Source organism: Ornithinimicrobium sediminis (assembly GCF_021272345.1).
GTDB lineage: Bacteria > Actinomycetota > Actinomycetes > Actinomycetales > Dermatophilaceae > Ornithinicoccus > Ornithinicoccus sediminis_B.
Genome location: NZ_JAJSDQ010000004.1, coordinates 1 through 227,908, shown reverse-complemented (window position 1 = coordinate 227,908; position 227,908 = coordinate 1). Strand labels below are relative to the sequence as shown.

Annotated in this window: 199 protein-coding genes, 2 tRNA genes, 7 pseudogenes and 1 riboswitch (1 of these 209 cut by a window edge); of the genes and pseudogenes, 108 read left to right on the top strand and 100 right to left on the bottom strand. The window is 70.8% G+C overall.

What is annotated here, in order from left to right:
• Positions 1 to 450 carry the 3' portion of an electron transfer flavoprotein subunit alpha/FixB family protein gene (locus LVO85_RS11195; protein WP_232747566.1) on the top strand. 531 nt of this gene lie to the left of the window's left edge, so 450 of the gene's 981 nt are visible here — the last part of the coding sequence; its start codon lies off the left edge, out of view; it ends in the stop codon at positions 448 to 450.
• Positions 451 to 737: 287 nt separating this feature from the next.
• Here the strand turns inward: LVO85_RS11195 and LVO85_RS11190 are convergent, their stop codons facing one another.
• Entirely contained in the window at positions 738 to 5,078 is a 4,341-nt protein-coding gene (locus tag LVO85_RS11190) for an nSTAND1 domain-containing NTPase (protein WP_232747565.1), read from the bottom strand.
• Between the two features lie 169 nt (positions 5,079 to 5,247).
• Between LVO85_RS11190 and LVO85_RS11185 the strand changes: the two genes are divergently transcribed.
• Complete coding sequence (locus tag LVO85_RS11185; protein ID WP_232747564.1) at positions 5,248 to 5,742, top strand: hypothetical protein; 495 nt, start codon at positions 5,248 to 5,250, stop codon at positions 5,740 to 5,742.
• A gap of 601 nt (positions 5,743 to 6,343) precedes the next feature.
• On the opposite strand, the gene LVO85_RS11180 is transcribed toward LVO85_RS11185, so the two are convergent.
• From LVO85_RS11180 to LVO85_RS11150, 7 genes are all read right to left on the bottom strand, one after another.
• Positions 6,344 to 7,132: an alpha/beta fold hydrolase gene (locus LVO85_RS11180; protein ID WP_232747563.1), complete on the bottom strand. Its 789-nt coding sequence runs from the start codon at positions 7,130 to 7,132 to the stop codon at positions 6,344 to 6,346.
• Between the two features lie 244 nt (positions 7,133 to 7,376).
• Complete coding sequence (locus tag LVO85_RS11175) at positions 7,377 to 7,775, bottom strand: ester cyclase (protein WP_232747562.1); 399 nt, start codon at positions 7,773 to 7,775, stop codon at positions 7,377 to 7,379.
• 126 nt (positions 7,776 to 7,901) lie between these two features.
• Complete coding sequence (locus tag LVO85_RS17080; RefSeq protein WP_232747561.1) at positions 7,902 to 9,602, bottom strand: helix-turn-helix transcriptional regulator; 1,701 nt, start codon at positions 9,600 to 9,602, stop codon at positions 7,902 to 7,904.
• The gene (locus LVO85_RS11165; RefSeq protein ID WP_232747560.1) at positions 9,572 to 10,258 is read right to left on the bottom strand and encodes a hypothetical protein; all 687 of its coding nucleotides are present in this window, start codon (positions 10,256 to 10,258) and stop codon (positions 9,572 to 9,574) included. Before LVO85_RS11165 ends, LVO85_RS17080 begins: the two co-directional genes overlap by 31 nt.
• A gap of 29 nt (positions 10,259 to 10,287) precedes the next feature.
• On the bottom strand, positions 10,288 to 11,388 hold the full coding sequence (locus LVO85_RS11160; RefSeq protein ID WP_232747559.1) for a flavin-containing monooxygenase: 1,101 nt from the start codon (positions 11,386 to 11,388) through the stop codon (positions 10,288 to 10,290).
• Between the two features lie 14 nt (positions 11,389 to 11,402).
• Positions 11,403 to 12,503, bottom strand: coding sequence for a flavin-containing monooxygenase (locus LVO85_RS11155; RefSeq protein ID WP_232747558.1), 1,101 nt, complete (start codon positions 12,501 to 12,503; stop codon positions 11,403 to 11,405).
• Between the two features lie 305 nt (positions 12,504 to 12,808).
• A complete protein-coding gene (locus LVO85_RS11150; protein ID WP_232747557.1) occupies positions 12,809 to 13,237 on the bottom strand; it encodes an IS110 family transposase in 429 nt (142 codons plus the stop codon).
• A gap of 559 nt (positions 13,238 to 13,796) precedes the next feature.
• Between LVO85_RS11150 and LVO85_RS11145 the strand changes: the two genes are divergently transcribed.
• Positions 13,797 to 15,317 (top strand): aldehyde dehydrogenase family protein, encoded by a 1,521-nt coding sequence (locus tag LVO85_RS11145; RefSeq protein WP_232747556.1) that lies wholly within the window; start codon positions 13,797 to 13,799, stop codon positions 15,315 to 15,317.
• A 326-nt stretch (positions 15,318 to 15,643) separates the two neighbouring features.
• On the opposite strand, the gene LVO85_RS11140 is transcribed toward LVO85_RS11145, so the two are convergent.
• A complete protein-coding gene (locus LVO85_RS11140) occupies positions 15,644 to 18,199 on the bottom strand; it encodes an ATP-binding protein (RefSeq protein ID WP_232747555.1) in 2,556 nt (851 codons plus the stop codon).
• On the opposite strand from LVO85_RS11140, the pseudogene LVO85_RS17205 reads away from it, so the two are divergent.
• Both LVO85_RS17205 and LVO85_RS11130 read left to right on the top strand, forming a co-directional pair.
• Positions 18,095 to 18,652 (top strand): annotated as a pseudogene (locus LVO85_RS17205) (class I SAM-dependent methyltransferase); the annotation flags it as partial. The gene LVO85_RS11140 and the pseudogene LVO85_RS17205 sit on opposite strands and share 105 nt — an antisense overlap.
• A gap of 562 nt (positions 18,653 to 19,214) precedes the next feature.
• On the top strand, positions 19,215 to 20,387 hold the full coding sequence (locus LVO85_RS11130; protein WP_232747553.1) for an aminotransferase class I/II-fold pyridoxal phosphate-dependent enzyme: 1,173 nt from the start codon (positions 19,215 to 19,217) through the stop codon (positions 20,385 to 20,387).
• A 467-nt stretch (positions 20,388 to 20,854) separates the two neighbouring features.
• On the opposite strand, the gene LVO85_RS11125 is transcribed toward LVO85_RS11130, so the two are convergent.
• Together LVO85_RS11125 and LVO85_RS11120 are read right to left on the bottom strand one after the other, a co-directional pair.
• On the bottom strand, positions 20,855 to 21,721 hold the full coding sequence (locus LVO85_RS11125; protein WP_232747552.1) for a sugar phosphate isomerase/epimerase family protein: 867 nt from the start codon (positions 21,719 to 21,721) through the stop codon (positions 20,855 to 20,857).
• 36 nt (positions 21,722 to 21,757) lie between these two features.
• A complete protein-coding gene (locus LVO85_RS11120; protein ID WP_332875434.1) occupies positions 21,758 to 22,576 on the bottom strand; it encodes a ribokinase in 819 nt (272 codons plus the stop codon).
• A 169-nt stretch (positions 22,577 to 22,745) separates the two neighbouring features.
• On the opposite strand from LVO85_RS11120, the gene LVO85_RS11115 reads away from it, so the two are divergent.
• Both LVO85_RS11115 and LVO85_RS11110 read left to right on the top strand, forming a co-directional pair.
• Positions 22,746 to 23,720: a Gfo/Idh/MocA family protein gene (locus LVO85_RS11115; protein WP_232747551.1), complete on the top strand. Its 975-nt coding sequence runs from the start codon at positions 22,746 to 22,748 to the stop codon at positions 23,718 to 23,720.
• A gap of 45 nt (positions 23,721 to 23,765) precedes the next feature.
• A complete protein-coding gene (locus LVO85_RS11110; RefSeq protein ID WP_232747550.1) occupies positions 23,766 to 24,419 on the top strand; it encodes a transaldolase family protein in 654 nt (217 codons plus the stop codon).
• Here LVO85_RS11110 and LVO85_RS11105 read toward each other — a convergent pair.
• Genes LVO85_RS11105 through xylB form a run of 8 tightly spaced genes read right to left on the bottom strand, consistent with a single transcriptional unit; the run spans position 24,409 to position 31,755 of the window.
• Positions 24,409 to 25,179, bottom strand: a complete 771-nt coding sequence (locus LVO85_RS11105) for a FadR/GntR family transcriptional regulator (RefSeq protein ID WP_232747549.1) — start codon at positions 25,177 to 25,179, stop codon at positions 24,409 to 24,411. The genes LVO85_RS11110 and LVO85_RS11105 overlap by 11 nt on opposite strands.
• Before the next feature lie 45 nt (positions 25,180 to 25,224).
• Positions 25,225 to 26,034: a GntR family transcriptional regulator gene (locus LVO85_RS11100; RefSeq protein WP_232747548.1), complete on the bottom strand. Its 810-nt coding sequence runs from the start codon at positions 26,032 to 26,034 to the stop codon at positions 25,225 to 25,227.
• A 5-nt stretch (positions 26,035 to 26,039) separates the two neighbouring features.
• Positions 26,040 to 26,684, bottom strand: a complete 645-nt coding sequence (eda, locus tag LVO85_RS11095) for a bifunctional 4-hydroxy-2-oxoglutarate aldolase/2-dehydro-3-deoxy-phosphogluconate aldolase (protein WP_232747547.1) — start codon at positions 26,682 to 26,684, stop codon at positions 26,040 to 26,042.
• A complete protein-coding gene (locus LVO85_RS11090; RefSeq protein ID WP_232747546.1) occupies positions 26,681 to 27,379 on the bottom strand; it encodes an HAD family hydrolase in 699 nt (232 codons plus the stop codon). Before LVO85_RS11090 ends, eda begins: the two co-directional genes overlap by 4 nt.
• On the bottom strand, positions 27,376 to 28,326 hold the full coding sequence (locus LVO85_RS11085) for a phosphotriesterase family protein (protein ID WP_232747545.1): 951 nt from the start codon (positions 28,324 to 28,326) through the stop codon (positions 27,376 to 27,378). Before LVO85_RS11085 ends, LVO85_RS11090 begins: the two co-directional genes overlap by 4 nt.
• A 17-nt stretch (positions 28,327 to 28,343) precedes the next feature.
• Positions 28,344 to 29,243 (bottom strand): shikimate dehydrogenase family protein, encoded by a 900-nt coding sequence (locus LVO85_RS11080; protein ID WP_232747544.1) that lies wholly within the window; start codon positions 29,241 to 29,243, stop codon positions 28,344 to 28,346.
• Positions 29,240 to 30,262, bottom strand: coding sequence for an NAD(P)-dependent oxidoreductase (locus LVO85_RS11075; protein ID WP_232747543.1), 1,023 nt, complete (start codon positions 30,260 to 30,262; stop codon positions 29,240 to 29,242). Before LVO85_RS11075 ends, LVO85_RS11080 begins: the two co-directional genes overlap by 4 nt.
• The gene (gene xylB / locus LVO85_RS11070) at positions 30,259 to 31,755 is read right to left on the bottom strand and encodes a xylulokinase (RefSeq protein ID WP_232747542.1); all 1,497 of its coding nucleotides are present in this window, start codon (positions 31,753 to 31,755) and stop codon (positions 30,259 to 30,261) included. Before xylB ends, LVO85_RS11075 begins: the two co-directional genes overlap by 4 nt.
• A gap of 163 nt (positions 31,756 to 31,918) precedes the next feature.
• On the opposite strand from xylB, the gene LVO85_RS11065 reads away from it, so the two are divergent.
• The 5 genes from LVO85_RS11065 to LVO85_RS11045 all read left to right on the top strand — a co-directional run bounded on the left by LVO85_RS11065 (position 31,919) and on the right by LVO85_RS11045 (position 36,840).
• On the top strand, positions 31,919 to 32,524 hold the full coding sequence (locus LVO85_RS11065) for a glucose-6-phosphate isomerase family protein (protein ID WP_232747541.1): 606 nt from the start codon (positions 31,919 to 31,921) through the stop codon (positions 32,522 to 32,524).
• 65 nt (positions 32,525 to 32,589) lie between these two features.
• Complete coding sequence (locus LVO85_RS11060) at positions 32,590 to 33,015, top strand: RbsD/FucU family protein (RefSeq protein ID WP_232747540.1); 426 nt, start codon at positions 32,590 to 32,592, stop codon at positions 33,013 to 33,015.
• A 125-nt stretch (positions 33,016 to 33,140) separates the two neighbouring features.
• Positions 33,141 to 34,655, top strand: a complete 1,515-nt coding sequence (locus LVO85_RS11055; protein WP_232747539.1) for a sugar ABC transporter ATP-binding protein — start codon at positions 33,141 to 33,143, stop codon at positions 34,653 to 34,655.
• Positions 34,652 to 35,716 (top strand): ABC transporter permease, encoded by a 1,065-nt coding sequence (locus LVO85_RS11050; RefSeq protein WP_232747538.1) that lies wholly within the window; start codon positions 34,652 to 34,654, stop codon positions 35,714 to 35,716. The genes LVO85_RS11055 and LVO85_RS11050 overlap by 4 nt, the downstream gene beginning before the upstream one ends.
• A gap of 95 nt (positions 35,717 to 35,811) precedes the next feature.
• Positions 35,812 to 36,840 (top strand): ABC transporter substrate-binding protein, encoded by a 1,029-nt coding sequence (locus LVO85_RS11045; RefSeq protein WP_232747537.1) that lies wholly within the window; start codon positions 35,812 to 35,814, stop codon positions 36,838 to 36,840.
• A gap of 237 nt (positions 36,841 to 37,077) precedes the next feature.
• Here LVO85_RS11045 and LVO85_RS11040 read toward each other — a convergent pair whose 3' ends face one another.
• Complete coding sequence (locus tag LVO85_RS11040; RefSeq protein WP_408637690.1) at positions 37,078 to 38,367, bottom strand: enolase C-terminal domain-like protein; 1,290 nt, start codon at positions 38,365 to 38,367, stop codon at positions 37,078 to 37,080.
• Positions 38,368 to 38,550: 183 nt separating this feature from the next.
• On the opposite strand from LVO85_RS11040, the gene LVO85_RS11035 reads away from it, so the two are divergent.
• Genes LVO85_RS11035 through LVO85_RS11020 form a run of 4 tightly spaced genes read left to right on the top strand, consistent with a single transcriptional unit; the run spans position 38,551 to position 43,362 of the window.
• A complete protein-coding gene (locus LVO85_RS11035) occupies positions 38,551 to 39,432 on the top strand; it encodes a fumarylacetoacetate hydrolase family protein (RefSeq protein WP_232747535.1) in 882 nt (293 codons plus the stop codon).
• Positions 39,429 to 40,214 carry an SDR family NAD(P)-dependent oxidoreductase gene (locus LVO85_RS11030; protein ID WP_232747534.1) on the top strand — a complete coding sequence of 262 codons (786 nt, stop codon included), beginning with the start codon at positions 39,429 to 39,431 and terminating at the stop codon, positions 40,212 to 40,214. Before LVO85_RS11035 ends, LVO85_RS11030 begins: the two co-directional genes overlap by 4 nt.
• A complete protein-coding gene (locus tag LVO85_RS11025) occupies positions 40,211 to 41,722 on the top strand; it encodes an FGGY-family carbohydrate kinase (protein ID WP_232747533.1) in 1,512 nt (503 codons plus the stop codon). Before LVO85_RS11030 ends, LVO85_RS11025 begins: the two co-directional genes overlap by 4 nt.
• A complete protein-coding gene (locus LVO85_RS11020; protein WP_232747532.1) occupies positions 41,719 to 43,362 on the top strand; it encodes a fucose isomerase in 1,644 nt (547 codons plus the stop codon). Before LVO85_RS11025 ends, LVO85_RS11020 begins: the two co-directional genes overlap by 4 nt.
• 43 nt (positions 43,363 to 43,405) lie before the next feature.
• On the opposite strand, the gene LVO85_RS11015 is transcribed toward LVO85_RS11020, so the two are convergent.
• The gene (locus LVO85_RS11015; RefSeq protein WP_232747531.1) at positions 43,406 to 44,266 is read right to left on the bottom strand and encodes an amidohydrolase family protein; all 861 of its coding nucleotides are present in this window, start codon (positions 44,264 to 44,266) and stop codon (positions 43,406 to 43,408) included.
• Positions 44,263 to 45,249, bottom strand: coding sequence for an aldo/keto reductase (locus LVO85_RS11010; protein WP_232747530.1), 987 nt, complete (start codon positions 45,247 to 45,249; stop codon positions 44,263 to 44,265). The genes LVO85_RS11015 and LVO85_RS11010 overlap by 4 nt, the downstream gene beginning before the upstream one ends.
• Positions 45,250 to 46,092: 843 nt before the next feature.
• On the opposite strand from LVO85_RS11010, the gene LVO85_RS17075 reads away from it, so the two are divergent.
• Positions 46,093 to 47,127, top strand: coding sequence for a GIY-YIG nuclease family protein (locus LVO85_RS17075; RefSeq protein ID WP_232747529.1), 1,035 nt, complete (start codon positions 46,093 to 46,095; stop codon positions 47,125 to 47,127).
• 246 nt (positions 47,128 to 47,373) lie between these two features.
• On the top strand, positions 47,374 to 50,220 hold the full coding sequence (locus LVO85_RS11000; RefSeq protein ID WP_232747528.1) for a DNA methyltransferase: 2,847 nt from the start codon (positions 47,374 to 47,376) through the stop codon (positions 50,218 to 50,220).
• A gap of 153 nt (positions 50,221 to 50,373) precedes the next feature.
• Here the strand turns inward: LVO85_RS11000 and LVO85_RS10995 are convergent, their stop codons facing one another.
• The 4 genes and pseudogenes from LVO85_RS10995 to LVO85_RS17195 all read right to left on the bottom strand — a co-directional run bounded on the left by LVO85_RS10995 (position 50,374) and on the right by LVO85_RS17195 (position 52,570).
• On the bottom strand, positions 50,374 to 50,970 hold the full coding sequence (locus LVO85_RS10995) for a hypothetical protein (RefSeq protein WP_232747527.1): 597 nt from the start codon (positions 50,968 to 50,970) through the stop codon (positions 50,374 to 50,376).
• A 33-nt stretch (positions 50,971 to 51,003) separates the two neighbouring features.
• Positions 51,004 to 51,165 (bottom strand): annotated as a pseudogene (locus tag LVO85_RS17200) (helix-turn-helix domain-containing protein); the annotation flags it as partial.
• Between the two features lie 244 nt (positions 51,166 to 51,409).
• Positions 51,410 to 51,814, bottom strand: coding sequence for a hypothetical protein (locus LVO85_RS10990; RefSeq protein ID WP_232747526.1), 405 nt, complete (start codon positions 51,812 to 51,814; stop codon positions 51,410 to 51,412).
• A 510-nt stretch (positions 51,815 to 52,324) separates the two neighbouring features.
• The gene (locus LVO85_RS17195; protein WP_408637686.1) at positions 52,325 to 52,570 is read right to left on the bottom strand and encodes a helix-turn-helix domain-containing protein; all 246 of its coding nucleotides are present in this window, start codon (positions 52,568 to 52,570) and stop codon (positions 52,325 to 52,327) included.
• Between the two features lie 126 nt (positions 52,571 to 52,696).
• On the opposite strand from LVO85_RS17195, the gene LVO85_RS10985 reads away from it, so the two are divergent.
• Entirely contained in the window at positions 52,697 to 53,437 is a 741-nt protein-coding gene (locus LVO85_RS10985; RefSeq protein ID WP_232747525.1) for a hypothetical protein, read from the top strand.
• A pseudogene (locus tag LVO85_RS17190) lies at positions 53,353 to 54,543 on the top strand (tyrosine-type recombinase/integrase); the annotation flags it as partial. The gene LVO85_RS10985 and the pseudogene LVO85_RS17190, both read left to right, overlap by 85 nt.
• A 187-nt stretch (positions 54,544 to 54,730) precedes the next feature.
• Here the strand turns inward: LVO85_RS17190 and LVO85_RS10975 are convergent.
• Both LVO85_RS10975 and LVO85_RS17070 read right to left on the bottom strand, forming a co-directional pair.
• A tRNA-Lys gene (locus LVO85_RS10975) sits at positions 54,731 to 54,803 on the bottom strand.
• 73 nt (positions 54,804 to 54,876) lie between these two features.
• Positions 54,877 to 55,647: a helix-turn-helix transcriptional regulator gene (locus LVO85_RS17070; RefSeq protein ID WP_232747523.1), complete on the bottom strand. Its 771-nt coding sequence runs from the start codon at positions 55,645 to 55,647 to the stop codon at positions 54,877 to 54,879.
• A 356-nt stretch (positions 55,648 to 56,003) separates the two neighbouring features.
• Here LVO85_RS17070 and LVO85_RS10965 point away from each other — a divergent pair, with 356 nt between their 5' ends.
• On the top strand, positions 56,004 to 58,085 hold the full coding sequence (locus LVO85_RS10965; protein WP_232747522.1) for a cell wall-binding repeat-containing protein: 2,082 nt from the start codon (positions 56,004 to 56,006) through the stop codon (positions 58,083 to 58,085).
• Between the two features lie 104 nt (positions 58,086 to 58,189).
• The gene (locus tag LVO85_RS10960) at positions 58,190 to 58,396 is read left to right on the top strand and encodes a hypothetical protein (RefSeq protein WP_232747521.1); all 207 of its coding nucleotides are present in this window, start codon (positions 58,190 to 58,192) and stop codon (positions 58,394 to 58,396) included.
• Between the two features lie 51 nt (positions 58,397 to 58,447).
• On the opposite strand, the gene LVO85_RS10955 is transcribed toward LVO85_RS10960, so the two are convergent.
• The 3 genes from LVO85_RS10955 to LVO85_RS10945 form a co-directional block, all read right to left on the bottom strand.
• Positions 58,448 to 59,164, bottom strand: coding sequence for an AMIN-like domain-containing (lipo)protein (locus LVO85_RS10955; RefSeq protein ID WP_232747520.1), 717 nt, complete (start codon positions 59,162 to 59,164; stop codon positions 58,448 to 58,450).
• A 58-nt stretch (positions 59,165 to 59,222) separates the two neighbouring features.
• On the bottom strand, positions 59,223 to 59,744 hold the full coding sequence (locus tag LVO85_RS10950) for a dihydrofolate reductase family protein (protein ID WP_232747519.1): 522 nt from the start codon (positions 59,742 to 59,744) through the stop codon (positions 59,223 to 59,225).
• An 86-nt stretch (positions 59,745 to 59,830) separates the two neighbouring features.
• Positions 59,831 to 60,235 carry a pilus assembly protein CpaE gene (locus LVO85_RS10945; protein ID WP_232747518.1) on the bottom strand — a complete coding sequence of 135 codons (405 nt, stop codon included), beginning with the start codon at positions 60,233 to 60,235 and terminating at the stop codon, positions 59,831 to 59,833.
• A gap of 92 nt (positions 60,236 to 60,327) precedes the next feature.
• Here LVO85_RS10945 and LVO85_RS10940 point away from each other — a divergent pair, with 92 nt between their 5' ends.
• The 3 genes from LVO85_RS10940 to LVO85_RS10930 are packed head-to-tail and all read left to right on the top strand — an operon-like array spanning position 60,328 to position 64,629.
• The gene (locus tag LVO85_RS10940; RefSeq protein ID WP_232747517.1) at positions 60,328 to 61,374 is read left to right on the top strand and encodes a zinc-dependent alcohol dehydrogenase family protein; all 1,047 of its coding nucleotides are present in this window, start codon (positions 60,328 to 60,330) and stop codon (positions 61,372 to 61,374) included.
• Positions 61,375 to 61,406: 32 nt separating this feature from the next.
• On the top strand, positions 61,407 to 62,027 hold the full coding sequence (locus LVO85_RS10935; protein WP_232747516.1) for a DinB family protein: 621 nt from the start codon (positions 61,407 to 61,409) through the stop codon (positions 62,025 to 62,027).
• Between the two features lie 46 nt (positions 62,028 to 62,073).
• Entirely contained in the window at positions 62,074 to 64,629 is a 2,556-nt protein-coding gene (locus LVO85_RS10930) for a DEAD/DEAH box helicase (protein ID WP_232747515.1), read from the top strand.
• A 10-nt stretch (positions 64,630 to 64,639) separates the two neighbouring features.
• Here the strand turns inward: LVO85_RS10930 and LVO85_RS10925 are convergent, their stop codons facing one another.
• The gene (locus LVO85_RS10925) at positions 64,640 to 65,068 is read right to left on the bottom strand and encodes an SRPBCC family protein (RefSeq protein ID WP_232747514.1); all 429 of its coding nucleotides are present in this window, start codon (positions 65,066 to 65,068) and stop codon (positions 64,640 to 64,642) included.
• 124 nt (positions 65,069 to 65,192) lie between these two features.
• Here LVO85_RS10925 and LVO85_RS10920 point away from each other — a divergent pair, with 124 nt between their 5' ends.
• Positions 65,193 to 65,621 (top strand): septum formation family protein, encoded by a 429-nt coding sequence (locus tag LVO85_RS10920; RefSeq protein ID WP_232747513.1) that lies wholly within the window; start codon positions 65,193 to 65,195, stop codon positions 65,619 to 65,621.
• 79 nt (positions 65,622 to 65,700) lie between these two features.
• On the opposite strand, the gene LVO85_RS10915 is transcribed toward LVO85_RS10920, so the two are convergent.
• The 6 genes from LVO85_RS10915 to metH all read right to left on the bottom strand — a co-directional run bounded on the left by LVO85_RS10915 (position 65,701) and on the right by metH (position 74,033).
• The gene (locus LVO85_RS10915) at positions 65,701 to 66,621 is read right to left on the bottom strand and encodes a glycine betaine ABC transporter substrate-binding protein (protein WP_232747512.1); all 921 of its coding nucleotides are present in this window, start codon (positions 66,619 to 66,621) and stop codon (positions 65,701 to 65,703) included.
• Between the two features lie 91 nt (positions 66,622 to 66,712).
• Entirely contained in the window at positions 66,713 to 67,714 is a 1,002-nt protein-coding gene (locus LVO85_RS10910) for an ABC transporter permease (protein ID WP_232747511.1), read from the bottom strand.
• Positions 67,711 to 68,916 (bottom strand): quaternary amine ABC transporter ATP-binding protein, encoded by a 1,206-nt coding sequence (locus LVO85_RS10905; RefSeq protein ID WP_232747510.1) that lies wholly within the window; start codon positions 68,914 to 68,916, stop codon positions 67,711 to 67,713. Before LVO85_RS10905 ends, LVO85_RS10910 begins: the two co-directional genes overlap by 4 nt.
• 172 nt (positions 68,917 to 69,088) lie before the next feature.
• Positions 69,089 to 69,547 carry a VanZ family protein gene (locus LVO85_RS10900; RefSeq protein WP_232747509.1) on the bottom strand — a complete coding sequence of 153 codons (459 nt, stop codon included), beginning with the start codon at positions 69,545 to 69,547 and terminating at the stop codon, positions 69,089 to 69,091.
• Positions 69,547 to 70,326, bottom strand: a complete 780-nt coding sequence (locus LVO85_RS10895) for a methylenetetrahydrofolate reductase (RefSeq protein ID WP_232747508.1) — start codon at positions 70,324 to 70,326, stop codon at positions 69,547 to 69,549. Before LVO85_RS10895 ends, LVO85_RS10900 begins: the two co-directional genes overlap by 1 nt.
• 17 nt (positions 70,327 to 70,343) lie before the next feature.
• Entirely contained in the window at positions 70,344 to 74,033 is a 3,690-nt protein-coding gene (gene metH, locus LVO85_RS10890; RefSeq protein WP_232747507.1) for a methionine synthase, read from the bottom strand.
• A gap of 85 nt (positions 74,034 to 74,118) precedes the next feature.
• On the opposite strand from metH, the gene treY reads away from it, so the two are divergent.
• Positions 74,119 to 76,542 carry a malto-oligosyltrehalose synthase gene (gene treY / locus LVO85_RS10885; protein ID WP_232747506.1) on the top strand — a complete coding sequence of 808 codons (2,424 nt, stop codon included), beginning with the start codon at positions 74,119 to 74,121 and terminating at the stop codon, positions 76,540 to 76,542.
• Positions 76,539 to 78,296, top strand: coding sequence for a malto-oligosyltrehalose trehalohydrolase (treZ, locus tag LVO85_RS10880; RefSeq protein ID WP_232747505.1), 1,758 nt, complete (start codon positions 76,539 to 76,541; stop codon positions 78,294 to 78,296). Before treY ends, treZ begins: the two co-directional genes overlap by 4 nt.
• Before the next feature lie 228 nt (positions 78,297 to 78,524).
• Here treZ and LVO85_RS10875 read toward each other — a convergent pair whose 3' ends face one another.
• A complete protein-coding gene (locus LVO85_RS10875; protein ID WP_232747504.1) occupies positions 78,525 to 79,940 on the bottom strand; it encodes a cell wall-binding repeat-containing protein in 1,416 nt (471 codons plus the stop codon).
• A 139-nt stretch (positions 79,941 to 80,079) separates the two neighbouring features.
• Here LVO85_RS10875 and LVO85_RS10870 point away from each other — a divergent pair, with 139 nt between their 5' ends.
• A complete protein-coding gene (locus LVO85_RS10870) occupies positions 80,080 to 80,688 on the top strand; it encodes a hypothetical protein (protein WP_232747503.1) in 609 nt (202 codons plus the stop codon).
• Positions 80,689 to 80,796: 108 nt separating this feature from the next.
• On the opposite strand, the gene LVO85_RS10865 is transcribed toward LVO85_RS10870, so the two are convergent.
• From LVO85_RS10865 to LVO85_RS10845, 5 genes are all read right to left on the bottom strand, one after another.
• Positions 80,797 to 81,507 (bottom strand): winged helix-turn-helix domain-containing protein, encoded by a 711-nt coding sequence (locus LVO85_RS10865; protein ID WP_232747502.1) that lies wholly within the window; start codon positions 81,505 to 81,507, stop codon positions 80,797 to 80,799.
• A 9-nt stretch (positions 81,508 to 81,516) separates the two neighbouring features.
• A complete protein-coding gene (gene pstB / locus LVO85_RS10860; RefSeq protein ID WP_232747710.1) occupies positions 81,517 to 82,287 on the bottom strand; it encodes a phosphate ABC transporter ATP-binding protein PstB in 771 nt (256 codons plus the stop codon).
• 101 nt (positions 82,288 to 82,388) lie between these two features.
• Complete coding sequence (gene pstA / locus LVO85_RS10855) at positions 82,389 to 83,315, bottom strand: phosphate ABC transporter permease PstA (RefSeq protein ID WP_232747501.1); 927 nt, start codon at positions 83,313 to 83,315, stop codon at positions 82,389 to 82,391.
• Complete coding sequence (gene pstC / locus LVO85_RS10850) at positions 83,312 to 84,280, bottom strand: phosphate ABC transporter permease subunit PstC (protein WP_232747500.1); 969 nt, start codon at positions 84,278 to 84,280, stop codon at positions 83,312 to 83,314. The genes pstA (LVO85_RS10855) and pstC (LVO85_RS10850) overlap by 4 nt, the downstream gene beginning before the upstream one ends.
• A 44-nt stretch (positions 84,281 to 84,324) precedes the next feature.
• Complete coding sequence (locus LVO85_RS10845) at positions 84,325 to 85,338, bottom strand: PstS family phosphate ABC transporter substrate-binding protein (protein ID WP_232747499.1); 1,014 nt, start codon at positions 85,336 to 85,338, stop codon at positions 84,325 to 84,327.
• Positions 85,339 to 85,667: 329 nt separating this feature from the next.
• Here LVO85_RS10845 and LVO85_RS10840 point away from each other — a divergent pair, with 329 nt between their 5' ends.
• From LVO85_RS10840 to pstB (LVO85_RS10825), 4 genes are read left to right on the top strand one after another with little or no spacing between them, the layout of a single operon-like run.
• The gene (locus LVO85_RS10840; RefSeq protein ID WP_232747498.1) at positions 85,668 to 86,789 is read left to right on the top strand and encodes a phosphate ABC transporter substrate-binding protein PstS; all 1,122 of its coding nucleotides are present in this window, start codon (positions 85,668 to 85,670) and stop codon (positions 86,787 to 86,789) included.
• A 5-nt stretch (positions 86,790 to 86,794) separates the two neighbouring features.
• Positions 86,795 to 87,772, top strand: a complete 978-nt coding sequence (gene pstC, locus LVO85_RS10835; protein ID WP_269813335.1) for a phosphate ABC transporter permease subunit PstC — start codon at positions 86,795 to 86,797, stop codon at positions 87,770 to 87,772.
• The gene (gene pstA / locus LVO85_RS10830) at positions 87,772 to 88,923 is read left to right on the top strand and encodes a phosphate ABC transporter permease PstA (RefSeq protein WP_232747497.1); all 1,152 of its coding nucleotides are present in this window, start codon (positions 87,772 to 87,774) and stop codon (positions 88,921 to 88,923) included. Before pstC (LVO85_RS10835) ends, pstA (LVO85_RS10830) begins: the two co-directional genes overlap by 1 nt.
• Before the next feature lie 27 nt (positions 88,924 to 88,950).
• The gene (gene pstB, locus LVO85_RS10825; protein WP_232747496.1) at positions 88,951 to 89,730 is read left to right on the top strand and encodes a phosphate ABC transporter ATP-binding protein PstB; all 780 of its coding nucleotides are present in this window, start codon (positions 88,951 to 88,953) and stop codon (positions 89,728 to 89,730) included.
• A gap of 287 nt (positions 89,731 to 90,017) precedes the next feature.
• On the opposite strand, the gene LVO85_RS10820 is transcribed toward pstB (LVO85_RS10825), so the two are convergent.
• From LVO85_RS10820 to LVO85_RS16820, 4 genes are read right to left on the bottom strand one after another with little or no spacing between them, the layout of a single operon-like run.
• A complete protein-coding gene (locus LVO85_RS10820) occupies positions 90,018 to 91,013 on the bottom strand; it encodes an NUDIX hydrolase (protein ID WP_232747495.1) in 996 nt (331 codons plus the stop codon).
• Positions 91,010 to 93,274, bottom strand: a complete 2,265-nt coding sequence (locus LVO85_RS10815) for an RNA degradosome polyphosphate kinase (protein ID WP_232747494.1) — start codon at positions 93,272 to 93,274, stop codon at positions 91,010 to 91,012. The genes LVO85_RS10820 and LVO85_RS10815 overlap by 4 nt, the downstream gene beginning before the upstream one ends.
• A gap of 59 nt (positions 93,275 to 93,333) precedes the next feature.
• Positions 93,334 to 94,281, bottom strand: coding sequence for a mycothiol synthase (gene mshD / locus LVO85_RS10810; RefSeq protein ID WP_232747493.1), 948 nt, complete (start codon positions 94,279 to 94,281; stop codon positions 93,334 to 93,336).
• 11 nt (positions 94,282 to 94,292) lie between these two features.
• Positions 94,293 to 94,976 carry a winged helix-turn-helix domain-containing protein gene (locus LVO85_RS16820; RefSeq protein WP_269813369.1) on the bottom strand — a complete coding sequence of 228 codons (684 nt, stop codon included), beginning with the start codon at positions 94,974 to 94,976 and terminating at the stop codon, positions 94,293 to 94,295.
• Between the two features lie 91 nt (positions 94,977 to 95,067).
• On the opposite strand from LVO85_RS16820, the gene LVO85_RS10800 reads away from it, so the two are divergent.
• The gene (locus LVO85_RS10800; RefSeq protein WP_232747492.1) at positions 95,068 to 95,847 is read left to right on the top strand and encodes a hypothetical protein; all 780 of its coding nucleotides are present in this window, start codon (positions 95,068 to 95,070) and stop codon (positions 95,845 to 95,847) included.
• A gap of 64 nt (positions 95,848 to 95,911) precedes the next feature.
• Positions 95,912 to 96,409 carry an FABP family protein gene (locus LVO85_RS10795; RefSeq protein WP_232747491.1) on the top strand — a complete coding sequence of 166 codons (498 nt, stop codon included), beginning with the start codon at positions 95,912 to 95,914 and terminating at the stop codon, positions 96,407 to 96,409.
• 3 nt (positions 96,410 to 96,412) lie between these two features.
• On the opposite strand, the gene LVO85_RS10790 is transcribed toward LVO85_RS10795, so the two are convergent.
• Positions 96,413 to 97,471 carry an LCP family protein gene (locus LVO85_RS10790; RefSeq protein WP_232747490.1) on the bottom strand — a complete coding sequence of 353 codons (1,059 nt, stop codon included), beginning with the start codon at positions 97,469 to 97,471 and terminating at the stop codon, positions 96,413 to 96,415.
• 68 nt (positions 97,472 to 97,539) lie between these two features.
• Here LVO85_RS10790 and LVO85_RS10785 point away from each other — a divergent pair, with 68 nt between their 5' ends.
• The 13 genes from LVO85_RS10785 (at position 97,540) to LVO85_RS10725 (ending at position 107,437) form a co-directional block, all read left to right on the top strand.
• Complete coding sequence (locus tag LVO85_RS10785) at positions 97,540 to 97,995, top strand: Fur family transcriptional regulator (protein ID WP_232747489.1); 456 nt, start codon at positions 97,540 to 97,542, stop codon at positions 97,993 to 97,995.
• A 118-nt stretch (positions 97,996 to 98,113) separates the two neighbouring features.
• Positions 98,114 to 99,139 (top strand): CAF17-like 4Fe-4S cluster assembly/insertion protein YgfZ, encoded by a 1,026-nt coding sequence (gene ygfZ / locus LVO85_RS10780; RefSeq protein ID WP_232747488.1) that lies wholly within the window; start codon positions 98,114 to 98,116, stop codon positions 99,137 to 99,139.
• Between the two features lie 23 nt (positions 99,140 to 99,162).
• Positions 99,163 to 100,026 (top strand): BKACE family enzyme, encoded by an 864-nt coding sequence (locus LVO85_RS10775; RefSeq protein ID WP_232747487.1) that lies wholly within the window; start codon positions 99,163 to 99,165, stop codon positions 100,024 to 100,026.
• A 15-nt stretch (positions 100,027 to 100,041) separates the two neighbouring features.
• Positions 100,042 to 101,064 carry an asparaginase gene (locus tag LVO85_RS10770; RefSeq protein ID WP_232747486.1) on the top strand — a complete coding sequence of 341 codons (1,023 nt, stop codon included), beginning with the start codon at positions 100,042 to 100,044 and terminating at the stop codon, positions 101,062 to 101,064.
• Positions 101,065 to 101,071: 7 nt separating this feature from the next.
• Positions 101,072 to 101,497 (top strand): D-aminoacyl-tRNA deacylase, encoded by a 426-nt coding sequence (gene dtd, locus LVO85_RS10765; RefSeq protein WP_232747485.1) that lies wholly within the window; start codon positions 101,072 to 101,074, stop codon positions 101,495 to 101,497.
• Between the two features lie 9 nt (positions 101,498 to 101,506).
• Entirely contained in the window at positions 101,507 to 101,833 is a 327-nt protein-coding gene (locus LVO85_RS10760) for a DUF2516 family protein (RefSeq protein ID WP_232747484.1), read from the top strand.
• Complete coding sequence (locus LVO85_RS10755) at positions 101,827 to 102,645, top strand: alpha/beta fold hydrolase (RefSeq protein ID WP_232747483.1); 819 nt, start codon at positions 101,827 to 101,829, stop codon at positions 102,643 to 102,645. Before LVO85_RS10760 ends, LVO85_RS10755 begins: the two co-directional genes overlap by 7 nt.
• 4 nt (positions 102,646 to 102,649) lie before the next feature.
• Positions 102,650 to 103,045, top strand: coding sequence for a phosphomannose isomerase type II C-terminal cupin domain (locus LVO85_RS10750; protein WP_332875430.1), 396 nt, complete (start codon positions 102,650 to 102,652; stop codon positions 103,043 to 103,045).
• Between the two features lie 8 nt (positions 103,046 to 103,053).
• Entirely contained in the window at positions 103,054 to 103,608 is a 555-nt protein-coding gene (locus LVO85_RS10745) for a VanZ family protein (protein WP_232747482.1), read from the top strand.
• Positions 103,609 to 103,755: 147 nt separating this feature from the next.
• Entirely contained in the window at positions 103,756 to 105,030 is a 1,275-nt protein-coding gene (gene mshA / locus LVO85_RS10740) for a D-inositol-3-phosphate glycosyltransferase (RefSeq protein WP_232747707.1), read from the top strand.
• Positions 105,027 to 105,536, top strand: a complete 510-nt coding sequence (locus LVO85_RS10735) for a type III secretion system chaperone family protein (RefSeq protein ID WP_232747481.1) — start codon at positions 105,027 to 105,029, stop codon at positions 105,534 to 105,536. Before mshA ends, LVO85_RS10735 begins: the two co-directional genes overlap by 4 nt.
• A 10-nt stretch (positions 105,537 to 105,546) precedes the next feature.
• Positions 105,547 to 106,296 (top strand): phosphoglyceromutase, encoded by a 750-nt coding sequence (locus tag LVO85_RS10730; protein ID WP_232747480.1) that lies wholly within the window; start codon positions 105,547 to 105,549, stop codon positions 106,294 to 106,296.
• 37 nt (positions 106,297 to 106,333) lie between these two features.
• Positions 106,334 to 107,437, top strand: a complete 1,104-nt coding sequence (locus LVO85_RS10725) for a glycosyltransferase family protein (RefSeq protein WP_232747479.1) — start codon at positions 106,334 to 106,336, stop codon at positions 107,435 to 107,437.
• Here the strand turns inward: LVO85_RS10725 and LVO85_RS10720 are convergent.
• Entirely contained in the window at positions 107,398 to 108,099 is a 702-nt protein-coding gene (locus LVO85_RS10720) for a response regulator transcription factor (protein ID WP_232747478.1), read from the bottom strand. The two genes, LVO85_RS10725 and LVO85_RS10720, sit on opposite strands and share 40 nt — an antisense overlap.
• Positions 108,096 to 109,394, bottom strand: coding sequence for a sensor histidine kinase (locus tag LVO85_RS10715; RefSeq protein WP_232747477.1), 1,299 nt, complete (start codon positions 109,392 to 109,394; stop codon positions 108,096 to 108,098). Before LVO85_RS10715 ends, LVO85_RS10720 begins: the two co-directional genes overlap by 4 nt.
• A 145-nt stretch (positions 109,395 to 109,539) precedes the next feature.
• On the opposite strand from LVO85_RS10715, the gene phoU reads away from it, so the two are divergent.
• Entirely contained in the window at positions 109,540 to 110,256 is a 717-nt protein-coding gene (gene phoU / locus LVO85_RS10710; RefSeq protein ID WP_232747476.1) for a phosphate signaling complex protein PhoU, read from the top strand.
• Between the two features lie 85 nt (positions 110,257 to 110,341).
• Here phoU and LVO85_RS10705 read toward each other — a convergent pair whose 3' ends face one another.
• Positions 110,342 to 110,866: a hypothetical protein gene (locus tag LVO85_RS10705; RefSeq protein ID WP_232747475.1), complete on the bottom strand. Its 525-nt coding sequence runs from the start codon at positions 110,864 to 110,866 to the stop codon at positions 110,342 to 110,344.
• Positions 110,867 to 110,995: 129 nt separating this feature from the next.
• On the opposite strand from LVO85_RS10705, the gene LVO85_RS10700 reads away from it, so the two are divergent.
• The 5 genes from LVO85_RS10700 (at position 110,996) to LVO85_RS10680 (ending at position 114,458) form a co-directional block, all read left to right on the top strand.
• Positions 110,996 to 111,478, top strand: a complete 483-nt coding sequence (locus LVO85_RS10700; RefSeq protein WP_232747474.1) for a CarD family transcriptional regulator — start codon at positions 110,996 to 110,998, stop codon at positions 111,476 to 111,478.
• Positions 111,475 to 112,188, top strand: a complete 714-nt coding sequence (gene ispD, locus LVO85_RS10695; protein ID WP_232747706.1) for a 2-C-methyl-D-erythritol 4-phosphate cytidylyltransferase — start codon at positions 111,475 to 111,477, stop codon at positions 112,186 to 112,188. The genes LVO85_RS10700 and ispD overlap by 4 nt, the downstream gene beginning before the upstream one ends.
• Positions 112,185 to 112,664: a 2-C-methyl-D-erythritol 2,4-cyclodiphosphate synthase gene (gene ispF, locus LVO85_RS10690; protein ID WP_232747473.1), complete on the top strand. Its 480-nt coding sequence runs from the start codon at positions 112,185 to 112,187 to the stop codon at positions 112,662 to 112,664. Before ispD ends, ispF begins: the two co-directional genes overlap by 4 nt.
• Before the next feature lie 76 nt (positions 112,665 to 112,740).
• On the top strand, positions 112,741 to 113,832 hold the full coding sequence (locus LVO85_RS10685; protein WP_232747472.1) for an S-(hydroxymethyl)mycothiol dehydrogenase: 1,092 nt from the start codon (positions 112,741 to 112,743) through the stop codon (positions 113,830 to 113,832).
• Positions 113,829 to 114,458: an MBL fold metallo-hydrolase gene (locus LVO85_RS10680; RefSeq protein ID WP_232747471.1), complete on the top strand. Its 630-nt coding sequence runs from the start codon at positions 113,829 to 113,831 to the stop codon at positions 114,456 to 114,458. Before LVO85_RS10685 ends, LVO85_RS10680 begins: the two co-directional genes overlap by 4 nt.
• A 13-nt stretch (positions 114,459 to 114,471) precedes the next feature.
• Here LVO85_RS10680 and LVO85_RS10675 read toward each other — a convergent pair whose 3' ends face one another.
• The gene (locus tag LVO85_RS10675) at positions 114,472 to 116,733 is read right to left on the bottom strand and encodes a glycoside hydrolase family 31 protein (protein ID WP_232747470.1); all 2,262 of its coding nucleotides are present in this window, start codon (positions 116,731 to 116,733) and stop codon (positions 114,472 to 114,474) included.
• 57 nt (positions 116,734 to 116,790) lie between these two features.
• Between LVO85_RS10675 and cysS the strand changes: the two genes are divergently transcribed.
• Genes cysS through LVO85_RS10660 form a run of 3 tightly spaced genes read left to right on the top strand, consistent with a single transcriptional unit; the run spans position 116,791 to position 120,106 of the window.
• Positions 116,791 to 118,233, top strand: coding sequence for a cysteine--tRNA ligase (cysS, locus tag LVO85_RS10670; protein WP_232747469.1), 1,443 nt, complete (start codon positions 116,791 to 116,793; stop codon positions 118,231 to 118,233).
• A 20-nt stretch (positions 118,234 to 118,253) separates the two neighbouring features.
• Positions 118,254 to 119,198, top strand: coding sequence for a 23S rRNA (guanosine(2251)-2'-O)-methyltransferase RlmB (gene rlmB, locus LVO85_RS10665; protein WP_232747468.1), 945 nt, complete (start codon positions 118,254 to 118,256; stop codon positions 119,196 to 119,198).
• The gene (locus LVO85_RS10660; protein ID WP_232747467.1) at positions 119,195 to 120,106 is read left to right on the top strand and encodes a glutaminyl-peptide cyclotransferase; all 912 of its coding nucleotides are present in this window, start codon (positions 119,195 to 119,197) and stop codon (positions 120,104 to 120,106) included. Before rlmB ends, LVO85_RS10660 begins: the two co-directional genes overlap by 4 nt.
• A 13-nt stretch (positions 120,107 to 120,119) precedes the next feature.
• Here the strand turns inward: LVO85_RS10660 and LVO85_RS10655 are convergent, their stop codons facing one another.
• The gene (locus tag LVO85_RS10655) at positions 120,120 to 121,367 is read right to left on the bottom strand and encodes a DUF4032 domain-containing protein (protein WP_232747466.1); all 1,248 of its coding nucleotides are present in this window, start codon (positions 121,365 to 121,367) and stop codon (positions 120,120 to 120,122) included.
• A gap of 135 nt (positions 121,368 to 121,502) precedes the next feature.
• Positions 121,503 to 122,582 carry an ABC transporter ATP-binding protein gene (locus LVO85_RS10650; RefSeq protein ID WP_232747465.1) on the bottom strand — a complete coding sequence of 360 codons (1,080 nt, stop codon included), beginning with the start codon at positions 122,580 to 122,582 and terminating at the stop codon, positions 121,503 to 121,505.
• 302 nt (positions 122,583 to 122,884) lie between these two features.
• Here LVO85_RS10650 and LVO85_RS10645 point away from each other — a divergent pair, with 302 nt between their 5' ends.
• The 5 genes from LVO85_RS10645 to LVO85_RS10625 all read left to right on the top strand — a co-directional run bounded on the left by LVO85_RS10645 (position 122,885) and on the right by LVO85_RS10625 (position 129,892).
• Entirely contained in the window at positions 122,885 to 124,234 is a 1,350-nt protein-coding gene (locus tag LVO85_RS10645) for a sugar ABC transporter substrate-binding protein (RefSeq protein ID WP_232747464.1), read from the top strand.
• 110 nt (positions 124,235 to 124,344) lie between these two features.
• The gene (locus LVO85_RS10640; protein WP_232747463.1) at positions 124,345 to 125,961 is read left to right on the top strand and encodes an ABC transporter permease subunit; all 1,617 of its coding nucleotides are present in this window, start codon (positions 124,345 to 124,347) and stop codon (positions 125,959 to 125,961) included.
• A gap of 1 nt (position 125,962) precedes the next feature.
• A complete protein-coding gene (locus tag LVO85_RS10635) occupies positions 125,963 to 126,895 on the top strand; it encodes a sugar ABC transporter permease (RefSeq protein WP_232747462.1) in 933 nt (310 codons plus the stop codon).
• Between the two features lie 5 nt (positions 126,896 to 126,900).
• Positions 126,901 to 128,817: a glycoside hydrolase family 13 protein gene (locus tag LVO85_RS10630; protein WP_232747461.1), complete on the top strand. Its 1,917-nt coding sequence runs from the start codon at positions 126,901 to 126,903 to the stop codon at positions 128,815 to 128,817.
• A gap of 19 nt (positions 128,818 to 128,836) precedes the next feature.
• Positions 128,837 to 129,892 carry a LacI family DNA-binding transcriptional regulator gene (locus LVO85_RS10625; protein ID WP_232747460.1) on the top strand — a complete coding sequence of 352 codons (1,056 nt, stop codon included), beginning with the start codon at positions 128,837 to 128,839 and terminating at the stop codon, positions 129,890 to 129,892.
• A gap of 18 nt (positions 129,893 to 129,910) precedes the next feature.
• Here LVO85_RS10625 and otsB read toward each other — a convergent pair whose 3' ends face one another.
• Entirely contained in the window at positions 129,911 to 130,687 is a 777-nt protein-coding gene (gene otsB / locus LVO85_RS10620) for a trehalose-phosphatase (RefSeq protein WP_232747459.1), read from the bottom strand.
• Positions 130,688 to 130,703: 16 nt separating this feature from the next.
• A complete protein-coding gene (locus LVO85_RS10615; protein WP_232747458.1) occupies positions 130,704 to 132,155 on the bottom strand; it encodes an alpha,alpha-trehalose-phosphate synthase (UDP-forming) in 1,452 nt (483 codons plus the stop codon).
• 152 nt (positions 132,156 to 132,307) lie between these two features.
• Between LVO85_RS10615 and LVO85_RS10610 the strand changes: the two genes are divergently transcribed.
• The 5 genes and pseudogenes from LVO85_RS10610 (at position 132,308) to LVO85_RS10590 (ending at position 136,891) form a co-directional block, all read left to right on the top strand.
• A complete protein-coding gene (locus tag LVO85_RS10610; protein WP_232747457.1) occupies positions 132,308 to 134,092 on the top strand; it encodes a serine/threonine-protein kinase in 1,785 nt (594 codons plus the stop codon).
• Between the two features lie 79 nt (positions 134,093 to 134,171).
• On the top strand, positions 134,172 to 135,491 hold the full coding sequence (locus LVO85_RS16815; protein WP_269813334.1) for a transglycosylase family protein: 1,320 nt from the start codon (positions 134,172 to 134,174) through the stop codon (positions 135,489 to 135,491).
• 59 nt (positions 135,492 to 135,550) lie between these two features.
• A tRNA-Thr gene (locus tag LVO85_RS10600) sits at positions 135,551 to 135,623 on the top strand.
• Between the two features lie 118 nt (positions 135,624 to 135,741).
• Positions 135,742 to 136,086 (top strand): annotated as a pseudogene (locus tag LVO85_RS10595) (site-specific integrase); the annotation flags it as partial.
• A gap of 313 nt (positions 136,087 to 136,399) precedes the next feature.
• Positions 136,400 to 136,891, top strand: coding sequence for a tyrosine-type recombinase/integrase (locus LVO85_RS10590; protein ID WP_332875429.1), 492 nt, complete (start codon positions 136,400 to 136,402; stop codon positions 136,889 to 136,891).
• A 12-nt stretch (positions 136,892 to 136,903) separates the two neighbouring features.
• Here LVO85_RS10590 and LVO85_RS10585 read toward each other — a convergent pair whose 3' ends face one another.
• The 3 genes from LVO85_RS10585 to LVO85_RS10575 all read right to left on the bottom strand — a co-directional run bounded on the left by LVO85_RS10585 (position 136,904) and on the right by LVO85_RS10575 (position 140,049).
• Positions 136,904 to 138,142: a metal-dependent hydrolase family protein gene (locus LVO85_RS10585; RefSeq protein WP_232747455.1), complete on the bottom strand. Its 1,239-nt coding sequence runs from the start codon at positions 138,140 to 138,142 to the stop codon at positions 136,904 to 136,906.
• A gap of 11 nt (positions 138,143 to 138,153) precedes the next feature.
• Positions 138,154 to 138,531, bottom strand: coding sequence for a hypothetical protein (locus LVO85_RS10580; RefSeq protein ID WP_232747454.1), 378 nt, complete (start codon positions 138,529 to 138,531; stop codon positions 138,154 to 138,156).
• Between the two features lie 285 nt (positions 138,532 to 138,816).
• On the bottom strand, positions 138,817 to 140,049 hold the full coding sequence (locus LVO85_RS10575) for an IS110 family RNA-guided transposase (RefSeq protein WP_232747453.1): 1,233 nt from the start codon (positions 140,047 to 140,049) through the stop codon (positions 138,817 to 138,819).
• 397 nt (positions 140,050 to 140,446) lie between these two features.
• On the opposite strand from LVO85_RS10575, the gene LVO85_RS10570 reads away from it, so the two are divergent.
• Positions 140,447 to 140,818, top strand: a complete 372-nt coding sequence (locus tag LVO85_RS10570) for a hypothetical protein (RefSeq protein WP_232747452.1) — start codon at positions 140,447 to 140,449, stop codon at positions 140,816 to 140,818.
• A 371-nt stretch (positions 140,819 to 141,189) separates the two neighbouring features.
• On the opposite strand, the gene LVO85_RS10565 is transcribed toward LVO85_RS10570, so the two are convergent.
• Entirely contained in the window at positions 141,190 to 142,581 is a 1,392-nt protein-coding gene (locus tag LVO85_RS10565) for an adenylate/guanylate cyclase domain-containing protein (RefSeq protein WP_232747451.1), read from the bottom strand.
• Positions 142,574 to 144,271 (bottom strand): FAD-dependent oxidoreductase, encoded by a 1,698-nt coding sequence (locus LVO85_RS10560; protein WP_232747450.1) that lies wholly within the window; start codon positions 144,269 to 144,271, stop codon positions 142,574 to 142,576. The genes LVO85_RS10565 and LVO85_RS10560 overlap by 8 nt, the downstream gene beginning before the upstream one ends.
• Before the next feature lie 423 nt (positions 144,272 to 144,694).
• Here LVO85_RS10560 and LVO85_RS10555 point away from each other — a divergent pair, with 423 nt between their 5' ends.
• Both LVO85_RS10555 and LVO85_RS10550 read left to right on the top strand, forming a co-directional pair.
• Positions 144,695 to 145,021 (top strand): hypothetical protein, encoded by a 327-nt coding sequence (locus LVO85_RS10555; protein WP_232747449.1) that lies wholly within the window; start codon positions 144,695 to 144,697, stop codon positions 145,019 to 145,021.
• Between the two features lie 522 nt (positions 145,022 to 145,543).
• Positions 145,544 to 146,731: an adenylate/guanylate cyclase domain-containing protein gene (locus LVO85_RS10550; RefSeq protein ID WP_232747448.1), complete on the top strand. Its 1,188-nt coding sequence runs from the start codon at positions 145,544 to 145,546 to the stop codon at positions 146,729 to 146,731.
• Here LVO85_RS10550 and LVO85_RS17185 read toward each other — a convergent pair.
• Complete coding sequence (locus tag LVO85_RS17185) at positions 146,707 to 147,039, bottom strand: IS3 family transposase (protein WP_408637685.1); 333 nt, start codon at positions 147,037 to 147,039, stop codon at positions 146,707 to 146,709. The genes LVO85_RS10550 and LVO85_RS17185 overlap by 25 nt on opposite strands.
• 15 nt (positions 147,040 to 147,054) lie before the next feature.
• Between LVO85_RS17185 and LVO85_RS10545 the strand changes: the two genes are divergently transcribed.
• From LVO85_RS10545 to LVO85_RS10530, 4 genes and pseudogenes are all read left to right on the top strand, one after another.
• On the top strand, positions 147,055 to 147,729 hold the full coding sequence (locus tag LVO85_RS10545) for a hypothetical protein (protein WP_232747447.1): 675 nt from the start codon (positions 147,055 to 147,057) through the stop codon (positions 147,727 to 147,729).
• A 222-nt stretch (positions 147,730 to 147,951) separates the two neighbouring features.
• Positions 147,952 to 148,644, top strand: coding sequence for a class I SAM-dependent methyltransferase (locus LVO85_RS10540; protein WP_232747446.1), 693 nt, complete (start codon positions 147,952 to 147,954; stop codon positions 148,642 to 148,644).
• Between the two features lie 311 nt (positions 148,645 to 148,955).
• Positions 148,956 to 150,128, top strand: a pseudogene (locus LVO85_RS10535) (IS110 family RNA-guided transposase); the annotation flags it as partial.
• A 448-nt stretch (positions 150,129 to 150,576) separates the two neighbouring features.
• Entirely contained in the window at positions 150,577 to 151,482 is a 906-nt protein-coding gene (locus LVO85_RS10530) for a thermonuclease family protein (protein WP_232747444.1), read from the top strand.
• A gap of 399 nt (positions 151,483 to 151,881) precedes the next feature.
• On the opposite strand, the gene LVO85_RS10525 is transcribed toward LVO85_RS10530, so the two are convergent.
• The 4 genes and pseudogenes from LVO85_RS10525 to LVO85_RS17065 all read right to left on the bottom strand — a co-directional run.
• On the bottom strand, positions 151,882 to 152,766 hold the full coding sequence (locus LVO85_RS10525; protein WP_232747443.1) for an alpha/beta fold hydrolase: 885 nt from the start codon (positions 152,764 to 152,766) through the stop codon (positions 151,882 to 151,884).
• A 229-nt stretch (positions 152,767 to 152,995) separates the two neighbouring features.
• Complete coding sequence (locus LVO85_RS10520) at positions 152,996 to 153,364, bottom strand: hypothetical protein (RefSeq protein ID WP_232747442.1); 369 nt, start codon at positions 153,362 to 153,364, stop codon at positions 152,996 to 152,998.
• Positions 153,365 to 153,757: 393 nt separating this feature from the next.
• Positions 153,758 to 154,717 (bottom strand): DinB family protein, encoded by a 960-nt coding sequence (locus tag LVO85_RS10515; protein ID WP_232747441.1) that lies wholly within the window; start codon positions 154,715 to 154,717, stop codon positions 153,758 to 153,760.
• 145 nt (positions 154,718 to 154,862) lie between these two features.
• Positions 154,863 to 155,339 (bottom strand): annotated as a pseudogene (locus LVO85_RS17065) (LysR family transcriptional regulator); the annotation flags it as partial.
• Positions 155,340 to 155,407: 68 nt separating this feature from the next.
• On the opposite strand from LVO85_RS17065, the gene LVO85_RS10505 reads away from it, so the two are divergent.
• Together LVO85_RS10505 and LVO85_RS17060 are read left to right on the top strand one after the other, a co-directional pair.
• Positions 155,408 to 156,742, top strand: coding sequence for a serine hydroxymethyltransferase (locus LVO85_RS10505; RefSeq protein ID WP_232747440.1), 1,335 nt, complete (start codon positions 155,408 to 155,410; stop codon positions 156,740 to 156,742).
• Between the two features lie 47 nt (positions 156,743 to 156,789).
• Positions 156,790 to 157,404, top strand: a complete 615-nt coding sequence (locus LVO85_RS17060; protein ID WP_332875428.1) for a dienelactone hydrolase family protein — start codon at positions 156,790 to 156,792, stop codon at positions 157,402 to 157,404.
• Here LVO85_RS17060 and LVO85_RS10495 read toward each other — a convergent pair.
• From LVO85_RS10495 to LVO85_RS10485, 3 genes are read right to left on the bottom strand one after another with little or no spacing between them, the layout of a single operon-like run.
• Entirely contained in the window at positions 157,317 to 158,081 is a 765-nt protein-coding gene (locus tag LVO85_RS10495) for an ABC transporter ATP-binding protein (RefSeq protein ID WP_232747439.1), read from the bottom strand. The two genes, LVO85_RS17060 and LVO85_RS10495, sit on opposite strands and share 88 nt — an antisense overlap.
• Before the next feature lie 9 nt (positions 158,082 to 158,090).
• Complete coding sequence (locus tag LVO85_RS10490) at positions 158,091 to 160,451, bottom strand: FtsX-like permease family protein (RefSeq protein WP_232747438.1); 2,361 nt, start codon at positions 160,449 to 160,451, stop codon at positions 158,091 to 158,093.
• Positions 160,452 to 160,503: 52 nt separating this feature from the next.
• Entirely contained in the window at positions 160,504 to 160,665 is a 162-nt protein-coding gene (locus LVO85_RS10485; RefSeq protein ID WP_232747437.1) for a hypothetical protein, read from the bottom strand.
• 414 nt (positions 160,666 to 161,079) lie between these two features.
• Here LVO85_RS10485 and LVO85_RS10480 point away from each other — a divergent pair, with 414 nt between their 5' ends.
• The 6 genes from LVO85_RS10480 to LVO85_RS10455 all read left to right on the top strand — a co-directional run bounded on the left by LVO85_RS10480 (position 161,080) and on the right by LVO85_RS10455 (position 164,691).
• The gene (locus LVO85_RS10480) at positions 161,080 to 162,111 is read left to right on the top strand and encodes a TerC family protein (RefSeq protein ID WP_232747436.1); all 1,032 of its coding nucleotides are present in this window, start codon (positions 161,080 to 161,082) and stop codon (positions 162,109 to 162,111) included.
• A gap of 34 nt (positions 162,112 to 162,145) precedes the next feature.
• The gene (locus LVO85_RS10475; protein WP_232747435.1) at positions 162,146 to 162,421 is read left to right on the top strand and encodes an Rv0909 family putative TA system antitoxin; all 276 of its coding nucleotides are present in this window, start codon (positions 162,146 to 162,148) and stop codon (positions 162,419 to 162,421) included.
• Between the two features lie 33 nt (positions 162,422 to 162,454).
• Positions 162,455 to 162,637 carry a hypothetical protein gene (locus tag LVO85_RS10470; RefSeq protein ID WP_232747434.1) on the top strand — a complete coding sequence of 61 codons (183 nt, stop codon included), beginning with the start codon at positions 162,455 to 162,457 and terminating at the stop codon, positions 162,635 to 162,637.
• A gap of 178 nt (positions 162,638 to 162,815) precedes the next feature.
• On the top strand, positions 162,816 to 163,109 hold the full coding sequence (locus LVO85_RS10465) for a hypothetical protein (RefSeq protein WP_232747433.1): 294 nt from the start codon (positions 162,816 to 162,818) through the stop codon (positions 163,107 to 163,109).
• 402 nt (positions 163,110 to 163,511) lie between these two features.
• Positions 163,512 to 164,042 carry a dihydrofolate reductase family protein gene (locus tag LVO85_RS10460; protein ID WP_232747432.1) on the top strand — a complete coding sequence of 177 codons (531 nt, stop codon included), beginning with the start codon at positions 163,512 to 163,514 and terminating at the stop codon, positions 164,040 to 164,042.
• Between the two features lie 118 nt (positions 164,043 to 164,160).
• Positions 164,161 to 164,691, top strand: coding sequence for a phage baseplate assembly protein V (locus tag LVO85_RS10455; RefSeq protein WP_232747431.1), 531 nt, complete (start codon positions 164,161 to 164,163; stop codon positions 164,689 to 164,691).
• A gap of 87 nt (positions 164,692 to 164,778) precedes the next feature.
• On the opposite strand, the gene LVO85_RS10450 is transcribed toward LVO85_RS10455, so the two are convergent.
• Both LVO85_RS10450 and LVO85_RS10445 read right to left on the bottom strand, forming a co-directional pair.
• On the bottom strand, positions 164,779 to 165,795 hold the full coding sequence (locus LVO85_RS10450; protein WP_232747430.1) for a DNA glycosylase AlkZ-like family protein: 1,017 nt from the start codon (positions 165,793 to 165,795) through the stop codon (positions 164,779 to 164,781).
• A 192-nt stretch (positions 165,796 to 165,987) separates the two neighbouring features.
• Entirely contained in the window at positions 165,988 to 168,123 is a 2,136-nt protein-coding gene (locus LVO85_RS10445; protein WP_232747429.1) for a DEAD/DEAH box helicase, read from the bottom strand.
• A gap of 579 nt (positions 168,124 to 168,702) precedes the next feature.
• Between LVO85_RS10445 and LVO85_RS10440 the strand changes: the two genes are divergently transcribed.
• The 3 genes from LVO85_RS10440 to LVO85_RS10430 all read left to right on the top strand — a co-directional run bounded on the left by LVO85_RS10440 (position 168,703) and on the right by LVO85_RS10430 (position 172,379).
• Positions 168,703 to 169,932: an IS256 family transposase gene (locus tag LVO85_RS10440; protein ID WP_232747428.1), complete on the top strand. Its 1,230-nt coding sequence runs from the start codon at positions 168,703 to 168,705 to the stop codon at positions 169,930 to 169,932.
• 129 nt (positions 169,933 to 170,061) lie between these two features.
• Positions 170,062 to 171,585, top strand: coding sequence for an alpha-amylase family glycosyl hydrolase (locus LVO85_RS10435; RefSeq protein WP_232747427.1), 1,524 nt, complete (start codon positions 170,062 to 170,064; stop codon positions 171,583 to 171,585).
• A gap of 5 nt (positions 171,586 to 171,590) precedes the next feature.
• On the top strand, positions 171,591 to 172,379 hold the full coding sequence (locus LVO85_RS10430) for a hypothetical protein (RefSeq protein WP_232747426.1): 789 nt from the start codon (positions 171,591 to 171,593) through the stop codon (positions 172,377 to 172,379).
• A gap of 1,045 nt (positions 172,380 to 173,424) precedes the next feature.
• Here the strand turns inward: LVO85_RS10430 and LVO85_RS10425 are convergent.
• From LVO85_RS10425 to LVO85_RS10405, 4 genes are all read right to left on the bottom strand, one after another.
• Positions 173,425 to 174,525, bottom strand: a complete 1,101-nt coding sequence (locus tag LVO85_RS10425; RefSeq protein WP_232747425.1) for a calcium/sodium antiporter — start codon at positions 174,523 to 174,525, stop codon at positions 173,425 to 173,427.
• Positions 174,526 to 174,848: 323 nt separating this feature from the next.
• Complete coding sequence (locus tag LVO85_RS16810; protein WP_269813332.1) at positions 174,849 to 175,619, bottom strand: sigma-70 family RNA polymerase sigma factor; 771 nt, start codon at positions 175,617 to 175,619, stop codon at positions 174,849 to 174,851.
• Positions 175,620 to 175,643: 24 nt separating this feature from the next.
• Positions 175,644 to 175,874: a YgaP family membrane protein gene (locus tag LVO85_RS10410; protein WP_232747424.1), complete on the bottom strand. Its 231-nt coding sequence runs from the start codon at positions 175,872 to 175,874 to the stop codon at positions 175,644 to 175,646.
• Positions 175,875 to 176,793: 919 nt separating this feature from the next.
• On the bottom strand, positions 176,794 to 176,985 hold the full coding sequence (locus LVO85_RS10405; protein ID WP_232747423.1) for a hypothetical protein: 192 nt from the start codon (positions 176,983 to 176,985) through the stop codon (positions 176,794 to 176,796).
• 552 nt (positions 176,986 to 177,537) lie between these two features.
• Between LVO85_RS10405 and LVO85_RS10400 the strand changes: the two genes are divergently transcribed.
• A complete protein-coding gene (locus tag LVO85_RS10400) occupies positions 177,538 to 182,391 on the top strand; it encodes an nSTAND1 domain-containing NTPase (RefSeq protein ID WP_232747422.1) in 4,854 nt (1,617 codons plus the stop codon).
• Between the two features lie 69 nt (positions 182,392 to 182,460).
• Here LVO85_RS10400 and LVO85_RS10395 read toward each other — a convergent pair whose 3' ends face one another.
• Positions 182,461 to 182,799: an alkyl sulfatase C-terminal domain-containing protein gene (locus LVO85_RS10395; RefSeq protein WP_232747421.1), complete on the bottom strand. Its 339-nt coding sequence runs from the start codon at positions 182,797 to 182,799 to the stop codon at positions 182,461 to 182,463.
• 43 nt (positions 182,800 to 182,842) lie between these two features.
• The gene (locus tag LVO85_RS10390; protein WP_232747420.1) at positions 182,843 to 184,333 is read right to left on the bottom strand and encodes an alkyl/aryl-sulfatase; all 1,491 of its coding nucleotides are present in this window, start codon (positions 184,331 to 184,333) and stop codon (positions 182,843 to 182,845) included.
• A gap of 295 nt (positions 184,334 to 184,628) precedes the next feature.
• On the opposite strand from LVO85_RS10390, the gene LVO85_RS10385 reads away from it, so the two are divergent.
• Positions 184,629 to 185,015, top strand: a complete 387-nt coding sequence (locus LVO85_RS10385) for a GNAT family N-acetyltransferase (protein ID WP_232747419.1) — start codon at positions 184,629 to 184,631, stop codon at positions 185,013 to 185,015.
• 131 nt (positions 185,016 to 185,146) lie between these two features.
• On the opposite strand, the gene LVO85_RS10380 is transcribed toward LVO85_RS10385, so the two are convergent.
• Entirely contained in the window at positions 185,147 to 185,602 is a 456-nt protein-coding gene (locus LVO85_RS10380) for an N-acetyltransferase (RefSeq protein ID WP_232747418.1), read from the bottom strand.
• A gap of 194 nt (positions 185,603 to 185,796) precedes the next feature.
• A complete protein-coding gene (locus tag LVO85_RS10375; protein ID WP_232747417.1) occupies positions 185,797 to 186,258 on the bottom strand; it encodes a dienelactone hydrolase family protein in 462 nt (153 codons plus the stop codon).
• A 239-nt stretch (positions 186,259 to 186,497) separates the two neighbouring features.
• Between LVO85_RS10375 and LVO85_RS10370 the strand changes: the two genes are divergently transcribed.
• Positions 186,498 to 188,003 (top strand): winged helix-turn-helix domain-containing tetratricopeptide repeat protein, encoded by a 1,506-nt coding sequence (locus LVO85_RS10370; RefSeq protein WP_232747416.1) that lies wholly within the window; start codon positions 186,498 to 186,500, stop codon positions 188,001 to 188,003.
• Between the two features lie 36 nt (positions 188,004 to 188,039).
• Here LVO85_RS10370 and LVO85_RS10365 read toward each other — a convergent pair whose 3' ends face one another.
• The 4 genes from LVO85_RS10365 to LVO85_RS10350 all read right to left on the bottom strand — a co-directional run bounded on the left by LVO85_RS10365 (position 188,040) and on the right by LVO85_RS10350 (position 190,927).
• Positions 188,040 to 188,831: a methyltransferase domain-containing protein gene (locus LVO85_RS10365; RefSeq protein WP_232747415.1), complete on the bottom strand. Its 792-nt coding sequence runs from the start codon at positions 188,829 to 188,831 to the stop codon at positions 188,040 to 188,042.
• Positions 188,832 to 188,952: 121 nt separating this feature from the next.
• Entirely contained in the window at positions 188,953 to 189,558 is a 606-nt protein-coding gene (locus LVO85_RS10360; RefSeq protein WP_232747414.1) for a hypothetical protein, read from the bottom strand.
• A 36-nt stretch (positions 189,559 to 189,594) separates the two neighbouring features.
• Positions 189,595 to 190,161, bottom strand: coding sequence for an OsmC family protein (locus LVO85_RS10355; protein ID WP_232747413.1), 567 nt, complete (start codon positions 190,159 to 190,161; stop codon positions 189,595 to 189,597).
• Positions 190,162 to 190,366: 205 nt separating this feature from the next.
• Complete coding sequence (locus tag LVO85_RS10350; protein ID WP_269813331.1) at positions 190,367 to 190,927, bottom strand: YdeI/OmpD-associated family protein; 561 nt, start codon at positions 190,925 to 190,927, stop codon at positions 190,367 to 190,369.
• A gap of 165 nt (positions 190,928 to 191,092) precedes the next feature.
• Here LVO85_RS10350 and LVO85_RS17055 point away from each other — a divergent pair, with 165 nt between their 5' ends.
• Both LVO85_RS17055 and LVO85_RS10345 read left to right on the top strand, forming a co-directional pair.
• On the top strand, positions 191,093 to 191,383 hold the full coding sequence (locus tag LVO85_RS17055; RefSeq protein ID WP_332875433.1) for a trypsin-like serine protease: 291 nt from the start codon (positions 191,093 to 191,095) through the stop codon (positions 191,381 to 191,383).
• A gap of 186 nt (positions 191,384 to 191,569) precedes the next feature.
• The gene (locus LVO85_RS10345; protein ID WP_232747411.1) at positions 191,570 to 193,018 is read left to right on the top strand and encodes a glycosyltransferase; all 1,449 of its coding nucleotides are present in this window, start codon (positions 191,570 to 191,572) and stop codon (positions 193,016 to 193,018) included.
• Here the strand turns inward: LVO85_RS10345 and LVO85_RS10340 are convergent.
• Together LVO85_RS10340 and LVO85_RS10335 are read right to left on the bottom strand one after the other, a co-directional pair.
• Positions 192,943 to 193,230: an NAD-dependent epimerase/dehydratase family protein gene (locus LVO85_RS10340; protein ID WP_269813349.1), complete on the bottom strand. Its 288-nt coding sequence runs from the start codon at positions 193,228 to 193,230 to the stop codon at positions 192,943 to 192,945. The two genes, LVO85_RS10345 and LVO85_RS10340, sit on opposite strands and share 76 nt — an antisense overlap.
• Positions 193,231 to 193,349: 119 nt before the next feature.
• Positions 193,350 to 193,823 carry a YfbM family protein gene (locus LVO85_RS10335; protein ID WP_232747703.1) on the bottom strand — a complete coding sequence of 158 codons (474 nt, stop codon included), beginning with the start codon at positions 193,821 to 193,823 and terminating at the stop codon, positions 193,350 to 193,352.
• A 295-nt stretch (positions 193,824 to 194,118) separates the two neighbouring features.
• Between LVO85_RS10335 and LVO85_RS10330 the strand changes: the two genes are divergently transcribed.
• Positions 194,119 to 194,769 (top strand): sugar nucleotide-binding protein, encoded by a 651-nt coding sequence (locus LVO85_RS10330; RefSeq protein WP_232747409.1) that lies wholly within the window; start codon positions 194,119 to 194,121, stop codon positions 194,767 to 194,769.
• Positions 194,770 to 194,858: 89 nt separating this feature from the next.
• A complete protein-coding gene (locus LVO85_RS10325; RefSeq protein ID WP_232747408.1) occupies positions 194,859 to 196,163 on the top strand; it encodes a phosphoribosyltransferase family protein in 1,305 nt (434 codons plus the stop codon).
• A gap of 45 nt (positions 196,164 to 196,208) precedes the next feature.
• Here the strand turns inward: LVO85_RS10325 and LVO85_RS10320 are convergent, their stop codons facing one another.
• Positions 196,209 to 197,108 carry an LLM class flavin-dependent oxidoreductase gene (locus LVO85_RS10320; protein WP_232747407.1) on the bottom strand — a complete coding sequence of 300 codons (900 nt, stop codon included), beginning with the start codon at positions 197,106 to 197,108 and terminating at the stop codon, positions 196,209 to 196,211.
• A 250-nt stretch (positions 197,109 to 197,358) separates the two neighbouring features.
• Here LVO85_RS10320 and LVO85_RS10315 point away from each other — a divergent pair, with 250 nt between their 5' ends.
• The 4 genes from LVO85_RS10315 to LVO85_RS10300 all read left to right on the top strand — a co-directional run bounded on the left by LVO85_RS10315 (position 197,359) and on the right by LVO85_RS10300 (position 201,184).
• The gene (locus LVO85_RS10315) at positions 197,359 to 198,132 is read left to right on the top strand and encodes an alpha/beta fold hydrolase (RefSeq protein WP_232747406.1); all 774 of its coding nucleotides are present in this window, start codon (positions 197,359 to 197,361) and stop codon (positions 198,130 to 198,132) included.
• 83 nt (positions 198,133 to 198,215) lie between these two features.
• On the top strand, positions 198,216 to 198,989 hold the full coding sequence (locus tag LVO85_RS10310) for an LLM class F420-dependent oxidoreductase (protein ID WP_232747405.1): 774 nt from the start codon (positions 198,216 to 198,218) through the stop codon (positions 198,987 to 198,989).
• 149 nt (positions 198,990 to 199,138) lie between these two features.
• Entirely contained in the window at positions 199,139 to 200,623 is a 1,485-nt protein-coding gene (gene gtfA, locus LVO85_RS10305) for a sucrose phosphorylase (protein WP_232747404.1), read from the top strand.
• 48 nt (positions 200,624 to 200,671) lie between these two features.
• The gene (locus LVO85_RS10300; protein WP_232747403.1) at positions 200,672 to 201,184 is read left to right on the top strand and encodes a hypothetical protein; all 513 of its coding nucleotides are present in this window, start codon (positions 200,672 to 200,674) and stop codon (positions 201,182 to 201,184) included.
• On the opposite strand, the gene LVO85_RS10295 is transcribed toward LVO85_RS10300, so the two are convergent.
• Positions 201,175 to 201,612: a hypothetical protein gene (locus LVO85_RS10295; protein ID WP_232747402.1), complete on the bottom strand. Its 438-nt coding sequence runs from the start codon at positions 201,610 to 201,612 to the stop codon at positions 201,175 to 201,177. The genes LVO85_RS10300 and LVO85_RS10295 overlap by 10 nt on opposite strands.
• Before the next feature lie 442 nt (positions 201,613 to 202,054).
• Here LVO85_RS10295 and LVO85_RS10290 point away from each other — a divergent pair, with 442 nt between their 5' ends.
• Positions 202,055 to 202,810: a GAF and ANTAR domain-containing protein gene (locus tag LVO85_RS10290; RefSeq protein ID WP_232747401.1), complete on the top strand. Its 756-nt coding sequence runs from the start codon at positions 202,055 to 202,057 to the stop codon at positions 202,808 to 202,810.
• A 10-nt stretch (positions 202,811 to 202,820) separates the two neighbouring features.
• Entirely contained in the window at positions 202,821 to 203,564 is a 744-nt protein-coding gene (locus LVO85_RS10285; RefSeq protein ID WP_232747400.1) for a GAF and ANTAR domain-containing protein, read from the top strand.
• A gap of 84 nt (positions 203,565 to 203,648) precedes the next feature.
• Here the strand turns inward: LVO85_RS10285 and LVO85_RS10280 are convergent, their stop codons facing one another.
• The 7 genes from LVO85_RS10280 to arsD form a co-directional block, all read right to left on the bottom strand.
• Positions 203,649 to 204,332 carry a response regulator gene (locus LVO85_RS10280; RefSeq protein WP_232747399.1) on the bottom strand — a complete coding sequence of 228 codons (684 nt, stop codon included), beginning with the start codon at positions 204,330 to 204,332 and terminating at the stop codon, positions 203,649 to 203,651.
• Positions 204,329 to 206,425: a DUF4118 domain-containing protein gene (locus tag LVO85_RS10275; RefSeq protein WP_232747398.1), complete on the bottom strand. Its 2,097-nt coding sequence runs from the start codon at positions 206,423 to 206,425 to the stop codon at positions 204,329 to 204,331. Before LVO85_RS10275 ends, LVO85_RS10280 begins: the two co-directional genes overlap by 4 nt.
• A gap of 32 nt (positions 206,426 to 206,457) precedes the next feature.
• The gene (locus LVO85_RS10270) at positions 206,458 to 207,156 is read right to left on the bottom strand and encodes a potassium channel family protein (protein WP_232747397.1); all 699 of its coding nucleotides are present in this window, start codon (positions 207,154 to 207,156) and stop codon (positions 206,458 to 206,460) included.
• On the bottom strand, positions 207,149 to 208,543 hold the full coding sequence (locus tag LVO85_RS10265; RefSeq protein WP_232747396.1) for a TrkH family potassium uptake protein: 1,395 nt from the start codon (positions 208,541 to 208,543) through the stop codon (positions 207,149 to 207,151). The genes LVO85_RS10270 and LVO85_RS10265 overlap by 8 nt, the downstream gene beginning before the upstream one ends.
• Before the next feature lie 78 nt (positions 208,544 to 208,621).
• Positions 208,622 to 209,326, bottom strand: a complete 705-nt coding sequence (locus LVO85_RS10260) for a two pore domain potassium channel family protein (RefSeq protein WP_232747395.1) — start codon at positions 209,324 to 209,326, stop codon at positions 208,622 to 208,624.
• A 155-nt stretch (positions 209,327 to 209,481) separates the two neighbouring features.
• Complete coding sequence (arsA, locus tag LVO85_RS10255; RefSeq protein ID WP_232747394.1) at positions 209,482 to 211,266, bottom strand: arsenical pump-driving ATPase; 1,785 nt, start codon at positions 211,264 to 211,266, stop codon at positions 209,482 to 209,484.
• The gene (gene arsD, locus LVO85_RS10250; protein WP_232747393.1) at positions 211,263 to 211,592 is read right to left on the bottom strand and encodes an arsenite efflux transporter metallochaperone ArsD; all 330 of its coding nucleotides are present in this window, start codon (positions 211,590 to 211,592) and stop codon (positions 211,263 to 211,265) included. Before arsD ends, arsA begins: the two co-directional genes overlap by 4 nt.
• Positions 211,593 to 211,779: 187 nt before the next feature.
• Between arsD and LVO85_RS10245 the strand changes: the two genes are divergently transcribed.
• The 6 genes from LVO85_RS10245 to LVO85_RS10220 all read left to right on the top strand — a co-directional run bounded on the left by LVO85_RS10245 (position 211,780) and on the right by LVO85_RS10220 (position 215,942).
• Positions 211,780 to 212,655: an NmrA family NAD(P)-binding protein gene (locus tag LVO85_RS10245; RefSeq protein WP_232747392.1), complete on the top strand. Its 876-nt coding sequence runs from the start codon at positions 211,780 to 211,782 to the stop codon at positions 212,653 to 212,655.
• Positions 212,642 to 213,106: a MarR family winged helix-turn-helix transcriptional regulator gene (locus LVO85_RS10240; protein ID WP_232747391.1), complete on the top strand. Its 465-nt coding sequence runs from the start codon at positions 212,642 to 212,644 to the stop codon at positions 213,104 to 213,106. The genes LVO85_RS10245 and LVO85_RS10240 overlap by 14 nt, the downstream gene beginning before the upstream one ends.
• Positions 213,103 to 213,786, top strand: a complete 684-nt coding sequence (locus LVO85_RS10235; RefSeq protein WP_232747390.1) for an NAD(P)-dependent oxidoreductase — start codon at positions 213,103 to 213,105, stop codon at positions 213,784 to 213,786. The genes LVO85_RS10240 and LVO85_RS10235 overlap by 4 nt, the downstream gene beginning before the upstream one ends.
• Positions 213,783 to 214,343, top strand: a complete 561-nt coding sequence (locus LVO85_RS10230; protein WP_232747389.1) for an isochorismatase family protein — start codon at positions 213,783 to 213,785, stop codon at positions 214,341 to 214,343. Before LVO85_RS10235 ends, LVO85_RS10230 begins: the two co-directional genes overlap by 4 nt.
• A 27-nt stretch (positions 214,344 to 214,370) precedes the next feature.
• Entirely contained in the window at positions 214,371 to 214,991 is a 621-nt protein-coding gene (locus LVO85_RS10225) for a hypothetical protein (protein ID WP_232747388.1), read from the top strand.
• A gap of 63 nt (positions 214,992 to 215,054) precedes the next feature.
• On the top strand, positions 215,055 to 215,942 hold the full coding sequence (locus LVO85_RS10220; protein ID WP_232747387.1) for a universal stress protein: 888 nt from the start codon (positions 215,055 to 215,057) through the stop codon (positions 215,940 to 215,942).
• Between the two features lie 27 nt (positions 215,943 to 215,969).
• On the opposite strand, the gene LVO85_RS10215 is transcribed toward LVO85_RS10220, so the two are convergent.
• The 3 genes from LVO85_RS10215 to LVO85_RS10205 all read right to left on the bottom strand — a co-directional run bounded on the left by LVO85_RS10215 (position 215,970) and on the right by LVO85_RS10205 (position 222,597).
• Entirely contained in the window at positions 215,970 to 220,226 is a 4,257-nt protein-coding gene (locus LVO85_RS10215; protein ID WP_232747386.1) for a patatin-like protein, read from the bottom strand.
• 84 nt (positions 220,227 to 220,310) lie between these two features.
• Positions 220,311 to 221,276, bottom strand: coding sequence for an endonuclease/exonuclease/phosphatase family protein (locus LVO85_RS10210; protein WP_232747385.1), 966 nt, complete (start codon positions 221,274 to 221,276; stop codon positions 220,311 to 220,313).
• A 61-nt stretch (positions 221,277 to 221,337) separates the two neighbouring features.
• On the bottom strand, positions 221,338 to 222,597 hold the full coding sequence (locus tag LVO85_RS10205) for an MFS transporter (protein WP_232747384.1): 1,260 nt from the start codon (positions 222,595 to 222,597) through the stop codon (positions 221,338 to 221,340).
• 82 nt (positions 222,598 to 222,679) lie between these two features.
• On the opposite strand from LVO85_RS10205, the gene LVO85_RS10200 reads away from it, so the two are divergent.
• From LVO85_RS10200 to LVO85_RS16805, 4 genes are all read left to right on the top strand, one after another.
• Positions 222,680 to 223,342 carry an ArsR/SmtB family transcription factor gene (locus tag LVO85_RS10200; RefSeq protein WP_232747383.1) on the top strand — a complete coding sequence of 221 codons (663 nt, stop codon included), beginning with the start codon at positions 222,680 to 222,682 and terminating at the stop codon, positions 223,340 to 223,342.
• A complete protein-coding gene (locus tag LVO85_RS10195; RefSeq protein ID WP_232747382.1) occupies positions 223,339 to 224,094 on the top strand; it encodes a DsbA family protein in 756 nt (251 codons plus the stop codon). The genes LVO85_RS10200 and LVO85_RS10195 overlap by 4 nt, the downstream gene beginning before the upstream one ends.
• A gap of 3 nt (positions 224,095 to 224,097) precedes the next feature.
• Complete coding sequence (locus tag LVO85_RS10190; protein ID WP_232747381.1) at positions 224,098 to 225,006, top strand: cytochrome c biogenesis CcdA family protein; 909 nt, start codon at positions 224,098 to 224,100, stop codon at positions 225,004 to 225,006.
• Between the two features lie 98 nt (positions 225,007 to 225,104).
• Positions 225,105 to 225,275: riboswitch (cyclic di-AMP (ydaO/yuaA leader) on the top strand.
• 9 nt (positions 225,276 to 225,284) lie between these two features.
• Positions 225,285 to 226,124 (top strand): LysM peptidoglycan-binding domain-containing protein, encoded by an 840-nt coding sequence (locus tag LVO85_RS16805; RefSeq protein WP_269813329.1) that lies wholly within the window; start codon positions 225,285 to 225,287, stop codon positions 226,122 to 226,124.
• Between the two features lie 94 nt (positions 226,125 to 226,218).
• Here LVO85_RS16805 and LVO85_RS17050 read toward each other — a convergent pair whose 3' ends face one another.
• Positions 226,219 to 226,692 carry a class F sortase gene (locus LVO85_RS17050; protein WP_232747380.1) on the bottom strand — a complete coding sequence of 158 codons (474 nt, stop codon included), beginning with the start codon at positions 226,690 to 226,692 and terminating at the stop codon, positions 226,219 to 226,221.
• 388 nt (positions 226,693 to 227,080) lie between these two features.
• Positions 227,081 to 227,908: pseudogene (locus LVO85_RS10170) on the bottom strand (hypothetical protein); the annotation flags it as partial.

Here is a 227,908-nt window from a genome sequence, read left to right as displayed (position 1 = left end):
GAGCAGGTCGCGGTCGAGCTGACTCCGGCCGACCTGGTCGCCCAGGTGCGGCGCAGCGAGGCGCGTGAGGGCGGCGACACCTCGGCTTTGGCCGGCGCCTCGGTGGTCGTGGGGGTCGGACGTGGGGTCGGTGGCGCCGACCGGTTCGCCGCTGCCGAGGCGCTCGCCGAGCGCCTCGGCGGCTCGGTCGGTGTCTCGCGGGTGGTGACCAGCCTCGGCTGGCGTCCGCACCACGAGCAGGTGGGCCAGACCGGCAGCCGCATCAGCCCGGATCTCTACCTGGCGTGCGGCATCAGCGGCGCGATCCAGCACTGGGCCGGATGCTCGTCCTCGCGGACCATCATCGCGGTCAACACCGACGAAGAGGCGCCGATGGTGACCAAGGCGCGGTATGCCGTCATCGGCGACATGCACGAAGTCCTTCCCGCGCTCCTGGATGAGCTGGGCTGAGTAGTCCAGCAGAGTCGTGGACGGCTGCTCCTCGTGGGGAGGACGCCGCTGTAGCACGGCGAGGCCACCACAGGTTGATGGCCGCGCCACAGCGTCCTTGAGCGAATGACTGTGTGCGGCCCGAGGGTTCGGAGGCTAAGCAGCCGCTCCAGGACGGACGACGGCCCCGGTCAGGCTGGAGAGACTCGGGGAGGGCCGTTGGATCTCTTCGTGAACGTCTGCCGCAAAGCCCCAGCACGAGCAATATCCGAGAGGATCGCTGCCCGCCGCCTGCCCGTGTGGCCACGTCAAGACCCGCGTGACAGCGTGAGCTCCTCGTCGCTCAGACCTCTCGTGACCCGGCTCCGTGCGATCGCCACGAGCTCGTCGAAGTCCAGGGTCCACACCCTCACCACGCCCGTCCAGTCGGCGACCGCCAGCCAGGGTCGGGTGGGGTGGAAAGCCAGGATGCTTGGAGGTCCGGTCAGGGACGCGATCATCGCGACCTCCGAGCCCGTGGCGAGGTCCCACACCCGGACCGTCCGGTCCCACGAGCTCGACGCGAGCATGCGCCCACTCGGGTGGTGCATCACGTCTTGGATCGGCAAGGCGTGACCTGCGAGCTCACGCAGCACGGCGCCCGTGTGCGCATCGACGATCCACACGATGGGGTCATCCGACGCGAAGGCCACCGTCTGCCCGTCGGGGTGGAAGCTGAGGCACTCGCCGAACCTCGAGCCGGGTGGGCCCAGCGTCCGCGGAGGCTCGTCCGATCCCCACCTCCAGAGGTGGGTCGTCCAGGTCGCCGAGACGGCGCGACCTTGTCGACCCCGGTTGGGGATGGCCAGCTGGGTGCCATCGGCGCTCAGCCGAGGGATGCCGAGGCCTCCCGTCGGCACGTCGAGGCTGGCCACGACCGTGCCGTCACGACGCGCGACGACCGCTCGGCCGGTGGCGACAGCGGCGATGTGCCGGCTGTCGGGGGTGATGCCGACGGTGCCCGGCCAGTTGCTTGCACCGCCGACCGCCACCGTCGTCGTCGTCCCACGGGCGAGGTCGCGCATCGCCAGCGTGCCGTCGTTGGCGGTGCTGGCCAGGAACGAGCCGTCCGGCGACCAGGCGATGGGCCCGTCCAGTCGGGGCCAGGCGTGGTCGTGGGTGTGGGCCGTGTAACGCGTCACCTCGGCCCAGGTCGAACTGTCGACGATGGCCAGTTCGCCGCCGCCCCGACCGAAGGCGAGGTGGCAGCCGTCCGGCGACCAGGCGACGCCTTGCCCGAGCATAGGTGCCAGGTTGGCAACCTCGGCTGGCCCGGCGACAGAGACATCGTGCAGGTCCAGGTCGCCGCTGCCCTCGGCTCCCAGCACGACGAGATCCGTGCCGGGGACCCTGCGCACCCGCAGCCGGTCCGGCGACGGGTGGGTGGGGCGGATCCTCACCGGCGGCGCCGGCGTGTCCAGCTCGGGGTCGGGGTCGCGACGGTCGAGGAACGACACCGATCGTCCCGCCGTGATGACGCGCCCTCCCTCGGGTGACCAGGCAACCGACGCGCGGGTGTCGGAGTGGGCTGAACGCAGCACCTGGAGCGTCTCGCCATCGAGGATCTGGGTAGTGGGGCCGAGCGACACCGCGACGTGGCTGCCATCGGGATGCCACTCCAGGGACGTCACTTCCCGGTAGAGGTTCAGGGTCGAGCCGCTGCTCGTGGGACGGTTGGTCGAGACCACCCTCTCCCACGTCGCCACGTCGATCAGGTCGAGACGCCGCGCCACGTCGCCGACCGCCGCCAGGAGGCGATCCCCTGCAGGGTTGAACGCGACCAGGCGACCTGGGCGGGGAAGGTCCTCCTCGAACGCCGCACGACCGTCCGCTGCCATCTCGTGCAGGTGGCGACCTTCGGGGTCGAAGACGACCAGCTGCCGGTCGTGACCGATCGCGGCCCAGGTGGCGATGTAGCCCGTGCCTGCGGCGACGTCCACGCCGCCCACTGGCCCGTCCGGTCCCGGCCACTCCGCCTCGAGACGCCCGGTGGTGGCACACCAAATGCGGATCCTTCCGTGGCCGTCTCCACTGACCAGCCGGGCCCCGTCGGGGCTGAAGGCGGCTCGTGGCAGGAGGTCGCCCACGTGACCCGGGAGGCGGGCCAGGCACTCCTCGTCCGCCATGCGGTGGATCCGGATCTCGACCGGGCCGTCAGGCCTGGCCGTGGCACCCGGGGGGTCTGCCAGCGCCATCAGCGTCCCATCTGCGCTGACGGCCAGCAGCGCACCGCGCCCCTCCATCCGGCGCACCAGACGCTGTCGGTGGATGCCACCACGAAGCAGCGCAGCCAGGTCTGCGGTGCGTTCTGGCGCCAGGTCCACGACGTCGCGCAGCATGCCGAGACCGAGCAGCAGGGCGAGCTCGGGGTCCTCGACGAGATGCAGCCGGGACGCGGCCAGCCCCCGCTCGACACGCCGTGCGGCGGCCTCCACCGCAGCCTCTGCCTCGGAGGCCGCCACGAGCTCGGCCTCGGCCTGGGAGAGCGCGAGGTCGAGATCGCCGGCGTCGACGGCAGCACGCATCGTCCGCGCCTCGGCCAGCGCCTGACCCGTCAGCAGCCAGCCGTGGTCTTGGCCGGAGTCCAGCCAGCGTTGCGCCGCTGTCTCGATGGCCCTGGCTGTCGCGAGATGCTGTCGCTTCTGGGACACCCAGCCGTTCAGACGCGGCCACTCCGTGATGAGGGCCTCGTGGGCAAGCTCGTAGACGACCTGCTCACCGCTGGTCCGAGCCTGGAGCAGCCGATGGGACACCAGGTGCTCGAGCACGGCGTCCAAGCTCGCGGGTCCGATAGCGCTGACGAGGTCGTGACGGTGGATCGGACGCCGGGTGTCCTCACGGTCGCGACCGCCGGGTGCCACTCCGCGCAGCAGCACACCTCGGGCCGCCGCCGGGTCGCTGACCGACAGCCAGGTGCGTTCGGCATGCTTGGCCAGCGCTCCCGCAAGGCCACCGATCTGCTCGTAACCCGCGACAGTCAGAACCGAGCCGTCACGATGGCTCCACAGCTCCCAGAGCGTGTGTTGCAGCAGGGGAAGCCGACCCGGCTCGCCAGTGGCGTCATCCACGATCCGGCCGACGACGCCGCGCTCGAGAGTAGCGCCGGCCAGCGCCGCGGGACCGACGACGGCCGCCTCCAGCTCAGCTCCGGACATCGGCGGCACCACGAGCTGTGAGCGACTCAGCAGCGCCGCCATGTCGGGGTTCCTCGCTGCGTGGGCGTAGAAGTCGGCGCGCAGGGTGGCAACCACCCTGAGCCACGGCGTACGACGACGAATCGCCGACCTCAGCGCCGCGAGCAGGCAGTCCGCCCGGGGCGCATCGGCGACCGTGAACAGCTCCTCCGCCTGGTCGAGCACCAAGAGCACCCGGGCCGTGGGGTCGGCGGATCGCGATGCCAGGAGCCGCTCTGCCTCCAGATGCAGACGACTCGGGTCAGCGGCCAGCGCGTCGGCCAAGCGTCGACGTTGCCGCCCCGGACCGGGCGTCGTCCCGCGAGCGTCGATGCCGGCCTCTGTCAAGGCTCCGGCCAACGAGTCCAACGGGTCACGACCCGGGACGAGCACCATGACCGGCCACGTGTCGGCGTTCGGGATCGCACCTGCCGCGAGTGCGGGCAGCAGCCCCGCGCGCACGAGCGAGGACTTGCCACTGCCCGAGGGACCCACCACCGCCACCGCACGGTGCTCGCCGAGCTTCTCCACGAGCTGCTGCACGAGGGCGTCCCGGCCGAAGAAGCGGTCTGCCTCGACCTGCTCGAACGGCCGTAGACCGACGTACGGCGCCCATACCCGCGTCGTGGTCGGTCCGTGCGACGCCGCCCGGCCCGGAGCAGATGGAGGTGAGGCACCGACCGGCAGACCCCGCAGGATCGACGTGTGCAGGTCTTGCGTCTCGGGTGAGGGGTCGGCGCCGAGCTCCTGGGCCAACTGACGTCGGCACTCCTCGTAGAGCCCCAGAGCCGTTGCGGCGTTGCCCGCCGCTGCCTCGACCATCATCAGCTCGCGCCACACCTCCTCCCGGAACGGGCTCCGCCGGAGAGCCTCGGTGAGGGCCAGACGGGCTGCCGACCACCGGCCCTGGCACCGCCGTGCCTGCCCGAGCAGGAGCTGGGAGTCGACCAGATGGGGACGCGTCGCCTGACGCAGCTCCTCGGCCCACGGCGCCTCCACGCCGGCGAGGACGGGCTGGGACAGCACGGCCCGAGCCCGCCCGGCCAGCTGGTCGGCCACGTCGTACCGCCCCTCAGCCAACGCCTGCGCGGCTCGCTCGACACGCCGACGGGCGATCTCGAGGTCGACTGCAAGGTCGGGCAGATCGACGTGGTAGCGGCCGGCTCGGCTGACGATGGCGTCACCAGGCACACCGATCTGGTGGAGCAGGGCGCGGACGCGACTCACGAGGGCCCGCACCGCCGGTCTCCATTGCTGTGGCGGTCCCGCGGGCCATAGCTGGTCCGCGAGCTCTTCCGCCGACCACAGACGCTCCCGGTCGACCAGCAACATCCCGGTCACCAGCCGAGCCTGCGGCCCGCCGAAGTCCACCTCGTCGATCCGAGTGCCATCGTGCACCAGCGTCAGCGCCCCTGCCAGGCTCAGGTGGACGTCCACGTCAGTCCCTTCGCCGGATGCCACCGCCCGGTCACCCGAGCACCGGGCGCTTGCCAGTTTACTCGCGATCCTTGCGCCGCTCTTGCGCCCTGACTCGATGCTGAGCCGTGTGAGTGACAGCTCGGGCCTCAGCCGGGGCCCCAGCGAACACGATGAGAGAGGCACGATCATGACCAAGACAATTCGACGCGCGACCATGCTGATCGCAGGCTCCGCGCTCCTGATGACCTCCGCATCGACCGTGGCGTCCGCGAAGGCCACCGTGGACCGGGTGGGTCCGTTCACGACGGTCGTCCCGGTCGCCTTCGACGACCCCACACCCGACAACCCCGACGGAGTCGAGCTCATGTTCGCCGAGTGCGACTTCGTCCAGCGGGTCGAGAAGCCGGACGGGTCTTCGGTAGAGACCCAGCACTGCCAGCTCACCGAGCCGTTCTTCGTGTTCCCCGGCACGCCGCCGGAGCGCGCCCTCGCCAGCACGTCCGGAGAGTGCACCTGGTTCTCCGACTACTTCCTCACCATCACGCCCGAGGCTGAGCCGCTCGCTGCCGAGCGGGCAAGACTCACCGTGACCCCTTCCGGTGAGGTCAACGTCACCACCTTCTACCCGCCCGAGCCGAAGACCGAAGCGCAGTGCGACGAGGGCCCCGGAAGCCTCGGTTAGCTCAACCGAGCGGGCGTGAGGCCTCCCGGGATGTCTGGAAACACGATCCGGTGGGAGCATGCAGATCACTGCACGTTCTGGGACATCACAAGAGGTCCCTGTGTCCCTGGGTAGCGCCGTTCGCGCGAAGACGACGAACTGGTCCATTCAGCGACCGGACGTGAGAGGCGATGAGCTCACCGATGGCTTGAGAGCCTTGGCGGTTGTCTTGCCGGCCGGAGTGCGCGCGTGTCGGACGAAGGTGGTGTGGTCCGCCGGGAGGTGACCGGCGCGGGCGCACAATCCGCAGGTTGCTGGTGGGTGCGCTGAGTTCGTGACCAGCCATGATGCGCCCCCTCTGGCGCTGGCTCCCCGACGGCCGGGCTGCGGCCCGGTGGCCGCATGGTGGTCAGGGACACCACATCAAGTGGGCTCTTGACCGAGCTGCAGCAGCGTAAGGGCCTCTGACTGGCAGAAGATCGATGGGCCGCGTGGTGTCCTGGATCAACACATCGGGATGGGGGTGTCTCAAGACATGGGTGTAGGTCTGTCTCGGGAGATCGGCATGGGCTGACCCGGGGACCGGCTGTGGGCACGAGGCTGGACGGTGTCGAACCGTCAGTTAGCCGTGCTGGCGGAGGAAGCCGCGCACGAGGTCGTTGAACGGCCCGGGTGCCTCGAGGTTGCTGACGTGTCCGCAACCTGGGATGACGGCCAGCCTCGCTCCCGGGATCCGGTGCTCGAACTCGCGTGCCACGGACAGTGGGGACCGTGCGTCGAGCGCACCCCAGATCAGCTGTGTCGGCACCTCAACGGTGGGCAGGACGTCGGTGAGATCAGCCTGTGCCATCGCGGTCAGGGCGGTCAACATGCTGCGCCGTCTGACGTCAGTCGCCATCGCCTGCATGAGTGGCACGAAGATGGCCGGTGGATCACCCGCGAAGAGCCCCGGCAAGGTCGGATCGAAGGCCTCGTCCGGCTCAGCCAGCGAAGCCCGTACGGCCGCCAACCTTGAGTCTGCCTCCTCGGCGCCCAGCGACCCCCGCCACCCGGCGTACCCATCGGCCAGCACCATGGCGCGAACCACCGCAGGATGGCGTCGATACAGCTCGAGGACCACGGTCGCACCCCACGAAAGCCCGACGACCGCTGTCGGCGGGGAGCCGGTCGCGCGAATCATCGCGGCCAGGCAGTCGGCGTAGTCGGACAGGCCGAACGCGGCCGGCACGTCTTCGGATCCGCCGGCCCCGGGCTCGTCCCAGGCAGACACCGTGAACTCGTCGCAGAGCGCCTCGAGCTGTGGGGTCCAGGCGCGGCTGTCCTCAGCACCACCGTGCACGAACATCACGGTGCGCCCGTGACCGGTGCGGCGGTAGGCGAGGCGGAGGCCGTACACCTCGACCGTCTCCATCAACCCACGGTACTCCCGAGGTGACCCCAACCCGCGGATCGGACGGCTTCCCGAGCAAGCACCTCCGGTGCGAACGGAGTTGCGTAGCAGGAACAGCAACCGCCCGTGTTCTCAAGGTCATCAGAGAGATTCGCCAACCGGCACGACGCACACACAGCGGTATGGGAGTGCGCACCTTGATGCCGCGGAATGCTGGCCGGTCTACAGATTCGGCACTAGATCGGGTCAAGGCTTGGTGAGCCCCTCAGCCACCGAGGTGTTTCCTCAGGGCCGTCGCGTCAACGAGCTCCCAGACCTCCACGACCTGTCCACCATCGAACCTGAAGAAGAACATATGGTCGACCTCGATTCGTCTGCCTGTCGGCTCCCGTCCGGCCCACGTCCCCTGATGAGTAGCCACAAGTGTGAGGTGGGCAGCCACTACCTCCGCTGAGGCGACCAGAGCGCGAATCTTGAACTCAAGGTCCGGGAAGCCCGACCGCCACCTTCTGACCACCGTCTCGAGGTCCTCCAAGCCCGTGACTCGGCTGGCCTCTCCGGAGTGGTGGACGACTCGCGCAGCGAGCACTCCACCGAGACCTGAGAAGTCTCCCTGGTTCCATCCTTGCTCGAATATCGCCCTGATCGCAGCTTCGGGCTCCATGTATGGCACCGTACTCGTCCCACGTCTACCCCGCTGGGACGCTCACCACGTCGTACACCACTCTGCTGGGCTCAACTTCGTGACATCTCGGCTCCGCCGAGTTGAGGCGCTTCCAAACGACTAGATTCACACCAGCCTGTGCCGGTAGGCGAACGCGGCGGCGGCGGTGCGGGAGCCGACGTCGAGCTTGGTGAAGATGTTGGACAGGTGCCGGGCTACGGTCTTCTCGGACAGCACCAGCGCCTCGGCGATCTCCGGGTTGCTCTTCCCCGCGGCCACCAGCCTGAGCACCTCAACCTCGCGCGGGCTGAGGCCTCCAGGGGCCTGACCCTCGCCGAGCAGGTGAGCCGCCTCTCGTTCGCTGATCGTCGCGCCGAGTTCGGCGAAGGTGGTGCGCGCAGCGGTGAGGTCGGCAATCGCGGAATCCTCATCGCCAAGCAGACGCAGGGCCCGGCCGACCAGCATCCGGCTGCGCGCCGCCTCGTACGGCGCGGAGAGCCGGTGCCAGCGTTCGAGTGCCTGACGCGCGCCAGCGAGGCCCGCTTCGGCGTCTCCCCGGCCCAACGCGACGTTCGCGTCCGCGTAGCAGCCAGCGGCCCGCAACGCCGTGCAGTCAAACGATGCGCCGATGTCACCCAGCTGCTCCACGAGAGGGGCCGCCTCCTCAGGCTCGCCGATCTCAACCAGCACGTCGACGGCGGCCGGGAGCACCTGTGAGCGGTGCACCGGGTCCTGCCGCTCGGTGAGCAGCCGGCGGACAGCGGCCACCGCGGCATCACGACGCCCTCGCTTGAGCCACAGCAGGGCCCGCCCGGGCTGGGCCGGGTGCCCGTGCTCTGCGGCCTCGTCGTAGGCGCCCTCGGCCGCCTCGTGCTCACCGCGCAGCCGATGCACCTCGGCTCGCTCGTAGTGCGCCAGCCCGACCGCCGGACCTCCACCGGACTCTGCGTACCGCGCCGCCGCATGGTGGAGCTCGGCGATGGCGTCTTCGAAGGCGCCGTGCAGCTTCATCAGCTGCCCTCGATGAACGGCGCACTGACCGGTGAACGCGACCAGGCCCGGTTGCGCGTCGCACCAGTTCGTGAGGGCGTGCGTCCACTGCCCCGCCCGGTCGAAGTCCGAGATCTCCTGGCAGGCTTCGATCGACGAGCAGTAGACGACCCCGGAGAAGATCGGCGACACCTGGCCGGCCACGACAGAGATCATTGCCTCGTCGAGCAGGCGCAGCCCATCGGCGACGTGCCCCGAGAAGATGGAGAGCCGGCCTTGTATGTGCAGGCCCATCGCCAGCAGATCCTGGTCTCCAAAGCGTCGGCCGTACTCGGTGATCATCGGGGCCGCCTGCATGGCATCAGGGAACTCGCCCTTCATGATGTGACCGAGCGTGACACGCTCCTGCAGGTAGCCCCGCTCCACGACGTCCTCTCCGAGGTCGTCGAGCAGGCGCTGGCCCTTGGAGAGCCAGCCGTTGCCGACCGCGACCTCGCCGGCGCCCCAGAGCGTGGTGGTCAGCCAGTATGCGACGCGCACCGTGCCGGGCACGTCGCCCACGTCGAGTTTGGCCTGGTAGGCCCGTTGCAGGGCCAGCACCACGTCGTTGGTGCGACCGAGCAGGAAAGCGGCGGTCGCCAGGGCCACGAAGTCGTCGGGCTCGAGCTCGGTGTCGGCTAGGCCCGACAACGCCTGGTACGCCGACACCCACTCCCGTCGCTCGTAGGCCTCGCGCGCGCGCTGTAGATCCTGGATCACGCCCACCCCATAAACGATACTCACGCCGGCCCGGGTCCGGTGAAGTCTCACGCTCCCGGGGTCTTCGTTCGCCGCCACATACCGACGGCCAGCGGCAGCAGGGCCAGCAGGGCAGCGGCGGGCTGCACGTAGAACTGGACCGCACCGATGGGCACCAGGCGAGCGAGGGCAAACATGACCAGCGCGCCGGCCACCACGCCGTCGAGCCATGCTCCCAGAGGTCGCATGCGCATCACGGCCACGGCGAAGGCGGTGCAGCCGAGGAGGAACATCAGCGAGCCGCCGAGGAGGAAGACCAGGAACCACTCCCTGAGGGCCGCCTGGGTGGCCTCCATGTCGGCACCGGTCTCGTGGGCCGCGATGTGCGCGAACTCCAGGCTGGGCAGTACGGCGTACAGGACGCTGCCGATCACCACCGCACCGAGCCCCAGGGCGCTCAGCCGACGGTCACCGTGTGCGCGGAGGTACTCACGGACCGCGACGAAGGCCACCGCGATCGCCGCCGAGGCGAGCACAGCCGCGACATGAGCCAGCCCCCAGCGGGTCAGGTCGGACGCCGCGGCATCGGCCACCGCCGCGTCGTCGGGAAGCCGACCGGGGATGGGCGGGTGCCACAGAAAGGCGACGAGCAGCAGCACCGGGCCGACACCCGTCAAGATGGCGGCCCACCTCCCGGGCGTGGGCGCAGCCGCTTCCTCGCCTGACTGGGCCCTGTTGTCGATGGTGACGGACATGACGAACCTCCTGGTTCCGGTAGCAGTCCTCAAGCAGTGATCGCTGCACGGGCCGCTGTGTGCTCAGTGATGTGCCGGGCGACGTAGGCCGCGTCGCGGCCGACGCCGGGTAGCACGGACGAGGCGACGGCGTACTGGAACAGCAGGCCGCAGAAGTACAGGCCAGACACGTCCTCGGCGACCCCGCGGTACTCGCGGGGCCAGCCGTCGTCCCCGACGACGGGCAGATCTATCCAGCCGAGGTCGGGCGCGCTGCCGGTGCACCACACCACGACCGCCACGTCAACGACGGTGCCGTCGGCGAGCATGGGCCGCCCGTCACGGACGCCGACGACGCGGGCCTCGCTCCGGGTGACCCCCCGGTCGGCCAGGTCCTTCGCCCGCACGCGCCCGACCGGGATGCCGTGCGTGCGGAAGCGGCGCATCATCCTGCGGCCCAGCGGAGTGCGCCGGGTGAGGACATGGCGGGCGAGGAAGACGAAGGCCGGCACGAACGCCCGGTCGGCCCGCGAGCCGGGGCGGAACGGCTCGTGGCCGGGGTCCCGGCCACTGAGCGTCACCGGACGATCTGCTGCCAGCTCGTGGGCGATCTCGCAGCCGGAGTTGGCTGCCCCGACCACCAGCGTGGGGCCGGCTGGTAGCTGGTCGGGGCGCCGGTACTGGCTTGAGTGCAGCTGTTCGACGTTGGGGTCGAGGTGGCCCGCGAACTCGGGCACGCGCGGCACGCAGCCGTTGCCCCCGGTGGCCACGACGACGTTCTCGCAGGTGATCGTCTCCGCGCCCAGGTGCGCGGTGAACCCTCCTTCGGTCTGGCGCTCCAACCGATCGACACGGGTGCGCAGCCGCACCGGCAGGTCATGCACCACGGCGTAGGTCTCGAGGTAGGCGGCGATCTCGTCCTTACCGGAGAACTGCCAGGACCCGCCCGGGAACGGGTGCCCGGGCAGGCTGTTGTACTTCCCGGGTGTGAAGAGTCGCAGCGAGTCCCAGTGACGGCGCCAGCTGTCGCCCACCCGCTCCACCCCGTCCACGATCAGCAGCTCCCGGCCGCGCCGCTGGAGCTCATACCCGGTAGCGAGCCCCGCCTGGCCCGCTCCGATGATGAGGGTCTCGATGTGCTGGGTGGCCATCTCGATCCCCGCCATCAGACCGCGGCCGGCGTCTTCGCCGTGCCGCGCGCACCAATCTTCTTGGCGACGTAGGCCGCGTCGCGGCCGACGCCGGGCAGAAGCATCGACCCGAAGGCGTACTGGAAGGACAGCCCGCAGAAGAACAGACCGGGTGTCGAGTCGACGACGCCGCGGTACTCCACCGGCCAGCCGTCGTCCATCAACAGTGAAGGGTCGATCCAGCTGAGGTCGCGGCGGAAGCCTGTGGCCCACACCACGTTGCTGACGTCGAGCACCCGGCCGTCTTCCAGCACGGGCTTTCCACTGGCGGAGGCGTCGGTGAGCTTCTCCGCGAACCGATCGACGCCACGCTCGGCGAGGTGGTGAGCCTTGACCCGGGTGGTCGGGCCGCCCTCGTGGCGCACCTTCCGCATCTCCTTGCGACCCATGGGGGTGCGTCGGGTCAGCACGTGCTTCCACATGAAGACCACGATCGGGAGAAACATCTTGAACTTGCGGGTGTCCCACTCCAGCGGGATGTTCCCGCGGTCGGGTCCGACCAGGACTGTGGGTCGGTCAGCCCCCGCCTCAAAGGCGATGTCGTAGCCGGAGTGCGAGGCGCCGACGACCAAAGTGGTCCCGGGTTGCAGCTGGGCCGGGTTCTTGTACGCCGAGGAGTGGAGCTGGCGGATTCGGGGATCGAGCCGCGACGCGACCTCCGGCACTCGCGGGGTGCGCCCAAACGTGCCGGTGGCGACCACCACGTTGTCACACTCGAGGACGTCGGCTCCGAGGTGGGCGGTAAACCCACCGCCCTCACCTGCCAGGAGACGATCGACCTCCGTCTGCAGCCGGACCGGCAGGTCGTGCTCCACCGCGTAGGCCTCGAGGAACCCGGCGACCTCCTCCTTGCCGGGGAAGTGCCACGGGTCTCCTGGGAAGTCCATGCCCGGAAGGCCGTCGTACTTCACGGGCGAGTACAGCCTGAGTGAGTCGTAGTGGCAGCGCCAGTTGTCGCCGATCCGCTCGTTGGCATCGACGACCAGGCACTGCCGGCCCGCCCGCTGCAGGTGGTAAGCCGTGGCGAGGCCGGCCTGGCCTGCGCCGATGATCAGGGTCTCGATGTGCTGGCTCATCTGGGTCTCCTCCGGTGAGGGTTGGGCGATCAGTGCGTGTCGAAGAACTCGTGGGTGAGCGCGGCGACTGTCCCTGCCCGATGCAGCCAGGGAGTACGGCCACCGGGCATGACCTGCAGGTCGGCATCCGGGATGCCGTGGCGGCCGAGCCCAGCTCAGGACCGCCCACGCGCGCCCTGTCTGTCAGGCCAACGCCGGGCAGTTCGACCGCGTAGAGCGTGTGACCTGACAGCTCCGTCATCAATGGCGCCCGGAAGACGGCCTTCGCGTCGTCCGTCGCGTTCTGCGTCGTCATACAGAAGACGCTAGGAAAGCAGGGCCGCAACTGCTTCGGACGCGATACCCATTCGTCGGCGCCGTTCAATGGGTATATCTGCGCACCGGCATGGATCCCCCAGCCGCAGTACTGCTGCGGCGCATAAGGGTTCGCCTGTTGCGGCGATGGAAAGCGTCGACACAACTGGATCCAGCGAACGGGATGACACGGGCAACGGCGACAGCCAGCTCGGTGCCGTGTTGACACACATGATCCGGCGCCGAGCAGCAGGTGCAGGGACGCCGACCACTGCGTGGTTGCGGTCGGGGAATCGGCTGACTTCGCCGACCTCGACCAGCAGCCGGGCGGCACCGGAGGGACCGATGCCGTGCAGCCCCATGAGCGAGAACTCGGTCGTCTCCACCAACGCCTTGAGCTCCGCGTCGGCCACCGAGATGACGGCCTCAGGCCGTCCCACGGGCCACGCTTCTTGTGTCCGCACGGAGTCGGGGAGTGTGATCGTACCCAACTTGACCTGCGAAAACGCAAGGTGGGCCCCGTGGGACTCGAACCCACAACCTACGGATTAAATGGAAGATGCGCTGCAGCACAAGGGACGTGGGCACAGTTGCAGTAGGCGGGAACCACGGTTCCTGACGCAACCAATGATGGTCGCGACGATGCTGTGGTGGCCAAACGGTGGCCACGCGCAACCCGCATGCGGCCCCGCGTCGTGGTCGGCGGGCGGTCCCTCACGGCTGGGACGTCGCTGCAGGATGGGCGAGGCCACCGGTGGCCGGCGGGCCACACCACCGCGACCCTCAAACAGATGAGCGTAACCAGGCTGGGTCCGTCGAGGCCCCAGCAGTTGCTCGAGCGCGTCCTTTGAGGGGCGCCGTTCCCGTACCTCGAGGGCTCTTGGGTCCCTGGACTCCGCTCCGGACCGGCGACCTGGCACAAACCCGGGATCATCCCGGATACGACCAACCCCCGCCGCTGCAACGCTCAGGAGACATCGACGAACAGAGGAGAAGACGATGGGATCGACATCAGACGTGACGGTCAGGGTCCGGCAGGGTGCCGTGGCGCCCCTTGGGACGAGCCTGGTCGGGACTTACGCAGGCGGGGAGGCCTGGACGGCCGGGGCGGGCTCGTTGGAGGTTCGCGACCCCGGCAGACTGGATGAAGTGGTGGGCGTGGTGTCGACGGCGACCGTGGACGACGTGGATGTCGTCGTAGAAATCGCTCGTCGGGCGCAAGCCGGTTGGCGTGCACGACCGGTGGAAGAACGCGCCGCGCTCCTGACCCGTGCCGCCGATGACCTCCAGCGTGAGCACGAGGACCTCGCGGTCGTGCTCACCCGGGAGAACGGCACGGTGCTGCCGAACACGCGCCGGGAGCTGTTGGGCGCATCGGGGGTGCTGCGTACCGCGGCCGGGTGGGGGCAGGATCTGCTCGGAGCCGGCTCCGTCTTCGAGGACTCGTGGGGGTGGGTCCGCGTCGAGCGTCGCCCCCTGGGGGTCGTCGCCTGCATCGTCCCGTGGAACGCACCGGTCGTGCTGGCCGCGCAGAAGATCGGACCGGCGCTGGTCGCGGGGAACGCGGTCATCGTCAAGCCCTCGCCATTCGCTCCGCTCGCCGTCTCTCTGGCGCTGAGACGGATCGCGAGCCTCCTCCCACCCGGAGTCCTCAACGTCGTCCACGGCGACCATGACGTCGGGGCGGCCCTGGTCGCGAACCGCGAGGTCCGCAAGGTCTCGTTCACCGGGGGCGGCCCCGCCGCAAAGGTGATCATGAAGTCTGCGGCCGACACGCTCACCAGGATCCACTTCGAGCTCGGCGGCAACGACCCGGCCATCGTGCTCGATGACGCCGACCTCGAGCGCACCGCGGACCAGATCTCGGCTCAGGCCTTCCAAAGGGCCGGTCAGGTCTGTTACGCCGTCAAGCGGGTCTATGTGCCGCGTGCCCTGGTGACCGACTTCAGCGAGGCGATGCTGGACCGGGTGGGCAGCATCTCGATCGGCCACGGACTGGACCCGGAGGCCACGATGGGGCCGGTGAACAACCGCCCGCAGCTCGACCGGATCCGAGCGATCCACTCCCGCCTGGCCGAGACCGGTGCAGACGTCCGCATGACCGGCCGGGTCCTGAACCCGGACCGCTGGGACGAGGGCTACTACCTGCGGCCCGCCGTCGTCGTGGATGCGGACCCGAGGGACCCGCTCGTCCAGGAGGAGCAGTTCGGTCCGATCCTTCCCATCGTCGGTTACGACACCGAGGAGCAGGCCATCGAGATGGCGAACGCCACCGAGTACGGCCTCGGGTCGTCCGTCTGGGGCTCCGACCACGAACGCGCCGAGGCGGTCGCCTCGCGGATCGAGGCTGGGCTGGCCTTCGTCAACCACCACACCGCACTCTCCCCGCTCGGTCAGAAGCACGTTCCGTTCGGTGGGATCAAGCAGAGCGGGATCGGCTGGGAGAACTCGCCGTCCGGCCTGGGTGAGTACCTCGAGTTCCACAGCACCCTCATCCCCTGGCCCGAGGCTGCGCGGTGATCACCGCGGGCGTCTGGCGTCATCGGCGCCAACCTGGGCGGGGAGCACCCCACCCGGATATGCGCCGGTGCGCCGGCGATGAGCGGGTGCCCCACGCCTGTAGGCGGACGATCACCGCGTGCAGGCGGCGCGGTCCCGACCGGCCCCAGGCTGGTGATCGTGGTAGTCGGACCGGGCCGCTCCGGTTTCCAGAAATGCGACCAAGCGGGTCTCGACGTCGGCCTGCCACGCGCCCCTCGGCGGGGTCATCCGTCAGCGTTAGGCAAGAAGTGGCTCTCCGCACGTCCCTGGCCAAGGGAGTCCTGGCGCGGTGTGCATCGGCAGCTTCACCGAGAAATGCCTAGGGCGGCGTAGGCGATTCCGGCTGCGGGGTCGCCTGCGAGCTGCAGGCTCCTGGCCTGCTGGTAGGGGCATCCGGGAACGTCGACGTACCGTGGCTCGCCTATGCGCAGTGTGTGCGCGCGTTGGGTGATCCGCTCGGCGACCGGGTTGGTCGCGCAGTGTTCCCGCGCGAGGGCGATGCGGGCTTCGGCGTCGGGGAGACCCGCGAGGACGGATGCTTCGGCAGCGAGTGCCTCACGCCAGGAGGTGAACAGCAGATGAAGCCAGCCTGGGTCGTCGTGGTCGAGGAGGGTGAGCGCCGCGAGCGGATCGTCGCGGTGCAGATGGAGCAGCGCGGTGAACACGCGCCCGTAGGCGACGTCGCTGGCCTGGGCGGTCGGGACGCCTCGGACGCCGGCAAGGACCTCGAGCCAGTCTTCACGCTCTGGCGAGCCCTGCAGGCCCAGGACGAGTGCGATCGCCGCCGGTGCCAGGCCTCGCCCGGGCGCAGCTGGCCGCCCGGACCGTTCCCAGCCGAGGCGGTAGGCCCGCGCCCGCTCCGGGAATTCGTCCCAGTCACCGGACAAGGCCGCGGAGACGAGGCCCTCCTCCACGGCGAGAGCCCGTTCCTCTCGCAGATAGGGCAGAGCGGCGTTACGGGCCCCCAGGTCACGGCTCAGCGCCAGTTCACCTGCCCCGACAGCGACGAGGGAGCCCGTGTGCAGGGCATCCTTGAGCTCCAGACCGGCGACCGGGTCGAGGCACAGCGGCTCCAAGGGATCGACCCGCAGCAGACAGGCCTTCGTCGCCTCCGGCAGATCGGCGCTCCAGACGCGGGCGACGACGATCGCGTCGAGCGCCGCGCTCCTCAGCACTGGGTCCTCGCGCGTCGCTTCGAGGATCTCCTCGAGGTCGATGCTGGCATCCAGATGGGCGCCGGCCACCATGACGACCGCGGACGCACCGTCGAACGCACGGGCGCGGTCGAGCAGGGCCCGAAGGTCGCCCTCGGGCACCGGGTCGGGGTACATGCCCGCGAAGCGCACCGCGTGGTCGACCGCCCGCGCGAGCATCCTGGCTGCGCCGACCGGGTCGTCGAGCCGGTCGTAGCCCTCGGCTGCAGCCAGGAAGAGGGGGTACGCCTCAGCGCCCGCGAGCCGACATTCTGCGACCGCCGCCGCGCGCTCCAGGGCCCACGGTGTCCCGGCCCGTCCGAACGCGTGCTGCGCCTCTCGCAGTCTTCCGCGCCGGAACAGCAGACCGCCTAGCAGCTCGCCCAGTGCGGCGTCGTCGTGGGTGTCGGCGGCGGCGCGCGCATCCGCCGCGATGGCGTCGAGCCGCTCGCACCATGCGAGGTCTTCCTCTTGCTGACCTGCGAGCGATTCCAGCAAGGAAGCGCACCAGGCGTGGTGGCGCGTGGACACGGCTGCGGCGTCGGTCGGGTCCTGGATCCGGGCAGCGGACTGGCGGACTGGTTCGAGGGCCCGGTAGCGGGTCGGGTCCCCTGGTATGGCGCCGAGCAGGCTGTGCTCGCACAGACCGGCGAGCGCGACGGCCGCAGACGCGTCGTCGACGTCGGCGACCACGGCCGCAGCGCCCGTGTCGAAGGGTCCGACGAAGACGGCCACCGCACGGAACAAGGTTTGCTCTGCTTCGGTGAGCAGCTGGTAGCTCCAATCCACCAGATCCTCCAGTGAGCGATGCCGTTGGGTCACCCGGGCACCCCCGACCAGCAACGATGCCTGGTCGGCCAGAGCGGTCTCCACACCGTCGAGCCCGAGGGCCGGTAGCCGGGATGCGGCCAGCTCGACCGCCAGAGGCAGCCCGCCCAGCGCCTCGCACACCGCCGAGACCCGGTCGCGGTCCAGGCCCGGGACATCGCAGCGGGCCAGGAACAAGTCGGCGGCATCGCTGGGGGGGTCGAGCCCCGGCACCTCGTAGACCCGTTCGTGCGGCAGCAGCAGACGCGACCGGCTGGTCAGCAGCACCCGCAACGCAGGACAGTTCGACAGCAGCTCCTCCACGAGCCGGGCGACCGGATCCACCAGGTGCTCGCAGTTGTCCAACAGAAGCAGCACGTGTCGCGCTCCGATGACGGCCACCAGTGTCTGAAGGGCGCTGCCGGTGTGCACCGGGGCGACCACCCGCGCGACCGAGGCCAGCAGGTCGTCGGAACCAGCGATCGGAACGAGATCGACGTAGAAGGTGCCATCACGGTGGCGTGCGACCAGATCCGCCGCCACCCTCTGCGCGAGCCGGGTCTTGCCTACGCCCCCTGGGCCGACCGCGGTGACCAACCGGGCCCCGGCCAGCGCATCGGCCAGCTCCGCCCGCTCGGACAACCGTCCGACGAACGAGGAGAGCGGCGCTGGCAGCGTTGCGCCGTTCGCGGCGGCGGCGAGCTGCACGAGCTCCCGGCGATCGCGAGCGCCGAACTGGCGGCGCAGCGACTCCACATGCGTTTCGACGGTGCGCGCGGAGATGAACAGACGCGCCCCGATCTCGACGTAGGTGAGCTGCTCGGCCAACAAGGCCAGCACCTCCCCCTCACGCGGGGTCATCACTTCAGTCTGGCACGTATCCGGGATGGTCCCGGATACGCACAACCCCACGCCGCTGCAACGCTGACGAGACATCGACAAACCAAGGAGAAGGCGATGGGATCAGCGACAGTTCAAGGCGAGCCATGGGGCCGGCATGCACAGACCTGGGCCGACGGGATGGAACGGCGTGTACAGCCGCTCTTCGAGGCCACCCGTCAGGCGCTCGGGCCCTGGTACGGCACTCGCTACTTCGACGCCGGTTGCGGCTCCGGTCTCGCGCTCGAACTGGCCGCCGCGAGAGGTGCCGTGGTCACCGGGCTGGATGCGTCCGCGCCGCTGCTAGACGTGGCCCGCGACCGCGTCCCGGACGCTGACCTGCACGTAGGTGACCTCGAGGCGCTGCCCTTCCAGGAGGCGAGCTTCGACGTGGTCACCGCGTTCAACTCCATCCAGTACGCGCAGGATCCGGCGTGCGCCGCGGCCGAGCTGGCGCGGGTCACCCGCCGTGGGGGCACTGTCACGATCGGAGTACGGGGCGACCCCGCGCGGTGTGAGACCGAAGCACTCTTCGCCCGGCTCCGCTCCCTCGCCCCGCCCCCGCCCGGCACTCCCGCGCCGCTCGGGGTCAGCGCCACGGGCGTCGTGGAAGCCCTGCTCGACCAGGCCGGGCTCACCCTCCGGGGCCGGGGCCGAGGTACCGATCCCCATCTGCTTCGTCGACCACGACGAAGCGTGGCGCGACCACACCGCCGGAGGGCCCCCGCAAAAGCTCATCGACACGGTGGGAGCGGAACCGGTCCGCCGACTGCTGCACGACGTTCTGGAGTCGGACCGCAAGCCCGACGGGCAGCTGCGCCAGGACAACGTGATGCGCTACGTCACCGCGACCAAGCCCTGACCGGGGGGCCACCGCGTCCCACGGTCACTTCGATCCGCAGGACCCCACCTACCCCAGCTGCCCAAGGAGAATCCGCTCATGGAACGTGTCGTCGCTACGCGAACGTCCGCAGTGCAAGGCGCCATGGTGCCGTTCATGTCCTTTCTCCGGGAGGTGGAGGCCGCCGAGGCCGAGCGAGGCCCTCGTCTGAGCAACCTTGCGTTCGGCAACCCGCAGGACCTGCCGATGCGCGGTTACGTGGATGCCCTGCAGCACGCCGCCGAGCCCGAGCACAAGGACTGGTTCGCCTACACCCTCAGCGACCCCGGTGCCCAGCGGGTCGTCGCGGAGTCGCTGCGGGCCGAGCTCGGCCTGCCGTTCGACCCCGAGGACATCGCCATGACGTCCGGCGCGTTCGGGGCACTCGCGGCAGCGCTGCTGGCGATCGTCGACCCGGGCGACGAAGTGGTCATGAACCTGCCGCCGTGGTTCTTCTATGAAGCGATGATCGTCAGCGTTGGCGGGGTGCCGGTGAAGGTGACGGTCGACCGGGAGACCCTCGACCTCGATCTCGGTGCAATCGAGGCGGCGATGACCCCGCGCACCCGGGCGATCATCGTCAACACGCCCAACAACCCGACCGGCCGCGTCTACCCGCCGGAGACGCTCGAACGCCTGGCGACGATCCTCGCCGCGGCGTCCGAACGCAACGGCCGCCCGATCTGGCTGATCTCCGACGAGCCCTACCGCAAGCTCCGCTTCTACGGCGCGCCGTTCACCTCACCGCTGTCCTTGTACCCGTACGCGATGATGATCTACTCCTACGGGAAGATCCTCCTGACGCCGGGGCAGCGGATGGGGTACCTCGCCCTGCCACCGACCCTGCCGGAGCGCCGGGTGGTACGAGACGCGATCATGACCGTGCAGGTGGCAGGCGGCTGGCTCTTCCCGAACGCCCTGCTGCAGCACGCCATCGCCGAGCTGGAGCCGATGACGATCGACCTCAGCGAGCTTGCCCGGAAGCGGGACCACCTGGTCACGGCGCTGCGCGAGATCGGGTACGAGGTGCACGCGCCCGAGGGGACGTTCTACCTGCTGCCGCGGTCACCATGGGCGGACGACCACGCCTTCACGCGGGTCCTCATCGAGCACGACATCCTCTCCATGCCGGGCGCGGTCATGGAGTTCCCCGGATTCTTCCGGCTCTCACTGACCGCAAGCGAAACAATGATCGACCGGAGCCTGCCGGGCTTCGCCGCGGCCTTCGCGCACGCCACAACTCACCCAGCGCCGGTCTCTGCGACGGCGACCGTGGGGGTCAGTCGATAACAGGCTCTGTGTCCGGGGCGGGCCGGAGTTTCAGCCCTCCAGCGATGCAAGCCCGGCTGCATCCCGGTGGCCGGATGGTGGCCAAGGCCACCACGTCAAGGGCGACCCATGACGGAGCTGCAGCCGCGTCAGGGGTCCTGACCAGGACAAACACGGTGGGCCCCGTGGGACTCGAACCCACAACCTACGGATTAAAGGGCAGATGCAAGGCTGAACTGGGGGTAAGAACCTGGCTGTGATCGGCGGAAACCACGGTTCTTGACACAACCAGCGCGGGTCGGGGCGATGCTGTGGTGTCCAAATGGTGGCCACACGCAAGGTCGTGTCGTGCTGCCACCCGGGGCGGTGCAAGCGTGGTCTGCTGAGGAGATCGTCCGGAAATGATCGGGGGTGCGGCCGTTGGGGTGCGCAGTTGCGGCGACCAGTCTGCACTTAGCCGGCGGAGCCTGGATCCGGGTGGGGCGGGTTCAGTGATGCCGGAGCGACGACATCGCTGTGAGGTGCCCACGGATGAAGACGTTGGCGTGGGCACCGAGCTCGGCGCCGTTCTCCCAGAGGTTGCGCCAGATGCCGAGGGCCCCGGTGAGTGTCGGGGAAACGACGGCCGAGGAGAAGGACTCGAAGACTACCGGGCCGTCGTAGTCGATGTGCCGCAGCGCCTTGAAGAAGCTGTCGAAGTCCACGCTGCCGGTGCCCAGGTAGCCGCGGTGGCTCTCGCCGATGTGGACGTAGCGCAACTGGTGAGCGGTCTCCAGGACCGGCGCGAACATGCCGGTCTCCTCGATGTTCATGTGGTAGGTGTCGAGGTGCACGCCGACAGCCGGGTCCATCCCGGTGACATACTCCCGGGCCTGCCGCGCCGTGTTGAGCACGTTGGACTCGTAGCGGTTGGTCACCTCGACGCTGACCTGGATACCAGCCTGGGCGGCCCGGGAGGCGACCCGCTCCACCACCGCGCGGCTGTTCGCCACGCCGCGCTCGGTGGCCGGTTGCTGGTACTTGCTCATCGCGCTGTAGACGATCCCGCACAGGTGCCTGGACCCCAGTTCGGCCAGCACGTCGACCGCCTGGTCGAGTAGCTCCTCACCGGCGCGGACGGCCGCGGGGTCCTCGCTGCTGATGTCGGTGGCCTCACTGAGCCCGAGGCTGCCGCTGGCGACGAGGCCGTGCTCGTCCAGGGCCGCACGGGCGGTCCCGGCGTCGAACGTCGTCGGGTCCATGAGCGGGAACTCGATGAGGTCGAACCCGGCGACGCGGGTCTGCTCGACGGCACGGCGGATCCCGGCCTCGTTGTACTGGCCGGTCCAGACCAGCCCGTGGCAGCCGATCAGCATGGTGGGTCTCCTGCGGGTCGGGGGGGTGGTGCGAGGTCAGGCAGGGGTCTCGTCCGGTAGCGGCGGCTGGGCCCCGTGGTGGAGCACGCAGGCGGCGGCGGCCTCGGAGGCGCGGCGCATCGCGGTCTCCCGGTCCTCACCCTGGGACAGCGCGGCGGCCAGGGTCCCGCAGAACGCGTCGCCGGCGCCGGTGGTGTCCACCGGGGTGATGGGGGTGGCCGGGACCTGCAGTTCGCCCCACCGGGAGCCGGCGGCCCCCAGTGTGGTCAGCAGCGAGTCGGGGGTCACGCCGGCCTCGGCCAGCAACCTGGCCTCGGACTCGTTGACCACCACCGGGTCGCACGCGGCCAGCACTTCGGCGGGCAGAGGGGCGAACGGCGCCAGGTTGAGCACCACCCGGGCGCCACGCTCGCTGCCCCGGTGGACGGCGGCCATGACGACGTCGTGCGGCAGCTCCAGCGGCATGAGGAGCACGTCCTCGGGCGTCAGCAGGTCGAGGCGCTCGATGTCATGCATGCCCATCCGGTGGTTGGCCCCGGGGGCCACGACGATCATGTTCTCGCCGCCCTTGTCGTTGTAGATGATCGCGGTGCCGGTTGGCATCCCTGGCACGATCTCCATCTGCGAGGTGTCGACTCCGAAGAGGCCGAGGCGGCGGACATACTCGTGTCCCTGGGGGTCGTCGCCGACCTTGCCGATGAACATCGCCCCGACCCCGGCCCGCGCGGCGGCCACGGCCTGGTTGGCGCCCTTGCCGCCGAACCGGTACTCGATGTCGCCGGACATCACGGTCTCCCCGGTAAGGGGGTGGCGTTCCATCGGCAGGTGCAGGTCCTGACTCAGCGAACCGAACACGACGACTCTGCCCACGACTGCTGCCTCCTCGGGTGCCGCGAATACACACAGTAACCCATGCGAAGCGCCAGGTTATCGGATGTCTGGGTCCCGCGCAGTCGGTGTCCCAGACGTACGGGCCGTTAGGATGGCCCAGACATCGGAGGTCTGTAGTTCGAGGAAGGAAACCATGAGCGCGTCGACCGCCTGGGGCGTCATCGGGGCGGCCCGCATCGCCCGTCAGCAGGTCATCCCCGCCATCCGCCGCGCCAGCGCCGGGGAGATCCTCGCGGTGAGCAGTGCCAGCGGCAAGGCCCATGCCTACGCCGCCGAGGAGGGCATCGAGCGCGCCTACGGCTCCCACGAGGAGCTGCTGGCCGATCCCGACGTCGAGTCGGTCTACATCGCCCTGCCCAACGGGGCGCACGCCGAGTGGATCGGCAAGGCCGTCGCCGCCGGCAAACACGTGCTGTGCGAGAAGCCGATCGTCACCGACCCCGCCGACCTGGCCGCTGTCGAGCGGGCCACGGCCAACGCCGGTGTGGTCGTCGCCGAGGCGTTCATGTACCGCCATCACCCTCAGGTCGCCGAGCTGCGGCGGCTGCTCACCGACGGCACGCTGGGCGACCTCGTGGCGGTCGAGGCCCGGCTGCATTTCGCCCTGGACCGGCGAGAGGGTGCCGACGACATCCGGCTGGACTTGGCTCAGGGCGGCGGCAGCCTGCTCGACGTCGGCTGCTACCCAGTCGACCTGTTCGGCCTCGTCACCCGGGCCGAGCCAGACGAGGTCCATGCTGTGGCCGTGCGCGAGCGCGAGGGCGACGTCGACACCCGGTTCGCCGGGGCGCTCCGCTACGGCACCGCGGTGGCCACCTTCGACTGCAGCTTCGACGCCCCGTTCCGCAACACGGCCACCGTCATCGGGACCAAGGGCGCGGTGACGCTCTCCGACGTGTTCCGCGCCGACCGCCACGGCGGCACCGCGAGCCTAGTGCTGGAGACCGAGACCGGCCGCCAAGAGCTCGCCGTCGAGGGTGACCAGTACGCCGCAGAGGTCAGCGCGTTCGCCGGTTGGGTCCGGCAGGGTCGCCGGGACGAGGCCGACTGGGCCCTGACCACGGCCACCACCGCCACCCTGGCCCGCCTGGCCCAGGCCGCGGCCTGAGGCCGCCCGCACCAACCAGCCACACCACAGGAGGACAGCGAAGCAATGGCGTTCTACATCGACTCGGCCGACCGCTCCCTCATCGAGGAGCTCTGGCCCACCACGGCCTTTCGGGGCGTCACCACCAACCCCACCATCCTGCACCGTTCCGGACTCTCCCAGGCTGACCTGCCCGAGCTGTACCAATGGCTGCACGGCCTGGGCGTCGAGCGGTTCTACGCCCAGGTGCTCGGCACCACGACCAAGGACATGCTGGCCTCGGCCCGGGCCCTGCTCGAGCTCGGCCCGATCACCGTCAAGGTGCCCGCCTCACCAGCCGGGCTCGCCGCCGCCTCGACGCTGGTGCGCGACGGGGTGCAGGTGCTGCTCACCGCCGTCTACCACCCGGTGCAGGCGCTCGTTGCCCAAGACCTGGGAATCCAAGGCATCGCCCCGTATGTCGGGCGCATGACCGACGCGGGCCGCGCCGGAATCGAGGCGGTCACCCTGATGCAGCAGGCCATCGGCTCCGAGCCGACCCGGATCCTGGCGGCGTCGCTCCGATCGGCGGACGACGTCGCGGCCCTGGCGGCCGCTGGCGTCCCGGACTTCACCGTCGGGGAGTCGGTTGCCCGGCGGATCGTCGCCGACGAGCTGACGATGACGGCGGTGGACGCCTTCGAAGCCGACGCTGCGAAGGGCGCTGCCGTTAGGAGCTGAGCTGCGGCCCGGTGATCTTCGGGTCGGAGCCGTCGGCGGCGGCTTCCGCATGGTCATACTCCGCGCGAGCGGCCTGCTCGGCCAGCTCCTCAGTCTCCAAAGTCACCCGCAGCCACTGCTCGACCCCGCCGATGTGAACGACGATGCTGGCCTCGGCAAGGTCGGGGTCGCGCTGTTCCAAAGCCCGCACGATCGCCCTGTGCTCGTTGATGGTGCGCGTCACCGCGTTCTCCTCGGCCAGCGCTCGCCAGATGCGGGCCCGGACCGTGTTGGCCGAGAGTCCGTCCAGCATCCCCTCGAGGTACTCGTTGCCCGAGGCCTGCGCGAGCAGGCGGTGGAAGGTCAGGTCGGCCTCGACGAGCTCCTCGGCGTCGACCGTGGTGTCCGGGATCGCCTGCCATAGCGCCTGCAGCTGCTCCTCAGTGACCCGGCCCGCGGCCCGGCGCACGGCGGCGGCCTCCAGGATCCGGCGCACTTCCATGAGCTCCAGGATGCTGCTGTCCTGGTGCAGGTCCACCACGAAGGACAGCGCCTCGGCCAGCAGGGAGGGGCGCAGGCTGGTGACGTAGGTGCCGTCACCGCGGCGTACGTTGAGCACCCGGAACATGGTCAGGGCCTTGATGGCCTCGCGCAGGGAGCTGCGGGACAGGCCCAGCCGCTCGCTGAGCCCCTGCTCCGGCGGCAGCCGGTCCCCCGGCCGCAGCTCGCCGGAAATGATCATGTCCTTGATCTTGATGATCGCCTGGTCGGTCAGTGACACGCTGCCAGCATAGAAGGCCGACGCCCGGAGGTCAGACCTCTCTGCTCAGACCAGCCGCACCAGCGGCACCGAGCTACTGGCCTTTGCCGAGCGGGTCAGGCTCACCTCGAAGCGCGAGCGGTCCCCGCGGTGGTAGGCGACGAAAGTCTCCATCGGCACGCCGTCGGCGGTGAAGCTGACGCTGCCCAGCTTCAGCACCGCGTCCCCTGCCTTGATCTGCAGGTCCTTGGCCAGCTGTGGGTCGGCCTGCTGGGCCTCGACGGTGCGGTCGCTGCGCTGGATCTGCAGCCCGAAGCGCTCCTGCAGCAGGTGGTAGAGGGACTGGTCGGTCAGGTCCTCCTTGAGCAGCCCGGGGGCCAGCGCGAAGGGGACGTGGCTGACGGTGTAGACCCACGGCTCGTCGTCGACGTAGCGCAGTCGGGCAATCCGGATGACCGGGGTGTTCGGCGGCACACGCAACCGCTGGCTGATGTCGGCGTCGGCCGGCTCGACGGTCAGCTGCCGCACCTCGCTGCGCAGCGTGCGCCCCATCGCCACGACGTCGTCGTAGAGGCCGTGGACGAACTGCACGAGCGTCTGGGAGGTACGTGGCTGGGACACAAAGGTGCCGCGGCCCCTGACCCGGTCCAGTACGTCCTCCCGGTGGAGGTCGGCCAGCGCCTGCCGGACCACCGGGCGGGACACCCCGTAGCGGCGGCACAGCTCGTGCTCGCCGTCCAGCTGGTCCCCCGGCTTGAGCACCCCGGTGGTGACCTGCTCGCGCAGGATCTCCTTGAGCTGGTGGTAGTACGGAGTCGGCGAGGACCGGTCGATGGTCCGTTCGGCCGGCACTGTTCTCCCCGCGTCGGTGTCCACGGCGGTCACCCCCGCAGGCCCACGGCGGCGGCGGCCAGTCGACTGACAGCATCCCAGTCGTCGGCCCGGACGGCGTCGCCCGGGGTGAGCCAGGACCCGCCGACGCAGCCCACGTTCGGCAGCGCCAGAAAGGCGGGGGCGTTCTCGTGGGTGATGCCGCCGGTCGGGCAGAACCTGACCTGGGGGAGAGGGCCGTGGACCGCCTCGAGATAGGCGGTGCCGCCGGCCGGGACGGCGGGGAAGAACTTCTGCGCGGTCAACCCTCGCTCCAGCAGCGTCATCATCTCGGTCAACGTGGTGGCGCCGGGCAGGACCGGCAAGCCGCTGTCGATGGCCGCGTCGAGGACCAGGGTTGGGCTGCCCGGGGTAACCAAGAACTGGGCGCCGGCCCGCTGGGCGGCCACGACAAGCTCGGTCGAGGTCACGGTCCCGGCGCCGACGCGGATCTCGGGGACGTCCTCGGCGATGCGGCGGATCGACTCCAGCGCGGTGTCGGTGCGCAGCGTCACCTCAATGACCCCGACGCCACCACGGGCCAGCGCCCGGGCCATCGGGACGGCCTTGTCCGGGTCGAGGAGCACCGCGACCGGGATCACCGGGGCGAGGCTGAGCAGGTGGGTCGTGTCGGTGTCGTCGGCGGTGACAGTCATCGGCGGTCACACCTTTCTTTGCCGGGTGCTGGCTCGATCATGGCGCAGAGCTGCGCGTGCGAGGTCACCGTCACCGTGGCCCACGGTGGGTCGAGCCGGTTCGTCCCCTTGACCGGCAGGTCTAGGGCGACCACGACGCAGCCCGCGGCGTGGGCCGCGGTTCCGCCGGTGGAGGAGTCCTCGACTGCCAGCGTCCGCCCGGGCGTGCCGCCCAGCCGACGGACCGCTTCAAGGTAGACGTCCGGGGCAGGCTTGGGTGCCGTCACGTCGGAGGCGGAGACGACCGCGGCGACGGTGTCGTCGAGCGCGAGGTCCACCACCAGCAGCTCCAGGAGCGGGCGCTCGCTGTTGGAGGCAATGGCGACCGGGACTCGGGAGGCGAGAATGCGCACCGACTCGACGGCTCCTTCGATGGCGGAGGCGTCCGCCGGGACGTGCTTGTAGGCCAGCTCGCGCATCAGCGCGCACGCCTCGTGATGGAGGACCGGCGGGTCCACGGCGGCGGTGAGGACCCGCACGGCGTCGTCGAGGCCGACTCCGTGGGTCTGCTCGGCCAGGTCGGCGGTGTACGTCACCCCGAAGCTGTCGCACAGGGCCGCTTCGGCCCGGGCCCAGCCGTGGGCGGTGTCGGCCAGCACGCCGTCGAAGTCGAAGACGGCGGCCTCGATGCGCCGCCCGCCCAGCATCAGGCTCATGGGTCGGCCCCCGTCGAGCTGTCGGCGATGGACGGGTCAACCGGCGGCGTCCACGTCAGCCAGCGGGCCGGGTTGTCGAGCAGGATCCGGCCGGTTGCAGCCTCACCGACGCGCTCGCGCACCCGGGGGACGAACCGGTCGAAGAGGTAGGCCAGCCCTGGCAGACCGCCGTAGGCCACGTAGCGAGACCGCCGGGCGACGTCGCCGCCGAGCAGGAGCCGGTCGCCGTGGCCGGCTGCGACCACGGTGGCCAGGCAGTCCACGAGGACCGAGTCCGGCCAGCGCTGGTGGCGGGCGGCGCCGTCATACCCCAGGTAGGACCCCCGGGCCGCGAGGTCGGCGTGCAACCCAGGGTCGGGGTTACGGTCGACATGCGCCAGGGCGACCCGCTCCGGGGGACACCCGGCGAGCCCGAGGAGATCGAGGACCTCATGGGCCGCGCTGCCGTGCTCCAGGTGCACCATGACCGGCACCCCGTGGTCCGCCGACAGTGCGCCGGCGGCGGCCAGCACCCGGTGCTCGAACGGCGAGACCGACCAGTAGCCGACCCCGGTCTTGATCAGCCCGGCGCGCACGGCGCTGCCCGCCATCCCTGTCAGCAGCTCGGCCGCGAAGAGCCCGGCGAGGTCCTCCTCGGAACGGCCCAGCAGCAGGTCGTCCTCGGCGTAGTGCCCGTGGTGGTGGGCACCCGTGGCGTGGACGACGTGCAGGCCGACGTCGGCGGCGATCCGGGCGACGGCGTCGGGGCGGCGGCCCAAGCCCAGGGGCGTGGGGTCGACCATGGCCCGGGCGCCGGACCGGCGCAGCAACGCCGCCTCGCGGGCGCTGGCAGCCTCGTCGTCGAGCTCGTCGCCGGCGAGCAACGGGGAGACCTGGAACAGGTGCTCGTGGTAGTCCGTCGGCCCAAGGTCCTCGGGGGCGATGTCTCCCAGCACGGTGCGAACCACCGGTCCCCCCGCTGGGCTCATGCCGACCTCGCGGCGTCGGACAGCTCGGCCACCCGGTCGGTCCCCATCGGCACCCCGAACACCTCGGCGATGACCTGCGTCCAGCCGTGGATGAAGTAGCGCCACCCATCGACGACAGTAAGGTCCCGGTCGGCCGCCTGGGCCTGGGCCTGGTGCAGGAACTCCAGGGACCCGCGGTAGTTCAGCTCCCACACCACCGACCCGCGGGGCAGGAGGACGCCGTCGGGCAGCGGGCTGCCGGGCCGGTCCTTTCCCAGCCCGGTGGCGTTAACGACGAGGCTGCCGGCCGGCAGGTCCGGCAGCGTCGCCGCGAGGTCGGCCTGCGCCACCGGCACGGTGCGCACCGGGACCTCGGGTGCGGCGGTGGTGAGCACCTCGCGCAGGTGCTCGAGCCGGGAGGGCGAGACGTCGACGAAGCTCATCGCCGCGGCCCGGTCGGCGCGGTGAGCCAGGTACCAGCCGATGGCGGTGCCGGCACCCCCCGCGCCCAGACACACGACCTCGCCGCCGTCGGAGAAGTGGTCTTCGCCCAGCACCTCCTCCAGCGCCAGGCCGGCGGTGAGCGGGTCCTTGGCCGAGCCGTGGGTCCGACCGTCGCGGAAAGCGATGGAGGAGACCTCACCGACGGTGGCGGCGAACGGGTCGAGATCGTCGAACAGATCCCGGGTGGCCTCCAGCAGCGAGATCTTGTGGGTGGTCACGAGCGCGCCGACGCAGTCGGGGTCCTCCCGCATCCCTGTCAGGGCGCGCCGGTAGTCCTCCGGGGCAGCCTCCAGCGGCAGGTCCAGGCCGACCAGCTCGGCGTCCAGGCCGAGCAAGTCGGCCCAGACCGGGAAGATCCGCATGATCGAGGAGGAGGCGGTGGAGACACCGACGAAACGCATCCGGGCGGTCAACGGTCAGCTCCTGTGAGGTGGGGGTCGGTGGTGGTGGCCGGTGGCAGGACCGGGTATGCCGGGGGCCGTCCGGCCAGGACGTCCAGCACGGCATCGACGGCCATGGAACCCATGAGGTCGACCGCCTCGGTGGTCTGCCCGCCCAGGTGAGGGGTGAGGACGACCCGGTCGGCAAGCCTGGGATCCAACAGTGCGGAGGTGCCGCCGGGGTGGGCGGCCGCCTCGGTGGTCAGGGTGTCTGCGGCGTAGCCAGCCAGCCGGCCGCTGCGCAGCGCCTCGGCGACGGCGTCCTCGTCGACGAGGTCGGCGCGGGCGGTGTTGACCACGACCTGGCCTGGTCGGCACGTCTTCACCCAGGCCCGGTCGAGCAAGGTCAGTCCTCCGGGGGCATGTAAGGAGACCGCGTCGGCGTCGCGGGCCAGCTGCTCGAGCGCCGAGGGGGTGTGCCCGGCGGCCCGGACATCCTCGTCACCCACGTAGGGGTCGTGCACCAGGACGGTGCAGCCGAGCCCGCGCACCCGGTCGGCCACGCCCCGGCCGATGCGGCCGAACCCGACGACGCCGACGGCGGAGCCGGCCAGCTGGCGGCCGCGGATGACGCCCCAGTCGCCGTCCCGAACCCGGCGGTCCCCGTCAGGTACCCCGCGCAGGACCGCGAGGAGGAGGGCGACGGCGTGTTCGGCCACAGCCTCGCTGTTGGCCCCGGGGGTGTTGGTCACCGTGACGCGACGGTCGGCGGCCGCCGCGAGGTCGACGGCGTCGACGCCGACCCCGTAGCGGGCCAGCACCCGCAGCCGCGGGGCGAGGTCGAGGTGGGCTGCCGTGACGGGTCCGGTGCCGGCAACCCACGCGACCGCGTCAGCCAGCACCTGGCGCAGGGCCTCGAGGTCGTGCTCCGGCCGGCCGCGCACGACCTGCAGCCCGGCCTCAGCGAGCCTGGCGACCAGGTCCACGTCGCCGGAGGAGAACGAGCGGGAGGTCACCAGCACGGTGCCGGCCCCGGCCGCCGGGGCGGTCATGCGCTCACCCGCCGGGTGTCGAACCACTGCTCGAGCCGGTCGTAGGCGGCGAGGAAGATCTCGTGCTGGGCGGCGGCCCGGTCGGCGCGGGAGGTGTCGGGGGTGAGCTCGGCGCTGATCGACGACAGGTTCTTGGCGACCTCGAAGTCCTGGACCAGGCCCAGCCCCACCGCCGCGGTGACGGCGGCGCCGAGGCTGTTGGCGTCGGCGACGATGGTGCGCTGGCGGACCGGGATCTGCCAGACATCGGCCAGGACCTGCAGCCAGGCCTCACTCTGCGCGCCGCCGCCGATCGCATCGATGTGCTCAAGCGGGATGCCGCTATCGGTGAAGGCACCCATGCAGGTGCGCAGGTTGAACGCCACACCCTCGAGGACGGCCCGGACCAGGTGGGCCGGTCCGTGGTGGCGCTGGAGCCCGGCAAACGTCCCCGCGGCATTGGCGTTCCAGTTCGGGGAGCGCTCGCCGAGCAGGTAGGGCAGGAAGAACAGGCCCTCGTCGGCTGCGGCCACAGCTGTGGCTTCGGCCAGGAGCCGGCCGTAGTCGTCCTCCCCGCCGCCGAACAGCTCCATCACCCAGCTGAGACTGGCGCCGCCGGCCTGCATGGTGGCGGTGGGGACGAAGTGGCCGGGCACGACGTGGTTGAAGGTCATCGACCGCAGCTGCGGGTCGTGCAGCGGGGCGATGGCAGCGCAAGAGATCCAAGAGGATGATCCTAAGCAGGCGTAGGCCGAGTCCTCGGCGGCGGTGACGCCGGCACCCACGGCGGCCATGGGGCCGTCGCCGCCGCCGAGCACCACCGGAGTGTCCACTGGCAGGCCGGTCGCGGCCGCCGCCTCCGGGGTCAGGCCGCCGACGACGCTGGTGGAGGGGACGATCGGCGGCAGGACGGCGGCGTCGATGCCGGCGGCCGCGAGCATCCGTTCCGACCAGTCACCGGTCCGCTGGTCGAAGGCGTTAGTCCCCGAGGCGTCGGAGGGGTCGGTGACCAGGATCCCGGTCATCCGGTAGGCCACGATGTCCTTGGCCACGCAGACATGACGCGTCCGGGCCCAGACCTGGGGCTCGTTCTCCCGGACCCACATCATCTTGGCCAGCGTGTAGGTCGGGTGGATGCGATGGCCCAGCTCGGCGTAGGCGGTCTCCTGCCCGACCGCGTCGAGCAGCCGGGCCGCCTGCTCCTGGCTGCGGCTGTCGGCCCAGATGATCGCGGGGCGTGTCGGACGGTGCTGCCCGTCGAGGAAGACCGCGCCCATCATCTGGCCGGACAAGCCGATGCCCCGCACCTCCGAGGCCGCGACGCCGACCTGCTCCAGTAGGCCGCGGGTCGCGGCGCCGACCGCCTGCCACCACTGCTCGGGGTCCTGCTCGGCGACGCCGTGGGCCCCGAATTGGGTGGGGTATTCCGCAGTGAAGGTGGCCAGCGTCCTGCCGTCGTCGGTGTGCAGGGAGGCCTTGTTCCCGGTGGTGCCGAGGTCGTGCGCGACGATCATCGTCACTCCTGGTCGCGAGAGGTGGGCAGGATGTCCCGAGCCTGACTGCTGTAATGACAACCTGTCAACCCCTTGTCACGACATCCAATGGGCTCTAGGGTTGCCGGGAACTTCAGCCGCGGTCTGTACCGCGGTGACCGATATCTCCTGGAGGAAACATCTGATGTCCGCTCTGCTCTCCGTTCCGGGTCGCCTCACCGTGGGAGCCGACGGCGCCCTGAGCGGTGCCTCGGGCCGCTACACGAAGCACCTCGGGGACATGGGCGGCGTCTACCGCGACCAGGGCGCCTACGAGCAGCTCGTGGCGCAGCGCGGCGCGGACGCCCTGGTCTACACCGTCCATGAGCACCGCAACGTCGAGACCGAGGGCGCGCTCATCATCGGCACCAGCACGCTGCTGCCGGGCCGGGTCGGCGAGGAGTTCGCCGTCACCCGGGGCCACCTGCACGCCCGGGCCGACCGGGCCGAGCTTTACCACTGCCTCAGCGGGTCCGGGGTGATGCTGCTGGAGACCGTCGACGGGCGCTCGGAGGCGGTGCCGCTGACCGCCGGGGAGGCGGTGCACGTGCCCGGCCACTGGGTGCACCGCAGCGTCAACACCGGCGAACAACCGTTCGTCACGCTGTTCTGTTATCCCGCCGACGCAGGCCAGGACTACGGCCTCATCGAGGAGGCCGGCGGCATGGCCACCCTCGTTGTCGACGACGGCGCGGGGGGCTGGACCACCCGACCCAACCCCGACCACACCGGCTACAGCGGCCGGGCCTGACCGCCGCGCACCGGCCGGTCAAGCGCACCGACATACTGCCCGCCACTCAGCGAAGGAGCTGACCGATGCTGAAGAATATCGACCCCCTGCTCACCGGGTCCCTGCTGCGCCTGCTCGACGAGATGGGCCACGGTGACGTGCTCGGTCTGGTCGACCGCAACTTCCCCGCCTACCGCTACCGGGTGCCGGTGGTGGACCTGCGCGGCGCGGACACCGCGGCCGCGGTTGCGGCCCTGCTCAGCGTGTTCCCGCTCGACCGGTTCGTCGCTGCACCGTTGCGCCGGATGGAGATCGACGGCGAGCCGGAGCGGGTGACCGAGTCCACGGCGGCGCTGGAACGGGCGGCGGCCGAGGCCGAGGGTGAGGAGATCACCATGGAGCCCGTCGAGAGGTTTGACTTCTACCGGCAGGCCGAAGGAGCGACGGCGTTCGTGCAGACCGGCGACACCGTCCCTTACTCCTGCTACCTGCTGCAGAAGGGTGTTGTGTGACGTTCATAAGGACGTAGGATCACGCCAGACGTAGGATGTTTGATGTTTGATCACGAGGGCTCGCGGACGAGCGGGCTCGCCACCCAGTCAAGGACCACAACTTCGATGAAGAAGACGGTGAAGCCATGAGCCCGCTCCTCGAGATCCGGGACGTGTCTAAGGGGTTTCCGGGGGTGCAGGCGCTGCAGGACGTCAACCTCGTGCTCGACCGCGGCGAGGTTCTGGCACTCGTGGGCGAGAACGGCGCGGGCAAGTCGACGCTGATGAAGATCCTGTCGGGCATCTACACCAAGGACAGCGGCAGCATCCACATCGACGGCGAGCCGGTCGACATCGCCGGCCCTCGGGAGGCGCAGGCGCTGGGGATCAGCATCATCCACCAGGAGATGAACCTGCTGCCGCACCTGACGGTGGCGCAGAACATGTACATCGGTCGGGAGCCGCGGCTGGGGCCGCTGCTCAAGGAGCGGGCGCTGCGGCGGCAGGCCGAGCAGCTGCTGGCCGACCTCGGGATTCAGCTGCCCGTGAGCGCCGTCGTCGGCGACCTCACGGTGGCCCAGCAGCAGATGGTCGAGATTGCCAAGGCGCTGTCGTTCGACAGCACCAAGATCCTGGTGATGGACGAGCCGACCTCGGCGATCAGCCTGTCCGAGACTCAGGTGCTGTTCCGGCTCATCACCTCGCTGCGCGAGCGCGGCGTGGGCATCGTCTACATCTCCCACCGGATGGAGGAGCTGCGCCAGATTGCCGACCGGGTCACCGTGCTCCGGGACGGGACGTATGTCGGCACCAAGGCCATCGACGACGTCACCGAAGAGGAGATCATTGCGATGATGGTCGGGCGCGAGCTGTCCGGCCACCACGACCAGCGCCAGGCGGTGCAGCGCCACCCCGACGACGTCGTGCTGTCGGTGCGGGGCCTGTCAACCAAGAGACTCCTCAAGGACGTCTCCTTCGACCTGCACCGCGGCGAGATCCTCGGGTTCGCGGGGCTCATGGGCGCCGGTCGCACCGAGACCGCCCGGGCCATCATCGGCGCCGACCCCAGCACGGCCGGCTCCATCACGCTGCACGGCAAGGACGTCAAGATCACCGGCCCGGACAAGGCGGTGGAGCTGGGCATCGGCTACCTGCCGGAGGACCGCAAGCGGCACGGGCTGATGCTCGACCAGGACGTCACGTTCAACATGGTGATGTCCTCGCTGCGCGCGGTGCGCGGGCCGCTTGGCTTCCTGCGCAAGGACAAGGCCCAGCAGGTGACCCGTTCCTTCATCGACTCGCTGCGCATCAAGACGCCGTCGACGCGGGCCACCGTGAAGAACCTGTCCGGCGGCAACCAGCAGAAGATCGTCATTGGCAAGTGGCTGGCCCGCGACTGCGACGTCCTCATCTTCGACGAGCCCACCCGCGGCATCGACGTCGGGGCCAAGGAGGAGATCTACAAGCTGCTCAACGAGCTGGCTCAGCGCGGCAAGGCCGTCATGCTCATCAGTTCCGAGCTGCCGGAGGTGCTCCGGCTGTCCCACCGCGTCGTGGTGATGTCGGCGGGACAGGTCACCGGGCAGCTCGACAACGACGAGGCGGACCAAGAGAAGGTCATGGCCCTCGCGACCAGAAACATCGACAGGGAGGCAGCATGACCCAGCAACGCACCGACGAGCAGCCCCCTGGGACCACCGTCGCCGCCGCAGGCGCCGGCGGGGGCGAGGCCGGCACCCCCGGGCCCAAGCCGGCCTGGCGGGCCAGCCTGGGCCAGAGGCTCCAGCAGGCGCTCGCGTTCGGCACGCTCGTCGCCCTTGTCCTGTTCTTCTCGATCGCCAGCCCGAACTTCTTCACCGTCAGCAACCTGACCTCGATCCTGCTGGCCACCGCGGTCATCGGGATCTTGGCGGTCGGCACCACCTTCGTCATCATCACCGGCGGCATCGACCTGTCGATCGGCACCGGGATGACGCTGTGTGCCGTTGTCACCGGCCTGCTGCTGACCGACCTGGGCCTCCCACTGGTCGTCGGGGTGCTGGGTGGCATCGCCTTCGGCGCGCTCATCGGCTTCATTAACGGCTTCAACGTTGCGGTGCTCGGCCTGCCGCCGTTCATCGCGACGCTCGCGATGATGATGATCGCCCAGGGCCTGGCCCTGGTGCTCTCCGGTGTCCGCCCGATCTACCTCAGCGGCGTCCCCGGGTTCCAGCAGATCGCGCTCGGCCAGCTCATCCCGGGGATCCCCAACGCGGTGCTGATCCTCTTCGGGCTGGCGCTGGTCCTCGGCGTCGTGCTCAGCAAGACCGTGCTGGGCCGGATGACCTACGCCATCGGCAGCAACGAGGAGGCCACCCGCCTCTCGGGTATCAACACCCGCCGCTGGCTGCTGTCGATCTACGCCCTGGCTGGCGCCTGCACCGGCCTGGCCGGCGTCGTCATCGCTTCCCGCCTGAGCTCGGCCCAGCCGCAGTTGGGGATGGGCTATGAGCTGCAGGCCATCGCCGCGGTCATCATCGGCGGCACCTCCTTGCTGGGCGGGCGCGGCACGATCCTCGGCACCCTGATCGGGGCGCTGATCATGAGCGTGCTGATCAACGGTCTGCGGATCATGGCCGTCCAGTCCGAGTGGCAGACTGTCGTGGTGGGCATCGTCGTCCTCATCGCGGTCTTCGCCGACAACCTGCGCAAGCGCCGTGCCGAAGGGGGTGGCAGAGCCTGACCCGTGCCATCACCACGCGAACCTGACCCGACGACCCCTGCAACCGACATACCCGAAGCCCCGGTGGGGCATCCCGAACCCGTAAGGGAGCACGAATGAAGCACAGCAGAATGAGCCTCCTGGCCGTCGCGGCCGCTGCCGCCCTGACCCTGTCCGCCTGCGGCGGCGACTCTGGCGAGCTCGTCGAGGACCCGGGCGCCGAGGCCGAGGGCGGTGAGGACGCCGGTGGCCAGGAAGGCGGCGCCGAGGACGGAGAGTACGACATCGCTCTGGTCTCCAAGGGCTTCCAGCATCAGTTCTGGCAGGCCGTGCAGTCCGGCGCGGAGGAGAAGGCCGAGGAGCTCGGCGTCACCGTCACCTTCGACGGTCCCGCCTCCGAGACCGAGATCGACGCCCAGCTGCAGATGCTACGCAGCGCCATCGAGCGCCAGCCGGACGCCATTGGTTTCGCTGCGCTGGATCCCGAGGCCTGCGTGCCGCTCTATGAGGAGGCCGAGGCTGAGGACATCCCGATCGTGGAGTTCGACGCCGGCTGCGACTCGGAGATCCCGCTGAACATCTCCAAGACCGACAGCATGGTCGCAGGCGCGCTGGCCGCCGAGCACATGGCCGAGCTCATCGGCGGCGAGGGCGCGGTCGGGATCGTGGCGCACAGCCAGATCAACAGCACCGGTGTCGAGCGTCGCGACGGCTTCGTCAACAAGATGGAGGAGGACTACCCCGACATCGAGATCGTCGACGTCCAGTACGGCGACGGTGACCACCTGAAGTCTGCCGACATCGCCAAGACGATGCTGGCCGGCCAGTCGGATATGGCCGGCCTGTACGGCACCAACGAGGGCTCGGCCATCGGCATCGTCAACGCGATCAACGAGCTCGGCATGGAGCCCGGTGAGGTGACCGTGGTCGGCTTCGACTCCGGCCAGGCCCAGATCGAAGCCATCCAGAGCGGCGTCATGGCCGGTCTCATCACCCAGGACCCGGCCGGCATCGGCCGCGCCACGGTCGAGTCCGCCGTCGCGGCCATCGAGGGTGAAGAGCTGGAGGAGGTCGACACCGGCTCGTACTGGGTCGATGAGAACAACATCGACGACGAGGAGATCCAGGCGATGCTCTACGAGTGAGTCACTGACGGACTGATGGCGGCGGTACAGGACGCCGCCACAGGGGGTCGTGGACTCACGGTGGACGGCCAGGAGCAGCCAACGCTCCTGGCCGTCCACGCGTGTCGGGTCGGTGCGGGCCGCGGACTCATGTTGCGGTCAGGTGACCATGGGCGCCTGGGGCGGCAGGCGTGGCAGCTTCGCTGCGCATGGCCGGTGGAGGAGCGCGCTGGGGCGACTATGGCGGGGCGCCGACGGCTACGCGTCGGCCCAGACCGGGCCGTTGGGGTAGGCGAAGGTGGCGCGGCTGTCGGCCAGCATCTCGGTGCCGGCGCCGGGGGTGAGTGGCGCCCGGTAGCGGCCGTCCAGGATGACGGTGGGGGTGACGAAGTGCTGGTGCAGGTGGTCGACGTACTCGATGGTGCGCCCTTCCATCGAGCCGGACACCGCGACGTAGTCGAGCATGCTGACGTGCTGGACCGCCTCGCACAGCCCGACCCCGCCGGCGTGTGGGCAGACCGGCACCCCGAACTTGGCGGCCAGCAGCAGGATCGCGATGTTCTCGTTGATGCCGGCGACCCGGGTGGCGTCCAGCTGCAGCACCTGCAGGCCGCCGGCCTGCAGGAGCTGCTTGAAGACGACCCGGTTGGCCACGTGCTCCCCGGTGGCCACCCGCACCGGGGCGATGGCCTCAGCGATCCGGGCGTGGCCGAGGACGTCGTCGGGACTGGTCGGCTCCTCCACCCAGGCCAGCCGGTCGTCCCCGAGCGCCCGCACCCACTCGATGGCCTCCGGCACGTCCCAGCGCTGGTTGGCGTCCACCGCGATGGCTATGTCCGGGCCGACGGTCTCCCGGGCGATCCGCAGCCGGCGGACGTCCTCGGCCAGGTCGGCGCCGACCTTGAGCTTGATCTGCGTGAATCCCTGGTCGACCGCCTCCCGGCAAAGCCGGGCCAGCTTCGCGTCGTCGTAGCCCAGCCACCCTGGTGTCGTGGTGTATGCCGGGTAGCCCTCTTCGAGCAGGCGCGCCTCCCGCTCCGCGCGTCCCGGCTCGGCCCGGCGCAGGATGTCCAGGGCCTCCTCGCGGGTCAGCGCGTCGCTGAGGTAGCGGAAGTCGACGAGGTCGACGAGGTCCTCGGGGCTCAGCGAGGCTAGATGCTGCCACAGCGGCTGCTTGGCGCGCTTGGCCCGCAGGTCCCACAGTGCTGTCACCACGGCACCGATCGCCATGTGCATGACGCCCTTCTCCGGGCCCAGCCAGCGCAGCGGCGAGTCGTGGACCAGCAGCCGCCAGGTGGCGCCCATGTCGGCCAGCAGCGGCTCGAGCTCCCGCCCCACCAGGTGGGGGCGCAGCGCCTCGAGTGCGGCGCGGACCACGTCGTTGCCGCGTCCGATGGTGAAGACGAAGCCGTGGCCGGTGTGCCCGTCCTCGGCGTCGGTCTCGACCAGCACGTAGGCCGCCGAGTAGTCCGGGTCTGGGTTCATCGCGTCCGAGCCGTCCATGGCTCGGGAGGTCGGGAAACGGATGTCGAGGGTCGACAGGGACATGACGGTGCTCAATGGCTTCTCCCGGGTGAAACGTGCTGCGTTCTTCGGTCCGACAAGAGATCGGATGTTTCGAGGTCCAACATACCCGAGTCCGGTGGACATCGGATGTTTCCGGGCGGCATACTGCAGGCGGCGGCTGCTGCCGCTGCACCATGGCCCTGACGAGTCGGAAGTGAGAGTTCTGTGCGGTTTCTGCAGGTGGGCGAACCGGGTGCGGAGCGCCCCGTCGTCCAGGTGGAGGACGGGTCCGATGCGACGGTCACGTATGACCTCTTGCCGCTGACATCTCGGATCGACGCGGAGTTCCTCGCCGCCGGCGGCCTGGATCGGGCAGCGCGCGCGGCCCGGGACGGTGACCTGCTGCGGACCGACATCACCGGGCAGCGGGTCGGCACGCCCGTCGCGCGCCCGGGGGCGGTGCTGTGCATCGGGATGAACTACGCCGCGCACGCCGCCGAGTCCGGTGCGCAGCTGCCGGAGCAGCCGGTGCTCTTCCTCAAGACGCCCAACACCGTCGGCGGGCCGAACGACTCGGTGCGGATCCCGGGCCGCAGCACCAAGACCGACTGGGAGGTCGAGCTGGCCGTGGTCATCGGCCGGCAGGCCACCGAGCTGTCCTCTCCGGAGGAGGCCGCCGCCTGCATCGCCGGCTACGCGGTGGCCAACGACCTGTCCGAGCGGACCTGGCAGATGGAGGAGTCCGGCGGCCAGTGGTCCAAGGGCAAGTGCACCGCCGGCTACACCCCGCTCGGGCCGTGGCTGGTGCCGGCGGGTGAGGTCGACGAGACGGCCCTGCGGCTGCGCTCCTGGGTGAACGGCGAGCCCCGCCAGGACTCCAGCACCGCGGACCTGATCTTCCCGGTGCGTGAGGTCATTGAGCACCTGAGCCAGTACCTCACCCTTGAGCCTGGCGACGTCGTGCTCACCGGCACCCCGGAGGGCGTCGCGCTCTCGGGCCGGTTCCCCTACCTGCAGCCCGGTGACGTGGTCGAGATGGAGATCGACGGGCTGGGCCGACAGCGCCAGGAGATGGTCGGCGCCCGCGTCGGGGGAGGCGCGCAATGACCGCCGTCGAGACTGAGTCTCAGGAGGGTGAGCTGCACGGCCTTGTCGCCCTCGTCACCGGCGGTGGCTCCGGGATCGGGGCTGCGACGGCGGACCTGCTGGCCGCCCGCGGAGCCACGGTGGCGGTCCTCGACCTGGCGACCCCGGCCGACGGCCCGCACCTGGGGCTGGTCTGCGACGTCGCCGACCGCACGTCGGTCGAGGGCGCGGTCGCCGAGGCCGTCGACCGGCTCGGCCGACTCGACATCGTCGTCAACAACGCCGGCGTCGGCGCCCAGGGCACCGTCGCGGACAACGACGACGCCGAGTGGGACCGGGTGCTGCAGGTCAACGTCGTCGGTATGGCCCGCGTGGTCGCCGCCGCGCTGGCGCACCTACGCCGCTCCCCGGCCGCGGCCGTGGTCAACGTCTGCTCGATCGCCGCGACCGCCGGCCTGCCCAGCCGGGTGCTCTACAGCGCGAGCAAGGGCGCGGTCCTGTCGATGACGCTGGCGATGGCCGCCGACCACCTGCGAGAGGGCATCCGGTTCAACTGCGTCAACCCCGGCACCGCCGACACGCCCTGGGTGGGCCGTCTGCTGGAGAAGGCCGAGGACCCCGGCGCCGAGCGCGCGGCCCTGGAGGCTCGGCAGCCGCACGGCCGGCTCGTCACCGCCGCGGAGGTCGCCGGCGCCATCGCCTACCTGGCCTCCCCGCTGTCGGGCTCGACGACCGGCACCGCGCTGGCCGTCGACGGGGGGATGCAGGGGCTGCGGATGCGCCCCGCGGAGAGGACGTCATGACGACACCGGCCACCGACCTGCCCCGTGCCTACCTCGGCGTCGACATCGGCACGTCCAGCACCAAAGGGGTGCTCGTGGTCGACGACGGGACGGTGGCCCGCTCGGCCAGCCGACCGCATACGGTCTCCCGCCCTGCGCCCGGGTTCGTCGAGTCCGACCCAGCCACCTGGTGGGAGGAGCTGGTCTCTCTCGCCGAGGAGCTCACCGGCGACGGCGCGTATGCCGTGGCTGCCGTCGGCGTCAGCGGCATGGGCCCGTGCGTGGTGCTGACCGAGGAGGACGGCACCCCGGTGCGCCCGGCGATCCTCTACGGCGTCGACAGCCGGGCGGGGAAGCAGATCGCGGCGCTGGAGGAGCGGCTGGGTCGGCAGGAGATCCGGGCGCGTACCGGCTCCGTGCTCTCCAGCCAGGCCGTCGGGCCGAAGGTCGCCTGGGTCGCCGAGCACGAGCCGGAGGCCTATGCCAAGGCGCGGCGGCTGTTCATGGTGTCCTCCTGGCTGGTGCACGGGCTGACCGGTGCCTACCGGATGGACCGGCACTCGGCCAGCCAGTGCACCCCGATGCTGGACCTGCACACCGGCGAGTGGCACCGGCCGTGGGCCGAGCAGATCACTCCGGGGCTGGAGCTGCCCGAGCTGGCCTGGCCCGGCGAGGTCGTCGGCCACACTGCGGCGCCGCTGGGCGGGGTCGCGGCCGGCACCCCAGTCGTCGCCGGCACCATCGACGCCTGGGCCGAGGCGGTCAGCGTGGCCGCGCAGAGCCCTGGTGACCTGATGCTGATGTACGGCACGACGATGTTCCTCATCGCCACCGCCGACCAACCCCGGACCAGCGAGGTGATGTGGGGGACCATCGGCGCCTACCCGGGCACCTACAACCTGGCCGGCGGGATGGCCTCCTCCGGGTCGGTCACCGCGTGGGTGCGCGACCTCACCGGAGGCGCACCCTACGAGGACCTGCTCACCGAGGCCGAGACCAGCGGTGTCGGGGCCCGCGGGCTGCTGCTGTTGCCCTACTTCGACGGCGAGCGCACCCCCATCTCCGACCCTAGGGCCCGTGGTGTCATCGCGGGCCTGACGCTGTCGCACACCCGTGGCGACGTCTACCGGGCGGCGCTGGAGGCCACCGCGTTCGGGGTCCGGCACAACGTCGAGGCGTTCCGCGACGAGGGCGTGCAGGTGCGTCGCGTCGTCGCCGTCGGCGGCGGGGTCCAGCACCCACTGTGGCCGCAGGTCGTCTCCGACGTCACCGGTCTGGAGCAGGTCATCCCCACCGTCACCGTCGGCGCCAGCTACGGCATGGCGCGACTGGCCGCCACCGCCCTGGGAGAGGCCCACGTCGACGACTGGAACCCTCCGCAGCGCACCACCGGCCCGGACCCGGCGCGGCAGCGCCGCTACGACGAGCTCTACCGGCACTACCGCGCGCTGTACCCGGCGACCGCCGAGACCATGCACGCGCTCGCCGACCTGACCGAGGACCCGACCGAGAACAAGGAGCCCGCATGACCTACCGCATGCCCGAGCTGTCCACCCCGCCGAGCGCGCCGGAGCGCACCGCCTACCTGGTGCCCAGCGGCGACTCGCGGGAGTCGGCCAACCTGGCCGGCTGGCCTGTGCAGGTCGAGCTGGAGCGGGTCGTCGCCGACGCCCTGGCCGAGCACGGCTGGACGGTCCGGCGCGCCCTCGACGTCGACCCCGGGACCGGCCACGGCTTCGTCACCAGCCAGCGGATGGGCCTGGAGGTCTTCCGCGGCATCCCTGCCGACGCCCCTCTCATCGTCGCCACCGCGATCTGGCAGTACAGCCACCACGTGCTCGCCGGCCTGCGCAGCCACCGCGGCCCGATCCTGACCGTGGCCAACTTCGCCGGTCAGTGGCCCGGCCTGGTCGGCCTGCTCGGCCTCAACGCCGGCATGACGAAGATGCGCCGGGACTACTCGACGCTGTGGACGGTGGACGGCACCGACGAGTGGTTCCACGCCGGCATACGGCAGTGGCTGGAGACCGGCAGCGTCACCCACGACCTGTCCCACGTACGGGGCCTGCCCGAGCTGGCGGCCTCCGCTGAGCGGGACCTGGGGAAGGCGCTGGCCGAGCAGCTGCTCACCGAGAAGGCGATCATCGGCGTCTTCGACGAGGGCTGCATGGGCATGTACAACGCGATCATCGACGACGAGCTGCTTAACCCGATCGGCATCTACAAGGAGCGGCTGTCCCAGAGCGCGCTGTGGGCCGAGATGCAGCAGGTCCCCGACGAGGAGGCCAAGGCGGTGCAGCAGTGGCTCACCGACGCTGGCATGACCTTCCGGCTGGGCACCGACGAGCACACCGAGCTGACCGAGCGGCAGCTGCTGTGGCAGTGCAAGATGTACGTCGCCGCGCTGCGGATGAGCGACGACTTCGGCCTGGACGCCGTCGGCATCCAGTACCAGCAGGGCCTGAAGGACCTCACGCCCGCCTCCGACCTGGTCGAGGGGCTGCTTAACAACGTCAGCCGGCCGCCGGTCCGCAGCCGCGACAACTCCCGCGAGCTGTACGCCGGGGCTCCGCTGCCGCACTTCAACGAGGTCGACGAGGGGGTGGCCGTCGACGCCCTGGTGACCAACCGGGTGTGGACCGCGATGGGGCTGGACCCGGCCACCACGCTGCATGACGTGCGGTGGGGCGAGGAGTATGACGGTCAGTTCGTCTGGGTGTACGAGATCTCCGGGTCGGTGCCGCCCTCGCACTTCGAGAACGGCTACGCCGACGCCGAGGGGTGGCGCCAGGGCAACGTGTTCTTCCCCGCCGGCGGCGCGACCATCAACGGCGTCTCCAAGCCGGGGGAGATCGTGTGGTCCCGGGTCTACATCGCCGAGGGCGGCCTGCACGTCGACCTCGGCCGCGCCTCGGTCGTGGAGCTGCCCGAGGAGGAGACCCGCCGGCGCAAGGAAGCCACCAACCCTGAGTGGCCGATCTCCCACGTCGTGCTGCACGGGGTGAGCCGGGACCAGTTCATGGCCCGGCACCAGGCCAACCACGTCCAGGTCGCCTACGGCGACGACGCCGCCAGCGCCGACGCGGCCCTGGTCGCCAAGGCCGCGCTGTTCCAGCGCCTGGGCCTGCAGGTGCACCTGTGCGGTGACGTCAGCGTCGACGCCGGCTGAGACTCGCTCACCTGTTCGGCACCGAGGCCCGGCGTAGCCGCCCTCAGAGGCGGTAGGTGCGAGTCGCGGTGCCGCACCAGACCTGCTCGGCCTCGTCCGGGCTGAGGGTGCCGACCAGCTCGGCCAGCACCTCGAAGGTGGCGACGTAGCCGTCGGTGAGCCGGGTCATTGGCCAGTCCCCGCCGTACATGATCCGCGCCGGCCCGAACGCCTCGAGCACCACGTCGACGGAGGGCCGCAGCGCCGGCGCGGTGTGGGGGATGCCATCAAGGTGCAGCCCGGACAGCTTGGTGACGGTGTTGGGCTGCGCGGCCGCCCGCCGCATCGCCTCCGCCCACTCCCGCCACGCGTCCGGATCGGCCGGCGGCTTGGCCAGGTGGTCGATGACGATGGTCAGGCCCGGGTGCCGGGCGGCCGTGGCGGCGATGTCCTGGGCGAACCACGGCCAGGCGTCGGGGAGGTCGAGCACCAGCCCGGCGTCGGCCAGGACGCTGAGCCCGGCGTGGACCGCGTCCAGGCGGAGGAACTCGCTGGCCCGCGGGTCGCGGTGGATGAGGTGGCGCACCCCCTTGAACAGCGGCTCCTCAGCGAGCGGCTCCAGGTGCGCCCGGGCGATGTCAGGGTCGTCCAGCGGCACCCATCCGACGACGCCGGTGATGCCCGTCGGGTGCCCCTCCGGCAGCCCTCCGTCGAGCCGGGCGTGCGCCGTGGCAAGCATGTAGTCGGTGTCGGTGAAGCTGTCCTCGGCCTGCACCAGCACCACCTGGTCGACGCCGCACGTGGCGAGCGCGTCGGCGACCCGGCTCGGGGTGTGCACCTCATTGAGGACGCCGAGGTCGGGCGTGATCCAGTCGTAGGCGCTGACCGACCGGTCCCAGACGTGCATATGGCTGTCGATGATCACGGGATGAGGCCCTCCTGCCGCAGTTCTGCCCACAGCGCGGCCGGCACCGGCTGGTGGATGCGCGCGATGTTCTCCCGGACCTGCTCGGCGGTGGCGGCGCCCATGACGACGGCGACCACTTGCGGGTTCTGCAGGCCGAACTGGAGCGCCGCGGTCGGCAGCTCCACCCCGTGACGCTCGCAGACCTCGGCGAGCCGGACCGCCCGCTCCAGCTTCTCGGCCGGCGCCGCCGAGTACTCGTAGTGCGCGTTCTCGCCGGGCCGGGGCGTGGCCAGCAGCCCGGAGTTGAACTGAGCGGTGTTGACGATGCCGACGCCCTGGTCACGGCACGCCTCCAGCAGCTCGGGGTGGGCCGGCTGCTCGAGCAGCGTGTAGCGACCGGCCAGCATGAGCACGTCGATCCCGCCGATGGCTACCGCGTGCCGGGCGGCCTCTACGGAGCCGGTCCCGACCCCGACGCAGGCGACCACACCCTCGTCGCGCAGCGCGCACACCGCAGGCATGGCCGACTCCAGGATCGGCACGGTGTTCTCCGGACCGTGCTGCTCGGGGTCGTGGACGTAGAGCGTGTCGACCCGGTCCAGGCCCATCCGGGCCAGTGACTCATCCAGGGACCGCCCGATCCCGCCTGCGGAGTAGTCCACCACCCGGCGGCGGGTCGCCGGCGCGTCGAACTGGTCGCACGGGTCCCGCTCCCCGGCAAAGTCCGGGTTGTCCTCCAGCCGGCGGCCGACCTTGGTCGAGACAACGAACTCCTCCCGGGGCACCGTCTGCAGGAAGGCGCCGAGCCGCTCCTCGGCCAGACCCAGCCCATAGTGCGGGGCTGTGTCGAAGTGGCGGATCCCGCCGGCCCAGGCAGCCGCGAAAAGGTCGTGCGCCTGCTCGTCGCTGATCGCGGAGTACAGGTTGCCGGCGTTGGCCGATCCCAGACCGAGTGGCCCATAGGCCGACACGGCTGCGGCGCGGGAGCACAGGTCCGTCATCTACACAATCCAACCACGCAGGCGTGCTGCGCCTGGGAGGACCCGCGCGCTCTGGCAAGACTCCCGGGCGGGGATGGACTCGATGGAGTTGGTGCATGACAGCATCCGGCGGATCCACACGTCGTGACCAGAAACGCCCATGCTCTCTTCCCACGCCGCTCGCCACCCTCTGGACACGCGAGTTGGGCTTTCCCCACTTCACCTCGAGCTCCTGGAACGCAGCCCACGCCGCGTCGACGGTCAGCGCGGTGTAGATGTCGCGCAGGTCCTGGGCCAGCTGGCCCAGGACCTGGGGCCGGGGGTGAGGAGCGCGGGTGCACAATCCGCAGGTCAGGGTGGCCCGTCGGGCTTGTGACCAGTCACGATGTCCGTGGCATCCTCCGGCCTCGCGCAGGCCTGGCCTGCGGGCCGGTGGCCGCATGGTGGCCAAGGGCACCCCGCAGAGGTAGGGCCGTGACCGAACTCCAGCCGCGTCAGGGTCCTGACCAGTGGAAACTCATAAGTGGGCCCCGTGGGACTCGAACCCACAACCTACGGATTAAAAGAACGCGGGGAGCGAGCCTGAGTTGTGTCGTCCTGTGCCGGTGAATGTGAGTCTGTACAGGTCAGGGGGTTTCGGAGTGCCCGTCTGTGACGCGCATTGTCGGAGAGTGACGCGGCATCCGTGACCAACCAGGTGACCACTCCGCCTCACACAGGCCCAACGTAGCCAAGGGGCCGCTGCGAGAAGCTCAACGATGGTCAGGCTCGGCGCTCGTGGCCAAGTCTGCACTGCTGGGCTGGGCGTCAGCCGTGGGTTGCCCGGGGCATAATGACGGCATGCCAGCACCAAGAGCCCGCGGTGTGTCCATCCGCATCTTCCTGGCGGACGGTACGCCGCAAGGACTGCGGATAGTCACTCGAGCTGGGTGGACGGGCGTCTGCTTCGCATTCGCACGACCGGACTACCAGAAGGTCAGGACGCGGGAGGAACTGCAACGCACTGGTGTCTACATCCTGACCGGTCCCGATGTAGAGGGGTCGAACGACGTGCGTGTGTATGTGGGAGAGGCAGACTCAGTCCGCACTCGGTTGGACGAGCACCATCGCTCCAAGGACTTCTGGACGGACGCCTACGTGCTTACCACGAACGACAGCTCACTGAACAAGGCAGAGGTTCGGCGTCTGGAAGCGCACCTGTTGATCCTCGCCCAGGAGGCGGGCGTTGCATCGATCGACAACCGTACTGCCCCGGAACTGCCGTTCTTGAGCGAGGCAGATGCCGCTCTCATGGATACCTACCTTGAGTACTGGCTGGATCTGCTGCCACTGCTTGGAGTCGACATTTTCGAGGCTGTCGAGGAGACGGTGGAGGTCGCGAATGAAGCTCCTCAGGCCCAAGCGCAGCCCGAGGAGCCTTCGGTGACGGACGAGAAGGATCGCCCCCTCCTGTTCCTCAAGACAACCGGGATCATGGCCAGCGCGCGTGATGAGTCCAAGGGGTTTGTCGTGTACAAGGGCGCAACGGCGCGCAAGCGGGCCGTCACCATGGCGTCGTCTTACCAACGGCTGAGGGATCAGTTGCTCTCAAATGGCGTGTTGGCTCCCGTTGCGGACGATGAATTCGTCCTGACGAGGACGTATGTCTTCGAGTCTCCCTCCGCTGCGGCAAGCGTTCTGACCGGAGCCTCACGGAACGGCCGCACTGAGTGGAGAACGAGCGACGGCACGACCCTGAAGGAACTCCAGGCCCAGTCGGTGGCCGCACCTCCCTCGTCTGCTGGCGCGCCGGATGACGCCGAAGTGGGAGAGGACGAGGCGTCGCATCAGCTGGTCGAGCCAGCGCCTGGAGAGTCCGTTGCGGGGCAGTTGTCCCCGGTAGAGACGCAGGAGGGCTGACTCGGATCGGCGCGACTGGAACGGTCCAAGGCCCGCTGACCAGGGCAAGTGCTGCTGCATCGAGTGTCCTGACGGGGGGCCAGGAATAGGGACACGGAGTGGAAGACGGCCGACGGAGCGACCCTCGGGGAGCTACAAGAGTGGTCCGTATCGGAGTCGTCGGTAGTTGCGACTGCGACTGGACCTCCTGCGGCACGATCGTGCGTCATGGCGCACGTTGACCCTCTGGAGCCTTAGGCTCTCACTATGCCCTCCTCAGCCAACCTTCCCATGCCTCAGCTTCAGCAGAACTTGGCCGAGTTCGCCTTGTGGCGCAAAGCGCGGCTGCGCGGAGATGAGAAGGGTGAGGCGCAACCGTTCTTAGACCGCCTGTTCCGTGCCCTCGGGCACGAGGGCGTCCAAGATGCTGGTGCAGAATTTGAATCGCGGTTAAGGCGGAGGGATGACCGGGGAACGGGCTTCGCTGATTTGCTTTGGAAGCCTCGTGTCCTCATTGAGATGAAAAAGGCAGGCACCCCACTACGTCAGCACTATCGGCAAGCCTTTGATTACTGGGTTAGGGCAGTTCCTAACCGCCCCAGGTACGTTGTGTTATGCAACTTTGACGATTTTTGGATATACGACTTCGAGAATCAACTAGACGAGCCTATAGACACCGTCGCGCTAGACGAATTAGAGAAGCGATGGGAGACGCTTAGTTTTCTGTTCCCTACTGCGGAAGAGCCGGTATTCGGCAACGACCTAGTCAAGGTGACGCGGGAGGCTGCATCCCAGGTTGCACAGGTATTCTCATCGCTCAAGACGCGAGGCGTGCCGACAGTCGTGGCGCAGCGGTTTGTCCTTCAAGGGGTCATGGCCATGTTCTCGGAGGATATTGGACTCCTTCCTCGTCACTCGTACTCGGAAGCCCTGAGCGATTCACGAAATGGCTCCGAAGCATATGATCTCATAGGCGGCCTGTTCCGTGAAATGAATACTCCAGGGGTGACTGCGGGGGGCCGGTTCGCCGGAACACCCTACTTCAACGGCGGCTTGTTCTCACACGTTTCGCCGCAAGAGCTCACGCGGGATGAGATTAATCTTCTGCGGGAGGCTGCAATCACGAACTGGGCGGACGTGCGTCCTGAGATTTTTGGGACGTTGTTCGAGGGTTCGATGGATAAGGGAGAAAGGCACGCGCAGGGTGCACACTTCACATCGCAAGCCGATATCGCGAAGATTGTGGGCCCGTGCGTCGTGGAACCTTGGCGCGAGCGGATCGACGCAGCCACGACGGTGCCCGAACTTGAGGCTCTTCTTCACAGTATGTTGTCATATCGGGTCCTCGATCCTGCCTGCGGATCAGGGAACTTCCTCTACGTCGCCTATCGAGAGATGCGCCGATTGGAGCATGCGGTTGTCGAGAAGCTCATGGCAAGGCGGCGGGGTGTCCTGACAGGACAAACCAGCCTCACGTATGTGGACCCCGAGAATTTCCTTGGCATTGATACGAACCCCTTCGCCGTCGAGATTGCGAAGGTGACGATGCAGTTGGGTAAGAAGCTCGCCGCTGACGAGCTAGACGAGGACCGCAACGTCCTGCCCCTCGACAACTTAGACGGGATCATCAGCTGCTCAGACGCACTTTTCACTCCTTGGCCCAGGGCAGACACCATCATCGGCAACCCCCCATATCTCGGTCGTCGGTCCATGGTTCGCGACCTTGGTGCTGCGTACGTGGCAAAACTCGATGCGAAGTACGGCCCGCAAGGCGTGGCCGACTTCGTGACCTATTGGTTTCCGCGGGCGCACGATCACCTCCGCCCTGGCGGTCGAGCCGGCTTCGTAGGTACAAAGTCGATCAAGCAAGGTGATGGTCGTAGGGCTTCGTTAGATTACATCGTGGATAACGACGGAGTGATCTTCGACGCCGTCTCACAAATGCCTTGGTCCGGTGAAGCCCAAGTCACGGTGTCCATTGTGAATTGGCAAAAGGGTGGGCAGCTCCCGGCGGTTCGTACGCTCTGGATGGATGACGGCGAACGTCCCGTAGAAGTCGCGGAGATCTCGGGTTCCCTCTCTCCCCTGAAAGACCTGCGGACCACGGTCACCCTCAGAGCCAGCGAAGACTCATTCTTCCAAGGACAGACCTTCGGTGTGGCGGATGCCTTCAAGGTCGACGGGGCACAGGCTAGGGAACTAGTCAGGGCGGAGCCATCAGCGGCGGAAGTACTCCACCCGGTCTTGGGCGGGCGAGAGATGCTCCATAAGTTGAACATCGATGACTGGGTCATTGACATTCCTGAATATGACTCCGACCAAGTGTGGGCAAAGTACCCAAAGCTGCTCACGTTCCTCGAGCCCACAGCGATGCAGGACAGGCAATTCAAGGCACAAAAGCAGGCGGCAGTCAACCGAGAGATCTTGCAGGCCAATCCAAGGGCACGTGTGAACGTTCACCACATCCGTTTTGCAGATCATTGGTGGATGTTGGGGTATCGGCGCGCGGATATGCTGGAGGCGCTGGACGGATTTCCTCGGTACATCGCCCTCACGCGCACGTCAAGTGAATTGCGCGGTCCGGTCTTCACGTTCGTGGACCCTGGATGGCACATCTCGGACTCGGCGGTAGCCTTCCCCTTTGCCGACGACTACTCGCTCGGTATCTTGCAGAGCAACTTGCACACAGAGTGGTTTCGCGAGAAGTGCACGACTCTGGAAACCCGCTTGACCTACACAGCGAAGAATGTCGGCGGACACTTCCCCTGGCCCCAGGACCCACATCCAGACGCAGCGGAGCGAGTGGCGCGCGCCGCTGCGGCCATCGTTGATCATCGCGCGGCAGCGTTCGGCGATGGACGAACGCTGGCGCAGCAGTACGACGTGTTGCGCCGTCCTGGCCGGAGCACTCTTCGTGATCTGCACACCGAGTTGGACAGCGCTGTGCTCGAGGCCTACGGCCTTGACCCGGCCATTGATGTGCTGACGCAGCTCCTTGCGCTTAACCACTTGGTGGCAGAGCGTGAGAGGGCGGGCGAGGCGGTGACGCGACCGGGAGCAGTGAACTGCAACTGCACGTTCTCCAACTGGGCATTCCCGGCGCCTGAACTGTAGGGGGTTCACGGACAGCGGTCGGCCGTGATGATCCCACTTGCCGCCCTGGGGAGCTGCATGACAGTCTCGCCGCTACGGATTCCATATCCGATGACTACCGTGTTTCTGCTGGTCAGAGGTGATGTGGTCACGGGTTGGTCACAAGGGTCGGTCTCAGTCTGGTTCCACTGCATCTGTCCCTTCCGGGACCAAGAGGCGGGACGACTTGCTCTTGACCCAGCGCCCTCCCTGCCCCAGAGCCAGGAGTCCAGTCGCCAGAGCAAAGATCTCGGGAGCAACGACCATGAGCGTGAGGCCCAGAGACACGATCACGACAGCGGCCGCGTGAGCGGCAAGTTGTACCGCCGCTGGGTCATCTCGCAAGTCGGGGCGCTGCAGGAGAAGTAGGAGCTTCAGTGCGCCCCACGCCTCCACCTGTTCTTCCTGTTCAGCGCTGAGGTCAGCCTCGGCCAGTCTCATCGCGTCGGCGGTGGTGAAGGCTCGGGCGAGGATCGAGCTGGTGTCTATCTCGCCCATGGCACGGGCCAGGCTGGTGGTGGCGTCGGCGGTGGTGAAGGCTCGGGCGAGGATCGAGCTGGTGTCTATCTCGCCCATGGCACGGGCCAGGCTGGTGGTGGCGTCGGCGGTGGTGAAGGCTCGGCCTCGGGCGAGGATCGAGCTGGTGTCTATCTCGCCCATGGCACGGGCCAGGCTGGTGATCGCTGGGGCGGTCGCTAACGGCTGGGACGAGTCGTCCGGCTTGTAGGCCATTGCGGGGTCCTCCGCGCGAGTCAGCACTCGGTTCACTCGCTCCACGGTGCGCTGCGACGCCCTATGTCCTGGGTCAACTTCAAGACGGCGAACTGTGGAGTAGGAAACGTCTGCCAGATCGGCCAGCTCCTGGCGTGTCAATTGGGCACGTTCACGGCGTCGCTTAACGTCCAGCAGGCCCGTGCGCGGCTCCACAACTTCTGCCCCCGGTCGATCGTGGCTGTCTCACGTCACGATACTTTGCTCGTCGACGGTGAGTTGCATGCCGAAGGTCGGCCATGCGACGCACGTGCGTGACCGAGGCCTCCGATCCACAGCTCCTCGTCATCTGGGGCGGATCGGGAACCCTGTGACCCGCGGACCGGTGGTGGGGTACCAGGAGTCCCACCTGGCTCGCGTGCGCACGCGTGGAGGGGTGCAGCAAACGCAGCAAAGCGGGTCATGCGGGCATCTCCAACCGCCAGTCTTGCGTGAGTCCCTTGCTTCGGCGGGCGTGACGAACGGCTTCGCGGGCGTCGGCCAGGGGCTCGCCAGTGGCCTCCCTCCAGAACTTGTGGCTGGTATGGACTAGCCGGCCGCCGTTAAGCGCGAGGTATCGATCGCGGGCGGGATCATCCTCGAGGCCACTCATGCAGGTCTTCATCCCGTACGCGAGCGTGGTCACCCCTACCGGCAGTGACAGCCGCCGAGTGAACACGAGGCCGAGCCCGTTCGAAGACGCCAGCTCGTTGAGTTCGGCTCGTGGTGGCACGTCACCGTGGGTCCACGCGTGAACGTGGGTGCCGGTTTGCCCAGGGTTCTGTTCGACGTGATAAGCCCACTCGAAGGAGGTGCGGTGTCTCACCAGGGTCTGGCGGAGGCGTCGGAGCGTGGCGTTGATGGTCCCCCACGTCCCGGGGGTGCCTGTCCACGTGATGAGGCTGCTTGGTCGCGCCAACCCAATGGCGGAACCGAAGTCCAAGGCGCGGGGGATGATGCAGGCCCAGCACCCGATGTTGCCGCACCGCGCTGGGATGCGCCGTCCTCGCTGATCGCTGAGGATCAGGTGGCCCTTCTTCGGACATCGCGGCCAGCGAACGGGTGAATCAGCACTGCCGTACTGAGCAAGCACGTGCAGGGGATCAAGCACCGGAGTCCGGCACCCCCCTCGAGAGGTCGCCGTTCAGACCGATGGCGGCAAGGAGGCCCGCAGTGGGCACTCTGTACTGGTGCCCAACGCGCAGGACGGGGCACGGGAAACTGCCCTCTTGGGCCAGTCGGTACCCCACTGTCCTGCCGATCCCGAGGATGGAGCATGCGGTGAGCAGGTCCAGGACAGCGGGCAGGTCGCGCGTTTCGGCGAGGGTCGGAGCGGTCACCGGTGCCCCCTTGCAAGGACACCGAGCAGCTGGACATACGCCACGAGGTGGAGCCCCCGAGGTGCGTAGCGACCTTCCTCCCAGGCACTCACTGCCGAGTGTGAGACGCCGCAGTACCGCCCAACGTCTCGCAGGGACAGTCCAGCCGCGCGACGCAGGTCCTTGGCGTCAGAGCCAAGCGCCTCACTGAGTGACAGCAGGAAGGGGGGTGGGGAGGATGGGCCTTGCCGTGATGTGAACATGACCCTATGAGCGCATACGGGCTGAAACAGCACAACGGCCTAGAAGGCGGGCGCGACATACCGACCTTCTGAACCGGGTGAGCGCACAGGGTTGACAACCTGTGGCCAGGGCGGGACGCTTCCGGTGTGGCTGTGCACTGGGAAGTTTCGTCGGTCGGCGCTGAGTCGATCTCACTGGTCGGGGAGGAAGCGCGCATCTTCGTGGCCCGAGACGCGGATCCGTCGGACAGCATCGATCCCGACGCGTCTTTCACTTTGTGGTTGCCGGAAGAGCCGGAGGGGGAGCACGCGTTCGAGATGCGGACCTACCCTGAGGAACGTCGTTGGACGGACGACTGGATCGGCTGGGTCATCACCGGCCGCTTGCTGTGGCGCGAGCCCTCGTGGATCATCACGGAGCTCAGCATCCGGGCCGACCGTGACTCTCTGCCTGGCTTGCCGCCGATGCCAGCCACCGCCATCACGGCGCACGTCCTTCGCGAGGTACGACTTGGGCTCATCTACTCCGCGATGTCGGCCATAGCGCGCGGCTTACCAGCGGACCCACGATTCACGTTCGAGGACGTGCTGGAGTTTGCTGGTCCGGTCGGCGCGGCACGTCTCGAGCGAATCTCGGAGTCGCGTCAGCCCCGACCGGGGCGCCCGCGTCGGAGTCCGCGCGAGTTCAGGAGGTTCGTTGAGACTGCGCTGCACCTGGGTGGCTCCCACGAACTGATATCGCAGGAGCTGGACTGGCCAGTTGAGACCGTCAGGACCTGGCTCAAGGCGGCCCGTCGAGAGGAATGGCTAGCCCCGGGTCAGCCGGGCCGACGCGGAGTCATCGCCCCGGGACCCCGCTACCTAACAGACAAAGGAAAGATGCCGTGAGAGGTCGTGTCTACAAGCGATGCGGGTGCCCCAAGGAAGGGCGGCAGGGGTCGTGTCGAAAGGATCATGGTTCCTGGGTCTACGTCATGGACCTCGGGCCTGGCCCTGGCAAGGGTGGGACCTGGCGGGCACGCCGCCAGGAGAGGCGAGGAGGGTTCCGATCCAAGAGGCGTGCGGAGGAGGCGCTGGCGGAGAGGTTGGCAGGACTGGAGGGTGGTGGCCACGCCTACGACGAGGGCCTCACCTTGGGGACGTACCTGGATGCGTGGTTGGCGCGAAAGGCGCTGGGAGGTCTGCGTCCGACCACGGTCCGGTCGTATGAGCAGCACATCCGTGGACACATCAAGCCATCTCTGGGCCACATCCGTCTGCGAGATCTGAGGCCCGATCAGGTCGAGCGCTTCCTCGTAGGCCTCCTCGACGCAGGCGGCCCTTCGGTGAGTCCCGCCACGGTACAGCGGGTCCGTGCAACGCTGCGATCCGCGCTCGCCGCGGCAAAGCGCAGCCGGCTTGTGGCGCTCAACGCTGCTGTGGACATCGAAGTCCCCGCAGCGCAGCGTCCCAAGGTCGTTCCCTGGGAGCCGTCCGAACTGGGACGCTTCTTGGACCATGCGGCGACAACAGAGTGGGGACACCTTTTCGAAGTGCTGGCCATGACTGGTTTGCGTAGAGGTGAAGCCCTTGGACTGCGCTGGTCCGATGTCGACCTGAGCAGGGGTGTGCTCGTCGTTCGTCAGCAGTTGGTGCAGGCACCGATGACCTCTGCCTGCACGGCGTGCGGGAGTTTGCACACGCGCGTCTCGTTTGGGGAACCGAAGACTCACAGCGGGACGGGACGAGTTCTCGAGCTGGACGATCGCTCAATCGATGCACTTCTCGGCCAGCAGGACCGACAGGCCAAGGACCGAGACGCCTTCGGGGGAGCCTACAGCGATCACGACCTGGTCTTCTGTCGCAGCGATGGGATGCCGCTTTCCCCCGATAGGCTCACCAAGGTGTTCGCACAACTGGGAGTTGAGTGCGGGCTGCGGCCAGTGCGCCTCCACGACCTCAGGCACGGTGCCGCTTCGCTCCTGCTGGCTGCGAACGTAGACCTCGCCGTCGTCAGCAAGCGTCTGGGGCACTCCAGCGTGTCCATCACAGCCGACACGTACTCGCATCTGTTCGAGGGTGTCGGTCGCGAAGCGGCAAGTAGGGCGGCCGCCCTGGTCCCTCGTGACCAAAGCGTGACCAACCTGCCCAAGGTCGCCCTACTGACCGAGCGTGTGGCTAGCGAAAGTGCTGGTCAGACGGTGGGCCCCGTGGGACTCGAACCCACAACCTACGGATTAAAAGTCCGCAGCTCTAACCATTGAGCTAGAGGCCCGCAGGGGGGCGACAGCTGTCACCCCGTGCGAGTGGTCAGACTACGACAGCGACGGGGTGGGGCGGGAGTCCGCTCAGGCCATGCGAGTCGTGGAGAGGTCGGGGGTGCCCTCCTGCAGGACCGCGTCGGCGCGCACCACCGCGGCGACGCGGTTGTTCACACCGAGACGGGAGTACACGTGCTCGAGGTGGGTGCGCACCGTCCCCTCTGAGATGCTGAGACGGCGGGCGATCTGGGCGTTGGTGTAGCCATGCTGCAACAGATGCAGGAGCTGGCGCTGTCGTGGGGTGAGCGTCACCGTCGGGTGGTGCTCCCGGGCGCGGTACATCCGCTCGATGTGCGGCATGAGCAAGGTCAGCAGGAACCGGTCGTCTTCGGTGAACTCGGCCCCGGACTCGCGGCTCACGAGGAGGCGCAGGGTCCGCCCCGGTCCGTCCGGCAGGACCAGCATCATCTCGTGGAACTGCTCGTCGGCCGGGAAGGACGACCGGCGCTGACGGTCGGTCATGAAGTCGGAGAGCATCATCACCTGGTGGTAGGTGCCGGTGCGCTCGGGGAAGCTGCACGGGCTGTCCCAGTAGCGCCCCCACCACTCCCTCCAGTCCTCGGGCTCGAGGAAGTCCGGGCCCCGGAACAGCCAGAACCCTTCGTCCGCCTCGTACCCCTGGGCGAAGTACTGCGTCTCTGCGGTGGAGTCGAGGTGGTTGAAGCCGATGCCGTCGCAGCCCAGGAGCAGGTTGAGCTCCTTCAGGAACGCGTCGGGGAGTGCGTGGCCCGGCCCGTCGATGCGCAGCAGGTCTCGGACGGCACGCAGCGTCGGCTCGCTGGAGAGAGTCCCTCGCACCGCGTCCACCTTCTTCCACGGGACGACACGGCTGTCTCTCCAGTGTGCCCCCGGGCGGTGCTCGAGGGCGAGGGGTTTTCTCCCGCCGTCGCATCGGGGGGCCGGCACCGGTCCCAGGGGCAGGGAGGGGCGAGGGCAAAGGATGCCCTCAGCGCCTGTCCGGACAACAGTGTCTTCGGTCCCCTCTTGTCGGGACCTTCGGCATGACTCCGGGCTACCCAAAGGCCCTGCCTGGCAGGGTCATCGCTCCTTACGTTGGAAGTGACGCGAGACCGCGCAACGGGGGCCCCGGATGAGCATCCCGCCGATCCCGCGCCGTTAAGAAGCGTCCGCGAGGACGCGGAAATGGAGTCGTCATGGAAACCCGTCGAGGTGCCAGAGTGGTCGCTGCGGTGGCGGCGGCCCTCTTGGTCGTGCCGTCGGCCGCACTCGCCCAAGGGGGCGGCGGAGGCGGCGGTGGAGGAGGGGGTGGCGGAGGTGGCGAGGGTGACATCTACGCCGACCTGGTCGTCAACCTGCGCGCCGAGGACGGCACGCCGATCCTCGCCAGCTTCGAGGTGCCCGGCGAGGAGGAGGGGACGTTCACGAACGAGTACTGCGTGCAGCCGATCTCCTACGCCGAGATCCCGGGCCTCGTGCCCACCACGAACCCCGTGGACGGACGTGAGGTCTGGCTGGTCCCGCTGGTCGGCGAGACCATGGGGACGGACGCGTACGCGCCGTCCGCCGAGGAGGTGGAGGAAGAGGGACCCTGCGACCCACAGCTGGAGTATGCGGCATACGTCGCGGAGGTGGAGCTGGAACGGCTCAACCTCGCCCGGACGTCTCCTGACGTCATCGCCAGCAAGCTCGACGTCGTCAACGCGCGGCTGGCTGCCGCAGGCACCATCACGCTCGACGGTGCCGGGCGCATCACCACGGACGGCACGCCGATCGACGCCTCGCCCGAGCACGCCGCGATCTACCAGACCCTGATGAGGGACGGCACGCTGGCCGGACTCAGCGGCAGGACTGACGTCGACCCCGGGCCTCCCGCCCAGATCAGCGTGTTCGACGCCTGGAAGCTGGCTGCCGCGTCCATGGGCACAGCCTCCGGCAAGGAGGTGCCGATCACGGTCGATGCGGTGCAGTACTACCACCGCATCATCCCCTTCCCCACCGACGACTACACGAGGCCCACTGGCTGGCCGATGTACTTCGTGCAGTCGGCAGACCCCGACGCCACCGACGCGGTCCCCGCGCCGGAGGAGCAGTTCGTCGACTTCAGCGACTTCAGCTACACGCGCGCCGACTTCTTCAAGGGCAGCGTGACCTGGCTGGACGTCCCGACGCTGACGTGGAAGGTCAGCCGGATCCTGGACGTGGTGGACTTCCAGAACCTCACGGCGACGGAGGACATCGACGACGTCGAGCTCACCGGGGTGCTGGGCTACGCCCAGCTCGCCGACGACGTCCGCTCCGCGATCCTCTACTACCACGAGAACGAGGTCATCGAGGGCTTCTACTTCGACGTCATCGGTGAGGACACGACCGAGGAGCAGATCGCCAAGCTCGGGACCAGTGACACGGTGGTCCGCACGGCGGGCCAGGACCGCATCGACACCTCGATCCTGCTCTCGCAGGAGCGGTTCGAGCCGGACACTGCGGGTGCTGCCGTCATCGTCCGCGCGGACGAGTTCCCCGACGGGCTGGCGGCCATCCCGCTGAGCAAGAAGCTGGACGCCCCGCTGCTGCTCACCAACACCATCCACAACAGTGGCAAGGTGCTGGACGAGGTCGAGCGGGTGCTGCCCGACGACGGCAAGGTCGTCCTGGTCGGCGGCGAGGCAGCGCTCCCCGCCTCCATCGAGACGACGTTCGAGGCCGCCGGCTTCGAGGTGGTGCGCCACGCGGGCACCGACCGGTACGACACGGCTGTCAAGGTCGCCGAAGCCATCGGCACACCTGCGTCCATCATGCTGGCGACCGGGGTCAACTACCCCGACGCCCTCTCCGGTGGACCGGCAGCCGCTCGCATGAACGGCGTCATCATCCTCACCAAGGACGGTGTCATGCCGGCCGTCTCGGCCGACTACCTGGCATCCAACGCCGTCCCGACCTACGCCCTGGGTGGCCCGGCAGCAGCCGCGTCCCCCGGCGCGCAGGCGATCGTCGGGACCAACCGCTACGACACAGCGGCGAAGGTGGCGACGGAGTTCTTCGAGTACCCGTTCGGGGTCGGTGTGGCCTCGGGCGAGAACTTCCCGGACGCCCTCTCCGGTGGTGCTGACGCGGCGGCGCAGGAGTGGCCGCTGCTGCTCACCTACCAGGACCGGCTGAGCGTCTACACCGGTCTGTGGATCAGCGACCACGAGTCGGTGGTCACGGTGGACGTCTACGGTGGCCTCACGGTCATCTCCGATGCCGTGGTCGACGCGTTGTACGCCGCGATGCGCTGAGGCAAGCAGCTGGACCGGAGCCCCCGGGGACCACGTCCCCGGGGGCTCCCGTGTGCACCCTGCTCGGGTAGTCAGTGAAGGCGAGTCCTGACAGCATCGGGTGCATGGAGATCCCCAAGGACCGTGTCATCGAGTTCCTCAAGGCGCGCGGCGACGAGGAGCGGGCCGACCAGGCCCGGGCCGAGCTGCCCGAGCGCCTCGACACCGACCAGGACGCCGGCCTGCTGGCGACCTACGGCGTGGACGTCGACGACGTGAAGGGCCCGGCGATCGGCGGGGTCGGGCCGGGCGGCATGGAGACCGACGACTGACCGCACCGCGGTCCCTCGGCCGGCACCTCCCTCACTCGGCCGGCACCTCCCTCACTCGGTCGCGACATCCACCACCAGGCGTACAGGGTCGGTCAGGGTGAAGACACGGAAGCCCCGCTCCTCGTCGTCGATCCCGATGAAGGCCAGCGCCACGCCCTCGAAGGTGCCCTCCAGGCGGACCTGCTCGACGACCTCCGACGCGCCCGGGTCGTAGACACCCGGTCCGCCGTCGTAGGTCTCACCCTGTTCGGGGTAGCGGACACCGTCCATCCGCACGCGCAGGATGGCGTCGCCGTCCACCTCGACGACCAGACCGCTGCCGTCCTGCACCGCCTCGTCGACGTACTCGGCCCGGTAGCCTGGCACCCCGCTGCCCTCGAAGTCGAAGACCACGCGGTCGTAGCCGTCGTGCTCCCCGAAGCGCACAGTGGTGGGCAGCGCGTCGGGGTCGCCGCTGCCCGTCTCCTCCACCGGCTCGGTGCCGTATGCCGGGAGGTCGCCGTCCTCACCGGTCTCGGTCGGCTCCGCGGTGCCCGGCTCCTGCGTCGTGGCGGTCACGGTCTCCGTGGCGTCGGTGGTCGACTCCTCGGTGGTCTCGTCCTCGGTCGGCGACTCCGACTCGGTGGGCTCCTCGGTCACCGTCTCGGTGACCGTCACCGTCGACCCCGTCGGCTCGGCCACCTCCGGCTCGTCGTCCGCTCCGCAGGCACCCAGCCCCAGCGCCAGCACCAGTGCCGCTGCGCCTGCGATCCCTCGTGAGGTCGTCATGGCCCCTCCTTCCACTGCCCTCGACGGTAAGCCCTCCGTGCCCGTGCCGTACAGGGCCTCAGCGCACGACCTCCCACCGCGCACAGGCGAAGTCGCCGTTGCGGGCCACCTCGAGCAGGTGCAGCTCCAGGTGCCGCGGCAGCAGCGGGGCGCCCGACCCGAGCGCCACCGGGGCATAGCTGACCCAGACCTCGTCCAGCAGCCCCGCGTCGGCGAACTGGCCGGCCACGTCACCACCGCCGACCACCCACAGGTCACCGCCGGCTGCAGCCTCGGTCATCTCGGCGTGCACCTGCGCCACGGGGCCGGCGCTGAACCGGACGTCGCCCTCGACCGTGGGCAGCTCGCGGTGCGTCAGCACCCAGGACGGGATGTCGTAGGGCCACCGGCCATCCTCGTGCTCGACGACCCACTCGTAGGTCGTGGAGCCCATGACCACGGCGCCGACGCCGGCGATGAGCTCGGTGTAGCCCATCGGCCCGTCGGTGTCGATCGCGCGCGAGGTGAGCCACGCCAGGGTGGCCTCCGGGTCGGCGATGAACCCGTCCAGGCTCGAGGCCGTGTAGTAGCGGGTGCTCATGGTTCAGTCTGTCCCTCGTGTCACACCCGTGTCACCCGAAGAAGGCGGGTCCGGCGGCACGACCGCGGCCGGGCGCCTGACCGGGGTCAGGAGGTGCGCAGCACGGCCAGGAGCGCCTCGGCATACGCGCACTCGGCGTCGACGTGGTCGAACTGCTGCCGGTGCCCGTCGAGGCTGACCACGACGACATACCGGCCGCTGGTGCGGGCCAGCCCGGCGAAGGTGTCGCCCAGGACCGCGCGCATCTGGTCCTCGCGGGGCAGCCACAGCGTCTCCTCGAGGTCCACCGAGTCCAGGGCCCACTCGGCCACGCCGTTGAAGCCGATGACCGAGCCGCCGACGAACTGGTGCACCTCGACGGTCATGTCGGCGAGGTAGAACACGTCCTCGACCGCGTGCCCGTGGGCGAGCACCACGAAACGGTCCCCCGGCATCGGCGACCAGTTCAGGCCGGCGGCGTGCAGGTCACGGGCGAGCTCGACGGTGATCATCACCCTATTGTCCCGCGCGGCAGGGCCGACGTCGCAGGTGGGGGCGGCAACGGCATACTCGGTCACATGCGCGAGCGGTGGGTGGGTGCCCGGTGAGAGCGGTCCGCTACGACGAGCACGGTGTGCTGCCGGCACTCGTCGAGATGCCGGAGCCGCACTGCCCGGCGGCAGGCGTGGTGGTCGCCGTGGGCGCCACCGGGGTGTGCCGTTCGGACTGGCACGCCTGGCGCGGGCACGACCCGGTGCCGCTGCCGATGGTGCCCGGGCACGAGCTCGCCGGCACCGTCGCACAGGTCGGGCCCGAGGTCACCCGCTGGCGGGTCGGCGACCGGGTCACCGTCCCCTTCGTCATCGGCTGCGGCACCTGCTCCTGGTGCCGCGCCGGTGAGGCGCAGGTGTGCCCCGACCAGCAGCAGCCGGGGTTCACCCTGCCGGGGTCGTTCGCCGAGCAGGTGGCGGTCCCGGCTGCCGACACCAACCTGGTCGCGCTGCCCGAGGAGGTCGACCTGGTCACCGCCGCGTCACTGGGCTGCCGGTTCGCCACGGCATACCGCGCCCTGGTCGTGCACGGCCGCGTCGGCCCGGGCCAGTGGCTGGCGGTGCACGGGTGCGGCGGGGTCGGGCTGTCGGCCGTGCACATCGGTGCCGCCCTCGGCGCCCGCGTGGTCGCCGTCGACGTGTCGCCGGCGGCACTGCAGCAGGCGCGTGCGCTCGGAGCCGAGGTCGCGCTGGACGCCGGTCAGGTGGACGTGGTCGGGTCCGTCCAGCAGCTCGGGGGTGCCCACGTGTCGCTGGACGCGCTCGGGTCGCCCGTCACCGCGGTCTCGTCGGTCCGGAGCCTGCGGCGGCGCGGCCGGCACGTCCAGGTCGGGCTGCTGCTGGGGGAGCGGTCCACCCCGCCGCTGCCGATGGACCGGGTGGTGGGGCACGAGCTCGAGCTCTACGGCTCGCACGGTATGCCGGCGCGGGACTACCCGCAGATGCTCGCCCGCATCGCCGACGGGACGCTGCGCCCCGAGCTGCTCGTGGGCGAGGTCGTCGGGCTGGCCGAGGCCGGCGCGGCCCTGGCGGCCATGGACGGCGTGCCGACGAGCGCGGGGATGACCGTCGTGCGGGTGGGAGCGCCCAGCAGCGGATGAGCGTGTCGGTGGCCGGTGCCATAGTGAAGGTCATGAGCCAGGACACCGCCGACGAGGCGGCACGCGAGGAGCTGCTGCACTACCTCCAGGTCGGCCGGGACGCGGTGGTGTGGAAGCTCGAGGGGCTGTCCGACTACGACGTGCGGCGGCCCATGACCCCCACCGGCACCAACCTGCTCGGGCTGGTCAAGCACCTGGCGGGGGTCGAGCTGGGCTACTTCGGTGACTGCCTCGACCGTCCGCACGGGCACGACCTGACCTGGTGGGCCGAGGACGCCGAGGACAACGCGGACATGTGGGCCACGCCGGAGGAGTCGCGGCAGCAGGTCCTCGACCTCTACCGCGCAGCCTGGCGGCACACCGACGAGTCGGTGCGCACGCTGGGGCTCGAGGCGACCGGCCACGTGCCGTGGTGGACCGAGCACGCGCGCCCGACGGTGCGGCTGCTGCTGGTGCACGTCGTCGCCGAGACCCACCGGCACGCCGGGCACGCGGACATCGTGCGCGAGCTCGTCGACGGGTCGGCGGGGATCAGTGCCCGCCACTCCAACCTGCCCGAGCAGGACGAGCACTGGTGGCAGTCCTACCGTCAGCGCCTCGAGGTGGCCGCCCGGTCGGCGCAGGCCACCGACCACCCGACCACGGCGCACTGAGCGAGCGCCGACGGGCCGGCTCACCGCATACGCGATGATGGGCGTGATGCCCACCCTCGACGCTCTCATCCCCGACGGCCCACCCGACCCCGACGCGCTCTACGAGGCCTTCACCACCTGGGCGCAGGAGCGCGGCACGACGCTCTACCCCCACCAGGACGAGGCAGTCATCGAGCTGCTGGGCGGCGCCAACGTGATCCTGTCCACGCCCACCGGCTCCGGCAAGAGCCTCGTGGCCACGGCTGCGCACTTCCAGGCGCTCGCCGAGGACCGCGTCTCCTTCTACACCGCGCCGATCAAGGCCCTGGTCAGCGAGAAGTTCTTCGCGCTCTGCCAGGTCTTCGGGGCCGACAACGTCGGCATGGTGACCGGGGACGCCTCGGTCAACGCCGACGCTCCCATCATCTGCTGCACCGCCGAGATCCTGGCCAACATCGCCCTGCGCGAGGGCGACGGGGCCGACGTCGGCATGGTCGTCATGGACGAGTTCCACTTCTACTCCGAGCCCGACCGCGGCTGGGCCTGGCAGGTCCCTCTGCTCGCGCTGCCGCAGGCGCAGTTCCTGCTGATGTCGGCCACCCTGGGTGACGTCTCCGGGTTCACGGAGGACCTCACCCGCCGCACCGGCCGGCCGACGGCCGTCGTCGCCGGCACCGAGCGCCCCGTGCCGCTGTCGTTCAGCTGGGCGATGACGCCCATCACCGAGACGATCACCGAGCTGCTGGAGACCCACCAGGCGCCGGTCTACATCGTGCACTTCACGCAGAAGGACGCGCTGGAGCGCGCCCAGTCGCTGATGTCGCTCAGGATCGCCACCCGCGAGGAGAAGGACCGCATCGCCGAGCGGATGGGGGCCTTCCGGTTCACCGCCGGCTTCGGCAGGACGCTGTCCAAGCTGGTGCGCAACGGCATCGGCGTGCACCACGCCGGCATGCTCCCGAAGTACCGCCGGCTCGTCGAGCAGCTCGCCCAGGACGGCCTGCTCAAGGTCATCTGCGGCACCGACACCCTCGGCGTGGGCATCAACGTGCCGATCCGCACGGTGCTGTTCACCGGGCTGACCAAGTTCGACGGCACCCGGCGGCGGGTGCTGCGGGCACGGGAGTTCCACCAGATCGCCGGCCGGGCGGGTCGGGCGGGCTACGACACGAGCGGGTATGTCGTGGTGCAGGCCCCGGAGCACACGGTCGAGAACGCGCGGGCCCTGGCCAAGGCCGGCGACGACCCCAAGAAGCTGCGCAAGGTGCAGCGCAAGAAGGCCCCCGACGGGTTCGTGAGCTGGACCGAGGAGACCTACGACAAGCTCGTCAACGCCGAGCCCGAGCAGCTGCTCTCCCGGATGCGGGTCGACCACTCGATGATCCTCAACGTGGTCGCCCGCCGCGGTGACCCCTTCGCCCACCTGCGCGACCTCGTGCGGGACAACCACGAGGACCCGCGTCAGCAGACCCGTCTGGCCCGCCGGGCGATCGAGCTCTCCCGCTCGCTGCTGGACTCGGGCGTGCTGCAGCGGCTGCCCGAGCCCGACGAGTCAGGACGCCGGGTCGTCATGGCGCCGCAGGTGCAGGACAACTTCGCGCTCAACCAGCCGCTGGCGCCCTTCGCGCTCGCGGCGATGGACCTGCTGGACCCTGACGAGCCGACCTACCACCTCGACGTCGTGTCGGTCGTCGAGGCCGTGCTGGACGACCCCCGGCAGGTGCTCTACGCCCAGCAGTCGAAGGCCAAGGGCGAGGCGGTCGCGCAGATGAAGGCCGACGGCATGGAGTACGACGAGCGCATGGCGGTGCTCGACGAGATCACCTGGCCGCGGCCGCTCGCCGAGCTGCTGGAGGCGGCGCTGGTCACCTACCGGCAGACCCACCCGTGGGTGCGTGAGGACGCGCTGAGCCCCAAGTCGGTGGTGCGCGACATGTACGAACGGGCGATGAGCTTCACTGAGTTCGTCGGCTTCTACCAGCTGGCGCGCTCCGAGGGCGTGGTGCTGCGCTACCTCACCGACTGCTACCGCACGCTGCGGCAGACGGTGCCGGCGTCGGCGCACTCCGAGGCCTTCGACGACCTCGTGCACTGGCTGGGGGAGACCATCCGGCAGACCGACTCCTCGCTGTTGGAGGAGTGGGAGGCCCTCACCGACCCCGAGTCCGTGGCGGCGGCCGTGGCCCGGGCCGCCGAGGGTGCGCCGGTCGCGCCGGCACGGCCGATCACCGGCAACGAGCGGGCGTTCCGGGTCATGGTGCGCAACGCGATGTTCCGCCGCGTCGAGCTGGCCGCCCGCGACGAGTGGCGCACGCTCGGTGAGCTGGAGGCCGCCGTGGCTGCCCTCCCGGACACCCCGCTGGAGGTGCGCATGACCACCGACGACTGGGACGCCGCGCTCGCCTCCTACTACGACGAGCACGACGAGATCGGCCTGGGCCCCGACGCCCGGGGGCCCCAGCTGCTCTCGGTGACGCCGGAGGGGCGGGTATGGCGGGTGCGCCAGACCCTGCTCGACCCTGCCGGTGACCGTGACTGGGTCATCGAGGCCGAGTGCGACCTCGACGCCTCGGACGAGGTCGGCGAGCCGGTGCTGCTCGCCACGGCCATGCGCCGGCTCTGAGGGCGCCGGTCTAGCTGCCGGCGGTGTCCGCGGGCAGGGCGGCCAGGCGGTCGAGCACCGACTCCCAGCCCTCCCGCGCACCCTCGCGGTCCCCGGCGACGCTGTCGACCGAGTGCGTGACGGTGACCTGCGAGCCGTCGCCGTGCTCCTCGATGCCGACCGTGACGATCTCGATGGGGCCGGCACCCTCACCGACCCACTCCCAGGTCATGAAGATCCGCTCCGGCGGCACCAGCTCGGTGAAGGTGCCGCGCACGCCCAGGCCGGCCTCGGAGGACACGAAGCGGTACTGCCCGCCCACCTGCGGGTCCACCTCGTACGTCGCGTCCGGCAGGTGAGGCCACCACCAGGTGGCCAGGCGCCCGGGGTCGGTCCAGGCCTGCCACACCTGGTCGGGCGAGAGCGCGGTGCTGCGGGTGGTGACGAGGTCGTCGGGCATGGGTGTGCTCCTTTCCACCTCCCGGCAGGCTAGACCCGCCGGGGCACCGGGGCACCTGCAGGGCGCCTCCGGCCACCGGTGACGTAGGTTGCTCCCACCTGTCCGCACCACCTGGGGGTCTCCCGTGTCACCTCGCCCGTCCCTGGCCGCCGGCCTGCTCCTGCTGCTGCCGCTCGCCGGCTGCGGCCTGCTGTCCGAGCCCGCCCCCGAGCTCGGCGACTGCCTGCAGCGCGAGTCGATCGAGATGGCCGAGGTGGAGTCGGTGCCGACGGTGTCCTGCGAGGAGGAGCACGACGCCCAGGTCGTCGCCGTCTTCGACGTGCGCGAGGGCGACTACCCCGACGACGCCGAGTGGGAGCAGCTCCTGGTCGAGGGGTGCCTCGAGGGTTTCGAGGCCTTCGTGGGCGTCCCCTACGAGGAGTCGTCCCTGGAGGTGCGGGACCTCACCCCGACCCCCGACGGGTGGGAGGCCGGGGACCGCGAGGTGCTCTGCGTCGCCTACCTGCCCGACGGGTCGACCACCCAGGAGAGCTTCGAGGGCTCGGGGGTCTGAGCCGGCCCGGACCCGACGACGCCGGGCCCTCCCGCGTGCTGCGGAAGGGCCCGGCGTGCGTCACTCGGAGCGTGCCTGCTCAGCGGCTGGGCACGGCGTCCGGGTACTCCTCCAGCCACGCGTCGATGGCCTCGGCCTCCTGGCCCTCGCCGTACTCGTTGACGACCATGTCCTCGAGCGCGCCGTACTCCTCGTCGGAGAGCTCGATGCCGCCGATCATCTCGGCCAGCTCGGGGAACTCGTCGGTGAAGCCGTCGGTGCCGAGGAAGTGCAGGCCCTCGGCCTCGCCCAGCGCACCCTCGGGGTCCTCCAGGTCCTTCACGGGGAAGGCGCTGTTGGCCCAGAAGGGACGCCACAGGGTCACCACGATCGGCTCCTCGGCGTCGGTGGCCGACTGGAGCTCGGCGAGCATCGCCGTCGTCGACGACGTGACGAGCTCGAACTCCTCGTCCAGACCGTAGGTCGGGAAGACGCTGTTCTGGGTGGCCTCGGTCAGCCCGGCGCCCGGCTCGATGCCGACGACCCGGCCGTCGAACATGTCGGCGTTGTCGGCGAGCTCCTCGATCGAGTCGATGTCGACATACTCCGGGACGGCCAGCGTCAGCTTGGCGTTGCCGTAGTAGGTGCCGAGGTCCTCGATGCGGTCGCCGTACTCCTCCATGTAGGAGGCGTGCGTGACCTCGGGCCACGCGGAGGGGTAGACGTGCACGTCGCCCTCGGCCAGGCCGGCGTAGAGCGGGGCGGGCTCGCTGAGGGTCTCCATCTCGACCTCGTAGCCCTCCTCCTCCATCAGGTGCTCCAGCAGGTATGCCGTGCTGAGACCGTCGGTCCACGAGGGGATGAACCCCAGGGTGACGGTGCCTCCGCCGCCGGCAGCGGCCTCGGTGTCGCCACCGGCGTCGGCGGTGTCCTCGCTCTCCCCGCCGCAGGCGGCGAGGGTCAGGCCGAGGGCCAGGACTCCGGCGAACGTCGTGGTGGTGCGGTTGCGGTGAAGCCTCATGTGGATGCGTTCCTTTCTTCCTTCTGGGAGCCGCCCGGCTCGGGGCGGCCTTGCTCGAACGGTGGTGCGGACGCGTAGGGGTGGTGGGTGCTCAGGCGTGGGTGTCCTCGACCTCACGCTCCGTCGCGGAACGGCCCCGGGCGGCTGCGGCCTGCGGCTCGGCGCCCGCGTCGTCGGCCGTGGCGGTCGCCTCGGCGCTGTCGGGCTTCTTCGCGGAGCGCGCCGGCAGCAGGTTGCGCAAGGCACCCGGGTGGCTGCCGGAGTCGCCGACGGCGGCGGTGAGCCGGTCGAGGTAGATGGCGAGGATGACGACCGAGAGGCCGGCCTCGGCGCCGAGCCCGATGTTGAGCGTGGCGATGGAGGAGACGACCTGCTTGCCCAGGCCGTCGGCCCCGACCAGCCCGGCGATGACCGCCATCGACAGCGACAGCATGATGACCTGGTTGACGCCGGCCATGATCGTGGGCGTGGCCAGGGGCAGCTGGATGCCGCGCAGGATCTGGCGGGGAGTGGCACCGAAGGCCTGCCCGGCCTCCACGGTCTCGGCGTCCACCTGGCGGATGCCCAGCTCGGTCAGCCGCACGCCGGGGGGCAGGGCGAAGATGATGGTGGAGATCAGCCCCGGCACCACGCCGATGCTGAAGAACACCACCGCAGGGATGAGGTAGACGAAGGCCGGCATGGTCTGCATGAAGTCCAGGACCGGCTTGACAACGTTGCTCACGGAGCGGTGGCGTGCCGCGAGGATGCCGACGGGGATCGCGACGGCGATGCCGACCAGGGTGGCGATGAGCACGAGCGCGAGGGTGTACATCGCCGGCACCCACATGCCCATCGAGGCGACCAGGGCGAGCGAGACGAGCGCGCCGACGCCGAACTGCCAGGAGCGCAGCCAGGCGCCCAGCAGGGCGAGCAGCACGATGAGCAGCAGGGCCGGCGGCGCGAGGAGCAGGTCGGACAGACCGGTCCAGGTCACGTCGAGGACGTCGCTGACGAGGTCGAAGACCGGGTCGAAGGTCGCCTTGAGCCAGTCGATGCCGCTCTCGACCCACTCGCCGACCGGGATGCGAGGGACGTAGGTCGTGGTGCTCATGCGAGTGCTCCTTCGGGCTCGGGCTCGACCTGCGGCGCGCCCACCGCAGCGAGGAGGGTGACCCGGGGGATGACGCCCAGGCAGCGCTGCCGCTCGTCGACGACCACGATCGGTGCCCGGTGCCGGGCCGAGTCGTGGAAGAGCTCGGACAACGGGGTGTCGGCGTCGGCGAAGGCGATCGGGCCGTCGTGCAGCGGCAGCCGGCCGCTGCCCTCGCTCACAGCCGCGGCGACGTCGTCCTGCCAGACCATGCCGTGCAGGGTCCGGTCGCGGTTGAGCACGAGCAGCCACGCCACCTGGTGCTCACGCATGAGCTTGTGGGCCGACTGCGGACCCATCTCCGCGCCGAGCACGGCGGGCGGCGGCTCCATCACCGAGGACGCAGTGAGCACGCGGGTGCGGTCGACGTCCTGCACGAACTGTGCGACGTAGTTGTTGGCCGGGTCGTTGAGGATCTGCTCGGCGGTGCCGATCTGCTCGATCCGCCCGTCGCGCATCATCGCGATCCGGTCGCCCAGGCGCATCGCCTCGTTGAGGTCGTGGGTGATGAACAGGATGGTCTTGTCCAGGCGCTGCTGCAGCTCCACCAGCTGGTCCTGCATCTCGCGCCGGATGAGCGGGTCGAGGGCGCTGAACGCCTCGTCCATGAGCATGATGTCGGTGCCGGCGGCGAGCGCGCGGGCCAGCCCGACCCGCTGCTTCATGCCTCCGGAGAGCTGGCCGGGCATGGAGTCGCCCCACCCGTCCAGACCGACCATGGCCAGCGCCTTCTCGGCCTCGCGCTCCCGGTCGGCCTTGTTCATGCCCTGCACCATGAGCCCGTACGCCGCGTTCTCACCGACGGTGCGGTGCGGCAGCAGGGCGAAGTGCTGGAAGACCATGCTGATCTTGCGCCGGCGCACCTGCCGGAGCTCGTCGGCGCTCAAGGTGCTGATGTTGTGGCCGTCGATCTCGATGGAGCCGGCCGTGGTGTCCAGCAGGCCGTTCACCATGCGGATGAGGGTGGACTTGCCGGAGCCGGACAGCCCCATCACGACGAAGATCTCGCCGGGGGCGACGTCGAAGCTCGCGTCGATGACGGCGGGGGTGAGCCCGTCCTTGAGGAGGTCGGCACGGGTCGCTCCATCCTGGAGGGCGCGGACACCGCGTTCGGGTCGTCTGCCGAAGATCTTGTACAGCCCGGAGGCCTCGATAGCGGGCACAGTTCTCCTGGGTCGACTACAGGTTGGCTCCTCGGCCCAGCACTTCCGGACGACCATCTGGGTCGTCCCGGTCATCAGTGGTAAAAGCACCGCAGCTCTCGGCACGGCCGAGGTCTCATTCACTGACTTTACCAACTGTTGACCCCGAACCACGACCTTCTTGTGCAGATCGTTATGGATCTGTGCTGTTCACGGGGTCGGACGCACCCGTCTGCTGGTGGCTGCCCGAGCGCCACCGCCGCCCGAGCAGGGCACCCGCGCCGGCGCCGAGGGTGTTGGCCACGACGTCGGACAGCTCCGGCGAGCGCTCCGGCAGGTAGCGCCACTGCACCAGCTCCACACCCACGCTGAGCACCCCCGCGAGCAGGGCCCAGTGCCACCATCGGGAGCGCGGCAGCAGGACCGTGGCCAGGGCGGCGGCCGGCACCGCCACCAGGGCGTTCAGCACGAACGAGAGCCGTCCGAAGGGCATCCAGGAGTAGGGCACCACCGTCCACATCCACTCGCCCAGCTGCAGCTGCAGCCGGAAGAGCAGGGACCCCTCCGGCCACAGGACCAGCACGAGCAGCCCCGCGAGGTAGGCCACCAGCACGGCATACGCCCACCACGGCCGCGGGGCGCGCCGCGGCATCAGACGATGCCCTCCAGGTAGGAGCGCACGTCGACCCGCACCGGCATGAGGTAGACGTTGTCCTCGCGGGCCCGGGCGAAGTCCACGGCCCGGCGGGCCAGGGCACGGTGCCACTCCAGCGTGGGCTCGAAGTCGGAGGGGAAGACGACCTGGTTGCGCTGGCGCCAGTAGGCGTGCGACCCGGGGGAGGTCACCGTGGTGACCCCCCACCACATGGGGATGTCGGGGGAGACCAGCGATGACCAGGTCTGCATCAGGGCGGTGTCGAAGAACGGCTGGGTGAAGAAGCCGACCGCTCCGGCGTCGAGCTTGCGACGGGCGTAGTCGAGCTCGGTGACCATGGCCTGCCGGTAGGGGTCGAGCCCGGCGTAGATCGTCAGGTCGGGCAGCTCCCTGCGCAGCCGCGTGATGGCGTCGACCGTGTGCACGTCGTAGGTGCGCACGGAGAAGCCGGTGGGGGCGTCGCCGGTGATGACGAGCACCTCGTCGATCTCGGCCTCGTCGAGGGCCCGCGCCATCGGCAGGGCGGCCTCGGGGTTGAGGTCCTGGGCGCGCAGGTGCGGGATCGCACGGTATGCCGGGCACCCGGGGGCGGCGCTGACCTGCCGGGCGAGCGCGCAGGCGTCCCAGCTGTGCAGCGAGAACTTCATCAGGTCGGGCACGTTGACGGTGTCGACGTGCGGGAGGTGCTCGCGGATGGTGGCCACCTCCGAGGCCACCGAGTGCACGCTGCGCGGCACGAGCTCGACGGAGATGCGGGTGGTCCGGGCCTTGCTCACGGGGCTCATTGTGCTGCTCACGGGGTGTAGGCCAGGTGGGGGGCGAGCCAGCGCTCGGCCTCCTCCACCGTCATCTGCTTGCGGGCGGCGTAGTCCTCGACCTGGTCGCGCCCGATCCGGCCCAGGGCGAAGTAGCGCGCCTGCGGGTGGGACAGGTAGAGCCCCGACACCGCCGACCCCGGGGTCATCGCGCACGACTCGGTCAGGCCCATGCCGATCTCGTCGGCGCCGAGCAGGTCGAGCAGCACCCGCTTCTCGGTGTGGTCGGGCTGGGCGGGGTAGCCCGGGGCCGGGCGGATGCCGTCGTAGCGCTCCTTGACCAGGTCGGCCACCGGCAGTTCCTCGCCCGCCGCGTAGCCCCACGCCGTGGTGCGCACGTGGCGATGCAGCCACTCCGCGAAGGCCTCGGCGAGCCGGTCACCCAGCACCTGCACCATGATCGCCGTGTAGTCGTCGTGCTCGGCCCGGTGCCGTGCGGCGAGCTCGTCGGCGCCGTGGATGCACACGGCGAAGCCGCCGACGTGGTCGTCTCGGGGTGCGACGAAGTCGGCGAGCGCGGCATACCCGCCCCCGGGCCGGGTCTTCTGCTGGCGCAGGGTGTGCAGCACCGGGCCGGGGTGCGCTCCGGGTGGGCCCGGCCCGCCGCGCGCGGAGGGCGCGTCGGTCGCGGGGAGGTCGAGCACGATGTCGTCACCGCACCGGTGCGCGGGCCACAGCGCGAACACGCCGCGTGCGCGCAGCAGTCCCTCGGCGACGATCTGGTCCAGCAGGGTCCGGCCCTCGGCGAACAGCTGGCGGGCGTGCTCGCCCTGGCCGGGGTCGTCGAGGATCCGCGGGTAGGAGCCGCGCATCTCCCACGCGGTGAAGAACGGGGTCCAGTCGATGACCTCGGCGATCTCGGCGAGGGACGGCTCGACCACCTGCCGTCCCAGCTGCCGGGGCACGACCTGCACGGGGTCGCTGACCGCCCGGGTGTCGGCACGCGCCTGCTCGAGAGGCACCAGGCTGACCGCCCGGTCGGCGTGCCGCGCACGCAGCTCGTCGTACTGCCCGGCGACCCGGGCCCGCAGGGCCTGCTCGCGGCCCAGCGCGTCGGCCACCACGCCGACGGCCCGGCTGGCGTCCACGACGTGCACGACGGTGCCGTCGTAGGCGGGGTCGATCTTCACCGCCGTGTGCGCCGTGCTCGTCGTCGCCCCGCCGATGAGCAGCGGGGTCGCCAGCTCGCGCCGGGTCATCTCGGCTGCCAGCGAGACCATCTCGTCCAGGCTGGGGGTGATCAGCCCGGACACCCCGATGACGTCGGCGCCCCACTCGCGGGCGGTGTCCAGGATGCGCTCGGACGGCACCATGACACCGAGGTCGCGCACGTCGTAGCCGTTGCAGGCCAGCACCACGCCCACGATGTTCTTGCCGATGTCGTGCACGTCGCCCTTGACGGTGGCCAGCAGCACCTTGCCCTTCGTGTGCCCGCCGGTCTCCACCGCCGCGGCCTCCAGGTAGGGCGTCAGGTGGGCCACGGCCTTCTTCATCACCCGCGCCGACTTCACCACCTGGGGCAGGAACATCCGTCCCGACCCGAAGAGGTCGCCGACGACGTCCATCCCCTCCATGAGCGGGCCCTCGATCACGGCCAGCGCCGAGCCGAGCTCCTGGTATGCCTCCTCGGCGTCCTCGACCACGTGGTCGCTGACGCCGTGCACCAGGGCGTGCCGCAGCCGCTCGCTGACCGGCTCCTCACGCCATACCGACGCCTGCCCGGGAGCGGTGTCACGGGTGAGGCCACGGTAGGACTCGGCCAGCTCGATGAGCCGGTCGGTCGCGTCGGGGCGGCGCATGAGGATGACGTCCTCGACGGCCTCGCGCAGGGCGGGGTCGATCTCCTCGTAGACGCCGAGCATGCCGGCGTTGACGATGCCCATGTCGAGCCCGGCGCGGATCGCGTGGAAGAGGAAGACGGTGTGCATCGCCTCGCGCACGACGTTGTTGCCGCGGAAGGAGAAGGACACGTTGGAGATGCCGCCGCTGACCAGCGCCCCCGGCAGGTGCGCCTTGACCCACGCCGTCGCCTCGATGAAGTCGAGCGCGTAGCGGTCGTGCTCGCTCATGCCGGTGGCGACGGTGAGCACGTTGGGGTCGAAGACGATGTCGTGGGCCGGGAAGCCGACGCGATCGGTGAGCAGGTCGTAGGCGCGGCGGCAGATCTCCTTGCGCCGCGTCAGGTCGTCGGCCTGTCCCTGCTCGTCGAAGGCCATGACGACCACGGCCGCCCCGTAGGCACGGACGGTCGCCGCCCGCTCGCAGAAGGCATCCTCGCCGTCCTTGAGCGAGAGGGAGTTGACGAAGCCCTTGCCCTGCAGGCACTGCAGCCCGGCCTCCAGCACCTCCCAGCGGGAGGAGTCGACCATCACGGGCACCCGGGCGATGTCGGGCTCGGCGGCCAGCAGGTTGAGCAGGTGGGTCATCGTCTCCGGGCCGTCGAGCATGCCCTCGTCGACGTTGACGTCGATGACCTGCGCCCCCGACTCGACCTGCTGCCGGGCGATCTGCACGGCGCCGTCCCAGTCGCCCTCGGTCACCGCGCGCCGGAACTTCGGCGACCCGGTCACGTTGGTGCGCTCGCCGACGTTGACGAAGTTGGTCTCCGGGGTGAGCGTGAAGGCCTCGAGCCCGCTGGCCCGCAGGTATGCCGGCCGCTCGCCCGGCACCCGCGGGGGCACCCCGTCGACGGCCCGGGCGATCGCGCCGATGTGCTCTGGGGTGGTGCCGCAGCATCCGCCGACCACGTTGACCAGCCCCTGCCGGGCGAAGTCTCCCAGGGTCACGGCCATCTGCTCGGGCGTCTCGTCGTAGCCGCCGAACGCGTTGGGCAGCCCGGCGTTGGGGTGCACCGAGACCAGCGCCCCGGTGGCGGCCGCGATGTCCCGCAGGTGCGGGCGCATGGCCTCCGGGCCGAGCGCACAGTTGAGGCCCACGCTGAAGAGGTCGACGTGTTCGGTGGAGATCGTGAAGGCCTCGGGCGTCTGGCCCGACAGGGTGCGGCCCGAGGCGTCGGTGACCGTGCCCGAGAGCATGACCGGCAGCGCCAGGTCGAGCTCGGCCAGCACGTCGGAGACCGCGTGCAGGGCGGCCTTGGCGTTCAGGGTGTCGAAGACGGTCTCCACGAGCAGGATGTCGGCCCCGCCCTCGACGAGACCGCGCACCTGCTCGGCGTACGCCGCCCGCAGCCCGGCGTAGGTGACGGCACGGAACTCGGGTCGCTCGACGTCCGGCGACATCGACGCGGTGCGGTTGGTCGGGCCGATGGCGCCGGCGACGAAGCGGGGCCGGCCGTCGGCGGCCTCGCACTCGTCGGCGACCTCGCGGGCGATGCGCGCCGCCTGCCGGTTGAGCTCGGGCACCAGCTCCTCGGTGCCGTAGTCGGTCTGCGCGACCGCCGTGGAGGAGAAGGTGTTGGTGCTGGTGATGTCCGCCCCGGCGGCGAAGTAGGCACGGTGCACGTCGGCGATGACGTCGGGGCGGGTCAGCTGCAGCAGGTCGAAGTTGCCGCGCAGCCGGCGCGCGTTGCCCTGCCACCCCGGCAGCCGGAAGTCGGCCTCGGTGAGCTCCACCTGCTGCAGCATCGACCCCCAGCCGCCGTCGAGCACGAGGATCCGCTCGGAGGCCAGCCGGCGCAGGGCTGCGGTCCGGTCACGGGTGGACGTCATCCGTCGAGGATAGTTCGGCCGGAGGCGCAGGCCGGACCGGTGTCACCGAAGGACCTGAGGTGGCGTGGTTGACACAATGGGCGACGTGACCCCAGCCACGAGCAACGCCCACCCGGTCAGCTCGACCTACCGTCTGCAGCTGCACTCCGGATTCACCTTCGACCACGCCGCCGCCGTGGTGCCCTACCTCGCCGAGCTCGGGGTGAGCCACGTCTACCTCTCCCCGGTGCTCACCGCCGTGCCGGGCTCGCTGCACGGCTACGACGTCGTGGACCACACCCAGGTCAACCCCGAGCTCGGGGGGCGGGAGGGGCTCCTGCGGCTCTCGGCGGTGTGCCGTGAGCACGGTCTGGGGCTCGTCGTCGACATCGTGCCCAACCACATGGCGCTCGTGGCGCCGCTGTGGCGCAACGCCCCCGTCTGGGAGGTGCTGCGCGACGGGCGCTCCGCGGCACGCGCCCACTGGTTCGACGTCGACTGGGACGCCCTCGACGGGTGCTTCGGCCTGCCCGTCCTCGGTGAGCCGTTCGAGGAGGCGCTCGCCGCCGGGGACCTGACCCTGGACACCGGGCGGGCCGACGAGGGCCCCGCCGCGGGCAGGCCCGTCGTCCGTTACCACGAGCACGTCTTCCCGGTCGCCCCCGGCAGCGCCGAGGGCGAGGACGTCTCGGCGGTGCTGGCGCGCCAGCACTACCGGCTCGCGTCGTGGCGCGAGGCCGACGACGTGCTCAACTACCGACGCTTCTTCGAGGTGGACGGGCTCATCGGGGTCCGCGTGGAGGAGACCGACGTCTTCGAGGCCACCCACCGCACGCTGCTCGAGCTGCACCACGGCGGGGTCCTCGACGGGCTGCGCATCGACCACCCCGACGGGCTGGCCGACCCGGTCGGCTACCTGGAGATGCTCGCCGACCGGCTGCGCCCGGGCACGCCCGTCTGGGTCGAGAAGATCCTCGAGCACGGCGAGCAGCTGCCGGCCGACTGGCGCTGCGCGGGCACCACCGGCTACGACGCCAACGCCGCGCTGATGACGGCCCTGCTCGACCCGGCCAGTGCCGAGGAGGTCACCGACGCCTGGGCCTGGGCGGGGGGGACCCCCGACCTCGCCGACGTCGTCGAGACCGCCAAGCGGGACGCCGTCGAGGAGCTGCTGACGCCGGAGGTCACCCGGCTGCACCGGGTCGCCTCCCGGGTGCTGCCGGGTGAGGACCCGGACGCCCTGCGGGTGGCCCTGCGGGAGCTGCTCGTCGCCGTCGACGTCTACCGCGCCTACCTCCGTCCGGCCCGGCGACCCGCACCGGAGGCGGCGCAGCGGCTGCGCGACGCCGTCGACCGGGCCTGCCGGACGGCGCCCGACGTCGCCGGCACCATCACCGCCCTGGGCGAGGTGCTGGGCGACCCCGACGCGGGCAACCACGACCCGGCGGCCGCCTACGACCTCGCGGTCCGCTTCCAGCAGACGACCGGGCCGGTGATGGCCAAGGGCATCGAGGACACGGCGTTCTACCGCTGGCACCGGCTGAGCGCGCTCAACGAGGTGGGCGCCGACCCCGCAGCCGGCCTGCAGCCCTCCGTGGAGCCGCTGCACGCGTGGGCCCGGCACCAGGCCGCCCACTGGCCCCGGGGCATGACGACGCTCAGCACCCACGACACCAAGCGCTCGGAGGACGTGCGGGCCCGGCTCATCGCGATCGCGGGGGACGGCAAAGCGTGGGAGCGGGTGAGCCGGCGGGCGGTCGAGGCCGCGGACTGGACCGACCCGCAGACCGCCGTGCTCGTGGCGCAGACCCTGCTGGGGGTCGGTGAGATCAGCGAGGAGCGCATCGAGGCCTACCTCACCAAGGCCCTGCGTGAGGCCAAGCTGCACACCACCTGGGTCGACCCGCACGCCGACTACGAGGCCAAGGTCATCGAGGTCGCCCACGCCGCGCGCACCTCGGGGCCGCTGCACGACGCCGTCGCCGCCGCCGAGTGGGGCAGCCGCCGGGCCATCCGCACCGTGGTGCTGGCCCAGAAGCTCCTGCAGCTCACCCTCCCCGGGGTGCCGGACACCTACCAGGGCACCGAGGTCGTGGACCTGTCCCTGGTCGACCCGGACAACCGTCGGCCGGTCGACTACACGCGACGGCAGGCGGCGCTGCGGCGGCTCGACGAGGGCCACGACCCGCAGACCCTCGACGAGGAGAAGCTCCTCGTCGTCGCCCGCACCCTGCGGCTGCGCGCCCGGATGCCGGAGGCCTTCGGTGCCGAAGGGTCCTACCGGCCCCTGCAGGGCGGGCCACACCTGCTCGGGCACCTGCGTGGCGACACGGTCGCCGCGCTCGCGGTCCGCGCCCCGCACAGCCTGGCCGTCGACGGCTTCGGCGAGCACCTCGTCGACCTCCCCGCCGGCAGCTGGCACGACGAGCTCACGGGGCGCACCGTCGAGGTGGACGAGGCGGGCCTGCCGGTGGCCGAGGCGTTCACCGAGGCACCGGTGGCCCTGCTGGTGCGGGAGGTGCAGGCGTGAGCACTCACACCTACGAGGTCTGGGCCCCCGAGGCCGACAGCCTGAGCGTGCTCGTCGGCGCGGGCGAGCCCACGGCACACGCCATGGAGCGCTCCGACGACGGCTGGTGGCGCGTCGCGGCCGAGCGGGGCGACGGGCGCTACGCCTTCTCCGTCGACGGTGGCGAGCCCCGCCCCGACCCGCGTTCGCCCAGCCAGCCCGACGGCGTGCACGCCGCGTCCGAGCTGGTCGACACGGCGGCCTTCGTCTGGACCGACGGCGGCTGGACGGGAGTGTCGATGCCCGAGGCCGTCGTCTACGAGATGCACGTCGGCACCTTCACCCCCGGGCGCACCTTCGACAGCGCCGTCCAGCGGCTCGACCACCTCGTCGACCTGGGGGTCACGGTGGTCGAGGTGATGCCGGTGGCGGCCTTCCCCGGCGACCACGGGTGGGGCTACGACGGGGTCAGCCTGTATGCCGTGCACGCGGCCTACGGAGGCCCGCAGGCCTTCGCCCGCTTCGTCGACGCCTGCCACGCGCGCGGCCTCGCGGTGTGGCTCGACGTCGTCTACAACCACTTCGGCCCCAGCGGCAACTACCTGGCGACCTTCGGGCCCTACTTCACCGCCAAGCACCACACACCGTGGGGCAAGGCGGTCAACCTGGACGACGCCGGCAGTGACGAGGTGCGGCGCTACGTGCTGGACAACGCCCGCATGTGGCTGGCCGACTTCCACCTCGACGGGCTGCGCCTGGACGCCGTGCACGAGCTGCACGACCACCGTGCGGTGCCGCTGCTCGAGGAGCTCGCGGCGATGGCGGACGGGGTCGCCGCGGAGACCGGGGTGCCCCGCCATCTCGTCGCCGAGTCCGACCGCAACGACCCGAGCACGGTGGCGCCGCGCGGGCCGGGCGGGACCGGCGGTCTGGGGCTGCACGGCCAGTGGGTCGACGACGTGCACCACGCGCTGCATGGGGCGCTCACCGGTGAGGCCCAGGGCTACTACGCCGACTTCGCCGTGCCTGAGGCCCTGCCCAAGGTGCTCGCGACCACCCCGTTCTTCCACGACGGCACCTACTCCTCCTTCCGCGGGCGCACGCACGGGGCGGTCGTGCACCCCGACATCACGCCGGGCTGGCGTTTCGTGGCCTCGCTGCAGACTCACGACCAGGTCGGCAACCGTGCTGTCGGTGAGCGGCTGTGCCACCTCACGACCCCCGGCCTGGCGGCCGTCGGGGGGGCCCTGCTGCTGACCTCGCCCTACACGCCGATGCTCTTCATGGGGGAGGAGTGGGCGGCCGGCACGCCGTGGCAGTTCTTCACCTCCCACGAGGAGGAGTGGCTGGCCGAGTCGGTCCGGGAGGGCCGCGCGCGCGAGTTCGCCAAGCACGGCTGGTCCGACGCGGTGCCGGACCCGCAGGCGCTGAGCACCGTGGAGGCCTCGACCCTCGACTGGTCCGAGCCGTCACGACCTGGCCACGCCCGGATGCTGCAGTGGTACCGCACGCTCCTGCGCCTGCGGCGTGAGCTGCCGGCGCTGCGCGACACCCCGCTCGGGCAGGGCTGGGCGGAGCGCGACGAGGAGTCCGGGGTCCTGCTCGTCGGCCGCGGCGGGGTCACCGTGGTCGCCAACCTGGCGGCGGAGCCCCGGACCGTGCGGCTGCCCGAGCGCGTCGCCGGCCGGCAGGTGCTGGCCGCATGGGGGCAGGCGCAGGTCTCGGCCGACGAGGTCGCTCTCGACGCACACGACGTGGCGGTCCTCGGCACCTGAGCGCCGGCCCCGACAGGCCCCGGGCCCCCGCCCCCTGCGCGGCGTCCCGGGGCCTCCCGCCCTTCGTCACGGCACAGGAGCGCGACCGGGCGGCGGTGATACACCGTGATGTTGTGACCTGGCTCACAGGGAAGTCCGGCACGACGGCTGCCGGGTTCCGAGCACCGCAGGGCACACAGCCCGGGGCCCCGTCGTGGCTCGACGGGGCCCCGGGGTGCGTGCGTCAGCTCAGTCCTCGGCGGGCAGGTTGCTGTCGGTCTGCGGCGCCTCCGTCGTGAACGAGGTCGTGTCGAAGATCGCCTCCAGCTGTGCGAAGACGTCGGCGCTCAGCGCGGTCTCACCACCGACCACCGTGATCTGCGGGGAGCTGGACCCCTGCACGAGCCGCTCGATCTCGGTCATGACCGAGGCCGGCACCATGGCGGGCCGCGACAGCGCGATGCCGGCGTCGGTGCGCCCGGCGACCGGGACGGCTGTCAGCGCGTCGGGGAACTGCTCACCGGTCGCGACGTAGACGTCACCCTCCGGCTCGAACTCCTGGAGCACCTCCGCCGCGGTCTCGTAGCGGTCGTCACCGGCGTAGCGCGTGGACGTGGCCCCGCCGATGGCCGCGGCTGCGGCCACCGTGCTGTCGGCGAGCACGTCGGTGCCCCCGGCGGCGTGGAGGTCGTCGTAGTCGAACGTCGCCAGGGCGGCGGCGGTCGGGCCGGACAGCGACGCCCCTCGGGTCAGCAGCAGCGGTGCGTTGTTGCGGGCCGCGAGCGCACTGAGCACCAGCGCGTCCGGGAAGTTCTCACCACTGGCGAGGAAGGCCTCCTCGCTGCTGTCCTGGACGATCATGCTCGCCAGCATCGCCGAGGTCTCGTAGCGGTTGTCCCCGCCGATGCGGGTGACCGTCGCTCCCGGGACCAGCGCCTCGATCTCGTCGACGACGTCGGTGGAGACCGCCGTGGTGCCACCGACCACGTAGACCTGGGTCGGGCTCAGCCGCGTCATCTCGGCGGCCGTGTCGGCCGGCAGAGCACCGGGCCGGGTGAGCAGGAGCGGACCGGCCACCTGGTCGGCCAGCGGGGTGGCCGACAGCGCGTCCGGGAACTCGGTGGACGTCGCGACGACCACCGAGTCCGCCGCGATGAAGCGCTGAGCCAGGAGTGCTGCCGTCTCGATGCGGTCGGCCCCGCCGATGCGCTCGACACCGACCTCGCAGAAGCCGTCGACGTCCTCCGGGAAGAAGGGGTCCTGGCTGAACAGGACGCTGACCGTGCTGCCCCCGGCGTCGATGTCCTCGATCACGATGCCGACGCCCGGGGCGCCGGTGCCGAAGAGGCCGGTGAAGGTGAGGAAGCTGGACACCTCCACGGTGCTGCCGACCGGCACCTCGAAGGTGCGGGAGTCCTTCAGGATGCCGTCGTCCCAGACGTTGACCTTGACGTCGTCGAACCCTCCGCCGTCGTCGGTGTCGCCGGTGTAGGTGCCGGTGACGATGTACTCGTTGCGGGCGCAGTCCTCGTTGATGAACTGCTGGCCCACGATCTCGACGTCCTCGACGTCGGCGGCCAGGGCCGGCGCGGCGACGAGCCCGGTGACCCCGAGTGCCGCGATGACGGCGACCCCTCGGCGACGGTGTCTCTGTGGCAGTGACATGGTGTGCTCCTCTGTTCCCTCGATGAACCGGGAGGAGGTCCCTCCCGGGCGGGGTGGCTCGTTCCGTGGTCTCTCACAGGACGATCCGGTGTGGCAGAGGCCGCGGGACGCGTGGTGATACGCAAAGTAGCGTGTGGGGGTGACCAAGCACCAGAGGCCCGTGCTCACCGACCCCGCACAGCTGCAGGGGGCGACGTCGGACTCGGACCCGATGGAGATCGTCGAGGCGGCGCACCGCACCGCTGCGGCCGTCGTCGGCCGTGGGCGGGCCGGTGACGACCCGCAGCTGACCGACCGTCTGGTCCGGCTCGTCGACGAGGTCGGGCTGTCGACGGTCGCCGAGATGTGGTCCGGGCGCCCGGCCCGCTCACTGCCGGGCGCGCTGTGGAGGCTCTACCTGCTGCACGAGTGGGCGCGGCGCAGCCCTCAGGAGGTGGGGAGGGCCTTCTCCGCCGGTGCCACGCACGCCGACGTCTACCGGGTCATCGCCGGGGTCGCCGAGCCGCCCAGCCCCGACGACCTGGTGGAGCTGACCCGCCGCATCCTGCAGGGGGTCTTCGACGGCGACCTGGCGGTCGCGCTGGAGCGCGCAGCGGCCTTCTGTCACGTGGTGGCGGTCGGGCTCGCGGACCCGGGGGCGGCCGGGGAGGTGCCGCGCGAGCAGGTGCAGCAGGGGGCACGGATGCAGTCCACCGCCGAGGACCTGCAGGCCTGCGCCCGCCTGTGGAGGAGTGGGGCCCTGGTGTGAGCCCGGGTTATCCTGGGTCGCACGTGCCGGGCCGCGGAAGCCCCGGGCTCCATATTTCGCCGCTACGAGCGGCCTCGCGCCGAGAGGCGCTCCCGGCCCGGCACGTGTTCATCCCCGCAGGCGGTAGCCGACGCCGCGGACGTTCTCGACGAGGTCCCGCCCACCGGCCGCCGGAGCGACGTGGTGCCGCAGCCGGGCCACCAGCCGCCTGGCCCGCTCGTCGCCGTGGTCACCGGCCAGCCCGAGCTGGGTGGCCAGCTGGTCGAGCCGGACGGGCTGCGGCCACGCTCGCGCGAGCAGGTAGAGACAGGTGAACTGCATCCCCGACAGCTGGACGCGGGTGCCGTCCTCACCGGTGACGGTGAGCCCCGCCAGGTCGATGACCACCCCGCCGACGAGGAGGCGGTCCCCGGGCCCGCCCCGCTCCAGGCGAGCCGCCCGCGACACCGCCGCGCACAGGTGCGACTCCTCCAGGGGGATGGGCACCAGGCCGGCGCAGCCCGCCTCGACCGCGCGGCCGGCGATGTCGGCCGCGCCCTCCTCGGGTGCCAGGGCCACCAGCACCGACAGGTCGTGCCGGGCCAGGATGCTCGCGGTGACCTGGGCCGGGTCGGCGCCGACGAGGTCGGTCGGCAGCACCACAGCCGCGGGGGTGTCGTCCCCGAGGGCGAGCAGCGCGGCATACACGTCCGGCACCGACCAGACCTCGAGGTCACGCGCGTGCACCCGCACCTGGACCGACCCCGCGGGCAGGCTCGGTGACTCCACCATGAGCACGCGCAACGGCCAGGCCGCCTCCGGCAGCGTCAGGCCTCCCACGGCGACCACTCAGCCGAACCGGCCCGAGATGTAGTCCTCGGTGCGCTGGTCCCTGGGGTTCTCGAAGATCTGCGAGGTCTTGTCGTACTCCACGAGCAGGCCGGTGCGGTTGCCCGTCGTCTCGTCCGGACGGGCGGTGAAGAACGCCGTGCGGTCCGAGACCCGGGCCGCCTGCTGCATGTTGTGGGTGACGATGATGATCGTGTAGTCCTCCCGCAGGTCGGTCATCAGGTCCTCGATCGCACTGGTGGCGATCGGGTCCAGGGCCGAGCACGGCTCGTCCATCAGGATGACGTCGGGCGCGGTCGCGATGGTCCGCGCGATGCACAGGCGCTGCTGCTGGCCGCCGGAGAGGCTGTAGCCCGACTCCTTGAGCTTGTCCTTCACCTCGTCCCACAGCGCCGCCTGGCGCAGGCACCGCTCGACGTGGTCGTCCATGTTGTCGACCTGCATGCCGATCACGCGCGGGCCGTAGGCGATGTTGTCGTAGATCGACTTCGGGAAGGGGTTGGGCTTCTGGAAGACCATGCCGATGCGCCGGCGCACCTCGATCGGGTCGACCTTGGGGCCGTAGATGTCGATGCCGTGGTAGTTGACCGAGCCTTCGACCCGGGCCGCGGGGATGAGGTCGTTCATCCGGTTGAGGCAGCGCAGCACCGTGCTCTTGCCGCACCCCGACGGGCCGATCAGCGCGGTGATCTCGTTCCTCCCGAAGGCCAGGTCGACGTCGTGGACGGCGTGGAAGCCGCCGTAGTAGACGTTCAGGCCCACGGTCTCCATGACCCCGGAGGGGGCGTCCGGCAGGCCCGAGCGCGGGTCGGCATGGGTGGTGGAGGGTGTGGACACGATGTCTCCCTGCGGGTCGGGGGTGGTCACGGCGCTCACCAGGTCCGGGTGAACTTGTTGCGGATCCAGATGGCGAGCGAGTTCATCACGATGAGCACGCCCATCAGGACGATGATCCCGGCGGCCGCCAGGATGCGGAACTCCTCCTGAGGGCGGGTCGCCCAGGCGAAGATCTGGGTGGGCAGGGAGGTGAAGGCGCCCTCGAAGAAGCCGTCGGGGTTGTAGGTGACGAAGACCGTGGCGCCCACCAGCAGCAGCGGCGCCGTCTCACCGATGGCGCGGGACAGGGCCAGGATGGTGCCGGTCATGATGCCGGGCACCGACGAGGGCAGCACCTGCTTCCAGATGGTCTTCCACTTCGTGGCACCCAGCGCCATCGAGGCCTCGCGGATGGAGCCGGGCACCGAGCGGATCGCCTCGCGGGTCGTCAGGATGATCGTGGGCAGCACCAGCAGCGACAGCGTGAGCGACCCGGCATACACGACGAAGCCGAGGTCGAGCGGTCCGCGGACGATGAAGGCCAGGCCCAGGATGCCGAAGACGATGGAGGGCACCGCGGCCAGGTTCTGGATGTTGAGCTCGATGAGCCGGACGTACCACTTGGTCCGGTCGGCGAACTCCTCGAGGTAGATCGCGGCGCTCACCCCCAGCGGCACCACGGTGACAGCCACTCCGACCATGAGGCGGACCGTGCCCCAGATGGCCGACTGCATCCCGGAGGTGCTGCGGTCGATCGAGGAGGGCATGTTGCGGATGAGGTTCATGTCCAGCCGGGGCAGGCCGGTGAAGAAGGCCTGGAGGACCACGGCGACGAGGGTCACGATGGCCACGGTGATGCAGAGGACGAGCACCGCCTTGAACACGGCGCCCTTCCACTGCCCACCACGGTTGCTGCCGTCGAGCTGGGCGAGCGTCACGTCACGAGCCGCCTGGGTCGCGATCTGGTTGCGGCGTGAGGTCATTCGTAGGCCTCCCGGTACCTGCGGACCAGCGCGATGCTGATCATGTTGAGCACGAGCGTGCTGACGAAGAGCAGCGAGCCGACCGCGAAGACCGTGTAGTAGGTGATGGTGCCGGTGGCGATGTCACCGGTGGAGGCCTGGGCGATGAAGGCCGTCATGGTGAGCACCGACTCGTTGGGCAGCAGGGTCAGGTTGGGGGTGGCACCGGCGGCGATGAGCACGATCATCGTCTCGCCGACCGCGCGCGAGATGCCGAGGATGAACGAGGCCACGATGCCGGAGAGCGCGGCGGGCACGACCACCTTGGTGGCGACCTGCATCCGGGTGCTGCCGATGCCGTAGGCCGCCTCCCGCAGCGAGGCCGGGACGGCGCTCATGGCGTCCTGGGAGACCGAGGCCACGGTGGGTATGATCATGATGCCCATCACCAGACCGGCGGACGCGGCCGAGAAGATCCCGGGTGGGTCTCCCAGCGCGCCGGGCAGGAAGGTCGGCCACAGCTCCCGGATGATCGGGGTGATGAAGGTGAGCGCGAAGAAGCCGTAGGCCACGGTCGGCACCCCCTCGAGGACCTCGAGGACCGGCTTGAGGATGCGCTTGGCACGCGGGCTCGCGTACTCGCTCAGGTAGATGGCTGCTCCCAGGCCGGCCGGGAGCGCGATGAGCAGCGCGTAGAAGGTGACGTTGAGCGTGCCCGCCACGATCCGGCCGACACCGAACGCGGGCGGCTGGAAGGTGGGTGCCCACTCGTCGAAGGAGAAGAACTCGCCGAGGGAGACCCGGCTGAAGAACTCCAGGGTGGGCTCGACGAGGGCGAAGACGATGCCCACCGTCACGAGGACCGAGAAGGCCGCGCAGAGGAAGAGCCAGCCGACGATGGCCTTCTCCCCCCACCGCGGGCTGCTCGCGGTCAGGTCGATCTGGTCCGGCCGGGTGCGGTCGGTCGGGGGCGCTGCGGTGCTCATGTGCCCTCCCGGTCCTCGTGCGGTGGATGGTGCATCGGTGTCGGTCAGTTGCCGGCCAGCTCGGCGACCGTGGCCAGCGACTCTTCCTTCTGCTCGTCCGTCAGCGGGATGAAGGTCGCGGCCTCGGCGATCGCGTCGCCGTTGTCGATGTAGAACTCGAGGAACGCCACGACCTCCTCGCGCTGCAGGGCGTCGGCCGAGGGGTAGATGTACAGCTGGCGACCCAGCGGGTTGTAGTCGCCGGCCTGCACGGTGTCGTTGTCCGGGGCGACGCACTCGCCGGCCTCGTTCTCGACCTGGATGGCCTTGACCTGGTCGCCGGCCTCGATCACGTAGGAGAGCGGGATGAAGGCCATGGCCCCCGCGTCGCCGGAGACGCCGGTGACGGCGGCGTTGTCGTCCTCGCCGATGTTGTTGTAGTCGGTGCGGATGACGCCCTCCTCACCGTTGATGGCCTCGGTGAAGTAGTCGAAGGTGCCGGAGTCGCTGCCCGGGCCGTAGAGGGTGAGCGCCTGGTCGGGGAAGTCGGGGTTGATCTCCGACCAGTTGGCCACCGAGGAGTCGCGCGTCCAGGCGGACGAGAGCTCGTCGACGGTGAGGCACTCGGCCCAGTCGTTCTCCGGGTTGACCACGACCGCGATGCCGTCGTTGGCGACGTTGACCTGCTCGTACTCGATGCCGGCCTCGCCGCACGCCTCGACCTCCTCCTCGGAGATCTCGCGCGAGGCGTTGGAGATGTCGGTCTCGCCGTTGCAGAACTTCTCGAAGCCGCCACCGGTGCCGGAGGTGCCGACCGAGACGCGCACGTCGGGGTTCTCCTCCATGAAGAGCTCGCCGGCCGGCTCGCTCAGCGGGGCGACGGTGGAGGAGCCGTCGATGGTGATGGTGCCGCTGAGGGCGCCGCCCTCCATGTCGTCACCGCCGGCGTCCTCCTCCGCGGCGGCCTCGCCGCCGTTGTCGGCGGCGCTGTCGTCGGTGTCGTCGCTGCCGCACGCAGCCAGCACGGCCATGAGGGCCACGGCGGAGGCGCCGGCAAGAGTCTTGTGTCGAAGGGACACGAGTCTTCCTTTCGTCAGGGGTGCGGGCACTGAGGCTCCGCTGCCGGCCGCTGCGACCAGCAGTCACAGACAAGCCCTCCCAGGTGACGCCGACGTGAACGGACCGTGGCGCCCTGTCATCGAAAGGTCGACCATCTGACGAGGTCACGGCGCTGCGGCGGGTCGACTGTGACCGTCTCCACAGCGCGGCACCGTGGTGTTACCGCGCAGTTCACCTGTCATTCACGTAGCACGACTATGAATGACGTGCTGCGGCTCCGGCGTGCCATCGGTGCCGGCCGCACGCGTCCGACAGGCCACCGTCCCCCCACCCCGAGAGGTCCCTGCCCGTGAAGGTGCTGCGTCCCGGAGCCGCCGGCATGCTGCTGGTGGCCGCGCTGGCCCTGGCCGCCTGCGGTGACGACAACCCCACGGGTGCCTTCGAGGGTGACGACTACGAGGTGACCGACGCGGGCCCGCTGGCCGACCCTCAGCTCTCCGGCACGCTGAGCGCCTCCGGCTCCAGCGCCCAGGAGTCGGCGCAGACCGCCTGGATCGCCGGCTACCGCGGCGTGCAGCCCGACGTGCGCCTCATCTACGACGCGATCGGCTCCGGCGGCGGCCGGGAGAACCTCATCTCCGGTGCCTCGCCGGTGGTGGGCTCCGACGCCTACCTGGACGAGGAGGAGCGCGAGCGGGTCACCGACGTGTGCGGGGACGGCGGGGCACTGCACGTGCCGGTCTACATCGCGCCCATCGCCATCCCCTACAACCTGCCCGGTGTGGAGCAGCTCAACCTCTCCCCGGAGGTCCTGGCCCGGGTCTTCTCCCGCGAGATCGAGACGTGGGACGACCCGGCCATCGCCGAGATCAACCCCGGTGCCGACCTGCCGTCGACCGAGATCACCGTCGTCAACCGGTCGGACGACTCCGGCACGACCGAGAACTTCCTGGAGTACCTGCACGTCGTCGGCGGTGACGCCTGGCCCTACGAGCCCGACGCCGCGTGGCCGGTGGCCGGCGGCGAGTCCGCCGCGCAGACCACCGGGGTCATGCAGGTCACCGGCAGCACCGTCGGCGCCATCACCTACACCGACGCCTCGGCCGTGGGCACGCTGCCGACGGCCGCGGTCGGCGTCGGCGGCGACTTCGTCGACTACACCCCGGAGGCCGCCGCGGCCGTCGTGGACGCCTCGACCCCGGTCGACACCGGCGTCGAGGGCGACCTGGCGCTGGAGCTGGCCCGGGACACCACGGAGGAGGGCACCTACCCCATCGTGCTCGTCTCCTACCTCATCGCGTGCTCGGCCTACGACGACGCGCAGACCGCCGACCTGGTGACCAACTACCTGCGCTACGTCATCAGCGAGCAGGGACAGCAGGCCGCCGCGGACGCCGCCGGCTCCGCCCCCATCTCGCAGACCCTGCGCGAGGCGGCGACCACGACCATCGACTCCATCCAGGGCGGGTGAGCCACATGAGCACGACTCCTCCCAGCGCCCGGACGCCGGCCGCGGTGCCGGCCCCGGCGCCGGACCGCAGCCCGCGCCGCGGCCAGGTCCGCCGACCCGGGGACCTCGTCTTCTCCGGGGCCTCGCTGGCCTCCGGGCTGCTCATCATGGCCATCCTGGCCGGGGTGGCCACCTTCCTCCTCGTGCAGTCGCTGCCGGTCCTGACCGCCGACCCCGGTGAGGTCACCGGCGAGGCCGGCTTCGCCGCATACGTGCTGCCGCTCATCGTCGGCACGGTGCTGGCCTCCGTGCTGGCGATGGCCATGGCCACCCCGGTCGCGGTGGGGATCGCGCTGTTCGTCTCGCACTACGCGCCGCGTCGCCTGGGAGCCTCGATCGGCTTCGTCATCGACCTGCTGGCCGCCGTGCCCAGCGTCGTCTTCGGCATGTGGGGCTGGCAGGTGCTCGCCCCCCGGCTCGTGCCGGCCTTCGCCTGGCTCGAGGCCAACCTGGGCTGGGTGCCCCTCTTCGCGGAGGGCTCCAACACCGGCCGCACCATCGCCACCGCCTCCCTCGTGCTGGCGGTGATGATCCTGCCGATCATCACCGCGGTCTCCCGCGAGGTGTTCCTGCAGACCCCCCGCCTGCACGAGGAGGCTGCCCTGGCGCTCGGCGCCACGAAGTGGGAGATGATCCGCACCGCTGTGCTGCCCTTCGGCAAGCCCGGGGTGATCGGCGGCACGATGCTCGGCCTGGGCAGGGCGCTCGGCGAGACGATGGCCGTCGCGATCATCCTGTCGACCGGCGGCTTCACCTGGAACATCATCGGACCCGGGAACTCCACCATCCCGGCCGAGATCGCGCTCAACTTCCCGGAGGCGGCCGGGCTGCGGCTGTCGGAGCTCATCGCCGCCGGGCTGGTGCTCTTCGTCATCACCCTCGTCGTCAACCTGGTCGCGCGCTACATCGTGGAGAAGCGCTCCGAGTTCTCGGGAGCCAACTGATGGCCATCCAGACCCAGCACACGGGCAGCGACGTCACGCCCCCGCCGCGCAAGCGCGGACCCATGGAGGGCATCGAGCTGTCCACGGTCCGTCCCGCCGGCGACCGCATCGGGTATGCCGTGCTGCTCGGCGCGCTCGCACTGGCCGCCACGCTGTGGCTGGCCGGAGGGCTCAACGTGGTCCTGGCCGCGGTGGTGGGCTTCCTGGTCTACCTCGCCGGGGTGTACACGGCATACCGCGTGGTGGGCGGCCGCCGGGTCGCGACCGACCACGTCATGCGCGGTCTCGTCTACGGCGCGTTCATCCTGGCGGTGCTCCCGCTCGTGTCGCTGCTGTGGACCGTCGTCGGCCAGGGGATCCCGCGCGCCTTCCACCCCGACTTCCTGCTGCAGACGATGAACGGTGTCACCGGCGTCCAGGACGAGGCCACCATGCAGGAGGGCGCGCCGATGGTCGGTGGTGCCTACCACGCCGTCGTCGGCACGCTCGTCATCACCGGGATCGCGACCGTGCTCTCCGTGCCCATCGGTCTGTTCACGGCGATCTACCTCGTGGAGTACAGCAACAAGAACGCGCTGTCCCACGTCATCCGGTTCCTCGTCGACGTCATGACCGGCATCCCCTCCATCGTCGCCGGCCTGTTCGCCTTCGCCCTGTGGGCGATGGTCTTCGGCATCGGCACCAAGGACGCCCTGGCCGGGGCCGTCGCCCTCAGCGTGCTGATGATCCCGACGGTCGTGCGCAGCAGCGAGGAGATGCTGCGCATCGTGCCCAACGACCTGCGCGAGGCCTCGCTGGCGCTCGGCGTGCCGAAGTGGCGCACGGTGGCCAAGGTGGTGCTGCCCACGGCCGCCTCGGGGCTGGCCTCGGGTGTCACGCTGGCCATCGCCCGCGTCATCGGCGAGACCGCCCCGCTGCTGGTCGCGGTCGGCTACGCCCGTGGTCTCAACCTCAACCCCGTCGAGGGGCCGATGAACTCCCTGGCGGTCTACGCCTACTACATGTTCACCCGGCCGCTGAACCCCGGATTCCGCGACCCGAGCCTGGAGCGGGCCTGGGCGGCCGCCCTGCTGCTCGTGCTGCTCGTCGTGGCCCTCAACCTCACCGCCCGGCTGATCGCGAAGCTCTTCGCCCCCAAGACCGGCCGCTGACCCCGCACCCCTGGAGCGACTGCAGACATGTCCAAGCGCATCGACGTCAACGACCTCAACATCTTCTACGGCAAGTTCCACGCCGTGCAGAACGTCTCGATGACCATCGAGCCGAAGTCGGTCACCGCCTTCATCGGCCCCTCCGGCTGCGGCAAGTCGACCTTCCTGCGCACCCTCAACCGCATGCACGAGGTCATCCCCGGGGGCCGCGTGGAGGGTGAGGTGCTCATGGACGGCCGCGACCTCTACAGCAAGGAGGTCGACCCGGTCGACGTCCGCCGCGAGGTCGGCATGGTCTTCCAGCGGCCCAACCCGTTCCCGACGATGTCGATCAAGGAGAACGTGCTGGCCGGTGTGCGGCTCAACAGCCGGCGCATGTCGCACTCTGCCGCCGACGAGCTGGCCGAGCGGGCCCTGCGCGACGCCAACCTGTGGAACGAGGTCAAGGACCGTCTCGACAAGCCGGGCTCGGGCCTGTCCGGAGGGCAGCAGCAGCGGCTGTGCATCGCCCGGGCCATCGCGGTGCAGCCCGAGGTGATCCTGATGGACGAGCCCTGCTCGGCGCTGGACCCGATCTCCACGCTGGCGATCGAGGACCTCATCGAGCAGCTCAAGGAGGACTACACCGTCGTCATCGTCACGCACAACATGCAACAGGCGGCGCGGGTCTCCGACCGGACCGGGTTCTTCAACCTCGAGGCCACCGGCAGACCGGGCCGGCTGGTCGAGATGGACGACACCCAGAAGATCTTCAACAACCCCGCGCAGCAGTCCACGGAAGACTACATCTCCGGCCGCTTCGGCTGACCCCGTGCCCGGGGTTGTGCATCCCGACCTGCGCGTTGCCAGGGATTTCCCGGCCACATCTGCGGGTTGCCAGGGATTTCCCGGCCACATCTGCGGGTTGCCAGGGAGATTCCGGACCGGTCGCCCCCCTGTCCCAGGTCCTGTGCGCGCCGACGCGAGCCTGGAGGTCGGGCATCGAGGCCCTCACGGTGTGGACCAGAACCCCTAGCAACGTAGGGGAAGGCACGGGATTTCCCTGGCAACGGGGAGGGAGGCACGGGATTTCCCTGGCAACGGGGTTGGGAGGGTCAGCGGGGGATGCGGTGGCGGTGCACGGCGACGATGCGGGCGGTCGGACCACGGCCCAGCACGGTGCAGGCCAGCACCTCGCCCTTGTCCATGTTGGTGGACGTCATCCGCTGCAGCGACCGCGCCAGCGCGGGGCCGTCGGCGCGGGCCTTGAGGTCGTCGAGCACCTCGGTGAGCACCGGGCCGTGCGTGCAGATCGCGATGGTGCGGCCACGCTCGAAGGCCAGCCGTAGGTGCTTGTGCACCTTGTCCGGCGCGGCCTCGTGGCCCTCCTCGGAGAGCCCGCGCTTGGTCCGCAGCGGCACGACGGCGTGCTGCGCGAAGGGCGCCACGGTGTCGTGACAGCGGGTGGACGTGGAGCTGAGCACCTGCTCCGGTGCGTATGCCGTGAGGATCGGGACGATCCTGTCGGCACGGCGCTTGCCCACCGTGGTGAGCGGGCGCAGCGGGTCCGGCTTGTGCCAGTCCTTGCGGGCCATCGCCTTGGCGTGCCGCACGACCAGCAGGGTCCAGGTGTCGAGACGTCCGGCGAGGTCGAGCCCCACGATCGTCTCCAGCTGCTCCAGGTCGCGGGGGTAGGTCAGCCGCTGGCGCGCCTTGGTCGGGGAGAGCCAGGCGACCTTGTCGATCTCGTGCTCGAGCCGGCCGTGGCCGCCGACGACCGTGGCGGCCCAGTACTCCACCCGCTTGATGACGTCGCGGTCGCCGGACTTCGGCAGCGGGTAGATGGAGGTGGGCAGCGGCACCCCGAGCCGCACGACCAGCCCGGTCTCCTCCAGCGCCTCCCGGGCCGCCGCCGCGGCGACGTCCTCCCCGCGGTCGAGCTTGCCCTTGGCCCACGCCCAGTCGTCGTAGCCCGGCCGGTGCACCATCGCGACCTGGAGCTTTCGCTTCTTGCGCCGCCAGATGACCACGCCGGAGGCGCGGACGACGAGTGCCCCCGGCCGGACGGCCCGGGCCACAGGGGCGGGGACCTCCAGGGGCTCGGCGCTCACCGGCGCCTCCCCGGGCGGCGGCGCGCGGCATACCTCTCGATCAGCTCCGTCTGCAGGTCCGGCAGCGGCATCCCGTCGTCGCCGAGGTGATGGCGGGTCCACTGCCCGTCAGAGCCGAGGTGCCAGCTGCCGATGTCGTCGCTCATCCCGCGGTCCATCAGCTTGACGATGTGCCGCACCTGGTCCTTGTCGGCGATCGAGGCGAGCGCCTCGACCCGGCGGTCGAGGTTGCGGTGCATCATGTCGGCCGAGCCGATGAAGACTCCGGACTCGCCCTGCGCCCCGAAGGCGAAGATCCTGGAGTGCTCCAGGAAGCGCCCCAGCACCGAGCGCACGGTGATCGTCTCGGACAGCCCGGGCACCCCGGGACGCAGCGCACAGATGCCACGCACCCAGATGTCCACCCGGGCCCCGGCGCGCGAGGCACGGTAGAGCGCGTCGATGACCTGCTCGTCGACGATGGAGTTGAGCTTGAGCCGGACGACGCCCTCGCTGCCCCGCGCGGCCTCGGCGTCGATGAGGGCGATGAGCTCGCTGCGCACCGACCTCGGGGCGACGAGCAGCCGCTTGAACTTGGCCTTCGGTGCCATGCCGGACAGCTGGTTGAACAGCCGGGTGAGGTCTTCGCCGATCGTCTCGTCGCAGGTCAGCAGCCCCAGGTCCTCGTAGAGCCGTGCGGTCTTGGGGTTGTAGTTGCCGGTGCCGATGTGGCAGTAGCGTCGCAGCCCGCCGGCCTCCTCCCGCACGACCAGCGCGAGCTTGGCGTGGGTCTTCAGCCCCACCATGCCGTAGACGACGTGGACCCCGGCCTCCTCGAGCTTGCGGGCCCAGGTGATGTTGTTCTCCTCGTCGAAGCGCGCCTTGATCTCGACGACGGCGAGCACCTGCTTGCCGACGGCTGCGGCCTCGATGAGGGCGTCGATGACGGGGGAGTCACCGCTGGTGCGGTAGAGCGTCTGCTTGATCGCCAGGACGTGCGGGTCGGCGGCGGCCTGCTCGATGAAGGCCTGCACCGAGGTGCTGAACGAGTCGTAGGGGTGGTGCAGCAGGATGTCGCGCTGGCGCATGGCGCCCAGCACGTCGCTGGGCTGCGAGCTCTCGACCGGCGCCAGGTCGGGGTGCGTCTTCGGCACGAAGTTGGGGTAGCGCAGCTCGGTGCGGTCGAGGTCGGCCAGCGTATGCAGCGAGGTCAGGTCGAGCGGGGCCGGCAGCCGGTAGACCTCGCCGGGGCTGACCCGCAGCTCGCGGGTCAGCAGGTCGAGCACGTGGTCGTCCATGTCCTCGACCACCTCCAGGCGCACCGGCGGACCGAAGCGCCGCCGGGTGAGCTCCCGCTCGAGGGCGGTCAGCAGGTTCTCCGCGTCGTCCTCCTCGACCTCCAGGTCCTCGTTGCGGGTGACCCGGAAGGTGAAGGTCTCCTGGACGTCCATGCCGGTGAAGAGCTGGTCGAGATGAGCCGCGATGATCTGCTCCAGGAGCACGAACCGGTCGGAGTAGAGCCCGTCAGAGGTCGACAGCCGCACGAAGCGCGGCAGCAGTGGTGGCACCTTGACCCGGGCGAAGTGCTCGCGGCCGGTGCGCGGGTTGGTGAGGATCACCGCGAGGTTGAGCGACAGGCCGGAGATGTAGGGGAAGGGGTGCGCGGGGTCGACCGCCAGGGGCGTCAGCACCGGGTAGACCGTGCTGCGGAACATCTCCCCGAGCTCCTCGCGCTCCTTGTCGCCCAGCTCGTCCCAGGAGAAGATCGTGATCCCCTCGTCGGCCAGCGCGGGGGCAACCGTGTCGGCGAGCAGCTGCGCGTGCCGGGACATGAGGTGGTGGGCTCCCAGCGAGATCTCCTCCAGCACCTCGCGAGGCTCCAGCCCGGCCGCCGAGCGGCCCGCGATGCCGGTGGCGATGCGGCGCTTGAGACCGGCGACCCGCACCATGAAGAACTCGTCGAGGTTGCCGGCGAAGATCGCCAGGAAGCGGGTGCGCTCCAGCAGCGGCAGGTCGGGGTCGGCGGCCAGCTGCAGCACCCGCTCGTTGAACTGCAGCCAGGAGACCTCACGGTCGAGGAAGCGACCCTCCGGCAGCTCGTCGGACGGGGCCTCCTCGCCCTCGGGCTCCAGGCGGATGAAGCGGCCGTTGGCGCCACGAGGGTGCTGGGCGCGGATCTGCGGCAGCGGGACGACGCTGTTGGTCTCCACGACCTCCGGCACCGTCGACTCCGGCAGTGGCGTCCCGTCGGCGGTCCCGGTGGACGTCTGTGGGCTGCTCATGCCGCCCATCCTGCCACCGCAGCGGCCCTGGGTGTCAGGCCCCGGCCCGCATCCGTGCCTCAGGACCGCGCGGCATACATGACGTCCACGGCCGAGCGCTCGAAGCCCAGGCGGTGGTAGGTCGCGATGGCGGGTGCGTTGTCGCCGTCGACGTAGAGCGTGGCGTTCTGCAGGCCGCAGGCCCGCAGGTGGCGCAGCCCCAGCACCGTGGCCACGCGACCCAGGCCCTGACCCTGGTAGTCGGGGTCGACCCCGACGACGTAGACCTCGCCGGCGGCCTGGTGGGTCGACCCGGGCTCGGCCGGCTCGATCTTGGTCCAGTGGAAGGCGGCCAGGCGTGCCGGGCCGTCCCGCAGGTCCTCGATCAGCAGGAAGCCGTGCGGGTCGAACCACGGCTCGCCCAGCCGGTCCTGCAGGTCCGACAGCGTCATCCGGCCCTGCTCGGCGTGCGCGGCGAAGGCGCGTGCGTTGACCGCGAGCCATGCCTGCTCGTCCCGCCCCACCTCGAACGAGCGCACGGCGAAGCCCTCGGGCACGTCGACCTCCGGCAGGTCCGACCACTCGCCCTGCAGGGGGCGCGACATCTGCCACAGCTCGCGGACGACCTGCATGCCGAGCTTGTCGGCGAGGGCCTGCGCGGCCGGCAGATGGCCGTGCGACCAGGCCCGGCACCCCGGCCACCGCTGCGCGATCTCCTGGACCAGCAGGGTGGCCACGCCCTCCCGCCGGTGGTCCGGGTGGACGACGAGCTCGATGGTGGCCGGCTCCGTGCCGTGGTCGGCATGCGCGTAGCCCAGCACCTTGGCGTTGATCTCCCCGGGCCGGTCCACGACGACCAGGTGGGTGGTGTCGGCGACCGGCTCCGGGCGCTCGGCCAGGCGGCGCACGTCGATGACGGTCTGCTCGGACAGTGGCTTGACGCCGTCGTGGGTGGAGGCCCGGACGGACAGGGCCAGCACGTCGGCCCCCTGTCGGGCCGGCAGGGTGTGCGTGATCGTGACGTCCATCGGGAGTCCTCTCAGTCGGTGGTGCGGGCGCCGGCGAAGCGGTACCCCACGTTGCGGATCGTGCCGATCAGCGACTCCCGCTCAGGGCCGAGCTTGGCCCGTAGCCGCCGCACGTGCACGTCCACCGTGCGGGTGCCACCGTAGTAGTCCATGCCCCAGACCTCCTGCAGAAGCTGTTCGCGGCTGACCACGCGCCCGGGGTGCTGCACGAGGTACTTGAGGAGCTCGAACTCCTTGAAGGTGAGGTCGAGCGGTCGACCACCGGCCCGCACCGTCCAGCTCGACTCGTCGACGACGACGTCGGCGACCCGGATGGGCCCGGTGCGCACCTCCGCCGCCGCGGCGGCCCCGGCGCGGCGCCGGACCAGCCGCAGCCGCGCCTCGATCTCCCCGGGCCCGGCGGTGGTGAGCAGCACGTCGTGCAGAGGCCACTGGTCGTCCACCACGGTGAGCCCGGCCTCGGCGAAGACGCCCAGCACCGCGCCCCAGCTGCCCATGGTGTCGATGGTGCGCAGCGTGGAGCGGGCGGCCATCAGGTCGGAGGTGGCGTCGACCAGCACGATTTCCGGCTCGGTGCCGCTGAGCAGGGCCCCGGCGTCCATGGGGAGGACCCGCACCCGGTGGGGCAGCAGGTCCAGCGCCGGGAGCACGCGCATGACGGCTCCGTCGGAGCCTCCCGGGGTGAGCAGCGCCATCTCGGCCACCTCGCCAGGATAGTGGCGCAGCGGCGCGCCGGGGCGGGTGACCACGGTGCCCCCGCCTGCCCTGCGTCGGGATAATGGGCGCGTGCCGTCCCGCCGATCCCTGACCACCGCCACCTCGCACGTGGTCGTCGGTGTGCTCGGCGCGGCCTGGGTGATCGGCCTCACCGGTCTGGTGGGGCCCGGCCTGCTGGCGGTGGCCCTGGCGTGCGCGATCGCGGTCGTGGCCTGGGGGTGGGCCGGCACGCTCGGCCTGCCGACCCCGCGCGGCACCCTGGCGGTGCTGCTCACCGGTGGCACGGCGGTGCTGCTCAGCGTGGCCCTGCGGCAGGAGTCGCCGTGGCTGACCTGGCTGCCCGCTGCGCTGGCGGTGTCGATGATCGCGGCCTTCCTGCACCAGCTGCTGCGCCGCGACGGGCGGCCCCGCGTCGCCGAGTCGGTGAGTTCGGTCGTGCTCGGTCTGGCGGTGCTGACCAGCGCGGTCTTCCTCATCCCGCTGTCCCGCACGGACGCCGGGTCGATGCTGATCGTCGCCGGGGTCGGCGCCGCCGCGGTGTCCGCGGTCACCGACCTGGTGGGCCGCTGGGAGTCGCTGCGTCCGTGGACCGCGCCGCTGGCACTGGCGGTCGGGGGTGCGGTGGGCACGCTGGTCGCGCTGGTGGCGGGCCAGCCGTGGAGCGCGCTGCTGCTCGTGGGGGTGGCCTCCGCAGGCGTGAGCCACGCGACCCGGCGGGTCTTCGAGGTGCTGCCGACCCTGGCGCACGCGCGGCCCCGTCTGGTGGCGGCGCTGGCCTCGGTGCTCGTGGTCGGTGTCGTGCCGTATGCCGTGGCGAGCACCCTGCTGTCGCGGGCCCTGCCTGCGTAGCGGTGCGGTCCCACGGCGCTCGCGGACCCCTCTGCGAGGCGCACGCACCGCATACGATGAGGCCGTGCCTATCGAGATCGACCCCACCATGCACCCCGACCTCGCACCACTGGCCTGGATGATCGGCCGCTGGGAGGGAGCCGGCGTCGTCGGCTACCCGACGATCGAGTCGGCCCACTTCGGCCAGGAGCTCGAGGTGACGCACGACGGCCGCCCCTTCCTGCAGTGGCGCTCCCGCACCTGGCTGCTGGACGAGGACGGCGGCCAGAGGGCGCCCTCGGCGGTCGAGCTGGGCTTCTGGAGGCCTCTGCCCGAGGGTGAGGTCGAGCTGCTGCTGACCCACCCCACCGGCATCGTCGAGCTCTACTACGGCTCCACCAGCCCGGCGAAGGTGGAGCTGCGCACCGACGGGGTGCTGCGCAGCCCGCACGCCAAGGAGTATGCCGCGGGGCACCGGCTCTACGGCTACGTCAACGGCGGTCTCATGTGGGCCATGGACATGGCGGCGATGGGCCAGTCGCTGCAGAGCCACGTCTCGGCCGAGCTCAAGCGCGTCGGCTGAGGGTCAGCCACCGAAGCCGGAGGTGGGCGACACCGGGTCGCTGTAGTCCTCCATCGTGTCCGTGCGCAGGTGCTCGGAGAGCGCCTCCACCTGCTCCCACGCGGGGTTGACGATGGACCCGGCCCACGAGTCGGTCCCGATCCCGCTCCAGGGGGCGGTGACGAAGTGGATGTCGTCGCCACGGACGTTGCGCATCGACAGGGCCAGGGAGCGCATCTCGCCCAGGTCGAGGTCGTCGTCCACGGTGAGGTTGGTGGTCGCCGCGTCGACGAACGAGGCCAGGCGGGCCGGGTTGGTCAGGGTCTCCCGCGAGAGGGCCTTCTCCATGATCCCCTTGATGAACGCCTGCTGCCGCTGGCCCCGGGAGATGTCGCCCTGGCTGAGCGAGTAGCGCTCCCGGACGAACTCCAGCCCGGTCTCGCCGTCCATCTGCATGACCCCCTCCGGGAAGCCGGGGCTGGCCTCGGCGACGTTGACCTCCACCCCGCCGATCGCGTCGGTCATCGCCTCGAAGCTGTCGAAGTCGACGATCGCGACCTCGTCGATCGGCACGCCCAGGATCGACTGCAGCGTCTCGACGGCCAGCGGGGCGCCGCCGAAGGCGTAGGCCGCGTTGATCTTGTTCTTGCGGCTCGAGCCCGGGATGTCGACGAAGTAGTCACGGGGGATGTGGACGAGGTCGACCCGGTCACGCTCGTCGGAGACGTGCACGAGCACCATGACGTCGGAGCGGCCGCGGTCCTCGGACAGGTCGCGGCTGTCGGTGCCGAGGATGAGGAAGTTGCGGGCGTCCCCGGCGGTCTCGGGCCGCTCGACCTGCACCGGGTCGACGGCCTCGTCCTCGCCCATGATCTGCTCGTCGGGAAGCAGCCGGCTGTAGGCGAGGTTGCTGCTGACCTGCCAGTTGACGAAGGCGAAGTAGCCGGCGACCGTGCCGACCGCGACCAGCGCCAGCACGACCACACCCACGATGAGCACACGCCCGAACGACCGGCGACGGCGCCGGGGCCGCAGCTCGGCATCACCGTCGTAGGGGTCGTCGTGCTCGGCGCCTGAGGTCATGGCGGCAGTGTAGGGCCGCTGCACTGGGGACACCCTGGGTGCGCGGCACGACTCGCTACCGTGCAGGGGTGGATGACGACACCCGGCTGCCGCCTGTCGCGGTCCCGCCCGGCGTGGAGGACGACCTCCGGCGCGCCGGGCTCCGGCTGACCGCACCTCGGCGACGGGTCCTGGCCGCGCTCGCCCGGCGGGGGCACGCCACGCCGGAGGAGGTGGCAGGGGAGGTGTCGGGGGACGGTGGCGGCCGGCTGCCGGCCTCCACGATCTACCGCAACCTCGAGTCCCTGGCCTCGGCTGGGGTGGTGCGGCACAGCCATCTCGACCACGGCGCCCCCAGCTACCACCTCGCCGAGCACGGCGACCACCTCCACCTCGTCTGCCGCGGGTGCGGCACCGTCCTCGAGGCCGACCCCGCGCTGGCCGCCGACCTGGCCGCCGGCCTGAGGGCGCTGCACGGCTTCGCCGCCGACGTGACCCACATGGCCATCCACGGCCACTGTGAGCGCTGCCTCCCTCGGCCCTGAGCGGGTGCGTGTGACCAGCGGTGGAGCATGCGCGGGCGGTGCCCGGGAATCTCCGGGGGCGCATCCGCTTTGTCCAGGGTGAGACCCCGCACCCAGCCGATGACCCGGAAGGCCACTCGTGACCCAGCAGCACCCCCCGCCCAGCCCCCTGCTCCAGCGCCCCGGGGCGGTCGCCGGGACGGGCCGGGACGCCGGGGTGGCGGCACACTACGGCGACCCGCACCGTGAGCAGCGCCTGCTCGAGGAGGGCCTGGCCTGCGTCGACCTCTCTCACCGTGGCGTCGTGAGCGTCACCGGACCCGACCGCCTCAGCTGGCTGCACTCCCTGACGACCCAAAACCTGGCCGACCTGTCCCCGCGGCACTCCGTCGAGAGCCTGGTCCTGTCGCCGAAGGGCCACATCGAGCACTCCCTCCACATCGTGGACGACGGTGGGACGACCTGGGTCACGGTCGAGCCGGGCACCGCCGAGGCGGTGCGGACGTGGCTGGACTCCATGCGGTTCATGCTGCGGGTCGAGGTGGCCGACCGCACCGCAGACATCGCGGTGCTGGGCGAGCCGGTCGCCGCCGAGTCGGCGCCGGGTGAGCCACCCGCCTGGGTGGACCCGTGGCCCCGGGTCGTCGGCGACAGCACGGCCTACGGCCCGCAGGACCACCCCGCCGCGGGGCGTGCCTGGCGGGAGCTGCTGGTGCCGCGTGACGAGCTGGTCGCTCACGTCGGCGAGCGTCCCCTGGCCGGCACGTGGGCGGCCGAGGCCCTGCGGGTCGAGGCCTGGCGGCCGCGCGTGGGAGCCGAGACCGACCACCGCACCATCCCGCACGAGCTCGACTGGCTCCGCACCGCCGTGCACCTGCACAAGGGCTGCTACCGGGGCCAGGAGACCGTGGCCCGGGTGCACAACCTCGGCCGACCTCCCCGCCGGCTCGTGTTCCTGCACCTGGACGGCTCCGGCCACACCCTTCCCGAGCCCGGTGAGGAGCTGACCCTCGGGGACAAGGTCGTCGGCCGGCTCACGAGCGTGGCCCGGCACCACACCGACGGGCCGATCGCCCTGGCGGTCGTCAAGCGCACGGCCGACCCGGAGGCGCTGCTCAGCGCAGGTCCCACGAGCGCGGCGCAGACGGTGGTCGTGCACCCCTGAGCCCGGGTGGCAGGATGCGGAGCATGCCCGCATCGACGTTGATCACGGTGGCGCCGACCGGCGCGGAGACGACCAAGGCCGACTTCCCACAGCTGCCCACGACCCTCGAGGAGCTCGTGGAGACGGCGGTGCGCTGCGAGGCAGCCGGTGCCGGCCTCGTCCACGTGCACATCCGCGACGCCGAGCACCGGCCCTCCCTGGACCCGGTCCGGCTGAGCGACACGGTGCAGGCGCTGCGCGAGGCGACCGACCTCGTGGTGCAGCTGTCGACCGGCGGGTCGGTGCACGACCCGCTCGAGCACCGGCTCCAGGTCCTGGACGCCGAGCCCGACTCGTGCAGCCTGACCTGCGGCTCCGTGAACTTCGGGGACGAGGTCTTCCTCAACCCCTACCCGTTCATGAGCGAGCTCTACGTGCAGGCCCAGGAGCGCGAGGTCGTGCCCGAGTTCGAGCTGTTCGACCTGGGACACGTCGCGGCGCTGCACCGGCTTCTCGACCAGCACGGCCTGCCCTACGGCGGCGCGGTGCACGTGGACTTCGTCACCGGTGTGCCGGGGGGTATGCCGGGCACGGTCCCTGCTCTCGTGGCGGGGGTGCAGGCCCTGCCGGCGGAGGTGACCAGCTGGTCGGCGACCGGCATCGGCCGGGCACACCTGCCGGTCGCCGCTGCTGCCCTGGCCATGGGCGGGCACCTGCGGGTCGGCATGGAGGACAACCTCATGATGGCCCGCGGGCGGCCGGTGCAGCACAACGCCGACCTGGTGTCCCGGGCCGCCGGGCTGGCCGAGACCCTGCAGCGACCCGTCATGGGCACCGTCGAGGCCAGGACGCTCCTGGGGGTCAAGGAGAGGCGCCCCACCGCCGGCCGACCCTCGTCCGCTCGCTGATCTACAGTGGCGGGCGTGCCAGAGACGAGCCCCGCCCCGCCCCTGACCGACCCCGGGCCCCCCGCGCCCCTGCTGACCCGGGCGCTCTGCGACGCCCCGGTGGTCGCCACGACGACGCGATCGGGCATGGTCGAGTCGGTCCACCACGGCATCGTGGTCGCCACCGACTCCGACGGTGACCCGGTGCTCCAGCGCGGAGACGTCACCGCGCCGATCTACCCCCGGTCGTCCAACAAGCCGATCCAGGCCGTTGCCATGCTCCGGGCCGGTCTCGACCTCGACGGCGAGCTGCTCGCCCTCGCCTGCGCGAGCCACAACGGCGAGCCCTTCCACCTCAACGGGGTACGGCGCATCCTGGCCTCGGCCGGCCTGACCGAGGCCGACCTGCAGAACACGCCCGACCTGCCTGTCCACGAGCCCGAGCGCGAGCGCTGGCTGGTCGAGGGCCGGGGCCCGCAGCCGGTCGCCCAGAACTGCTCGGGCAAGCACGCGGCGATGCTGGCCACGTGCGTGGCGGCCGGCTGGGACACCGGGACCTACCGTGACCCGAGCCATCCGCTGCAGCAGGCGGTCGCCGCGACGCTCGTCGAGCTCGCGGGGGAGCCGGTGGCGGCCACCGGTGTCGACGGGTGCGGGGCGCCGGTCATGGCAGTCAGCACGCTCGGCCTGGCCCGTGCCTTCGGGCGGCTGGCGTCGGCCGACCCGGACACCGCCGAGGGTCGCGTCGCCAACGCCCTGCGGATGCACCCGGAGTGGCTGGGCGGCACCGGTCGCGATGTCACGGCCCTCGTCGCCGGGGTGCCCGGCCTCATCGCCAAGGACGGCGCCGAGTCCGTCTACGCCATCGGCCTGGCCGACGGGCGCGGGCTGGCGCTCAAGATCACCGACGGGGCCCAGCGAGCGCGCCCGGTCGTGGCCGCGGCCGCCCTGCGGGCGATGGGTCTCGCCGGGGCCGAGGAGACTCTCGAGGTCATGGAGTGGGCCCCCGTGCTCGGGCACGGACGGCCGGTGGGCGGCGTCGAGGCCTTCGGGTTCTGAGACGGCCGTGCGCACGGTCCTGCAGCGGGTGACCCGCGCCCGGGTCACGGTCGACGGTGCGGCCGTCGGGTCGATCGACCGGCCGGGTCTGCTGGCGCTCGTGGCCTGTGCCGCCGACGACGGCGCCGAGGACGTGGCCACGACCGCCCGCAAGATCGCCGAGCTGCGCATCCTGGAGGGGGAGACCTCGGTGGCCGACACCGGGGCCGCGGTGCTCGTCGTCAGCCAGTTCACGCTGTACGGCGAGACCGTCAAGGGGCGGCGGCCCTCCTGGGGACGGGCGGCTCCCGGGCACGTCGCCGAGCCGTTGGTCGAGGCGGTCGTGGCCGACCTGCGTGCCCGGGGGCTCGAGGTCGCCACCGGTGCGTTCGGCGCGCAGATGCAGGTCGAGCTGGTCAACGACGGTCCGTTCACCGTCATCGTGGACACGTAGGCTGGCCTCATGAACTTCGGATCGCTGCAGGGCTTCGTGCTGTTCGGCCTGGGGCTGCTGGCCCTGGGCATCACGGTGTGGGCGCTCATCGACGCGGCGACCACCCGGGCCGACGCCTTCGTCGCCGCGGGCAAGCGCACCAAGGGCTTCTGGGTGGCCGTCACCGGGGTGGCCGCGGCCCTGGTCTTCGTGACCTTCCCCAACGTGCTGTCCATCTTCGGGCTGATCTCGCTGGTCGCCGCAGCGATCTACCTCACCGACGTGCGACCGGCGGTGCGATCGCTGCGCGGCGGCAGCAGCGGCGGCACCCACATGGGCCCTTACGGGCCGTGGTGACGGGAGCCCGCACCGAGCTCGTCCCCGGGCCTGCCGGCGGCCGCATCGAGACGCTCACCACGGGGCGGGCCGGTGCCGCGCCCTCCTCGATCTTCGCCCACGGCCTCGCCGGCTCGATCCCCACGACCCGGCCGTATGCCGCGCGTGTGGCCGGGACGCGCACCTTCCTGCACTTCCGCGGGCACGGCCGCAGCACCGCGCAGGCGCGGGACTGGTCATACGGTGCGCTCGCGGCCGATGTGTGGGCGGTGGCCGACCACGTGGGTGCGACCGGGGCGCTCGGGGTGAGCATGGGGGCGGGAGCCCTGTGTGCCGGGCTGGTGCAGGACCCGGACCGGTTCGACCGGGTCGTCCTGGTGCTCCCGGCGGTGCTCGACCGGCCGCGGGACGACGCGGCCATGCGTCGCTTCGGGGCCCTGGGGCGCCTGGTGGAGGCGGGCGACGTGGAGGCGGTCGGTGCACACCTGCTGAGCGAGCAGCCGGACGTCGTGCGCGCCGACCCAGGGGTGCGCACCTGGTGCCGGCAGCAGGCGCAGCGGCTCGTCACGAGCGACGTGGCGCAGGCCCTGGCGGCCGTGCCGCACGAGGTGCCGCTGGCCGACCGGTCGGCCCTGGCCGCCGTGAGTGCCGAGGTGCTGGTGCTCGCCCAGGAGGACGACCCGGCCCATCCGGTGGCCGCAGCCGAGGAGCTCGCCGAGGCGCTGACCAGCGCAGACCTACACGTGCTCCCTCCTGGTGGCATCATGTGGGCGCACCGGGACCGGGTCCGTGACCTGGTGGGGGACTTCCTGTCGGCCCGGCCCGCCCGCTGACGCCGTGACCGACCGGAGCCGTGAGATGACCGACCACCTCGCCAGAGACCGCACCGACGACGTCTTCGTCGTGGAACGCCCGTGGGGGCGGTTCCAGCAGTTCACGCTCAACGAGCCGGTGACCGTCAAGACCATCACGGTGGAGGCGGGCCGTCGGCTCTCCCTGCAGCGACATGCCTCCCGCTCGGAGCTCTGGCAGGTGCTCGACGGGCCCCTGGACATCACCGTCGGTGACCGCAGCTGGTCGGCCGCCGCCGGGGAGCTCGTGTGGGTCACCTGCGGTGCGGTGCACCGCATCGGCAACTCGGGCGCCGGGCCCGGCCGCATCCTGGAGATCGCCTTCGGCGACTTCCACGAGGACGACATCGAGCGGCTCGAGGACGACTACCACCGGAGCTGAGACGCATCGTGGCCGAGCTCCTGGCGGTGCCGGTGACGGTCGGCGTCGTCGTCGCCCTCCTGGTCGCGCTCACCCTCGTGCCCTTCGTGGCCCTGCACCCCAGGGCCGACGAGGGGGCCGGGCGCAGGGTGCTGCGCTGGTCGGTCGTCACCGGCTACGTCGCGGCGGTGGCGGCGGCGACCCTGGTGCCGCTGCCCGCTCCCGGGGCGCAGGAGTGTCCTTCCGGCGGCGGGTGGCTGCAGCTGGTGCCGCTGGCGTTCCTCTCCCGGGTGGGGGCGACGGGGGCTGCGGGGGAGGTGCTCCTCCAGGTGGGGCTCAACGTGGCGCTGTTCGTGCCGTTGGGCGTGCTGCTGCGGCACTGGTGGGGTCTGACCCCGGCCGCGGTCGCGGGCGTGGCAGCGCTGGCCTCCCTGGGCATCGAGCTCACCCAGCTCACCGGGGTGTGGTTCCTCTACGACTGCGCCCATCGGGTGGCGGACGTCGACGACGTGCTCGCCAACACGCTCGGCGGGGTGCTCGGTGCCCTGCTCAGCGGGACACGACCGCCGGCCGGCCGCACGTGAGCTCCTGCCGGGCCGGTGCGCGCCGTTCCGCTGGCCCGTCCGCGGCGAGCACGGATCGCACGCCGGCCGGCCGCGGAGCCGTGCGAAACTGACCGGGTGAGCACGGTGAGCAACGGACGGGTGGTGGGCTGTCCCCGCAGGGTGGCCATGCTGAGCGTGCACACCTCGCCGCTGGAGCGACCGGGCACCGGCGACGCCGGTGGGCTCAACGTGTATGTCGTGGAGACGGCCCGGCGGCTGGCCAGGCGGGGCACGGAGGTCGAGATCTTCACCCGCGCCACCGACGGCAGCCAGCCGGAGACCGTGCAGCTGGCCGAGGGGGTGCTGGTGCACCACGTGCCTGCCGGTCCCTTCGAGGGCCTGGCCAAGGAGGACCTGCCCGGCCAGCTGTGTGCGTTCGCCGCCGGCATGATGCGCACCGTGGCGGCCCGTCCGGAGGGGTGGTACGACATCGTCCACTCGCACTACTGGCTCTCCGGCCAGGTGGGCTGGCTCGCGGCCGACCGGTGGAACGTGCCCCTGGTGCACACCATGCACACGATGGCGCGGGTCAAGAACGCCCAGCTCGCCGAGGGCGACGCCCCCGAGCCGCGCGGGCGCGAGATCGGCGAGGCCCAGGTCGTGCAGGCGGCCGCGTCCCTGGTGGCGAACACCGAGGAGGAGGCGGCCCAGCTCGTGGACCTCTACGGTGCCGAGCCCGAGAAGGTGCACGTGGTCAACCCTGGCGTCGACCTCGACATCTTCCGCCCCGGTGACCGCTCGCGTGCCCGCGCCGAGCTGGGGCTCCCGGCCGACGCGACGGTGCTGCTCTTCGTGGGTCGCATCCAGCCGCTCAAGGCGCCGGACGTCCTGGTCAAGGCCGCGGCGCACATGGTGCACCGCGACCCCTCCCTGCGCTCACGGCTGGTCGTCGCCGTCCTGGGCGGGCCCTCCGGCAGCGGGCTCGCGGCGCCGGAGGCCCTGCAGGAGCTGGCACGCCGGGCGGGGGTCGAGGACCTGGTCAGGTTCGCCCCTCCGGTCTCCCGCGAGGACCTGGCCCGGTGGTACCGCGCGGCCGACCTGGTGACGGTGCCCTCGCACAGCGAGTCCTTCGGTCTCGTCGCCGTGGAGGCGCTGGCCAGCGGCACCCCGGTGGTGGCGGCCGACGTCGGGGGGCTGCCCGTCGCCGTGGGGGAGGCAGGGGTGCTGGTGCAGGGCCACGAGGCCTGGCGCTGGGCAGAGGTCCTCACCGCCCTGCTGGACGACCCCGAGGAGCTGGCCGAGCTCGCCCGTCGGGCCCCGGAGCATGCGGCCCGGTTCAGCTGGGACCACACCGTCGACGACCTGCTGTCGGTCTACGCCCTCGCCTGCGGCGAGCAGGACATCCGGGCGATCGACGACGCCAGGGCGCTCAGCGACCTCCCGACGGCCGTCGTCCCGTGAGCCCGGACCGGGAGGCGGTCCTGCGTCTGCTGCGCAGCCACCTGGACACCCTCGGGGTCGCGTGGGAGGACGGCGCGCGCCCCGGTGAGGTCGTCGCCACGCTGCCGGGCGAGCGCAAGCTGCGCACGGTCGTGTCGCTGCTGGTGCGCCAGCGCGCCCTGCGCGTGCGCGCCTTCGTCATCCGCAACCCCGACGAGAACCACGAGGCGGTGTACGCCTACCTGCTGCGCCGCAACCTGCGGCTGCCCGGGCTGGCCTATGCGATCGACACCGACGGCGACGTGTACGTTGCGGGCCAGCTCCCGCTGGCGGCGCTCGACACCCAGGCCCTGGACGACCTTCTGGGCGCGGTCCTCGGGGCCTGCGACGAGCCGTTCAACGAGCTGCTCGCCCTCGGCTTCCTCTCCGCGATGAGGACGGAGTGGGCCTGGCGCACGACCCGTGGCGAGTCGACCGCGAACCTCGAGGCGTTCGCGCACCTGCTGCGGGACCGCCCCGCTGACTAGACTCGCGGCCATGACGACGCACACCCTCATCCTGCTCCGTCACGGCGAGAGCCTGTGGAACGCCGAGAACCTCTTCACCGGCTGGGTCGACGTGGACCTGTCGGACAAGGGCCGCGAGGAGGCCAGACGGGGTGGCGAGCTGCTGCTCCAGGAGGGCCTGCTGCCCGACGTCCTGCACACCTCCCTGCTGCGCCGAGCCATCACGACCGCCAACATGGCCCTGGACGCCGCCGACCGGCACTGGGTCCCGGTGCGCCGGTCCTGGCGCCTCAACGAGCGGCACTACGGTGCGCTCCAGGGGCTGGACAAGGCGGCCACCCGCGACAAGTACGGCGAGGAGCAGTTCATGCTCTGGCGCCGCTCCTTCGACACCCCGCCGCCGCCGATCGAGGACGACGCGGAGTTCTCCCAGGCCGGTGACCCGCGGTATGCCGACCTCGGTGACGAGATGCCGGCCACCGAGTGCCTCAAGGACGTCATCGCCCGCATGCTGCCCTACTGGGAGTCCGGCATCACCGCTGACCTCGCCGACGGCCAGGTGGTGCTCGTCGCCGCCCACGGCAACAGCCTGCGAGCTCTCGTCAAGCACCTCGACGGCATCAGCGACGAGGACATCGTCGGCCTCAACATCCCCACCGGCATCCCCCTCGTCTACGAGCTCGACGAGGACTTCCGGCCGCTGCAGCGCGGCGGCCGCTACCTGGACGCCGACGCCGCCGCGGCCGCCATCGAGGCCGTCGCCAACCAGGGCAGGCACTGACCGCGTCCGCCGCTCCCGTGACCCGGACCGCCACCCCGTGAACGGGGGACCCGCCCCGGGTGCCGGGAGCGGCCGGCTGCGCGTGCTGAGCGTGCCCGCCGGTCACGTCTACGTGCGCCACCTCAGCGACCCGGCGGGCACCGACGCCGTCGACCGTCTGCCCGACCCGCAGCCTCCGGGTGCCCCGCCGGGGGCCCGGTGGTGGCCTCCGCCGGCGCTGGAGGCCGGCTGGGTGCGCGAGCACGCCGGCGAGTTCGACCTGTGTCATGTGCACTTCGGCTTCGACGCACGCTCCCCGGAGCAGCTGCAGGCCCTGGTGGGCGCGCTGCGTGACAGCGGTCGCCCGCTGGCCTACACGGTCCACGACCTCAGCAACCCGCACCACGACGACCCGACGCTGCACAGCGCCCAGCTGGACGTGCTGGTGCCGGCCGCCGACGCGCTGGTCACCCTGACCCCCGGCGCCGCGGCCGAGATCCGGCGCCGCTGGGGCCGGGAGGCGCGGGTCGTGCCGCACCCGCACGTCGCGGAGGACGCGGTGCTGCGACGCCCCCGGCCCCGGCGCGCGGAGTTCGTGGTCGGCCTGCACCTGAAGAGCCTGCGCGCCAACATGGACCCCGTCGGCGTGCTGGAGCCGCTGCTGGAGGTCGTGCCCTCCCTGCCCCGGGCCGTCCTGCGGGTGGACGCCCACACCGACGTGATGACACCCGGGTTCACCCGCCACGACCCGGCCCTGGCCGCGCTGCTGCGCTCGGCCGCCGAGGCGGGCCGGCTCGCGCTGCACGTGCACGACTTCTTCGACGACGAGGCGTTCTTCGCCTACCTGCAGGCGATCGACCTGTCGGTGCTGCCCTACCGCTTCGGCACCCACTCCGGGTGGCTGGAGGCGTGCTACGACGTGGGCACCCGCGTGCTGGCGCCGGACTGCGGCTTCTATGCCGAGCAGCAGGACTGTCTGGTCTTCCGGGCGGAGGGGCCGCAGCGGGGCGCGTCGATCGGGGCGGGGGTGCGCGCGGCCCACGCCGCCACGCTGCCCTGGCGGGCCGACCCCGAGGCGCGGGCCGAGGAGAGGCGCCGGGTCGCGGCGGAGCACCGCCGGACCTACGAGTCCGTGCTGGGCCTGTCCACCTCGAACTTGTAGCCCAGGCCCCGCACCGTGACGATGTGCCGCGGCACGGAGGGGTCCGGCTCGACCTTGGCGCGCAGCCGCTTCACGTGGACGTCCAGGGTCTTGGTGTCGCCGACGTAGTCCGACCCCCAGACCCGGTCGATGAGCTGACCGCGCGTCAGCACCCTGCCGGCGTTGCGCAGCAGCATCTCCAGCAGCTCGAACTCCTTCAGCGGCAGCGACACCGCGGAGCCCCCGACCGTGACGTGGTGGCGCTCCACGTCCATGCGGACGGGGCCGGCCTCGACGGTGGCGGGCACCAGGTCCTCCGGCTCCGCCTGGCGGCGCAGCACCGCCTTGATCCGGGCGAGCAGCTCTCGGGCGGAGTAGGGCTTGGTGACGTAGTCGTCGGCGCCGATCTCCAGCCCGACCACCTTGTCCACCTCGCTGTCCTTGGCGGTGAGCATGATGACCGGCACGGAGGAGCGCTGCCTTAGCTGGCGGCAGACGTCGATGCCGCTCATCCCCGGGAGCATGAGGTCGAGCAGCACCAGGTCGGCCCCCCCGCGGTCGAACTCCGCGAGCCCGTCGGGCCCGGTGGCTGCCACGGCCACCTCGTAGCCCTCCTTGTCCAGCAGGTAGGACAGCGGGTCGGACAGGGACTCCTCGTCCTCGACCAGCAGGATCCGCGTCATCGGGCCACCTCTCGTGTGTCGTCGGGTCGACCCGTCGCCGGTGCGGGTCGGTCAGGGTGCGGCGGGGGCGGGGACATGCTCTCGGCGCGGAGCGAGGCCGCACTCTCGGGGTCGGTCAGGGGCGCCGGTCTGCGGTGCGTCGGGGGCGCCGGGGAGCCGACCGGACGGTCGTCCTCCACCATGGCGGGCAGCCGGACCGTGAACGTGGACCCGTGGCCCTCGTGGCTCCAGACCGTCACCTCGCCGCCGTGGTTGACGCAGACGTGCTTGACGATGGACAGCCCGAGCCCGGTGCCGCCGGTGGCCCGTGAGCGGGCGGGGTCGACCCGGTAGAAGCGCTCGAAGATGCGCTCACGGTCCGCGGGCGGGATGCCCTGGCCCTGGTCGGTCACGGCGACCTCCACGACGTCGCCGGTGCGACGCGTCACCACCGAGACCGAGGTGCCGTCCTCGGAGTAGGCGATGGCGTTGGCGACCAGGTTGCGGATGGCCGTGGTGATGAGCTCGGGCTCGCCGTAGACCCGCAGGCCCTCGCGCGGGGTGGTCGTGGACGCCGTGACCCGGCGATGGCCGGCCACCAGCCTGGTGTGCTCCACCGCCTCCTGCGAGCAGGCGGCCACGTCCACCACGACGAGCTCGGTCATCAGGTCGGTCGCCTGGAGCCGGGACAGGTCGACGATCTCGCTCACCAGCCGCGAGAGCCGGTGCGTCTCGACCTGCATGCGCCGGGCGAAGCGGCGCACGGCGACCGGGTCGTCGGCCGCGTCCTCGACGGCCTCGGCCAGCAGCGACAGGCCACCCACCGGTGTCTTCAGCTCGTGGCTCACGTTGACCACGAAGTCGCGGCGCACCTCCTCGACCCGTCGGGCCTGGGTGCGGTCCTCGATGAGCATGAGCACCAGGTCGTCGCGGATCGCACCGACCCGCACCCCGAGCAGCATCCGTCCCGTGCCGAAGGGCCCGGTGGTGAGGTCGAGCTCGGTCTCCCGGATGACCCGGTCCTGCAGCACGCGGGCGGCGAGGCGGCGCAGCTCGGGGTCGACGAGCTCCGAGCCGCGGACCAGCCCGAAGGCCGGGGCGGCCGAGGTGGCGCGCACCACCCGGCCGGTGCGGTCCACGACGAGCCCGCCCGTGCGCAGGGCCCCCAGCACCTCGGCGACCCCGAGCGGCAGGTCGGGCCGTTCGGCGGGCTCGGCGGCGGCGCCGTCGGGGCGCCCCCACAGCAGCAGCATGAGGACACAGCCCACGACGAGACCGAGCGTCACCCCGAGGGCGAGGGCGGTCCATGGGCTCATGCGTCCACAGTAGAACGCCGTGGGGACCACCCCGTCCCATTCGGCCGAACTGGTGTTCCACGGTGGCCCAGTGTTCACTTGACGTCAGTATCGCGTTCACACACGGCTGACACGGTGCCTGCGACGACACCCGGAGGGAGCACCTATGCGCACCGCATTCCACGAGGAGCTGGCCCACGTCTCCGACCAGCTGGTCGAGATGACGAGGCTGACCGCCTCGGCGCTCAACCGCGCGACCCAGGCGCTGATGGACGCCGACCTGGAGCTCGCGGAGAGCGTCATCACCGCCGACGAGCACATCGACGCCATCCGGCGCGACCTCGACAACCGCGCGGTCGACATCCTGGCCCGCCAGCAGCCGGTCGCCACCGACCTGCGGATCCTGGTGACCTCGATGCGGATGAGCTCGGACCTGGAGCGCATGGGTGACCTCGCGCGCCACGTCGCCAAGGTCACCCGGCTGCGCTACCCGGAGACGGCGATCCCTGCCCGGCTGCGCGCGACCTTCTCCGAGATGGGGCGCATCGCGGAGCAGATGGTCATCAAGACCGGCTCCATCATCGCCAACAAGGACCTCCAGGGGGCGGCCCACCTCAAGGACGACGACGACCGGATGGACCAGCTCCACCGCGACGTCTTCAAGATCCTGCTCTCCGACGACTGGGACGGCGGCATCGAGGCAGCGGTGGACGCCACCCTGCTCAGCCGCTACTACGAGCGCTTCGGCGACCACGCCGTCTCGGTGGCCCACCGTGTCGTCTACCTGGTCACCGGGGAGTGGTACGACGAGGTCGACCTCGACGAGGCGCTCGAGCAGCGCACCGCCGACAGCGCCCGAGGCACCGCGCCTGTCCGCGACTGAGCCGCGCGGCCGGCCGCAGACGAGAGGCCCCCGCCCCACCTCGGTGGTTGGCGGGGGCCTGTCTCGTCGGGCCGGACAGCCCGGCTCACTCGCCGCCGAGCACCTCCGCGTACGGCGCGTAGCTGCCCTCGGGCAGCAGCACCGGCACACGCCGTGACTCGGTCTCGCCGGTCGACGTGCTGACGCGCACGGTGACCATCTGGCCGGCACGGACCTCGACCGCGTCGATGCGCACGGGCTCACCCGACCCGTTCTCCCCGTCGCCGTCGGCCCGGACCGAGGTCGTGGGCGGGACGGCGAGGGTCGGGCTGAGGTCGGTGCGCCCGTCGGCGGTCTGCACCGCCATCGTCACCTCGACCTCCTCCCGAGCGGTGTTGACGACCGAGCCGGAGACGACGCCGGGGGCGCCGGCGCCCTCGCTGACGACGAGCAGGTCGAGCACGCGCACGTCGCCCACCTGCACCGACACCCCGTCGGCGGGGTCGTACTGGTAGGTCGTCGTGGCCGGTGAGGCGACCTGGCACGCGCTCAGCCCGAGGGCGGCGACCAGGGCGGCGGCGGCGACGCCGAGACGGCGCCGAGGGGTCGGGGCAGCAGGTCGTGAGGTCACAGCGGTAGCCTAGCGGGTGAGAAGTCTCTCTGTAGGCAGGTCCCTGACCTGCGGGAATGTCAACGGTGTCATTGAGTGACCTACAACACTCGTGGTATCCTGGGGGTCCGCGAAAGGGGCTAACTGAAGATGACGTTCAAGGTCGGCGAGACTGTCGTGTACCCGCATCACGGGGCGGCACTCATCGAAGAAATGAAGACGCGCACCATCAAGGGCGAGGAGAAGATCTATCTCAAGCTGAAGGTGGCCCAGGGAGATCTGACCATCGAGGTCCCCGCCGACAACTGCGATCTTGTCGGTGTCCGTGACGTGGTCGGCAAGGAGGGTCTGGACAAGGTCTTCCAGGTCCTGCGGGCCGAGCACACGGAGGAGCCCACCAACTGGTCCCGCCGCTACAAGGCCAACCTCGAGAAGCTCGCCTCCGGCGACGTGGTCAAGGTGGCCGAGGTCGTCCGCGACCTGTGGCGTCGTGACAAGGACCGCGGGCTCTCCACCGGCGAGAAGCGCCTGCTCAACAAGGCTCGCCAGATCCTGGTCAGCGAGCTCGCCCTCGCCGAGAAGACCAACGAGGACAAGGCGGAGGCCACCCTCGACGAGGTGCTCGCCTCCTGAGCGTCGGTGTCATCCTGGTCGCAGCCGGCCAGGGCACCCGACTGGGAGCAGACCGACCCAAGGCTCTCGTGCCGCTGCACGGCGAGCCGATCGTGACCCACGCGCTGCGCGGGGTCCTGGCATGCCCGGGCCTCAGCAGTGTGGTGGTGGTGGCACCCCCGGGGTGCGTCGACGAGCTCGACGCACTCTCGGCGGGTGCCCTCGCTGCGTCCGGGGCCTCCTGCCCGGTGCAGGTGGTGCCCGGAGGGGCCGACCGCGCCGCGTCGGTGGCGCGAGGGCTGCGGTCCCTGCCCCAGGAGGCCGGCATCGTGCTCGTCCACGACGCCGCACGTGCACTGGTGCCCCCCGAGGTGTTCGAGCGTGTCGTCCACGCGGTGCGGTCGGGCCACATGGCGGTCGTGCCAGGGCTGCCCGTGACCGACACCGTCAAGACGGTCGCTGCCGACGACCGCGGCGAGCTGCTGGTGACCAGCACCCTGCCCCGGGCGTCCCTGCGCGCGGTGCAGACCCCGCAGGGCTTCCTGCGGGCCACCCTGGAGAGGGCGCACGCCGACGCCACCGACGCCGCGACCGACGACGCCGGCATGGTGGAGCAGGTGGGCGGGTGGGTGCACGTCGTCGACGGCGACCCACGCGCCATGAAGATCACGACGCCGCACGACCTCGAGGTGGCCTCGCTGTGGCTGGGCCCGCGAGGGGTGTCGCCGTGAGCGCACCGCGCGTCGGCATCGGCACCGACGTCCACCGGTATGCCGCGGACGACCGGCCGCTGCGCCTCGCCTGCCTGGAGTGGCCGGGGGAGCAGGGCATCGAGGGGCACTCCGACGGCGACGTCGCCGCGCACGCGGCGTGCGACGCGCTCCTGTCGGCGGCGTCGCTGGGCGACCTGGGCAGCGTGTTCGGCACCGACCGGCCCGAGATGGCCGGGGCCTCGGGTGCGGCGATGCTGGCCGAGGTGGCTCGGCTGCTCGCCGAGGGCGGCTGGGCGGTCGGCAACGTCTCGGTGCAGGTCGTCGGCAACCGCCCCAAGGTCGGTCCCCGGCGTGAGGAGGCTGCTGCGGCCATGTCGGCGGCCCTGGGCGGAGCCCCCGTGTCGGTGTCGGCGACGACGACCGACGGTCTGGGGCTCACCGGCCGGGGCGAGGGTGTCGCCGCGGTCGCCACCGCGCTGGTCCTCCCCACCTGAGCAGGCGGCCTCCCCTGTCCGGTGCGCACGGCATACCGTGTGCCCAGGAGCACTGACCATCCCGAGGAGGACCAGCATGCCGAGCACCGTCAAGGGCGTCATCGCCCGCAGCAAGGACGCCGAGGTCGAGATCGTCGAGGTGGTCGTCCCCGACCCGGGCCCCGGTGAGGCCGTGGTCACGGTCGAGGCCTGCGGGGTGTGCCACACCGACCTGCACTACCGCCAGGGCGGCATCACCGACGACTTCCCGTTCCTGCTCGGCCACGAGGCCGCGGGCACGGTCGAGGCCGTCGGCGAGGGGGTCACGGACGTCGCGCCGGGGGACTTCGTCGTCCTCAACTGGCGTGCGGTCTGCGGCACCTGCCGCGCCTGCGCCAAGGGCGAGCCGTGGTACTGCTTCGACACCCACAACGCCGCCCAGAAGATGACGCTCACCGACGGCACCGAGCTGACGCCCGCCCTGGGCATCGGCGCCTTCGCCCAGAAGACCCTGGTCCACGCCGGGCAGTGCACCAGGGTCGACCCCGAGGCCTCCGCCGCGGCCGTCGGCCTGCTCGGCTGCGGCGTGATGGCGGGGTTCGGCGCCGCCGTCAACACCGGTGGGGTCCGACGCGGCGACTCGGTCGCCGTCATCGGCTGCGGCGGCGTCGGCAGCGCCGCGGTCGCCGGCGCGGCCCTGGCGGGAGCGACGACGGTCATCGCCGTCGACCTCGACGAGCGCAAGCTCTCGGCAGCCCGGGGCCTGGGCGCGACCCACACGGTCGACGCCGGCAGGCAGGACGTGGTCGAGGCCGTGCGGGAGCTCACCGGTGGGCACGGCGCCGACGTCGTGGTCGACGCCGTCGGCCGCCCGGAGACCTACCGGCAGGCGTTCTACGCCCGTGACCTCGCAGGCACGGTGGTGCTGGTCGGGGTGCCGACGCCGGAGATGACGGTCGAGCTGCCGCTGCTGGACGTGTTCGGTCGGGGCGGTGCGCTGAAGTCGAGCTGGTACGGCGACTGCCTGCCCTCGCGTGACTTCCCGATGCTCGTCGACCTCTACCGCCAGGGCCGGTTCGACCTCGACGCCTTCGTGTCCGAGCGGATCGGGCTCGACGAGGTCGAGGCGGCGTTCGAGAAGATGCATCATGGAGACGTGCTGCGTTCCGTGGTGGTGATGGGCCGATGACCGCGATGATCGAGCGTGCGGTGACCTCCGGCACCTTCAGCCTGGACGGTGGCACCTGGGAGGTCGACAACAACGTCTGGGTGGTGGGCGACGACGCCGAGTGCGTGGTGGTCGACGCGGCGCACGACGCGGCAGCCATCCTGCGGGTCGTGGGGCACCGCACGGTGCGGGCGATCCTGCTCACGCACGCCCACGACGACCACATCGACGCCGCGGCCGAGCTGGCCCGGCAGACGGGCGCCCCGACCTACCTCCACCCCGAGGACCGGATGCTGTGGGACCGCGTGCACGACACGCCTCCGGCGCACTCCCTGGCCGACGGCATGACCTTCGACGTCGCCGGGGTCACCCTGGAGGTGCTGCACACCCCGGGGCACTCCCCGGGCTCCTGCTGCTTCCACGCCCCCGACCTGGAGACGGTCTTCACGGGAGACACGCTGTTCCACGGTGGCCCGGGCGCCACGGGACGGTCGTTCAGCGACTTCGACACGATCGTCGCCTCCATCACCGACCGGCTGCTCACCCTGCCGCCGGACACCGAGGTGCGCACGGGGCACGGCGACTCGACGACGATCGGGGACGAGGCGCCCCACCGTCAGGAGTGGGTCGACCAGCACCAGGCCTGAGGGCCCACGCAGGCTAGGTCGCGGTCAGCAGCTCGGTCAGCCGGCCGAGGACCGCGCCGCCGAGGTCCATCGCCTGCAGCTCGGACACGACGACCGGGGTCGGCGCCCCGGAGGTCACGACGTCCCAGACCGCGTCCTTGGTCGCGAACTCGATGTGCGCCGCGTCCAGGAAGCGGAACACGAGCTCGCGCACCGGGTTGTCGGCGAGGTCGTCGGCGGGCAGCTGCACGGTCACCGCGTCGGTCACCGCTCGGTCGGCCAGGACGACCGGCGTCGTGCCCGTCGACCCCACGACCTCCACGGTCCAGGTCCGCCGTGGCGGCACGACGTCGGCCGCGCCCTCGACCGGGCCGACCGTGAGCGTGCGGGCCGACCAGTCCAGGCGCAGCGGGGTCCGCGCGGCCCGCACGGAGGCCTGCGGCGCACCGTCGTCCTCGTAGAGCACCAGCTCGCCGTCGGCACCCGCGAACACCCGCAGGTGCAGGTGCTGCGGCGCCGGTGTGCCGTTGCCGACCTCGTCCTCGGCGACCAGGGGCAGGATCGCGCCTGCCCGGGCCAGGACCGGGGTGTGCTCCAGGTCGCGGTAGGCCGCGAGCGTCCGCCCGCCCGTGTAGCGCAGCCCGGTCTCGAGGTCGAACCACGTGCCGGAGGGCAGCCACAGGTCGGCCCGCGCCACCTGTGCACGCCGGTCCATGGGGCTGACCACTGGAGCGACGAGCAGCTCGCTGCCGAAGAAGAAGGTGGCCCGGTGGGCGTACGCCGCCTCCTCGTGCGGGTGCCGGTGGTAGACCGGCTCGACCAGCGGTATGCCGTGGGTCGCGCGCTCGGCCATCGTGTAGAGGTAGGGCACCAGCCGGTGTCGCAGGCGCAGCTGCTCGGTCATGACGCGGGCGGCTGTCCTGCCGTAGCGCCACGGCTCCTTGGTCTGGAAGGGGCTGGCGGCGGAGTGCAGGCGCAGGACCGGTGACCACACCCCCGCCTGCACCCACCGGACCGCCAGCTCGTCGTCGTTGACCCCGAGCATGTGACCGCCGATGTCGTGGCTCCACCAGCCGTAGCCGATGTTGGCCGCGCTCGCGGTGAACTCGGGCTGGAAGGCCAGCGACTCCCAGCTGATGATCGTGTCCCCCGAGAAGCCGACCGGGTAGCGGTGGCTGCCCGGACCGGCATACCGCGAGAACACCATGGGTCGGCGCCCGGTGCTCTCCAGCTCGGCGAAGTGCCGCTCGTTGAGCGCCCAGAGGGGGTCCAGGCCCGGCAGCCGGGAGTGCGGGCCCTGCTGCCAGTCGACCCACCAGAAGTCGACGCCGTCGTCCTCCATCGGGTGCGCCACGTGCGCGAAGAAGGCCTGCAGGTAGGCCTCGTCGGTCACGTCGAAGGTGAGCGGTGCCTCGGTGGCCGGGTCCACGCCGAGCGCCTCGGCCATCGCGGGGTAGGCGTCCTCGAAGGCCCGCACCCCGTCGGCCGGATGGTCGTTGAGCGTGACCCGCAGGCCGCGCTGGTGCAGGTCGGCCAGGAACGCCGGTGGGTCCGGGAAGAGGTCGCGGTTCCAGGTGTAGCCGGTCCACCCGCTGCCGTGGCGGGAATCGACGTCCACGAGGTGCCAGTCCATGTCGAGGACCGCCACCGAGAACGGCATCCCCTCGGCGGCGAACCGGTCGAGCAGCGCGGTGTACTCGTCGGCCGAGTAGGGGTGGTAGCGGCTCCACCAGTTGCCCAGGGCGAAGCGGGGCACCAGGGGCACGGGGCCGGTCAGCCGGTGGAAGTCCTGCAGGGCCGCCCGGTAGTCCCGGCCGTGCGTGAAGACGTAGACGTCCACGGTGCCCTCCGGCCGTTGGTGCAGGGTGCCGTCGTCGCCGCGCACCAGCCCGGCCGAGTCGTCGAGGTCGGCGAAGCCGTTGCGCGACACGATGCCGGGCTCCAGCGGGATAGCCCCGTCGGCCTCGTCCAGGGTGCGTGCGGTGCCGGGGAGGGGGTCGTGCTCCTCGCCGTAGCGCCACACCGAGCGGTAGTTGCTCACCCCGCCGCGCACCTGCAGGGACAGGCCGGAGGGGCTGAACGGGCGGTCGTCGTAGCTGAGGTGGAAGCCCTCGGTGACCACCTCGACGCCGTGCGCGTGCTCGCTGACCTGCACCTCGACCGGCCCCAGGTCGCGGTCCACGACCATCAGGGTGGGACGGTCCTCGAAGGACCCGCCGGGCGACCACTCCAGGCGCACCAGGTGCGGGGTCAGGACGGAGATGCGGGCATGCTCGCTGCGGTGCACGGTCTGCATCGGGCCAGGCTAGCCAAGCGCACCCGTCGGGTCCTCGCTCGCAGGTAGCCTGTGCGGGTGAGCCTGCGCCTGTACGACACCGCCACCCGCGAGGTCCGCCCGTTCGAGCCCCTCGAGCCGGGCCGGGTCGGCATCTACATCTGCGGGCTCACCACCCAGGGGCTGCCGCACATCGGGCATGTCCGCTTCGCGGTGTCCTTCGACGTGCTGCGACGCTGGCTCGTGCGCGGGCACGGCTACGAGGTCACCCTCGTGCGCAACGTGACCGACATCGACGACAAGATCCTGCGCAAGTCCGCCGAGCACGACGTGCCGTGGTGGGCGTGGAGCTACGAGCACGAACGGGCCACCGACGACGCCCTGGGCACCCTCGGGGTGCTGCCCGCGACCTACGAGCCACGCGCGACCGGGCACATCACCGAGATGGTCGAGATCATCGACCTGCTGGTCGAGCGCGGCCACGCCTACGCCGCCGAGGACGCGACCGGCGACGTGTACTTCGACGTGCGCTCCTGGCCGGCCTACGGCGAGCTGACGCGCCAGCGGCTCGAGGACATGGAGCCGGCCGCCGACGCCGACCCCCGCGGCAAGCGGGACCCTCGTGACTTCGCGCTGTGGAAGGGCCACAAGCAGGACGAGCCGCACACCGCCAGCTGGCCGACCACCTACGGCCGGGGCCGGCCCGGCTGGCACCTGGAGTGCTCGGCCATGGCCCGCAAGTACCTCGGCGACACCTTCGACATCCACGGTGGCGGTGTCGACCTGCGCTTCCCGCACCACGAGAACGAGCAGGCCCAGTCACGCGCGGCGGGCCTGGGCTTCGCGCGCTACTGGCTGCACAACGCCTGGGTCACCGTGTCCGGGGCCAAGATGGGCAAGTCGCTGGGCAACGCGCTCGCCGTCGCCGAGCTGACCAGGACGGTGCGGCCGCTCGTGCTGCGCTACTACCTGACGGCCGCGCACTACCGCTCGACCGTGGAGTTCGGCGACGACTCGCTGGCGGAGGCCGAGGCCGCCGTGGAGCGCATCGAGTCCTTCCTCACCCGTGCCCTGGAGGTATGCGGTGCGCCGGCCGAGGAGGTCCGCGCGGCCGCGGCGTCGGTCGACCTGCCGGAGGCCTTCGCCGCCGCGCTGGACGACGACGTCAACGTGCCCGAGGCGCTGGCGGTGGTGTTCGGCGCCGTCCGGGAGGGCAACCGGGCCCTCGACGCCGTGACCGGTCCCGACGCCCCCGGGCTACGCCGTACGCTGGAGCAGGTGCTGGGGATGACCGACGTGCTCGGGGTCGACCCGCTCGACCCGCGCTGGGACGGCGGCGGCACCGAGGGGCGCCTGCACGACGTGCTCGACCGGCTGGTGACCGAGCGCCTGGAGGCCCGCGCCGCCGCACGGGCGGCCCGCGACTTCGCCACCGCCGACGCCATCCGTGACCGGCTCACCGAGCTCGGCATCGTCATCGAAGACACCCCGACGGGTGCCCGCTGGGCACTCGCCCGCTGACAGGAAGACGAGGGACCGGCATGCCCGGCAACTCACAGCGCCGCGGCGCAGTGCGCAAGTCCAACAAGAAGGGTGCGACCGTCGGCAGCGGCGGCCAGCGCCGCAAGCAGCTCGTCGGCCGGGGGCCCACGCCCAAGGCGGAGGAGCGCACCGGTCACCCGGCCGCCCGGCGCGCGGCCCGCACCGACCGGCAGAACGCCCAGCGCGGAGCCGACCGACGGGCCGGCCGGGCCAGCAGCGAGATCGTCGCCGGACGCAACTCGGTGCTCGAGGCCCTGCGCACGTGGGTGCCGGCCAGCACCCTCTACGTCGCCTCGCGCATCGACTCCGACGACCGCGTCAAGGAGGCGGTCAGCCTGGCCACCGAGCGCGGCATCGCCGTGCTCGAGACCCCGCGTGGCGAGCTGGACCGGCTCACCGACGGTGCGGTCCACCAGGGCCTGGCCATGCAGGTGCCGCCCTACGAGTACGCCCACCCCGAGGACCTGATGGACGTCGAGCTGCCCGGGGCGCCGCTCATCGTGGCCCTCGACGGCATCACCGACCCGCGCAACCTCGGGGCGATCATCCGCTCGGCCGGGGCCTTCGGCGGGCACGGGGTCGTCGTCCCGGCCCGGCGCTCGGCCGGCATGACCGCGGCCGCCTGGAAGACCTCGGCGGGAGCCGCGGCCCGCATCCCGGTGGCCCAGGCCACCAACCTCACCCGGGCGCTCGAGGCCTACCGCAAGGCGGGCTTCTTCGTGATCGGCCTGGACAGCGACGGCGACGTGGCGCTGCCCGGGCTGGAGCTCGCGGACCAGCCGCTGGTGGTCGTCGTCGGCTCCGAGGGCAAGGGCCTGTCCCGCCTGGTCCGCGAGACCTGCGACCAGATCGTCTCGATCCCGATGACCGGCGTCACCGAGTCGCTCAACGCCGGCATCGCGGCGGCCGTGACGCTCTACGAGATCGCCCGCCGACGCTCGTGAGCACGCACGCTGCGGGTGGTGGCCGGCGGAGGGTGCTCGCCGCCGGGGCCGTCATGGTGGCCCTCGCCGGGTGTGCGGGCACCGGGGACGGACAGGAGGACGGCGCCTCGCCGGTCGGGCGGACCGGCGAGACCACCGAGGCGCCGCAGACGCTGCCGGTGCCGGACACCGCGCTGGAGGTGGTGGCCGTCCACCCCCGGGGGACAGGCGTCACCCAGGGGCTGGAGGTGGTGGCCGTCTACCCTCGGGGGGCAGGCTTCACCCAGGGGCTGGAGGTCCTCGACGACGGGCGGCTGCTGCACAGCCGCGGGCGCTTCGGAGAGTCCCGCATCGAGGTCGTCGGTCTCGGGCAGACCGAGGCCGAGGTCGCTGCGGACCTGCCGGAGGAGCACTTCGGCGAGGGTGTGACGGTGGTCGGCGACACGGCATACCAGCTCACCTGGCAGTCGGGGGTCGTGCACACCTGGACGCTGCCCGACCTGCAGGCCTCGGCCGAGCTCAGCATCCCCGGACAGGGCTGGGGCCTGTGCCACGACGAGGGCCGCGGGGTGCTGTGGCTCTCCGACGGGTCGTCCACGCTGCAGGCCCTGGCCCCGGCCGACCTGGCGGTCCAGGAGGTCGTCCAGGTGCAGGACGGCGGCTCCCCGGTCACCCGGCTCAACGAGCTGGAGTGCGTCGAGGGGGACGTCTGGGCCAACATCTGGCACAGCGACGAGGTGGTGCGTATCGACCCCGGCTCCGGCGACGTCGTGCAGCGGGTGGACCTGTCCGAGCTCGCTGCCGAGGTGGACGCCGACGACCCCGAGCACGTGCTCAACGGGCTGGCCCACGACCCTGCCGACGGCACCTTCCTGGTCACCGGCAAGGAGTGGGACCGGATCTTCCGGGTCGACCTGTCCGGCGGCTGACGCTCGGCCGGCCTCAGCGCGTCGTGTCGGCCTGGATCGGGATCTCGCCGGTGTCGACGCCGAGCACGGCGGCCTCGTCGGGCTTGCTGGGCAGCACCATGTCGACGTAGTCGCGGACCGCCTCCTCGATGGTCATGTCGTGCCCGGCCCGCTCGGAGAGGTACCACCGGTGCTCGAGCACCTCGTGGAACAGCTCGGCCGGCTCGACCTTGGCGCGCAGCTCCGGGGGCACCGTGCGGGTCACCGGCTCGTAGATGTTGGCCAGCCAGTCGTGCGCCACCTGGGCCTCGTCGTCGTTCTGCCGGTGCAGCGCCGCCCGGTAGGAGTCGAGGTCGTTGAGCAGCCGGCGGGCCTGGTTCTCCTCCACGTCGAGACCGGTCAGGTGCATCAGCCGGCGGGAGTGGTAGCCCGCGTCCACGATCTTGGGCCGGATCTGGATCTGGGTGCCGTCGATGTCGGTGCTGATCTCGAGCTCGTCGACGTCGAAGCCGAGGTTGTTCAGCCGGCGCACCCGCTCCTCCACCCGCCAGCGGTCGCCCCGCTCGAAGCGCTCGGTCTCGGTCAGCTCCTTCCACAGCAGGTTGTAGCGGTGCATGATGCGGTCGGCGATCTCGATCGGGTCGGCGGCCTCGTCGAGGAAGCCGCCGGCCTCGAGGTCCATGAGCTCGCCGGCGATGTTGCCGTGCGCGATGTACAGGTCGTGCTCGCGCTGGCCGTCGCTGAGCCGGGGGTAGACCGAGGCGGTCTCGGCGTCCACGAGGTAGGCGGCGAAGTCGCCGGCGTCGCGGCGGAACAGCGTGTTGGACAGCGACACGTCGCCCCAGAACACCCCGTTGAGGTGGAGCCGGACCAGCAGCACGGCGAGGGCGTCGAGCACGCGCCGGCCCGTGTCGGGGCGCAGGTGCTGGCTGAAGATGGCGCGGTAGGGCAGGGAGAAGCGCAGGTGCCGGGTGACCAGGCACGCGTCGAGCACCTCACCCTGCGCCGTCGTGCGCCCGGAGATGACGGCCAGCGGCTCGACGGCGGGCTGGTCGATGCGGTTGAGCAGGCGGAGCGTGTCGTACTCACGGCGTGCGAGGTGCTCGTGGATCTCCTTGACGGCGATGACGCCTCCGGAGAGCTTGACGAAGCGGACGACGTGCCGCGAGATGCCCCGGGGCAGCGCGGCCAGGTGGTCCTCGGGCCACTCCTCGAGCGGCACCTCCCACGGCAGGTCGAGCAGGACCGGGTCGAGCCGTGCGGCGCTGATGTCCAAGGCCATGGGGGCCACTCTATTCGGCTCGTCGGGACGCGTGGCAGCGTTTGCACGGCTGCTGGGCGTCGTCCCGACCCGGACAACGAGGTATGCCGTCCGCTCCGGGGGAGCGGACGGCATACCTCGTGCTGCGACCTTCGGTCAGCTGATGCGCTCACCGTCGTCCACCTTGAACAGGTGGATGTGGTCGGACTTGGGCAGGAAGTGCACCGTCTCACCCTTGCGCGGCGGCGTGCGGCCGTCGACCCGGGCGATGAACGGCTTGTCGGTCGTCCTGGACCCGGGCAGCTCGCCGTAGATGTAGGCGTCGGCGCCGAGCTCCTCGACCACGTCGATGAGCACCGGCAGGCCACGGCCGGAGTCGTCGAGGGTGACGTCCTCCGGACGGACCCCGACGATGACCTCCGAGCCCGCGCGGGAGAGGTACTCGCGCTCCACCGGGTGGACCGCGTCACCGAACTTGATGCCACCGTCGGTCACCGGCACCTTCATGAGGTTCATGGCGGGGGAACCGATGAAGCCGGCGACGAACACGTTGTTCGGGTGGTCGTACAGCTTGCGCGGCGAGTCGCACTGCATGAGCAGGCCGTCCTTGAGCACGGCGACCCGGTCACCCATCGTCATGGCCTCGACCTGGTCGTGCGTGACGTAGACGGTCGTGACGCCGAGACGACGCTGCAGCGACGCGATCTGGGTGCGGGTCTGCACGCGCAGCTTGGCGTCGAGGTTGGACAGCGGCTCGTCCATGAGGAAGACCTGCGGCTGGCGCACGATCGCGCGACCCATGGCCACGCGCTGCCGCTGGCCACCGGAGAGGGCCTTCGGCTTGCGGTCGAGGTAGTCCTCCAGGTCCAGGATCTTGGCGGCCTCCTCGACGCGGGTGCGGATCTCCTCCTTGGACTTGCCGGCGATCTTGAGCGCGAAGCCCATGTTGTCGGCGACCGTCATGTGGGGGTAGAGCGCGTAGTTCTGGAAGACCATCGCCACGTCGCGGTCCTTGGGGGGCAGCGAGGTGACGTCGCGGTCGCCGATCAGGATGCGGCCCTCGTTGACCTCCTCCAGGCCTGCCAGCATGCGCAGGCTGGTGGACTTGCCGCAGCCGGAGGGGCCGACGAAGACGAGGAACTCGCCGTCGGCGATCTCGATGTTGAGCTTGTCCACCGACGGGGTGTCCGCCCCGGGGTAGATGCGCGTCGCGTGGTCAAAGGTCACAGAGGCCATGGCCATCTCCTTCACCGGCAGGAACGTGCCGGACGATCCGTTGTAAAGGACCCGGTGGACGGGCGTCCTCCGGGGCGCTCCGGGACGACGCCTCCGGGGCGGTGTCGGCGAAGGCCTGACCGTCCGCGGCGACGCTGCCAGGAACTGTTCGTTACCGTACCGCAATCTGCAAAATCTTGCAGTAGGTGGCAATGAGTGCTCATACTGTGTCATCACTTCCCTCCGGAGTCCAGAGTCCTGACCTCCGGTCCAGCACCCCCTCGCGCCCCCGGGCGCACCATCTGTTCGAAGGAGAACGGCCCATGAAGCGCACCAGTGGTCTGGTAGCACTCACCGGAATCGCGGCCCTGCTGCTGACCGCCTGCGGCGGCGACGCGGAGGAGACCGACACCGGGTCAGGCGACACCGGCGAGGTCTCGGAGGAGACCGGCGACGCGGCGGAGGAGACCGGCGACGCAGCGGAGGAGACCGAGGAAGCGGCCGAGGGGGAGGAAGAGGAGGAAGCCGCCCCCGTGCGTGACCAGAACGCCGAGCTCGTGATCTGGGCCGACGACGTCCGGGCCCCCATCCTGACCGAGTACGCCGAGCAGTTCGGCGAGGAGTACGGCATCACCACGCAGGTGCAGGTGGCGACCGACGTGCGCGAGCAGTACAAGAACGCGACCAACGTGGACCAGGGGCCGGACATCGTCGTGGGTGCCCACGACTGGCTGGGCGAGTTCGTGCAGGACGGCAGCGTCGAGCCGGTCCAGATGTCCGCCGAGACCCAGGAGCAGTTCACCCCGGAGTCGATCGAGGCCACGCAGTACAACGGCCAGATCTACGGCGTGCCCTACGCCACCGAGAACCTCGGGCTCATCCGCAACGTGGACCTCGTGCCCGACGCGCCCGCCACGATGGAGGAGATGATCGAGGCCGGCAACGCCCTCGTCGACTCCGGTGACGCCGAGGCCCCGATGATGACCCCCGTCGGCCAGCAGGGCGACGCCTACCACGCGTTCCCCTACCTCTCGGCCTACGGCGGCGGCATCTTCGGCACCAACGACGACGGCGGATGGGACCCCGGCACCGTGATCGTGGACTCCGACGAGACCGTCCAGGGTGCCGAGAAGGTCGCCTGGCTCGGTGAGGAGGGCGCGCTCAGCAAGAGCGTCGACTCCACCACCATGGAGGCGCTGTTCACCGAGGGCCGCGTGCCCTTCATAGTGACCGGCCCCTGGACGGTCGCCAACGTCGAGGGGGCGGGCATCAACTACGAGATCACCCCGATCCCCGAGTTCGAGGACGGCGGCGACCCGCTGCCCTTCCTCGGCGTGCAGATGTTCTACGTGTCCTCGCAGGCACAGAACGCCGCCCTGGCCCAGGAGTTCGTCAACCAGTACGTCCCGACCATGGAGATGCAGATGGCCCTCTTCGAGGCCGGCCAGCGGCCGCCGGCCCTCGTCGAGGCGCTGGACCAGGTCTCCGCCGAGGACGAGGACATCGCGGCCTGGGCCGAGGCCGGCGAGGGTGCCGTGCCGATGCCGAACATCCCGGCGATGAACGCCGTCTGGGGCCCGCTGGGCCAGGCCACGGCCGACGTCGCCGACGGTGACGACCCGGCCGAGCGCATGAGCGCCGCGCAGGAGGAGATCACCGCCAACATCGGCTGACCGACTCGACGCAGCACCATCCGGGCCGGTCGCGACGCGTCGCGACCGGCCCGGGTGCGCACCACCAGCACCGCAGCCCCTGCCGCTCCTCGCACGATCCGGAGACAACGATGTCGCAGACCCGGTCCGACTCCGACGCCACCCTCGAGAGCTTCAACCCCGACGAGAAGCTGGAGTTCCGTCAGGGCACCCCGCTGTGGGTCCTCGTCGTCAAGTGGGCCCTGATCGCCCTGGTGATGGCCACGGCGCTCTACATCGCCACCCGGCTGGCCGCGGAGGGCTACTGGCTGATGGTGGTCCTGACCGCCTTCGTCGGCCTGGCCATCCTGGTCGTCTACGCCGGCAAGGGCCTGATCCCCCTGAAGTACCTGCTCCCCGGTGTGCTGCTCATGCTGGCGCTGCAGATCTGGCCGCTGGTCTACACCGTCTCGATCTCGTTCACCAACTACGGCAGCGGCCACCTGGGCACCAAGGAGCAGGCGATCGTCGCCGTCGAGGCCAACTCGGTGCGCCAGGTCGAGGGGTCGGCGCGCTACCAGCTCAACATCGCCGTCCCCGACGGGCAGGACCCGGCCACCGGTGACCTGACCTACCTGCTGACCGACCCCGAGGGCACCTTCCTGGCCGGCGACCTGGACGGCACGACCGAGCTCGACCCGGAGACGGTCGAGACCAACCCGGCCGGCCGCATCCTGTCGGCCGAGGGCTACCAGACCCTGTCCGCGACGGAGGTCAACGAGCGCTCCCAGGACCTGGCCGACTTCGCGGTGCCCACCGAGGAGGGCGGCATCAAGCAGATCGGTCTGTCCGAGGCCTTCATCGGGGAGCCGACGCTGGTCTACGACGAGGCCTCGGACACCATCACCGACACGGCCAGTGGCCGGGTGTTCGTCGCGGACGACGAGATCGGCAACTTCGTGCCGGAGGACGGTGTGGGCAGACCCCTGGCCCAGGGCTGGCGGGTCAACGTCGGGTTCGACAACTACGTCAGCGCCCTGACCGACCCCACCCTGCGCTCCGGTCTCTTCAACACCCTGGTGTGGAACTTCGTCTTCGCGGCGGTCTCGGTGGTCAGCACGTTCCTGCTGGGGATGTTCCTCGCCCTGCTCTTCAACGACCCACGGCTCAGGGGCAAGGGGCTCTACCGGTCGCTGCTGATCCTGCCCTACGCCCTGCCGATCTACGTGACGGCAATGGTGTGGGCCTCGATGTTCAACACCGACTTCGGTCTCATCAACGAGCTCACCGGGCTCTCGATCAACTGGCTCGGTGACCCGTTCTGGGCCAAGGTGGCCATCCTGGTGACCAACCTGTGGCTGGGCTTCCCCTACATGTTCATCGTCTGCACGGGTGCCCTCCAGGCCATCCCGACCGACGTCAAGGAGGCTGCCGCCATCGACGGCGCCGGTCCGCTGCGGACCATCTGGTCGGTGATCATGCCGCTGCTGCTGGTGGCCGTCGGCCCGCTGCTCATCGCGTCCTTCGCCTTCAACTTCAACAACTTCGGGCTGATCTTCCTGATGACCGAGGGCGGGCCGTTCGTGGGCGGGCAGAGCCAGATCGGGTCCACCGACCTGCTCATCACGCTCGCCTACCGGCTGGCCATCGGCGGCACGACGCCCAACTTCGGGTTCGCCTCGGCGGTCTCGGTCTTCATCTTCATCCTGGTCGCGCTCATCAGCTACCAGGGCTTCAAGCGCACCGCTGCTCTCGAGGACGTGAACTGACATGAGCTCGACACCCCAGGACCCCACGGACACCGCCCTGGCCGACGCGCCCCTCGAGGCCGGGTCGGGCGGCCGGACCCCCACCCCCGGCAAGCCGCGCGGCAGCGTGTGGTGGCGGCACGCGCTGGCACTGCTGGCGCTCGCGTTCGCGCTGTTCCCGATCGTCTTCATCGTGTCCTCGGCCTTCAACAACGCCGGCACCCTGTCCACGTCGAGCCTGCTGCCCAGCAACATCGGGGTGGAGAACTTCAACGACCTCTTCTCCGACTCCGCCCGGCCCTACTGGACGTGGTTCCGCAACTCGCTCATCATCTGCGGGGTCGCGACCGTGGCCACCCTGTTCCTCGGGGCCAGCGCCGCCTACGCGTTCTCGCGGCTGCGCTGGACAGGGCGGCGTGGTGGCCTGCTGTTCATCCTGCTGGTGCAGATGTTCCCGGCACTGCTCGCCTTCGTGGCACTCTTCATCACCTTCGCCAACGTGGGCAACGTCCTGCCGGCGATCGGCCTCAACACCCTGGCCGGCCTGCTGCTGGTCTACCTGGGCGGAGCCATGGGCTCCAACATCTGGCTGCTCAAGGGATACTTCGACACGGTGCCCCGCGAGCTGGACGAGGCAGCCAAGATCGACGGCTCCTCGCACGCGCGGATCTTCTTCACCATCACCCTGCGCCTGGTCACCCCGATCCTGGCCACCGTGGCGATCCTGGCGTTCGTCGGGCTGTGGGGCGAGTTCCTGCTGGCCAGCATCTTCCTCACCTCCGCGGACAACCAGACCCTCGCGGTCGGCCTCTACGCCACCCGCCAGGCCGACCAGAACCGCTACTTCGGCCAGTTCGTGGCAGGGGCGCTCATCGCCTCCATCCCTGTGGTGCTGGTCTACCTGGCCCTGCAGAAGCAGCTCGTCGGCGGACTCACCCAGGGGTCGGTGAAGTAGGCCAGATGGACCTGCTGACCCCCCATCACGACGGGTCCCCGCTCTACGTCTCCGCACAGCACCCCCGGCCGGGCCAGACGGTCCAGGTCCGGGTGCGTGTGCCGCACGCCGCCGGGGTGAGCGCCGTCCACGTGCGTGTCGTCCCGGACGGTGAGCAGGAGTTCGTCGCCGCACGGGAGGTCGCCCGTGACGAGCGGGAGGCGTGGTGGCAGGCGGAGGTGCGCTGCCACAACCCGGTGACCGGCTACCGCTTCCTGCTGAGCGGGGACGAGCAGGCCGGCGCCCCGGCATACCGCTGGCTCAACGGCACCGGGGTGCACCCGCGGGACGTGCCCGACGCCGCCGACTTCCGCATCGTCACCTTCCCGGCGCCGCCGGCGTGGGCACCCGGGTCCGTCGTCTACCAGGTCTTCCCCGACCGGTTCGCCCGGCACCCCGAGGTGGAGCCGGTGGGGGACCCCGGTGGTCCACGCACCGACCTCCCGGGCTGGGCCGTGCCTGCCGCATGGGACGACCCCGTCGACATCCACCGCGACACCGGGCCCCGGCAGGTCTTCGGCGGCACCCTCGAAGGCATCCGTGAGCACCTCGACCATCTGGTCGACCTGGGCGCCACCGTGCTCTACCTCACCCCCTTCTTCCCGGCACGGTCCAACCACCGCTACGACGCCTCCACCTTCGACGAGGTCGACCCGGTGCTGGGGGACGCCGCAGCGCTGGTGCGCCTGCAGGAGGAGGCGCACCAGCGCGGACTGCGGGTCATGGGTGACGTCACCACCAACCACACCGGCGACTCGCACGAGTGGTTCCGTGCCGCCGTCGCCGACCTCGAGGGCGAGCACGCCGGCTGGTACGTCCGCGACCCCGAGCAGGAGGCCGACGACGGCTGGGTCAGCTGGCTGGGGGTGGGGTCGCTGCCCAAGCTCGACTACACCAACCCGGCGGTCGGTGCGGCGGTCTACGGCACGCCGCAGTCGGTCATCCGGCGCTGGCTGGGGCCCGGCAAGGGGCTGGACGCGTGGCGGGTCGACGTGGCCAACATGACGGGCCGCTTCAAGGACGTCGACGTGGCGCACGACGTGGCGCGCGGGGTGCGGCGCGCGGTCGACGAGGTCGCCGCCGCGACCGGGGAGGAGCACCTGCTCATCGCCGAGCACACCCACGACCACAGCTCCGACGCGCTCGGCGACGGCTGGCACGGCGTCATGAACTACTCGGGCTTCACCCGGCCGGCCTGGACCTGGCTGCGGCACGCCGGCTTCTCCCCGAAGTTCCTGGGGTCGCCGCTGCGGGTGCCCCGCGCGGACGCGCGGCTGGTCGCCGAGACCATGCGGGAGTTCGCGGCCATCGTGCCGTGGCGCACCGTGGCCCACAGCCTCACGCTCCTCGGCTCTCACGACACCTCGCGGGTGCGCACCCTGGTCGGGGACGACCCCGTCCAGGGCGAGGTCGCGGCTGCGCTGCTGCTCACGATGCCGGGCATCCCGATGGTCACCTACGGCGACGAGGTCGGCATGCCCGGCGACTTCGGCGAGGCCGGGCGCCGGCCGATGCCGTGGTCGGCCCGCGACACGGACCCCAGCCGCTGGGACGAGGCGACGTATGCGGCGTACCGCGCCCTGGTGGGGGTCCGCCGCGAGCACCCGGCCCTGCACTCCGGGGGGATGCGCTGGGCCCACGCCGAGGGGGACTGCATGGTCTTCCTGCGCGAGGCCGAGGGTGAGACGGCCCTGGTGCACCTCGCCCGGCAGGCGCACGAGCCGGTGCGGCTACCGCTATCGTCACTCCCGGGCCTGGCCTCGGGCTCCGCGGTCATCGGCCCCGAGCCCCTCGTGGCCGGCGACGCCGTGGTCCTGGACGCCTCCCGTCCGCTGGTGCGCGTGTGGCTGTGGCAGCCCCCTGTGCCCGAGTGGGCCACGTGACGACAGCTGGAGGTGCACCATGAGTGGCAGGCTCTCGGAGCTGGCGGCCTACGCCGGTGTCAGCGAGGCGACGGTGAGCCGCGTGCTCAACGACAAGCCGGGCGTGGCGGCGGCGACCAGGCAGGCGGTGCTCACGGCGGTCGACGTGCTCGGCTACGAGCGGCCGAGCAAGCTGCGCCGCAGCTCGGCGGGCCTCGTCGGGCTGATCACGCCCGAGCTGACCAACCCCTTCTTCCCGCTCATGGCGCAGACGCTCGAGACCCACCTGGCCGCTGCGGGCTACACGCCGGTGCTGTGCACCCAGACCCCGGGAGGAGTGCACGAGGACGAGTACGTCCAGATGCTCCTGGACCGTGGGGTGGCCGGCATCATCTTCGTCTCCGGGCTGCACGCCGACACCAAGGCGGGCGTCGAGCGCTACGTGCGGCTGCGCGAGCAACGGCTGCCGATCGTGCTGGTCAACGGGTTCCGTGAGGGCGTCGAGGCGCACTTCATCTCACACGACGACTTCAGCTCCATGCAGATGGCGGTGCAGCACCTGCGCGACATGGGCCACACCCGCATCGGCTTCGCCACCGGCCCGGCCCGCTACGTGCCCGTGCAGCGCCGCATCGAGGGCTTCCGGGCCGCGATGTCGGACCTGGCGAGGGCGCAGGAGCTGGATCGGTGGGTGCAGACCACGCTCTTCTCGGTCGAAGGTGGTGTCACCGCCGCCCGCAACCTCCTGACCAAGGGTGTCACCGCTGTCGTCTGCGGGTCCGACCTCATGGCGCTCGGTGTCGTGCGGGCGGCCCGGCAGAGCGGCCTGAGCGTGCCTGAGGACCTCTCGGTGATCGGCTCCGACGACTTCCCCCTGGTGGGCTTCACCGACCCGCCGCTGACCACGATCCGGCAGGACGTGCCGGGCATGGCCGAGGCGGCGGTGACCGCCTTGCTGGAGGAGATCGCCGGGGAGCGCGTGGAGCATCGGGAGTACCGCTTCGCCCCCGAGCTGATCCTGCGACGCTCGACCGCACAGGTGCCGGCGGCGTCGCTGGTGCCCAGCTCGCCGGCCGGCCTCTCGAGCGCCACCTGACCGCTCGACCGTTGTCGCTCAGGTGGGCCGGCCGCCCACGTGGGTGCTGCGCCGGTCGCGCAGGTGCTCCAGCATCTCCACGACGGCAGGCTCGTCGGCGAGGCGATGGGCAGCCGCCGTCTCACCGTCGCCGACCTTGACGCTCACGTCACCCGCCCGCAGGTGGGCGAAGGCACGCTCGTCGGTGACGTCGTCGCCGGCATACAGGATGGTCTCGGCCCCGACGGCCGCAGCGAGGTCGAGCAGCGCCGGGCCCTTGCCCGCCTCACTGACGGCCAGCTCGAGGACGTCCTTGCCGGGTGTCACCGTGACCCCTGCGTGCCCGGAGGCCAGCTCGGCGCCCGCGTCGAGCGCCGCGCGGGCGGCGGGCTCGCCCACCCCGCGGGTGTGCAGCACCAGGGCGGAGGGCTTGCGCTCCACGCGCACCTCCGGGTGACGGTGCAGCAGGCCCTCCAGCGCCTCGTCCAGAGCGTCGTAGCGTGCCCGCTCCTCGTCGGTCAGCGCATGGCTGACGGTGCTCAGCGAGGACTCGGCCCCGTGGCTGCCGATGAGCACCAGCGGGTCGGTGGCACCGGTGAGCTGGCGCAACGGCGCCAGGGCGCGCCCGGACACCAGGGCGACGGTGACCCCGGCCAGGTCCGCCAGCTCACGCAGCACCGGCATCGCCCCCGGCACCGGGGCGACGTCCATCGGCTCGTCGCCGAGGGGTGCCAGGGTGCCGTCGAAGTCGACCCCGACGAGCAGGGTCTCGTGCCGGGCGAGGTCGTCGAGGGCAGCACGCAGTCGGTCGTCCACGGTCCGTATTGTGCACCTATCGGCGGGGCGGCTTGTCCGGGGCGAACTCGAGGGCCCGCAGGTAGCGCTGAGCCCAGGTCTGCACGTCGTTGGTGCGCACCCGACGGCGCAGGGCCCGCATCCGCCGGCGGCGCTCGGAGGGGGAGTCGCGGATGGCCCGCAGGATGGTCTGCTTGAGACCGATGATGTCGTGCGGGTTGCAGCTGTAGGCCTGCCTGAGCTCCTGGGCCGCACCGGTGAACTCGCTGAGCACCAGGGCCCCGCCGAGATCGTGGCGACAGGTGACGTACTCCTTGGCGACGAGGTTCATGCCGTCGCGCAGCGGGGTCACCAGCATGATGTCGGCGGCCTGGAACATCGCGGCCATCTCGTCGCGCGGGTAGGACTGGTGCAGGTAGTGCACCGCGGCGTCGCCGATGTGGGAGAAGTCCCCGTTGATCCGCCCGACCATGCCCTCGATCTGCGCACGCAGCTGGCGGTATGCCGCCACGCGCTCGCGGGAGGGCGTGGCCACCTGGACGAAGGTCGCCTCGGGCGGGCCGATGTCGCCGTCCTCGAGCAGCTCGCTGATGGCGCGCAGGCGGTGCCGGATGCCCTTGGTGTAGTCGAGCCGGTCGACGCCGAGCAGCACCACGTCGGGGTCGCCCAGGGAGGCGCGGATCTCCTTGGCCCGGGCTCGCACCTCCGGGGTCCGGGCCAGGGCCTCGAGGCCGGCGAAGTCGATGGAGATCGGCACGGCCGCCGCACGCACCAGGCGCGGCGATGCGCCGGGGTGGTCGTCGTCCGTGCCCTCCCAGGCCACGACGTCACCCTTGCTGGTGGCTCCGAGCAGCTGGCGGCAGGCCCGCACGAAGTTGCCCGCGTCGGTCGTGCGCTGGAAGCCCAGGAAGTCGGCACCGAGCAGGCCCCGCAGCACGTGCTTGCGCCAGGGGAGCTGGGCGAAGAGCTCGACGGGCGGGAAGGGGATGTGGTTGAACCAGCCGATCCGCAGGTCGGGTCGCAGGTCGCGCAGCAGGGCGGGCACGAGCTGCAGCTGGTAGTCGTGCACCCAGACCGTGGCGCCCTCGGCCGCCACGTCGGCGACCGCGTGGGCGAAGCGCTCGTTCACCGTGCGGTAGGTGGCCCACCAGCGCCGATGGAAGGTCGGCTCGACGATGACGTCGTGGTAGATCGGCCAGAGGGTGTCGTTGCTGAAGCCCTCGTAGTAGTCGCGGATCTCGTTGGCGTCGAGCGGCACGGGGTGCAGCTGCAGGCCGGTCTCGGTCTCGAACGGCTCGGGTGCCTCCCCGGGCTCGCCCGCCCAGCCCACCCATACGCCGTCACGGCCGGTCATGACCGACTCCATCGCGGTGACCAGACCCCCCGGGCTGGTGCGCCACTCGGTGCTGCCGTCGGGGTGGACGACCCGGTCGACGGGCAGCCTGTTGGCGGCGACGACGAAGTCGACGGTGCGTCCGCTGGGCGACATGAGACCTCCCTCGTTGCTCGAGCCGCCAGCCTAGGCCAGCCCCGCCGGCGCCGCGGCTGCTGGTGCCACGGCGCCGGCTCCCGGTCGTCCGCGACCCGTCAGGACCGGGGCGTGCAGGCGCGTCCCAGGGCTGACCGCATACCGTGGACTCCGTGACCACCGAGCTGCCCCGCACCGAGGAGGCCGAGGCGCCGCGCCGCCTTGGCCCCTACGAGCTCGGCCCCCGGATCGGCGAGGGGGGCATGGGCATCGTCTACCGGGCCTTCATGCCCGACGGCCGGGACTGTGCCATCAAGGTGCTGCGGCCGCACATCGCCCACGACGAGGGCGCCCGCGCCCGGCTGCGCCGCGAGGTCGCGACCCTGGAGCGGGTGCACCATCCCAACGTCGCCGCGGTGCTGGACGCCGACGTGGACGGGCCCTCGCCCTACCTGGTCACGGAGTACGTCCCCGGGGCGCCGCTGGACGTGGTCGTGGCCGAGCAGGGCCCGCTGCCTCCCGAGGCGCTCGCGCGGCTCGGGCAGGGGCTCTACGAGGCGCTGGAGGCCATCCATGCCGTCGGCATCGTGCACCGGGACCTCAAGCCGGGCAACGTGCTCATGGTGGGGGACGACCCGGTCGTCATCGACTTCGGCATCGCCCAGGTCAGCGAGGACGTCAGGCTCACCATGACCGGGATGGTGATGGGCACCCCGGGCTACCTGTCGCCGGAGGTCGTGGAGGGCGGCTCGGTGACCGAGGCCACCGACTGGTGGGGGTGGGCGGCCACGCTGTCGTTCGCCGCGAGCGGCCAGCCGCCGTTCGGGCGAGGGCCGATGAGCGTCGTGCTCGACCGGGTCATCCGTGGCCGCACCCAGCTGGTCGAGGTGGACCCCGACCTCAGGCCGCTGCTCCTGGCGGCCCTGCACCCGGACCCGGCGCACCGGCCGGGGGCGGACGTCGTGCTGGAGGCGCTGCAGGCGTATGCCGAGCGCCGGCCTGTCGAGGAGGTGCTCACGCGGCACGTGCCCTCGGCGGACCACACGACCTCGCGTCCCACGACGCCGGACCAGCCCTGGGCCTCCGACCGGACGGCACGGACGGGGGCCCAGGAGGTCGTCGACCCCACGGTGGTCCAGCCCGTCGCGCACACCCGCGTGCAACCCGTGCAGCGCCCGCCCCAGCCTCCCCCCCGTGGGCCGCAGCCCGGTCCCTACCCGCTTCCGCCGCCGAACGGGTCGCCCTACGGTCCACCGCACGACCCACGGCTCGGGCCTGCCCAGCCGGGCCCGACCGGTGGTGGGGCGTCGCCGGCCTATCCCGCCCGCCCGGGCGACCCCCGGATCGGCCGGCCGATGCGCACCGGCACCCTCGCGGCGCTGCTGCTCCTCTTCGTGGCGGTGTCCGCCGTCGTGCCGCTGCTCGCCTGGGGTGTGCTCGCGCTGTGGTCGGTGCTGGGCCGCTGGGTGGACCGCACCATGACCGGGCTGGTGCTGCGGCGCCACGAGGCCGGCCCTCGCGGCAGCGACCTGCCGATGATGATGCTGGCCGCACCCTGGCACCTGGTGGGTGCGGTGCTGGGGGCCGGGCTGAGCCTGCTGCTGCCGGTCGCCTTCGCTGTCGTCGCCGCAGCGCTCACGTCATACGGTCTCGCCATGGCGGGGGTGGTGGACATCGGGATCGAGCACCCCGTCGCGATCGGGGTCGGCTCGCTGCTCGGAGCGCTCACGACGTGGTGGGGTCCCGGCGGCATCTCGCTGCGCCGCGGGTCACGCACGATCGTGCGTGCGGTGCTGCCGGCAGGGGTGGTCACCCAGGTCGTCGTGAGCCTGCTGAGCGTCGGCGCGCTCGGCCTCGGGGTGTGGGCCGCGCTCGAGGGTCAGGACGTGTCGTGGTGGCCCAACCCCGGCGGAGAACCGCCGCTCGTCGAGTTCCTGGGGTGGACGAGACTGGAGTGACAATTGTGACAGGGGTTGACGCGTGTCAATTCACCCGTACCGTAGTCGAATCTGGTATCCGCCTACGGAGGTTCGGTTCATGGTTTCCGACGCATCGCCCCGCGCGTCCCACACGTCAGGCACGACGGCCCTGCGCCGGATGACCACGGTCACCGCGGCGGGCGCCACGGCGGTGGGCGCCTTCACGATGGCGGCCCCTGCCGCGCAGGCGCAGTACGACGAGACGGTGTGGGACGGGGTCGCCGACTGCGAGTCCAGCGGCCGGTGGGACATCAACACCGGCAACGGCTACTACGGCGGGCTGCAGTTCTACCAGCCGACGTGGAGGGGCTACGGCGGCCAGACCTTCGCGGCCTTCGCGCACCAGGCGACCAAGGCCCAGCAGATCGCCATCGCGCGACGGGTGCTCCACGGGCAAGGGCCGGGCGCCTGGCCGGTCTGCTCGGTGCGGGCGGGCCTGACGCGCACCAACGGCGGCGCTGACCCCAACGCACAGCCCGTCACCAACCCGGTGGCGCCGGGGACTGCGTCGGGCGTCACGGTCACCCGCTACGTGAGCGCGACCGACTCCGCCAACATCCGGTCCGGCCCGGGCACGGGCTACTCGGTCATCGGGCAGGCGGCCCGGGGCACCCAGGTGACCGGCACGCTGGTCGGCGGGGGATGGCTGCAGATCGGCACCGGGAAGTTCCTCGGCCCCGGAGTCCTGTCGACCACGCCGGTGACCGGTGGCAGCGCCCCCGCACCGGCTCCCGCGCCCGGCACGGTGACGCGCTACGTGAGTGCGAGCGACTCCGCCAACGTGCGGTCCGGCCCGGGCATGGGGTATGCGGTGGTCGGCCAGGCCGAGCGGGGCGCCGAGGTCACCGGCACGCTGGTCGCCGGCGGCTGGCTGCAGATGGCCTCCGGCCGCTTCCTGGGCCCGACCGTGATCTCCACGACGCCCGTCACCGGGGGCAGCTCGACACCTGCGCCCCCGGCCTCCGGGGAGGTGACCCGCTACGTGAGCGCGAGCACCGCCGCCTACGTGCGCTCCGGCCCCGGCTCCGGCTACGGGGTCGTGGGCACGGTCGCCCGCGGCACTACCGTGACCGGCACCTGGGTCAACGGGTGGCTCAAGATCGGCGACGGCCGCTACATCGGCCCCTCGGTGCTGTCCTCGACGCCGATCGGCGGCTCGACGGCCCCCTCGACCCCGCCTCCGTCCTCGGGTGAGGTCACCCGCTACGTCAGTGCCAGCAGCGCTGCCTACGTGCGCTCCGGCCCCGGCACCGGCTACCGCGTCGTCGGCACCGAGACCCGCGGCACGGCTGTGACCGGCACCTGGGTCAACGGGTGGCTCAAGATCGGCGACGGCCGCTACATCGGCTCCAGCGTGCTGTCCTCGACGCCGGTCTGAGGTCACCGAGGAGCCTGTAACATCGGCCCCTGGCCGGGTGCCCTCGGGCGGCCGGACCGGCTGGCGTGGCGCAATCGGTAGCGCACCTGTCTTGTAAACAGGTGGTTAGGGGTTCGAGTCCCCTCGCCAGCTCTCCTCCTGAACAGCAATTTCATCGCTCTGACCAGCGGAAATGACGTGATCATGCCCTGAGCTGGCGTGGTCACACGTTGTCAGGAGTAACGCACGAAGTGGCACTCTTGTTGCACGTATGTTGCACGAAATGGGGTGCGGTATGGCAACGAGACGGGGCTTCGGCGCACTGCGGCGGCTGCCGTCGAAGCGGTGGCAGGCGAGCTACACCGGTCCGGATCTGGGGAGGTACGCTGCTCCGTACACCTTCGCCTCCAAGGCTGACGCCGAGGCCTGGCTGGCCCACGAGCGTGCGCTGGCGAGTCGCGACGACTGGGTCGCTCCGAAGCGGCGGGCGGAGATCGCCGAGCGGCTGGCACCACCCACCTTCGATGAGTACGCCCACCAGTGGCTGACCGACCGGTCCCTCAAGCCCCGGACCCGCGAGGGCTACGACCACTTGCTACGGCGCTACCTCGAGCCGGAGTTCGGCGACCTGCTCGTCACCGACCTCACGCCGGCCCTCGTGCGCCGGTGGTGGGCCGGCCTGTCCCCGGAGCACCCGACAGTCAACGCCCGCGCCTACGCGTTGCTGCGGGCCATCCTGACCACCGCCGTCACAGACGAGCTTGTCGCCAGCAACCCGTGCCGCGTCCGAGCCGCCTCCAACCCTCCGACGAAGAAGGAGATCCACCCGGCCACCCTGGCCGAGCTCGACGTGCTCGTGGAGGAGATGCCGGACCACCTGGGGGCGGTCGTCCTGCTGTGCGCCTGGTGCGCCCTGCGGGTGGGGGGAGGTGCTCGAGCTGCGGCGGCGCGACCTCGACCTGGACCACGGTGTCGTCAAGGTGACCCGGGCGGTGTCCTGGGTCCGGGGCCAGCCGGTCGTCGGCACCCCGAAGTCGGCCGCCGGCACCCGCGAGGTCAGCGTGCCGCCGCACATCGTCCCCGCGCTGCAGCAGCACCTCGAGACGCACGTGCGGCCTGGAGCTGACGCACTGCTGTTCCCGTCGGTGCGCGACCGGCAGCGGCACCTGCAGCCGACGGTCCTGCACACCGCCTGGTGCAAGGCGCGAGCGGCCGCCCGGCGCGAGGACCTGAGGATCCACGACCTGCGGCACACCGGCGCCACCATGGTCGCGATGACCGGCGCGACCCTGGCCGAGCTGCAGGCCCGGCTCGGCCACTCGACGGTCGCTGCCGCGCTGCGCTACCAGCACGCTGCCCAGGGCCGTGACGCCGAGATCGCCGCCAAGCTCTCGGACCTGGCCCGTAGACCGCAGTCCTGAGCACCGCGGCGTCTACTCGCGGGAGGTGACCCGCTCGCCGGCCATCCAGACCTCCCGGACCCGCTCGCGCAGCCCGGTCAGGTCGTCGTAGGCACCGTCGACCACGACCACGTCGCCGACCTTGCCCGTCTCGAGGGTTCCGTGGTCGGCCTCGACACCGAGCAGCTCTGCGGCGACACCGGACGCGGCGGCCCAGACCCGGGCGGGCGCCATACCGAGGGCGGCGAGATGCCCGAGCTCGTCGAGGTTGGTGCCGTGCACGCCCACCCCGCAGTCGGTGCCCATCGCCACCTTCACGCCGGCCTCGATCGCCCGCCGCACCGACGCATCGTGCACGGCGGCGACCATGCGGGCCTTGGCGACCACGGCGTCGGACATCGCCGCACCCGCGTCGGCCTGGGCCAACACCGCCCGGGGCGCGCTGAGGGTGGGCACCAGCCAGGTGCCGTGCTCGAGCATGAGCTCGATCGCCTCGTCGTCGAGGTAGATCCCGTGCTCGATGGAGCGGACCCCGTTGCGGACCGCCGTCTTGATCCCGTCCGTGGCGATCGCGTGCGCCATGACGTTGAGCCCCGCGGCGGTCGCCTCGGCCACCAGCTCGGCGACCTCGTCGTCGCGCAGGTGGCCGTGCATCGGGTTGGACCGAGGCGAGAGCACGCCGCCGCTGGTCGCGACCTTGATCACGTCCGCACCGGCCCGGACCAGCTCGCGGACCTTGCGTCGCATCTCCACGGGTCCGTCCACCACCGCGGACGGTCTGCCGGGATGATCCGCGAGGAGACCGACCTGCGCGCCGCATACGTGCCAGTCGTCGCCGTGCCCGCCGGTCTGGCTGATCATCTGGAGCGCCACCTGCATACGCGGCCCGAGCACCAGCCCGCGCCGCACGGCCTCGGCCAGCCCCAGGTCCGCACCCCCGGCGTCCCGCACGTACGTGACGCCCGTCGCGACCGTGCGTCGCATCCGGTCGATGGCCTCGTAGAAGGGCAGGGAGAACGGCGCCTGGAGGATCTGCACCATCGTGGGCTGCTCGAACAGGAAGTGCACGTGGCAATCGAAGAGTCCGGGGGTCACGAACGCGCCCGCACAGTCCACCACCTGCGTGTCATCGTCCGAGGCGTCGCCGACCGACCCCGGGACGTCGGTCCCGACGGCCGCCACCCGGCCGTCCACCACCAGGACGTCACCGGGCACCGGCTCGGCGCCCGTACCGTCGACCAGCACACCACCACTGAAGAGGACCCGGTTCATGTCGGCCGACGCTACCCTCGGCCCTTGGCCGGCGCGCCCGAGACGCACGGGGGAGTGGCTGGGCGTGGCTTGCCCTCCTCATCCGGCGACGACTCCCCACCGACCTCCGCGTCACGGACCAGCCGGTGCACCTCGCGCGCCGTCAGCTCGACGCCGCACCACGCCAGCGCCTCCCGCGTGCTCAGCCCCTCCTCGACCAACGACCGCAGCGCTCGACCTGCCCGCCGTTCGCAGTCGACCACCGCCGCGTCCCGCTCCGTCACCGCGGCGACGACCTGTTCGCCCAACCCGGTCAACCGCTGCTCCCGCTTCGCCTGGTCCTCCCGCGCCTGGGCCCGCGCTTTCCGGGCACGTGCCCGCGCCTGCTGCCTCGCCACCTGCTTGCCCATCCCTCGCACCTCTCCACGCCCTAGGAAGTCTCCTGACGCCACCCAAAGCGGAAGCCCAGCCCCCAGGGACTCACCGAGCCCTGACTGTCACCCGACCTGACGAACCCAGCACCGACCGCGCGCTCGCCCACCCCTGAGCTGGCCACGACCCGTGCACGCTCACCGACGCTGAAGCCGTCGCTTTCCGCCCCGCTCATGTCCCACACAGACCCGTGAATAACCCGGCCGAAGGCGTGCGCGTGAGCGCGCCGGGCGGAGCCCGGCACGTCGTTCCGGACAGCACGGTCAGGCGACGGGGTCGATGACGACCTTGTGCCCGAGCCGTTCGAGCTGGGCGACGAGGCGACGGGTGTGGGCCTCCTCGGTGCGGCGCGACAGCCAGTCAGCTCCCAGGTCGCGGTAAGGCTCGTCGTTGCTGAGCATGTGGTAGGCGCACACCAGGATCGAGTGTGCGACGGCGACCTGGGCCCGCCCCCGGCCGCGGCGTTTGGCCAGGCGGGCGTGCTGCGCCGCGAGGTAGTTCTTGCCGTGCATCCGGGCCACCGACCCGGCGGCTTCGACGAGCATCGCGCACAGCCACTTGTTGCCGTGCCGGGTGCCGGCCGGGCGGGTCTTGCCCGCCGACTCGTACACCCCCGGAGCAAGCCCGGCCCAGGAGGCCAGGTGCGCGGCCGAGGGGAAGCGGGACATGTCCGCACCGGTCTCGGCCACGATGACCTGGGCCACGCGCTCCCCGACGCCGGGGATGGTCTGCAGCAGCTCGATCTCGTGCGCCCACGGGGCGCAGGCCTCCCGGATCGTCTCGTCCAGCTCGACCAGGTGCGCCTCGACCTGGTCCAGGCGGTCCAGGATCGAGCGGGCCAGCCGGGCGTGACGGGCCTCGAAGTGCCCCTCCAGCGCCTGGGCCAGGTCAGGGATCTTCGAGCGCATCCGGCCCTTGGCCATCTCCGCCAACACCATCGGGTCACGTTCCCCGGCGATCATCGCGGTCAGGATCACCCGCGCCGAGACCGTCGACAGGGAGGATGCGACGGTAGACAGCTTGATCGAGGCATCCTCCAGCATCAGCTCCAACCGGGTGATCTCCCGGGTCCGGTCGCCCATCAGCTGCACCCGGTAGCGGGTCAGCATCCGCAACGAGCGGATGACCGGCGGCGGCACGAACGAGGGCGCCAGCAGCCCGTGCTCGAGCAGCTGAGCGATCCACTCCGCGTCCCGCACGTCCGTCTTGCGACCGGGCACGGCCTTCATGTGCGCGGCGTTGAGCAGCCAGACCTCCATCACCTCCTCCAGGCAGTAGAACGGCGGCTTCCAGTACGTCGAGGTCGACTCCATCGCCGCGATGCTCACCCCGTTCTCGACCAGCCAGTCGCGCATCACCCGCAGTGACCCGGTCGTGGTCTTGAACGTGCGCGTCTCGGTGTGCCGGCCACGCCGCGCACCCGGGGTACGCACGCACACCGTGAGCGACTCCTTACCGACGTCCAACCCGGCCACCCGCTCGAACAGCACTTCCATCCTGACCACGCCCCTTCCAGGCGACAGCGGCCGCGGCCCTCGCAGCCGCTCACGCCGCCCGGAAGGCCCTCTGCCAGGACACAGACCCACGTGCTCGTAGCAACAATCCAGCGGCACCCGAGGACCCCGCGCCATACACCTCGGCCGGGCTCTCCCGCACCAGTGTGTGCCGACGTCGCCGGACGACACCCCCATTCTCAGCAGCCAGCGCAGGGACCGCCAGGTCCCAAACCGTTACACCTCGTGCACCGCCGGTCCGGGTATGTCGTTGGCACAATCGAAGTGAGCGCAGTGACGAGCCATCGGAGGCTCGCATGGAGGGCAGCTCGAGCAGCGTCCCTAGCGGCAGGGACGGGCCCATCGCCCGGCGGAGGGCGGGGCAGAAGGTGCGATGCGGATGGTGCGGGACCGAGGTCGCCGTCCCCACCCGCGGCCGGTGCCGAAGTGGTGCTCGAGCTCCTGCCGGCACCGCGCCTGGGAGCAGCGGCGCGCCGCCGATGCAGGGCTGGCGGCCGTGGACGTCGTCGACCGGCCGGTCGAGGTGGTCGTCGAGAAGAAGACGGTCGTCGAGCGCAGAGTCACGGTGCCCGTCCCGCAGTCTCCGCGCTCGACGCGCGAGTGGGTCGACGTGCTGGACCGCCTCACCTGGGCACTGAACACGAACCGCATGGACGAGGAGGACCTTGTGACGCTCGAGCCCGCACTCTCCCGCGTGCTGATGTCCTTCACCGACCAGAGCAACACGCTGCATCACAGACGACGCAGATAGGCGTTCGGCACTTTCAGCGTGCTGGTGAGTCCAGGAGTTCGTGGAATCGGGCGGTGAAGGCTTCCCGCTGCCCCGGCCCACCCGCCCAGCGCCCGTGGGGAGAGGGTCAGGTCCCAGAGTCTCGGGGCAGCCTCTACCACCGTGGCGTAGTCGTGTTGAGCGGCCCGCCCCGCAGTCCTGACAAGAAGTGCCGACCTGACAGGGTTGACTCGACGTCACCGGACGTGGGCCAGGCGCCACGGGACGCAGTGCCAGGCAGTCGGTGAGATCAAGGTCGAGGCCATCAGGCACCTGCTGCCCCCTATGTAACGCTCGGGTCGGTGTCGCTCCTGCGGGCTCACATACTCGCCGGGGACGGTCCCGGGGGCGGCTCAGCCACCCCGGTCGGACCTGCCGCCAAGCGCGATGAGCAGGTGCGCCTGGACCGGCTCGCTCTTACCCTTCAGCGACAGCGGGCCCAGCGGCACGGTCACCGCGTCCGGGAGGAGGTCCTTTGTGCCGGGCCCGATGGCCACCCCACCCGGTGGAGCCTGGCCTTCGATGCGCGACGCAGTGTTGACCGTGTCGCCGACGATCGTGTGGGTGCGACCGCCGGCGGTGCCCAACACGCTCAGGGAGACCGGCCCCGAGTTGACCCCGACCCGGAAGACGGGCCAGTCGGTGTGGGCTCGGGCCACGGGCTCAACGGCTTGTTGCAGGGACAGGGCCGCACACGCGGCGCGCGCCGCGTGGTCGGGCTGGTCGCCGCGGCGGTTGAAGGTGACCATGAGCGCATCGCCGATGATGCGGTCGACGTCCCCTCCGTGTGGCTCGACGACGGCGGGGACCGCCACAGCGAAGTAGGCGCTCAGCATCTGTGTCACCTCCTCGGGCCGGTGGGTGTCGGACCAGGACGTGAACCCCTGCAGGTCGGCGAAGAGCACACTCATCTCGCGCTCGCCCGCGCTCGTGTCGTCCAGGTAGAGGTCGGCGAACCGCTCCTCGTGCCAGGAGGAGCGGGCCCCCCAGGCGACCAGGGCGAAGGCCGCGAGCAGCAGCACGTGCCACTCCCACCAGGAGAGCTGCCAGTTGCGGGCGAAGGTGATGGCGACCATCGCCTCGGCGAGCAGCACGAACGCAGCGAGCACGACGAGCAGCATCACCGGCCGGTGGCGGCGCCACAGCTGCAGGTAGCGGGCGGCGCTGCCGAGGTAAAGGAGCACCGCAACCGCGCCCAGAGCAAAGGGGAGCCCCTCGGCATCGATCGGTGGTCTGTTGAGAGGGGGCAGCTCGGCCAGCGACACCGCCGCCCAGAGCACCATCGCAACCAGAAGGGCCAACCGCAGCTGCTTTGCGACGCGCACCTCACGCACGGCGCGGTCACCGGAGAGGTCGGCCGTGGAGCGCGCGGCGAAGAGGGCGCCGACGGCGATCCCGACCGGCGTGGCCACGGCGAAGCCGACGTTGCTCTGCTCGAGCAGCACCCCGGGAGTGGCCAGCGCGTGCAGACCGAGAAAGCCTGCAGAGGCCAGGAAGGCCAGCGACACGTGCAGCACCCTCGCGTCGCCCCGGCGCACCGCCGCCTCCCCGGTCGCGTAGGCCAGCGCGGCGGCCAGCGCGGCCGTGATGAGCACGAGCCAGAAGTGGGCGGGGTGGTTCTCCCAACGCACGTCGAGCTCGGGCCGGGCCAGGAGCAGGACGAGCCCAAGGAGGGGCAGGGCGAGCGCGGTGGCGGCTCCCGCTGCCCGCAGGGGAGAGTAGGCGGTCGTGCCCGGCTCACCCATGGGGGGTTGTCAGGAACTGGTGGACTTGGCTGACCACCACGGATCCCTCGCCGACCGCGGAGGCCACCCGCTTCACCGACCCCGAGCGGAGGTCCCCGGCGGCAAAGAGTCCAGGGATCGAGGTCTCGTACGGCAGCGGTGCCCGGGACGCGGTCCAAGCCTCGGAGTCAGCGACGTCGGCGCCCACGAGCAGGAAGCCGAACCGGTCCCGCTTCACCTGGGGAGGCAGCCAGTCCGTGCGGGGCTGCGCGCCGATCATCACGAACAGGCCGTCGACCTCGATGTCGCGGCCCTCGCCGGTGGTCCGGGTGCGCAGGGTGACGACCTCGAGACGTCCGTCGCCGCGGCCGTCTTCCACCTCGGTGTCGAGGTGGACGGTGATGACAGGCTCGGCGGCAATCGCGTCGACGAGGTAAGCCGACATGCCTTCGCGCAGGTCGGCGGTGCGCACGACCAGGTGCACCTCCTTGCAGTATCGGGCCAGGTGCAGGACGGCCTGCCCTGCCGAGTTGCCACCGCCGACCACTGCGGCGTTGAGGCCGCTGAGGGAGTGCGCTGCGGACACGCTCGCGCCGTAGTAGACGCCCTTGCCGGTGAGAGCCTCCAGCGTTGGCACGCCCAGCCTGCGGTAGGAGACGCCGGTGGTCAGGAGGACCGCCCGGGCGGTCACCTCGCCTGCGCCGGGGATATGGACGACGAACTGCTCGCCCAGGGTCTCGATGCGTCTGACCTCGCGCATCAGCAGGAACTGGGCTCCGAAGACCCAGGCCTGCTGGTAGCCGCGCTGGGCCAGCTCTGCGCCGCTCAACCCGCGGGAGAAGCCCATGTAGTTGCGGATGAGGGAGCTGGTGCCCGCCTGCCCGCCGATCGCCTCTCGCTCCACCACGAGCGTGCGAAGGCCCTCCGAGGCACCGTATACAGCAGCGGCGAGCCCCGCCGGCCCTGCCCCGATGACGAGGAGGTCGACCTCGCGTGAGTCGTCGTCGAGGTCGGTGTGGAAGCCCCATGCCTCCACGATCTCGACGTCCGTCGGGTCGACCAGGCAGGTCCCACCGAGGGCGGGCATCCAGACGATGACCTCGCCTTCGGGGTGACCGGTCTGGGCCAGCACGTCCGCCCCGAGCTCGGAGCCGCGCTCGCGGAAGGCGAAAGGGATCTGGTTGCGGTTGAGCAGGTCGCTGACGGAGAAGGCGCGCCCGGAGTGCTTGTCGGCTACGACGACGACCTCGCGCAGGTTGGCGGGGTCCTTGCGCGACCAGTCCTGGATGAACTCTGCGACGACCCTTCGGAAGAGCTCGTCGCGCGGCGTCCAGGGCCTGAGCACGTAGTAGTCGACGTCGCCGACCGCCATCGCGTGGAGCACCTTGGCCGCCGAGCTTTTATCCGCCCAGGCGCCCCAGGGCAGCAGCAGGGCACGGCGGGCAGCGGGGTGGAGCGAGCGGGCGGTCGAGAAGATCTCGGCCCGCTCCGCGTCGCTGAACGACTCGTCGAGCAACACGACGGCGACGGGCTCGCCCCGCTGGTGGGTGCTGCGCAGCGTGGTGAGCGCATCGGCGGGGCTGAGCTCGCAGCGCACCCGGAAGTCACTGCCGAAGGCGCGGGTGAGCTCGCTCTCGATCTGGCCCAAGATGCTCGCGTCCCCGTCGACCGCGAGCAGCAGCGGTCGCTCAGCCCAAGGCATGCCGGCCATAGTTCGAGACTAGGCCCCTCGACGGCCGATGTCAGTACCTTTTCCGGCGGTATCGCCACCTCCAGGTGGCGTGGGCGCTCGCGCTCACGGAACGGGGTCGAGCTCGGCCAGGATGTTAAGACGTGCGGAACGTCTTGGTGCTACGCAGAGATCCTTGGCGCTCTGGCTGTTGGTTGTGCGCAAAGTCCACCAGGCGGGGTGCCGGAGGTGACGGTGTCGCGCTCCGTGTCGCAGCGGCCGCACGCGAGGTACTGGCTGCCCTCGATCTGCCGTTTGCGCCACTGGTGTAGGCCCAGCATGCAACGTAGGTCCTCATGGCGAGGACCCCTTCCTGGGAAGGGATGGTCGGGCGATGGTGTCGTCACGAGCCCCCTCTTGCCACGGTGTTCCTGACGCACTCGGAGTGGAAGGGGGTCGCTCAGCGTGCACGCTGTTGCCGGGTCCGCCGTGGTCCCTGAGGTCTGTGCGTGCGGGCGTGCGAGGGCTACGCTGGAAGGTCTCGGGGTTGAGGAGGTCGTCGTGAGGGCGCGCGTCAAGTCTGTGTACCCGCTGATGGCGTTGGCCCTTGTCGGGTGGATCTTCGCCAGGCCGAGCGCACTGCCGCTGCTGCTTCTGCTTGGGCTCGCCGTGGTGGCGGGGATGTACGCGCTTGCAGGGATCGACGCCCGACGCGACCCGGGAGGGCGTGGGCCGACTGAGCAGCACATCGCCGGGGTGCAGTCACGCTACCCGTACGGCAGCGGGTTCTGAGCTTGCAGCGGGCTACAGGGCCCTGTGTTGTCGGGCCGTCCCAACCTGACACGCCGGGCCACTGGGCAGACACCAGGCGGGTGTGCTCGAAGGCCGCGCCGCACCTCCAGCGGTTCAAGGACCTGCTCACACACTGCGGACGTCATACATGGGCGGCACATTCGACAGGTTCCCTGCCGCGGTGCCCACGACGGGGATCATGAACTACCTGCAAGCCCAGCACACTGACCTCGAGCACGACGACGAGGTCCTCACCTCCACGGCATACCGGACGCCCCACCGGGACCACCACGAGCGCTGGCACGTGGCCCAGCGCGGCGGCGGCTGGTGCCAGCACCTTTCGCGACCGTGCTCGCTCAGAGGCTTGACCGGGTGTCGACCTCTCGGCCCGTCGGTGCTCCCGTGCGACCGGAGCTGAGACCGCGGGTTGTGGGCCTGGTCACCCGCTTGGCGGACCTCGGTGGGCGCCCGGGCGACTCCCGCGACGAGCGACTCCGCGCGGGCACCCTCATCGTCGCGTCCGTGCTGATCGCCCTGCTCTCGGTGGTCTGGGTGAGTACCTATCTGTCCTTCGGGTATGCCAGGTCGGCGGCGATCCCGGCGCTGTACCAGCTCGTCACTGTCATCGGGCTGGTCGTTCTGACGCGGACACGGCGGTTCGACGTGTTCCGCACATCCCAGCTACTCATGATGCTGATCCTGCCGGCGTTGCTTCAGGCCTCGCTCGGTGGCTTCGTCGCCTCCAGCGGCATGGTGTTGTGGGCCCTGTTCGTGCCGCTCGCGGCCCTCGCTCTTCTTGGTCTACGGCGGTCGATGGTGTGGCTGGTGGCGTTCCTCGGTGAGGTGGCGCTGCTGGCGGTGCTCGACCCGCTCCTCTCGCAGTCTGCGGCCAACCTGCCGCAAGGAGTCGTCGTCGGGTTCTTCGTCCTCAACGTCGCAGGTGTCACCGTGAGCGCGTACGTGATGCTCGGGTACTTCGTGGAGCAGCGGGCTCAGGTGCACCGCGCTCTCGAGATCGAGCGGGCACGGTCCGAGGAACTGCTGTTGAACGTGCTGCCTGAGCCGATCGCCGCCCGCCTCAAGGACGGAACGGAGGTCATTGCCGAACGTCACGACAGTGTCACCGTGCTCTTCGCCGACCTGGTCGGATTCACTGAGCAGGCACTCGTCATGGCGCCAGAGCACCTGGTGGCGCTCCTGGACCGCATCTTCACCGCCTTTGATCACCGCGCCGGTGTCGAGGGTGTGGAGAAGATCAAGACCATCGGGGATGCCTACATGGTGGCCGGCGGGGTTCCGGAGGCGGGGCCTCGACATGTCCAGTCGATCGCCAGGATGGCCTTGGGAATGAGGGAGGACATCGCCGTCATCGCCGCAGACACGGGGGAGACGTGGCTCGCTGTCCGGATAGGGATCGACACCGGCCCGGTCGTGGCAGGGGTGATCGGGCGCCGCAAGTTCATCTACGACCTGTGGGGTGACACCGTCAACACCGCCAGCCGCATGCAGTCCCACGCCCTGCCCGGAGAGATCCACATCACCACGCGTGTCGCGGCCGCCCTCGGCAAAGACTTCGACGTCGGGCCCCGGGGAACGACCAAGGTGAAGGGGAAAGGCCCCATGGAGACATACCATCTCAAAGCTTCGCGACCACACGCTCCTGAGAGCATGCGCAACAATGACCATCAAGAAGACGAAATGCCCAGATGACAGGCCGTGGTTGCACGAAGCGTGTCGGGTGGGCGAGGATGACCACCCAAAACCATGTGAGAACGCCGCGGCGGTGTGGGACTGTGAGGGTGCCACACCACCACGTTCAGTGCGCCGCGGTCGAAGGCCCGCCCGACCCGGTCGGGGATGGTGTGCGGAACCTGGTCGGCCAGCGTGGTCACCGGCCGCCGGGGCCGGGGGCTGATGCCCTGCAGACCGTCGGGGTGCATGAGCTTGGCGACCGTCTTGGTTGAGACGACCTCCCCGTCATCACGCAGGTCCGCGGTGATCCTGGGTGCCCCGTTCACCCCGAGACTGCCATCATGGAGCTCGGCCCGCTCGTCGAGATCCAGCGCACCGGCGGGTCATCCATCTGGGCCCGCTCGGTTGCGACCCACCGACCCAGCAACTGCGCCCCCGATCTCATGGGCGACCTCAGCGATGGTGCGACCGGTGTCGATCACCAGATGAGCAGCGTCACGACGCTACGCCGGGGTGTACCTCTTCTCTTGGCACCCATCAGGGCATCCTCTCCTGCCAGACGCACCTGGCCGGTCAGGATGTCCACCCAACGAGGTCAACCTCAGCTGCTCGGCCCACCGCGTGTCACGGGCGTCTGCTGGTGGTTCACTGGAAGCATGGCTGTGGGTAGGGCGAAGCGTGAGGCTGACCTGAGACGACGCGAGACTGCCGTGGCGGCGCGGGAGGCTGCGCTTGCCGACCGTATGCGGGCAGCCCAGGCGATCTTGGACGCCGCTGACGCGCGCGATGCCACGGCCGACGCCCGCGATGACGCGGCCGACAGTCGGGAGAGCGACCTGGATCGGACACAGTTCCTGGCCCCGCAGGACGACCGTGGCTATGGCGGCGACTGGCCCGAACGCCGAAACGCCGGTCTCGACCGGGAGCACGCTAAGCAGGATCGCGAGACGTCTCAGGACGACCGTGTTGCGCTGACGAAGGAGGCTGAAGCGGAACACGGCGTGCATGAAGGGTGAGGCCTAGGTGTGCCACGGCAAGCCGCCCGAAGCCGTTCGGGCGGCCGCCCGACAGCTGCGTGACAGGTCATGCGGCTTCGCCGGCCCCGGCGCGTCCACCGAGTAGTTCCGGCCTCCCGTGGCGGCAGGACAGGGTGTTTCGCCGCGGCCCCTCGGCGCGCCTGCGCGGGGTACGGTCACGCCTGACCACTGTGACACCTCGCGGGGCGGAGAGTTGCCGGCATGACTGACTACGACGGCTTTGCGAGGGCTTACTCCCACGCGAACGAGGCGAACTTGCTGAACGCCTGGTACGAGCGACCGGCAATGGTCCAGTTGGCGGGTGAGGTGCAGGGGCACCGCGTTCTGGATGCCGGCTGCGGCTCGGGTCCCTTGGCCGCTGCGCTGCGGGATCGGGGCGCGCTCGTGAGCGGTTTCGATGTGAGCTCTGGCATGGTCGCCCTGGCTCGCGACCGGCTGGGTGAGCAGACGGACCTGAGAGTTGCCGACCTGGGTGAGCGCCTGCCCTACGACGACGACACTTTCGACGTCGTCGTGTGCTCGCTGGCGCTGCACTACCTGCAGGACTGGACCGCCCCGCTGACCGAGCTGCGGCGCGTCCTGCGGCCCGGCGGGCGGCTCGTCGTCTCGGTGCCTCACCCGTTCGTGTACCTGTTCAACTACCAGGACCAGGACTACTTCTCCGTCACGCAGTACTCCGAGGAGTTTGAGTTCGGGGATGAGAGTGCCGTCCTGACCTACTGGCACCGTCCACTGCATGCCATGACCGACGCCTTCACCGAGGCCGGGTTCAGCATCGCGGCGGTGAGCGAACCCTCGTGGTCACCGGATACACCCACCGAGCTCCTGCCGGCCAACGCGCGCGAGCGGACCGCCTTCGTGTGCTTCCTCTTCTTCACTCTCCAGGCACCCTGACAAGGCCCGCGCCCGGGACCTCTCCTCGATCTCGCCCGGCGACAGCGGATGGCGGCCCGAAAGGTACACACGGAGCGCGGCTACTAGGAGACTGGGCGTCATGATCGGGTCGGGCCAGACTCGGTCTTAGGTGCCCGGCGGGACGCTCCCTATCGCGGCTGCCCACTCTCGGGTGTGGCTCTCAACTGGACTGTGCCTCGTCGGGCACCGCTGACGAGGCGTGGCTCAAGAGGGGACTGCCCTGCTCGTAGTAGCACTGCCCACCTCGCCGTTCCCAGATTGGTTCGAGGCGCCCTTTGGAGGCGAGGAGCATGGCAGAGGTGATCATCGGGGTCGATCCCCACAAGCTGTCCGCGACGATCGAGATCGTGGACCGGCAGGAGCGGCGGGTCGTGACCGGCCGGTTCGGCACCGACCAGCGCGGGTACACCGCGATGCGGTCCTACGCGAAGACGTTCCCGCACCGGTTGTGGGTGGTCGAGGGCGCCAACGGCACCGGCCGCCCGCTGGCGCAGCGCCTGGTCGAGGACGGTGAACGTGTCGTGGACGTCCCGGCCAAGCTGGCCGCGCGAGTGCGGTTGTTCGACACCGGGCACAACCGTAAGACCGACGCCCTGGACGCGCACTCGATCGCCGTCGTCGCGGTCCGCACCCCGGGCCTGCGGGTGGTGCACCGCGACGGGGAGCTGGAGGCGTTGCGGATGCTGGCGGACCGCCGTGATGAGCTGTCCCGGCTGCGGGTACAGACGGTCAACCGGCTGCAACGGCTGCTCAGCGAGCTTGTCCCCGGCAAGCGGAAGAAGGACCTGTCAGCGTTGCAGGCCAAGAAGATGCTGGCCAGCGTCCGCCCGCGCGATATCGCGGGCAAGACGAGGCGGCGGATGGCCGTAGAGGAGCTGGCCGACCTGGTCGCCGTCGACGCCAAGCTGAAGGCGCTGAAGGCCGAGCTGAAAGCCGCCGTGCTGGCGAGGGGTTCGCACCTGATGGACATCCACGGGATCGGCCCGGCCGGCGCGGCCCGGATCCTGGCCGACACCGGTGACGTCGCCCGCTTCCCGACCAGGGCGAGGTTTGCGTCCTGGACCGGCACGGCCCCGTTGGACGCCTCGTCCGGGGAGCAGGTCCGGCACCGGCTGTCCCGGGCCGGGAACCGCCGGATGAACCACGTGCTGCACATCGCCGCGGTGGTCCAGCTGCGCAACGACACCGAGGGCAGGGCCTACTACGACCGCAAGGTCGCGACCCACAAGACGCCGATGGAAGCGCTGCGCGCGCTGAAGCGCCGGCTGTCCGACGTGGTGTACCGCCAGCTCGTCGCCGACGCCGCAGCCCAGCAGGACAACATCGTCGACGGCGCGGGTCCGGGAGGGCACTGCGGGGCGTCTGACATATCCAGCGCGGCCGACCTGCCCCCGCACATCGGCACTTCGGATCAGCCACTTCCCGGACCCGCACACCCGACGCTACCGCCGTCCCCACCCAGGCCCAACCCCCTCCCGGTCCCCGCAGCGGCCAGTCCGCGCCGGCGCGCCGGAGCCGTCAAGGTGCAGCGCCCCACCGGACGAACGGCCTTGACGGCGACCAGCGGTGGCGCACCCCGAATAGCGACGGAACCGTGGCCCTTGACACAGAGGGGAACCAGTTTGGGATCTTCGTCAGGGACCTTGAGGTACCTGCCATCCTCACCCGACGTTTGGGCACTATGGTTCGGTCTGACGGGGGAAGAGCGAGCGCCCATCAGCGCACGGTCGGTCAGTTCCCGGTGACCGGATCCGCGTAGCACGCACACGCCGTGGCGGAGCGGCGCAATTGGTGCAGTGCAGTAGGAGTGATGTGGCAGTGCTGAAGTGGTTGCTGGGCACCGCGGCGTTCGGAGCCGTTGGAGTTGTCGGTGTCGGGGCGGTAGCTCAGTCAATGGGGCAGGAGGCCGTCGTGGTCCAGCGGATCGTCGACGGCGACACCATCGAGGTCCTTCGCGACGGCGAAGCGGTCACGGTGCGCCTGCTCAATGTCGACACACCTGAAACGAAGCACCCCCTCCGAGCAGTGGAGTGCCTTGGGCCGGAGGCAGCCGACTTCCTCGCTGGGCAACTGCCTGTCGGCTCTGAGGTGGTCCTGCGCTACGACGAGGACCCCGTGGACCGTTACGGCCGCGACCTGGCGGGGGTGGTGAAGGACGACGTCCTGGTGAACGCGGAGATCGCCCGGGCCGGGCTCGGCGTCCCCGTCCTGTTCGAGCCGAACGAGCGCTTCTACGACGAGGTCGCGGAGGCGTTTGAGGAAGCGCGCAGCCAGGGGCGGGGCGTGTTTGACCCTTCTCAGGAGTGCACCTTCGCCAGCCGATCCGAGGGCCTTGCCGACCGTGTTGCCGAGGTCCAACGAGTCGCAGACACGGATGTGCAGCAGTCGGAGGCCCCGGCCGAGGCAGCTGTGGAAGAGGCGACGGTGCTGCTGGCACTGATCAACGAGGTTGACCCGGGGACACTCGGGGCCGCCGGCATGTCTGCCCAGCAGCTCGCGGATCTGCGCAGCACCACAGAGGACATGCGCTCACGAGCCGAGGACCTGCACTACTCCGCAGTGAAGGCCCGGCAGGACGCCCAGGAGCAGGAGCGTCGCCAGGAAGCACGCGAGGCCGCTGAGAAGGCGGAGGCTGAACGGCAGGTGACTCGCCAACCAGCCCCCGCGCAGCCCGCTCCCCACCCCGCGCAACCAGCACCACGGCCGGGAGCCGGTTACACCGGCTGCCGTGCTTACGTCGGTGGAGCCTACGTCGACGACCAAGGCCGCCGATATACCCCGATCGACTGCCAAACCCGCCTACCGCTGGTGCCCTGAGCTGCTTCTGACCAAGCCTCACCCGACCTGTATGTCAGCGGCATGAGAGTGAAACGGCTTGCCCCGTCTTCGGGTCTCCTCGTTCCGGATGCGCACCCTGCGAGGGGGCCCACCGGGTTTCGGCGAACCGCGTCGCGTCCCCGCCGTACGGTCAGACCCGGACGTAGGTGGCCACCACTGATGCACGTATGTTGCACGAAACGGTCGTGACGGCACTGTTGCGTGCAGTAGGTCCAGGTCAGAGCGCTTTGCCCGGATGTCCTGCAAGCAGGTGATCAGGGGTTCGAGTCCGCTCGCCAGCTCTCCTCCTGAACAGCGCTCTCCCGCGTGCTGATGTCCCTGACTCGCCCAAGCGACACGCTCGCACCACGGACGACGCTGATGAGTGGTCCGGCGTGCTCAGCCCTCTGGTGAGTCCAGGACCTCCCGCAGGCGGGCAGCGAAGGCTTCCGGCTGTCCAGGCCACCCGAGCTCTGGCCCCAGGAACCCGCCGTGGTGGCTCGGGAACATCGTCAGCGGCAGACCCAGCCGCTTCGCCACGGCCACGGCCGACCGCCCTGTGACCTGCCGGGCCGACTCCGCCCCGGCTGCCACGACGAGCCTGACCCCCGACGCTGCGAGGGCGTCGAAGTCCGGCGTCCACGCGGTGACGCTGTCCGAGGCCCCCGACAGCAACGGGTCGTCGCGGGAGCCTTCGTCCTGGGTCGGGAGGCCGAAACCCGCGGGGTCCGGAGGGGGACGGTCGAAGAACTCCTGGGTGAGCTCGCCCTCCCAGGAGGTGTAGGCGATGAACCGGGCCATGCCGTGCCCGAAGCCGGTTTCTTCGTAGGCACAGCTGACGTCCTGCTCGGCACGGCGTACGGCGTCGGCGTCGGGCAGCAGGTGGGTCAGGGGCGGCTCGTGGGCGACGAGCACGCGGACGTCCTCGGGGTGCGTCGCGACGAGAGCGAGCCCGTCCACGGCACCACCGCTGCTGCCGAAGACTTCCACGGGACCGGCGCTCAGGGCCGCCACCAGGCGGTGCAGGTCGCCGGCGTGCTGCTGGGGGTCGTTGTCGGTACGGCCGTCGCTGCGGGCGCTGCGCCCCAGGCCGCGAGGGTCGTAGGTGACCACCGTCCGGTCCGGGAAGTGCGACGCGAGGGCCGTGAAGCCGGTCGCGTCCATCGGCTGGCCGATCATCAGCAGCGGGGGCCGGTCGTCAGGGGTGTGCTGCGCGCTGCGGACGTCGTAGACGATGGTGGCGCCGGGGGTCTCCAGAGAGCGGGTGCTGGCCTCGACAGTCATGGGCTCTTCCTCCCTGCCCAGGGTGTTGTCCCTACATCGTCACACCGTCTCGGCGGGTGGCACCACCGCTCGGGCTGCGTCTTCGCTGATGAAGCCTTGGTGCAGGAGCCCTCCCTCTACGAAGTCAGTCGTGTCCTGGTGCCAGGCAGAGGACGACCGTGGGTCGATCAGCCACTGGTGGTCGTCGTCTGGTCGGCCAGGCCGCGGACTGCTCCGCTCGTCTGCCCGATCACAGTTGGTCGAGAAGCCACCGCGGGCTCCTCGTGCTGGCGCCCACCGCCTCGACCCGGTCGCGCAGGTCCCGGTCGGCGGTCACCACGGTGACACCACGCCTGTCGCCGAACGCGACCTGGCTCCTCACCTCGTCAACGATCGCGTCGTCGCCTGACCTTGCGGCGTGCACGGTCTGCACATGCCCCTCCTGCCCGACGTGGCGACCACGCCTCGCGTCGCCCTCCAGGACCAGCACGATCTCGCCGACCACGTCGGTGGCCACGAGGTGGTCATGAAGCCTCCGGGCCGCGCCCGCACGGTCACGCCACCAACCGTCGGGGCGGCTGCCCACGACATTGGCCCCGTCAACGATCACAACCTGCATCCAGCCAGCCTAAGGATCCGAAAGGCTGAGCGGGGCCCGTCTGTAGGGACCACCGTGACGACCGTGGCCGGCCCACATCGCCGCTTCGCGTTCCCGCCACTGGATCAGTTCAGGAGCCTGCTCCTGCTGCCTCTCCGTGACCTGCTGTGGGTGTTGTGCATCCCGAGCGCCGTGGCACCGTTCATGCCGCCGTGGGAGCCGGAACCCCGAGGTGGCCCGGACCCACGCTCAGCCTCAAGGGCCGGCCAGCGGTAGGAGCCCGAGAGAGGTGTCGACTCCGGGGTCTTCACTGCGGCAGGACGGTTGGCGAACCGGGCGCGCAACCTCGTCAGGAACCACACGGTTCGAGAGCAGCGCGTGCCGCCGGCGCCGTGGCGTCCACAGCCGGGGACCTCACCGCAGACGAGCGAGATCCCGTCGTATGTAGCGCAGGTGCGCCCACTCCTCTTCGAGGATCACGCGGATGCAGTCACCGACGCTGGGATGCCAGTCATCGCCGCCCCACGGGTTCTCGCGTTCCTCCGCGAGCAGCTCCGGCGTGGCCGTGGCCAGGAAGTCGGTCACCATCTGCTGTCGTTCGGCACGCACCGCGAGGACCTCGTCGTAGGCCGGCGGGTCCGCGCGGAAGATCGACATGTCGAAGCCCATCTCGTCGGCGCCGGTGAAGATCTGGCCGACCTCGTGGAACGGCTGCGGCATGCGCAGGATCCCGCCGCGCAGCCAGGCGTCGGTGGCCAGGATGAGGTGGCGCAGGGTCTGGGCCAGGGACCACTCGTCCTCGACGTGGGCGTCCACCAGGTCCGGCGGTGTGTCCGCCACTGTCGTCTGCCACGCGGACTGCACAGCGGCCCAACCCTCGCGCAGGCCTTCGGGTGTCTGCGCCTTCTGTAGCTCGCGGCCCGGGAACCGCCGGTTGAGCTCGGCATCCACGAGCGGCACCACGTCGACCCCGTTGACGACAAGGCTGCCGAAGAACAGGTCGTGGCTGTCGATGTCGAGTCCGTCCACATCGACGCTGCGCATCATCACGCCGCTGACATCGGAGAACCGCAGAGTGGCGCCCTTGAAGCTCGCCTGGACAAAGGTCGCGCCTTCGAACTCCTTCGTGCCGGAATAGGTCGTCATCGCTCCATCATCACCGCAGTCTCCTGGTCGATCCACCAGATGGGTCGCCCGCCGCGACGCCGGCTGTGTACGGTGCAGGACGCCGATTGCCGCGATCCGACCGTTGTGCAAGCCGTGATGCGCGACCTCTGTGACGGGTTCGACGGCCTCCGGCAGACGCCACTGGCCCAGGATCTTCACCGCTCGCTGCTGGACCCGCATGTCGCCGGAGTCAAGCAGCTCGAACACCCCAATCTGCGTGGACAGTCGAGCTGAGCGCCATTGCCTGCAAGCTCGCGTCCCGACTGGCCAGGGTGCAGCGGCTGGAACAGCTGCGCGGCGACGTCGTCCGCGATCTCGTCGCCGGCCGTGGGTTCCCTGGGGTCGTCGGTCTTCATCTCCGACCAGTCGGCGCCGGTGGCGCGTGCCTCGAGGAGCTCCTCCCGCACAGGTCGAGGTGTCGTCCGTCCAGCAGATGCCCGACGCTCTCGCGGACGTGGGCGACGATGCGACGGCGCGGCGTCGGGTTGACCAGCGTGACGGGGGCGACACCGGGGGTGTGAATGCGGCAGCGCGGCGGGCCTGGGACACGACCTGTCCGGTGGGGCTTCGTCGACGTCGTTGTCGATGCACCGCTCGCCGGCAGGGAGGCGAGGGCGGCCTGGGGTTGGGTCGCCGCTGGGTGCGTATGCGGCACGACCACGCGGAACTCCTCCTCTCGTAGGAGGTAGCGGCGGAGCCCTTCCAGGACGGGTGGTGGCAGCTGGAGGCCGGCCGCGGTCGGGGTGACTCCCCGGCCGGATGCCTCGAAGAGCGTCAGGCCGGTCTCCCGTTGCAGGGTGCGGATGTGCTGGCTGATGGTTGAGGGGGTGCAGCCGAGGTTGGCGCTGGGTCATGCTCGGTCATGACCTCACCACTGCCTGTCGAGAGGACCTTCTGATGACGCAGCTCGAGCCCCGCTCCTGGGTGCCCGCTCACGTGGACGCGCGGGTCCGCCAGGTCGCCGGCGCGACCGCGCGGCGCACCCCGGTCCAGAACCTGGCCGAGCTGGATCGTCTCGTGGGGGAGAACCATCAGATTCACGACCATGACTGCATCAACCTCAACCCCGCCACGAACATCATGAACCCGCGTGCCGAGGCCATGCTGTCGGCCGGCCTGGGGTCGCGGCCCTCGTTGGGCTACCCGGGGGACAAGTACGAGATGGGGTTGGAGGCGATCGAGCAGGTCGAGGTCCTCGCGGCCGAGCTGGCAGCCGAGGTCTTCGCTGCCCGGCACGCCGAGATCCGGGTGCCGTCGGGTGCCATCGCCAACTTGTACGCGTTCATGGCCACCTGTGACCCGGGTGACACGATCATCGCGCCACCGCCGGCGATCGGCGGCCATGTCACTCACCACGGCGGCGGGTCTGCGGGGATGTACCGGCTGCGCACGGTCCCGGCACCGGTGGATGCCGGCGGTTACACGGTCGACGTCGATGCCCTGCGCGTCCTCGCCCACGAGCAGCGGCCACGGTTGATCACGGTCGGCTCCAGCCTCAACCTGTCGCCCCACCCCGTCGAGGCGATCCGGGAGATCGCCGACGAGGTCGGTGCGCTGGTTCTGTTCGACGCCGCACATGTGTGCGGGCTGATCGCCGGCGGCGCCTGGCCCAACCCGTTGACCCACGGTGCACACCTGATGACCATGAGCACCTACAAGAGCCTCGGCGGCCCCGCCGGGGGCCTTGTCGTGACCAACGACGACGCCATCGCGCAACGACTCGATGCCATCGCCTACCCAGGGCTGACAGCGAACTTCGATGCGGGCAAGGCCGCGGCGCTGGCCGTCACCCTGCTGGACTGGCAGGCCTGCGGACGCGGATACGCCGAGGCCATGGTCATCACCGCAGCCCACCTCGCGCACGCCCTGGCCGAGGAAGGCCTGCCCGTGTTCGAGGGCCGGCACGGCCCCACCCGCTCCCACCAGCTCGCGCTTCGCGCCCACGGCTACGGCGGCGGACAGGCCGCAGCCCGGCTGCTGCGCCGAGCCCACCTCCTGAGCTGCGGCATCGGCCTGCCCGACGAGCCGGTGACGGGCGACGTCAACGGCCTACGCCTGGGAACCCCCGAGATCGTGCGCCTCGGCATGGGACCCGAACACATGCCGGACCTCGCCCATCTGGTCGCCCGCGGACTACGCGGCGACCCCGGCACCGCGACTGACGTCACCGCTTGGCGGGCACAGTTCGCCGGGGTGCACCACGTGATCACCACGACCGAGCCGGGCAGCTGAGCCCGTCGTGCTGCGCAGCCCGACCTGCAACAAAGGGCGGACGTCCGATGCCTGGGGGGACGGACCTGACGATCGAGACTGTGCGCGGTCGGATGCCGGCCTACTGCGCAGTGCCGAACACGCAGCCACCCTGGCCGGGGGAGGAGCTTCGACGACATCGAGGAGGGCCTGGTTCGGGTCCCACGGTGACTGCCCCGGTCGGGTGGGGGTCATCGGTTTCTGCATGGGTGGCGGGTACGCCCTGGCGCTACCGGGTGTTGGCGGATGCCGGCGTCGCGCACGATGTGAAGATCTACCCCGGCGTCGGGCAGGGGTTCATGAACGACCACGACCCCGCCGACGCCACACTGCTGCTGCGCTTCCTGGCTCGCGTCTCGGGTACGAGCTACGACGACAACGCCACCCAGGATGTGCGTCGCAGGGTCAGCGCCTTCTTCGACACACACCTGCGCGACAGCCCCGGTGCAGACCAACGACCAGGTCACCCGTTGGGAGGCCCGCGCACCGCAGCGTCTGGCGCGCTGCGGTCGTGCTTGACCAGCATGTCCTCAGCAGGCCTACCGAGTCTGCCTCGTCAGGTCCGGACCGGTGCGCCGGCCATCAACCATTGGCTCAGCTCGGTCTGCCGCTGGTCGAGGTGGGCGCCGGCATACCGCTCTTGACGGCGGTCGCCGACGATGCGGCCGTCGACCATGTACAGCACTCGTTCGGTGCGGGCGGCCACTCGTGGGTCGTGGGTGACCAGCATGAGGGTCATGCCGTCGGCGTTGAGCTCGGCGAGGATGTCCATGATCTCGGCGGCAGCGGTGGAGTCGAGCGCCCCCGTGGGCTCGTCCCCGAACAGGATGGTCGGGGAGTTGATGAGCGCCCGGCAGATGCCGATGCGCTGGAGCTGGCCGCCGGAGGCCTCGGAGACGTCCCGGTCCGCAAGCGCGGCGACACCAGTGCGTTCCATCAGCTGCAGCGCCCGGTCGTTGAGGTCTGACCGAGGTGCCAGACCCGCCAGGTATGCCGGCAGGACGACGTTGTCGAGCAGGCACAGGTTCTTCAACAGGTGGACGTGCTGGAAGATGAATCCCATGCTGGTCAGCCGCAGGCGGGCCAGCTGCTTCTGGTTCAGCCCAGCCAGCTCCTGCCCATCGAACCTGACGGTGCCCGCGCTCATGGTGTCCATCCCACTGATGGTGTAGAGCAGGGTGGACTTGCCGGACCCCGACGGTCCCATCACCGACAGGAGCTCGCCGTGGTGGACCTGCAGGTCGACGCCGTGCAGCACGGTGTGACCGGAGAAGGACCTCGTCAGCCCGGTGGCCTCGAGAAGGGGTGTGTCTGTGGTCATGGCTGTCACCTATTCGGTGGTGAGGGTGGAGACACGGGCTTCGGAGATGGAGCGCGAGCTCGCGCTCGTCGTGAGAGCCACGGCCGCCAGGAGCGCTGCGGGCAGGGCCAGGTAGGTGAGGAGGGGGTCGACCGCGAAGTCGATGCGGCTGGTTCCTTGGCCGAGCGACTCGAAGCCGCCGAACATCCCCTCGAACATGAGGTTGAACAGCCCTTCGCCGAGGGTGTTGGCCGCGACGGTCCCGACGACGACGCCCAGCAGCAGCACGAGCAACACCCTCGTGAGGTACTGCCGTCGCAGGCCGGGGTCGTCGGCGCCGACCGCCCGCTGTACGGCGATAGGGCCCGCGTCGCGTGCGAGGAGCATCCGCGTGAACAGTGCCGTCATCAGGGCCGCCAGGGCCAGTGCCACGACGGCCGAGACGACAGCGGTGACCATGATCTGCTGCGCGATCGGACCGAGGGTCTGGATCCGCCACTGCTCGATGTCCGCGACCGCCGCCGGGGCGAACTCCTCGGCGTACACCGAGGCCGTGGCGCCGGCATCCGTTCCCGGCGTCAGCTCGACCCCGGCCATGTACCACATGACGTCGTCCTCGCCGGTCGGCAGGACCGACTTGGCCGTCTTGCCACCGTTGGTGATGTCCTGGTAGCTCCCGACGACCGACAGCTCCCTGACCTGGGCCCCGACCTGGACGGGAAGGGTGTCGCCGACCTGGCGGCCGGCCTGGTTCATCGCCAGCAGGGACAGCGCGATCTCGGTGGGGGCCGTGGGGGCCCGGCCCTCCGCATACGTCAGGGGGAGCAGGGTGTGGTCACCGTTCTCCACGTAGAGGCTGGCGGTGTTGCCGTCCTTGTCGACGCTGTCGTTGCGGGTGGTGACCATCGGGGCGACGGCGGTCACGTCGGGGTCGGACTCCAGCTGAGCCACCATCTGCTCGAACTCCGTCGCTGACGTGGAGTCCGCGTGCCGCAGGTCGATCCGCAGGTCGACCTGACCGGTGCCCATGTAGTTGACGAAGGCGGGTGCGCCGGCCGTGGCGGCCGAGCTGACCGGCACGATGATGATGAAGGTGCTCACAGCGAAGACGAGGAACAGCAGCAGGTAGGTCGGCCACCGGCCCACCACGTCCATCACACCGAGGCGGAGCTGCACCGGCATCCGTGAGCGGTGCAGGCGCATCACCGCCCGGGCCTGCCTGCCCGTGGTCCCCGCGCTGAGCGCGGTGACGGCGCTGATCTTGTCGAAGCGGTGCAGCAGCACGACCACGAAGAGCACCAGGACCGTGAGCACGGCGGTCCCCGCCAGGACCGGGGCCACCCAGTTCCAGACGCTGGGGACCGACCCCATGTAGCGCGTGATGTTCCGGGTGAGCAGGGGTGTCAGCGCCAGCCCGACGGGGAGCCCCAGCACGGTGGCGATCCCGGCCAGCAGCGCGTACTTGGTGAGGTAGATCTGCTTCACACCGTGTCCGGGGACGCCGATCGCCTTCAGGACACCGATCTCGCGGTAGTCCTGCTCGGCTGCGGTCAGGAAGGAGAACCGCAGGCACAGCATCCCGACGACCAGCAGGAGCGCGGCCACCAGGATCACGACGGCGGCCACCATCCCGTCGCCGATCATGGTGAACATGCGGAAGGCCGCGGCGTCCACCATCTGACCCGCTGCCGGCAGGTCGGAGTCCTGGTAGGCCTTCTGGAACGTCGCGCTCTCCGCGTCGGGGTCGTGCAGCCAGAACTCGATGAGCTGCTCGACCTCACCGGTATGGGCACGCACGTCCGCCAGGTCGGCAGGGGACACCGCGAGGCGCTTGGAGCTGGTGATCGCGGGGTTCATGATCGAGTCGCGCGCGAAGCCGGCGATGGTGAGCTCGGTGACGTAACCGTCAGAACCGGTGATCGTCACCGGGTCGCCGACCTCGAGGTCGGCCTCCACCTGGTAGATGACGGGCAGCACGACAGTGCCTACGTCCACCTCGGTGACCGGCTGGTTGTCGAGGTCGAGGAGCAGGTCCCGCTCAGTGTTGGGCACGACGAGCGAGTTCTGCTGGATGTTGTCGGTCTGTGCCGTGCCGTCGAAGAACAGGTTGGCTCCGCTGATGCCCAGCATGACCATGGTCTGGTGGTGGGCCACGTCGGGTCGACCGGCCGCCCAGGCGTCGACCTGCTCCTGGTCGTAGGGACCCACATGCAGCTGGGCTACGTGCGGCGCGTCAGCCTGGGTCATCAGATCGCTGGACGCGCCGACGGGCCGGACCAGGGTCCCCGCGCTGGCGGTGGCCAGGACCACCGAGAGCATCATCAGCAGGACCAGGATCAGGGTGACGCTGCGGTTGCGGCGGAAGTCGCGGGCGATCATGCGGGCGTACATGGCGCCTCACTCTCACGGTGAACACGCGGTGGTCTCGAAGGAGGCGCCGGGTTCATGTCGTCCCCGAGCGCCGGGCTGCAGTGACGACCACCAACGTCAGCCCCACGAGCAGGCCGCCCAGGAGCAGAGCGACGCTCGCGACGACCCGGGGCGCCCAGCCCCAGAGCAGGTCGTCACCGACCGCGACGGTGGTGCCTTCGTCGGCATCGGCCACAGTGACGCGGTAGGTGCCCGGCTCGTTGGCCCGGAGGTGAGCCGGCTCGCCTGGATGAGGTCCGGGCCGGGTCGCTGAAGGCGCTCTCTCGAAAGAGGTAGTCCTGGTCGCTGGGCTCCTGGACGACGTCGGTGTGCTTCGCAGTCCCTCGACCCTGGTCACGGCGTCTTTCTCGACCTCACCTGGCCAGGCCTCGTGGATCCCGCGGCACCACGTGCTCCCGCTCAGCAGGCCGGAGGTCGCCATGGTTCAACGAGGACTTGACCGGTGTCGGGGGAGCGTGTTCTACTCCGTCGCACAGGAGGGGAGTACCCCACTCACGCTTCGTCGTCACTACGGCCCATGAGGGTTCCGGCGAGCGGGCCCGTCACAGGGCTGGGAGAGACCTCCGATCATCGATCGGAGTGTTTCTACGTGGATGTCCCGTTCTGGGTCTGGGCCTCGGTGCTCGGCTTCATCGTGGTCATGCTGGCCATCGACCTCTTCGCCCACCGCCGTGCCCACGTGATCGGGGTGAGGGAAGCAGCCGCCTGGTCTGGGGTGTGGGTCGCCTTCGGGGTCGCGTTCGGCGCCATCGTCTGGTGGGTGTGGGGCGCTGAGCTCGGGCAGCAGTACTTCGCCGGCTACCTCATCGAGAAGTCCCTGGCGGTGGACAACGTGTTCGTCTGGGCCATCATCTTCAGCTACTTCGCTGTCCCTCGTGAGTTCCAGCACCGGGTGCTGTTCCTGGGAGTGCTGGGGGCGTTGGTGTTTCGTGGGATCTTCATCGCTGCGGGGGCCGTGTTGATCCAGCACTTCTCCTGGGTTCTCTACTTCTTCGCTGCGTTCCTGCTCTACACCGGGTTCCGGATGATCCGGCAACGCAACGAGCACCTCGACCCGGAGCGTTCAGCGGTCCTGCGTAGCTTCCGCCGGTTCGTGCCGATGAGCCAGACCTACCACGGGCAGAAGCTGCTCGTGCGTCGCAACGGCGTGCTTTTGGCCACCCCGCTGCTGGCCGTGCTGGTCCTGGTCGAGGTCACCGACGTGGTCTTCGCGGTGGACTCCATCCCGGCGATCTTCGCGGTGACCGACGAGGTGTTCCTGGTCTTCACCGCCAACGCCTTTGCGATCCTGGGTCTGCGTGCGATGTACTTCCTGCTCGCCGACCTGATCCACCGCTTCGTCTACCTCAAGGTCGGCCTGGCCCTGGTGCTGGTCTGGGTCGGGATGAAGATGCTGCTCAAGATCGACCTCTTCTACATCCCTACCACCGTGTCCCTGGCGGTTGTCGCCACGATCATCACCGTCTCGATCCTCGCCAGCCTGGGCGCCACCCGCGGACAGGGTCGGCAAGCACTGCCCGCACCGGCCGACCCCCCGTTCCGGGTCGCGACCGAGACCGAGGACGCGGCCCTGCAGCCCCTGTGGAGATCCCCCAGCTCCACCCACCACTCTTACCGATAACCCACCACCACACCACAAGAGAAAGAGGCACATCATGGCGCTGAAGGACATGCTCGCCAAGGCACGCGCAACGGCGACCCAGCACCGCGGCACGATCGACCAGGGCATCACCAAGCTGGGTGAGGTCGCCAACACCCGCACCGGCGGTCGCTACCAGGACCAGATCCGCAAGGGCAGTGACCACGCGCGGGCAGGGCTGGACAAGATCAAGTCCGACCGACCCGACACCGACCGACCCGACACCGACCGACCCGACACCGACCGACCCGACACCGACGGTCCTGCCTCGGGCACGCCGGGTTCCCGGTGACTCCCAAGCCCACTCTCGAGAAAGCGAAGACCTATGTCCCGCTCGACATTACGTCCCGGTCGTCTCCGCCGTGTCGCGACAGGTCTGGCCATCGCGCTCGTCCTGCCCCTGACCATGGCGGCATCCTGTGACACCGGTGAGGACCAGGACGACCAGGTAGAACAGCAGGAGCAAGACGAGGAACAGGAGGACGACGAGCAGGAGGAGGACGACTGACGGGTCCACGCCCCCGGTGACCCTACGACCGTGGTGGTGAGCAGCGACCGCTCACCACCACGGTCGTGCACGTCGGGCAGTCCGTCGCCGGCAACGCACTGCAAGGAGCAGGACCCGGGGGCATCGACGTGCTGCCGCGTGCACAGCGCCGGCCGGGCCTTGGAGACACACTACGGAGGTGACAGCAGGCATGGACGACAGCCCGTGGCGTTCGTCTGAACGCAACGGCGCAGGGGATGCGGCCTTCACCCTGGGAGTGCTGGCCATGGTGTTCGTCTTCGTCCCTATCGTGGGCGACCTCGTCGCCGTGCCATCGGCCCTGGCCGCCGTGGTGCTGGGGGCCGTCGGCATCGTCCGTGCCGAGCAAGGTCTGGCCACCAACCCCGGCAAGGCCCTGTCCGGCGCACTGCTCGGCGTGCTCTCCGCGTTCATCACCTTCGTGACCGTAGCGGCGATGGGGACATTCGGGTGACCGCTTGCTCAATCGCAGTTGGACTGTCCGCGAGCTTCGGTGCGCCGACGGCGACCAGACGGGGCACTGACGCGGCTGTGGTGCAGACGACCTGAGCGCTGGACGCAGTCTCCGTCTGCCGACGTTCTCGAGCTGGATGGCGTCAACCACTCGTTGGAGTTCGGGGAGTATGTCGAGTCGTCCGGGTCGGCTCTTCAGCAGGTCATCGCCTCAGTCGCAACCTTCGTCGATCGACGTGGTCATGAGCGCAGAGGGGGCGTCCGCTTCGGTGTCGCGCCCTCCGCATCGACATCCTCTGACACGGCTGGGAGGTGCGGTAGATGTCGCCCTGCAGCAGCGCCATAGTGGTGCTGCTGGAGGTGGAGGACAGATCGATGGGGCGGTAGGAGGGTGGGAGTCGCCATGGCCAAGCTCGTGTTCGGCATGAACCAGTCGTTGGACGGCTACGTCGACCACATGGCGTTCGGCCCAGGCCCGACGCTCTTCCGCCACTTCATCGAGGAGGCTCAGGCACAGGCGGGCTGTCTGTATGGTCGCCGAATGTATGAGGTGATGCGGTACTGGGACGAGGATCATCCTGAGCGGGACTCCGGCGAGCTCGAGTTCGCCACGGCGTGGCGGAACCAGCCGAAATGGGTCGTCTCGCGCTCGCTGAGGTCGGTCGGCCCCAAAGCCACCCTTGTTGATGATGATCTTGAGAGTGCGATCCGCGAGCTGAAGGCCGAGCGTGAGGAGGAGATCGAGGTCGCCGGCCCAGACCTGGCGAAAAGCCTTACTGAGCTTGGCCTCATCGACGAGTACCGCATCTACCTGCACCCCGTGGTGCTCGGTCACGGCAAGCCGTACTTCGCCGGACCCCGGCCGCCCCTTCGGCTCATGGACCATGAGCGGATCGGCGAGGATGTCATCAGGTTGACCTACGTCCCTGCCTGACCTCCCCACTCGTCGGATGGCCGAGACCACCAAGGGTGACGACGAGGATTGTCTCAAGCCTCTAGAGGGAAGCTGTGGACGGGCGCATAATGGCGCTCATGAGCCACTACCTGGGCCGATGAGTACGGACCGCGGCGCCGCGAAGCAGCCCGAGCTCGAGGTGGAGGTGGACGGAGAGTCGTGGCGGCAGGTGACGGACCTCGCCGGCTCTGCCGCCCAGGACCACCACTACCGCGTCAGGCGTCGCGACGACGGTGCCAGCGTCATCGAGTTCGGAGACGGTGTGCACGGTCAGCGACCGCCGTCCGGCAGCGCGATCGGCGTGCATCACACGTCCGCCGGAACGTACTCCTCGGTCCTTCTGCAACAGGGGCGCGTGGTGCTGGACACCGGTCAGAGCGAGGAGCCACCCCACGCCACATGCGGTCTGTACCGGGCGACCGTGCTCGACAACGCGGACCCACTCGTCCAGCAGCGCCTGCTCGTGCAGATGCCGGAGGTCACCGGAGACCAGTCGATGTGGGCCGCGGCGTGCCTACCCGCCTCGGGCACCCACGAGGTGCCTGCCATCGGTGCCGGGGTCTGGGTCGCTCTCGAGTCGGGCGACCCATCGCGCCCGATCTGGCTCGGCCGGCGCTTCACCGCGTAGGCGGCAGTTCCGGCTGTCCGGTGCAATGTCTGGTGGGCCGGTGTGCTTCACGCAGGGAGCGATGCCCTGGGTATGCGGCGTGACGGCTCAGTCTTCCCAACGCACCGCGATGGGGCGGTCGAGGGCTGGTAGGGGCAGATCGGCCGCTTCGGCTTCGAGGGCGTGACGTGCGTGCACGCGGAGGACTGTCCAGGGGGTGAGGGTGACCGTGTGAGCGGCTCGTCTCCAGGTGCCGACGATCTCGTCGTCCACCAGGACGGCGCCGGGCCATACGCGGGAGGTCCACAGCTGCGCCTGGTGGGCAGGGTCGGGCACCAGCAGCTGTCGGTCGGCGTCCCACAGGAGGGAGTAGGCGTCGCCGCTGGGAAGCAGTCGGGCGGCCGCTGGCTCGGCGGGGGGTCGCCGTAGGTCCTGCTCGTCCCGGGCGAGTATCCAGCCCTGCCCCAGCGGGGTCCGCACCGGGACCAGGGAGTCCCGCAGGGTGTCGAAGGTCGGTGTGGCGCGACCCGAGGCCAACCCTGCCCACTTCTCGAAGCCCTCGGGTGTGCCTGGCGCGAACATGTGGAGGTAGCGCCGTGCCAGCTCGAGGCGGGCCTGGTCGGGATCGGTGTCTGGCCGTGGCACCGTCCAGACCTGCGGTCGACCGGCCCCTTCCCACCGGAGCAGGACGCGCCCGGTGGGGGCGGCATACCGCAGCTGGTTGAGGTCGATGCCGAGGGCCTGACCGGCGTCGCGGTAGGACAGGCGTCGACCATCCAGGAGCGTCTCCAGCCGGTCGGCGAGGTCCTCGGCGAACCGGCGGCGCACCGGGTCCACCGGCAGCCTGCCCACCGTGAAGACCGCACGGTCCTTCTCGGGCACCACGTAGGCGCTGAACCTCGGACCCCACACCTGCACCAGCGACTCGTGGGCCCAGATCGTTGGCGAGGCCTCACGCACCCGGGCATGGATCGACAACAGCGCCGCGCGCGGCACACTGTCCTGTAATCCAGCCCACGCGACCCGACGCAATGATGACGCCCCTGCCGGGAGCCGCCGGTCCAGCACGCCCACGTGTCGGCGGAAAGCGAGGATCTGCTCGCGCGTGAGGTGCAGCCCTGTCATCGTGGCACGCTACCGGGCTCCGGATGCGCCGACGTCCGCGACGGTAGATCCAGTCATCCCTGTCGAGGCGAGTGCCGACGTTCTCGCGGCGGACTGTTGTGTTCTTTGTCGATCTTCACGTGGCTCTCGTGCTGAGCCTGGTGAGGTCAGCCGGGGCGGCATGCACCCGTCGCAGAGCGGCATCGACGGGCGTCAGGATGCCTGCCTGCCGACCCGCCCTGCCAACGCATCCTCCAGAAGGGTGACGAGCGCCTCGAGCTGCACGTCGGAGGAGTCGGAGATCTCCTGTTCTGCTGCTCCGTCGAGCGCCCGAGCGGCCAGCCCCGCCTTGCTGTCGATGAGCTGGGCGATCCTCGTGTCGAGGGTCTGCGCGGCGAGGATCCGCCACGCCGTGACCGGTTCCTCCTGCCCGATGCGGTGGACGCGGTCGATGGCCTGGGTCTGCTCGGCGTCGGTCCACGACAGTTCCGCGAGCACCAGGTTCGAGGCGACCTGCAGGTTGATGCCGACGCCGGCGGCCGTCAACGAGCACACGACGACGGCGACGTCCGGGTCGTTGGTGAACGCGTCGATGTGCTTCTGCCGGGCGGATGCCGTCTGGTCGCCGCGGATGGAGGCGTACCGGATGCCCCGCTTGGCGAAGGTCGCCTCGGCGGTGTCCATGACATCGATGTGCTTGGCGAAGAAGACGACCTTGCCGGCGCTGCGGGCGAGCTGCGCGGCGTAGTCGGCCGCGAGGCCGGCCTTCGCCTGGCCGATACGCCGCATCATCGTGAACACGTTCTCGTCCGACTTCTTCGTCGTCTTGCCTGCCCGCTCCCATGCGGCCACCTGGCGCACGAGGTCGTGGTCGATGCCCTCGACGACGGCGCCGGCGTGCCGCGCCTCCAGCGCACGCTCATAGCGCGCGACGAGGCGACGGGCGAGGCTCTGCTCGGCGGCCCGGATGGACCGCCCGGCCTCGTCGTCGATCTCGACGGGGACGTCGGCCACGCGGCGGGCGGGCAGGTCGGCGGCCACGTCCACCTTGCGTCGCCGGACGATGCCGCGGTCGATGACGGCCGCGCGAGCGGCGGCGGAGAAGCCGCGGTCGGCCGGTGTCAGACCAGTCTCCTCGAGCGCTCCCATCAGCTCACCGACCGGCTTGGTCTCGTCGACCCAGCCGAGGAACTGCCAGATCGCCGTGAAGTCCTCGATGTCGTTGATCAGCGGCGTGCCGGTGAGGGCCATGAGCAGCGGGTTGGCGATCCGCGTGCGGATGCGCTCGGAGAGCTGCAGGACGAGCTGGGACCGCTGCGACTTCCTGTTCTTGATGTAGTGCGCCTCGTCGACCACCATCCCGCGCAGACCCAGTTGCCCGAGCCAGCCCACGTGCCGGTCGAGCACCTCGTAGTTGACGATGATGATGTCCGCGAAGCCGTCGATCGTGTCGCCGTCGCCGTGGACCACCGTCGCAGGGTGGCTGGGCGTCCACAGCGTGGCCTCGCGCGCCCAGTTCATCTTCACGACGTTCGGCACGACGACGAGCAACGGGTAGGCGTCCGCCGCCTGCGCGGCGAGCAGTGCCTGTGCCGTCTTGCCCAGGCCGGGCTCGTCGGCGAGCAGGAACGTCCGGTGCCCCGCCTTCGCGGCGGCGACCAACCTCTCCTGGTGCGGCATGAGCTCCAACCCACCGGCCACCCGGGTGGCGGCCGGCTCCGGTAGGTCCATGCACGACAGCGCGCCGCCGTCCTCGAAGGACCTCAGCAGCGGCTCGATGAGCTCCCAGCCGACGAGGCGGCGGGGTCCGGCGGTGGCCTTGGCGACGGCGGAGTAGTCGGGTTCGAGGAAGGGGTTGGCGAGCTGGCGAGACACCACCGACTGGGGCACGACCCGGCGCTGCACAGCTGCCGTGGGCTCAGCCGGCTCGGGCTGTCCGGTGGGCTCGTCCGGCACCTCGATGCCGGCAGCCTCGAGGAGCTCGCGGCGCAGCGACCGTGCGCGGTCGGAGATGACGGCGTCGTCGGCGAGCAGCCCCAGCAGGGAGGTGTCGCGGGCAGCCGTCGTGGCGAGGATGGTGGCGATGCCGTCGAGGCGCTTCAGCTCCTCGGCGCGCCGGGCCCCGGACTTCGTCTCGTCCGCCTTGACCCGGGCACGTTCCTCTCGCATGAGAAGCGCCACCACCTGGAACTTGGTCCGGATCGACGGCAGCGCGCCGCCACGCTGGACCGCGGACTCGACCTCGCGGACGACCTTGGCGAGCACCTGGATGATGCCGTCGTTGTCGTGGCGGGGTCGCCGTTGGGTGCGCGTGCGTGCGCCGCTGCGACGCTGGGCTCCTCGAGCCACGGACTCCTCCTCGGAGCGATCGGTCATTCCCCGGCAGCGGGACCGAGCCCGGCACCGCACCTGCGGCGGGGCGAGGGACGTCCGAGCAGCCCCGGCTGGAGATGTCCCGGGGTGCAAGCTGGTCCAGCGGATCTGCACGAGATCGACGCGTCGGACGTGTCCAGCCGCGATGGCATCGCCAGCGTACCGCGTGCCGGGCGTTTGTCGGGCCTCGGGACAGCGTTCGCGACGTGACCGGCGCTCTGGACGTCGCGGAGGTCGGCGCCAGCGTCGAACATCGTCGTGACGTAGGTGCGGCTGGCGGCAGGAGGGTGTGGCCACGCTCAGCGCGGTGAGTCAGGGCGTTCGAGCGAGTGCGCCGGGCGTCCTCGTTGGTCTAACCTCCGTGGTGTCGCGACCTCGATGGGTGTGACCCGTGCGGGATGAAACGCCGACCTTCATCGAAAGGACGACGACATGTAGTTGAGTCCAGCAGAGTGGTGTACGACGTGGTGAGTGTCCCAGCGGGGTAGACGTGGGGCGGTCACCGCGTGATCCTTCGAGGAATCTCCTACAACCCACTCGAAGAGAGGCACTGCGATGACCGCCAGGTCCAGTATCGACCCCGAGCAGTTCTTGCACGAGCAGCTGGCCCAGGCCAGTCCCGATCTGATGCGTCAGATGCTCACGACGTTCATCAACGCGTTGCTGTCGGCGCAGGCCGACACGGTGTGCGGGGCCCAGTACGGAGCCCGCGACGAGGCCCGGACCAACCGTCGCAACGGGTACCGGCACCGGGAGCTGGACACCCGGGTCGGCACGGTGGATGTGGCGATCCCCAAGCTGCGCGAGGGGTCGTTCTTCCCGGACTGGTTGCTGCAACGGCGCCGGCGCGCGGAGGCAGCGCTGACCACGGTGGTGGCGACCTGTTACCTGCTGGGGGTGTCCACCCGGCGGATGGACAAGCTCGTGCAGACCTTGGGGATCACCGGCCTGTCCAAGTCCCAGGTCTCGGTGATGGCCCAGGACCTCGACGAGCATGTCAGAGAGTTCCGGAGCCGCCGGCTGACCGAGGGCCCGTACACGTTCATCGCCGCGGACGCCCTGGTGCTCAAGGTCCGTGAGGGAGGGCGGGTGGTCAAGGTCGCCGCCCTGGTCGCGACCGGCGTCAACGCCGAGGGATACCGCGAGGTCCTTGGCCTGCAGGTCGCTACCGGAGAGACGGGCGCGTCCTGGCTGGCGTTCTTCCGCGACCTCGTGGCCCGCGGCCTGGACGGTGTCGCCCTGGTGACCTCGGACGCCCACGCCGGTCTGGTCGAGGCGATCGGCGCGACGCTGCCCGGGGCCGGCTGGCAACGCTGCCGCACCCACTACGCGGCGAACCTGATGGCCACCACCCCCAAGTCGTCCTGGCCATGGGTCAAAGCGCTGTTGCACTCGGTCTACGACCAACCCGACGCCGACGCCGTGCACGCCCAGTTCGACCGTGTCCTGGACACCCTGGCCGACAAGCTGCCCGCCGTGGCCGAGCACCTGGACGCCGGCCGTGGCGACATCCTGGCCTTCACCACCTTCCCCAAGGAGGTGTGGCGCCAGATCTGGTCGAACAACCCCAACGAACGACTGAACCGGGAGATCCGGCGGCGCACCGACGTCGTAGGCATCTTCCCCAACCGGGAGGCGATCATCCGCCTCGTGGGCGCCGTGCTCGCCGAGCAGCACGACGAATGGGCCGAGCAACGCCGCTACCTCGGCCTGGAAGTCCTCACCCGCTGCCGCACCGCCCTACACACCACCACGGAGGCCGACCCCGCACCCATCAGCGCCTGATCACCAACAACGACGGATCACCGTCGTACACCACCACCGTGGACTTGACCCGACATGTCGCGATCTTCATCAACTGTTCCGTCTGCTGCGCGCTTCAGGGGTGCTCATCACGAGGGTTCGGTCTTGTACGTGTCCAACCTCTACCCCGCGCTGGGTGACCTGGTCGAGCTGCGGGTCCGGGTCGGGAGTGACCTCTGTGCCAAGGCTGTCTACGTGCGCAGCACGGTGGACGGTGCCCAGCGGTTCACCGAGTGCGTGCAGGAGGGGCCCTCGCAGTGGTGGGCCGCCACCACGCGGATGGTCAACGCCCGTATGGGGTACCGCTTCCTCATCGCCACCGGGGCAGGGGCGCTCACCGTGAACGCGGCGGGGCTGCACGAGTACGAGGTCACCGACGCTGAGGACTTCCGCCTCAGTATCGACCCAGCGCCAGCGGCACCGGGCTGGGCGGTCCCGGCCCGGTGGGAGGACCCCGTCGCCCACGGCACCGCACAGGGGGTGCGTCACCTCTGCGACGGTGACCTGGGCGGCATCAGGGAGCACCTGGACCAGCTGGTGGACCTCGGCGTGACGGCCATCTACCTCACCCCGGTGTTTCCCGCCACGAGCAACCACCGCTACGACGCCGCCACCTTCGAGCATGTCGACCCCCTGCTGGGTGGCGACCGGGCGTTGCAGCAGCTGACCGACGCGGCCCACGCACGCGGTCTGCGGATCATCGGCGACCTGACCCTGAACCACACCGGGAGCACCCACGAGTGGTTCACCGCCGCGATGGCCGACCCCCAGTCGGTCGAGGCCGGGTTCTACCTGTTCTCCGACCACCCGCACGCCTACGAGACCTTCGCCGGTGTCCGGACGATGCCCAAGCTGGACCACCGCGAGTCCCAGCTTCGCCAGCGCCTCTTCGAGGGGCCCGGCTCAGTCGTGCACCGCTACCTGGCCCGAGCAGGGCTCGACGGGTGGCGCATCGACGTCGCGCAGTCCGCCGGCCACGCCGCGTTCACCCGCCCGGTGTGGTCCTGGCTGGCCGAGCAGGACATCGACCGTTACTGGGGCGTGCCGGCCGGCCACGCGCCCTACACGGGCCAGACCATGGCGCACGTCATGGACGCCTGGCACGCCAGGATCCCGTGGCGCTCCCGCGTGCACAGCCTGAACCTGCTGGACTCCCACGACACCCCACGCCTGCCCGGCATCGTCGGACGGCAGCGGTACATCGTCGCCCTCGGGCTGATGTTGACGATGCCGGGGGTCCCGATGCTGTTCGCCGGTGACGAGATCGGCACCGAGGGGGTGGACCCCGAGGACGCACGGCGACCCTTCCGGTGGAACCCCGCGACGTGGGACCAGGACCTGCTCACCGTCCACCGCCGGCTCATCGAGCTGCGTCGTGCCCATGCCGCACTCGTCGACGGCGGCTTCCGGTGGGTGCACACCGACGACGACGTCGTCGCGTTCGAGCGTGTGACCCGGGAACAGACGATCCTCGTGCACGCGGCCCGGGGTGCCCACCCACCACTCGTATGCGCCGCTGCGGCGGTGGACCTGCTCGGTGACCACCACCTGAATGCTGGCGACAGCTTTCCGCATACCGGTGCCGGCATCGGCGTCTGGCAGCTGGTCACCGGCTCCGACCGGCTCGGAGGATGAACGGCATGCACCCCAACCTGACCCGGTTGGACCGCCTTGCCGCACACCTGGCCACCGACCTGCACGTCCAGGCGGTCCTCGGCCTGGGCTCGGCCGGGGTCGAGACGCACCGGTTCGACGACCACTCCGACATCGACTTCTTCCTCGTTGTCGACACCACTGACACCAAGCACCGGTACCTGCAGGACACCAGCTGGCTCCACGGCTTCGGTGGCCACGTCGCGTACAGCTTCGTCAACGACCCGAACGGGCGGAAGGCGCTCCTGGCCGACGGGTTGTTCCTGGAGTACGCGGTCTTCACCCCGGACGAGCTCGCGGCGCTGCCGCTCACCGGGGCCCGCGTGGTCTGGTCACGTGGACGCTACGACCCGCTCGCCCTCGGGGCGGCCACACCGGCAGTCACTGCGATCGACACGGTCGACTTCAATCTCAACGAGGCCCTGACCAACCTCTACGTTGGTCTGCACCGCGAGCTGCGGGGTGAGCACCTGGCCGCCATGCGCTTCATCCAGGTCTACGCCGTCGACCGCGTCCTGGCGCTGGTGCGGCTCGACCCCGCCACGGTGCTGGACCACCCGGACCACTTCGAGGCGACCCGCCGCATCGAGCGTGCATGTCTACCCGGTGGCCTACCGCTGCACCGGATGGTCCCCGGCTACACCCGCAACCTCGACGCTGCACGAGCAGTCCTGGCATGGCTCACCGCTCACCACGACACCGACCCCGTCATCGTCGCAGCAATCCGCGAGGTGACCACGACGCTCGACACCCAGAGCAAGAACGACCGCGCGTGAATGCCACCTGCGGCAGTGCCGTGCGGCCAGCTGCGTCTGCTTGCTCCGCCAGCACTGCGGGCACATCGGGATGGCTTCGTGCAGCCAGATGTCCATCGGGCACTCGGAGAGCAGGTCGATGGCGTCTTCGAGCGTCTCTGCCTCGATGATGGAGTAGCCCAGTGCCGGCGCCTGGGACTCGGCGATAGGGGTGGCCTGTCCTGCCCTGGTCACATTGTGCCCGTTGGACAGCGGGTTGCCTGAGTCCACGACGTGGCCTGCCATGGAGGACCACCATGCCTGGTGGGCCTGCTGGAACTGCGGGGACGGCTTCATGGCGCCGTGGGCGAGGATGAGGAACTTCTTCATGACGGGTCCTTCGGGGCGGTGGGTTGACGCTGTTTGCTGTCAAGGCGTTCAGGGACCGGCTCGAGGACCTGGCCGGCGAGCGTCGGTGGAGGAGCGCAAGGCGGGCGCCAGACCGCTCTCACCCAGCTGGACGACACACTGAGTCAGATCGCCACGGACACCGAGTGCGAGTAGCGGCCACGCTCCGGCGGACCTGAGGACGGTTGACCGGCAACCCACCGCCCGCCGGTCAACCGTCGAGCACCTGACACGGCCACACCCAACGGTTCCTCCGCACCAACGAATGCTGAGAGCCGCGGTCGACAAGCCGCACCACCTCCCGTCGATGTCCCCGAGGACCAAGGCCGGACCACCCGTCTGAGCCGAACGCCACGAAACGATCGATGAGACGGTGGGCAGGGTCATCCGCGCGCTCCGTCAGGACGCCATGGCCGGCGGCCTCGCGGCACAGCTCCGACCATGAGACGGCGTGGCTCGATGGGGACGCCAGGTGACGTTGTCGAACGTGACCTCGGATGGCCCTCCGGTAGCGAGGCCGGGCTTCGTCAGCCGGCCCCTCGTCGTGACAGCGGCCCGGGGCCTGAGGGGGGACCCAACGTCGTGCAGGTCGTTGCCGTTGACCCGGACGACTCGCACGAGCGGCACCGAGGTCCTGTATCGACCCCTGGGTTGGCTCCTCGCGGTCAGGCAGCTCCCTTCATCTGACGTGGTCCCGCCCGGCCTGCACCTGCGTCCGGCCTTGGCGCAGCCCCACCTCGTAGACCGCGAAAAGCAGCAGGGTGAGAGCGACGACCGGCAGGACGAACAAGCCCATGACAGAGGTGAAGCCCTCGAGGGCGTCGTGCTCGGTCGCCCACAGCACCAGATACGTCACATAGGACAGGTACAGCGCGATGAAGAGCCCACCCTCCCAACGCTTGATGACGAAGCCGGTGAAGGCGATAGGCAGCAGCGCGACAGCGACGGCGACCATGAGCGGGATGTCGAGCGCGATCGCAGCGCTGGGGACAGGGATACCGCCGGAGGCGATGATCGAGGGTAACCCGAGGATGAGGCCGATGTTGGCGATGTTGCTGCCCACGACGTTGCCGATCGCGAGGTCGCGCTCCCCCTTGCGTACCGCGATGAGGGAGGCCGCGAGCTCGGGAAGCGAGGTGCCGACGGCCACGACAGTGAGGCCGATGACGAGGTCGCTCAGGCCGACGGCGCTGGCGATCGAGCTCGCGCCGTCCACCAGCCACTGCGAGCCGAGGACGAGCAGGCCGACGCCGACGAGGATGAAGAGCAACGCCCGGCCCATTCCCAGCGGCGGGTCGCTGTTGGCTGTGCCGTCATCGTCGTCGACATCACCGCGGCCGGTCAGGACGGACCACCCCATGTGAGCCACGAACAGCACGAGGAGCACCACTCCGTCCCACCGCGAGATGCCGCCGTCGAGGGAGAGCATGAGGAGCAGCACCGACATCGCGACCATGACCGGCACGTCGATCCGCACCAGGCGCACCCGCGCGATAAGAGGCAGGACCAGCGCGGAGAGCCCGAGGATGAGCAAGACGTTGGCGATGTTGCTGCCGACGACGTTGCCGACAGCGAGCTCGGGCTGGCCGCCCAGCACAGCGCCGGTCGTCACCGCGAACTCCGGCGAGGACGTGGCGACCGCGACGATGGTCAGGCCCACGACGAGCGGGGACATGCCCAACCGCCGAGCGACCGCCGAGGCGCCGCGCACCAAGCCTTCTCCTCCGGCGACGAGGAGCACCAGTCCGATGACGACGAGACCCGCGTCGAGGAGGTTCACAACGGCCGAGTGTATGCGTCCGGCGATCCCGTCCGGATCCGCACACGATCTCCACGATGATGAGGTGCGCGCGACGGCGGGTGCATGCCACGGCCGACTTGCCCGGGTCCTCGCGGACCGCCGACCCTGAGCTGGCACCTCACCGGACGCGGTCACCCGTAACACCAACGACACGCCACCAGGTGCGTTGTCGCCGTCGGTGCCGGCGGAGGTCGCGATGACGGCCGACGTGAGCGACGTTGCCGTCGGTCAGGATGCTGGACCGTGAGTGTGGGGCAGGGCCGCTCGGTGACGGGCCGCTGGGAGCGGATGCCAGGTGTCAGTCAGTCGATGTTCCTCGCCAGGCGTTCGACCAGCGCGGGTGGGATGACGGTGTCGGGGTCTCGTCCGGTCAGGTCGTGCAGGCCATCGGTGGTGGCGACAATGGCGGCGTACAGCGGCGGGCAGGTCGGGCACTTCTCCAGATGCATCTCCACGCGACGCGCGACCTGAGGATCGAGCTCTCCGTCGATATAGTCGCTGACCTGCTTGCGGGCTTCCCAGCAGCGCAAGGGCACTCCCTTCAGAGCCTCGCGACGCTCATGGCCGCGGGCCAGCTCACTGACCAGCATCATCCGCCCACGGCGCAGCCGCTGCTTGGCAGCCGGCAGACTGACCCCCTGCACGGCGGCGATCTGCGCCATGGTCAGCGCTTCGGCATCGTGCAGCAACACCGCGCTGCGGTAGATCACGGGCAGGTGGGCCATGGCCTCGAGCAGGCTCGTACGGGTCTCGGCGCGCGCAGTGACCTCCACCGCATCGACGGTGTATGCATCCTGCCGCCACCGCCGCTCGACCTCCTCGGCGACGACGTCCTGGGCCGGCACCTCACGATCGCGTCGGGCCGCATCGACGGCAAGGTTGTGCAGGATCCGGTGCAACCACGTCGCCAGTGAGGCTTCGCCGCGGAACTGTTCAGCGCTGTGCAGCGCCCGGGTCAGCGTCTCCTGGACCAGGTCCTCGGCACGGCCGGAGTCGCTGGTCAGGGAGCGGGCGTATCGCAGCAACCCCGGCATCTCGGGGACCAGACGGTCCCCGAGGTCCGTGACATCCATGCTGGAGAGGGTAGCGATCGCGTCCTACCGGGCCACTGGCTTGGCCGACCGTCGGCGGTCGCTATCGGTGCTGATGCCCAGCACCCGGTACAGCGGGCAGAACCCGGCGGCGGCTGTCCCGAGCAGCACCAAGGCCACGACGATCAAGACCAGACCGAGTCCACTGGTCGCGCCGGTCACGAACGCCCACACCAGAGCAGCCACGGCCAAGACGGCTCGGGTGGCCCGGTCTACGGTTCCGACGTTGCGATTCATGATGTCCTCCAGGGGGAGATCTGTTGAGACGAACACCCCATAGACGGACCGGGCGCTCCGATGGATACATCAGCGGCATCGAGTCGCCCAGCGTGCGTCACTCCTCCAGGAGCCGACGGTCCACCGATGCTTGCTCCCGTTGACCTGGTCCGCGAGGTGCGTCGCCAGGTCCGCCCACGCACTGACGGCGAGCTACAGCTGTGCGGACATGAGCGTCAGCGCGGCCGCTGGCTGGCCATCGGGGAGATCCTGCGACGTCCTTGCCATTCCGGATGCACCGCCGAGGTATGACCTGCACGCGCGGGGGCACATGGTCGGCCACGTCCCCCGCACCCACGGTGGCGTACGGATGGGTGCACGCATCAGCAACCTGCCGGGAGAGGGCGCAGCACGGCCCGCTCCTCAAGGGTGGGGACGTTGGAGGCCATCTGGTGCTGGGAGAGGCTGAGCAGCTCGGGGTCGTAGTGCGCCGCCGCCTCGCCGGTCGGGGCACTGCCGTGGCGCTCGTCGCCGCTGCACTACTCGTGTCGCTCATCGTCTGGCAGGTCGGTCGCCCCACCCGTGGCTGAGACGGGCAGCGCGGACACGGCAGCAGCCCCGCCCTCCCCGATGGGCGGGGGTGGTTGGCTTCCGCACGTGCATCGATCTGGCCAGCGGCAACGCGCTTCCCCTCAAGGCTCACCACCAGACGGTGCACCAGGGCAGAGCAGGGGAAGCTCTCTTCAACGCCGGCCACATCGTCGCCCCCACCGCGCCGCTCTGGCCGGACGCAACTGTGCAGACCTGGAGGCGGGTCCGAGGTCCCTGCCGGTCACCCCCGGCGTCCTCAGCCTGTGACGGCCGCATCGGGTGACCGGCGGTGAATCGGCAGGGCACGTCGGGTTCTGTCCCCTGGGTCGGTGAGGTTGCTGAAGAGCGGTCAGTGCAGGGGGGCGTTGACAAGACGCAACCTGACGAGGACGTCGCGCCACCAGGAGCGGGGTGCGGGCTCGACAGGCACGCCGTTCGGCGTCCGGCGCCGCGCAGACTCGCGGTGGAGCAGGTCGGCCTGCGTCTGGCGCTCCCGTTCCCGGGCCATGCTCTGGGCGGCCATGAGGTCGAGGTGCTGCATGATGTGTCTCCTCTGGGTAGGTGGTTTCGTCATGGGTTCGTGGCGGGTGGTGGGATCACTCCACGTGACGGGAGAACCGGTCTACGGGCTCGGTAACGTCGTACTGCTGCCCGGTCCGTGAGGGCTGACCGGAGGACTGGTCTGCGATCCGAGCGCGGAGGGAGGCCGGAGGCACCTCCAGGCCGGCGGTGGGATGGATCCCCCGAAGGGCGCGGAGGGTCATCGCCGGGAGGTGACAGCTGTCCGCGTCGAGAGTGTGCGGGGCCTGCTGCGCCGGCTCTGCCGCGGCGGCCTGCGGCGGTGGTGGTGACCCGTCGGAGTCGTCGCCGCAACCGCCGAGTCCGACGGCGCCAGCGAGCAGGACGGTCACGAGAAGGGTGGTGCGTTCACGGGTGGTGTTCATGGGTCCGGTCCTTCCGGTGCTGTGACGGAGCCCCTACGGCCCCGATGGACCCACCGTGCGAGCCAGCGGTATCGGCGCGGCGTCACACCGGTATCAGCTCGGTAACAGCGCCGTTGACGCTGCGGTTGCAGCGGGAGGACCATCGATGGATGGACATACGGGTGCTGGGGGGCGTCAGGCTGGGGGACCAGCCCGCCGGGCTCGGTCCCCGCGACCGGGTCGTCCTTGCGGCGCTCGTGGTCCGGCTGGGTGAGGTCGTGACCTCCGACGCCCTGGCCGAGGCACTCTGGGACGGTGACCCGCCGCCGTCCTGGTCCAAGGTGGTCCAGGGGTGTGTGGTCCGCCTGCGCCGGGAGCTGGGCCGGGACGCGATCGAGACCCAAGGTCATGGCTACCGTCTCCAGGTGCCGTCCGAGGCGGTGGACGTGGCCCGGTTCGAACGGCTCGTGGGGCGGGCCCGCGAGCTCTTGTCGCTCGGGGAGCCGGATCGGGCCGCCTACAGCGTGGACGAGGCGTTGAGCCTGTGGGCCGGCGAACCCTGGCCCGAGCTCGAGACCTGGGAACCGGCGCGGGTGGAGGCCGAGCGGCTCTCCGAGGTCCGCCTGTCCGCGGAGGAGCTGAGGCTGGAAGCGGCGCTGGGAACCGGTCGGGGCGAGGAGGCGCTGGCGGAGGCCCAGGCAAGGGTCTCGCAGGCGCCGCTGCGGGAGCACCGGTGGACCCTGTGGGCCCTGGCCCTCTACCAGGCTGGCCGTCAGGGCGATGCGCTCGAGGCGTTGCGCCGGGCGCGGCGGGTCCTCGCGGACGAGCTGGGGGTGGACCCCGGCCCTGAGCTGGTAGCGACGGAGCAGGCGATCCTCCGGCAGGACGAGTCGCTCACCGTGCCCGAGACCCCCGTCTCGACGTCAGCATGTCCCTACCAGGGGCTGGTGCCCTACGACGTGGATGACGCCGAGAGCTTCTTCGGGCGCGCCCGCCAGATCGAGGAGGGACTGGACCGGCTTGCGGGCTCGGGAGTCCTGGCTGTGGTCGGACCCAGCGGGTCGGGCAAGTCCTCGCTGGTGCGGGCAGGGATCGCCGCGGCTGTGCAGCGGACGGGCAAGGGCGTGGTCGTCATCACCCCGGGCGCCCGGCCCCTCGACGTCTGGACGCAGGTCCCGACGGAGGGTGACGCGGTGCTCGTGGTGGACCAGGTGGAGGAGGTCGTCACGTTGTGCGACGACGAGCAGGAGCGCACGGCCTTCCTCCGTGCCGTCGCCGACTACGCCGACCGGGCACACGTGGTGCTCGCCCTGCGCGCCGACAAGCTGGGGGAGTTCGGCCCTCACCCGGAGTTCACCCGGATCCTGGAGCGGGGGTTCTACCTGCTGGCGGGTCTGGACGCCGACGGGCTGCGCGAGGCGATCGAGGCGCCCGCCCGCCAGGCCGGGTTGCTGTTCGAAGCCGGTCTGGTCGACCTCCTGGTGCGCGAGGTGGAGGGCGAACCGGGGTCGCTGCCACTCCTGTCGCACGCCCTGCGGCAGACGTGGACCCGTCGCGAGGGTTCGACCCTGACGGTCGCCGGCTACCAGTCCACCGGAGGGATCCGGGGAGCGGTGGCCCAGACGGCCGACGCGGTCTATGAGCAGATGCCCGCCGGGCAGCACCGCGTGCTGCGCGACCTGCTGCTGCGGCTGGTCACCCCCACTCCGGAGGGCGAAGCAGTCCGGTCCAGGGTGCCCCGCCGGTCGGTGGCCACCGACGCGGCGCACGAGGAGATGATCGAGACTCTCGTGCAGGCACGGCTGGTGACCAGCGACGACGGTGTCGTCGAGATCGCCCACGAGAGCCTGGCCCGGGCGTGGCCGCGGCTGAGGGAGTGGCTGGTCGACGACGTGGAGGGGCATCGGATCTGGCGGCATCTCACTGCCTCTGCCGAGGCGTGGGACGCCATGGGCCGGCCGTCCTCCGAGCTCTACCGTGGCGCGCGTCTGGCCCGGGCGTTGGAGTGGCGCGAGCAGTCCGCCACGGACCTGAACGCCACCGAGCGGGAGTTCCTGGAGGCGAGCGAGACCTCATACCGTTCCGCGGTGCAGAAGGAACGCGACGAGGCGCAGCGGCAGACGCAGGTGAACCGGCGGCTGCGCGCACTCGTCGCGGGAGTCGCCGCCTTGGCGTTGGTGGCCGTTGTCGTGGGCGCGTTCGCCTTCCGTCAGGCGGACAGGGCGGACGCGCAGGCCACGGTCGCCGAAGCGGAGGCGCTGCGGGCGCGGGCGCACGAGCTGGCTGCGTCGGCGGTCGGCGAGCTCGACCGGGACCCCGGCCTGGCCGCGCTGCTGGCCGTCTCGGCCGCCACGACCGCGCCGATGAGCGTGGAGACGACGCGGGTGCTGCACCAGGTGTGGGCGGCGGGCGACACCGTGGCCAGGCACACCCTGCCGTGGGACGGACCCAGCGGTCTGGCGCTCCACCCCGACGGGGACCTCCTGGCCATGTCGGGGGCGTGGTTCGACGACGGCGCGAAGTCGCTGGAGGTCATCGACCCCCTCACCGGCGAACGGGTCTGGTCCTACGAGGTCCCGACCGGACCCGGCCACGACGCCGCCTACCTCGTCCACCCTTCCTTCTCGCCGGACGGGGAGCTCGTCGCCGGGGGCGTCCTGTGGGAGCCCCACCAGGGGGATCGTGCGGGGTGGGACCGGGGGACGGATGAGGAGCCGCCCTCCGGCCTGCTCGGCGGCTACCTGTGGGACGCCGAGACCGGTGACGTCGTCGATCGGCTCGACCTCGGTCCCTGCGGCGGTGTGGTCGTCGCCGTCACCGACACGACGCTGCTGGCGCGGGCCCCGCACGACGGTGGCAACAACGGTTGCGCCTCCTACTGGAGCGAGACCAGAGGAGCCGACCCCATCCTCGTGGACCGGGAGTCTGGCGAGCAGACCGTCCTCGGGGAGCCGATGCACTGGGCGGAGGCAGCCGCGCTCAGCGAGGACGGCCGCACGGCCGCCTACGGCACATGGGACGCACCGGGGTTCGTTGTCGTCGACGTCGTGACGGGCGAGCAGCTCCTGCGAGGGGACACACCCTCGCCGCAGGTCTGGGCGATGGCCGCCGACGGGTCGTTCGTGGTCGTCGCCTCCGAACCGATGGAGGTGTGGGATGTCGAGTCCGGCGAACTGCTCGCCACCTATAACGGTCACAACGGCCCGGTCGGTGCCGCGCGTCTCGTTCCCGGGAGCGAGACGATGGTGACGAGCGGCTTCGACGGGACGATCCGGCAGTGGGACGTCCGCACCGGACGAGAGGTCCAGGTCGTCCAGGGCGCGGGGGGCGGGGCGGTGGCCACCTCCCGGGCGGGAGTGTTCGCCGTCGCACGGGAAGGCGGTGGGGTGCACGTCGTCGACACCACCCTGCGCGGGGAGCTCGGCGAGGTGGAGACGTGCCCCGGCTTCTTGCTGGCCGACACGCTGAAAGCCTCCACCGCGGCCGGCCTCCTGACCTTCACCCTCATCTGCGAGGGGGCAGACACCATGACGACGTTCGGTCACGCCGTCGCCACCGGCGAGCGGACCTTCGAGGTCGCCGGGCACATGGCCCAGGACGTCGCGCTCTCCCCCGACGGCAGCCGGTGGGTGCGTCAGGACGGCACAGGTGTGAACTATCCGGGAGGACCGGAGCCGTTCGGGGTAGGGCTCGTCGTCCGTGACACCCGGACCGGCGAGGTGGTGACCGAGCTCGAAGGAACGTGTCCTTACTGGCTCTTCCCGAGCTCCGGGGCGGCGCTAGGCTCAAATCTCGGGCTGTGCGTCACGTTCCCGGGCAGGCCGTTCGCCGCGTACGCGTGGCAGACCGACTGGTCTCCGGACGGTCGGTACATCGCTGTCGCCATCAACCAGTCGGGGGTGGCCGTGTGGGACGCAACGACGGGCGAGCTGGTCCACGCGGGCTATCCGGTGGAGCCGGACACGCGTGGGCAGACGGTGGACCTCGCGCAGACCTCGCATGATGTCCTCTTCACACCGGACTCCTCCGAGCTCGTCGTTTCGCTGAGAGACGGGCAGGTGCTGCTCCTGGACACCGCCACCTGGGAGAGCGATGCGTCCGTGCAGGTCGAGAACGACGAGGTCGGCCTCGCCGGGTGGTCCGCCGACGGGGAGCTGATCGCCATGGGACGCATGATGTCGAACAACGTGGGAGCCACCCTCCACTGGCTGGACCCCTTGACGCTCGAGGTGACCCGCACCGTGCGCAACGTGCACGACGGCTCGCTACGGTCGGGGTCCGTGGACCCCGGTGGCACGAGGTTGGCCACGGCAGGCTTGGACGGCAGGGTCCGCGTCTGGGACCTCACCTCCGGCGCCCTGGTCCACGAGGCCCCCTTCGGCGACGTCCACTTCCAGGCGTTGGCGTGGGTCGGTGAGGACGCGGTCGCGGTCGCCAGACGAGAGGGCGGCGTCATCATCCTCGAGGTCGACCCCGACCGGCTGCTGGACCGTGTGCGCACCTCGTTGACCCGCGGTTACACCCGGTCGGAGTGCACGACCTACGGCTTCGACAACACGTGCCCCGTCCTGGCCGAGCTGCGTGGGCCGCAGCCAGGCGACGACGACCCGGTCACGGTCGCAGGCACCTTCAGGCTCTCCTGGGCGGTCGAGGACCTGCACGGGGCGTACGTCGACGGTGTGGGTCAGGCGTTGGCCGTGGGGAAGGACGACTGGGCTGCGGAGGAGGTGCTGGCGCGGGCGGAGGAGATGGCCGGCGACTACACCCTGACCTTCACCGGTGTTCGCTACGAGCTCTCGCGCTCCGGAGCGGTGGAGCCGGACTGTGTCGGCAGCCTCTCGGTGCGGGACGACATCCTCCGGCTGACCGCCGAACGGGGGAGCGTGTGCAGTCCGTACACCCTGTTCGAGGCCTCCTACCGGCTGGACGGGGACCAGCTCCATCTGTCGCCCGACGGGTTCGTCGGGCCGTGGTGGGAGCGCCTGACATGGACGAGCCGGCCCTTGGAGCGGGTGGACGGGTGAGTGGTCAGTGCGTCACGGGGGTGAGAGTGGCCGTCGGCGCCGACAGCCGGCTCGCGGTGTAGCGGCCGGTCAGGGGGTGACGATGTCGAACGAGGGGTCGACGCCGTCCAGCGCGTCGAGCAGGGACAGCAGGACGGTGGGGTCCCCGGTGGTCTGGATGCCGGGGCTGTCGAGGTCGCCGGCGAGCAGCGCGAGCAGCCTTCCCTTGGTGAGGGTGACGTGCGTGGGTGTTGCACCGCCTGCGCTGCGGGGGACGTGGATGAGAACGCCGTGTCGCAGGGTGAGGTGGTGGGTGGTGCCGACGTCGGTGAGGGTGACGTCCAGCGCGAGGTCCAGGTCCCAGGCACGGGGACCGTCGACCGTGATGGCGATGGAGTCGAAGAGCTGTTCGGGAGTCAGCTGAGCCAAGAGGCTGGGTGGGCTGGTGGCTGCGGGGGTGCCGAAGCTGCCCTCACGCAGCTCGGTCGCCCCGGAGAGGAAGAAGTTTGCGCCAGATGCCGTTCTCGGAGCCGTAGCTGAGCTGCTCGAGCGTGTCAGCGTAGAGGGCGCGGGCCGCCGCGTGGTGCTCGTCGGTGAAGATGGCGTGGTCGAGCAGCGTCGCCGCCCACCGGTAGTCACCGGTGTCGTAGGCGGTCTGGGCGAGCTCGACGACCCGGTCGAGACCGCCGATGGCATCGACGTAGCGCTGGGCGATGGCGGCCGGGGGGTGCGGCCACAGGCGTGCCGGGTTGCCGTCGAACCAGCCCATGTAGCGCTGGTAGATCGCCTTCACGTTGTGGCTGACCGAGCCGTAGTAGCCCCGTGTGCGCCACGCACGGGTCAGCGTGGGCGGCAGCTCGATCATCTCGGCGATCTCGGTGCCGGTGTGGCCTTGGTTGAGCAGCCGCAGGGTCTGGTCGTGCAGGTAGGCGTAGAGGTCACGCTGGGTCGCCAGGTAGGCCACCACGCGGTCGCCTCCCCAGGTGGGCCAGTGGTGGGAGGCGAACGCGACGTCCGTGCGCGACCCGAACAGCTCGATGGCCTCGGTGAGGTAGGTCGACCACATGTGAGGGTCACGCACGAGCGCACCGCGCAGGGTCAGCAGGTTGTGCTGCGTGTGTGTGGCGTTCTCCGCCATGCACAAGGCACGGAAGCGCGGGAAGTAGAAGTGCATCTCGGCCGGGGCCTCGGTGCCGGGAGCCATCTGGAACTCGATCTCGACCCCGTCGACGGTGCGCGTCTGACCCGTCTCACGGATGTCGACCGTGGGCACGATCAGGCCCACCTCGCCCTTGGACGTGGTCTGCCCCAGACCTGCGCCGACCTGGCCGCGCGGGCCCTTGGCCAACGCCGCTCCGTACATGTACCCGGCCCGCCGGGCCATCGCGGTGCCGGCGTAGACGTTCTCGGCGACCGCGTGCTCGGTGAACCCCTCCGGGGCGATGACCTCCACGCGGCCGGCGTCCACGTCTGCCTGGCTGGCCACGCCGAACACGCCCCCGAAGTGGTCGACGTGGCTGTGCGTGTAGATCACAGCCACCACGGGTCGGTCGCCGCGGTGGCGCCGGTACAGGTCGAGGGCGGCCGATGCTGTCTCTGTGGAGATCAACGGGTCGATGACGATGACACCGGTGTCGCCTTCGACGACCGTCATGTTCGACAGGTCCAGCCCGCGCACCTGGTAGAGACCCTCGACCACCTCGTAGAGCCCCTGTTGTGCGGCGAGCTGGGACTGGCGCCACAGGCTGGGGTTGACCGAGGCCGGTGCCTCGCCGGTGATGAACGCGTAGGCATCGGCATCCCACACGGCCTGTCCCTCTGCGTTCTGGACGACACCGGGCTCCAGTCTGCCCAGCAGGCCCCGCGCAGCGTCATCGAAGTCAGTGGCGTCGGCGAACGGGAGTGAGTCGACGAGAGCGGCGTTGGCCGCCGCGATGAACGCCGAAGGCTCGTTCTGGTCCATGCAGTCCCCATCCCTCACCGTTGCTGCGACGGGACCGCCGGCGCAGGTCGGCTCCCCGTTCGGTGCCCGACATGCTAGCCACTCAAGGCCTCCAGGTGCCACGGGCAAGCACGCACAGGTCGAGTCGCCGTTCGTGGGCAGCTCTGCAGTGCCACCGTGGTCGTCGGCACTGTCGCTCGTCGTTGAACCCGAGCGCGCTGGAGCCTGCGCCCCACGACATACTGCGCTGGTCCCCGACCCGCCCCCCAAGACCCGCACTCCGGAGGCCCGTATGTCGTACACCGTCACGCCCCGGATGCCCACGACTGAGGAGCACCGGGAGCTGTCTGAGTCCGTCGGCTGGGGCGACGCCTTCTGGTGGCAGGCCGTGCCCGCGTCGCTGACCGGATCGACCTGCGGCGTCGTCGTCCACCACGGCGGCGGAGAGCTCGTCGGGATGGGCCGGGTCGTCGGGGACGGCGCGTTCTACTTCTACATCCAGGACGTCGTCGGGCATCCCGACCATCAAGGCCGCGGGCTGGGCCGCACCATCGTCGAGGGACTGGTCGACATGGTGAGGCAACAGGCGCCGGGACACTGCTTCCTCGGGCTCTTCGCGACCTCGGCCGCAGAAAGGCTCTACCGGAGCCTGGGCTGGGAGGCTCACGAGATGCTGGGGATGTGGCGGGTCATCAGGGACTAGCGCCTTGTCCGCGCCGGCGTCAGTCGGGCTGCATCCGTGACAGGTGCCTCAGAGCGCAGATCTCCGCGGGCGTCTTCGAAGGACGGCTGTTCCGCGCGCACCAACGTCAGCCAACGGTCTGCCCCCCGCGGTCAGCGTCCGCAGCGGTCGATGCGCTCCCAGGGCCAGTCCGTCGCCAGCCAGCGGGCGACGACGTCGGCGAGCGGTGCGTCGAGGTGCGCACTCGTGGCCCGCACCCACGACTGGGCCGTCACATCGAAGTGCTCCGACGAGGTGGGGTAGAGGTAGACGCAGCCGATGACGTGCTCGTCCGGATCCAGGACGGTGAAGGTGAAGCCTCTCCTGCCGGCGAAGTCGGAGGCGTGGCGCTGCAGGTCGTCGAGGTTCTCCTCAAGCGTCAGGCCGTCGACAGGAGGCCAGTCACCGTCCGGGTATCCCGGGGTTGCTCGGATGTGCTCGACGCTCGACATCCACGCGGCATGGTCGGCCTCGTTGTGCTGCGGGCCGAGGGGTTCGAGCCGGAAGTGCTCTTTCACCAGGGAGGTCGGCGGCACGAACCCGGAGGGCACGAAGTCCTCGGAGGTCATGGTCGAACGTTACCGAGGACGAGGACAGCGATCGAGGCATGGCTCTGCCGGAGCTGTCGGTACGGACGCGCAGCACTGCTTACGGACGCGCAGCACTGCTTGCGGGAAGGGCGTTGGTCGGCCTCTGGTACGGGTTGATCGCTATCGGCACCCGGTCGCTGGCCATGGTTGCGCCGGCCCGTGCGCTCCCGACTTCAGCGGGCTCGAGCGCTCGCCCGAGAGGAGGACTGTTCCTCCTTCGACGTTGCTTCGGCGAAGTACCGGTCGGCGTCCATACCGTGCACCTGGACGGGGACCCCGGCCGGCCACTGCTCGCCGAACTCGGAGACCGGCAGGCAGGCGTGGAACAGCAACGCGCCACGTGCGTCCGCTCGGGTCTGTGCGAGCTGCTGGGCCGGCATCGCGCCGAGGGAGAAGCCGGCATAGACCGTCCCGTTCGGTGCCAGGGACTCGGCTGCGGCCACGCCACGCTCGAGAAGGTCGCCGAAGCCGACCTCGCCGGCATGGGCCATGCCCTCCTCGATCGTCGCGAAGGCGCGCCCGTCGAAGAGGTCCGGCGTGTGCACGGTGTGACCTGCCCGACGGAGCTCCTCGGCGAAGGACACCACCCCTGCGGTCAGCCCCTGGACGTGGTGGAACAGGACTACCTCGGCCATCGTCGCTCACCCCTCTCGTCCGACTGGTCCCAGGATATGGACGGCAGGACCCCCGCGCGGGTGATGCTGCGCGCCGCCTGCGGCAGGACAGGATCGCCGGAGGTGACCAGGCCGGGTGCGCTCGGCGGAGGACCACCTGCCGCACGGCGAGGCGATGATACGTTCGAGAGGTGGTGCTCCGATTCGGAGATTGCGTGCTCGACCGGGACCAGTTCGAACTGCGTCGGGCGGGTCAAGTTGTGCCTATCGAGCCACAGGCCCTGAGAGTGCTGATGCACCTCGTGGCCCACCGTGGACGGCTCGTCGGCAAGGAAGAGCTGCTCGACGCCGTGTGGGGCAACCACTTCGTCAGCGAGTCGGCTGTCAGCAGCCAGATCAAGGCCATCCGCAGGGCGACCGGCGACACCGGTCAGACCCAGCAGGTGGTGCGCACCGTGCACGGGGAGGGATACCGGTTCGTGGCGCCGGTGCAGGAGGAGCCCGACGCGGGGCAACCACCGCGGGAGAGCTCCTCCGCTGACGAGGACGGCCTTGTCTCGCCGGCAGACCAGGACCGGCCCGTGGTGGCTGTCCTGCCGTTCGTCGACCTTTCCCCCGCGGCTCGACACGCCCACGTGGCACGGGGCCTCACCCAGGACGTGATCGCGGCGCTGTCGAAGCACCGTTGGCTCCGGGTGCTGACCGGGGCAGCGACGGCACGCCTGGCCGGGCACCCGGATGTGGTGGAGCACCTGAGGGAGAAGCTCGGTGTCCGGTACGCGGTGGAGGGGACGATACGGCTGGATGGAGAGCGGCTGCGTGTCTCCGCCAGTCTCACGGACACCGCCGCCGGGGTCTGCCTATGGGGCGACCACTTCGACCGCACGTTCCAGGATCTGTTCGACGTGCTGGACGAGCTGGCCGACATGCTGGTCGCCACGGTCGAGCCCGAAGTGGGGTACGCCGAACGCAACCGCAGCAGCAGGCTTCCGCGGACCGACCTGGGGACCTGGGACCTGTTCCACCTGGGTTCGTATCGCTTCTTCCAGTTCACCCGGGAGGGCAACGGTGAGGCCCAACGTCTCCTGAACCGTTGCCGCGAGCGAGAGCCGGACTTCGCCGACGCACACGCCTGGTGGGCGTATGCCGTCGTCCTGGGGATGGTCTACTGGGACACCGAGCCCACCACGGATCTGTTGGACGATGCGATCCAGGCGACCGAACGAGCGCTGCGCAGCGACGACCAGAACGCGGTCTTCCATGTGCTGCACGGGCGGGTCCAGCTCGCCCGCCGCGAGTACCAGGCAGCCCTGGCAACCAACGAGCGGGCCGTGGACCTCAACCCGACGTTCGCCACGGCCTACTGCGGCATGGGCGACTCGCTCTGTTACGAGGGCCGCTACTCCGAGGCCATCGCACAGTTCGAGCATGCCGTGGCCCTCGGATCCCACGACCCGCAGCTGTGGGCGTTCCGCACCTACGGGGCGTTGGCGTTCCTCTTCGCGCACCGGTTCGAGGAGGCCGTCGACTGGACGACGCGCGCAGCGTCCATCCCCAACTGTCAGTACTGGACGACGGCCCACCGGGTGGTGGCGCTGGCCCAGTCCGGGCACGTTGCGCAGGCCAGGACGGAGGTCCCGGACCTGCTCGAGCAGTGCCCCGGGTTCTCCGTCGACTACGCAGACCACAAGCTGTTCTATCTCAAGCGGACCGACCAACGAGAGCTGTACCTGGCCGGGCTGCGATCCGCTGGGGTGCCGGAGTGAAGCCGGGTCTCACCCAGGCGCCCCTGGCCGAGCTGTTCAGGGGGTCTGGCCGGGCTTCACCGCGAGCACGGACATCGACCGGACCCCGTAGGTAGCGGTGGCGCCCTGGGCCTGGTCGGACAGGAAGCCATAGTCGTTGGCCCGCATCTGTCGGACCTCGAGTCCTGCGCGCTCGATCATCGAGCGGTAGTCCTCGTGCTGAGCGGCTCCGCCGATGCAGGAGGCCCAGAGGTCGGTGTTGCTCACGATGGCTTCGGTGAGCTGCTGCTCGGTGACGATGTCGGCGATCGCCAAGCGTCCGCCCGGGCGCAGCAGGCGAGCGGCCTCGGAGAACACCGCCTGCTTGTCCACGATGAGGTTGATGACACCGTTGGAGATCACACAGTCAGCCGAGGCGTCGTCGAAGGGCGTCTGTTCGATACGCCCCTGCAGGAAGTGGACCTGGCTGGTGCCGGACTCCTGCGCAAGACGGGTGGCCTTCGCCCACTGGGCTTCGGTGTAGTCCACCCCGCGCACCCGGCCCGTGGGACCCACCAAGGATCCGGCCGCGAAGGTGTCGGTGCCTGACCCGCTGCCGAAGTCCACGACCCGCTCACCCGGCTGGAGCTCTGCGAGGTCGAAGAACCAGCCGACACCGGCGAACGAGTCCAGCGCGTCCTGCGGGACGGCGTCCAGGAGTCCCCTCGGGTAGCCGAGCCGCTCGGCCAGCTGTCGGCCTGTCTCGAAGTGAAACGTCTCGTCGGGGTGCTGGGCGACGTCGGTGTACATCTGCTGCACCTTCGCGTCGAGCTCGTGGACGTCTACCGCTGTGTCGTTCTGCGTGCTCATGGTCTCCTCCTGGTGGGTCGGGCACCCGTGTCCATGGCCCTCAGGTCCATGGTGACGGCGTTGTCATCGGTGCGGGTGCTCCATGGGTGGTGGTCTGCGGCGTCGCTGGGGCTGCGCGCTGTCACGGGGTCCCGGCGAACTGTGCGAGCCACCAGTGGTCAGGTGTTCCGATCGGCGTGCTGATCTGGTCGGGAAGAACATCTGGCTGCAGCTCGCCGTGCGGGGCGACAGCCAGGTGTACCTCGGCAGAACGCGGCCGGGTCACGGGCTCTCCTACAAAGGGCTGGTCGTGGACCGTGACCCTGCCGGCCAGCCTCAGCTCGCCACCTCCGACGACGTGTCCGCCGCCGTTGAAGGCACCGCCCTGCGCTGGGGTGTCGCCGAGGTCGTTGGCGTCGCACACCCCGTCACTACACAGCTCCGGGTGGTTGTAGACGAAGACCCACAGCGAGAACGCCTCGGGATGTCCGGGGCGGGCGCCTTCAGGCTGGAAGGCACTCTCCGACGGGTAGGTGTAGGTCCCCGGGGCCGGTGTGGCCATGGTGAGCTTCACCGAAAGGCCCGAGTCGTTGCGCTGCAGGCTGGCCCCTTCCGGGGACACGACCGGGCCTCCGGGCCCCTGCCCTGCGACGTCTGTCACGTGTGAGCCCACGGGCGATGCTGCCGCGGTCTGCCCGAGGGCGAGCGCGGCAACCGCAAGCGCCGAGGTCAGGAAGTGAGATCTCATCGCGCATCCAATCGTGTTCTGTGCCAGGGGTGGTGGTCAGGCTCGGGTGATGCTGACGTCGACGGGGTTCCGCAGGATGTCCAGGACCGGGGAGGTCCTCTGCACATGAGCGCACAGGTCGTCGATGACGTCTCTCGACGCGTCGCTGTCGATCCGGTAGCTCACCCGGACGTGCTGGTAGCCGGCTCGGGTATCGGCCGACAGCCCGAGGAAACCGTGCAGGTCGAGCTCACCCTCGAGGTCGAACTCGAGACTGCGGATCGTGATGCCTCGGGCGGCGGCGTTGTAGGCCATGCCCACGGCAAGGCACGACGCCAGCGCGTGCAGCACCGCCTCGACCGCGTTCGGGGCCTGGTCGGTGCCTAGCAGGACGTGCGGCTCATCGCCCTCGAGGACGAAGGGCTCGGCTCGCGAGGTGTCTTCCGCACCCGCTCCCCAGAAACGCTGGACCCGGGTGCGCGAGTGGCCACCGTCCACCCAGACGTTGTGAGCCCGGAACCGGAAGTTCGCCAGGTCAGAGTCATCCTGGATAGCCTCCACGGTCTGGGTCAGCTGCGTGACGTCTATCCCGTTCGAGGTCGCTGTGCTCGTCGTCCCGGTCATGATGTCCCTCTCTGTGTGTAGGCGTGCTTCCAGCGTGCGCGCTGGCACCCGTCGAGCCTTGGAGGGAGGGTGGAGGATGTCTGGAGATCTCTGGGTGGCGCACCGGTGTAGCCGCCTCATCGAGAGCAAGAAGGGCGCGACCCCAGCCGCGACGCGCTCGGTGGAATCGGCGATATGCCTTCGCGTCGCCGGGCCGGCGGACTGACTAGGACGGGTCGCGCAGCTTGCCGCTTCTGGCCAGCTCCGGGTCGGTGCACGATGCGAGGTCGAAGCAGCACGGTCGCCGCTTCCCGCTGTCCATCTTCGAGATGCTTGCCGCCACCCGTCTCTGCCGTGTGGCGGGGTTTCTCGTCGCCTGCACCCAGCGGACCCACTCCCACCGCGCCATCGGCGTGAGGTCCTCCCACACGTCGCGGATCCTCGAGGGTGCCTCGCTCAGGGCTGCGGTGAGGTCTGGGGGCACGTCCGGTTCGGGCCAGTCCGGCACGACCTCGACGGTCAGCTCGACGGTGTCCCCAGGGCCGACCCCAATCGCGCGCTGAAGCACCTGCTCGACGCGCATCCAGTGGCCCCGGCGTCCATCCGGCTCCACGACGGTCTCGAACCCGTGGCCGTCGACCGTCGCACGCACTGCCACCTGCCCGCGTGACGGCAGCTGCTCGCTCGCCGACGTCGGCAACCTCACCAGGGTGGTGTCGTCGATGGTGGACAACTCGGCCCTGAACCCGACAGGTGCCAGATCCGCGCCTCGAGTGGCTGGGGGCATGATGCCGACGACCTCCATCGGGTGGGAGCCCGCACCGGTGCCTGCGGGCCCAGGCTACCCAGTCGAGCGTACTGCCACGGTGTAGACGACGCCGGAAGGAGACCGTCTGCGGCGCCCCAAGGCTCCCGCGTACTGTGCGTAGCGTAAGCAGGGAGTAGGCCTCGTCTGACATGGGGTAGCCAGATCCACGTCGAAGGGGGAAGGGAGGCCGGGACGTCGATCATCACCGGCCTACGGCCGGCCAACGTCCTCTCCAACCAGAACCCCCACGGGATCGGCACCGGGTCGGGAGTCTGCTTCGGCGACTCCGGGTCACCACAGCTGGACGCCGGGACGCTCACCGTCATCTCGGTGACCAGCGGGGGCAACAGGCACTGCAACGCTCACAACGACAACTACCGTGTCGACACCCCCGCGGCACGGGAGTTCCTGGGGGAGTTCATCGCGCTACCTTGACGGAGTCGTCCTCCCGGGGGACAGCACCGGAGCCCACATGGCCGGACCCGCCCGACTCCCGGAGGGAAGTACGGCCGCGTTCGCCGTCGGCGTCTACCGGACCCAGAGATCGAGATGGCGGGGCCGCACGCGGACTCGCCGGGCACGCGAGGGGCGTTCGGCACTCTCAACCGGCACTGTAGGACCATGCGCACCGTCGACGTCGCCCCGACCAGCCTGGACCGCCTGGACCACCTCATCGGGCCTGAGCGCTGGGCAGGGGTCCAGCGGGGGGTGCAGGCGGCGCAGGCCCGACTGGACGGACGGGTCTTCTGGCACGTCAACGCGACCGCCACCGGCGGGGGCGTGGCCGAGATGCTGCAGACCCTGCTTGCCTACGTCCGAGGCGCCGGCATCGACACGCGCTGGCTCGTGCTCGACTGCCCCGAGCCCTTCTTCGCGGTCACCAAGCGGCTGCACAACGCCTTGCACGGCTCGCCGGGCGACGGCGGCGCCCTGGGGGCGAAGGAACGGTCCGTGTACGAGGCCGGCCTGGTGCCCAACGCCGAAGACCTGCTGAGCCGACTGGGACAGGGGGACGTGGTCCAGCTCCACGACCCGCAGACCGCCGGGCTGATACCGCACCTGACGGGTCGTGGGGTGTCGGTGCTGTGGCGCAGCCACATCGGCTGCGACACGACCAACGAGCACTCCGCTCGCGGCTGGGCGTTCCTGGAGCCCTACCTGCGGGAGGTGGAGGCAGTCGTGGTGAGCCGTCCGTCCTACGCGCCGCCCTCCGTGCCCAAGGAGCGCCTCGTGGTGATCGCGCCGTCCATCGACCCGTTCGCAGCGAAGAACGCGGCCATCCCCAACGGGGACGTGCAGCGGACGCTGGCGCGTGCTGGGCTCGTCGTGGGCGTGGACGACATGCTGGAGGTCCGGTTCCCCCGCCGCGACGGCACGATCGGCTCCGTGCGCCGCCACACCGGCGCGATGGTCGCCGGAGGCCCGGTGCCGGCGCACACGCCCTACGTGCTCCAGGTCAGCCGGTGGGACCGGCTCAAGGACATGGCCGGGGTGCTGCGTGCCTTCGTGGGCCACCCGGACGTGCCGGTGGCGGCACACCTTGTGCTCGTCGGGCCGGCGGTCGAGGGGGTCAGCGACGACCCCGAAGGGGCCGAGGTGCTGCAGGAGTGTCTGCAGCTGTGGGAGGAGCTCGATCCCGTCGACCGGGCTCGGGTCCACCTCGCGGCGCTGCCGATGGACGACGTCGACGAGAACGCGCACATCGTCAACGCGCTGCAGAGGCAAGCGGCGGTGGTCGTGCAGAAGAGCCTGCAGGAGGGTTTCGGGCTGACCGTCACCGAGGCCATGTGGAAGTCCCGACCGATGATCGCCAGCGCCGTCGGTGGCATCCAGGACCAGATCGAGGACGGGGTCTCGGGCCTGTTGCTGGCCGACCCCTGCGACCTGGCCGGTGCCGGGCAGCTGATGGGGCGGCTGCTCACCGACGACGCTCTCGCGGCCCGGCTGGGGGCGGGGGCACGAGAGCGGGTCTACCAGAAGTTCCTTCCCGACCGTCACCTGCTGCAGTACGAGCAGCTCCTGGCCGAGATGCCGCTCGCTCTGCGCCACCCGGGCGGCACGACGGCCTGATGCTGCGTCGCCAGGAGCAGGTGCAGGATCCCGGGATCCCGTCCCACGTCCCTGGGGATGCCCTTGATGTCCATCGCGACCGTCTCGACCTCGTCCGACCACCACGGCCCCTGCTTGTTCGGGTTGTGCGTCGTGGTGCGCACCTCGTGCCCCTTGTCCAGCAGTCGCGGCACGAGCCGCTTGCCGATGTCACCGGTGGCACCGGTGACCAGAACCTTCGTACGCTCCTCATCGCTGCCCGTGACCCGAGCGACCCCCGCCGTCAGTTTTCCGCCGCCCTGGGCTCAGCAACGAGGTGAGGCGCCTGGACCCGCTGTGGGCATGACCGGCGTCAGCAGATCATCTGGATGACAGCCTGCCCTGTCTGGGAAGCGTCGACGTAGAAGCTGCGCAGGCGCTCGTAGGCCGGGGCGAGGTATGCGTCGAAGACGTCGTCCTCGTCCCAGATGTCCGGATAGAGGCCTGCGCCGGCCATGGCGCTCGAGCTCATCCGCTGACGCAGTGCGTCGCGCCCCAAACCCTGCAGCGCCGAGGCGACGAGCTGGACCCGCTCCGGAGCGAGCAGGCGGGCAGGTCCGTGACCCAGGTCCTCGCCCACGGGGTCCCCACCGAGGATGACCTCGGAGGCGACGTCGTCGGTCGGATCCGCTGAACCGGTGAGCAACCAGTGGAGGCCGTGCCATGCCTTGTCCAGGTCGACCGACGTCCCGTCTTGGTCGGACTCCAGAAGCGACTCCACACCCTCGGGACTCGCGACCAGCGCGGCTGCCTCGTCGTAGGGGCGTCGGTGTGCAACCCAGACCATTCCCACGGTGAGATTCTAGGACCTGTCGACGGGGACCAGGCGGTCGGCTGGGCCGAGTACGGCAACCGTCGAGGAGCTGCCCACCATCCACCACCGCAAGGTGGCGGGTCTCCCGACGCTAGGGTCGGGCTCCGCATGCATCTGGCACTGGAGAGGGGAGTGACCTCGTGGTTCAGCATCGTCTGACGGGCGCCTGGCTGGTCACCGGTCTGCGCGGCACCGTCGCGCCGAAGGTCGCTGCGCGAGTGGTCGAGCTGGGTGGCGAGGTCGCCGCCTGGGACCGGGACGTCGTGCCGTGGACGACGTCCCTGCCGGCGCGGCCTTCCTGGCGTCGGTCCGGCCGGCGGGCATCTTCCACCTCGGGATGGGTGCGGAAGAGTGGGCGGGACGGCTGGCCTCGTACGCCCGTGACCACGGTGTGCCCTTCGTCTACACCAGCTCGGTGTCGGTGTTCGGCGACGCGCCCGGCGACCCGGACGGGCCGTTCAGGCCGCAGGACGAGCCGACCGCCTCGGACGACTACGGCCGGTACAAGGCGCGCTGCGAGCGAGCCGTGCGTGATGCCCACGGGGAGGCCGTCGTCGCCCGGATCGGCTGGCAGGCCGACCCCGACGGGCTGGGCAACAACATGGTGGCTCAGCTCGCCGCCCAGGCCCAGGCAGCAGGCGGCGCGATCCGTGCGAGCCGGCTGTGGCGTCCGGCGACGTCGTGGATGAGCGACACCGCGGCGGCACTGGTCGACCTGGCGACCTCGGGTCGTGCCGGCACCGTGCACCTCGACAGCAACGCCACGGACGCGTGGACCTACCCCGAGGTCGTCCGGTATGTCGCGCGCGTCACCGGCCACGCCTGGGCCGTGCAGGAGCACGAGGAGCTCGACCACGACTCCCGCCTGGTCGGCGACGAGAACCTGATGCCTCCGCTCTCGGCTCGCTCCCGCCGGTGACCGCGGCAGCATCACCAGTCCTGTCGCCATCCGTCGCCCCCTTGCCACGCCCGGCTCGCAGCGGCACGCTGGAGCCGAGGGGGTGTCCCATGAGCTTCTCCGACCGGGTCGATGCCGGCCGCCGCCTGGCGGCCCTGCTCGGCCACCTGGTGCAGGAGCAGGTGGTGGTGCTGGGGCTGCCCCGGGGCGGTGTGCCCGTCGCGTTCGAGGTCGCGCAGGCGCTCGGGGCGCCGCTGGACGTGATCGTCGTCCGCAAGCTGGGTGTGCCGTACCAGCCTGAGCTGGGCATGGGGGCCATCGGTGAGGGCGGCGCCCGGGTGGTCAACGAACGGATCGTGCGGCTCGCCCAGGTGTCCGAGTCGGCGCTCGCCGAGGTCGAGGCGCGGGAGCGGGCCGAGCTGGAGCGGCGTGCCCGGCGCTTCCGTGGGGAGCGGCCCCGGTTGTCGCTGCACGGCAGGACGGCGGTGATCGTCGACGACGGCATCGCCACCGGTTCGACCGCGCGTGCCGCGTGCCAGGTGGCGCGCGCCCAGGGCGCGCAGCGCGTGGTGCTGGCGGTCCCGGTGGCCCCGCTGGGGTGGACGTCGCGCTTCGCCGACGAGGCCGACGAGCTGGTCGCCGTCGAGACGCCGGATCCCTTCTCCGCGATCGGCGGGTCCTACGACGACTTCTCCCAGACCAGCGACGAGGCGGTGGTCGAGTGTCTGGGGCGGGCCCACCGCGGTCCTGTGGCCTCCTCGCGGGTCGACGCCCGCGACGAGGAGCTCACGGTGCCTGCAGGGCCCGTGGCCCTCGGCGGTCACCTCACGATCCCCGAGGACGCCACCGGCGTCGTGGTGTTCGCCCACGGCAGCGGCAGCAGCCGGCACAGCCCGCGGAACCGCTTCGTGGCCGAGCTGCTGAACCAGGCCCATCTCGGCACCGTGCTGTTCGACCTGCTCACCGACGACGAGGGACGCGACCGCGCCAACGTCTTCGACATCGAGCTGCTGGCCCGGCGCCTGGTCGACGTGACCCGCTGGCTGGCGACCCAGCCGGGCGTCGCCGGCCTGCCGCTCGGCTACTTCGGTGCCAGCACGGGAGCCGCGGCCGCCCTGTGGGCCGCCACCGATCCCGGTGTGCGCATCGACGCGGTGGTCTCCCGGGGCGGACGTCCTGATCTGGCCGCGCCCCGGCTGGGCCAGGTGACCGCGCCCACGCTGCTCGTGGTGGGCGGTGACGACGACGTGGTGCTCGACCTCAACCGGCAGGCGGCGGCGCTGCTGGCGCACTGCGCGCATGAGGTGACCGTGATCCCCGGCGCAACCCACCTCTTCGAGGAGCCAGGCACGCTGCAGGCTGCCGCCGACGCCGCCCGCCAGTGGTTCGCCCGCCACCTGGTCATCGTCCCGTAGCGCCGGACATCGTGCCGCCGTCCTCGGGCCGGCAGGTGCGGCGCCTCACCACGGTGGTGGGCCCTTGCGGATCGCCTCCAGGTTCTCTGCGGGTGAACAGCGGGGGGAGACCACGTCGGAGGCCAGCCAGGTCACGCCCAGCTCGCGGTAGCGGGCCACCCTCTGTGCCGTGGTGGCCGAGGCATCGACGTAGAGAAAGACCTCACCGGGCTCACCAGGCAGCCCTCCGTAGTAGGTCACGAGGTCGGTGAGGTCCTGGCCCTCGGGGTCGGGGTCGACGACCGGCATGAGCCCGTCCCAGCGGGCTGCACGCCGCACGGGCTTCTTGTTGGGCCAGAAGGCAGCGACGAGGATCGGGATCCGTGGCCGTTGGGTGGGGGTGGGCAACAAGGCCACGTCGTCGACGTCGTAGAACTCACCGTGGAAGGTCACTCGCTCGCCGCTCCAGAAGAGCGAGAGCAGCTCAAGGACCTCGTCGTACCGTCTCGCGACCCGCCGCGCGTCCCACTCCTCGCCGAACAGGTCGTACTCGGCCCGGCGGCCGAGCCCGACGCCGAGCAGCACCCGGCCGTGGGAGAGACGGTCCAGCGTCGCCAGGTCACGTGCCAGCTGCCAGGGCTGACGGCGGGCGGCGGGCACGATCCAGGTCCCCAACGTCACCCGCTCTGTGCGAGTGGCGATGCCGGCGAGGGTGATGATCGGGTCGACCTGTGGCTCGTACCGGTCGGGCCGGAAGTGCTCGGGGTCCCCGGCGGCGCCCAGGGCGTCCGAGGCTGACGGCCAGATGAGCACATCCCACAAGAACACCCCGTCCCATCCCGACTCCTCGGCTGCGACGGCATACTCCACCATCAGTGCGGCGTCCTCGCCGACGACGGGGTTCGGCAGGATGAGCCCGTGGCGCGGCACGGGTGAGGCGATCGGTGCGGCGTGCGTGGGTGCCATCTGCTGCTCCGTCCCGGGACCCCCGAGGTAGGGAGCACGCTAGTGGAGCCGGTCCTCGACCGCTACCGTTCGCCCGACCTGGAGGATGAACGGCCATGCACCCCAACCTTGCCCGGCTCGACCGTCTCGCGGCACACCTGGCCGCGGCATCGTCGCAGCGATACCGTGGAGGGAGCCTGCGCGAGGTGGGGACCCGCCGGCGCACGAACCGCTGACCGCGTCGGCCCCCGGTGAGAGCGGAGGTGGGACCGTGAGCGCCTTCCAGGTGATGCTGCTCCCGGGGATCGTCCTGCCCGCCGATGCCGCGTACGGCGGTCTCCTCGCCGCGCTGGGGGCGGACGTCGAGGCGGTGAGCAAGGACCTGGAGGTCTACCGCGAGGACTCCCCGCCGCCGGACTACTCCCTGGACACCGAGGTCGCGGGGGTGCTGCACGCAGCCGCTGCGCTCGGCTGGAGCACGTTTCACCTCGTCGGGTACTCAGGGGGAGGAGCAGCGGCCCTCGCCGTGGCCGCCCGTGAGCCGGCACGGCTGCTGAGTCTGGCTCTGCTCGAGCCGGCCTGGGGCGGCAGCTGGGGGTGGAGCAGCGAGCACGAGCGGTTGTGGGCCACGTACGAGGAGCTGGCGCAGCTGCCGCTCGAGCAGTTCATGCCGGCGTTCATGCGGCTGCAGGTCGTGCCGGGCGTGGAGCTGCCCGCCCCGCCACCGGGCCCGCCTCCCCCCTGGATGCATCTGCGACCCGCTGGGATCCGGGCCATCGCACGCGCGTTCACGACATACAACCTGAGTCGCGACGCCCTGGCCGCCTTCGACCGGCCTGTCTACGTCGCGCTGGGTGGCCTGAGCAACCCGGACCAGTTCGGCGACATCGCCACACGGCTCGCGAGCGTCTTTCCCGACTTCACCCTCGAGGTCTTCGCCGACCGGCACCACTTCGACCCGCCGCACCGGATGGAGCCCGAGCGGCTCGCCCGATCGCTGCTGAGGGTCTGGGCACGCGGCGGTCCGGGTGAACCCACCGACTGAGCTCTCGAGACCTGTCCTGCCTGCGGCAGGGGCGGAGGAGCCTGCCCTGCACCGAGGAGCACGAGACGCTCTACGCTCGGGTCATGACCCACCGCATCCGCGTCGCAGTGCAGATCCAGCCGCAGCACGCGGAGTATGCCCAGATCAGGGACGCCGTGCGACGCGCTGAGGACCTCGGCGTCGACGCCGCCTTCAACTGGGACCACTTCTACCCGTTGTCCGGTGACCCTGACGGCAAGCACTTCGAGTGCTGGACGATGCTCGGCGCCTGGGCCGAACAGACCAGTCGCATCGAGATCGGCGCCCTCGTGACCTGCAACTCCTACCGCAACCCCGACCTGCTCGCAGACATGGCACGGACCGTGGACCACATCAGCGGTGGGCGGCTGGTCCTCGGCATCGGGGCCGGCTGGTTCGAGAAGGACTACGACAGCTTCGGCTACGAGTTCGGCACCGCCGGCCGGCGCATCGCCGCCCTGGGTCAGGCCCTGCCGCGCGTCCGTCAGCGACTCGCGGCCGGCAACCCGGCCCCCACCAGGCCGATCCCGATCATGATCGGTGGTGGGGGCGAGAAGAAGACCCTGCGCGTCGTGGCTGAGCACGCCGACATCTGGCACGGCTTCGGCGACGCCGAGACCATCGCCCGCAAGAGCGCCATCCTCGACGACCACGGCACCGACGTCGGCCGGGACGCCAGGGGGATCGAGCGCTCGGCCGGGGTCTCCGAGGCCCCTGAGGAGGTCGCCGACGCGATGCTTGCCGCAGGCGTCACCCTGTTCACCGTGGGGGTGTCCGGGCCGGACTACGACCTGTCCCTGGTCAAGAGGTGGGTGCAGTGGCGCGACGCGCAAGGGTGACGCTGGACATGGCGAGGCGGGTGCACGTCCGTCGCTCGTGACTGACCCCGGCGGTCGCTGACGACGCGTCCAGAGACCCTTCGCCGGCCCTAGGGTCGCGCGCAACGCGCACCCCCACTATCCTGGCGGGCCTACCACTGAGGAGTCCCGTGCCGGACAATGTCGAGCTGATCGCGTACGCCGACCGACTGGGTGGGGACCTGCCGGCGCTGCAGCAGGTGCTGGAGGGCCCGTTCGAGGGTCTGTTCAACGGTGTGCACGTCCTGCCCTTCTTCCGCCCTTTCGACGGGGCCGACGCGGGCTTCGACCCCGCAGACCACACCGAGGTGGACGACCGGCTCGGCAGCTGGGACGACGTGGCGAGCCTCAGCGCCGACCACGACGTCATGGTCGACGTCATCGTCAACCACGTCTCCTCGGAGTCCGTGCAGTTCCAGGACTGGCTCGCTCACGGCGAGGGCTCGGCATACCACGGCATGTTCCTCACCTACGACGGTGCCTTTCCGGACGGCGCGACCGAGGAGCAGCTGATGTTGCTCTACCGCCCCCGTCCCGGTCTTCCGTTCACCCCGTACACCCTGGAGGACGGCACCAAGCGACTCATGTGGACGACGTTCACCGGCGACCAGGTGGACCTCGACGTGCGCGAGCAGGTCACGCGCGACTACCTGCTGCGGGTCATCGACCGGTTGGCCGAGTCGCACGTCAACCGGGTGCGACTCGACGCTGTCGGCTATGCCGTGAAGACGCCGGGACTGACCTCGTTCATGACCCCGGAGACGTTCGACTTCATCGACGAGGTCTCGGCGTGGTGTCACGAGCGTGATCTGACGGTGCTGGTCGAGGTGCACTCCTACTACCAGCGGCAGGTGGAGATCGCTGAGCAGGTCGACTACGTCTACGACTTCGCGCTGCCGCCGCTGATCCTGCACGCACTGCACGCCCAGGACGTCGACCCGTTGCTGGAGTGGCTCGACGTGCGCCCCAGCAACTCGATCACCGTCCTGGACACCCACGACGGGATCGGGGTGATCGACGTCGGCGCCGACGCCACCGACCGCTCCCGCGAGGGCCTGCTGGCGCCCGAGCAGATCGACGAGCTGGTGGAGGCGATCCACGACGCCAGCGGCGGGACCTCCAAGGACGCCACCGGAGCGGCCGCCTCCAACGTCGACCTCTACCAGGTCAACTGCACCTTCTACGACGCGGTCGGCGCCGACGACGACCGGTACCTGCTGGCGCGGGCCCTGCAGTTCTGGACTCCGGGCATCCCGCAGGTCTACTACGTCGGCCTGCTGGCAGGTCGCAACGACTCCGACCTGCTGGAGGAGACGGGAGTCGGACGAGATGTCAACCGCCACCGCTATACCGTGGAGGAGGTCGACGAAGCGGTGCAGCAGCCGGTGGTGGAGGCGCTGTTCGCGTTGATCCGACTGCGTGGAGCTCACGCGGCGTTCGACGGTGAGCTCAGCACCGACGGCGACGGCGACCGGTTGAGGATGACGTGGACCAACGGGGAGGACACGGCCGAGCTGATGGCCGACCTTGCGGCCGGGTCCGGGACGGTTCGGTGGAGCGACGGCGCCGGCAGGATGCAGGAGGCCCGCCTGGCCGACCTTCGCGGCCACCCGTGACGCGCTGACCCGCGTTGGTCCGTGTGAAGGACGGGGCATGATGGTCGTATGCCGTCCCGCCCGAGAGAGTTCCGGTCTGAGCTGCCCGCCCCGGCTGAACACGTGTGGGCCACCGTCACCACCCTCGCCGGCGTCAACGCCGAGCTGCGCCCGCTGCTGCGCATGACCCATCCCCCTGGCTGGGACCGCTTGGACCCCGAGCGCATCCCGCTCGGGCAGCCGCTGTTCAGGTCGCGTCTCCTGCTCCTGGGTGTTCTGCCGATCGACTACGACGACATCACGATCGTCGAGTTCGGTCCGGGGCATCGCTTCCGGGAGCGGTCACGGATGCTGAGCGCGAAGGTGTGGGAGCACGAGCGCCAGGTCCGTCCGATGAGCACGGACTCATGCCAGGTCATCGACCGGGTCGCGTATGTCCCGCGGTGGGGTCCCCTCGGGGTTGCGCTGGACTTCGTGGTTCCCCGCATCTTCGGTCACAGGCACCGCCAGCTCCGCCGCATGTTCGGCTCACGGAGCGCCGCTCGTGGCATGGCGGCTCCGGCGAGCGTCCCCTACCGCTGAGCGGTCACCGTGGTCACCGGCATCTCCGCCATGCGCGACACCCGGCTCGACAGGTCCATCTTCAACCATCCGGACAGGCCGGTCGGCAGGGTGGAGACGATGATCTCGTCGAAGGACTGTGTGTGCAGGACGTCCTTGACAGCCACCGCCGGGTCGGGGTCGCCCACCTCGCCGTCGGCCTTCCCGCCGGTGGACCGGATCTTGTCGAGCATGAGGCTCAGGCGATGCTCTGCCTTGCTGCGGGCCTTGTCCTGCTCCGAGGACGCCTCCTCGAAACCACCGGTCCAGCCTGCTGCTTCGTGCTCCGTGGCCGTCCTGGGGACGACGACGTAGAACTGGCTGTCTCCTCTCTTGATGCGGTCCTCGACGACGTGGTTCAGCTCGTCCCCGCCGAGTGTCTGGTTCGCGACGATCAGGTATCGACTCATGATGGTCCTCCCTTGCGATCATTCCAATGTCCCACCGTCGCCGATGCCGGGTCAATGCTCTCCACAGCCAGCCACAGGACCTCCCTGACGAGCGAGCACAGAGCGTCGACACCACCCCCGGGTCGCAGGGTGCGGGTATGGCGGGGCGCGCGGTCAGATGATGAGCGGCAGACGTCGACAACGCCGTGGGGCGACGGCGCAGGGGGTGGTACCGACCTTCTCCATGGCCTTGCCGATGTAGTCGGCGACACCCGTCATGTCGCCGGCCTGGCGTCAGGAGTCATCGAGGGCGAAGCGTCAGGACGAGCTGTCGGAAGTGCCGCCGCGCCTGCATCAGTCCGTCAGTTCTCGGCCTCTCACAGGCCGAGCGCAAGGCAGCGTAGGGGAGCGGCGTTCGCTCAGTGCGGAGCAGTCGTCGCTGCGATGGACGATGATCGCTGTTATGGATGACGGCCCGGCTCGCTTCACGCGGATCAGCGCCCTGGTCGAGGGTGAGGCACCCGCCCAGGGTGACCTCGGCGGGCGGGCGGGCGCCCTCGGCCGACTGTGCACGGTGCTGGTGCGCGAGGTCGGCGCCGTCGGTGCGGGTCTGACGGTGCTGGTCGACAACGCGCCGCCCCTGGTGGTGGCCACCTCCGGCCGGGACGCTGAAGAGCTGGAAGAGCTGCAGCTGGTGCTGGGGGAGGGTCCGTGCGTGGATGCGGTCACGGCACGCAGACCGGTGTTCGAGACTGATCTGGGAGTCCGAGGCTTCGTCCGGTGGCCCGCCTACGCGCCGGCCGCACGGGCGCTGGACGTCGGGGCTGTCTTCGCCTTCCCTCTCCAGGTGGGGGGTGCCTGTGCCGGGGTGCTGGACGTCCACCGGACCCGGCCCGGGTCGCTGTCGACCGGTGAGGTGCTGGAGGCCCTGACGTTTGCCGACCTGGCCTTGTCGATCCTGCTGGACGACCAGCAGGATGCCACCGAGCGCAGACCGTGGGAGGACCTGGACGGGTCGATGACCCCGGCCGAGCTCTACCAGGCCCAGGGGATGGTGATGGTGCAGCTGGGCATCTCGCTGGGCGAGGCCATGGTTCGGATCCGTGCCCATGCGTACGCTCAGGACCAGAGACTCGGTGACGTCGCGCGAGCTATCACCGGCGGTACCCTCTTTTTGGCCCGAGACGACAACGGCGACGGCACGTCACCGGTGAGTTGAGGAGTAGCAGATGGGCACAATCTCCCCCGGACCGCTGGCCGAGGCCTTCGTCGAGGTCGCCGACACCTTGGTCGACGACTTCGACCTGATCGACTTCCTGGGCTCGGTCACCGGGCACGTGGCCCGGCTGAGCGGCACCGCTGCAGTCGGGCTGCTGTTGGCCGACCACCGCGGCCACCTGCAGTTCATGGCGGCCTCGGAGGAGTCGGCCCGGCTCCTGGAGCTGTTCGCGATCCAGAACGACCAGGGTCCCTGCCGCGACTGCTTCGGCACGGGTGAGGCGGTGATCGTGGCCGACCTGAGCCAGGAGCACCAACGTTGGCCGGCGTTCACGCCGCGCGCGATGGTGGCGGGCTTCCGCTCCGTGTGTGCGCTGCCGCTGCGCCACAACGGCACCGTCATCGGCGCCCTCAACCTGTTCGGCACCGCCGCCGAGCATCTGTCCGACGAGGACGTGCGCATCGTCCAGAGCCTGGCCCACGTCGCCACCATCGGGATCCTGCAGCAGCAGGCCCTGCGCAGAGGCGAGATGCTCACCGAGCAGCTGCAGGGGGCGCTCAACAGCCGGATCGTGATCGAGCAAGCCAAAGGCGCCCTGGCCCAGCTGCACGGCACGGACGTCGACACGGCCTACAACGCCATGCGCGACTACAGCCGGAGGAAGGGGCTGCGGATGGGCACGGTCGCCCTCGAGGTCGTCTCCGACACCCACAGCCACCCGGAGCTGACGATGCGACCCGGCACAGGAGCCTGAGAGGCCGGGTGTCCTGACGCCGGCACCGTCGAGCAGCCACAGGGAGCCATGCGCGGGGCTGCCCCACTCACGTCGCAGCGTCGCTCAGGGCATGAGCCGGTAGCCGATGCCCGGTTCGGTGAGCAGGTAGACCGGGTCGCTCGGTGTGGGCTCGAGCTTTCTCCGGAGCTGGTTGACGTAGACCCGCAGGTAGTTGGACTCCCGTCCGTAGGCAGGGCCCCAGGCCGCGCGCAGCAGGCGGGGGTGCGAGACGACGTCTCCCCGGTGTCGTGCGAGCTCGGCGACGAGACGCCACTCGATCGGGGTGAGACGCAGCGGAGTGCCGTCGGGGCGTGTTGCGGTGTGCGCCCGGAAGTCGAGCCTGAAGTGTGGGGTGACGAGCGGCTCGTCCTGGTCGAGGTCCGGGACGCCGGGTCGTCGAAGGGCAGCCCGGATGCGAGCCAGGAGCTCGTCCATCCCGAAGGGTTTGGTGACGTAGTCGTCGGCTCCCAGGTCGAGAGCCTCCACCTTGTCCTGCGAGGCCTGGCGGGCGGTGAGGACGACGACCGGCGCGTCGCTGCGCTCCCGGAGACGCCTCAGCACATCGACGCCGTCGAGGTCGGGCAGGCCGAGGTCGAGGAGGACGAGGTCGGGCTGTGCCCTGGTGAGCTCGCGCAGCCCTGAGGCGCCGTCCTCGGCGGTGACGATCGTGTAGCCGCGTGCCCGGAGGTGGACGCGCAGGGTGCTGACGATCCCGGGGTCGTCCTCGACGAGAAGGATGGTCGTCATGTCGGTGCCGGTGTGGAGGCACGCAGGGAGCCGGCGGGCAGGTCGACCACCATGGTCAGTCCGCCGCCGGGGCTCTCGCCGGCGGTGATCGAACCGTCCATCGCCTCGACCAGCCCACGCGAGATGGCCAGCCCCAGTCCGACATGCCCGCTGTGGGCGTCTCCGCGACGTTGGAAGGGCAGGAACACCGAGTGACGTTCCGAGGTCGCGATGCCCGGGCCGTCGTCCTGGATGAGGAGGCGTGCACGGCTGTCGACCGCCTGCGCCGACAGGGTGACCGTGGAGGTGGGGCCGGCGTGGTCCAGGGCGTTGTCCACGACGTTGGCCACCACCCTCTCCAGGAGGCCCCGGTCGGCGAGGACGGTCACGCTGGACAGGCTCGGTGACACGGTGACCCGCTGGGGCCAGGGTGTCGACGGCAGTGCCTCGGTGAGCCTGAACGTGGTCGGATGGACGACGAGTGAGCCCTGGTGGAGCCGGGAGACGTCGAGCAGGTCGCGGATCAGCAGGTCCAGCTCGTCGCTGGACCGGTCGATCGTCTCCAGGAGCTCGCGGCGGTCCTCGTCCGAGAAGGTGACCGTCGTGTCCAGGAGCCCACTGGAGGCTGCCTTGATGCTGGCCAGGGGAGTGCGAAGGTCGTGGGACACGGCCGAGAGCAGCGCGGTGCGAGCCGTGTTGTCGCGCTCGAGGCTCCGCGCCGTGGAGTGGCTGGCCTGCAGCGCCAGGCGCGTCAGGATGGCCGATGCGGTTGCCGCGTAGGCCGTCAGCAGTCGCCGTTCCGAGGCGCCCAGCGGTCGCCCCTCGAGGACGAGGTCGTGTTCGGCGTCGATCGCCTTCCTCGTGGTCTGCAGGGCGCCCTCGGGTCGGAGCTCGAGGGAGTGCGCGGTCGCCAGGACGTGGGGTGCCCCCGTCGTGGAGCGCTGCTCGACGGTCGCGCGGCTGCTGGAGAAGGTGCCGAGGGCACGGTGGAGGAGGAGGTCGAGCTGGGCCTGGCTGCCGAGCAGCGAGGTGGCCAGGTCGGCGTAGTGGGCGGCCTCCTGCTGGGCGCTCACGGCCTGGCGGGTGCGTTGCACGTTGCGATGCACGACGGAGGCGACGGCGAGCGCGATCAGCAGGAAGACGGCGATGGCCGCCACGTCCTGCGGGTCGTGAATGATCCAGGTGCGTCGCGGTGGGGTGAAGAACCAGTTGAGGCCGGCCGAGCTGAGCGCGGCCGTGACCAGGGCAGGCCACACTCCTCCCAGGAGCGCCACCAGCACGACGAGGGCCAGGAAGAGCGGCACGATGAGCTGCAGGTCCAGGTGCACGGGTGGGGCCAGGAGCGCAGCCGTCAGCAGGGGCGGGCCGAGGACCGCGAGGACCCAGCCGGCAACCAGGCGCCACCCGGAGGGCTGGGAGGTGAGGTATCCCAGCCTGTGCGGTGCGACAGGTGTCGGCGCACCATCCGACGGGGTGTCGGCGGCGGGGTCCTCACGACGCTGGTCGGACCGCGGCCGGTCGCTGTCGAGGTGCTCTGCCAACCACAGCATGGCCACCTGACGCAGAGCCGTGGCCTGGTCGGACGCCACCTGAGCGGCAGGCAGTGGCCGGCCGTGGAGGTCAGCGGGGCGGTGACCGGTCTGCGCGGCCGTGGCGTCCACGAGGTGGACGGACGCGTCCTCCAGCGCGGCGTCGGGAAGCGTATGCGGTGGCGGCAGGTCGGTGATCGCCGCGACCGCGTCCGCGACCGAGGCGATCTCGGTGATGTCGACCGTGGTGACGACGTCGATGCCCGCCTGGAGCAGGTCCTCGACGAGCTGGTGCCTTCCGGGACGGGCCAGACCGTCGACCAGGGCCACCTGCGGTGCGCGGGCCACGACGGTCGCCGCTCCCGGCCTCCGGGGGTCCGGCCCGAGGCCGACCTCGAGCCGTTCCAGCCCGGCAGCGGGGTGGGCCGCGGTGGAAGGGCCCGCGCCGTCACAGTCCACGATGACCACGTCGAGGCTCGGGGCGAGCCGGTGCCCTTCCTGCACCATGGCGTAGGTCTTGCCGGACCCGGGCCCCACGCCGAGGAAGACCCTCAGCCGACCGCGACCCGTCGCAGGAGTGCTCACCTGCCCATTGTGGCCGCGGGTGGACGGGGTCGTCATCGCTCACTCCGGCGACGTGTCGTCCCTCGCGAGGCGAGGGCGGTGAATCGCTCCACCTGACGCACGCCGCCGGAGACGATCATGCGTGCGCCTTCGCCCGGCACGGTCCGGGGGGTGGCCTGCACGAAGCGACCCGAGACGTCGGTGACAGCCACGACCGCCACCTCGTGACGTGCGGGTGTGCTCGACTCCCCGAGCGGGACGTCGACCAGGCCGGCAGGGACCGGGACCATGACGATGGCGTAGTCGTCGGAGAACTGCACGTAGTCGAGCATCCCCCCACGCACGCGATGCGCGACACGGTGCCCCATGTCCCTCTCGGGGAAGACCACGTGCTTCACGCCCAGCTTGGTGAGGATGCGCGCGTGCGGCTCGCTGATGGCCTTGGCCCAGACGTCCAGCCCGTGTCCGAGCGCGATCGCCGATGCCAGGCAGCTGGCCACGATGTGACCACCGATGGCGACGACGACGCGGTCGAAGTCGGTCAGCCTGACCTCGGTCGCCGTCTCCTCCAGCGCGGCATCGGCCTCGACCACCTGCGTCAGGTCCCCCGACAGAGCGGACACCGCGGCGGCGTCGATGTCGATGCCCAGCACCTCCGTCCCGCTGCGCTCGAGCTCCAGGGCGAGAGCCGCGCCGAACCTGCCCAGCCCGATCACGACGACCGAGCGCGCGACACCAGGGTGCCTAGCCAATGATCGGCCTGCCTTCCGGGTATCCCATGGACCCTCTGCTCTCCCGCAGCGCCAGCCCCGCGACGAGGGTGACCGGCCCGACCCGGCCCACGAACATGAGCGCGACGACGACAAGCTGGGCAGCGTCAGGCAGGTCCCCCGTGATGCCGGTCGACAGCCCGACGGTCCCGAACGCCGAGACCACCTCGAAGAGCACCTGGTCGGTGGAGAAGTCCGTGAGCTCCAGGATGGACCAGGTGCCGGCGACGACACAGGTGATGCCGAGCAGCACCACGGTCAGCGCCTGGGCCTGCGCCCGGTGGCCGATGGTCCTGTCGAAGACATGCACGTGAGGGTTGCCACGCGCCTCGGACCACACCACGAAGACGAGCACCGCGAAGGTCGTCACCTTGATGCCGCCGGCTGTTCCGGCGGGGCCACCTCCGATGAACATCAACACGTCGAGACCGAGCCACGAGCTCTCCCGCATGGCTCCGATGTCGATGGTGTTGAACCCCGCGGTCCGCGGCATGACGGCCTGCGCTAAGCCGTTCATGAGCTTGCCGCGCAGGTCCAGCGACCCCAGGGTCGCGTCGTTGCCCCACTCGTTCGCCGTCACGAAGAGCGTGCCCGCTGCGAGCAGGAAGGCGGTCGAGGACAGGACCAGCTTGGTGTGCAGGCTCAGCCTGCGTGCCCCGCGGTACTCCCGTGCCAGCTCGTAGAGCACGGGGAAGCCAAGACCCCCGACCACCACAGCAGCGATGACGGGCAGGACCACCCAGGCGTCGGTGGCGAAGCCGACCAGGCTGTCGCTGTAGAGCGCGAAGCCTGCGTTGTTGAACGCTGACACGGCGTGGAACAGGCCGAGGTACAGGGCCCGTCCAGGAGACTCGTCGTAGCCGGACATGAGACGGACGGCCAGCACGAGCGCGACGGCGGACTCGACGGCGACGCTGATGCGTGCGACTCCGACCAGCACCGACCGCACGTCGCCGGAGCCGACGGTCTTCATGTGGATCTCCGGGTTCAGCCTCGAGCTCAGGCCCAGGCGGCGTGAGACGAGCAGTCCGAGGAGTGAGGCGAAGGTCATCAGGCCGAAGCCACCCAGCTGGATCAGCGCCAGGATGACTGCCTCGCCGAAGCCCGACCAGTAGCTGGGCGTGTCCACGACGACGAGCCCCGTGACGCAGACTGCGCTGGTGGCCGTGAACAGTGCCGTCAGGAACGGCGCGGAGCCCGCCTCGGCTCGCGCCACGGGGAGCCACAGCAGGAGCGTGCCGACGGCGACGGCAAGGGCGAAGCTTCCGACGACGAGCTGGGAGGGGTGGCGAAGCCGCCGCCGACGACGAGAGGCTGGGGAGCCCCACCGCAGCTCGGTCATGCCCAGGTCGCGTCGCACGTCATCCATGCTGGCAGCGCCGCCGGCCGGAAAGGTGCCGGAAGGCGTTAAGAAGACGTCAAGAATCCGCTGGTCACACTGGGTGCGTCACCGTCGGAACTTGACGAGGGTGAGGCCGAGGAGCCGTGCGATGACCAGGGCGATGTAGAAGACCTGGTTGAGCATCTGGATCATGATGACCGACCTTGCCGGGTTGGCACCGGCCGCCGGCCCGATGTCCGACAGCCCCGTGCCGGTGAGCGTGGTCGTGGAGAGGAACAGCAGCTCGTACCACACCAGCTGCTCGTGACCCCCCTCCACCGTGAAGGACCCCGGCCAGATGGTCTGGACCAGTCCGTAGGTGTGGGCGTAGGCCCAGACCAGGACGGTGAAGGTCGCGCCGGTGGCGAACAGCTCGTCACGGGAGACCCAGCGGTCGGCGAACATGTAGCGCAGCAGCGAGATCGCCGTGTAGAAGTAGAAGACGGCATGCGAGGCGTAGTGCAGCAGGCTCACCCAGTAGCGGTCCGGCCAGATCGCCTGGGCGACGGCGAGGACGAACACCGGTGCTCCGAGGCCCATCGCCACGATCCGGGTGGAGGGCGTCCGGTCGACTGCCGCGACGGCGAGGGCCAGCACCACCACTCCGAAGACCGAGACGACCGTCCGCCCTACGCCACTGCTGCTGGTGTAGGGAAAAACCAGCAACGCGAGCAGCTGGGCGCCCAGCAGCACAGCGGAGGGGTGCTCCCTCAGTGCAGCCCACCACCGTTGCGCGCGGTTGCGTCCGGCCGCCCCGGCATACGTGAACACGACGAAAGCCTATGCAGTCGTCCTGCCTCGTGCACGGGTCGCGACCCTGGGGAAGCGTGCTCCACACCAGCGTGAGTGGGCACCTGACCAGCGCTGCGTGCTCAGGGTCGAGTGCTGAGCTGGGCGCCGCTGCGGACGGCGGGTCCGATGGTGCCTCAGCCCAGCAGCTCGGTGAGCGGCCCCGCTCCGACAGGCTCCTGACGCAGCAGCGGGACGACCGCGTGACGACCGCTCCCGTCTGCGGCGACACGGTCGAGGGCCAGGGTCTCGGTGGCCGCGCGGGCGAGCAGGACCGGGTCCTCGGCGTGGGCTGCTGCCAGGGACTGGTTGACGACCCAGGCCCAGGGCTCGATGCCTGCCCGGCGCAGGTCGGCCTGGAGCTCCAGGGCCTCCAGGACCGGGGTGGTCTCGGGCAGGGTGGTGAGCACCACGTGCGTGTGGCCAGGGTCCTGCAGCCGCATCAGGGGTGTGGTGTAGCGGGTGCCCGCATCCATCTGTCGGACGATCTCCCGGTGGTAGGACCCGGCGGCGTCCATCAGCAGCAGGGTGTGCCCGGTGGGGGCGGTGTCCATGACCACGAACCGGCGGGCAGCCTCGTTCACCGCCTGGGAGAACATCTGGAAGACCGCGACCTCCTCGGTGCAGGGGCTGCGCAGGTCCTCCGCCAGGTGGGCGCGGCCCTCGGCGTCCAGGGCCGCGCCCTTGGTGCGCATGACCCGCTCCCGGTATGCAGCGGTGGCCTGGGCGGGGTCGATGCGCGACACGTCCAGGCCGTCGACCTCGGCCGCCAGGGTCTGCTCCAGGTGGGCGGCGGGATCTGTCGTGGTCAGGTGCACCGACCTGCCCCGCCGGGCCAGCTCGACCGCGACGGCCGCGGCCAGGGTGGTCTTGCCTACGCCGCCCTTGCCCATGACCATGACCAGCCCGTGGTCGCGCTCGGCGAGCTCGTCGACCAGCGCTCGCAGCGGGGCGTCGGGCCGTGCCGGTGCCGCCGGCACCATGGCGCTGTCGCTCATGACGGGGTCGGTGTCGAGCAGGCTCGCCACTGCGTCGACGCCGACCAGCGACACCGGACGCAGCGGGATCATGTCCCTAGGCAGAGCCGCCAGGCCGGCCGGCAGGTCCGACATCGCCGCCTGCTCCCGCTGCACCACCGCACGGGCCAGCGGGTCGCGTGAGCCGGTGTCCGGCATCGTCGCGTTGACGACCAGGCGCATGTCCGCGATCCCGATGGCCGCCAGCTCGCGCCGGGTCCGCTCCGCCTCGGCGATGGTGGCCTTCTGCGCCCGGCAGACCAGCCCCATCCGTGTCAGCCCGGGGTCGGCCAGCGCACCGACAGCCCCGGCATACGCGCTGCGCTGCTTCTCCAGCCCGGACAGGGGTCCGAGGCAGGAGGCGTCCCCCTTGCCCACCTCGAGGTAGCCCGTCCACGACCCGGGCAGCTGGAGCAGGCGGATCGTGTGCCCCGTGGGTGCGGTGTCGAAGACGACATGGTCGTAGCCGGCCGTGACCGAGGGGTCGGCCAGCAGGTCGGTGAACTCGTTGAACGAGGCGATCTCGGTCGTGCACGCCCCGGAGAGCTGCTCGGTGATCGAGGCGACCTCCGCCTCGGGCAGGACCCCGCGCACGGGAGCGATGATCCGCTCGCGGTAGGCGTGTGCCGCCGCCTCGGGGTCGATCTCCAGCGCCCACAGCCCCGGCACGCCCGGCACGGCGGTGACGGTGTGGCCGATCGTCGTCTCGAAGACGTGCCCGACGTTGGAGGCGGGGTCGGTGCTGACCAGCAGGACCCGCGCACCCGCGCGAGCCAGGCTCACCGCACTGGCGCAGGCGACCGCGGTCTTGCCCACGCCGCCCTTGCCGGTCAGGAACAGGTGCTTCGGCAGGTCCTGGAGCAGGGAGAGCGACGCTGCCCTGGTGCCCGTGGCCGTGGTGGTCATCGTCGGCTCCCGCCGGTCTCGACGGGGACCCCGGCCCAGGCGGCGAGCTGCTCCCGCGTGGGGTAGCGCCCCGTCATGACCGTGGTCCCGTCGACGAGCACCAGCGGCAGGCCGGCCGACCCGGCCAGCCGCAGGAACGAGGCCACGGCGTCGTGGCTCGCGAACTCCAGCGGCTCCGAGGCCAGGTTGTAGCGCCTGACGTCCCCACCGCGCCGCCTCGCGAGCGCGATGTCGGCCGAGACGCGCACCAGCTCCTGGTCCACGTCCTCGCCGCACACCCCCGTTGCGCAGCACAGGGCGGGTTCGAACATCCGGATCACACTCACGAGCACTCCTGGGCCTCGATGACACATCGACATCTGTCGATATGTCTACCATCGCAAGTTCATCGACGGTCGTCAATATGACGTGGGTCTCCTCGCCCGCACCAGGTCGCCTGCGCCCGCTGCAGCGCCGGGTCGCTGAGCTGTCGGCCAGTACGGGTCGTTGCCGATATATGTGTACGATGCATATATGTCCACAGGTGAGGTCGTGCTGGTCACGGGAGCGACCGGCACCATCGGGCGCCTCGTGGTGCCCGAGGTGCTGAAGGCCGGCAGGTCGGTGCGTGCCGCGTCCCGGGGCCGGTCACCCAGCCGGCCTGCCGAGGACGGCGTCGAGCGGGTGGAGCTCGACTTCACGCGTCCGCAGACGTGGGGGTCGGCCTTCGAGGGGGTGCGCGTGATGTTCGTGGTGCGGCCACCGCAGCTGAGCGCGGTCGGTCGCGACATGGTGCCGGCCCTGACGGCAGCTCGTGACGCGGGGGTCGAGCACATGGTCCTGCTGTCGCTGCAGGGAGCGGAGCGCAACCCGGTGGTCCCGCACGCTCGCCTGGAGACGTGGCTGCGGGCCAGTGGCGTGGGGTGGACCTTCGTGAGGCCCTCCTTCTTCATGGAGAACCTGAGCACCACCCACGTCGGCGACATCCGCGACCGGGACGCGCTCATGGTGCCGGCGGGCCGTGGACGCACCGCCTTCGTCGCGGCCCACGATGTGGCCGCGGTGGCGGCTGCCGCGCTGGTCGACCCGGCCTCCCACCGCTCACGGGCCTGGACGCCGACCGGCCCGGAGGCACTGAGCTACCACGCCGTCGCGGCGGTGCTGACTGACGTGCTGGGCCGCCCGGTCAGGTATGCCGCACCGGGTCTGGTGAGCTACGGACGGCACGCGCGGACCTCGCTGGCCATGCCCTGGCCGATGGTGGCGGTCACCGCGGCGATCTACACGTCCGCGCGTCTCGGGCTGGCCGCCGGGCTGACCGCAGACGTGCAGCGGGTCACCGGGTGCGCGCCGACCAGGCTGTCCGCCTGGGCCGAGCAGCACGCGGAGGTGTGGGATGCCGGACGCTGAGCGTGACCTGGCCGCGATCGACGCAGCGCTGCTGGGGCTGCGCAGGCTGTGGGCGCAGGACCGCGTCGTCGAGGACCCCGACCTCGGCCGCGTCGACCTGTCCACCGTCTGGGTGGTCGATGCGGTCGCCCGGCACGGACAGGACGGTCTGGCCGTGACCGACGTGGCGCACGTGCTGGACGTGGCCCACTCGACCGCCAGCCGGTTCGTCAGCCGGGCAGCACGAGCAGGGGCCGTGCGGCGGGACCGGTCACCGGAGGACGCCCGCCAGGTGCACGTCTGTCTGACCGACGCAGGGGCCTCCCTCGCGCAGCGGGCCATGCACGTCCGTCTGGGTGTGCTGCGGCACGCCACCGCCGGCTGGCCCCAGGCGGACCGCAGCGCGTTCGCGCGCCTGCTCACTGACTTCGCCGAGTCCGTCCCCCATGTCATGACAGGAGCGCAGCCATGAGGATCGCCCTTCTGGGTGCGACGGGTCGCACAGGGCGCCTGGTCCTGGCCGCCGCCGTGCACGGCGGTCACCAGGTGTCCGCCCTGGCCCGCACACCGGACACGCTGACAGACGTCGCCTCGGAGGTGCGGGTCGTGCCCGGGTCGAGCACCGACCGCGACGCCGTGCACCGGGTCCTCGACGGTGCTGATGTCGTCATCTCGGCCTTGGGCCCGACCTCGGGTCAGGCCGACCTGCACAGCCGCACCGCCGCGGTCCTGCTGGAGGCCATGCCCCTGCACGGAGTCCCCCGGTTCGTCGGCGTCAGCGGTGCCGGGGTCGATGTCCCCGGGGACCGCAAGGGCCCGCGCGACCGCCTCGTGTCCGCCCTGATCCAGCGGCTGGGCGGGGAGGCGGTCCGGGACAAGCCCCGGGAGCACCAGATGTTCGCAGCGTCCGACCTGGAGTGGACCCTGGTCCGACCACCACGGCTGACCGACACGCCGCCCACGGGCCTCGTCGAGCATCATGCTCACGTCCCGGGCGGTGCCACCTCGGTCAGCAGGCATGACCTGGCGACCTTCGTCCTCGACGTGGCCGAGCAGGGCCTGTACCCGCAGCTGGCCCCCTTTGTCAGCCGGGGACTGCCCTCCCGGCCTATCCTGGCGGGACGACCCTGGAGCCGATGGAGGCAGCCATGACAGCGCTGGAGAACCGTCCCCGGACCGCCGTGCTGGTGGTCGACATGCAGAACGGGGTCGTCGGCAACGCCTTCGACCGCGACCGCGTCATCGGCAACATCCGCCGGCTGGTGGACCGGGCCCGGGCCCAGGACGTGCCGGTCGTGTGGGTGCAGCACTCCGACGACGACATGCCCAGAGGCTCCGAGAGCTGGGAGTGCGTCCCCGAGCTCGAGCGGCTGGCGACCGAGCCGGTCGTGCACAAGACCTACGGCGACTCCTTCGAGGCCACGGACCTCGAGGAGCTGCTCGCCCAGGAGAGGGTCGGCCGTCTCGTGGTCACCGGCGCCCAGACGGAGGCCTGCATCCGGGCGACCTTGCACGGGGCGCTGGTGCGCGGCTACGACGCCACCCTCGTCGCCGACGCGCACACCACGGAGGACATGCGCGAGTGGGGCTTCCCGGTCACCCCGGAGGAGTCCATCGCCTACACGAACATGTACTGGAGCTGGACAGCCGCCCCGGGGCGCACGGGGGCGGTGGCTCCGACCGACGAGGTCGACCTGACCGCCGGCTGACCCACGGGCCGCGGGGGGGACGACGCCATGATCACCAGGCGAGCCCAGGCACGGACACTCAGGCGCGAGGCCGCGACATGGGCCTACCTGCGCCCACACCTCGACCAGGCCACCAACGGCGAGGAGGGCCGCTACCCCGCCGCGCCGCCGGGCAGCGGCCCCAGCTACATCGCGAGCTACTCCAAGAGACTCCCGCACAACGCCTTCGGGGAGGTGGACCCCACTGCATACCGCGCCATGGTGCGAGCACTGGTGGCCGGGTCCCCCGAGGGCTTCGAGCAGATCCCGCTGGCGCACCCGGCCCCCGGCGGGCGACCGCTGGTCAACCCGCAGGCCGGGCTGGCCTACGACCTCGAGGGGCTGGACGGCCCCGCCCTCGCCATGCCGCCGCCCCCGCGGATCGACAGCCTCGAGGTGGCCGCCGAGGTCGCCGAGCTCTACTGGATGGCGCTGCTGCGCGTCCACGGAGCCGTCCAGACCCGTCCAGCTCGACAACATGCCGGTGGTGCCCGAGGGGGAGACGGCAGGGCACGAGAGCCTCGCGACCGGTGCCGACACCGACCCTTGACCAAGGCCGGGCCATCCTCGGGCCTTTGGACCCTGTTGGGATCGGCTGCAGGGGAGGACCCTTGGTGTGGGAGGTCCTGACACGGCCGGGCGGTCCGGCCGGAGGCAACGGTGCCGCAGGGCCGAGCACGAGGAGGTCAGGTCATGAACGAGCGCAAGCCGGTGGTCGTCGGCTACGACGGGTCGTCCGGGTCGAAGTATGCCGTCGACTGGTCCGCGCGGGCCGCGGTCCGCGACCGGGCGCCCCTGGTCGTGGTCTTCGCCATGGAGCACGTGCACCTGGACAGCGAGGGCTCGGCCCGCGACAGCAGGCGTCAGGCCTTGGAGCGCGCCGCGAACGACGTGGTCGCCGAGGGCGCCCAGCGCGCCCGGGTGATCGCGCCGGCTGTGGAGGTGAGCACGCGCACCAGCCAGGACGGCGCGGCCACGGCCCTGCAGGAGCTGTCGGCCGACGCGTCCCTGGTCGTGCTCGGTGACCGTCACCGACGCCGGCTGCACGGCGAGATCCTCGGCTCCGTGGCCACGGCGGTGGCGGCCCACGCCCACTGCACCGTCGTGCTCGTGCCCGACGGCAGCGACGTCGAGGCCGGTCCGCGGCACCCGGTGGTCGTCGGCGTGGACGGCTCCGACGGCAGCGACCTCGCGGCATGGTGGGCGGCCGACCTCGCCGCCACCACGCACGCGAAGCTCGTCATCGCCTCCGCCTGGCAGACCCCGCCGGCCGACCACTGGAGCCGCCTCTACCTCGTCGACGACGAGTGGCGGCACGGCGAGATCGACCGCGCCCGGCACAGCGCCACCTGGTTCGTCGACCACGCCCGCAACCTGGTGCGCCGCGACCACCCGGGCCTGCAGATCGAGGGCTTCGTGGAGGAGAACCGGCCGGGCAAGATGCTCACCCGCTTCTCCGGCAAGGCCTCGGTCGTGGTGGTCGGCTCCCGCGGTGGCGGCGACCTCACGTCCCTGCTGCTGGGGTCGGTGAGCCGCAGCGTGATGCACCGGTCGCGCTGCCCGGTCGCGATCGTCCGCTGACCCGGGCCCGCGTCGTGCGGTCCCTGCTCACCCCAGGGGCGGTGCGGGGCCCGCGTGCTCCTGGGTGCGCCGGTCGCACTCACGCTCCATCCGTGTGTAGAGCCAGTCGCCCGTCCAGGCCCGCAGCCGCGGCTGCGCCTCGTCCTCGTCGGGGCGTGCCTGCGGCGTGGCCGCCTCCTCGGTGGGCAGGCTGACGAAGCAGCGGTATGCGGTGCCCCGAGCCACCATGTCGTCCACCACCGCGGCGCGGGGACGCAGGCCGGTGACCTCGGACGCACGCGTCACCTCCCGCCGGGCGACCTCCAGCAGGGCCCGCAGCGGCAGCAGCAGGGGCACGACGACCACGAGCCCGACCCCGAGGAGGACGGCGGTGCTGAGCAGTGCTCGCACCCAGACCTCCTCGAGCCAGCTCTCCCGGGTCAGCAGGAACGCGGCGAGCAGCAGGTATGCCGTGCCGTAGAGCACCGCCCAGCCGGCAGCGGAGCCCGCGGGGTGGGTGAGCGGCTGGTAGGTCCACGTGCCCGAGGCCTGGCGCCTCGACAGCACCTGCAGCTGTCGTCCCAGGACGTAGGAGACACCGGCGCCCACGAGGACGGCCAGCACGCCGAGAGGCACCAGCAGCCACAGGTGGTCCCGCGCCCAGACGACCGTCGTGTCCCATCGGTCGCCGGCCAGCCACAGGGCCAGGGCGAGGACACCCAGGGCCAGCACCACCCACCAGACCAGGCCGGCCAGGGACAGGGCCACCGCCGTGGAGCGGCGCACCAGCTGGGCCCGGCCGCGTGCCGTGCCGGTCAGGGAGCTGCCGACGGCAGGCACGCGGTGCCGCTCGGCAAGCCGGTCCAGTGAGGCCAGGACGCTGCCCGAGGTCGCCGGCAGGCTGCCGAGCACCATCAGGCCGGCCGCCAGGGCGAGCACCACGAGCAGCGTGGTGACCCCACGCTCGGAGGCCGTCGCTGCGCCGGCCAGCCCTCCGCCTCCGCCGCCGTCTCCGCTCCAGCCTCCCTCGACCGCGAAGGCCACCAGGGGCACGACGGGCGTCAGCAGCACCAGACCGTGCAGCATGGTGCCGCTGCGCAGGGCCCCGACGACGAAGGCGATGAGCAGCGCGCTGGCACCCACGGCGGCGCCCGGCCCGGCCAGGCTCTGCGGCAGCACCCCGAAGAGCGCGAGGGCGAGCAGCACCGCGCCGACGGCCAGGCCGAGGAGGGCGACGCTGCGCCCCACGACGCCTTTGCCGCTCAGACCGGTGACCACCCAGTAGGGCAGGAGCATGGCCCCCCGTAGCACCCGGGTGACCGGCTTGCCCGCCGGCAGCCCGGCCCGGTCGGAGTCGACGACGGTGGCCGCCACGGCTGCCGCCGTCGTGGCGGTGCGGATCATCTGGTCGCTGCTGCCCTCCTCGGTCAGCGGCTCACGACCCACGCCGGCGCGGTCGAAGGCCATGAGGGCGGCAGCCCGGTCCTCCTTCGCCAGCTGGGCGACCGGGGTGCTGCCGAGCCGGCTGAGCAGGTCGCCGTGCTCCGCGACGAACGCCTCGCCCCGGGACCGCGCGTTGGCCCCGTCGACACCGTCGGCGCGGACCGCACCGGCCAGGGCGGGCATCTCGGAGGGCACGATCTGCAGGTGCAGGGCCCAGGCGAAGAGGTCGGCCAGGGCAGGCAGTGCGGAGTCCAGGTTCTCCGAGGCGACCGCGGGGTCCATCACGGGCTCCAGCTCGGCGACGGCCTGCTCCTGCAGCTCCAGGATGCGGCTCGTGCGCACCTCGTCGCCGAAGAGCATGTCCACGATCTCGCCCACCGTCTCCTCCGCCCGCTCCCGTGGCGACAGCTCGGCCGAGCCGTCGCGAGCAGGCTGGAGGTAGCCGGTGAGCAGGGCCGTGCGGCGCAGGCGGCTGGGGTCCAGGACGACGCGGCACAGATGGCTCGCCGCGTCGACCCGGCCCCACGTCCAGTCGTTGACCCGCCAGGACCGCTTGAGGAAGCCGCCGAAGCGGCTGACCGACATTCCGCCCAGCTTGTCCTCACCGGTGTGCGTGTACTGCGCGAACGCGTTGGCCGTCTGCGCGCTCAGCTGCACGACCTCCACGGGCAGCGTGGCCCCGGTGGTGACCTCGTCGCCGAGGGTCGTGGCCGCGACCTCCAGCTGCAGCAGCCTGGGCAGCAGGAAGCGGTCCTCGAGCGCCTCGTCCGAGGGCATGAGCACTGCTCGCCAGCGCCTCAGCTCGGCCACGTGCTCCCGGGCCCCGCTGGTCCCCGACTGCTCCTTGCAGTATGCCGCCAGCTCGGGCAGGGCCGAGCGGAGCGCCTGGACGACCTCGGTCACCAGCGCCCGCACCCGGGAGCCCGCCGAGCCGGGTCCGTGCTCGTCCTCCCGCACGAGCAGGCCTCGCAGCTCGCGGGCCTCCGCGTCGCTGCCGGCGACCCTGGCGATCGCGTCCTCGATCACCTGCTGGTCCTTCTCACCGATCATCAGGCGCTCGTAGGAGGCCAGCCTCAGCAGCCAGTAGTCCCGGTCGGGCCGCAGCGCCAGCAGACGCGGGTGGGTGTCCCACATGTGGTCGGTGAGGTCGCGGGCCCGGCGGATCTCGCCGGTGAGCCGCGACACCCTCTCGCGTGCCTCACGGACGACCTCGTAGGGTCCGCTGACGCCGGAGAGCCTCTCGCGCGGAGCCCGCGGCAGCACCCAGACCAGACGTCGCAGCACGTCCATCGCGGCCTCCGCGACGCCGAGGGCGGAGGTGACGCCCCAGCGCCACCCGTCCGGCTCCACCGTGCCCGCGACGGGCATCCGGTTCGGGAGGTAGGGGGTGGGGTCCCAGGCCAGCTGAGCGCTCTCGGCCGCGCGGCGGACACGCTCGTAGTTCCAGCCCGGTGGCAGGGTCTGCAGCCCGTCGGCGCGCGGGGGACGGTTGACCGCCCACCGCGACAGGTCCCGCGCGGCCCGCCACTTCCGCAGCCGCCGGTAGTGCGGGTAGAGCTCGAGGGTCAGCTTCTCCAGCCGCTCGTGCGGGTCGGTGCGGGCGTCGTCCAGGGTGCCCGTCGCGCTGTCCGTGGAGCGTGGCTCGACCAGGGAGCGCAGGACGTCGCTGCGGGTGCCCCGCCGGCTCGCGGCATACGCGTTGTGGTCCTCCAGCTCGTCGACGAAGGTGCGGCTGCCCTGTGCCGTGAGCGCGCCGAGGATGCCTCCGACGGCGTGGCTCAGGGTGGGCGGCGTCGTCTGCTCGTCGGCGGGGTCCGGCCCGGGCGCCTGCGCGTGCGGGTAGACCAGGAGCATGACCCTGCGCACCGGTCCGTCGGCCGGCATCGACTCGACGGCACCCAGGGCGGCCCGGGTGGGCGTGTTGGCCAGCAGCCCGCCGTCCACCACGAAGCGTGAGCGGTCGCGAGGGGTCCGGTCGCCCCAGTCCTCCACGGTGAGGCCCATGTCGGGCCGCAGCCGCTGCTCCTCGCTGAGTGGTGTGCCCTGCTGCGGCTCACGGTGTGCCGCCGAGTTCACCGGCACGAACACCGGCTCGAAGGCCACCGGGAAGCTGGCCGTGCACCGGGCCGCGAGCGCCAGCCGGTCGGCGGTCCGCTCGATGCAGTCGCTGCCGAAGGGGTCGGCACACCGTCGCGGGTCGGGCTCGCCGGCGCGGTCGGGGGCCGCGTGCTCGAGCTCGCACCCGGGCAGGCGCTCCCAGTGGAACCGCGCGCCGTGGATCGACTGGGGCAGCGGCTGGCCCATCGAGTCGACCGTGACCCGCTGGTTGCCGTGGAGCACCGTCGTGGTGATGGACAGGTCCACCGGCGCCTCGGAGGTGGACCGCAGCCGCGTCCCGGGCTGGGCGAGCAGCCCGAGGGTCGTGTTGAGCTGCGGCAGGAAGAACTCGTCGCCCCGCAGCAGCGAGGTGGGGGAGCCCCGGAACGGCTGGCGCAGGAGCGACTCGATGCGCCCCTGGTCGACCCACACGTCGCGGAGCAGCGGGAGCCGTCCCTGCGGGTTGACCTGGCTCAGAGCCAGTGCCGCTCCGTTGATGCCGCCTGCGGACGTGCCGGCGATCACGTCCGCCCGGGCACGCCCTCCGGCCAGCGCGAGCAGCGCGGTGTAGATGTCGAGCCCGCGGTCCTCGCCCGCTGCAGGTGAGCCGTCACGGCGCACACTGGTGAGGCGGTCCAGCTCGAGCACGGTGCCGCCCATCCACACGGCGAGGGAGACCCCGCCGTTGAGGATCAGCCCGAAGCGGATCTCCTCGGGGGGGACGCGGTCGGCCCCGTCCTGGGCCAGACCGAGCAGTCCTGCCATGGCTCCTCCTCGCCGGCCACCCCGGCGACGGGCGGCCCGACTCTGGTCAATGTACTCCCGAACGTCTAACCGGGACAGGGGTTCTCAGGGCGACACGGTGAACTCGACCCAGAGCGGGTAGTGGTCGCTCAGCCGGTAGGAGAGCTGTGCCTTGGTGAGGTCGCGCAGGACGTGCGGCACGAAGTCGACGCTGCCGCCGCGTCCGGTGTAGGTCATGTCCTCCAGCAGCGAGGGGACGCGCGGGTCGCTGGGGTCGACGAACCAGGCGACCTGGTCGTAGAAGCTGCGCGTCCGGTCGTCGGAGAAGATGGTGCGAGGCACCTCGTTGAGCTCGGCGGGCGGCCAGAGCCCGGTGGAGACGAAGGCCTCGAAGAGCGGGTCGTCCAGCCGGTCGAGGTTGAAGTCGCCGAGCACGAGCAGGTTGCGGTTCCAGTCCACCGGGCGGTCGGCCCACGAGCGCATCCACTCCGCGAAGTGGCGCAGCTCGACGACCCTGTCCGACGGCGCCTTGCCCCAGAGCACGTGGACCGTGGTCAGGATGAAGTCGGTGCCGTGGCGGACGAACCCTGCGGCATACGGGGTGCGGGCGAACTGCCGGGCGGCGCCGGTGGCCGGGTCCGGCAGCACGATCTCGCCCACCAGCCCCGAGGGCTGCACCCGCTCGCCGTCGTAGACGAAGGCCAGGCGCTCGCCGTTGCCGGGGTCTCCCTCGGTGACGTCCGAGGCGATGACGTGGTAGCGCGGCCCGAGCAGCTCCAGCAGCGCGAAGAGCGCCGTCGTGTTGCGGCGGGTCTCCTGCACGGCGGTCACGTCGAAGCGCTCGACGACGGCAGCGATGCAGCTCAAGGCGTGCCAGTCGCGTTTGGGGCTGTCCTTGTCACCGGCCTGCCAGCGGGGTGTCAGGTTGCTGAAGGCGCGGATGTTCCAGGTGCTGAGGAGCAGGTTGTTCTCCGTCCGTACGGGCAGCTGGGCGTCCAGGGCTGCCCGGAGGCGCGTCAGGTCGTCCGTCACCGCTGCCGGGACGGGGCCGGGAGGAGGTGAGAGCCCCATGGCCCGACAGTCCCATCGGCGCATCGGGCCGGTCAAGGGGTCGTCGCCGCCCTCCGAGACCTCAGACCGGTCCGCCCTCCTCGGGTGGGGTCGTGGTGTGTGCCGGTGACGCGCGCCCACCGCCGTAGCCGAAGGGCTCCCGCGGCGGCCGTCTGACCAGGTCGGCCAGGAACATCCGGCGGGCCAGCAGCACGAGCACCGCGGCGGCGGCGAAGGCCACCGAGGCCGCCCACCACGCCGTGGGGTAGCCGCTCGTGCCCACCACCACACCGAAGAGCGCCGGCCCCGCAGCGCCCCCGACGAAGGCACCTGCCTGGACGATGGCCGAGGCCGAGGCAGGAGCGTCCCGGCCCAGCCGCACCACGGCATACAGCAGCAGCCCCGGCCAGGACCATCCCAGACCGAACGCCAGCAGCCCGGCGGGCACCACCACCCACGGAGAGGGGACGGACAGGAGCCCGAGGAACACCGCGCCGGCGAGCATCTGCCACGCCACCACGGGAAGGTTGCGGCCGTGCCGCCGGTCGGCGAGATGCCCTGAGGTGACCCGTAGCGCGATGTTGACGGCACTGCCGGCCGCCATGAGCACCCCGGCGCCACTGGGGGTGAGGCCCACGGCGAAGCCCCACGAGGCCAGGAAGGCCCCCAGGGAGTTGGCGGCGGCGCTCGCGAGGGTGATCGCGGCCATGGTGACCACGAGCGGACGCATCGGGGGCCGGTCCTCGTCGGGTGCGGCCCGGGGTGCAGCCGAGGTGCTCCGTGCGATGGTCAGACCGGCCAGGGCGATCGCGACACCCCCCAGGCCGGTAAGGACGTAGGTCCAGCGCCAGCCCCCGAGCACCGTGACGGTGGGCACGGCCAGACCCGCCACCATGATCGACACCGGGATGGCGGCCTGCTTGACCCCGAAGCCCAGCCCGCGGCGGTGCGGGGGCACGGCCCGTGCCAGTGCCAGGTTGGCCGTGACCTGGCAGGCGGCGTTGGCGACGCCGAGCACGACGAGCAGCCCGATGAGGACCTCCCAGGAGTGGGCGGCCACGGCCACACCGAGGCCGCCGGCGGCGGCGAGGGTCCCGGCGAGCACCGTGCTGCGGCGACGCCCCGCACGGTCGGCCAGACGTCCACCCAGCAGCGCGGCAACTGCGGCGGAGGCGAAGAAGGTGCCGACGGCGATGCCGAAGCGGGTCTCGTCGAACCCGAGCTCCTCGCGCACGAAGACCGACTGCGAGCTGAGCAGGAAGACCGGCAGGGTGCCGATGGTGGTCATGGCGATGGCACCGAGGACCGTCCACGCGGCCGGTGGGGTGCGTGGCCTCTTCACGGGTCGACTGTAGGCGCGTGGATGTGCGTTCGAGAGGCCGGGTGACGTATGGTCGGATATTCCAACGATCTTTGGAGGATTTGTGGACCCCACCCCGCTGAGCGAGGTGTTCGACGAGCTGGCTGTCGTCGGCAAGGCCTTCGGCAGTGCGCGGCGCCTGGAGCTGATCGACCTGCTGACCCAGGGCGAGCGCACCGTCGACGCGCTCAGCCGGCAGACCGGCATGGGCGTGAGCACCACCTCGGCCCACCTGCAGATCCTGAAGCTGTCCAACCTGGTGCGCACCCGGCGGGAGGGCACCCGGATCCACTACCGCCTCGCCGGCGAGGACGTCGCGGCGCTGTATGCCGCGATGCGCCAGGTCGCCCTGGCCAACTCCCCGGACGTCGAGAAGGCACTGGCCGCTCATCTCGGGATGGGCGAGGTCGAGGAGGTCAGCCACCCCGAGCTGCTCCGACGCCTCCAGGCAGGTGACGTCCTGCTGGTGGACGTGCGCCCCGCGGAGGAGTATGCCGCCGGCCACATCCCCGGAGCCGTCTCCATCCCCTTCGGCAGCCTCCAGGAGGCCCTGGGTGGCTGGCCACCGGGCGAGGAGATCATCACCTACTGTCGCGGAGCCTACTGCGTCATGGCCTCCGACGCCGTGCGGCTGCTGACCGACCGCGGCCGCACTGCGCGCCGTCTCAAGGACGGCCTGCTGGAGTGGCGGCTCGCCGGACACCCCGTCGAAAGGACTCCTGTATGACCCAGCCCACCGATGCCCGCCGGTCCCGCCGGCTCACGCTGCCCCTGGTGGTGGCGGTCGCCGCGGCCCTCGCTGCCGCTGTCCTCTTCTGGGCCGGCCGCGACGACGGGACCGACAGCGCGGGCGAGCCCGCCGAGCGGACGGCGAGCAGCACCGAGAGCGGCGCGGCCTCGTCAGCGTCGCCCAGCACCCCGCACCCGGCGGCGGAGCTCGAGCGCCGTGAGGAGGGTGACCCCCGGGCGGTCGGTGACGTCGACGCGCCCGTGGTGATGCTGGCCTACTCGGAGTTCCAGTGCCCGTTCTGTGGCCGGTTCGCCCGCGAGACGATGCCGGAGCTGCAGCAGTACGTCGACGACGGCACGCTGCGCATCGAGTGGCGCGACTTCCCCTACCTCGGCCCCGAGTCCACCCTGGCCGCCCTGGGCGGCAGGGCGGCCGCCGAGCAGGACATGTTCTGGGAGCTGCACGACGCCGTCTTCGATGACCAGCCCGACCCCAACTCGGGCACCATCACCGAGGAGTGGCTGGTCGACAAGGCCGAGGAGGCCGGGCTGGACCGGGAGGTCTTCGAGGCCGCCCTCAACTCCGACCCCGCCCACCTGGAGAGCATCAACGAGGAGCAGATGGAGGGCGTGACCCTGGGGGTGACGGGCACGCCGTCCTTCCTCGTCAACGGCACACCGGTGGTCGGTGCGCAGCCCACCGCCACCTTCGTCGAGGCCATCGACCGGGCCACTGCCGCGGCGGGCTGAGCCGTGGTCGAGATCGGAGTGGTCGCGGCGTTCGCGGCCGGGGTCCTCGCGCTCCTCTCCCCGTGCAGCGCCCTCCTGCTGCCCTCGTTCTTCGCCTACGCCTTCGGCAGCCGCACCGCGCTGCTCGCACGCACCGGAGTGTTCACGCTCGGCCTGATGCTGACGCTGGTGCCGCTGGGCTCCGGGGTGCGGCTGGTCTCCGGGCTCTTCTACGGGCACCGCGAGCTGCTCGTCACGGTCGCGGGATGGGTCATCATCGGCTTCGGGGTGCTGCAGGTCGTGCGCTCCGGCACGCAGGTGCCGTTCGGGGCCGTGGTGCAGAACACGGCAGGCGGCTGGGCGCGGCAGCGGCAGAGCAGCGGGAGCTGGCTCGGCACCCTGGCTCTCGGCGCGGTGTACGGGCTCGCAGGCTTCTGCTCGGGTCCGGCACTGGGGGCGATCCTCACCGTCGCCGCGACCAGCCGGACGCCTGCCCACGGCGGCGCGCTGCTGGCGGTGTATGCCGTGGGCATGGCCGCACCCCTCTTCCTGCTGGCGGCGCTGTGGGACCGCTACCAGCTGGGCAGCCGCTCGTGGCTGCGCGGCCGGATGCTGGAGGTCGGCCGGCTGCAGGTGCACAGCACCAGCCTGGTCTCCGGCCTGCTCTTCGTGGCCATCGGAGTGCTGTTCCTGTGGTTCGACGGCACCGCGGGCATCCTGGCCGGGACCGGCGTGGACACCACCGACCTCGAGTTCGCGGCCCAGGAGCACGTCGTGCAGGCGCTCTCGGGCATCCCGGCGTGGTCCGTGCTCTCAGCCGTCGCGGTGGTCGCCGGAGCACTCGCCTGGCGAGCCTCGCGGAGGGGCCCGGACCCGGAGCAGACGGACCCCCAGGGTGGCACCCGGCCTCGACGTGGCGCGGGTCATATGTAACAGTAAGGTCACAACGACAAGGGGCGGCCTCGTGTCTCGGCGAGGTTGCCCCGCATACCGCTCACCGCTGGATCGTGCGCGTCTCCAACGCCAAACCTCGTCATGAGGCGCCGAGCCGGAACGTCCGGGCACGAGACGAGGGCGGGGGACCCACGATGTGGCACACGTGGATCAGACGTGTGCCTTGGGGTGAAGCCGCGCCTGCGCGGCCGGGCCACTGACCGCCCGAACCCGACAGCTCACCCCGCCGGCGTGTGTCAGGAAGGAAACACCTCCCCATGCGCTACACGCCCAAGCACGCCACGCCCCGACGCACCCGCCGCGCCGCCGGAGTTGCCGCGATCGGAGCAGCAGGACTGGCTGCCGGACTCATGTCCGCCGCACCCGCCTCCGCCCAGACGGACGGTGTCTGGGACCGGGTCGCTGCCTGTGAGTCCAGCGGCAACTGGAGCATCAACACCGGCAACGGCTACTACGGTGGCCTGCAGTTCTACCAGCCCACCTGGGTCGGCTTCGGCGGCCAGCAGTACGCGCCGTACGCCCACCAGGCCACCAAGGCCCAGCAGATCGCCATCGCCCGCAAGGTCCTTGCCGTGCAGGGCCCGGGCGCCTGGCCCGTGTGCTCGGTGCGCGCCGGCCTGACCCGGGCCAACGGTGGAGCCTCGAGCACCGCCACGGCGCCCTCGTCGTCCTCCTCCTCGACCTCGACCTCGTCGTCGTCCTCCTCGTCCTCCTCGACCTCCCAGCCGCGGCAGGAGCCGGCCGCCTCCCGGTCGTCCTCCTCCAGCGGCAACTACACGGTCAGGTCCGGCGACACCGTCTACAAGCTGGCGCAGCGCTTCGGCACGACAGTCTCGTCGATCGTCTCGGCGAACCAGCTCGCCAACGGCGGCCGGCTGATCTATGTCGGAGACCGTCTGTCCATCCCCGGGGCCGGCCCGGCCAGCAGCTCCTCGTCGTCGTCCTCCAGCGGCTCCTACACCGTCAAGGCCGGGGACACCGTCTCCGCCCTGGCCAGCCGCTACGGCACGACGGTCTCGGCCATCGCCCAGGCCAGCAACCTGTCGAACCCCGACTTCATCGTCGTCGGCCAGAAGCTGAGCATCCCCGGCGCCTGACCGACGTCAGCAGGACCGTGAAGCGGCGCACCCCGGTGACCTTGTCCCGGGGTGCGCCGCTCGCTGTCGGTGAGGCCGTGCGGGTCGCTCGGCCTCAGGAGGTGACCACCCGGGCATACACGACGGTGTTGTCCCGGTAGTGCCCGGTCGAGCTGTCCCACGAGCCCCCGCAGGTGATGAGGCGGAGCTCGGGTCCGGCGGTGTCGCCGTAGACGGCCATCGTGGGGAAGTCGTCCTTCGCGTAGCGCTGGGTGCGGTACACCTCGAACGTCGAGGTGGACCCGTCATTGCCGGTGACGGTGACCCGGTCACCTTCGGCCAGCCGTGCGAGGTCGAAGAAGACGGACGGCGTGCCTCCGGTCCCGTCGACGTGGCCCAGCAGGACAGCCGGCCCGACCTCCCCGGGCACCGGGGAGCCGTGGAACCAGGCCGCCTCGTCGTAGCGGGGGCCTCGAGCGGGCACCTCGAGAGTGCCGTCGCTGTTCAGGCCCACAGGGTTGAGCACGGACGTGACACCGATCGCCGGTATCGACAGCGACGCCGGACCCTCCGCGGCAGCAGGTGTCACCGGCTGACCGGGTGTCGACGTGGGCGCCACCCGGTCAGCCGGACGATCTGACCGGGCCTGGTCAGGTGCGCGACCCGGAGCTGCCGCCAGCTCCGAGCGCACCTCGGCCAGGTCGGTGTCGGCAGTGCCGGGGCCCCCCAGCGGTCTCGGGGAGAGAGCTTCAGGCGCAGCAGTGCTGACGACGCTGCCGGCATCGGCGCTGTCGGCGTCGTCGCTCGACGTCGCCACCGCCGATGCCGGTGACTGGCCCAGGACCGACAGCGGGACCTGCGGGGTCCCCTGCCCACCCAGGGCGACGGCTATCGACGCCAGACCCGTGAGCAGGGCAAGCCACCACACCGCAGTCGTCCGAGGACGACTGCGGTGTGGTCGGTGTGATCCAGGCATCTCAGCTCTCGGTCGAGTCCTGGCGGCGACGGTTCAGGAGGAGTCCGCCTGCCCCCAGCGCTGCAACCAGTGCTCCGCCGGCCAGGAGGACGCCCTGCTCGCGGACTGACTGCGGGCTACCGCCGGTCTGGGCGCCGCCGACGGGCAGCGGGCTGACCTGTCCGTCCCGGGGGGCCGGCTCGGTCGGCTGCGGCTCGGTGGGCTGCGGCTCGGTGGGCTGCGGCTCGGTGGGCTGCGGCTCAGTCGGCTGCGGCTCAGTCGGCTGCGGCTCGGTCGGCTCGGGCTCCGTGGGCTGCGGCTCGGTCGGCTCGGGCTCCGTGGGCTGCGGCTCGGTCGGCTGCGGCTCGGTCGGCTCGGGCTCCGTGGGCTGCGGCTCGGTCGGCTCGGGCTCCGTGGGCTGCGGCTCGGTCGGCTGCGGCTCGGTGGGCTGCGGCTCGGTCGGCTGCGGCTCGGTGGGCTGCGGCTCGGTCGGCTGCGGCTCGGTGGGCTGCGGCTCGGTCGGCTCGGGCTCCGTGGGCTGCGGCTCGGTCGGCTCGGGCTCCGTGGGCTCGGGCTCCGTGGGCTGCGGCTCGGTCGGCTCGGGCTCCGTGGGCTGCGGCTCGGTCGGCTCGGGCTCCGTGGGCTGCGGCTCGGTCGGCTCGGGCTCCGTGGGCTGCGGCTCGGTCGGCTCGGGCTCCGTGGGCTCGGGCTCCGTGGGCTGCGGCTCGGTCGGCTCGGGCTCCGTGGGCTGCGGCTCGGTCGGCTCGGGCTCCGCCTGACCTGCCTCGAGCTCGGCCCGACCCTCCTCGAGCTCCTCCCGGCCGGCGTCGACCTCGGCCTGGCCGGCGTC

Bases quoted from the DNA above. Each gene is read 5' to 3' on its own strand.
- LVO85_RS10325 (WP_232747408.1), top strand. From the start codon at position 194,859: ATGAGCTTCTCCGACCGGGTCGATGCCGGCCGCCGCCTGGCGGCCCTG.
- LVO85_RS17195 (WP_408637686.1), bottom strand. From the start codon at position 52,570: ATGTTCACATCACGGCAAGGCCCATCCTCCCCACCCCCCTTCCTGCTG.
- LVO85_RS10240 (WP_232747391.1), top strand. From the start codon at position 212,642: ATGCCGGACGCTGAGCGTGACCTGGCCGCGATCGACGCAGCGCTGCTG.
- pstB (WP_232747710.1), bottom strand. From the start codon at position 82,287: ATGGAGACCGTGGGCCTGAACGTCTACTACGGCGGCTTCCACGCCGTC.
- LVO85_RS10565 (WP_232747451.1), bottom strand. From the start codon at position 142,581: ATGGGTGAGCCGGGCACGACCGCCTACTCTCCCCTGCGGGCAGCGGGA.
- LVO85_RS10360 (WP_232747414.1), bottom strand. From the start codon at position 189,558: ATGAGATCTCACTTCCTGACCTCGGCGCTTGCGGTTGCCGCGCTCGCC.
- LVO85_RS10245 (WP_232747392.1), top strand. From the start codon at position 211,780: ATGTCCACAGGTGAGGTCGTGCTGGTCACGGGAGCGACCGGCACCATC.
- LVO85_RS10675 (WP_232747470.1), bottom strand. From the start codon at position 116,733: ATGCAGACCGTGCACCGCAGCGAGCATGCCCGCATCTCCGTCCTGACC.
- LVO85_RS11155 (WP_232747558.1), bottom strand. From the start codon at position 12,503: ATGAGCCAGCACATCGAGACCCTGATCATCGGCGCAGGCCAGGCCGGC.
- LVO85_RS10380 (WP_232747418.1), bottom strand. From the start codon at position 185,602: ATGACCTCCGAGGACTTCGTGCCCTCCGGGTTCGTGCCGCCGACCTCC.
- LVO85_RS11180 (WP_232747563.1), bottom strand. From the start codon at position 7,132: ATGGAGACGGTCGAGGTGTACGGCCTCCGCCTCGCCTACCGCCGCACC.
- LVO85_RS10875 (WP_232747504.1), bottom strand. From the start codon at position 79,940: ATGTCACTGCCACAGAGACACCGTCGCCGAGGGGTCGCCGTCATCGCG.
- LVO85_RS10680 (WP_232747471.1), top strand. From the start codon at position 113,829: ATGACCGCGATGATCGAGCGTGCGGTGACCTCCGGCACCTTCAGCCTG.
- LVO85_RS10925 (WP_232747514.1), bottom strand. From the start codon at position 65,068: ATGCCCGACGACCTCGTCACCACCCGCAGCACCGCGCTCTCGCCCGAC.
- LVO85_RS10490 (WP_232747438.1), bottom strand. From the start codon at position 160,451: ATGTACGCCCGCATGATCGCCCGCGACTTCCGCCGCAACCGCAGCGTC.
- LVO85_RS10775 (WP_232747487.1), top strand. From the start codon at position 99,163: ATGCCCGCATCGACGTTGATCACGGTGGCGCCGACCGGCGCGGAGACG.
- LVO85_RS10950 (WP_232747519.1), bottom strand. From the start codon at position 59,744: ATGAGCACCCGCTACTACACGGCCTCGAGCCTGGACGGGTTCATCGCC.
- LVO85_RS10290 (WP_232747401.1), top strand. From the start codon at position 202,055: ATGGATGACGGCCCGGCTCGCTTCACGCGGATCAGCGCCCTGGTCGAG.
- LVO85_RS10960 (WP_232747521.1), top strand. From the start codon at position 58,190: ATGGAGATCCCCAAGGACCGTGTCATCGAGTTCCTCAAGGCGCGCGGC.
- LVO85_RS10405 (WP_232747423.1), bottom strand. From the start codon at position 176,985: ATGCAGCACCTCGACCTCATGGCCGCCCAGAGCATGGCCCGGGAACGG.
- LVO85_RS10400 (WP_232747422.1), top strand. From the start codon at position 177,538: ATGGACATACGGGTGCTGGGGGGCGTCAGGCTGGGGGACCAGCCCGCC.
- LVO85_RS16810 (WP_269813332.1), bottom strand. From the start codon at position 175,619: ATGGATGTCACGGACCTCGGGGACCGTCTGGTCCCCGAGATGCCGGGG.
- LVO85_RS10700 (WP_232747474.1), top strand. From the start codon at position 110,996: ATGACGTTCAAGGTCGGCGAGACTGTCGTGTACCCGCATCACGGGGCG.
- LVO85_RS11050 (WP_232747538.1), top strand. From the start codon at position 34,652: ATGACCCAGCAACGCACCGACGAGCAGCCCCCTGGGACCACCGTCGCC.
- rlmB (WP_232747468.1), top strand. From the start codon at position 118,254: ATGCCCGGCAACTCACAGCGCCGCGGCGCAGTGCGCAAGTCCAACAAG.
- LVO85_RS10630 (WP_232747461.1), top strand. From the start codon at position 126,901: ATGGACCTGCTGACCCCCCATCACGACGGGTCCCCGCTCTACGTCTCC.
- pstA (WP_232747497.1), top strand. From the start codon at position 87,772: ATGGCCATCCAGACCCAGCACACGGGCAGCGACGTCACGCCCCCGCCG.
- LVO85_RS11110 (WP_232747550.1), top strand. From the start codon at position 23,766: ATGGCGTTCTACATCGACTCGGCCGACCGCTCCCTCATCGAGGAGCTC.
- LVO85_RS11000 (WP_232747528.1), top strand. From the start codon at position 47,374: ATGCCCTCCTCAGCCAACCTTCCCATGCCTCAGCTTCAGCAGAACTTG.
- LVO85_RS10335 (WP_232747703.1), bottom strand. From the start codon at position 193,823: ATGGTCTGGGTTGCACACCGACGCCCCTACGACGAGGCAGCCGCGCTG.
- LVO85_RS10475 (WP_232747435.1), top strand. From the start codon at position 162,146: ATGGCGCTGAAGGACATGCTCGCCAAGGCACGCGCAACGGCGACCCAG.
- LVO85_RS10460 (WP_232747432.1), top strand. From the start codon at position 163,512: ATGGCCAAGCTCGTGTTCGGCATGAACCAGTCGTTGGACGGCTACGTC.
- LVO85_RS10525 (WP_232747443.1), bottom strand. From the start codon at position 152,766: ATGACTGTCGAGGCCAGCACCCGCTCTCTGGAGACCCCCGGCGCCACC.
- pstC (WP_269813335.1), top strand. From the start codon at position 86,795: ATGAGCACGACTCCTCCCAGCGCCCGGACGCCGGCCGCGGTGCCGGCC.
- LVO85_RS10790 (WP_232747490.1), bottom strand. From the start codon at position 97,471: ATGACCTCAGGCGCCGAGCACGACGACCCCTACGACGGTGATGCCGAG.
- LVO85_RS10345 (WP_232747411.1), top strand. From the start codon at position 191,570: ATGCGCACCGTCGACGTCGCCCCGACCAGCCTGGACCGCCTGGACCAC.
- LVO85_RS11140 (WP_232747555.1), bottom strand. From the start codon at position 18,199: ATGACCCCGCGTGAGGGGGAGGTGCTGGCCTTGTTGGCCGAGCAGCTC.
- pstB (WP_232747496.1), top strand. From the start codon at position 88,951: ATGTCCAAGCGCATCGACGTCAACGACCTCAACATCTTCTACGGCAAG.
- LVO85_RS10385 (WP_232747419.1), top strand. From the start codon at position 184,629: ATGCCCACGACTGAGGAGCACCGGGAGCTGTCTGAGTCCGTCGGCTGG.
- LVO85_RS10210 (WP_232747385.1), bottom strand. From the start codon at position 221,276: ATGGGGCTCTCACCTCCTCCCGGCCCCGTCCCGGCAGCGGTGACGGAC.
- LVO85_RS10495 (WP_232747439.1), bottom strand. From the start codon at position 158,081: ATGACCACAGACACACCCCTTCTCGAGGCCACCGGGCTGACGAGGTCC.
- LVO85_RS10615 (WP_232747458.1), bottom strand. From the start codon at position 132,155: ATGTCGCCCAGCGGACGCACCGTCGACTTCGTCGTCGCCGCCAACAGG.
- mshA (WP_232747707.1), top strand. From the start codon at position 103,756: ATGCTGAGCGTGCACACCTCGCCGCTGGAGCGACCGGGCACCGGCGAC.
- LVO85_RS10505 (WP_232747440.1), top strand. From the start codon at position 155,408: ATGACGCAGCTCGAGCCCCGCTCCTGGGTGCCCGCTCACGTGGACGCG.
- LVO85_RS10635 (WP_232747462.1), top strand. From the start codon at position 125,963: ATGAGCTCGACACCCCAGGACCCCACGGACACCGCCCTGGCCGACGCG.
- LVO85_RS10715 (WP_232747477.1), bottom strand. From the start codon at position 109,394: ATGAGCCCATGGACCGCCCTCGCCCTCGGGGTGACGCTCGGTCTCGTC.
- LVO85_RS10645 (WP_232747464.1), top strand. From the start codon at position 122,885: ATGAAGCGCACCAGTGGTCTGGTAGCACTCACCGGAATCGCGGCCCTG.
- pstA (WP_232747501.1), bottom strand. From the start codon at position 83,315: ATGACCTCACGCCGCAACCAGATCGCGACCCAGGCGGCTCGTGACGTG.
- LVO85_RS11165 (WP_232747560.1), bottom strand. From the start codon at position 10,258: ATGTCCGTCACCATCGACAACAGGGCCCAGTCAGGCGAGGAAGCGGCT.
- mshD (WP_232747493.1), bottom strand. From the start codon at position 94,281: ATGGACGTCACGATCACGCACACCCTGCCGGCCCGACAGGGGGCCGAC.
- LVO85_RS10280 (WP_232747399.1), bottom strand. From the start codon at position 204,332: ATGACGACCATCCTTCTCGTCGAGGACGACCCCGGGATCGTCAGCACC.
- LVO85_RS11185 (WP_232747564.1), top strand. From the start codon at position 5,248: ATGACCAAGACAATTCGACGCGCGACCATGCTGATCGCAGGCTCCGCG.
- LVO85_RS10910 (WP_232747511.1), bottom strand. From the start codon at position 67,714: ATGAGCACCACGACCTACGTCCCTCGCATCCCGGTCGGCGAGTGGGTC.
- LVO85_RS10300 (WP_232747403.1), top strand. From the start codon at position 200,672: ATGCCGTCCCGCCCGAGAGAGTTCCGGTCTGAGCTGCCCGCCCCGGCT.
- LVO85_RS11145 (WP_232747556.1), top strand. From the start codon at position 13,797: ATGGGATCGACATCAGACGTGACGGTCAGGGTCCGGCAGGGTGCCGTG.
- LVO85_RS10350 (WP_269813331.1), bottom strand. From the start codon at position 190,927: ATGCCCCCAGCCACTCGAGGCGCGGATCTGGCACCTGTCGGGTTCAGG.
- arsA (WP_232747394.1), bottom strand. From the start codon at position 211,266: ATGACCACCACGGCCACGGGCACCAGGGCAGCGTCGCTCTCCCTGCTC.
- LVO85_RS10285 (WP_232747400.1), top strand. From the start codon at position 202,821: ATGGGCACAATCTCCCCCGGACCGCTGGCCGAGGCCTTCGTCGAGGTC.
- LVO85_RS11125 (WP_232747552.1), bottom strand. From the start codon at position 21,721: ATGCTGATCGGCTGCCACGGGCTGGTCTGGACCGGCCAGTACAACGAG.
- LVO85_RS10455 (WP_232747431.1), top strand. From the start codon at position 164,161: ATGAGTACGGACCGCGGCGCCGCGAAGCAGCCCGAGCTCGAGGTGGAG.
- LVO85_RS10195 (WP_232747382.1), top strand. From the start codon at position 223,339: ATGACCCAGCCCACCGATGCCCGCCGGTCCCGCCGGCTCACGCTGCCC.
- LVO85_RS11055 (WP_232747539.1), top strand. From the start codon at position 33,141: ATGAGCCCGCTCCTCGAGATCCGGGACGTGTCTAAGGGGTTTCCGGGG.
- LVO85_RS10650 (WP_232747465.1), bottom strand. From the start codon at position 122,582: ATGGCCTCTGTGACCTTTGACCACGCGACGCGCATCTACCCCGGGGCG.
- LVO85_RS11045 (WP_232747537.1), top strand. From the start codon at position 35,812: ATGAAGCACAGCAGAATGAGCCTCCTGGCCGTCGCGGCCGCTGCCGCC.
- LVO85_RS10955 (WP_232747520.1), bottom strand. From the start codon at position 59,164: ATGACGACCTCACGAGGGATCGCAGGCGCAGCGGCACTGGTGCTGGCG.
- LVO85_RS10760 (WP_232747484.1), top strand. From the start codon at position 101,507: ATGAACTTCGGATCGCTGCAGGGCTTCGTGCTGTTCGGCCTGGGGCTG.
- LVO85_RS10430 (WP_232747426.1), top strand. From the start codon at position 171,591: ATGCACCCCAACCTGACCCGGTTGGACCGCCTTGCCGCACACCTGGCC.
- LVO85_RS11115 (WP_232747551.1), top strand. From the start codon at position 22,746: ATGAGCGCGTCGACCGCCTGGGGCGTCATCGGGGCGGCCCGCATCGCC.
- LVO85_RS10915 (WP_232747512.1), bottom strand. From the start codon at position 66,621: ATGAGGCTTCACCGCAACCGCACCACCACGACGTTCGCCGGAGTCCTG.
- LVO85_RS10410 (WP_232747424.1), bottom strand. From the start codon at position 175,874: ATGAATCGCAACGTCGGAACCGTAGACCGGGCCACCCGAGCCGTCTTG.
- LVO85_RS10390 (WP_232747420.1), bottom strand. From the start codon at position 184,333: ATGGACCAGAACGAGCCTTCGGCGTTCATCGCGGCGGCCAACGCCGCT.
- LVO85_RS10945 (WP_232747518.1), bottom strand. From the start codon at position 60,235: ATGATCACCGTCGAGCTCGCCCGTGACCTGCACGCCGCCGGCCTGAAC.
- LVO85_RS11025 (WP_232747533.1), top strand. From the start codon at position 40,211: ATGACGACACCGGCCACCGACCTGCCCCGTGCCTACCTCGGCGTCGAC.
- LVO85_RS17060 (WP_332875428.1), top strand. From the start codon at position 156,790: ATGCCTGGGGGGACGGACCTGACGATCGAGACTGTGCGCGGTCGGATG.
- LVO85_RS11160 (WP_232747559.1), bottom strand. From the start codon at position 11,388: ATGGCCACCCAGCACATCGAGACCCTCATCATCGGAGCGGGCCAGGCG.
- LVO85_RS11090 (WP_232747546.1), bottom strand. From the start codon at position 27,379: ATGAGCCTGATGCTGGGCGGGCGGCGCATCGAGGCCGCCGTCTTCGAC.
- LVO85_RS10815 (WP_232747494.1), bottom strand. From the start codon at position 93,274: ATGAGCAGCCCACAGACGTCCACCGGGACCGCCGACGGGACGCCACTG.
- LVO85_RS10215 (WP_232747386.1), bottom strand. From the start codon at position 220,226: ATGGCAGGACTGCTCGGTCTGGCCCAGGACGGGGCCGACCGCGTCCCC.
- LVO85_RS10230 (WP_232747389.1), top strand. From the start codon at position 213,783: ATGACAGCGCTGGAGAACCGTCCCCGGACCGCCGTGCTGGTGGTCGAC.
- xylB (WP_232747542.1), bottom strand. From the start codon at position 31,755: ATGATCGTCGCGCACGACCTCGGCACCACCGGGAACAAGGCCTCCCTG.
- LVO85_RS10295 (WP_232747402.1), bottom strand. From the start codon at position 201,612: ATGAGTCGATACCTGATCGTCGCGAACCAGACACTCGGCGGGGACGAG.
- LVO85_RS10225 (WP_232747388.1), top strand. From the start codon at position 214,371: ATGATCACCAGGCGAGCCCAGGCACGGACACTCAGGCGCGAGGCCGCG.
- LVO85_RS10655 (WP_232747466.1), bottom strand. From the start codon at position 121,367: ATGGCCTTGGACATCAGCGCCGCACGGCTCGACCCGGTCCTGCTCGAC.
- LVO85_RS11020 (WP_232747532.1), top strand. From the start codon at position 41,719: ATGACCTACCGCATGCCCGAGCTGTCCACCCCGCCGAGCGCGCCGGAG.
- LVO85_RS11060 (WP_232747540.1), top strand. From the start codon at position 32,590: ATGCTGAAGAATATCGACCCCCTGCTCACCGGGTCCCTGCTGCGCCTG.
- LVO85_RS10235 (WP_232747390.1), top strand. From the start codon at position 213,103: ATGAGGATCGCCCTTCTGGGTGCGACGGGTCGCACAGGGCGCCTGGTC.
- LVO85_RS10450 (WP_232747430.1), bottom strand. From the start codon at position 165,795: ATGACAGGGCTGCACCTCACGCGCGAGCAGATCCTCGCTTTCCGCCGA.
- LVO85_RS16805 (WP_269813329.1), top strand. From the start codon at position 225,285: ATGCGCTACACGCCCAAGCACGCCACGCCCCGACGCACCCGCCGCGCC.
- LVO85_RS10545 (WP_232747447.1), top strand. From the start codon at position 147,055: ATGGAGCTCGGCCCGCTCGTCGAGATCCAGCGCACCGGCGGGTCATCC.
- LVO85_RS10220 (WP_232747387.1), top strand. From the start codon at position 215,055: ATGAACGAGCGCAAGCCGGTGGTCGTCGGCTACGACGGGTCGTCCGGG.
- eda (WP_232747547.1), bottom strand. From the start codon at position 26,684: ATGACTGTCACCGCCGACGACACCGACACGACCCACCTGCTCAGCCTC.
- LVO85_RS11175 (WP_232747562.1), bottom strand. From the start codon at position 7,775: ATGGAGCCCGAAGCTGCGATCAGGGCGATATTCGAGCAAGGATGGAAC.
- LVO85_RS10625 (WP_232747460.1), top strand. From the start codon at position 128,837: ATGAGTGGCAGGCTCTCGGAGCTGGCGGCCTACGCCGGTGTCAGCGAG.
- LVO85_RS16815 (WP_269813334.1), top strand. From the start codon at position 134,172: ATGGTTTCCGACGCATCGCCCCGCGCGTCCCACACGTCAGGCACGACG.
- pstC (WP_232747500.1), bottom strand. From the start codon at position 84,280: ATGAGCACCGCAGCGCCCCCGACCGACCGCACCCGGCCGGACCAGATC.
- LVO85_RS10320 (WP_232747407.1), bottom strand. From the start codon at position 197,108: ATGGCACCCACGCACGCCGCACCGATCGCCTCACCCGTGCCGCGCCAC.
- LVO85_RS11030 (WP_232747534.1), top strand. From the start codon at position 39,429: ATGACCGCCGTCGAGACTGAGTCTCAGGAGGGTGAGCTGCACGGCCTT.
- LVO85_RS10720 (WP_232747478.1), bottom strand. From the start codon at position 108,099: ATGACGCGGATCCTGCTGGTCGAGGACGAGGAGTCCCTGTCCGACCCG.
- LVO85_RS10575 (WP_232747453.1), bottom strand. From the start codon at position 140,049: ATGGAAGTGCTGTTCGAGCGGGTGGCCGGGTTGGACGTCGGTAAGGAG.
- metH (WP_232747507.1), bottom strand. From the start codon at position 74,033: ATGACGTCCACCCGTGACCGGACCGCAGCCCTGCGCCGGCTGGCCTCC.
- LVO85_RS10900 (WP_232747509.1), bottom strand. From the start codon at position 69,547: ATGCCGCGGCGCGCCCCGCGGCCGTGGTGGGCGTATGCCGTGCTGGTG.
- LVO85_RS10570 (WP_232747452.1), top strand. From the start codon at position 140,447: ATGGTGCGGGACCGAGGTCGCCGTCCCCACCCGCGGCCGGTGCCGAAG.
- phoU (WP_232747476.1), top strand. From the start codon at position 109,540: ATGCGCACCGCATTCCACGAGGAGCTGGCCCACGTCTCCGACCAGCTG.
- LVO85_RS16820 (WP_269813369.1), bottom strand. From the start codon at position 94,976: ATGGCGCTGCTCACCCCGGGAGGCTCCGACGGAGCCGTCATGCGCGTG.
- LVO85_RS10540 (WP_232747446.1), top strand. From the start codon at position 147,952: ATGACTGACTACGACGGCTTTGCGAGGGCTTACTCCCACGCGAACGAG.
- LVO85_RS10310 (WP_232747405.1), top strand. From the start codon at position 198,216: ATGACCCACCGCATCCGCGTCGCAGTGCAGATCCAGCCGCAGCACGCG.
- LVO85_RS10440 (WP_232747428.1), top strand. From the start codon at position 168,703: ATGACCGCCAGGTCCAGTATCGACCCCGAGCAGTTCTTGCACGAGCAG.
- LVO85_RS11065 (WP_232747541.1), top strand. From the start codon at position 31,919: ATGTCCGCTCTGCTCTCCGTTCCGGGTCGCCTCACCGTGGGAGCCGAC.
- LVO85_RS10685 (WP_232747472.1), top strand. From the start codon at position 112,741: ATGCCGAGCACCGTCAAGGGCGTCATCGCCCGCAGCAAGGACGCCGAG.
- LVO85_RS10935 (WP_232747516.1), top strand. From the start codon at position 61,407: ATGAGCCAGGACACCGCCGACGAGGCGGCACGCGAGGAGCTGCTGCAC.
- LVO85_RS10730 (WP_232747480.1), top strand. From the start codon at position 105,547: ATGACGACGCACACCCTCATCCTGCTCCGTCACGGCGAGAGCCTGTGG.
- LVO85_RS11130 (WP_232747553.1), top strand. From the start codon at position 19,215: ATGTCCTTTCTCCGGGAGGTGGAGGCCGCCGAGGCCGAGCGAGGCCCT.
- LVO85_RS10585 (WP_232747455.1), bottom strand. From the start codon at position 138,142: ATGAACCGGGTCCTCTTCAGTGGTGGTGTGCTGGTCGACGGTACGGGC.
- LVO85_RS11010 (WP_232747530.1), bottom strand. From the start codon at position 45,249: ATGACGGACCTGTGCTCCCGCGCCGCAGCCGTGTCGGCCTATGGGCCA.
- LVO85_RS10930 (WP_232747515.1), top strand. From the start codon at position 62,074: ATGCCCACCCTCGACGCTCTCATCCCCGACGGCCCACCCGACCCCGAC.
- LVO85_RS10965 (WP_232747522.1), top strand. From the start codon at position 56,004: ATGGAAACCCGTCGAGGTGCCAGAGTGGTCGCTGCGGTGGCGGCGGCC.
- LVO85_RS10580 (WP_232747454.1), bottom strand. From the start codon at position 138,531: ATGGGCAAGCAGGTGGCGAGGCAGCAGGCGCGGGCACGTGCCCGGAAA.
- LVO85_RS10265 (WP_232747396.1), bottom strand. From the start codon at position 208,543: ATGGATGACGTGCGACGCGACCTGGGCATGACCGAGCTGCGGTGGGGC.
- LVO85_RS10365 (WP_232747415.1), bottom strand. From the start codon at position 188,831: ATGAGCACGCAGAACGACACAGCGGTAGACGTCCACGAGCTCGACGCG.
- LVO85_RS10560 (WP_232747450.1), bottom strand. From the start codon at position 144,271: ATGGCCGGCATGCCTTGGGCTGAGCGACCGCTGCTGCTCGCGGTCGAC.
- LVO85_RS10995 (WP_232747527.1), bottom strand. From the start codon at position 50,970: ATGGCCTACAAGCCGGACGACTCGTCCCAGCCGTTAGCGACCGCCCCA.
- LVO85_RS11075 (WP_232747543.1), bottom strand. From the start codon at position 30,262: ATGACCGCCCCGGCGGCCGGGGCCGGCACCGTGCTGGTGACCTCCCGC.
- LVO85_RS10640 (WP_232747463.1), top strand. From the start codon at position 124,345: ATGTCGCAGACCCGGTCCGACTCCGACGCCACCCTCGAGAGCTTCAAC.
- LVO85_RS10520 (WP_232747442.1), bottom strand. From the start codon at position 153,364: ATGCAGGTTGTGATCGTTGACGGGGCCAATGTCGTGGGCAGCCGCCCC.
- LVO85_RS11040 (WP_408637690.1), bottom strand. From the start codon at position 38,367: ATGTCCCTGTCGACCCTCGACATCCGTTTCCCGACCTCCCGAGCCATG.
- LVO85_RS10355 (WP_232747413.1), bottom strand. From the start codon at position 190,161: ATGACCGGGACGACGAGCACAGCGACCTCGAACGGGATAGACGTCACG.
- LVO85_RS10375 (WP_232747417.1), bottom strand. From the start codon at position 186,258: ATGGCCGAGGTAGTCCTGTTCCACCACGTCCAGGGGCTGACCGCAGGG.
- LVO85_RS10470 (WP_232747434.1), top strand. From the start codon at position 162,455: ATGTCCCGCTCGACATTACGTCCCGGTCGTCTCCGCCGTGTCGCGACA.